The organism is Pontibacter locisalis, assembly GCF_042684605.1.
In the GTDB taxonomy this organism is placed as follows: domain Bacteria; phylum Bacteroidota; class Bacteroidia; order Cytophagales; family Hymenobacteraceae; genus Pontibacter; species Pontibacter locisalis.
The window spans coordinates 1-209,135 of record NZ_JBHULU010000010.1; the positions used below are offsets into that span (position 1 = coordinate 1).

Annotated in this window: 185 protein-coding genes and 1 tRNA gene; 86 read left to right on the forward strand and 100 right to left on the reverse strand. The window is 45.3% G+C overall.

The annotated features are described in order from the left end of the window. The 8 genes from ACFSRY_RS06925 to ACFSRY_RS06960 all read left to right on the forward strand — a co-directional run. A partial coding sequence (locus ACFSRY_RS06925) for a hypothetical protein (RefSeq protein ID WP_377504444.1) occupies positions 1-218 on the forward strand: 218 nt, incomplete at its 5' end. 330 nt (positions 219-548) lie between these two features. After that, on the forward strand, positions 549-1,571 hold the full coding sequence (gene lpxD / locus ACFSRY_RS06930; protein ID WP_377504447.1) for a UDP-3-O-(3-hydroxymyristoyl)glucosamine N-acyltransferase: 1,023 nt from the start codon (positions 549-551) through the stop codon (positions 1,569-1,571). A gap of 142 nt (positions 1,572-1,713) precedes the next feature. Further along, positions 1,714-3,108, forward strand: a complete 1,395-nt coding sequence (locus ACFSRY_RS06935; RefSeq protein WP_377504451.1) for a bifunctional UDP-3-O-[3-hydroxymyristoyl] N-acetylglucosamine deacetylase/3-hydroxyacyl-ACP dehydratase — start codon at positions 1,714-1,716, stop codon at positions 3,106-3,108. Further along, positions 3,105-3,896 (forward strand): acyl-ACP--UDP-N-acetylglucosamine O-acyltransferase, encoded by a 792-nt coding sequence (lpxA, locus tag ACFSRY_RS06940; RefSeq protein ID WP_377504455.1) that lies wholly within the window; start codon positions 3,105-3,107, stop codon positions 3,894-3,896. Before ACFSRY_RS06935 ends, lpxA begins: the two co-directional genes overlap by 4 nt. Continuing rightward, entirely contained in the window at positions 3,886-4,518 is a 633-nt protein-coding gene (locus ACFSRY_RS06945; protein WP_377504458.1) for an ABC transporter ATP-binding protein, read from the forward strand. Before lpxA ends, ACFSRY_RS06945 begins: the two co-directional genes overlap by 11 nt. 316 nt (positions 4,519-4,834) lie before the next feature. Beyond that, on the forward strand, positions 4,835-4,963 hold the full coding sequence (locus ACFSRY_RS06950; protein ID WP_377504461.1) for a hypothetical protein: 129 nt from the start codon (positions 4,835-4,837) through the stop codon (positions 4,961-4,963). A 250-nt stretch (positions 4,964-5,213) separates the two neighbouring features. Beyond that, positions 5,214-5,921 (forward strand): YebC/PmpR family DNA-binding transcriptional regulator, encoded by a 708-nt coding sequence (locus ACFSRY_RS06955; protein WP_377504464.1) that lies wholly within the window; start codon positions 5,214-5,216, stop codon positions 5,919-5,921. A 77-nt stretch (positions 5,922-5,998) separates the two neighbouring features. Then, positions 5,999-6,961, forward strand: a complete 963-nt coding sequence (locus ACFSRY_RS06960; protein ID WP_377504467.1) for a calcium/sodium antiporter — start codon at positions 5,999-6,001, stop codon at positions 6,959-6,961. 56 nt (positions 6,962-7,017) lie between these two features. Here the strand turns inward: ACFSRY_RS06960 and ACFSRY_RS06965 are convergent, their stop codons facing one another. Further along, positions 7,018-9,915, reverse strand: a complete 2,898-nt coding sequence (locus ACFSRY_RS06965) for a triple tyrosine motif-containing protein (protein WP_377504470.1) — start codon at positions 9,913-9,915, stop codon at positions 7,018-7,020. A 252-nt stretch (positions 9,916-10,167) separates the two neighbouring features. Between ACFSRY_RS06965 and ACFSRY_RS06970 the strand changes: the two genes are divergently transcribed. From ACFSRY_RS06970 to ACFSRY_RS06995, 6 genes are all read left to right on the forward strand, one after another. Next, positions 10,168-13,257, forward strand: a complete 3,090-nt coding sequence (locus ACFSRY_RS06970) for a SusC/RagA family TonB-linked outer membrane protein (RefSeq protein ID WP_377504473.1) — start codon at positions 10,168-10,170, stop codon at positions 13,255-13,257. An 11-nt stretch (positions 13,258-13,268) separates the two neighbouring features. Beyond that, a complete protein-coding gene (locus ACFSRY_RS06975) occupies positions 13,269-14,846 on the forward strand; it encodes a RagB/SusD family nutrient uptake outer membrane protein (protein WP_377504477.1) in 1,578 nt (525 codons plus the stop codon). A 24-nt stretch (positions 14,847-14,870) separates the two neighbouring features. Next, positions 14,871-16,241 carry a PKD domain-containing protein gene (locus ACFSRY_RS06980; protein WP_377504480.1) on the forward strand — a complete coding sequence of 457 codons (1,371 nt, stop codon included), beginning with the start codon at positions 14,871-14,873 and terminating at the stop codon, positions 16,239-16,241. Between the two features lie 65 nt (positions 16,242-16,306). Then, positions 16,307-18,400 (forward strand): family 16 glycosylhydrolase, encoded by a 2,094-nt coding sequence (locus ACFSRY_RS06985; protein WP_377504483.1) that lies wholly within the window; start codon positions 16,307-16,309, stop codon positions 18,398-18,400. Positions 18,401-18,472: 72 nt separating this feature from the next. Next, a complete protein-coding gene (gene bglX / locus ACFSRY_RS06990) occupies positions 18,473-20,752 on the forward strand; it encodes a beta-glucosidase BglX (protein ID WP_377504486.1) in 2,280 nt (759 codons plus the stop codon). A 113-nt stretch (positions 20,753-20,865) separates the two neighbouring features. Continuing rightward, positions 20,866-22,299: a sugar MFS transporter gene (locus tag ACFSRY_RS06995; RefSeq protein WP_377504489.1), complete on the forward strand. Its 1,434-nt coding sequence runs from the start codon at positions 20,866-20,868 to the stop codon at positions 22,297-22,299. Positions 22,300-22,438: 139 nt separating this feature from the next. On the opposite strand, the gene ACFSRY_RS07000 is transcribed toward ACFSRY_RS06995, so the two are convergent. Then, positions 22,439-23,719: an erythromycin esterase family protein gene (locus ACFSRY_RS07000; protein ID WP_377504492.1), complete on the reverse strand. Its 1,281-nt coding sequence runs from the start codon at positions 23,717-23,719 to the stop codon at positions 22,439-22,441. Between the two features lie 163 nt (positions 23,720-23,882). Continuing rightward, positions 23,883-24,617 (reverse strand): DUF4197 domain-containing protein, encoded by a 735-nt coding sequence (locus ACFSRY_RS07005; RefSeq protein WP_377504495.1) that lies wholly within the window; start codon positions 24,615-24,617, stop codon positions 23,883-23,885. A gap of 24 nt (positions 24,618-24,641) precedes the next feature. Between ACFSRY_RS07005 and ACFSRY_RS07010 the strand changes: the two genes are divergently transcribed. From ACFSRY_RS07010 to ACFSRY_RS07025, 4 genes are all read left to right on the forward strand, one after another. Then, positions 24,642-25,943 carry a competence/damage-inducible protein A gene (locus ACFSRY_RS07010; protein WP_377504498.1) on the forward strand — a complete coding sequence of 434 codons (1,302 nt, stop codon included), beginning with the start codon at positions 24,642-24,644 and terminating at the stop codon, positions 25,941-25,943. 72 nt (positions 25,944-26,015) lie between these two features. Beyond that, the gene (locus ACFSRY_RS07015; RefSeq protein ID WP_377504501.1) at positions 26,016-27,380 is read left to right on the forward strand and encodes a dihydrolipoamide acetyltransferase family protein; all 1,365 of its coding nucleotides are present in this window, start codon (positions 26,016-26,018) and stop codon (positions 27,378-27,380) included. A 174-nt stretch (positions 27,381-27,554) separates the two neighbouring features. Continuing rightward, the gene (locus ACFSRY_RS07020) at positions 27,555-28,064 is read left to right on the forward strand and encodes a hypothetical protein (RefSeq protein ID WP_377504504.1); all 510 of its coding nucleotides are present in this window, start codon (positions 27,555-27,557) and stop codon (positions 28,062-28,064) included. A 49-nt stretch (positions 28,065-28,113) separates the two neighbouring features. After that, positions 28,114-28,716 carry a hypothetical protein gene (locus tag ACFSRY_RS07025; RefSeq protein WP_377504507.1) on the forward strand — a complete coding sequence of 201 codons (603 nt, stop codon included), beginning with the start codon at positions 28,114-28,116 and terminating at the stop codon, positions 28,714-28,716. A gap of 56 nt (positions 28,717-28,772) precedes the next feature. Here ACFSRY_RS07025 and ACFSRY_RS07030 read toward each other — a convergent pair whose 3' ends face one another. Continuing rightward, positions 28,773-31,406 carry a valine--tRNA ligase gene (locus ACFSRY_RS07030; protein WP_377504510.1) on the reverse strand — a complete coding sequence of 878 codons (2,634 nt, stop codon included), beginning with the start codon at positions 31,404-31,406 and terminating at the stop codon, positions 28,773-28,775. A 161-nt stretch (positions 31,407-31,567) separates the two neighbouring features. Next, positions 31,568-31,918: a 4Fe-4S dicluster domain-containing protein gene (locus ACFSRY_RS07035; protein ID WP_377504513.1), complete on the reverse strand. Its 351-nt coding sequence runs from the start codon at positions 31,916-31,918 to the stop codon at positions 31,568-31,570. A gap of 111 nt (positions 31,919-32,029) precedes the next feature. Between ACFSRY_RS07035 and ACFSRY_RS07040 the strand changes: the two genes are divergently transcribed. After that, positions 32,030-33,040 (forward strand): acyl-CoA reductase, encoded by a 1,011-nt coding sequence (locus ACFSRY_RS07040; protein ID WP_377504516.1) that lies wholly within the window; start codon positions 32,030-32,032, stop codon positions 33,038-33,040. Positions 33,041-33,124: 84 nt separating this feature from the next. On the opposite strand, the gene ACFSRY_RS07045 is transcribed toward ACFSRY_RS07040, so the two are convergent. The 7 genes from ACFSRY_RS07045 to pyrF all read right to left on the reverse strand — a co-directional run bounded on the left by ACFSRY_RS07045 (position 33,125) and on the right by pyrF (position 39,865). Continuing rightward, complete coding sequence (locus ACFSRY_RS07045; protein ID WP_377504519.1) at positions 33,125-33,982, reverse strand: nucleoside phosphorylase; 858 nt, start codon at positions 33,980-33,982, stop codon at positions 33,125-33,127. Positions 33,983-34,097: 115 nt separating this feature from the next. After that, on the reverse strand, positions 34,098-35,066 hold the full coding sequence (gene trhO / locus ACFSRY_RS07050) for an oxygen-dependent tRNA uridine(34) hydroxylase TrhO (RefSeq protein WP_377504522.1): 969 nt from the start codon (positions 35,064-35,066) through the stop codon (positions 34,098-34,100). 123 nt (positions 35,067-35,189) lie between these two features. After that, a complete protein-coding gene (locus ACFSRY_RS07055) occupies positions 35,190-35,825 on the reverse strand; it encodes a NeuD/PglB/VioB family sugar acetyltransferase (protein WP_377504525.1) in 636 nt (211 codons plus the stop codon). 44 nt (positions 35,826-35,869) lie between these two features. Further along, entirely contained in the window at positions 35,870-37,171 is a 1,302-nt protein-coding gene (locus ACFSRY_RS07060; protein ID WP_377504528.1) for a hypothetical protein, read from the reverse strand. Beyond that, positions 37,168-38,457 (reverse strand): DUF2851 family protein, encoded by a 1,290-nt coding sequence (locus ACFSRY_RS07065; protein ID WP_377504531.1) that lies wholly within the window; start codon positions 38,455-38,457, stop codon positions 37,168-37,170. The genes ACFSRY_RS07060 and ACFSRY_RS07065 overlap by 4 nt, the downstream gene beginning before the upstream one ends. Before the next feature lie 77 nt (positions 38,458-38,534). Further along, positions 38,535-39,005, reverse strand: a complete 471-nt coding sequence (locus tag ACFSRY_RS07070) for a YehS family protein (RefSeq protein ID WP_377504534.1) — start codon at positions 39,003-39,005, stop codon at positions 38,535-38,537. A 29-nt stretch (positions 39,006-39,034) separates the two neighbouring features. Beyond that, positions 39,035-39,865: an orotidine-5'-phosphate decarboxylase gene (pyrF, locus tag ACFSRY_RS07075; protein ID WP_377504537.1), complete on the reverse strand. Its 831-nt coding sequence runs from the start codon at positions 39,863-39,865 to the stop codon at positions 39,035-39,037. A 170-nt stretch (positions 39,866-40,035) separates the two neighbouring features. Here pyrF and ACFSRY_RS07080 point away from each other — a divergent pair, with 170 nt between their 5' ends. After that, complete coding sequence (locus ACFSRY_RS07080; RefSeq protein WP_377504540.1) at positions 40,036-40,443, forward strand: hypothetical protein; 408 nt, start codon at positions 40,036-40,038, stop codon at positions 40,441-40,443. Positions 40,444-40,506: 63 nt separating this feature from the next. Here ACFSRY_RS07080 and ACFSRY_RS07085 read toward each other — a convergent pair whose 3' ends face one another. The 3 genes from ACFSRY_RS07085 to ACFSRY_RS07095 all read right to left on the reverse strand — a co-directional run bounded on the left by ACFSRY_RS07085 (position 40,507) and on the right by ACFSRY_RS07095 (position 44,876). Next, positions 40,507-41,151, reverse strand: a complete 645-nt coding sequence (locus ACFSRY_RS07085; RefSeq protein WP_377504543.1) for a LolA family protein — start codon at positions 41,149-41,151, stop codon at positions 40,507-40,509. Positions 41,152-41,177: 26 nt separating this feature from the next. After that, complete coding sequence (locus tag ACFSRY_RS07090; RefSeq protein ID WP_377504546.1) at positions 41,178-43,769, reverse strand: FtsK/SpoIIIE family DNA translocase; 2,592 nt, start codon at positions 43,767-43,769, stop codon at positions 41,178-41,180. Positions 43,770-43,844: 75 nt separating this feature from the next. Further along, positions 43,845-44,876: a quinone-dependent dihydroorotate dehydrogenase gene (locus tag ACFSRY_RS07095; RefSeq protein WP_377504549.1), complete on the reverse strand. Its 1,032-nt coding sequence runs from the start codon at positions 44,874-44,876 to the stop codon at positions 43,845-43,847. A gap of 224 nt (positions 44,877-45,100) precedes the next feature. On the opposite strand from ACFSRY_RS07095, the gene ACFSRY_RS07100 reads away from it, so the two are divergent. Then, on the forward strand, positions 45,101-46,249 hold the full coding sequence (locus ACFSRY_RS07100; RefSeq protein WP_377504552.1) for a DEAD/DEAH box helicase: 1,149 nt from the start codon (positions 45,101-45,103) through the stop codon (positions 46,247-46,249). A 361-nt stretch (positions 46,250-46,610) separates the two neighbouring features. On the opposite strand, the gene ACFSRY_RS07105 is transcribed toward ACFSRY_RS07100, so the two are convergent. Then, positions 46,611-48,266 carry a beta-N-acetylhexosaminidase gene (locus ACFSRY_RS07105; RefSeq protein ID WP_377504555.1) on the reverse strand — a complete coding sequence of 552 codons (1,656 nt, stop codon included), beginning with the start codon at positions 48,264-48,266 and terminating at the stop codon, positions 46,611-46,613. An 86-nt stretch (positions 48,267-48,352) separates the two neighbouring features. After that, complete coding sequence (gene xerD / locus ACFSRY_RS07110; protein WP_377504558.1) at positions 48,353-49,252, reverse strand: site-specific tyrosine recombinase XerD; 900 nt, start codon at positions 49,250-49,252, stop codon at positions 48,353-48,355. Positions 49,253-49,410: 158 nt separating this feature from the next. Here xerD and aroQ point away from each other — a divergent pair, with 158 nt between their 5' ends. The 5 genes from aroQ (at position 49,411) to ACFSRY_RS07135 (ending at position 52,990) form a co-directional block, all read left to right on the forward strand. Next, positions 49,411-49,857, forward strand: coding sequence for a type II 3-dehydroquinate dehydratase (gene aroQ / locus ACFSRY_RS07115; protein ID WP_377504562.1), 447 nt, complete (start codon positions 49,411-49,413; stop codon positions 49,855-49,857). 89 nt (positions 49,858-49,946) lie between these two features. Beyond that, positions 49,947-51,008 (forward strand): aminotransferase class V-fold PLP-dependent enzyme, encoded by a 1,062-nt coding sequence (locus ACFSRY_RS07120; protein WP_377504565.1) that lies wholly within the window; start codon positions 49,947-49,949, stop codon positions 51,006-51,008. Positions 51,009-51,153: 145 nt separating this feature from the next. Further along, positions 51,154-51,714: a MarC family protein gene (locus ACFSRY_RS07125; RefSeq protein ID WP_377504568.1), complete on the forward strand. Its 561-nt coding sequence runs from the start codon at positions 51,154-51,156 to the stop codon at positions 51,712-51,714. Between the two features lie 41 nt (positions 51,715-51,755). Continuing rightward, the gene (gene rnhA / locus ACFSRY_RS07130; RefSeq protein WP_377504571.1) at positions 51,756-52,220 is read left to right on the forward strand and encodes a ribonuclease HI; all 465 of its coding nucleotides are present in this window, start codon (positions 51,756-51,758) and stop codon (positions 52,218-52,220) included. Positions 52,221-52,330: 110 nt separating this feature from the next. Continuing rightward, on the forward strand, positions 52,331-52,990 hold the full coding sequence (locus ACFSRY_RS07135; RefSeq protein WP_377504574.1) for a tRNA1(Val) (adenine(37)-N6)-methyltransferase: 660 nt from the start codon (positions 52,331-52,333) through the stop codon (positions 52,988-52,990). A 1-nt stretch (position 52,991) separates the two neighbouring features. On the opposite strand, the gene ACFSRY_RS07140 is transcribed toward ACFSRY_RS07135, so the two are convergent. Further along, on the reverse strand, positions 52,992-54,338 hold the full coding sequence (locus ACFSRY_RS07140) for a saccharopine dehydrogenase C-terminal domain-containing protein (RefSeq protein WP_377504577.1): 1,347 nt from the start codon (positions 54,336-54,338) through the stop codon (positions 52,992-52,994). Between the two features lie 127 nt (positions 54,339-54,465). Here ACFSRY_RS07140 and cdd point away from each other — a divergent pair, with 127 nt between their 5' ends. Both cdd and ACFSRY_RS07150 read left to right on the forward strand, forming a co-directional pair. Continuing rightward, positions 54,466-54,948 carry a cytidine deaminase gene (gene cdd / locus ACFSRY_RS07145; RefSeq protein ID WP_377504580.1) on the forward strand — a complete coding sequence of 161 codons (483 nt, stop codon included), beginning with the start codon at positions 54,466-54,468 and terminating at the stop codon, positions 54,946-54,948. A gap of 21 nt (positions 54,949-54,969) precedes the next feature. Then, the gene (locus ACFSRY_RS07150) at positions 54,970-55,650 is read left to right on the forward strand and encodes an alpha/beta hydrolase (protein WP_377504583.1); all 681 of its coding nucleotides are present in this window, start codon (positions 54,970-54,972) and stop codon (positions 55,648-55,650) included. 19 nt (positions 55,651-55,669) lie between these two features. Here ACFSRY_RS07150 and ACFSRY_RS07155 read toward each other — a convergent pair whose 3' ends face one another. Then, positions 55,670-56,062, reverse strand: a complete 393-nt coding sequence (locus tag ACFSRY_RS07155) for a VOC family protein (RefSeq protein WP_377504586.1) — start codon at positions 56,060-56,062, stop codon at positions 55,670-55,672. Between the two features lie 145 nt (positions 56,063-56,207). Here ACFSRY_RS07155 and ACFSRY_RS07160 point away from each other — a divergent pair, with 145 nt between their 5' ends. Next, on the forward strand, positions 56,208-57,053 hold the full coding sequence (locus tag ACFSRY_RS07160) for a hypothetical protein (RefSeq protein ID WP_377504590.1): 846 nt from the start codon (positions 56,208-56,210) through the stop codon (positions 57,051-57,053). A gap of 61 nt (positions 57,054-57,114) precedes the next feature. On the opposite strand, the gene lgt is transcribed toward ACFSRY_RS07160, so the two are convergent. Next, positions 57,115-57,975, reverse strand: a complete 861-nt coding sequence (lgt, locus tag ACFSRY_RS07165) for a prolipoprotein diacylglyceryl transferase (protein ID WP_377504594.1) — start codon at positions 57,973-57,975, stop codon at positions 57,115-57,117. Positions 57,976-58,049: 74 nt separating this feature from the next. Here lgt and ACFSRY_RS07170 point away from each other — a divergent pair, with 74 nt between their 5' ends. After that, on the forward strand, positions 58,050-58,382 hold the full coding sequence (locus tag ACFSRY_RS07170) for an SdpI family protein (protein ID WP_377504597.1): 333 nt from the start codon (positions 58,050-58,052) through the stop codon (positions 58,380-58,382). A 36-nt stretch (positions 58,383-58,418) separates the two neighbouring features. Here the strand turns inward: ACFSRY_RS07170 and nadE are convergent, their stop codons facing one another. From nadE to ACFSRY_RS07190, 4 genes are all read right to left on the reverse strand, one after another. Beyond that, positions 58,419-60,311 carry an NAD(+) synthase gene (gene nadE / locus ACFSRY_RS07175; RefSeq protein WP_377504600.1) on the reverse strand — a complete coding sequence of 631 codons (1,893 nt, stop codon included), beginning with the start codon at positions 60,309-60,311 and terminating at the stop codon, positions 58,419-58,421. Positions 60,312-60,460: 149 nt separating this feature from the next. After that, positions 60,461-61,201 (reverse strand): ribonuclease III, encoded by a 741-nt coding sequence (gene rnc / locus ACFSRY_RS07180; protein ID WP_377504603.1) that lies wholly within the window; start codon positions 61,199-61,201, stop codon positions 60,461-60,463. Further along, positions 61,201-62,454 (reverse strand): beta-ketoacyl-ACP synthase II, encoded by a 1,254-nt coding sequence (gene fabF, locus ACFSRY_RS07185; protein WP_377504606.1) that lies wholly within the window; start codon positions 62,452-62,454, stop codon positions 61,201-61,203. The genes rnc and fabF overlap by 1 nt, the downstream gene beginning before the upstream one ends. Positions 62,455-62,506: 52 nt before the next feature. After that, a complete protein-coding gene (locus tag ACFSRY_RS07190; RefSeq protein WP_025609494.1) occupies positions 62,507-62,743 on the reverse strand; it encodes an acyl carrier protein in 237 nt (78 codons plus the stop codon). A gap of 155 nt (positions 62,744-62,898) precedes the next feature. Between ACFSRY_RS07190 and ACFSRY_RS07195 the strand changes: the two genes are divergently transcribed. Together ACFSRY_RS07195 and pyk are read left to right on the forward strand one after the other, a co-directional pair. Beyond that, a complete protein-coding gene (locus ACFSRY_RS07195) occupies positions 62,899-63,327 on the forward strand; it encodes an IPExxxVDY family protein (protein ID WP_377504611.1) in 429 nt (142 codons plus the stop codon). Between the two features lie 2 nt (positions 63,328-63,329). Beyond that, entirely contained in the window at positions 63,330-64,757 is a 1,428-nt protein-coding gene (gene pyk / locus ACFSRY_RS07200) for a pyruvate kinase (protein ID WP_377504614.1), read from the forward strand. A gap of 158 nt (positions 64,758-64,915) precedes the next feature. Here the strand turns inward: pyk and rpsT are convergent, their stop codons facing one another. Then, the gene (gene rpsT / locus ACFSRY_RS07205) at positions 64,916-65,173 is read right to left on the reverse strand and encodes a 30S ribosomal protein S20 (protein WP_377504619.1); all 258 of its coding nucleotides are present in this window, start codon (positions 65,171-65,173) and stop codon (positions 64,916-64,918) included. Positions 65,174-65,382: 209 nt separating this feature from the next. Beyond that, positions 65,383-65,802, reverse strand: a complete 420-nt coding sequence (locus ACFSRY_RS07210; protein ID WP_377504622.1) for a hypothetical protein — start codon at positions 65,800-65,802, stop codon at positions 65,383-65,385. A 132-nt stretch (positions 65,803-65,934) separates the two neighbouring features. Between ACFSRY_RS07210 and ACFSRY_RS07215 the strand changes: the two genes are divergently transcribed. Then, positions 65,935-66,888 carry a YheT family hydrolase gene (locus ACFSRY_RS07215; RefSeq protein ID WP_377504626.1) on the forward strand — a complete coding sequence of 318 codons (954 nt, stop codon included), beginning with the start codon at positions 65,935-65,937 and terminating at the stop codon, positions 66,886-66,888. Position 66,889: 1 nt separating this feature from the next. On the opposite strand, the gene rsmG is transcribed toward ACFSRY_RS07215, so the two are convergent. From rsmG to ACFSRY_RS07235, 4 genes are all read right to left on the reverse strand, one after another. Next, positions 66,890-67,519: a 16S rRNA (guanine(527)-N(7))-methyltransferase RsmG gene (gene rsmG, locus ACFSRY_RS07220; protein ID WP_377504629.1), complete on the reverse strand. Its 630-nt coding sequence runs from the start codon at positions 67,517-67,519 to the stop codon at positions 66,890-66,892. A 35-nt stretch (positions 67,520-67,554) separates the two neighbouring features. Continuing rightward, a complete protein-coding gene (locus ACFSRY_RS07225) occupies positions 67,555-67,794 on the reverse strand; it encodes a hypothetical protein (RefSeq protein WP_377504632.1) in 240 nt (79 codons plus the stop codon). A 114-nt stretch (positions 67,795-67,908) separates the two neighbouring features. Continuing rightward, complete coding sequence (locus ACFSRY_RS07230) at positions 67,909-68,517, reverse strand: RNA polymerase sigma factor (RefSeq protein ID WP_007659731.1); 609 nt, start codon at positions 68,515-68,517, stop codon at positions 67,909-67,911. Further along, positions 68,508-69,611 carry a glycosyltransferase gene (locus ACFSRY_RS07235; protein WP_377504635.1) on the reverse strand — a complete coding sequence of 368 codons (1,104 nt, stop codon included), beginning with the start codon at positions 69,609-69,611 and terminating at the stop codon, positions 68,508-68,510. Before ACFSRY_RS07235 ends, ACFSRY_RS07230 begins: the two co-directional genes overlap by 10 nt. A 294-nt stretch (positions 69,612-69,905) precedes the next feature. On the opposite strand from ACFSRY_RS07235, the gene tgt reads away from it, so the two are divergent. The 3 genes from tgt (at position 69,906) to ACFSRY_RS07250 (ending at position 73,125) form a co-directional block, all read left to right on the forward strand. Further along, entirely contained in the window at positions 69,906-71,036 is a 1,131-nt protein-coding gene (gene tgt, locus ACFSRY_RS07240; protein WP_377504638.1) for a tRNA guanosine(34) transglycosylase Tgt, read from the forward strand. Between the two features lie 89 nt (positions 71,037-71,125). After that, on the forward strand, positions 71,126-72,202 hold the full coding sequence (locus tag ACFSRY_RS07245) for an LptF/LptG family permease (protein WP_377504641.1): 1,077 nt from the start codon (positions 71,126-71,128) through the stop codon (positions 72,200-72,202). 2 nt (positions 72,203-72,204) lie between these two features. Then, entirely contained in the window at positions 72,205-73,125 is a 921-nt protein-coding gene (locus tag ACFSRY_RS07250) for a DMT family transporter (RefSeq protein ID WP_377504644.1), read from the forward strand. Here the strand turns inward: ACFSRY_RS07250 and ispE are convergent. Beyond that, entirely contained in the window at positions 73,102-73,926 is an 825-nt protein-coding gene (gene ispE / locus ACFSRY_RS07255; protein ID WP_377504647.1) for a 4-(cytidine 5'-diphospho)-2-C-methyl-D-erythritol kinase, read from the reverse strand. The two genes, ACFSRY_RS07250 and ispE, sit on opposite strands and share 24 nt — an antisense overlap. A gap of 187 nt (positions 73,927-74,113) precedes the next feature. Here ispE and ACFSRY_RS07260 point away from each other — a divergent pair, with 187 nt between their 5' ends. Continuing rightward, positions 74,114-75,247 (forward strand): DegT/DnrJ/EryC1/StrS family aminotransferase, encoded by a 1,134-nt coding sequence (locus tag ACFSRY_RS07260; RefSeq protein ID WP_377504650.1) that lies wholly within the window; start codon positions 74,114-74,116, stop codon positions 75,245-75,247. Positions 75,248-75,271: 24 nt separating this feature from the next. Here ACFSRY_RS07260 and ACFSRY_RS07265 read toward each other — a convergent pair whose 3' ends face one another. Next, entirely contained in the window at positions 75,272-76,405 is a 1,134-nt protein-coding gene (locus ACFSRY_RS07265) for a trans-sulfuration enzyme family protein (RefSeq protein ID WP_377504653.1), read from the reverse strand. A 170-nt stretch (positions 76,406-76,575) separates the two neighbouring features. On the opposite strand from ACFSRY_RS07265, the gene ACFSRY_RS07270 reads away from it, so the two are divergent. The 3 genes from ACFSRY_RS07270 to ACFSRY_RS07280 all read left to right on the forward strand — a co-directional run bounded on the left by ACFSRY_RS07270 (position 76,576) and on the right by ACFSRY_RS07280 (position 79,497). After that, entirely contained in the window at positions 76,576-77,112 is a 537-nt protein-coding gene (locus ACFSRY_RS07270; RefSeq protein ID WP_377504657.1) for a hypothetical protein, read from the forward strand. A 576-nt stretch (positions 77,113-77,688) separates the two neighbouring features. After that, on the forward strand, positions 77,689-78,669 hold the full coding sequence (locus ACFSRY_RS07275; protein ID WP_377504660.1) for an alpha/beta hydrolase family protein: 981 nt from the start codon (positions 77,689-77,691) through the stop codon (positions 78,667-78,669). A gap of 63 nt (positions 78,670-78,732) precedes the next feature. Beyond that, positions 78,733-79,497 (forward strand): hypothetical protein, encoded by a 765-nt coding sequence (locus ACFSRY_RS07280; RefSeq protein WP_377504665.1) that lies wholly within the window; start codon positions 78,733-78,735, stop codon positions 79,495-79,497. 75 nt (positions 79,498-79,572) lie between these two features. On the opposite strand, the gene atpC is transcribed toward ACFSRY_RS07280, so the two are convergent. The 3 genes from atpC to ACFSRY_RS07295 all read right to left on the reverse strand — a co-directional run bounded on the left by atpC (position 79,573) and on the right by ACFSRY_RS07295 (position 81,854). After that, positions 79,573-79,818 (reverse strand): ATP synthase F1 subunit epsilon, encoded by a 246-nt coding sequence (atpC, locus tag ACFSRY_RS07285; RefSeq protein WP_377504668.1) that lies wholly within the window; start codon positions 79,816-79,818, stop codon positions 79,573-79,575. Positions 79,819-79,912: 94 nt separating this feature from the next. Continuing rightward, entirely contained in the window at positions 79,913-81,424 is a 1,512-nt protein-coding gene (atpD, locus tag ACFSRY_RS07290; RefSeq protein ID WP_377504672.1) for a F0F1 ATP synthase subunit beta, read from the reverse strand. A gap of 199 nt (positions 81,425-81,623) precedes the next feature. Then, positions 81,624-81,854: a hypothetical protein gene (locus ACFSRY_RS07295; protein ID WP_377504675.1), complete on the reverse strand. Its 231-nt coding sequence runs from the start codon at positions 81,852-81,854 to the stop codon at positions 81,624-81,626. An 883-nt stretch (positions 81,855-82,737) separates the two neighbouring features. Between ACFSRY_RS07295 and ACFSRY_RS07300 the strand changes: the two genes are divergently transcribed. From ACFSRY_RS07300 to ACFSRY_RS07320, 5 genes are all read left to right on the forward strand, one after another. Continuing rightward, positions 82,738-82,810: transfer RNA gene (locus ACFSRY_RS07300), tRNA-Gln, on the forward strand. Between the two features lie 167 nt (positions 82,811-82,977). Next, positions 82,978-83,907 carry a ribose-phosphate pyrophosphokinase gene (locus tag ACFSRY_RS07305; RefSeq protein WP_377504679.1) on the forward strand — a complete coding sequence of 310 codons (930 nt, stop codon included), beginning with the start codon at positions 82,978-82,980 and terminating at the stop codon, positions 83,905-83,907. A 49-nt stretch (positions 83,908-83,956) separates the two neighbouring features. Next, on the forward strand, positions 83,957-84,544 hold the full coding sequence (locus ACFSRY_RS07310) for a 50S ribosomal protein L25/general stress protein Ctc (RefSeq protein ID WP_377504682.1): 588 nt from the start codon (positions 83,957-83,959) through the stop codon (positions 84,542-84,544). 141 nt (positions 84,545-84,685) lie between these two features. Next, complete coding sequence (gene pth, locus ACFSRY_RS07315; RefSeq protein ID WP_377505127.1) at positions 84,686-85,249, forward strand: aminoacyl-tRNA hydrolase; 564 nt, start codon at positions 84,686-84,688, stop codon at positions 85,247-85,249. A gap of 125 nt (positions 85,250-85,374) precedes the next feature. Further along, entirely contained in the window at positions 85,375-86,637 is a 1,263-nt protein-coding gene (locus tag ACFSRY_RS07320; protein WP_377504685.1) for an MDR family MFS transporter, read from the forward strand. Between the two features lie 94 nt (positions 86,638-86,731). Here ACFSRY_RS07320 and metG read toward each other — a convergent pair whose 3' ends face one another. Next, positions 86,732-88,771 (reverse strand): methionine--tRNA ligase, encoded by a 2,040-nt coding sequence (gene metG, locus ACFSRY_RS07325; protein WP_377504688.1) that lies wholly within the window; start codon positions 88,769-88,771, stop codon positions 86,732-86,734. 141 nt (positions 88,772-88,912) lie between these two features. Here metG and ACFSRY_RS07330 point away from each other — a divergent pair, with 141 nt between their 5' ends. Then, complete coding sequence (locus ACFSRY_RS07330) at positions 88,913-89,137, forward strand: hypothetical protein (protein WP_377504691.1); 225 nt, start codon at positions 88,913-88,915, stop codon at positions 89,135-89,137. A gap of 52 nt (positions 89,138-89,189) precedes the next feature. Here ACFSRY_RS07330 and ACFSRY_RS07335 read toward each other — a convergent pair whose 3' ends face one another. The 3 genes from ACFSRY_RS07335 to msrB form a co-directional block, all read right to left on the reverse strand. Further along, complete coding sequence (locus tag ACFSRY_RS07335) at positions 89,190-89,534, reverse strand: hypothetical protein (protein WP_377504694.1); 345 nt, start codon at positions 89,532-89,534, stop codon at positions 89,190-89,192. Positions 89,535-89,650: 116 nt separating this feature from the next. Continuing rightward, entirely contained in the window at positions 89,651-89,917 is a 267-nt protein-coding gene (locus ACFSRY_RS07340; RefSeq protein WP_377504697.1) for a hypothetical protein, read from the reverse strand. A gap of 96 nt (positions 89,918-90,013) precedes the next feature. Beyond that, on the reverse strand, positions 90,014-90,565 hold the full coding sequence (gene msrB / locus ACFSRY_RS07345) for a peptide-methionine (R)-S-oxide reductase MsrB (protein WP_377504700.1): 552 nt from the start codon (positions 90,563-90,565) through the stop codon (positions 90,014-90,016). Positions 90,566-90,777: 212 nt separating this feature from the next. On the opposite strand from msrB, the gene typA reads away from it, so the two are divergent. Continuing rightward, on the forward strand, positions 90,778-92,589 hold the full coding sequence (typA, locus tag ACFSRY_RS07350; protein WP_377504703.1) for a translational GTPase TypA: 1,812 nt from the start codon (positions 90,778-90,780) through the stop codon (positions 92,587-92,589). A 97-nt stretch (positions 92,590-92,686) separates the two neighbouring features. Here typA and ACFSRY_RS07355 read toward each other — a convergent pair whose 3' ends face one another. Continuing rightward, the gene (locus tag ACFSRY_RS07355) at positions 92,687-93,733 is read right to left on the reverse strand and encodes a hypothetical protein (protein WP_377504706.1); all 1,047 of its coding nucleotides are present in this window, start codon (positions 93,731-93,733) and stop codon (positions 92,687-92,689) included. A 407-nt stretch (positions 93,734-94,140) separates the two neighbouring features. Between ACFSRY_RS07355 and ACFSRY_RS07360 the strand changes: the two genes are divergently transcribed. From ACFSRY_RS07360 to ACFSRY_RS07370, 3 genes are all read left to right on the forward strand, one after another. Continuing rightward, entirely contained in the window at positions 94,141-95,733 is a 1,593-nt protein-coding gene (locus ACFSRY_RS07360; protein ID WP_377504709.1) for a hypothetical protein, read from the forward strand. A 224-nt stretch (positions 95,734-95,957) separates the two neighbouring features. Continuing rightward, positions 95,958-97,499, forward strand: coding sequence for a hypothetical protein (locus ACFSRY_RS07365; protein WP_377504712.1), 1,542 nt, complete (start codon positions 95,958-95,960; stop codon positions 97,497-97,499). 18 nt (positions 97,500-97,517) lie between these two features. Continuing rightward, complete coding sequence (locus tag ACFSRY_RS07370) at positions 97,518-98,075, forward strand: manganese efflux pump (RefSeq protein ID WP_377504715.1); 558 nt, start codon at positions 97,518-97,520, stop codon at positions 98,073-98,075. A gap of 17 nt (positions 98,076-98,092) precedes the next feature. Here ACFSRY_RS07370 and ACFSRY_RS07375 read toward each other — a convergent pair whose 3' ends face one another. The 4 genes from ACFSRY_RS07375 to ACFSRY_RS07390 form a co-directional block, all read right to left on the reverse strand. Continuing rightward, positions 98,093-98,842 (reverse strand): SDR family NAD(P)-dependent oxidoreductase, encoded by a 750-nt coding sequence (locus tag ACFSRY_RS07375; protein WP_377504717.1) that lies wholly within the window; start codon positions 98,840-98,842, stop codon positions 98,093-98,095. A gap of 3 nt (positions 98,843-98,845) precedes the next feature. After that, positions 98,846-99,553: a type IX secretion/gliding motility protein PorT/SprT gene (porT, locus tag ACFSRY_RS07380; protein WP_377504720.1), complete on the reverse strand. Its 708-nt coding sequence runs from the start codon at positions 99,551-99,553 to the stop codon at positions 98,846-98,848. A 14-nt stretch (positions 99,554-99,567) separates the two neighbouring features. Further along, a complete protein-coding gene (gene ubiE, locus ACFSRY_RS07385; RefSeq protein WP_377504723.1) occupies positions 99,568-100,290 on the reverse strand; it encodes a bifunctional demethylmenaquinone methyltransferase/2-methoxy-6-polyprenyl-1,4-benzoquinol methylase UbiE in 723 nt (240 codons plus the stop codon). Between the two features lie 143 nt (positions 100,291-100,433). Then, positions 100,434-102,521, reverse strand: a complete 2,088-nt coding sequence (locus tag ACFSRY_RS07390) for an OmpA family protein (protein WP_377504726.1) — start codon at positions 102,519-102,521, stop codon at positions 100,434-100,436. A gap of 558 nt (positions 102,522-103,079) precedes the next feature. On the opposite strand from ACFSRY_RS07390, the gene yihA reads away from it, so the two are divergent. The 4 genes from yihA to ACFSRY_RS07410 all read left to right on the forward strand — a co-directional run bounded on the left by yihA (position 103,080) and on the right by ACFSRY_RS07410 (position 105,084). Further along, entirely contained in the window at positions 103,080-103,685 is a 606-nt protein-coding gene (yihA, locus tag ACFSRY_RS07395; RefSeq protein WP_377504729.1) for a ribosome biogenesis GTP-binding protein YihA/YsxC, read from the forward strand. Positions 103,686-103,760: 75 nt separating this feature from the next. After that, positions 103,761-104,165: an energy transducer TonB gene (locus ACFSRY_RS07400; protein ID WP_377504732.1), complete on the forward strand. Its 405-nt coding sequence runs from the start codon at positions 103,761-103,763 to the stop codon at positions 104,163-104,165. A gap of 21 nt (positions 104,166-104,186) precedes the next feature. Continuing rightward, entirely contained in the window at positions 104,187-104,696 is a 510-nt protein-coding gene (locus ACFSRY_RS07405; RefSeq protein ID WP_377504735.1) for a DUF5606 family protein, read from the forward strand. 82 nt (positions 104,697-104,778) lie between these two features. Next, positions 104,779-105,084 (forward strand): hypothetical protein, encoded by a 306-nt coding sequence (locus tag ACFSRY_RS07410; RefSeq protein WP_377504738.1) that lies wholly within the window; start codon positions 104,779-104,781, stop codon positions 105,082-105,084. 10 nt (positions 105,085-105,094) lie between these two features. On the opposite strand, the gene fbp is transcribed toward ACFSRY_RS07410, so the two are convergent. Then, on the reverse strand, positions 105,095-106,102 hold the full coding sequence (gene fbp, locus ACFSRY_RS07415) for a class 1 fructose-bisphosphatase (RefSeq protein WP_377504741.1): 1,008 nt from the start codon (positions 106,100-106,102) through the stop codon (positions 105,095-105,097). An 89-nt stretch (positions 106,103-106,191) separates the two neighbouring features. Between fbp and ACFSRY_RS07420 the strand changes: the two genes are divergently transcribed. The 5 genes from ACFSRY_RS07420 to ACFSRY_RS07440 all read left to right on the forward strand — a co-directional run bounded on the left by ACFSRY_RS07420 (position 106,192) and on the right by ACFSRY_RS07440 (position 110,007). Continuing rightward, on the forward strand, positions 106,192-107,451 hold the full coding sequence (locus ACFSRY_RS07420) for an aspartate kinase (RefSeq protein ID WP_377504744.1): 1,260 nt from the start codon (positions 106,192-106,194) through the stop codon (positions 107,449-107,451). 130 nt (positions 107,452-107,581) lie between these two features. Continuing rightward, positions 107,582-107,833 (forward strand): hypothetical protein, encoded by a 252-nt coding sequence (locus tag ACFSRY_RS07425; protein ID WP_377504747.1) that lies wholly within the window; start codon positions 107,582-107,584, stop codon positions 107,831-107,833. A gap of 91 nt (positions 107,834-107,924) precedes the next feature. Next, positions 107,925-108,698, forward strand: a complete 774-nt coding sequence (locus tag ACFSRY_RS07430) for an enoyl-CoA hydratase-related protein (protein WP_377504750.1) — start codon at positions 107,925-107,927, stop codon at positions 108,696-108,698. Between the two features lie 190 nt (positions 108,699-108,888). Beyond that, the gene (locus ACFSRY_RS07435) at positions 108,889-109,353 is read left to right on the forward strand and encodes a Fur family transcriptional regulator (RefSeq protein ID WP_377504753.1); all 465 of its coding nucleotides are present in this window, start codon (positions 108,889-108,891) and stop codon (positions 109,351-109,353) included. A 24-nt stretch (positions 109,354-109,377) separates the two neighbouring features. Beyond that, the gene (locus ACFSRY_RS07440; RefSeq protein WP_377504756.1) at positions 109,378-110,007 is read left to right on the forward strand and encodes a peroxiredoxin; all 630 of its coding nucleotides are present in this window, start codon (positions 109,378-109,380) and stop codon (positions 110,005-110,007) included. Between the two features lie 72 nt (positions 110,008-110,079). On the opposite strand, the gene ACFSRY_RS07445 is transcribed toward ACFSRY_RS07440, so the two are convergent. From ACFSRY_RS07445 to ACFSRY_RS07465, 5 genes are all read right to left on the reverse strand, one after another. Beyond that, positions 110,080-110,706, reverse strand: coding sequence for a class I SAM-dependent DNA methyltransferase (locus ACFSRY_RS07445; RefSeq protein ID WP_377504759.1), 627 nt, complete (start codon positions 110,704-110,706; stop codon positions 110,080-110,082). Further along, positions 110,684-111,193, reverse strand: a complete 510-nt coding sequence (locus ACFSRY_RS07450; protein ID WP_377504762.1) for an N-acetyltransferase — start codon at positions 111,191-111,193, stop codon at positions 110,684-110,686. The genes ACFSRY_RS07445 and ACFSRY_RS07450 overlap by 23 nt, the downstream gene beginning before the upstream one ends. Before the next feature lie 6 nt (positions 111,194-111,199). Beyond that, the gene (locus ACFSRY_RS07455) at positions 111,200-111,682 is read right to left on the reverse strand and encodes a GNAT family N-acetyltransferase (RefSeq protein ID WP_377504765.1); all 483 of its coding nucleotides are present in this window, start codon (positions 111,680-111,682) and stop codon (positions 111,200-111,202) included. A 74-nt stretch (positions 111,683-111,756) separates the two neighbouring features. Further along, entirely contained in the window at positions 111,757-112,518 is a 762-nt protein-coding gene (locus ACFSRY_RS07460; protein WP_377504768.1) for a carbonic anhydrase family protein, read from the reverse strand. Positions 112,519-112,522: 4 nt separating this feature from the next. Next, positions 112,523-113,200: a DUF2490 domain-containing protein gene (locus ACFSRY_RS07465; protein WP_377504772.1), complete on the reverse strand. Its 678-nt coding sequence runs from the start codon at positions 113,198-113,200 to the stop codon at positions 112,523-112,525. Positions 113,201-113,678: 478 nt separating this feature from the next. On the opposite strand from ACFSRY_RS07465, the gene ACFSRY_RS07470 reads away from it, so the two are divergent. The 3 genes from ACFSRY_RS07470 to ACFSRY_RS07480 all read left to right on the forward strand — a co-directional run bounded on the left by ACFSRY_RS07470 (position 113,679) and on the right by ACFSRY_RS07480 (position 116,656). Then, positions 113,679-114,929, forward strand: a complete 1,251-nt coding sequence (locus ACFSRY_RS07470) for a 3-deoxy-D-manno-octulosonic acid transferase (protein ID WP_377504775.1) — start codon at positions 113,679-113,681, stop codon at positions 114,927-114,929. Next, positions 114,926-115,849: a ribosome small subunit-dependent GTPase A gene (gene rsgA, locus ACFSRY_RS07475; RefSeq protein ID WP_377504779.1), complete on the forward strand. Its 924-nt coding sequence runs from the start codon at positions 114,926-114,928 to the stop codon at positions 115,847-115,849. The genes ACFSRY_RS07470 and rsgA overlap by 4 nt, the downstream gene beginning before the upstream one ends. Before the next feature lie 105 nt (positions 115,850-115,954). Beyond that, positions 115,955-116,656: an SDR family oxidoreductase gene (locus ACFSRY_RS07480; protein WP_377504782.1), complete on the forward strand. Its 702-nt coding sequence runs from the start codon at positions 115,955-115,957 to the stop codon at positions 116,654-116,656. Between the two features lie 73 nt (positions 116,657-116,729). On the opposite strand, the gene ACFSRY_RS07485 is transcribed toward ACFSRY_RS07480, so the two are convergent. Beyond that, on the reverse strand, positions 116,730-117,407 hold the full coding sequence (locus tag ACFSRY_RS07485; protein ID WP_377504785.1) for a fasciclin domain-containing protein: 678 nt from the start codon (positions 117,405-117,407) through the stop codon (positions 116,730-116,732). A 124-nt stretch (positions 117,408-117,531) separates the two neighbouring features. Here ACFSRY_RS07485 and ACFSRY_RS07490 point away from each other — a divergent pair, with 124 nt between their 5' ends. After that, positions 117,532-117,990, forward strand: a complete 459-nt coding sequence (locus ACFSRY_RS07490) for a peptidylprolyl isomerase (RefSeq protein ID WP_377504788.1) — start codon at positions 117,532-117,534, stop codon at positions 117,988-117,990. Between the two features lie 283 nt (positions 117,991-118,273). Then, positions 118,274-119,578, forward strand: coding sequence for a dicarboxylate/amino acid:cation symporter (locus ACFSRY_RS07495; protein WP_377504791.1), 1,305 nt, complete (start codon positions 118,274-118,276; stop codon positions 119,576-119,578). Here the strand turns inward: ACFSRY_RS07495 and ACFSRY_RS07500 are convergent. Then, on the reverse strand, positions 119,556-120,290 hold the full coding sequence (locus ACFSRY_RS07500; RefSeq protein ID WP_377504794.1) for a hypothetical protein: 735 nt from the start codon (positions 120,288-120,290) through the stop codon (positions 119,556-119,558). The two genes, ACFSRY_RS07495 and ACFSRY_RS07500, sit on opposite strands and share 23 nt — an antisense overlap. 220 nt (positions 120,291-120,510) lie before the next feature. Then, a complete protein-coding gene (locus ACFSRY_RS07505; protein WP_377504797.1) occupies positions 120,511-122,034 on the reverse strand; it encodes a sigma 54-interacting transcriptional regulator in 1,524 nt (507 codons plus the stop codon). Positions 122,035-122,103: 69 nt separating this feature from the next. On the opposite strand from ACFSRY_RS07505, the gene ACFSRY_RS07510 reads away from it, so the two are divergent. Next, the gene (locus ACFSRY_RS07510) at positions 122,104-122,289 is read left to right on the forward strand and encodes a hypothetical protein (protein ID WP_377504800.1); all 186 of its coding nucleotides are present in this window, start codon (positions 122,104-122,106) and stop codon (positions 122,287-122,289) included. A 43-nt stretch (positions 122,290-122,332) separates the two neighbouring features. Here the strand turns inward: ACFSRY_RS07510 and ACFSRY_RS07515 are convergent, their stop codons facing one another. Beyond that, the gene (locus tag ACFSRY_RS07515) at positions 122,333-123,433 is read right to left on the reverse strand and encodes a vWA domain-containing protein (RefSeq protein ID WP_377504803.1); all 1,101 of its coding nucleotides are present in this window, start codon (positions 123,431-123,433) and stop codon (positions 122,333-122,335) included. A gap of 163 nt (positions 123,434-123,596) precedes the next feature. Between ACFSRY_RS07515 and ACFSRY_RS07520 the strand changes: the two genes are divergently transcribed. After that, positions 123,597-123,875 carry a DUF427 domain-containing protein gene (locus ACFSRY_RS07520; RefSeq protein ID WP_377504806.1) on the forward strand — a complete coding sequence of 93 codons (279 nt, stop codon included), beginning with the start codon at positions 123,597-123,599 and terminating at the stop codon, positions 123,873-123,875. A gap of 45 nt (positions 123,876-123,920) precedes the next feature. Here the strand turns inward: ACFSRY_RS07520 and ACFSRY_RS07525 are convergent, their stop codons facing one another. The 5 genes from ACFSRY_RS07525 to ACFSRY_RS07545 form a co-directional block, all read right to left on the reverse strand. Further along, positions 123,921-124,901, reverse strand: coding sequence for an acyl-ACP desaturase (locus ACFSRY_RS07525; protein ID WP_377504809.1), 981 nt, complete (start codon positions 124,899-124,901; stop codon positions 123,921-123,923). Between the two features lie 196 nt (positions 124,902-125,097). Further along, a complete protein-coding gene (locus ACFSRY_RS07530) occupies positions 125,098-126,039 on the reverse strand; it encodes a glycosyltransferase (protein ID WP_377504812.1) in 942 nt (313 codons plus the stop codon). Next, positions 126,036-127,295 (reverse strand): hypothetical protein, encoded by a 1,260-nt coding sequence (locus tag ACFSRY_RS07535; RefSeq protein ID WP_377504815.1) that lies wholly within the window; start codon positions 127,293-127,295, stop codon positions 126,036-126,038. The genes ACFSRY_RS07530 and ACFSRY_RS07535 overlap by 4 nt, the downstream gene beginning before the upstream one ends. Before the next feature lie 78 nt (positions 127,296-127,373). Continuing rightward, complete coding sequence (locus ACFSRY_RS07540) at positions 127,374-128,492, reverse strand: DegT/DnrJ/EryC1/StrS family aminotransferase (RefSeq protein ID WP_377504818.1); 1,119 nt, start codon at positions 128,490-128,492, stop codon at positions 127,374-127,376. 2 nt (positions 128,493-128,494) lie between these two features. Next, positions 128,495-128,932: a sugar 3,4-ketoisomerase gene (locus tag ACFSRY_RS07545; RefSeq protein ID WP_377504821.1), complete on the reverse strand. Its 438-nt coding sequence runs from the start codon at positions 128,930-128,932 to the stop codon at positions 128,495-128,497. Between the two features lie 127 nt (positions 128,933-129,059). Between ACFSRY_RS07545 and ACFSRY_RS07550 the strand changes: the two genes are divergently transcribed. Genes ACFSRY_RS07550 through corA form a run of 3 tightly spaced genes read left to right on the forward strand, consistent with a single transcriptional unit; the run spans position 129,060 to position 131,749 of the window. Continuing rightward, positions 129,060-129,968 carry a hypothetical protein gene (locus ACFSRY_RS07550; RefSeq protein ID WP_377504824.1) on the forward strand — a complete coding sequence of 303 codons (909 nt, stop codon included), beginning with the start codon at positions 129,060-129,062 and terminating at the stop codon, positions 129,966-129,968. 10 nt (positions 129,969-129,978) lie between these two features. Further along, complete coding sequence (locus ACFSRY_RS07555; protein ID WP_377505130.1) at positions 129,979-130,581, forward strand: IMPACT family protein; 603 nt, start codon at positions 129,979-129,981, stop codon at positions 130,579-130,581. Between the two features lie 37 nt (positions 130,582-130,618). Further along, on the forward strand, positions 130,619-131,749 hold the full coding sequence (gene corA / locus ACFSRY_RS07560) for a magnesium/cobalt transporter CorA (RefSeq protein ID WP_377504827.1): 1,131 nt from the start codon (positions 130,619-130,621) through the stop codon (positions 131,747-131,749). Positions 131,750-131,758: 9 nt separating this feature from the next. On the opposite strand, the gene ACFSRY_RS07565 is transcribed toward corA, so the two are convergent. Beyond that, a complete protein-coding gene (locus ACFSRY_RS07565) occupies positions 131,759-134,488 on the reverse strand; it encodes a hypothetical protein (protein ID WP_377504830.1) in 2,730 nt (909 codons plus the stop codon). Positions 134,489-134,638: 150 nt separating this feature from the next. On the opposite strand from ACFSRY_RS07565, the gene ACFSRY_RS07570 reads away from it, so the two are divergent. Beyond that, on the forward strand, positions 134,639-135,526 hold the full coding sequence (locus ACFSRY_RS07570) for a universal stress protein (RefSeq protein ID WP_377504833.1): 888 nt from the start codon (positions 134,639-134,641) through the stop codon (positions 135,524-135,526). 6 nt (positions 135,527-135,532) lie between these two features. Here ACFSRY_RS07570 and ACFSRY_RS07575 read toward each other — a convergent pair whose 3' ends face one another. Next, entirely contained in the window at positions 135,533-136,423 is an 891-nt protein-coding gene (locus ACFSRY_RS07575) for an ATP-grasp domain-containing protein (protein ID WP_377504836.1), read from the reverse strand. A 138-nt stretch (positions 136,424-136,561) separates the two neighbouring features. Between ACFSRY_RS07575 and ACFSRY_RS07580 the strand changes: the two genes are divergently transcribed. From ACFSRY_RS07580 to ACFSRY_RS07595, 4 genes are all read left to right on the forward strand, one after another. Then, complete coding sequence (locus ACFSRY_RS07580) at positions 136,562-137,212, forward strand: hypothetical protein (RefSeq protein WP_377504839.1); 651 nt, start codon at positions 136,562-136,564, stop codon at positions 137,210-137,212. 42 nt (positions 137,213-137,254) lie between these two features. Further along, entirely contained in the window at positions 137,255-137,713 is a 459-nt protein-coding gene (gene dtd, locus ACFSRY_RS07585) for a D-aminoacyl-tRNA deacylase (RefSeq protein ID WP_377504842.1), read from the forward strand. Between the two features lies 1 nt (position 137,714). Beyond that, positions 137,715-138,041 carry a nucleotide pyrophosphohydrolase gene (locus ACFSRY_RS07590; RefSeq protein WP_377504845.1) on the forward strand — a complete coding sequence of 109 codons (327 nt, stop codon included), beginning with the start codon at positions 137,715-137,717 and terminating at the stop codon, positions 138,039-138,041. A gap of 292 nt (positions 138,042-138,333) precedes the next feature. Then, on the forward strand, positions 138,334-141,387 hold the full coding sequence (locus tag ACFSRY_RS07595) for a tolB protein precursor (RefSeq protein ID WP_377504848.1): 3,054 nt from the start codon (positions 138,334-138,336) through the stop codon (positions 141,385-141,387). Between the two features lie 70 nt (positions 141,388-141,457). Here the strand turns inward: ACFSRY_RS07595 and ACFSRY_RS07600 are convergent, their stop codons facing one another. After that, positions 141,458-142,177: a 2-phosphosulfolactate phosphatase gene (locus tag ACFSRY_RS07600; protein WP_377504851.1), complete on the reverse strand. Its 720-nt coding sequence runs from the start codon at positions 142,175-142,177 to the stop codon at positions 141,458-141,460. A 91-nt stretch (positions 142,178-142,268) separates the two neighbouring features. Further along, the gene (gcvT, locus tag ACFSRY_RS07605) at positions 142,269-143,357 is read right to left on the reverse strand and encodes a glycine cleavage system aminomethyltransferase GcvT (protein WP_377504855.1); all 1,089 of its coding nucleotides are present in this window, start codon (positions 143,355-143,357) and stop codon (positions 142,269-142,271) included. Between the two features lie 398 nt (positions 143,358-143,755). On the opposite strand from gcvT, the gene ACFSRY_RS07610 reads away from it, so the two are divergent. Together ACFSRY_RS07610 and ACFSRY_RS07615 are read left to right on the forward strand one after the other, a co-directional pair. Beyond that, complete coding sequence (locus ACFSRY_RS07610) at positions 143,756-145,234, forward strand: sensor histidine kinase (RefSeq protein ID WP_377504858.1); 1,479 nt, start codon at positions 143,756-143,758, stop codon at positions 145,232-145,234. 42 nt (positions 145,235-145,276) lie between these two features. Then, on the forward strand, positions 145,277-145,711 hold the full coding sequence (locus ACFSRY_RS07615; protein WP_377504861.1) for a response regulator: 435 nt from the start codon (positions 145,277-145,279) through the stop codon (positions 145,709-145,711). 34 nt (positions 145,712-145,745) lie between these two features. Here ACFSRY_RS07615 and ACFSRY_RS07620 read toward each other — a convergent pair whose 3' ends face one another. The 29 genes from ACFSRY_RS07620 to lon form a co-directional block, all read right to left on the reverse strand. Further along, positions 145,746-146,345 carry a ribonuclease HII gene (locus ACFSRY_RS07620; protein ID WP_377504864.1) on the reverse strand — a complete coding sequence of 200 codons (600 nt, stop codon included), beginning with the start codon at positions 146,343-146,345 and terminating at the stop codon, positions 145,746-145,748. Between the two features lie 79 nt (positions 146,346-146,424). Continuing rightward, entirely contained in the window at positions 146,425-148,035 is a 1,611-nt protein-coding gene (locus tag ACFSRY_RS07625; protein WP_377504867.1) for a RagB/SusD family nutrient uptake outer membrane protein, read from the reverse strand. 25 nt (positions 148,036-148,060) lie between these two features. Continuing rightward, entirely contained in the window at positions 148,061-151,159 is a 3,099-nt protein-coding gene (locus ACFSRY_RS07630; protein ID WP_377504870.1) for a SusC/RagA family TonB-linked outer membrane protein, read from the reverse strand. Between the two features lie 577 nt (positions 151,160-151,736). After that, the gene (locus ACFSRY_RS07635) at positions 151,737-152,882 is read right to left on the reverse strand and encodes a Calx-beta domain-containing protein (protein WP_377504873.1); all 1,146 of its coding nucleotides are present in this window, start codon (positions 152,880-152,882) and stop codon (positions 151,737-151,739) included. 110 nt (positions 152,883-152,992) lie between these two features. Next, on the reverse strand, positions 152,993-154,459 hold the full coding sequence (locus ACFSRY_RS07640; protein ID WP_377504876.1) for a SusD/RagB family nutrient-binding outer membrane lipoprotein: 1,467 nt from the start codon (positions 154,457-154,459) through the stop codon (positions 152,993-152,995). Between the two features lie 17 nt (positions 154,460-154,476). Beyond that, positions 154,477-157,647 carry a SusC/RagA family TonB-linked outer membrane protein gene (locus ACFSRY_RS07645; protein ID WP_377504879.1) on the reverse strand — a complete coding sequence of 1,057 codons (3,171 nt, stop codon included), beginning with the start codon at positions 157,645-157,647 and terminating at the stop codon, positions 154,477-154,479. Positions 157,648-158,016: 369 nt separating this feature from the next. Beyond that, a protein-coding gene (gene prfB, locus ACFSRY_RS07650) for a peptide chain release factor 2 (RefSeq protein WP_377504882.1) occupies positions 158,017-159,094 on the reverse strand; the annotation gives its coding sequence in 2 pieces (ribosomal slippage) (positions 158,017-159,033 and positions 159,035-159,094; 1,077 coding nt in all). 94 nt (positions 159,095-159,188) lie between these two features. Further along, positions 159,189-160,262 carry a branched-chain amino acid aminotransferase gene (locus ACFSRY_RS07655; protein ID WP_377504885.1) on the reverse strand — a complete coding sequence of 358 codons (1,074 nt, stop codon included), beginning with the start codon at positions 160,260-160,262 and terminating at the stop codon, positions 159,189-159,191. Positions 160,263-160,292: 30 nt separating this feature from the next. Next, on the reverse strand, positions 160,293-160,841 hold the full coding sequence (locus tag ACFSRY_RS07660) for a cob(I)yrinic acid a,c-diamide adenosyltransferase (RefSeq protein ID WP_377504888.1): 549 nt from the start codon (positions 160,839-160,841) through the stop codon (positions 160,293-160,295). Next, positions 160,842-161,570 carry an ABC transporter ATP-binding protein gene (locus ACFSRY_RS07665; RefSeq protein ID WP_377505133.1) on the reverse strand — a complete coding sequence of 243 codons (729 nt, stop codon included), beginning with the start codon at positions 161,568-161,570 and terminating at the stop codon, positions 160,842-160,844. It lies immediately after the preceding gene. Positions 161,571-161,581: 11 nt separating this feature from the next. After that, the gene (locus ACFSRY_RS07670; protein WP_377504891.1) at positions 161,582-164,623 is read right to left on the reverse strand and encodes a hypothetical protein; all 3,042 of its coding nucleotides are present in this window, start codon (positions 164,621-164,623) and stop codon (positions 161,582-161,584) included. A gap of 15 nt (positions 164,624-164,638) precedes the next feature. After that, on the reverse strand, positions 164,639-164,926 hold the full coding sequence (gatC, locus tag ACFSRY_RS07675; protein WP_377504894.1) for an Asp-tRNA(Asn)/Glu-tRNA(Gln) amidotransferase subunit GatC: 288 nt from the start codon (positions 164,924-164,926) through the stop codon (positions 164,639-164,641). Then, positions 164,868-165,674 (reverse strand): lysophospholipid acyltransferase family protein, encoded by an 807-nt coding sequence (locus ACFSRY_RS07680; protein ID WP_377504897.1) that lies wholly within the window; start codon positions 165,672-165,674, stop codon positions 164,868-164,870. The genes gatC and ACFSRY_RS07680 overlap by 59 nt, the downstream gene beginning before the upstream one ends. 97 nt (positions 165,675-165,771) lie before the next feature. Continuing rightward, positions 165,772-166,341: an NUDIX domain-containing protein gene (locus ACFSRY_RS07685; RefSeq protein ID WP_377504900.1), complete on the reverse strand. Its 570-nt coding sequence runs from the start codon at positions 166,339-166,341 to the stop codon at positions 165,772-165,774. Positions 166,342-166,387: 46 nt separating this feature from the next. After that, on the reverse strand, positions 166,388-167,086 hold the full coding sequence (locus ACFSRY_RS07690) for a 3'-5' exonuclease (protein WP_377504903.1): 699 nt from the start codon (positions 167,084-167,086) through the stop codon (positions 166,388-166,390). Next, complete coding sequence (locus tag ACFSRY_RS07695; protein ID WP_377504906.1) at positions 167,086-169,023, reverse strand: DUF294 nucleotidyltransferase-like domain-containing protein; 1,938 nt, start codon at positions 169,021-169,023, stop codon at positions 167,086-167,088. The genes ACFSRY_RS07690 and ACFSRY_RS07695 overlap by 1 nt, the downstream gene beginning before the upstream one ends. A 375-nt stretch (positions 169,024-169,398) precedes the next feature. Next, positions 169,399-171,315 (reverse strand): acetate--CoA ligase, encoded by a 1,917-nt coding sequence (gene acs, locus ACFSRY_RS07700; protein WP_377504909.1) that lies wholly within the window; start codon positions 171,313-171,315, stop codon positions 169,399-169,401. A gap of 39 nt (positions 171,316-171,354) precedes the next feature. Continuing rightward, entirely contained in the window at positions 171,355-173,283 is a 1,929-nt protein-coding gene (locus tag ACFSRY_RS07705; RefSeq protein WP_377504912.1) for a propionyl-CoA synthetase, read from the reverse strand. Between the two features lie 21 nt (positions 173,284-173,304). Continuing rightward, positions 173,305-173,688: a response regulator transcription factor gene (locus ACFSRY_RS07710; protein ID WP_377504915.1), complete on the reverse strand. Its 384-nt coding sequence runs from the start codon at positions 173,686-173,688 to the stop codon at positions 173,305-173,307. A gap of 4 nt (positions 173,689-173,692) precedes the next feature. Continuing rightward, on the reverse strand, positions 173,693-176,416 hold the full coding sequence (locus tag ACFSRY_RS07715; protein ID WP_377504918.1) for an ATP-binding protein: 2,724 nt from the start codon (positions 176,414-176,416) through the stop codon (positions 173,693-173,695). Continuing rightward, positions 176,413-176,658 carry a hypothetical protein gene (locus ACFSRY_RS07720; RefSeq protein WP_377504921.1) on the reverse strand — a complete coding sequence of 82 codons (246 nt, stop codon included), beginning with the start codon at positions 176,656-176,658 and terminating at the stop codon, positions 176,413-176,415. Before ACFSRY_RS07720 ends, ACFSRY_RS07715 begins: the two co-directional genes overlap by 4 nt. An 87-nt stretch (positions 176,659-176,745) precedes the next feature. Further along, positions 176,746-178,437, reverse strand: coding sequence for a sodium:solute symporter family protein (locus tag ACFSRY_RS07725; RefSeq protein WP_377504924.1), 1,692 nt, complete (start codon positions 178,435-178,437; stop codon positions 176,746-176,748). A 27-nt stretch (positions 178,438-178,464) separates the two neighbouring features. Next, complete coding sequence (locus ACFSRY_RS07730; protein ID WP_377504927.1) at positions 178,465-178,728, reverse strand: DUF4212 domain-containing protein; 264 nt, start codon at positions 178,726-178,728, stop codon at positions 178,465-178,467. Positions 178,729-178,754: 26 nt separating this feature from the next. After that, entirely contained in the window at positions 178,755-180,095 is a 1,341-nt protein-coding gene (locus ACFSRY_RS07735; protein ID WP_377504930.1) for a hypothetical protein, read from the reverse strand. Positions 180,096-180,252: 157 nt separating this feature from the next. Beyond that, on the reverse strand, positions 180,253-180,672 hold the full coding sequence (locus tag ACFSRY_RS07740; RefSeq protein ID WP_377504933.1) for an IS1/IS1595 family N-terminal zinc-binding domain-containing protein: 420 nt from the start codon (positions 180,670-180,672) through the stop codon (positions 180,253-180,255). A 219-nt stretch (positions 180,673-180,891) separates the two neighbouring features. Next, positions 180,892-181,623, reverse strand: a complete 732-nt coding sequence (locus ACFSRY_RS07745) for an SDR family NAD(P)-dependent oxidoreductase (protein ID WP_377504936.1) — start codon at positions 181,621-181,623, stop codon at positions 180,892-180,894. A gap of 190 nt (positions 181,624-181,813) precedes the next feature. Beyond that, positions 181,814-183,208 carry an ATP-dependent protease ATPase subunit HslU gene (gene hslU, locus ACFSRY_RS07750; protein WP_377504939.1) on the reverse strand — a complete coding sequence of 465 codons (1,395 nt, stop codon included), beginning with the start codon at positions 183,206-183,208 and terminating at the stop codon, positions 181,814-181,816. Between the two features lie 58 nt (positions 183,209-183,266). Continuing rightward, complete coding sequence (porQ, locus tag ACFSRY_RS07755) at positions 183,267-184,310, reverse strand: type IX secretion system protein PorQ (protein ID WP_377504942.1); 1,044 nt, start codon at positions 184,308-184,310, stop codon at positions 183,267-183,269. Between the two features lie 8 nt (positions 184,311-184,318). Then, on the reverse strand, positions 184,319-186,808 hold the full coding sequence (gene lon / locus ACFSRY_RS07760) for an endopeptidase La (RefSeq protein ID WP_377504945.1): 2,490 nt from the start codon (positions 186,806-186,808) through the stop codon (positions 184,319-184,321). A gap of 211 nt (positions 186,809-187,019) precedes the next feature. Between lon and ACFSRY_RS07765 the strand changes: the two genes are divergently transcribed. Continuing rightward, positions 187,020-189,002 (forward strand): OmpA family protein, encoded by a 1,983-nt coding sequence (locus ACFSRY_RS07765; protein ID WP_377504948.1) that lies wholly within the window; start codon positions 187,020-187,022, stop codon positions 189,000-189,002. Between the two features lie 9 nt (positions 189,003-189,011). Then, positions 189,012-189,755 (forward strand): DUF4184 family protein, encoded by a 744-nt coding sequence (locus ACFSRY_RS07770; protein WP_377504951.1) that lies wholly within the window; start codon positions 189,012-189,014, stop codon positions 189,753-189,755. A 1-nt stretch (position 189,756) separates the two neighbouring features. Here the strand turns inward: ACFSRY_RS07770 and ACFSRY_RS07775 are convergent, their stop codons facing one another. The 4 genes from ACFSRY_RS07775 to ACFSRY_RS07790 form a co-directional block, all read right to left on the reverse strand. Beyond that, a complete protein-coding gene (locus ACFSRY_RS07775; protein WP_377504954.1) occupies positions 189,757-190,260 on the reverse strand; it encodes a DUF6702 family protein in 504 nt (167 codons plus the stop codon). A 195-nt stretch (positions 190,261-190,455) separates the two neighbouring features. Further along, the gene (rseP, locus tag ACFSRY_RS07780) at positions 190,456-191,769 is read right to left on the reverse strand and encodes an RIP metalloprotease RseP (RefSeq protein WP_377504957.1); all 1,314 of its coding nucleotides are present in this window, start codon (positions 191,767-191,769) and stop codon (positions 190,456-190,458) included. A gap of 57 nt (positions 191,770-191,826) precedes the next feature. Next, positions 191,827-192,978, reverse strand: a complete 1,152-nt coding sequence (locus ACFSRY_RS07785; protein ID WP_377504960.1) for a 1-deoxy-D-xylulose-5-phosphate reductoisomerase — start codon at positions 192,976-192,978, stop codon at positions 191,827-191,829. Positions 192,979-193,023: 45 nt separating this feature from the next. After that, on the reverse strand, positions 193,024-194,532 hold the full coding sequence (locus tag ACFSRY_RS07790) for a GH3 auxin-responsive promoter family protein (RefSeq protein ID WP_377504963.1): 1,509 nt from the start codon (positions 194,530-194,532) through the stop codon (positions 193,024-193,026). 282 nt (positions 194,533-194,814) lie between these two features. Here ACFSRY_RS07790 and ACFSRY_RS07795 point away from each other — a divergent pair, with 282 nt between their 5' ends. Next, complete coding sequence (locus ACFSRY_RS07795) at positions 194,815-195,324, forward strand: hypothetical protein (protein ID WP_377504966.1); 510 nt, start codon at positions 194,815-194,817, stop codon at positions 195,322-195,324. Between the two features lie 87 nt (positions 195,325-195,411). Here ACFSRY_RS07795 and dnaA read toward each other — a convergent pair whose 3' ends face one another. The 4 genes from dnaA to ACFSRY_RS07815 all read right to left on the reverse strand — a co-directional run bounded on the left by dnaA (position 195,412) and on the right by ACFSRY_RS07815 (position 200,295). Then, entirely contained in the window at positions 195,412-196,836 is a 1,425-nt protein-coding gene (dnaA, locus tag ACFSRY_RS07800; protein ID WP_377504971.1) for a chromosomal replication initiator protein DnaA, read from the reverse strand. A 107-nt stretch (positions 196,837-196,943) separates the two neighbouring features. Next, on the reverse strand, positions 196,944-197,876 hold the full coding sequence (locus ACFSRY_RS07805) for a bifunctional metallophosphatase/5'-nucleotidase (protein ID WP_377504974.1): 933 nt from the start codon (positions 197,874-197,876) through the stop codon (positions 196,944-196,946). Positions 197,877-197,890: 14 nt separating this feature from the next. Beyond that, the gene (locus tag ACFSRY_RS07810; protein WP_377504977.1) at positions 197,891-198,646 is read right to left on the reverse strand and encodes a 5'-nucleotidase C-terminal domain-containing protein; all 756 of its coding nucleotides are present in this window, start codon (positions 198,644-198,646) and stop codon (positions 197,891-197,893) included. Between the two features lie 329 nt (positions 198,647-198,975). Further along, a complete protein-coding gene (locus ACFSRY_RS07815) occupies positions 198,976-200,295 on the reverse strand; it encodes an amidohydrolase (RefSeq protein ID WP_377504980.1) in 1,320 nt (439 codons plus the stop codon). 133 nt (positions 200,296-200,428) lie between these two features. Between ACFSRY_RS07815 and ACFSRY_RS07820 the strand changes: the two genes are divergently transcribed. From ACFSRY_RS07820 to ACFSRY_RS07850, 7 genes are all read left to right on the forward strand, one after another. Further along, a complete protein-coding gene (locus tag ACFSRY_RS07820; protein ID WP_377504983.1) occupies positions 200,429-200,788 on the forward strand; it encodes a YkvA family protein in 360 nt (119 codons plus the stop codon). An 88-nt stretch (positions 200,789-200,876) separates the two neighbouring features. Then, complete coding sequence (locus tag ACFSRY_RS07825) at positions 200,877-202,739, forward strand: methylmalonyl-CoA mutase family protein (protein WP_377504986.1); 1,863 nt, start codon at positions 200,877-200,879, stop codon at positions 202,737-202,739. Further along, complete coding sequence (locus ACFSRY_RS07830) at positions 202,740-203,180, forward strand: YybH family protein (protein WP_377504990.1); 441 nt, start codon at positions 202,740-202,742, stop codon at positions 203,178-203,180. 87 nt (positions 203,181-203,267) lie between these two features. Next, a complete protein-coding gene (scpA, locus tag ACFSRY_RS07835; protein ID WP_377504993.1) occupies positions 203,268-205,412 on the forward strand; it encodes a methylmalonyl-CoA mutase in 2,145 nt (714 codons plus the stop codon). A 165-nt stretch (positions 205,413-205,577) separates the two neighbouring features. Beyond that, on the forward strand, positions 205,578-205,973 hold the full coding sequence (locus ACFSRY_RS07840) for a hypothetical protein (RefSeq protein ID WP_377504996.1): 396 nt from the start codon (positions 205,578-205,580) through the stop codon (positions 205,971-205,973). 67 nt (positions 205,974-206,040) lie between these two features. Then, entirely contained in the window at positions 206,041-207,663 is a 1,623-nt protein-coding gene (gene treF / locus ACFSRY_RS07845) for an alpha,alpha-trehalase TreF (protein WP_377504999.1), read from the forward strand. 282 nt (positions 207,664-207,945) lie between these two features. Continuing rightward, positions 207,946-209,088, forward strand: a complete 1,143-nt coding sequence (locus tag ACFSRY_RS07850) for a YncE family protein (RefSeq protein ID WP_377505002.1) — start codon at positions 207,946-207,948, stop codon at positions 209,086-209,088. Positions 209,089-209,135: the final 47 nt, after the last annotated feature.

A 209,135-nucleotide genomic window follows, 5' to 3' on the forward strand; every position in this document is an offset into this window, starting at 1 on the left:
GAGATGAAGCTTGGCAGGAAAATAAACAGGGACTGCTGCAGCCAGATCTGGAAGAAGACATCCCGCACCTCTCGGCCAAGAGCTCTCTTTCAGGTAAGGTGAAGATTAGAAAAATTCAACTAAAATCCTTGACTTTCAAAACAGTACCTTATCCCAGTCTTTCCGTTGAGCGCCTTGTGAGATTCCGGTGCCGTAAGGCATTGCGACCGCAAGGGTAGCAAAGAAAGGGAACACAGCGCGATGCGGGAAGACGAGCCCTCGCGGGCTTGGAGCGAACCAATGCAAAAGATGAAACTATAGGCAGGTAAGACTGAGGATAAACAACAGCTAGAAAGAATAGCAGACCTACATATTGCAAATAAGTGCTAAAAGAGCCAAAGACCCCGCTATAGCACTACAAGAACAAAGACGCTCGCGCCATAGATGTGGTTTATTTCAGAATAGACCCTTCGATTAAACGCAATTCCCAAAGGAGGTAAAATACTTTTTTGTTAAGTTTGCAAACCCAAAGCATTAGCACTTTTAAGTTTTTGCTATAATTTTACAAAATGGAATTTACTGTTCAACAGATAGCTGACCTGCTGCAGGGCAAAGTAGATGGAGACAATACAGTCAAGGTCAGCACATTAGCTAAAATTGAGGAAGCCCAAAAGGGAGCCCTCGCTTTTTTATCCAACCTCAAATACGAATCATTTCTATATAGCACAGAAGCCAGCGCCGTTATAGTTGCCAGTAATCTGGAACTGAAAAAGCCTGTTTCTGCCACGCTTATACGTGTTAACGATCCCTATTCAAGCTTTTCTACCTTACTTCAGTACTACCAGACCGCGCTGATCGCCTCCAAAACGGGGGTAGAAGATCCTTGCTTTATTGGCCAGGGGAGTCAGATTGGAGAGAATCATTACCGCGGGGCCTTCTCTTATATCGGTGCAAATTGTAAGATCGGAGATAATGTGAGGATTTTCCCGCAGGTATACATTGGCGATAATGTAACTATTGGAGATAATACCACCATCTTTGCCGGTGTTAAATTGTACACAAACACCGTAGTGGGCAGCAATTGCACCATCCATAGCGGTGCGGTGCTGGGGAGCGACGGCTTCGGCTGGGCACCTCAGGCAGACGGCACGTATAAGGCTGTTCCGCAAATTGGCAATGTAGTGCTGGAGGATGATATATCCATTGGCGCCAATACCACCATTGATTGTGCGACGATGGGTTCTACCATCATCAGACAAGGTACCAAGATCGATAACTTAGTACAGATAGCACATAATGTGGAAGTGGGTGCTCATACGGTTGTAGCCTCCCAGTCAGGCATTTCCGGTTCATCTAAGGTAGGCAATTATTGTGTGATTGCTGGCCAGGTAGGCATTGTGGGACATATCACCATTGCAGATAAGACCACAGTGGGTGCACAGTCTGGTGTCTCAAAATCCGTGAAAGAACAGGGTACGATCATACAAGGTTCTCCGGCTTTCGACTACAAACAGAACCTGCGCGCCATGACAGTTTTCCGCAAGTTGCCTGAGCTGCAGCGGGAACTGGAGATGCTGAAAGAACGTGTTTAACAGCCTTGTTTCCTGTCTACTTTAAGCACCTGAAATAAAATTGGCAAGGCGTTTATAATGTCTTAAGTTTGCAGCGGTAAAGTGCATCGGCTAAGCGGCTTACTCTATTTACAAATACACAAACACGACTACGATTACGTGAATGAACGATAAACAGCATACTATCAAAGCTCCGGTAACTGTATCCGGCATAGGATTGCATACAGGTGTGGTGTCTAACATGACGTTTAAACCTGCCCCGATCAACCACGGGTATAAGTTTCAGCGCATTGATTTACCTGGCAAGCCTGTCGTAGCCGCAGATGTGGACAATGTAGTAGATTTATCCAGAGGTACCACCATAGAGCAAAATGGCGCCAGGGTACATACTGTAGAGCATACGTTAGCCGCTCTGGTTGGCTTGCAAATAGACAATGTACTGATCGAACTTGATGGGCCAGAGCCTCCGATCATGGATGGTTCTTCGATTGAATTTGTAAAGCCGCTGCAAGAGGTAGGGTTAGAAGAGCAGAACGCGCTACGTAACTACTTTGAGATTTCAAAAGGATTAAGCTACAAGGATGACAGCCGTGGTGTAGAGATAGCAGGGCTTCCGCTGGATGATTACCGCTTGACAGCCATGGTGGACTATAACTCTCCTATCCTGGGTAGCCAGCATGCTTCTATCACCAGTTTTGATCAGTTTGTTGAGGAGATTGCCCCTTGCCGCACTTTCGTTTTCCTGCATGAGCTGGAAGCCCTTTACAAGCAGAACCTGATAAAAGGTGGGGACCTGGACAATGCCATCGTAATTGTTGACCGTGTAGTTCAGGAGGATGAGCTAAACCATCTTTCGGATCTGCTTCAAAAGCCGAAGGTAGAGGTAAAAGAAGAAGGTATTCTGAACAATACGGAGCTGAGATTCAAAAACGAACCAGCTCGTCATAAACTGTTAGACCTGATCGGTGACCTTGCCCTGATCGGACGTCCTATCAAAGGACAGATTCTTGCGGCACGTCCGGGTCACGCTGCTAACATTGCCTTTGCTAAAAAGGTGAAGCGCATGATCCATGAGGCTACGATCAAAAACGTGCCTACCTACGATCCGAAGAAAAAGCCTGTGATGGATATTAACCAGATATCTGCCACATTGCCACACCGTTACCCTTTCCTGTTGATTGATAAAATCATTCACCTAGACGAAACAACGGTTACGGGCGTTAAGAACATAACCATGAACGAGCCTTTCTTCCAGGGCCACTTCCCGGGAAACCCAGTGTTGCCGGGCGTGATCCAGATCGAAGCCATGGCTCAGACAGGTGGTATACTTGTTCTTAACACAGTAGAGAATCCGGATGATTACTGGACTTACTTCCTGGGTATTGATAAGTGCCGCTTTAAGCGCAAAGTGATACCTGGAGATACAATTATTTTCAAGTGTGAACTGCTGGCTCCAATTAAACGTGGAATTGCCAAAATGAGCGGTCAGGCTTTCGTAGCCGGCCAACTGGTAATGGAAGCTGAAATGTCGGCAAGTATTGTAAAAAAAGACGCATGAACCAGCCATTAGCTTACATCCACCCAGAGGCGAAGATCGCACAGAACGTTGTTGTAGAGCCATTTGCCAGCATCCATAAGAATGTGGAGATTGGCGAAGGCACCTGGATCGGTCCCAATGTGGTGATCATGGAAGGTGCCCGTATCGGCAAAAACTGTAAAATTTTCCCTGGAGCAGTTGTATCATCAGTTCCGCAGGACCTTAAGTTTGCAGGTGAGGTAACCACTACGCATATTGGCGATAACACCGTTGTGCGGGAATGTGTGACCATTAGCCGTGGTACCATTGATAAAATGAAGACCGTGATCGGCAGCAACTGCCTTATCATGGCCTATGCCCACGTGGCACACGACTGTATTGTAGGAGACAACTGTATCATTGGTAATGCAGTACAGATGGCAGGCCACGTTGAAGTGGGTGACCATGCCATTATCAGCGCTGCCAGCTTAGTGCATCAGTTTGCTAAAATTGGCGTGCACACGATGATATCCGGTGGCTCTCTGATTTTAAAAGATGTGCCTCCATTCGTGAAAGCAGGACGTGAGCCGCTTTCCTATGCAGGCATTAACTCTATTGGTTTGCGTCGCAGAGGCTTCACAAGTGAGCAGATCAATGAGATTCAGCAGATTTACCGTATCCTGTTCATGAGCGGCCTGAACAACACTCAGGCACTCGATAAGATTGAACTGGAGCTGCCGCCAAGCAAAGAACGCGATGAGATCATCAACTTCCTGCGCAATTCTGGCAGAGGCATTATCAGAAGCTATTTCTCGAAAGATGCAAATTAACCTAAGCAATTTAGGTAAACGCTATAACTATGAGTGGATTTTCCGGAACCTGACTTACACGTTTGAGTCAGGCACCTCTTATGCCATATTGGGGCATAACGGTTCCGGGAAATCCACTCTTCTTACTGTTGTGGCCGGCCACAATCTTTACAGCGAAGGAGAAGTTGTGTATACCCAAGACAACAAGATTGTCGCCCCCGATGATGCTTATAGGCACTTGTCCCTCACAGCTCCCTACCTGGAACTTGTGGAGGAGTTCACTCTCCTGGAAATGCTTGACTTTCATACCCGCTTTAAGCCACTGCGAAAGAACCTTTCGAACCCAGACCTGATCGACAGAATGAGACTGCAGCGCTCAAAGAACAAGTATGTGAAGGACTTTTCTTCCGGCATGAAACAGCGCCTGAAGCTTGGCCTTGCCATTTATTCCGATACATCGCTCCTGCTTTTAGACGAACCCACTACTAACTTAGACCAGGAAGGCGTGGCGTGGTACCAGGAGCACGTAGACCAGAACAGAGAAGGCCGCCTGATCATTGTCGGCTCTAACATTCAACACGAGTACGCCTTCTGCCAACACCACCTCCGTATTTCAGATTACCATACTTCGCCTAGGAAGTAGATGGTTTTAGTATAAGTTTATTTGGCCTGAGCGTGCACGCTCATGATTTGCTAAAGTGGGGACGCTGGTTGCCATTTTGTCTGAATCAGGATTTCTACCTCCCCGGGTCCAACCACCCCTTCCCCTCCTTAGCCAAGGAGGGGAGTCTGCTACTACTTAATTTAGGACAAGAGTTTCATAGCACAGGTGTAATCATCCCCCTTCGCCCCCTTCAAAGGGGGACTTCTTTCTACTTACTCCTTCACTTTCCTTGCCAGTAGGAATAGAAGTAGCTATCGAACTGATCCCAGTCCTTAGGTTGAGCACCTTGTAGCTGTTGCGGTGCCCGAAGGGCAGCCTGCAGGCGCAGCCGATGGCAGCTTCAGATACACCGCGCGATGCCGAAGGACGAGCCCTCGCGGGCTTGGAGCGAGCCAAAGCCAAAGATGAAACAGAAGGCAGCTAAGACTGAGGATGAACAACAGCTAGAAAGAACAGCAGACCTACGTATTCCAAATAAAGAAGGATCAACAATAGCTAAAGAAGATAGCAGACCTACATATTCCAAATAAGTGCTAAAAGAGCCAAAGCCCCCGCTATAGCACGTCCCCAACAAAGACGCTAGCATCATAAAATCTCCCTCTAACAATTCACTAACTAAAAATTACCAAATTCCACCTAAGCTCCCTAACTTTGTAATACACACAAATCATACTATGGGACGCGCATTTGAATTTAGAAAAGCCCGAAAGTTTAAACGCTGGGACAAAATGTCGAAGGCTTTTACCCGCCTAGGCAAAGAGATAGTGATGGCCGTGAAAGAAAGCGGACCAAGCCCGGAGACAAACTCGCGTTTACGTACGGCAATCCAGAACGCCAAAGGCGTTAACATGCCAAAAGACCGTATTGAGGCCGCAATAAAAAGAGCATCCTCCAAAGAAGAAAGAGATTACGAAGAAGTAGTATACGAGGGCTATGCTCCACACGGAATTGCCGTAGTAGCTGAATGTGCCACCGATAACCTGAACCGTACTGTAGCCAATGTGCGCATGCACTTCTCCAAGGGAGGCGGTTCACTAGGCAAAACCGGCTCTCTGGACTTCTTGTTTGAACGCAAGGGAATTTTTAAGATTCCTGCTGAAGGCGTGGACCTGGAGGAACTGGAATTGGAACTGATCGACTTTGGTGCACAGGATATTTACGAACACGAAGATGAGATTATCATTGAAACAGCTTTCACGGATTTCGGAGCTATGCAAAAAGGGCTGGAAGACAAAGGGCTGAATGTAATAAGCTCAGAAGTTCAGCGCATACCAACTACCCGCACAGAGTTAACAGAGGAGCAGGAAGAGGAGGTAATGAATCTGATCGAGCGTCTGGAAGAAGATGATGATGTGCAGGCCGTGTATCATAACATGGCATAGTTAATAAAGTATATATTCAGGTATGGCTGCTCAGTAAAAATTGGGTAGCCATACTTTTTTAAATCCATCCCCACTAAATGCTTTTATATTTCCTATTTGTAGTAGGCTTCGTTCTTTTAATTAAAGGTGCTGACATACTGGTAAGCGGCTCCACCTCCATTGCCAAGCGCTTTGGCATATCGGATATGGTGGTTGGTTTAACGATCGTTTCATTTGGTACCTCCCTGCCGGAACTGATCATAAACATCTTATCAAGTATGCAGGGGCAGTCGGAGCTGGCAATAGGAAATGTATTCGGTAGTAACGTTGCGAACCTGCTGCTTATCCTGGGAATAACAGCTTTGATTTGCCCGTTACCCATCAAGCGCAACACCATACTCACAGAAATTCCCTTCTCGCTCATTGCCACCTTGCTTGTAGGTTTCCTGGCAAACGCCACCATCTTTGGTAAAAAATCAGACTTATATATAAGCCGTATAGATGGCGCCATTCTCCTTTTCTTCTTCATGCTGTTTATGGCTTACATCTATAATATAGCTAAAACCAATAAGGATGAGATTATAGAAGAGGAAGAAGTGCACGACATGTCTATACCCAAAGCGACACTTTTTATTGTACTAGGTGCGGCCGGTTTATTCCTTGGCGGTAAGTGGGTAGTGGATGGTGCCGTGTACATGGCATCGTCGTTTGGACTGAGCGAATCGTTTATCGGTTTAACAGTGGTGGCAATCGGTACTTCTCTCCCAGAACTTGTTACTTCTGCTATGGCCGCGTATCGTCGCAACATCGACATTGCCGTAGGAAACGTAGTGGGGTCTAATATTTTCAACCTCCTGTGGATCTTAGGTATAAGTGCCGTAATTCACCCGCTTCCGTTCGATGTGGTTAGTAATTCGGACGTAGTGATGATGATATTTGCCAGTACGCTTCTTATACTAGCAATGCCAATTGGCATTAAAAATGCCATAGACCGTTATAATGGCACCTTTTTCCTGCTCATCTACATCGCCTACATTTCCTTCCTGGTATGGCGGGGATAGGTTAGCAACCAAGTTTCATACTCTTTGTAAGGTAAATTCCTGATAGTAGAATTACCTTAGAATCGTAGTATAAAATCAGTCAGGTTCTCACTTCTGTCTAAATTAAGGCGTTTACGGAGGCGGTAACGGCTTATTTCAACACCACGAACTGAGATGCTTAGCAGCTGCGCAATTTCTTTTGTGGTGAGGTTAAGGCGAAGATAGGTACTCAGTTTAATTTCCTGAGGCGTCATGTCCGGGTAGTTATCCTGGAGGCGTTTTGTAAAGTCGCCATGTACGTGGTTGAAGTGCAGCTCAAACTGCTTCCAGTCCGCATCACTTGTAATATTCTGCTCTATATTCTTGATGATCCGCTTTACTTCCTCACCATGTTGCTGTAGTTCACCTTGCTTTACTATTGACTGCAGTTCCAGTTTCACGTTATTTAGCAACTCATTCTTATTGATCAGGTGAAAGGTGGAGGATGCCAGCTCACGGTTCATATACTCTATCTCTGATTGCTGCTTCTCATGCTTTAAACGCAGTATCTTTTTCTCATTCTGCTTGGCCGCCTCCTGCACTTCGGTTTCCTTTTCACTTAGCAGGCGTTCTTTATCCTCTATGATCAGTAACTTTTCACGCCTGAATTTCTTTTCCAGGTGATGAAAAAAAGTACCCAGCATGAAAAATCCTAGCAAGATATAAAATAAGAAAGCCAGTCTGCTGCGGTAAAAGGGTGGTTGAATCGAGAAGGCAAAGCTTTTTGCTTCACTGATATTACCATGTATGTTGCGGGCCCGAACCTGGAAAACATAATTCCCCTCCGGCAGGTTAGTGTACTCCTTCTCCGTTTTGTTCGTCCACGTGGACCAATCATCATCAAAATTTTCAAGAAAATATTGGTACTCCGTCTTTTCAGGACGTTCATAAAATGAACTGGAGTAAGTAAACCGAAGGGAATTCTGTTTATAAGGCAGATTCAGGTCTTCATCACCCTGATATGACCTTTCAGATGATAAAAGTGAATCCTTCTCAAATGAAGTATTCACAACTTTTGTGATGTGGGTATTGAAAGGATAAAGGGTTTTACTCTTAGAAGCATCGTAATGTATAAAACCGTCCTTCGCGCCTAAGAGAACATTGTTCAGGTCAAGTATTTTTATGTAAGGGAGATCATCATTCAACCTGTCAGTGATATTATTGAAATGTTTGCTCTCTATTTGTGGCTTACCAAACTTGTTCAGACTCATTTTCCCCACCCGCTGGTCAGAGATAAAGTAAATGTTTCCCTGAACATCTTCTTCCATCTCAACCAGGTGTTCGTCGGGGTTAAAATAGGAAGAAAAGACACTGTCCTTTACAAATGAATGTTTGTTATAATCGAAGCGATAGATACCGGTAAGAGCAGGAAAATACAGCTTACCCTGTAGCCTCTCCATATTTACAAGCTGGTCAGAGGGCAATCCGTGTTTTGAATTATAGAACCATACCTTCCTGATAGCACTGTAGTCAGGTTCAAACCTGATCCTGAAAACGCCCTTATACCCATGCGCAATCCACAGGTTTCCCTTTTCATCAAAATCCAGCACTCTTGATGACTCATTAAATCCATTGAACTTTCGAAGTAGCCTGAAAGAGCCTCCTTCTTGTTTGAGCAGGCTTATGCCATCGTAAGAGCCCAGAATAAATAAATCAGGCTTATCCGGCACCTGAACATAGTCCCATGATCCGTTACCTGCTGTGATTTTTTGTGCCTGCCCATTAGCAACCACATAAGGCCCGGTATGATGCCCCATAAGCAGTTGCTCCTGGAAGTTCCGTAGTTTGTACACCTGACCTGTAGAATTCGGAACAGTAGAATACGTCCCCGCTTGCCCCAGGTGATTAACAAATAAGCTACTGGTAGTACCCAGGTATAACTTGTCATTTAATTTTAAAGCAGCATAGCCAGCTCCTGACACACCTTTTGAACCATCTATCCTGGTGAAAGGAGAGCTTAACTCTACTAAAGACAAACCATTATTTAAACCCAGCCACAGATTTTCATGCACGTCCTGGTAAAGGGTATGAATGGTGTTATCAAAAAGTCCGTCAGCTTTGGTTAAATGCAACAGCAGCGCTCCCTGCTTATTCATGATGTACAAACCATCATTTTGGGTCCCGATAGCATAGGTACCATCCTTTAGCAAAACCGCCTGATTTATAACCAGTTGCTGTAGCACTTCCCCATCCTCCATTTTCATAGGTACCGGCCTTATGCCATCGTAGAGGAATATGCCATCCTCTACTGTAAAAATGAGCAGATTTGACTGGTCTAAAGGCAGGATTGAAGCAATTCGGCTTTGTGCAAACCTCTCACCACCCGGCAGTAGCTTCAGTTTATTGTTCTCTAATTCAGACAGGCCCACGCCCCATTCCATGGTATAGAGGCTGTTTTTGACTTTAAATGAAAGCTCAATTGGATTTTTAGGTGCTATTACCCTTACTTTCTTACCAGGGGTGTAAATGTAGATATTTTTAAAAGTTGCGAAGTAGAGATCACCGTCTATTTCATAGATCCGCCATACCTCATCAAAATTTCGGTGCTGTTCCGGTATCAGATCCTTCAGAGAGTGGTATTGCAGGTTACCCAGCCTGTCCGGCTCAAAGTAACCAAAATCAGCCTGGCTCCCGACGTATACCCTTCCCAATGACCTGGAAGTATAGAGAGCCCTTACTTTAGTGCCACTGTTAACAGTGAACCGACTCCATTCGGCCCCATCAAATTCAAGAAGCCCAAAATTATTTGCTACATAAATAACCTCACGACTATCCTGTGCTATGCCCCAGCTCTGAATACCTCCATTAAAATCTTCGGTGCTGAAGTTTTTGACGAACGGATTGCCCCAATACCGCGACTGTGCCTGGAGCGACACAAGAGGCAAAAGTACCAGCAAACTAAAATAAAATAACACAGGCCGTAAAGCTGACTCCATAAATCATTAACTTTCACATAAATCTAAATAAAATCTGGGTGATGTATTCAATTTACAAGAAAAGCTAAGCATTTAAAATAAACAAACCTTCCATACAGGCATTTAAAGCATATTTTTATTGATTTGATGTATTCTTGTTGTACCCCTTCAAAGGGATTGATGTATTCATGATGTAGCTATTTTTTAGTTTTTACAGGAGAAAACAATGTACTTCAAGTCAAATTAAAGATCACTCACCTACAATCTTTCATTATGAGGAAAATTATACTGTTGCTGCTATTTCACCTCTATGGAGTAGCGTATGCACAAACCACCGTAACGGGGCGGGTAACTACCGCTAAAGAGGGCATTCCATTACCGGGCGTAAGTGTAGTAGTAAAAGGTATGCCCGTGGGTACTACTACAGATGCTCAGGGGGTATACTCACTTAAAGTACCTGAGCAAGGAAATACCCTTCAGTTCTCTTTTATAGGATTCATCAAACAAGAGGTCCCTATAAATAACAGGGCGGTGATCGACATTAAGTTAGCAGAGAACACTAAAAAACTAGAGGAAGTTGTGGTGATTGGCTACGGAACACAACGCCGCAGTGAATTAACAGGCGCCATCAGCTCTGTTAGACCGGAAGAGATCACAGAAACACCTGTACTCCGTGTTGAGCAGGCCCTGCAGGGCCGGGTGGCAGGTGTACAGGTAGCCAACGTTTCCGGACAGCCAGGTGATGCACCTACGGTGCGCATCAGGGGTATTGGCACACCAGGCAGTTCAGATCCATTATATATAGTGGACGGTTTGCCGGTAGGCGGCCTAGATTACCTGAACCCAAACGACATTGAGTCGATGGAGGTGCTGAAAGATGCGGCTTCTGCTGCTATCTATGGTTCCCGCGCGGCTAATGGCGTAGTGCTCATCAAAACCAAGAGCGGCTCTAAAGATGGCAAAATGCATGTTTCCTACGATGGGTATGTTGGTGTACAGAACCCGTGGAAGCAACTTGACCTACTTGATGCCCGCGAGTATGCCATCATGATGAACGAAGGTGCAGCCAATGCAGGAGTTACACCGCCGTACAGTGACGTAAGCAAGTTTACAACCACCACCGATTGGCAGGATGAGCTTTTTGGCAAGAACGAGAAGATCATGAACCACCAGGTAGCTGTTAGCGGCGGTAGTGACAAAACCAGCTTTTACACCAACTTCTCCTACTTTGATCAGAATGGTATTGTGGGTGGCGACAAGTCTAATTTCAAGCGCTATACCTTAAGATTAAATGCAGACAACGAGGTAAGCAAGTTCCTGAAGATCGGAACAAACCTGGCCTATACTAATATCAACAGAAGAGCCATTGACCCGAACCAGGAGTTTGGCGGTTTGCTCAGCAACGCCATCAACCTGGATCCTATCACACCAGTTTTTGAAACTGATCCTGACAGACTGGCTTCTTCGCTATATACCTCGCCTAATATCATAAGAGATGCGAACGGCAATGTGTATGCTATTTCACCTTATGTAGCCCAGGAAGTTGTTAACCCACTGGCAAGGCTGGCGATACTGAACGGAAACACAAAAGTAGATAAGTTAGTAGCCAACGCCTATGCGGATATTAACATCACTTCCGGACTAACCTACAGATCAACGTTCGGTATAGACCTGGCTTATGTAACCAACGACAACTTTGCTCCCAAGTTCTACCTGAACTCTGCACAAAATAACGATAATTCACTGGTGTCTAAGGAAAGAGTCAAATACTACACCTGGCAGGCAGAGAACGTGTTGAATTACAATAAAACGTTTGACAGACACAACATTGGACTAACATTAGGTACCACAGCACTAAAGAGTCAGGCAGACAATGTATTTGCCTCCAATACCGGCCTCGTTACCAGTGATCCTGCGATGGCTTACCTTAATCTGGCTACGGATGCAGATGGTGCACGGGTCGGAGGTTGGTTTGGTGAGAATGCACTGCTTTCAGTCTTTGGGCGCGCCAACTACAACTATGATGGCAAGTATCTGTTATCAGGGGTAATTAGAAGAGACGGTTCCTCCCGATTTGGTAGTGAGAACAAGTACGCCACGTTCCCGTCTGTATCTGCGGGTTGGGTGATCTCAGAAGAAAGCTTCTTTCCGGAACAGAACCTGGTAAACTTCGCGAAGCTTCGTGCTTCCTGGGGCCAGAACGGTAACGACAGAATCGGTAACTATAACTGGGCTTCTGTTATTGGTGTAGGCCGCGGTTATACGTTCTTCCCTGGTGAAGAAGGGTATATAGGTGGAGCCTCCCCTGTGCAGGTGGCCAACCCCTTCTTAAAATGGGAAACATCAGAGCAAACGGATATTGGTTTAGACCTCTACCTGTTTAACAGCAGACTGGCAGTGGAGGCCGACTACTACATCAAAACGACGAAAGGATTGTTAGTAGCTGCACCGATACCTGGCACTGTAGGAAACAATCCACCAACTGTAAACGGCGGCGAAGTAAGAAACAAAGGACTGGAACTTGCCCTTACCTATTCCGGTGAAGTAGGCGATTTCAGTTACAGGACCTCCATTAATGGCAGCTATAACAAGAATGAAGTATTAAGCATCAACAATGCTGAGGGAGTATTGCTGAACTCCAGCTTCGCGACGTATGGCTTAGTATCCAGAAGTATACCTGGGCAGCCTTTCGGATACTTCTGGGGACTTGAGACAGACGGTATATTCCAGACGCCAGAAGAGGTAGCATCTTATAAGAACGCAGATGGTGCTTTAATTCAGCCAAATGCACAGCCTGGCGATATTCGCTTCAGAGACCTGAACGGCGATGGCAAGATCAACGATGAAGACAGAACCAACATCGGTAACCCTACGCCGGATGTGGTACTGGGTTATAACCTGGACCTGAAGTATAAGAATTTTGATCTGGGTGCTTTCTTCAGCGGCGCATTTGGTCACCAGATTTTCAACGGTACACGTCGCCATGATCTGGTAACATCTAATATGCAAACTAAATACCTGAACCGCTGGACCGGTGAAGGCACCTCAGACAAATACCCTCGCTTTACCTGGAGCGACGCAAATGGCAACTATAGCCGAATCTCTGATATTTACATAGAAGATGGTGATTATGTGCGCCTGAAAACACTACAGGTTGGATATAGCTTGTCAAACAACGCACTTTCCAAGATCCACCTGACCAATCTGCGTGTATATGTTTCCGGCGATAACCTGCTGACATTTACAGAATACAGTGGCTTTGATCCTGAAATTGGTGCCCGAAACACACTTGACATCGGTATAGACAGAGGCATCTATCCACAGGCCCGTATTTTCAGAGTTGGTCTAAACGCAACTTTCTAACGTCATCACACATGAATAATATACTTAAAACTAGCGCAAGAATAGCATTTGTAGCAGCCATGGCACTCGGAACTGCCAGCTGCGACGATTTCCTGGACCTCCAGCCTAAAGATGCCCGCGTAGAATCTAACTTCTACAAAACAGAAGCAGACGCCATGGAGGCTTTGGTAAGCATTTATGATGTATTGCAGTGGAATACGGTAACAGGCTTCCACCCTACCCCCATGTTAATGGATATCGCCTCTGATGATGCGTTTGCAGGTGGTGCCAGCCGTACCGATGCTCCAAATATCATCGAAGTGGACATGCACAACATCAGAACATCAAATCCGGAGATTCAGGGTCTGTGGAAAAAGCACTTTATCGGCATTTACCGCGCCAACCTGTTACTGGAAAAGATTGAAGGCGTAGAGGCCAGCCAGGAGGTGAAAGACAGGATCATAGCGGAAACAAAGTTCTTACGAGCTCATTTTTACCTGGACCTGGTACGCACATTTGAAAACGTACCACTAGTGTTGAACACACTGGTAAACCCGGATGAGTACAACCAGCCTCAAGCAGCTCCGAAAGCAGTTTACAACCAGATAGCTAAAGATCTGGAAGAAGCTATAGCAAAATTGCCAGAAAGCACTTTGCGTGCCAATCAGGGCCGTGTAACCAAATGGGCTGCCAAAGCGCTGCTTGCCCGTACTTACCTGTTCTACAATGGAGTCTATGGAGAGCAGCTACAGGCCGGTGATGTAACAGTGGATGCACAGCGGGCTTTAAACCATCTGAAGGACATCATCAACAACAGCGGACATGCCCTGCTGGGTAACTATGCCGATAACTTCAAGAAAAGCGGCGAGTACAGCCAGGAGTCTGTTTGGGAGATCGCTTACTCTGACCTGAACCCATGGTATGACTGGGGATATATACAGGGTGGTGAAGGAAACATTCAGCCACAGATGCAGGGGCCACGCGTAGTAAGCCCGGCTATTGAGAATTATGAACGGGGCTGGAGCTTTGCACCGGCTACACAGTCGCTGTACGATGCTTTCGAGGCGAATGACCCGCGCCGCGATGCGACACTGCTGATCGAAACTGAGCTGAATGGCGAGCTTGACAAAGGATACCAGCATACAGGTTATTTCAGCCAGAAGTATACCACTTCAAAAGACTATAAACCTGGAGCCGGGCAGTTGGAACTGAACTGGGGGAACAACTATCGTTCTGTTCGCTACAGCGATGTACTGCTGATGGCTGCTGAACTCAGTGTAAAAGCTGGCGGTGGTGATGCAAAGCAGTACCTGGACATGGTACGCAGCCGTGTTGGTTTGCCATTAGTGCCAGCCACACTGGATAATATCCTGAAAGAGCGCCGTGTGGAGCTTGCCTTAGAAGGCCAGCGTTACTGGGACCTGCTTCGCCAGGGAGTAACTGTGGCCGACCAGAAGATAACGGTAAACGGTAAGCGTGGTCCCCTGTATACCGGCGATCAGGTGGACTTTAATGTCACCTTCAAGCCTGCTACAAAAGGTTTCTTCCCGATCCCGCAAAGTGAGATTGCTATCTCCAATGGGTTGTTGAAGCAGAACGCAGGTTATTAATCATTCATCAAAGAGATCCTTATCATGAAAAGATATCTATCATACATCGCAACACTCCTGCTGTTTACATTTGCATTAAGCAGCTGCGAAGAGGAAGACGGAAGCCTTGGACCGGCTCCTTCCTCCGATCAGGTACAGTTCAGCACACAAGCAGATGCTAATAACCCCAACATTGTTCATTTCAAGGCTGATGCACCTGGCTTTAAAGCTGTCTGGGATTTAGGAAACGGTGAGACCGCAACCGGCATGGAAGTAACAGGTAAATACCCGCTAAAAGGCGACTATACGGTTACTTTAACCATGTACACCAGTGGTGGCTCTGCTGCTAACAGTAAAACGGTTACCATCGCTAACACCAATCCACTGATGCTCAACCGTCCGGATTACAACTTCCTGACAGGTGGTGCCCATGCCTTGGAAGGCAAGACATGGGTATTCGATCCGGTAGGGCCAATGAATTTTGGAGGTCCTCCTGAGGCGCCATCGTCATGGTGGAACCAAACGCTGGATGCTCAAAACGATTGCATGAAGGATGACAAATACACTTTCAAGTTAATTGGCTTCCAGTTTGAGAATAAGAGCGGTGGTGCAATGTGGGGTGTTGATGGCGGGCAGGAAAACGTTTGTGTGCCGCAAACTCCAGTAGCCAGTAAGTGGAGCATCTACCAGGAAAATGGCAAAACCATGCTTTCTGTAAGTAATGGTGAAACTATAGCCTGGGATGATAACCAGGGTACTTATGAAGTGATTGAACTTTCTGAGAACCGGTTACATATCAGAAAGGTTTGCTGTGGCGGTGGTGGCGTACGAAACTATGTACTTGTGCCGGAAGGCTATTCCCCGCCGGTAGTAGCAAAGCCATACAAAGAAGCAATTGACTTGAAAGATGACTTTGACACACCGGGGAACATCGTTTGGCAAACAGACCAGGTAACATTTAATGAGACTTACGATAACCCGGCTCCCCTGCCGATTAATACCTCTGCTAAAGTAGCGCAGTATATAAAGCCTGCCGGCGAAGCGAATGCATTCACAAACCTTTACTTAACACTGGATCATAAGATTGATTTAACCAACAAAAATAAGATCCGCTTAAAGGTTTTCATGCCAAGCTTTAACGACTATACTACACAGGAAGGGTATGATTGGGCTGTCAAGAATTTATTAAAGCAGGTATCAGTAAAGCTACAAAACTCAGAAGTAGGAGAGCCCTGGAATAGCCAGGTGGAGGTTAAACAGCAGGTTAACCAACTCGATAAGTGGGTAGAACTCACTTTTGACTTTAGCGGAGCTGCTGATCGTAAAGACCTGGACCGTATCATAATCCAGATCGGTGGCGAAGGCAACTTCATACCAGGTATCTTCTACATCGATGATGTTCAGCTACTTCCTTAATTAGTTTAAAGCAGCGGCGCTCCTAAAACATAACCGGATGTGCCGCTGCTAAAATCTTTACTCTTATGAGAATTTTATATAAAGGATTAACAGCGTTTATGCTGCTTTGCTTCGCTGTGCCTGCTTTTTCCCAAAACCCTGGCTTCAATGAACTAGTGTGGCACGATGAGTTCGAAGGGGAAGGCGCACCTAATCCAACCTATTGGAACTACGACCTTGGAACTGGTCAGGGAGGCTGGGGCAATAATGAAGTCCAGTCCTATACTAACCAGAGCAGCAACATTCGTCGCAGCAATGGTAAACTGGTGATTGAGGCAAACAAGAACAACGGTGCCTGGACCTCTGCCCGCATTAAAACACAGGGCAAATACAGCTTTACCTATGGCCGCATTGAGTTCAGGGCAAAACTCCCGAAGGGCTCCGGAACATGGCCAGCACTTTGGATGCTTGGCGAAAGCATCAACACAAAAGGTTGGCCCGCCTGTGGCGAAATAGATGTGATGGAGCATGTGGGCAGGGACCCAGGAAAAATTCATGGGACGCTCCACACCCCTTCCAGCTATGGCAATACTGTAAACACAAATTCGACCATGGTTAGCGATTACGGCGACAGTTTTCATGTGTACGCTGCTGAGTGGACGCCGGAAGCTATAAAGTTTTATGTTGACAACAACCTGTTTTATACTTATGCGCCGGCAAACAAAGATGCTGCCACCTGGCCTTTTAATGATCCGCAGTTTATCATTATTAACCTGGCCATGGGTGGTAACTGGGGCAGCGATACAAAGTATGAAACAAACGGCCAGAAGAATGGGATAGATCCGGCACTCACCACAGCCCGCTTCGAGGTAGATTATGTACGTGTTTACCAGGGCTTTCAGGAATTAAAATTGAATGGACCTACTACAGTAACTCCCAATGCACAAAACCTTAGCTTTAAGGCAAGCCAGGTAACAGGGGCAAGCTATACCTGGGAGGTTCCGGTTGGTGCCACCATAATTAGCGGAGCAGGTACCTCTGAGATAAAAGTAAACTGGGGTGAAACAAGCGGGCAGGTAAGGGTACAGATGGACCTGGATGGCCAGCTTTACAATAAGGAAATCAATGTAAACATAACCCAGAGCCCAAACGGAGAGGCGTTCATGATCGAAGACTTCAGCAGCTTGCCAACAGCTAAGTTAACAAGCAGCGGTGGCACTTTCAATTTCAGCCAGGCAGATGGCGCTATGAAAGTTGACTATCAGGTACCTGATCCAAATGCTCTCCCACAGATAGTATATACTTTAACAGAGCCGCTCAACATGAGCGGCTATCCTGTTTTAGCAGCAACAATCAAAACAAAAAACGAAAGTGGCACTGTTTTACTCCGCCTCGACCTGAAAGATACTGCCGGTAAAACAACCGGTACCAGCACTGTTTTTAACCTGACCCCACTGATTGACGACGGCGAGCATTTTACTTACTACTTTGATTACAGCAACCTTTTTGGCACAGGATCCGGGCAAATAGATGGCACTAAAGTTAAACAGATCAGGATACTTGTTAATTATGGCATTTTAGGATCAGCTGGCAACGATTCCTTCTGGATAGACCAGTTCCGTGTGCTGCAAAGAACACCTTCTGTTCCAAACCGTCCTTCGCACCTCACTCTCTCTAAAACATCAAATTCAGTTACCTTAAACTGGCAGGACAATGCCACAAATGAAGAAAGCTTCAGAATATTCCGGGCCACTTTACAGGCCGGGCCTTTTACTGAAATAGCAACCGTAGCAGCCAATGCAAGAGCGTACACAGACGCAGTTTCTCCAGAAAACGGTTATCTGTATAAAGTAAAAACGACTAACAGTAACGGTACTTCAGAATTCTCTAACCTGGTTGCCAGTTCTGAATCACTCTTAAGCATCAAAGATCAATTTAATAATGACCAGGTAATGGTTTACCCAAACCCTAGCACTGGTGAATTCAGCGTTTTAATCAACAGCGCTTTAAAGATCACCGGAACTCATTTCTTTAATAGCCTGGGCAAAGAAGTAGTAGCCAGTATTTCACAGATTACAGCCAGTTTGCTGCAAGTGAAGACAAACGCTGCACCAGGCTTATACTTTTGCCACCTGCACACTCCGGATGGCATCATCATAAAACGGATACTGATAATCTGATCAGGACTTAACAGCGTTACTTCCTGGCCTTTCGTCTCAGGTTATGGAGTACCCTAATTATACCTAAAAATCATGAAAAAGACTTTTATACTCATGCTGCTGTTAGCAGTAACCGGAGCCACAGTGGGCCTCTCCTCCTTCAAAAGTGGTAACAAAAAAGCTAATACGGAACAGCGTGTAGAGGAACTGCTTGCTAAAATGACGCTGGAAGAAAAAGTTGGTCAGCTGAACTTTGTTGTTGGCGACTTATTTAACACCGGACCTACTGTGCGTACTTCCGAATCCGATATTTTTAACGAGGCTATCCGCAAAGGAGAGATCACTGGTATTTTTAATATTCATGGTGCCGCCTATACCGGCAAGCTTCAGAAAATTGCCGTTGAGCAGTCTCGGTTAGGAATTCCGTTGCTGATAGGCGCTGACGTGATCCATGGCTTTAAAACTGTTTTCCCGATTCCACTGGGCGAAGCCGCCAGCTGGGATCTGGCTGCCATTGAGAAAGGCGCGCGGGTTGCAGCCAAAGAATCTGCTGCCTCTGGCATTAGCCTGACCTTTGCCCCTATGGCCGATGTGGCACGCGATGCCCGTTGGGGAAGAACAGCAGAAGGAGCCGGAGAAGACCCTTACCTGGTGTCGCTGGTTACAGCCGCCCGTGTTAAAGGTTTCCAGGGAAATGACTTGTCTGACCCGCTTACCATAGCCGCCTGCGTGAAGCACTTTGTAGCTTATGGTGCAGCCGAGGCTGGCCGCGATTACAATACCGTGGATATATCGGAGTATGAGCTGCGCAACACCTACCTCCCTCCTTTTAAAGCTGCATTAGATGCCGGCTCTGCTACTCTGATGACCTCTTTTAACGAACTGAACGGAATACCTGCCACAGCCAATACCAAAGTTATGCGTGATATCCTGCGCGATGAGTGGGGCTTTAAAGGGGTGGTGATCTCTGACTGGCAGAACATCCAGGAAATGATAGCACACGGCTATGCACAAGACAATGCCCATGCCGGAGAACTTGCCATTAAAGCAGGAACAGATATGGATATGATGGCCGAAATTTACCTGAAAGAACTTCCAAGGCTGGTTAAATCCGGAAAAGTAGAGCAGAAATACCTGGATGATGCCGTACGCAGAGTACTTTGGCTTAAATTTAAGCTGGGCCTGTTCGATAACCCATACTTATACAGCAATACCAAAACAGAGAAAAAACAGGTACGCTCCAAAGAACATCTGCAGGCTGCCTTCGAAATGGCGCAGCGCTCCATCGTGCTGCTGAAGAACGAGAAAAACCTGCTGCCCCTCAGTACAACTAAAGCTAAAAAGATCGCTGTTATCGGCCCACTGGCAGATAACAAAGAAGACATGAATGGAACCTGGTCGTTCTTCGGGGAGGCACAACACCCTGTAACTTTCCTGGAGGGGATAAAGAAGTACGCTAAAGGCGCCGAAGTAACCTATGCACAAGGCTGCGAGCTTTACAGCGATTCCAAAGCAAAATTTGATGAGGCTGTAGCAGCAGCCAGAAAGGCTGATGTAGTGATCATGGCCATTGGCGAGAGTGCCGTGATGAATGGAGAGGGCGCATCGAGAGCAGACATTACCTTGCCGGGTGTACAGATGGAACTAGTGAAAGCCATACATGCCACCGGAAAGCCGATCATCGCACTTGTTAGCAGCGGCCGTGCCTTAGAGCTTACCTGGCTAGATGAGAATGTGCCGGCTGTACTAGCTACCTGGTCACTTGGATCTGAAGCGGGAAATGCTGCGGCAAGCGTATTGTTCGGTGAATATAACCCATCCGGGAAGCTTCCGGTTTCATTCCCTAGAGCCGTTGGGCAGTTGCCTTTGTACTACAACCACAAGCATACAGGCCGTCCATACGAAGGAAACCATTCTGAGCCAGGCTCGGAGAGGGTATACAAGTCAAGGTACCGTGATGTGCCTAACACGGCACTTTACCCGTTTGGCTATGGTCTCAGCTATACAACTTTTAAGTATGACAACCTGAAGGTAGACAACAATAAGCTTGTTCCGGGTGGGCAGTTGCAGGTAAGCGTAGATGTGACTAATACGGGCAAGCATGCCGGAGAAGAAGTGATACAACTATATACCCGCGACTTGGTAGGCAGCATAACCCGACCCGTGAAAGAACTGAAGAAGTTCCAAAAGCTGGCCTTCAAGCCTGGAGAAAGAAAGACAGTCACTTTCACACTTACTCCGGAAGATCTGGCATTCTGGCGTGCCGATTTAACCTATGGCACAGAACCCGGAGATTTCAAAGTATTTGTAGGACCTAACTCACGTGATGTGCAGGAAACATCTTTTATGCTGTTGAAAGACAGCTCCATGTAAAACAGGTTAGCTAAAGATTAAAAACTATGCTATTTTGCTGATGGTATACTACTTTTAGATAAGTACCATCAGCAAAATTAATTGAAAACTCTAACCTGTTTAATCTTTATGTTATGGCTGTAACCTCACCTTCCTCTAAACCAACTGCTGCGACATCAGGCACCGACCTGGGCAACGGCAAGAGCTTTACAGGTCCTTTGATCATTGTAACGCTGTTGTTCTTTATGTGGGGCTTTATTACCTGCATGAACGACATCCTGATACCGAAACTGCAACAGGTGTTTGTACTGCAGCACTGGCAGGCAATGCTTATTCAAACTGCCTTTTTCGGCGCTTATTTTATTATATCGCTGTTATACTTTGTCTTCTCTATGATCAAAGGGGACCCTATCATGAAAATAGGCTATAAGAATGGCATCATAATAGGGTTATTAGTTGCTGCTATTGGTTGTGCACTGTTTTACCCGGCAGCCGATCTCCATAGTTACGGTTTCTTCCTGCTGGCTTTGTTTGTACTGGCTTCAGGTATAACCATCCTGCAAATCGCAGCAAACCCTTACGTTACAGTGCTCGGAAGACCTGAAGGCGCTGCCAGCCGTTTGAACCTGACCCAGGCGCTGAACTCGTTCGGTACCACAGTGGCTCCTTTAGTAGGCGGCTACCTGATCTTTGAAAGCGTACAGGCCATGGACGATACTGCCGCATCCGTAAAACTTCCTTACCTGGGCCTGGCAGCTACGCTGGTGGCTATTGCCGTACTAATCAAACTGGCTAATTTGCCTCACATAAAAGGTGAAGGACGTATTGTGGCTGATGCCGGAGCACTTAAATACCGCCACCTGGTACTTGGGGTAATCTGCATTTTCATGTACGTAGGCGGCGAAGTGGCTATTGGCAGTACGTTAATAAACTTCTTCAGCTTACCTGAGATTGCCGGTCTTTCCGAAGCGGAAGGCGGTCATTACCTTGCCTTTTTCTGGGGTGGTGCCATGATTGGAAGGTTCTTTGGTGCCGTAGCGCTTGCCGAGTTCAAAAATCAAAGTCGTAAATACTTGATCATTGGTGCTATCACGGCCATTGTAGTTACTATGGTATTTGCTATATATGGTCAGCAGGAGGCATTGATCGTACTGGGTCTTATTGTTGTAAACTTCCTGGTGCTGCTGCTTGGCAGATTTTTACCTAACAGAACATTAGGTTTTTTTGCCACTGCTGTAATCACCTTGCTTCTGATTACGATGCTTACAACAGGTGCGGTTGCTATGTGGGCTGTAATTGCCGTTGGTTTGTTTAACTCAATCATGTTTCCGACAATTTTTACACTTGCCATAAAAGGGTTAGGGGTACACACCAGTCAGGGTTCTTCATTATTGGTGATGGCCATTGTTGGTGGTGCTATTATTCCACCACTGCAAGGATATATAGCAGACATAACCGGTAGCCTTCAGCTATCCTTCATCGTACCTCTGTTCTGCTATCTGTATATTGTGTACTATGGTTTTGTGGGCTCTAAGGTAGAAAAAGTAGACCCTAGCGTTGAAGCATAACTATTGCGCAAAATTTAGCCTGTATCATAAGGAATAGGCAGCCAAAAGCATAAGTTGAAATTTATATTCTCACCCAATAAAGCAGAAGTATGCAGTAATAAGATCCTGCAGGCTTCTGCTTTATTGGGTTTATGTTACTTTAGAAGTTCCATGGATAAAGATCCGGCTCCTTGCCACCGCGTGTCTTCATGTGAAGCGGGTGCACAGCTTCCGTTTCATCAAAATAAATAAAGGCATCGTACCGGTCCGGGATAATGGTTGGTACATAGTTGCCGTACATTTCATACTTCGGGTCATACACTACCCCAATAGCACGGTGCCCGATCCGCTTTTTCAACTCAGGAACTTCACGCAGGTCCTTTGAGAGTATGATCTTATCGTCGGTGCTGATCTCATGCAGCATCCGCTCCCAGCTACCCTCTGCGGCAGGCGGCACATCCATTTTCTGCATCGGGGCTCCCCAGGCCCTGCCGGCTATCACACTGCCTTGGTAGGTTCCAAAGCCTACCAGCTTCACATTGTCACGTCCATAATTTTCACGGGCAAGCTGTCCGATGTTAAACATCCCGTCATCCGCCATATCGGTAAAACTGGCATCTCCGATATGGGTATTATGCTCCCACACAATTCCCTTTGCTTCAGGCCCATGTAGTTCCAGCAACCTGTCAAGCGTTTCCATCATATGGCTGTCGCGCACATTCCAGGATCCTGCTCCTCCCCTCACCATTGCCCTGTAGTACTTCTCTGCGTTTACAGCTACCAAGGCGTTCTGATTGGTATTGAAGTCATGCTCCGGATCGTCTGTAAAGCTTCGGTGTTGTTGTATCCGTTGCAGCATCTCAATCACTTCATTTTCACAATCAGTAGGCACAAAGGCTGTGGCACGCGCATAGGTTTGTGGGTCGCGGTTGAAAGGCTCAAAACAATTTATAGCCATTTTAGCGGCCTCTGCTGCTTGTCCATCATTGTTCTCCAGGAACTTAAGTACCTGCTCCAGCGACTCCCAAAGACTATACACGTCCAGTCCATAAAAGCCGGCTTTTTCGCTCCCGTTTTTAAGATGGTTGAAATCACGCATCCACTCCACCAGAGCCGCAACCTCCCAGTTTGCCCACATCCAGGTTGGCCAGCGCCTGTACACCTGCAACACATCGGCTATTTTGCTACCGGAGTTCTGATACCCTTTTATGAACCTGTTCACGGCATAGCACTCTGGCCAGTCACCTTCAACGGCAACAAAATTGTAACCTTTTTCCTGTATAAGCCTCCTGGATATGGCCGTTCGCCAGGTATAATATTCCGATGTTCCGTGAGAGGCCTCTCCCAGCATCACAACGCGGGCATCTCCTATCTCCTCAATCAGAACATCTAAATCTTTCTCTTTGGTAATCGAATTATACTTAAAAGGTTTGTTTTCCATAGTAGTGCTTGCTTCAGTAGTGTTAATCAACCGCCAGACGCGAGGCCATTTTTCCAGTTTGCTGTATTGTACTTTTATTCAACACTTTATGTTCCATAAAAAAAGCACCCGCTCTGCTACAAAAGCAAAGCGGGTGCGAAAACAGGTAAGTAAGTAATTTAGTCTATGACTGGTTTTCCTTCGTGAACACACGGCGAAGCAGTTCAGTCGTACGTGCGAACGGGTTTTCGCGGATATTTGCCTCCTCCTGCGCAACTAATACAAAAAGACCATCTATGGCTCTTTGAGTGGCATAGTCATCCAGGTCAGGGTTAACCTTCTGGGTGAGCGGTATCTTATTGTACTGATTTACAATATCAGCATAGTACTTAGTGGCATTTGTCTTTTCCAGTGACTTTACCATGACCGGGTTAAAAGCGTTGTAAAGCTGCTGAGAAGTAGTGCGCTTCAGGTACTGCGTTGCGGCATCTTTATCTCCTCTTAATATAGCCCAGGCATCAGCAATGGTCATCTGCTTGATAGCATTTACAAAGATAGGAACGGCGCTTTTTGCTGCATCTTCTGCTCCTCTGTTCAGGGTCAGGACAAACCTGTCCACCTCATTTCCCAGACCTACCTGGCGCAGTGTTTTCTCCACGCGCTTCACATCCTCCGGAAAAGGAATGCGGATCAGGGAGTTCTTGTAGTAACCATCTGTCTGGGAGGCTTGGTTAGACCCGTTTTTAATACCGACCTCAAGGGCTTGTTTAAGACCTGCGGCAACTTCATCACGGCTAACAGGAGTGCCAGTACCGGCTCCGGCAAGCACGCCATCCATCGTTCGCTGAATATCGGTTGCCGTGCAGGCAGAGGCTCCAAGAGCAACAGCTATAAAAGAAGTGTAAAGTAGTTTTTTCATATCGCTAGAACATCTTTAACTTGAATGAGTTTAACTGACCTACGCATAAATCAGACCAAAATATATATGAAAGCTGTTATTGCAGAAATAATCACCATCGGAGATGAAATTCTGTTTGGCCAGATCGTGGATACAAATTCTGCCTGGATGGGTACGGAGCTTACAAAAATAGGAATCCGGGTAAAGCAGATAACTTCCATCTCGGATAGTGCAGAGCATATAATCAAAGCTTTAGACGATGCCAAAACAAGGGCAGACATCATTCTGATAACAGGCGGACTTGGCCCCACCAAAGATGACCTGACAAAAATGGTATTAACCGGCTACTTCAAAACAAAGCTTAAACTGCATGAGCCTTCTCTCACAGATGTGACAGAGATATTCAAAGCCCGTGGCCGGGAACTGACAGAGCTAAACCGGCAGCAGGCTTTCTTACCGGAGACCTGCACCCCTATTCGCAATGTGCTGGGTACTGCTCCTGGTATGTGGTTTGAGCAAGATGAAAAAGTGTTTGTTTCAATGCCAGGTGTGCCATTTGAAATGAAGCGCATGATGACAGCTACTGTGCTGCCACAGTTAAAAGCATACTTCAAAACCCCTGAAATCATTCATAAAGTCGTCCAGACGGTAGGTATTCCTGAATCCATGCTTTCTGATAAGCTGGAGGCCTGGGAGAAGAGTTTACCTCAGCACATTAAACTTGCCTACTTGCCTCACCTGGGAGGCGTGCGCCTACGCCTGACGGGGCAAGGCTCTGATGCCGCACAGTTAGAACAGGAGATGCAGGCAGAAGTTGAGAAGCTGCTTCAGATCATTCCGGACTATATTTTTGCATTGGGCGAGATTTCTTTAGAGGAGGCTGTGGGCCAGTTGCTGAAAGCGCGAGGCTTTACTATTGCCACAGCCGAAAGCTGCACAGGCGGTTATCTGGCGCATAAAATCACGAGTATAAGTGGCAGTTCCGATTACTACCAGGGAAGTATAATTGCCTATCATAACGAAGTAAAAATTCGGGAACTGAATGTAAAAACCGAAACCCTTCAGCAGCATGGTGCCGTAAGTGAGGCAACCGTGAAGGAAATGGCTGAAAATGTACGGCAGAAATTCAACACAGACATTGGGGTAGCCACCAGTGGCATTGCAGGTCCGGGGGGTGGCACGCCTGCCAAACCTGTGGGCACCATCTGGATTGCTTATGCTGATAAAGCCAGAACAGTGGCAAAGCTGCTCAACTTTAACAAAGACAGACTTCTGAATATTGAGTATACCGCTATGGCCGTCCTGAACCTGGTACGTCAAAGTTTAACCTCAACCGTTGAGGAATAGGCTAAATTCCTTAACTTTGTTACGGAAAATCCTATATATCCTAAAACTAAGTTTAAAATAACTAAGATATAAATGGCTCTTGTAGAAATGGTTATGCCCAAAATGGGCGAAAGTATCATGGAAGGTACTGTTCTTAAATGGCTCAAAAATGTGGGTGACACTATTGAGCAGGATGAGTCGGTGCTGGAAGTAGCTACAGACAAAGTGGACACAGAAGTACCTGCTATTCAAGGTGGTGTACTAAAAGAGATTCTTGTAAACGAAGGCGATGTGGTGGCCGTTGGAGCTCCTATTGCCATCATCTCCACTAATGGAGAAGACACAGGATCTGCTGCCCCTGCTGCCACTGAAACACCTGCCGCTGCCGCGCCACAGGCTGCTCCCCAGCAAACTGTTGCCGCAACTGCTACAAGTGAGTCCTCTGCTGCTAAATTAGATCAGCCGGCTACTGGCCGTTTCTATTCTCCTCTGGTGCTGAACATTGCACGCGAAGAAGGAATATCAATGCAGGAACTGGAATACGTTCCAGGCACTGGCAAAGAAGGTCGTGTGTCGAAGAAAGATATCATGAGTTACCTGGAGAACCGTGGCAATGCACCTCAGCAAGCTGCTGCTGCTCAGGCTCCTGCGCAGCCACAGGCACAACCTCAGACACAGGCCCCGGCTGCTGCACCTGCTGCTTCACAGCCAGCTGCTCCTCAGGTGAAACCAGCCTCCTCTTATGGCGGTAATGTGGAACTGATCGAGATGGACCGCATGCGTAAGATGATCGCTGACCGTATGGTTGACAGCAAGCGCATCTCTCCGCACGTAACCTCTTTTGTAGAAGCCGATGTTACAAACATCGTGAACTGGAGAAACAAGTGGAAGAATGAGTATAAGAAGCGCGAAGGTGAAAACCTTACCTTCACTCCTATCTTCATAGATGCTATTGCGAAGGCTATCAAAGATTATCCAATGATCAATGTTTCTGTGGACGGTGGTACTATCATTCGCCACAAAGACATCAACATTGGTATGGCAGTAGCATTGCCAAGCGGTAACCTGATCGTTCCGAACATTAAAAATGCTGATCAGTTAAACCTGAATGGCCTTACTAAGAAAGTAAACGACCTGGCAAACCGTGGTCGTAACAACAAGCTTACTCCGGACGATCTTTCTGGCGGCACCTACACAGTTTCTAACGTAGGTTCTTTCGGTAATGTAATGGGTACTCCGATTATTATGCAGCCACAGGTGGCCATCATGGCTGTTGGCGCTATCAAGAAGAAACCAGCGGTTATCGAGACTCCGGAAGGTGACCTGATCGGTATCCGTCACTTCATGTACCTGTCGCACTCTTACGACCACCGTGTTGTAGATGGCTCGCTGGGTGGCATGTTCGTACGCCGTGTAGCTGATTACCTGGAGAACTTCGATGTAAACCAGACAATCTAAAGACAAAGATCCTGTAAAAGGAATCTTTATATAAAGAGCCTGCTACATCATGTATGTAGCAGGCTCTCTTGTTAGGAACTTACCTGACAAAGCTTTACGAGTATCTTTTTGTCAATATAGAAGTATAACTTTTAGCTGCAATACTTATTATGTGGCTGGCATAAAAACAAAACTATGAGAAATATTTTACCCTGGATGTTAGCAATCATTTTCCTGTTTCTGGCAATCTACTTTTACTGGCAGAAACAAGAGGCCGAAAACAAATTGGAAATTTTAGGCCAGGAAGTAGCTGAAATTGACCGTGACATGGAAGAGGATCGAACAGAATCGATGGAAGAGATGGTTTTACCACCTGATACCGTGGGTATGACACCTCCCGGGGGAGCAGCTTTTGTTGATGAGCTGGGCTCTCTTAGTGAGAGCGACATACAACGACTGAAGCGCAAAGGGTTACAGAACCCAGAATCGGACCTGATGAATGACCTGAACCGCAAACAGAGCAAGCTTATTCCAAGAGAAGGTGTAGTAGGTGGTAAAATGGCCATTCGCGACAGCCGAATCCTGAATGACAGATATGCCCTTGCTTATTATGAGGATGGCCACATTGGAGGATATATGCTGCTTAAGTATGAAGTAAACAATGGCAACATCAATTGGACAGTGGTAGATAATTCCAGCCTATAAGTTCAGCACAAGATTTGATAGGAGAAGTATAAACTATAAAAACAAGCTTATGATGTTATTAAACACTATACTTCCTTTGCTCCTGTCTTTTGTTCTGTCTGGACCTGAACAATTACGTTTGCAGCAGGATATTCAAAAAGATGCAGACTTACTCCGGAGCAGCCGTTACTTTATCAGCGACAACACTTCAGAAACGGCTTCTTTACAAACCATACAAAATGATTTACAGTTGTTTGGCTTGGTTTCAAACCTTGATTTAAGCAACGCTACCTATTCTGAGCGCCAGCAGGGACCACACCAGGTAAAGCAGTGGAAATTTGACGAAGGTGATTTGTACAGTATAACTCAGATAGAAAGTAATATTCACCTGGATACGGTTATAACACAGCGCTACCTGGAGAACAGGCCGCCCTCCCAGCACCGCATTACGAATGACTTCACTTTTCGTACCTATCAGGTAGCCACTTCCTCAGATCCTGACAAGCTTGTTTACCTGACAGAGGCTGAGCAGGGTCTGTTAGCCTATAAGCTTGGCGAAAAAAGAGTAGAGATAAGTTACACCTCTCCTAAAAGAGGGTTGAATGATCTGCTCCCCGAATACAAGGAGGAAGTTCAAAAACTGCTGAAGGATTATAGTAGCTCTATCCGATAAATCAGAAGGGCCACCCTGGTTAGGGTGGCCCTTCTGATTTATTAAAATATATTTACTTACAAAGAAGCCAGACTCTGCTCTATGGCATTTATTTTGGCCTCGGCATCGGCTTTCTTCTTACGCTCATTGGCAATAACTGCCTCCGGAGCGCCACTTACAAAGCGTTCGTTACTAAGCTTTTTATCTACAGCAATCAGAAAGCCTTTGGTATACTCCAACTCCTTCTTCAGGCGCTCCCGCTCTGCTTCCACATCAATATTGCCCTCCATTGGGATAAAGAACTCGTCACCAGAAGCAATGAAACTAATGGCACCCTCTATGTTCTCCTCTACAAATTTAATTTCATCCAGGTTTGCCAGCTTGCGCATTATACCAAAGTATGGCTCATACTGGTCATGGCTCATTACCTTAATGAAGAGGTCCAGTTGCTTGGAGTTAGCAATATTCTTGGAGTTACGGATGTTACGGATAGAACCAATCACGTTCAGCACGCTTTCCATCTGCTCAATGAACTTCTTATCGAATTTGTCACGCTTTGGCCACTCCGCCACAATCAGATACTCCTTGTCATTACGCTCCTTCAGTTCATGCCAGATTTCCTCTGTGATGAACGGCATAAACGGATGTAACACCTTCAGCACTTTCTCCAGTAAACTAACTGTTATATCCAATGTCTGCTTATCAATAGGCTGCTGATAAGCAGGCTTGATCATTTCCAGGTAATTAGAGCAAAAGTCATCCCAAACCAGCTTATAAACTGTAAGCAAAGCATCTGAAATACGGAATTTGCTGAAATGGTCCTCAATCTGAACAAAAGCCTCATTGAAGCGAGATTCAAACCATTGCGTAGCTATCTCATTCGGGAACGGAAGACTTTCATCTACCTCCCATCCTTTAATTAGCCTGAAGGCATTCCATATCTTATTGCTGAAGTTACGTCCCTGTTCTACCAGCTTCTCATCAAACAATAAGTCATTACCGGCTGGTGAACTGAACAGCATACCCGCACGTACGCCATCGGCGCCGTACTGCTTGATAAGGTCCAGCGGGTCCGGTGAGTTGCCTAACTGTTTCGACATTTTACGCCCCTGCGTATCACGCACGATACCTGTCAGGTACACATTGCGGAACGGCATCTCGTTGCGGAATTCGAAACCGGCCATGATCATACGGGCTACCCAGAAGAACAGGATTTCCGGCGCAGTTACCAGGTCATTGGTTGGGTAATAGTATAGAATATCCTTGTTATCAGGATCTTTGAAGCCATCAAAAACTGAGATTGGCCACAACCACGACGAGAACCAGGTATCCAGCACGTCTTCATCCTGACGCAGGTCAGAGAGCTGCAGGTTTTCATTACCGCTTTCCTTACGAGCCTGTACCAAAGCCTCCTCTGCAGTGGTTGCCACTACATAAGAACCATCCGGCAGGTAGTAAGCCGGAATCTGCTGTCCCCACCATAACTGGCGCGAAATACACCAGTCACGCACGTTCTCCATCCAGGAGCGGTACATGTTTTTAAACTTCGGAGGATGCAGGCGAATTTCATCGTTCATCACAGCCTCTAACGCGGGCTTCGACATCTTATCCATCTTGCACCACCATTGCATAGAGAGGCGCGGCTCAATCACGGCACCCGTACGCTCAGAAGTTTGCAACACAGAGGCATACTCCTCAACTTTTAACAGTAAGCCGGCTTCCTGTAAATCTTTTACAATTTTTCGGCGCGCTGCAAAACGATCCTGCCCTACATACAGCTGTGCCTGCTCATTAAGCGTACCATCGTTGTTCAGTATATCGATGGTGGGCAGTTTGTGCTTCTGGCCCAGTTCATAGTCGTTCAGATCGTGGGCTGGTGTTACTTTAAGAGCTCCCGTACCAAATTCAATAGTTACATACTCATCCAGGATCACCGGAATTTCTTTACCCAATAGCGGAATACGAACTGACTTACCGTGCAGGTGCTTGTAGCGCTCATCGCTTGGGTTTACAGCCACAGCCACGTCAGCCATGATAGTCTCGGGGCGTGATGTTGCTACGGTGATGTAAGAAGGCTCTGCTGCACCGTCTGCCACTACTTCGTAGTTCAGGTGGTACATTTTAGCCATTGTGTCTTTCGGAATAACCTCTTCGTCAGAAAGAGCCGTCTGGCCCTGCGGGTCCCAGTTTACCATGCGTACGCCGCGGTAAATCTGACCTTTACGGTACAGGTCCACGAATACTTCGATAACGGCAGCACTCATATCGTCTTCCATTGTAAACCGGGTGCGCTCCCAGTCGCAGGAGGCACCAAGCTTCTTCAGCTGCTCCAGAATAATACCGCCATACTTCTCTTTCCACTCCCAAGCATGCTTCAGGAACTCCTCGCGGGTAAGGTCGCTTTTGTTGATGCCTTTTTCCTTCAGCATAGCCACCACTTTCGCCTCTGTGGCAATAGAAGCGTGGTCAGTGCCCGGCACCCAGCAGGCCTCTTTGCCCTGCATACGCGCACGGCGAATAAGCACATCCTGAATGGTGTTGTTAAGCATATGGCCCATGTGCAGCACACCTGTAACGTTTGGTGGCGGGATCACGATGGTATATGGCTCTTTTTTTGGATTAGGCTCAGAGTGAAAGAAGCCGCGCTGCATCCAGCTATCGTACCACTTCTTCTCTACTTCCTTGGGGTTATATTTTGTTGAAATCGACATCTTATACTAGTTTTTCGGCGTGTTGAGCTAAAAAGCAAAATTAGCGAATTTGAATTAATTGTTGTCTGCTAATTGCAAAATGGTTGAATCTGATAATGCACTACAGGCAAAAAGAAAAGCCTGCCGGAGAGGCAGGCTTCTGTGCTTTAGGTAAAGTATACTTAGCTTGCCTGGTGCAGCCAGTCTTTCTTTGCCAACAGCTCTTCCTCTGTCTCGCGGTAGTCTGGATCATCGACGCAGCAATCCACAGGGCAGACGGCAGCACACTGCGGCTCCTCATGGAAGCCCATGCACTCAGTACATTTATCTGAAACGATGTAGTAAAACTCATCTGAAATAGGTGTTTGTGCAGCATCTCCGGGGATGATCTCTCCTCCGTCGATCTCAACCTCTTTCAGTTCGGTACCACCTCCCCATGTCCATTCCATGCCACCTTCGTAAATAGCAGTGTTTGGGCATTCCGGCTCGCAGGCTCCGCAGTTTATACACTCATCGGTTATCATTATCGCCATAGTCGTATCTCCTGTATATTTTTTATACTTTTGTATTCTACTTTGTTTAACAAACAAAATTAGGAACAATAAGTATCCTTATCAAATAATTTTTACCACAAGCACACTGCCATGACCTTAGAGAACAGGATAGAAGCTTTTATTGAGCTGGGAAAACAGATTCAAAACCTTACTCCGGAAGACCATGCTGCCTGGGCGCGCCTGGCTTCCTCGCGTAATCCATGGTTCACTGAGGAGAACGTTTCGTGTGCCATAAGAGGCATTGCCAGGCTTTTGAATCCGCAGTACCTCCGTGAGTGGCTTTACCCTTACCACCTCAAACAGGTTACACCTAAAAAAGTTGGCGTAGTGATGGCGGGTAATATTCCGATGGTTGGGTTCCATGATTTTCTGTCGGTGCTCATAAGCGGACATGACCTGTTGGCCAAGCTGAGCTCTGATGATGAGGTGCTTATGAAAAAACTGGCAGACATGCTAATCGCCATTGAACCAGCCTTTGCGAATAAAATAGAGTTTGTGCCTATTTTAAAAGGAGCTGATGCCATTATAGCCACCGGATCTGATAATACAGCACGCTACTTTGAGTACTACTTTGCCAAAAGGCCGCACATTATCAGAAAGAACCGCAGCAGCATCGGTATACTTACCGGTCACGAAGAAAAAGAAGAACTGCAAGCTTTAGGGGAGGATGTATTCAGGTACTATGGCCTGGGCTGCCGCAACGTGTCTAAAGTGTTTGTGCCGGAGGGATACACCTTTGATAAGTTCTTTGAAGCCAATACGGCATGGGAGAGTTTACTGGATCATCACAAATACCGCAATAACTATGATTACAACAAGTCAATCTTGCTGGTAAACCGGGTGCCACACGTTGATAACGGCTTTTTATTAGTGCAGGAAAGTGAAAATCTTGTTTCACCGATCTCTGTGCTTTTCTACGAAACCTTTACTTCTCTTTCGGACCTGCGTCACAAGTTAGATCCCCTGAAGGATAAAACACAATGTGTGGTTTCAGCTCATGGCTGGCTGGAAGGTACCATTCCTTTTGGCGAGGCGCAATGCCCGATGCCATGGGACTATGCCGACGGGGTTGATACGCTGGCATTCCTGCAGAAACTTTAACAATCTTAGCAGGTTTCAACATGATTCCACATAACAGGAAGGGCCTCTTTAAAGAGGCCCTTCCTGTTATGTGAAACTGTAGTCTTAGATTCGCTCCAGTACTTTCACAATCAGGTCATCCACTACCTGGTCTGCGTTTTCAGCAAACTTCTGTGTAATCCTGTTTGCAACAATAGCGTTCAAAGACAGCATGTCATGCCCTAAAAGGCGACCTAAGCTATAATAGCCAGCTGTCTCCATCTCGAAATTTGTCAATCTAAAGTCACATACCCGAAAACTTTGGTACTTCTGAAGCAGTTGCTGATTTTTTAATCCCGCACGAAGCACACGGCCCTGCGGAGCATAAAAGCCGGGACAGGTAAGGGTATTGCCCGGAATCATATCGAAAGCTATTTTATCAACAAGCTCTTGTGAGCCACTGACACAATACGGCCTGAAGCTTATATCCAACTCTTTCTGTAAAGCCTCTGAAATGCTCAGTTCATTCTCGTCCTGTTCCAGTGGGTAAAACTCCATCAATGAGTCCAAGCCCACAGCATGGTGGGAGGCCAGGTGGCTGCCTAACGGCACGTCTTCCTGTAGAGAGCCTGATGTACCGATCCTTACGATCTTCAGTCTTATCTTTTCCTCATTTGGCTTTCTGGAAACAAAGTCAATATTTACCAGTGCGTCCAATTCATTCATCAGGATATCGATGTTATCAGTACCCATACCTGTAGAGATAACGGTGAGGCGTTTACCCTTGTAGTATCCGGTATGCGTTACGAATTCACGCTTCGCAATCTTCACCTCTATTGCATCAAAATACTTACTAACCCTGGCTACCCGTTCCGGGTCTCCTACAGTGATGATGGTATCAGATATGTGCTCTGGGAGTAGGTTCAAGTGGTAAATGCTACCATCCGGATTTATTATCAATTCAGATTCTGGAATTGCAGTCATAATTTTATTGTTCGTGCTCGTTTAGCGTTGCCTCTGCTGGAGATTTCCGGTAAAGATATATAAAACGAAAAGCGCGGCCATAAAGGCCACGCTTTTCTTGAGCTTTAGAGAATACTTATATTTGTACGTCAGATTTCTTTTTGCGGTTGAATCCTTTTAAAGGATTATAGCCATTCATCTCTTTTTGATAGTAACCGGTGCCGTCGTAAGGGCGTTTGTCAGGATGCTCCTTACATTCAGTTGAGCACGCTCCATCCATTTTCCAGCCACACTTCTCGCAGATGGGTACATGCAGGTTACAAACAGAGTTGGCGCAGTTAACCATACGATCGCTCTTTGTTCCACACACATGGCATTCAGATACAACAGTCGGATTCACCTTATTTATATCAACTGCCACACGGTTGTCAAATACATAGCACTTGCCTTCAAAGTCTTCCCCTCCGGCTTCCATGCCATATTTAATAATCCCGCCATGCAGCTGGTATACATTTTCAAACCCCTGATCCAGCAGAAAGGCACTTGCTTTTTCGCATTTGATACCGCCAGTGCAGTACGTAAGTACTTTCTTATCTTTATACTTTTCCTTCAGTTCGTTCACCTTATCCGGAAACTCACGGAAGTTCTCAATATCAAGGGTAACGGCATTTTTGAAGCGCCCAACGCTATGCTCATAATCAGAACGTACATCAAGCACCACTACATCTTCCTGATCTTTTAGTGCTTTGAACTCCTCCGGCGACAGGTGTACACCTGTGCGTTTGTTGGGGTCGATGTGCCTTAAACCAGAATGTACAATCTCAGACTTGTAACGCACATGCAGTTTAGCAAAAGCGTGCTTGTCAGATTCATCTACCTTAAAATCAGTTTTAGCGAAGCGAAGATCTGCTTTTAACGCCTCCATGTACTTCTCACAATCCTCTTTCAGACCGGAAACAGTACCATTAAGTCCCTCATCAGATACAATGATGCGACCTAAAAGATTTAAATTCAGGCATAGCAGGTGATGTTCATCACGATATGCCTCTGCATTCTCTATCTGCGCATAGCAGTAGTAAAGTAATATGCTATAGGGTTTGTTCATAACTGCTAAGTTTCAGCTTAGTGTTTGATATTAATTAATTGTTCTGCAAAAGTAGCAACTGCTTTAAGTCCTTAAAATGACTTTTATCAGTTCTGCCTTAACAGCAGATATAGCTACAAAAGTTTATTTTACCGGAGCAGCAGGATTGCCAAATACAGTTGCTTTAGCAGGCACATCCGCCACTACCACTGCGCCGGCACCAACGCGGGCATTCTTGCCGATCTTCACACCAGATACAACCACAGCACCAGAGCCTATAAAAGCACCATCCTCAATCTTTACCTCCGAGTTGATCACTGCACCAGCCCCAACTTGCACGAAGTCACCTATTTCTGCATAGGCCTCTACCACAGCATTGGAGTGAATAAGTGTGTGGCTACCAATCTTCGCGTTGTTGTTCACAACAGCTCCAGCAGCAATCATGTTGCCATGCCCTAACCAAGCGAATTCGGACACTGCACTGAAACGATGAATGGCATTAACAGGCACTGCTTTATAATCCTCTTTCAGCATCTTAACGGCTCCTTTACGGGCAGCAGTGTCCTCAAGGGCTACAAACACATCGCAGGTCTTCCCGATCAGTTTCAGAAATTCACTGTCTTCAGTGCTGCCCATCACCGCGATGTTGTTCACCTCCTGTTGCTGCAGTTTCTGGTCATCATCCAGAAAACAGTACACCACTACATTGTTACTGTTAAAAATGTCGAGTGCGGCAGTTCCCAACTTCCGGGCGCCTAATATGATAACAGGATTTTGCATAAGTCTCTTAAATAAGGCGCAAAGGTACGAAGAAGCGCGGGAGTTTAAAAGTGGGGCTTAGCCTGAAGCTTTTGCAAAAGGTGCTGCACATAACTGCTTTGAAGTAGCAGGTACACCAGGAAAGGCAGGAATGCTATCCGATACCTGCTAAGTGTTCCGAAGTTGGGCGTAGTTAAGCCAATTATCACCCCAAAGGAAAGTATAATGAGTAAGAACAGCAGCTGCTTTGGTGTAGGAAGACGTTTCTTTTGTAATAGCAGGGCGGCTATTGCAACTATAGTAAGCAATAAGATCACGAGGTTTTCAAAACCCATCAGCAAATGCAGCGGGTTATTTGCCGCCTCCCAGATAAAGGGCCTGTAAATAGCGCCAAATAAAGCCTCCGGTGCATTAAGCAACATGCTGCTCAGGGTAGGCTCCAGTTTTGTGAACTTTATGCTGGGCTGCCCCACCGATAACTTGAGCATTTCATCATAGGTATAAACCAGGTTTCTGTAGAAGAAGGCATTGTTATACTCCTTTACCAGCCACGCCCCGATCACCCCAAAGAAACAAGCAGAAAGCCCTACGGCTACCAGCTGTGCTCCCAGCGATTTTAAATGCTTTGTTTTGTTTGCTGTAATGCGCACAAGCAAATAGATCAGCAGAAGTGGAAGCAGTAGCAATGCCAGGAAGAATTTTAACCGGACAAACAGGTAAAGCAGTAGCGGCATCAGCAACCAATTTAATTTCTCAAGGCGTTTCCCTGAGGCAAGCTCTAAAGCCATCGCGATTACCCAGCACATGCTGCCAAATATTAAGCTATCTTTCAAAACCCCTGAGCTCCAGAATACCACCGACGGGAAGTATAAAAAAGCTATAACGGCTGCCATTTTATATTTTGGCTCCAGCTTCACAAGTGTTGTCACCAGTGTGGCAGTACCCCAGAAACTAAACAGGGACAGATAAAGCGCATTCAGGTAATAGCTGCTGTTTGTGAGCAGGTTGAACAGGCTCAGGAGCTTTATAAAGAAGAAGGAGTTGGAGAAGTTTGGGAGGCGGGAAAACGGTACTGAGGACCGGAAGCTTTCACTACTAAATTCATTAAAAAGAATTAGTCGGATATAGCCAGTCAGATCTTGCTTAGCATAGCTTGACAGTATAAGCGAAGCATTTTTAAAAGTGATGGTATCGCCTTCCTTATAATAATGATGGTACAGTAATCCTACAAGAACACCGCAGACTAGTTTAAAAGCTAAAGCAGGAAGCACATAAGGCCTGATGCTGTTTAGGCAAGGCTGCTTCCACAGCCACCACACCAGTAACAGCAGCAGCATTATATTAGTAAAAAAGACTATCACACTCATGCAGAGCCTGTTTTTTGCTTCATGAGCTTGTTCCCTACCCCACAATGCAGGCAGTTTACGGGCGCACAGTATAACTTATAAAGACCTAAAGCAGCCTGATTATCCGCTGCCGACTTTAGCTTCCAACCCAACTCTTCATACTTGCGGGTATACTGGTTGCTTTCCTCTTTCACCAGTTCCAGCAGGGTAATGGCTTTTTCCAAGTAATCTCTGTTCCCACTATAGCTGGCGTAAGCTGCCAGAAGAGGAACTACGGCGTTTATGATGAGATTCTGAGCACTGCTTTTCCCCATGCCTACCTGGTTGTTCTTTACCGCTCTGCCAAACATATAATGTTGTTGCCAATAAGAAGACACCGGGGCTCTGAACCAGGACTCATACTCTTTCGAGGCAGTTGTATCCAATAGAACAGCGAAAACAGCAGATTGCTGATGCAGCACAGCCGCTAACTGGGCTAAACGCATAGTGGGGAAGTTGGCTGGCCGCATCCGTAGAAAATTCCATTGATGGGGCTGCATTGCCAGAGACTGCAACTTATACTTGTGGCTCAGGAAAATGTACTCTTTTTGCAATTGAGAAGCATACTCATCTTCTGCATCCTTCAGAAAACCGGCCTGCCCAAACAGCAGCGCCTCCAGCTGAAATTGTGAGGGCTGGTGCTGACGGATTGCTTTCTGGGGCAGCGCCTTTGCCAGTAGCTCAAAAGCCTGTTGATTCGTTTTAAACCCGAAGCTGCGCAGTAATGTGTGGTAAGCAGTTTGCTCCCAATCGTTTCCGTACCCTTTGTAAACCTGCAGTACCTCCTCTCCTTTCAGCTCCAGGCGCTCAATCAGGGATCGCTCCATCATGCTTAGCTTCGTTACTTCGGGTACATAGGCCCAAAAGGCTGCGCAGGGAATGACTGCTTGTGACTGTTGCAGCTTCTCATAACGTTGCAGCAGCGCCAGATCAACACGGCTTTTCAGCTCAAGTACTGGCACCAGACTATGATCCTGCCGGTAAACAGCCTTGTCTGCTTCCCAGACTACATGCAAAACGACCTGGTCATACTTCGCATCCGTCTGGTGCTGGTGCTTGTACCAGTCAGAAGCACTGATATGTACCTCCACGCTACCCGACCACTCCACATTTCCAATCTTAACTAAGGCTTCCCTAAAGTCAGGACCAGCATCAGTATTATAGAAGCCTGTCCGAAGCACCTGCACTTCTTCTCCTCCAACCGTTGCCAGACCTGATTTGCTAAAGTACTGGTGTCGCCAGATATAGTGCAGGAAGTCTTCTTTCACTTGCTATAAGTTTGGGAAATGGTGAGTCAGCGAAAAAAAAGGGAATAAAGATAAATTTTCCTGCATTAGGCGCACCCCTATTCTTTGCTGTTAGGGTGATATTTGATCTGCATGCCATGCAGAAAGTTGCGCAGGATCTGGTCTTTTAACAGACGATACTGGCTTTGGCCAGGATTCCGAAAGAAGGCGCTTAACTCGTGCTTCCCTAACAGAAACCTGGCTAATTTTAGAATTTCTATGATATCCTCATCCTTCAGATTCAAAGCTATCTTTAACTTCCTGAGAATGATGTTGTTGTTCAACCGCTTCTCCGCAACAGGCTGTGGGCCTTCCTTTTTACCACGCTTTTCAATAATCAATCCATTCAGGAAAGTGGCCAGGTGCTCATCATCTATTTTTTTGTATTCAGGGTCGTCCTCTTTTTTTAGCCAGTCGCTTACCTGTGCACGCGTCACTTCCTTGCCACCCAAAGCAAATAGCTCTATCATCTTTGAATCCTCAAATTCAAAGGTATAACGGGTCCGGCGTATTACATCATTGTTATTCATATAGAGTAGTTCTCCTATTCAGACTAGTTTTACAGGTGCTGTACATACTGCTCCAGATATCCTTCCATCTCCTGCTGGATTTGAAGGGCTGCTTCACGGGCTCTTTCGGCAAAATCACGTCCGGAGGAGGCGTAGATAATGCCACGTGACGAGTTCACCAGTAAGCCACACTGTTGGTTCATGCCCAGCCTGGATATTTCTTCTAGGCTTCCACCCTGCGCTCCTACTCCCGGCACCAACAAAAAGTGATTTGGCACTAATTTTCTTACACGCTGCACGTACTCGGCCTGCGTAGCCCCAACCACATACATCATTTGCCCGGCAGTGGCCCACGTGGAACTTTCACGCAGCACCTGCTCAAACAAATACTCTTCGCTTCCATCTGCCAGTTTCAGCATCTGGAAATCCTGGCTTCCTGAATTAGATGTTAATGCTAAAAGAATCACCCATTTGCCACCCTGCACCAGAAAAGGCTTTACAGAATCTGCACCCATATAAGGAGCAACAGTTACCGAGTCAAACTTGAGTGTCTCAAAAAAGGCACGTGCATACAGCTCAGAAGTATTCCCTATATCGCCTCGCTTAGCATCCGCGATGGTGAAAATTTCTTTTGGTATATACTGCAGTGTCTTCTCCAGGCTTATCCATCCCCGTGGCCCTTGTGCCTCATAAAAAGCAATGTTGGGCTTATAGGCCACACATAGATCAGCGGTTGCTTCAATTATCTGCCTGTTAAACTCTAACACCGGGTCCTCAGTATCCAGCAGGTGCTCGGGCAGTTTCTTAGGATCAGTGTCTAACCCGACACACAGGTAAGATTTTTTTAACAGGATTTGCTCGAATAGCTGTTCTCTGGTCATGATCTTGAGAATGAAATGGAATAGACAAAACTACATTTTTTACCTGCTTCTGTATAATACTTCGTTGAATAAATAAGCAGCATGTCCATTTGGGTACTTTTTTGACCTGCCTTGCAACCAATTTTATTTAAAGCGACTCTTATCATAGAGATAAATGAAGTAAAAAGACTATGGCACGATATACCTTTTTGTTAGTCCTTATAGTGGTGTTCTCTTTGCTAGGCTGCTCTAAAGAAGACGATGAACCAGTAAATTCCCTGGAGGAACACCCATCCTATATTTCTAGAGTAGATACACCTGAATCGGCTATAGTGGGGAGCACAGTTCCGATCACCATTTACTTCACAGTAAATAACGGCTGCGGGCAGTTCGGATCTTTTAAAGTTGAGAAGAAAAATGATGCGACTTATATTGAAGTTTACCCAAAATACCGGGAAGGCTTCTGCACCATGGATCTCCCTACCCGCCAGGTAATTTATGAGTTTAAGCCTGAAGCACCTGGCACTTATACCTTTAAGTTCCTGCCTGTTTATCCGGATCAGGTCATAACAAAAACGATAGAGGTAGTTTCCAGGTAATTCCTAAAAAAGAAAAGGCTGCCCCAAAAGAGCAGCCTTTTCAAATCATAAAAGGTTGGTATTTTATCGAAGGTCAACCACGGTTACACCCTTGTACTTCGCTTTGTTGAAGGAAAAAGCATCAGAGGCAAGGGTTGGGTTAGCCTGAAAATTCTTGATCGTGTAAGTATAGCGGTTACCGTTGTTACGGAACATCTGCCAGCTCTTCAGCGTCTTATCTTTCTGATTGATAAACAAGCGTACTTTGAAAATCGGGTTTGTACGATCCTCAGGAGAAAGCTCAATCACATCATACTTTACACCATCCATTGTCTCTGTACCGGCATAAGCATACTTATAACCTTTCTTGTACATATCGAATATCTTGCTCGGAGACATACTTTCTGCCTCTTCGTCAGACTCAGTGATGGTCACTTCATTAGCATCTTTTAGGAACGTCCACATTAATTTACCATCGCTGATAACTTCCTGGCCGCTCACACCTAGACGATATTTATTTCCGCTTACCAGGATATCGCCATTCATCGTTTCCTTTACTTTGGCCGAAGGATTCTCCAGTGTCTGGCTAAAATTTGCTTTAAAGGCCTTCATGGATTTATACTTCTGGCTCATGGCGTTCAGTATTTTCGCAGCCTTGGGATCTTGCTGTGCGTTTGCCAGATTAACAAATAGCATCACTGCCAGCAATAAAGAGAGTAATCTTTTCATGTCTATAATTTACTTTTTAGGTATCTCTACCCCATCGTATTCAATAACTGTTCCAAACTATACTCATCCGGAATTAATACTTCACGAGCCTTACTTCCTTCGAAAGGACCAACCACGCCGGCCGACTCTAACTGATCTATCAAACGGCCTGCACGGTTATAGCCTAACTTCAGGCGGCGCTGCAATAATGAAGTACTCCCCTGCTGGTGCTGCACAATAATGCGGGCTGCTTCTTCGAAAAGTGAATCTTTAGAGCTTGGGTCAAAGTCAGTCTTTTCGTTACCTCCTTCATCACCCACAAACTCTGGCAATAGGTAAGCATCGCTATATCCCTGCTGCTCCCCGATAAAGTCGCAGATGCGGTCTACTTCCGGAGTATCCACAAAGGCACACTGAATACGCACCATATCAGAACCAATTGAGAACAGCATGTCTCCCTGACCTATAAGCTGGTCTGCCCCACCGGCATCCAGAATGGTACGGGAGTCGATCTTGGAGGTAACTTTAAAAGAGATACGTGCCGGGAAGTTTGCTTTGATGATACCCGTAATCACGTTGACTGACGGACGCTGTGTGGCCACCACCAGGTGAATACCAATAGCTCGGGCCAGCTGTGCCAGACGCGCAATAGGCGTTTCCACCTCTTTACCAGCAGTCATCATCAGGTCGGCTAATTCGTCTATTACCAGCACGATGTAGGGCATAAAGCGATGGCCTTTCTGCGGGTTCAGCCTGCGCTCTACAAATTTGCGGTTGTACTCTTTCAGGTTACGGCATCCGGCATCCTTCAGCAGGTCGTAACGCATGTCCATTTCCATACAAAGTGAATTCAGCGTATTCACCACCTTTTTGGTATCGGTGATGATAGCTTCGTCCGTGTCAGGCAGCTTAGCCAGGAAGTGGCGCTCAATCTTGTTAAACAGCGACAACTCCACCTTTTTCGGGTCAACGAGTACAAACTTGAGCTGCGAAGGATGACGCTTGTAAAGTAAAGAGGTAAGGATTGCGTTCAAGCCAACCGACTTACCCTGACCAGTAGCACCCGCCATGAGCAGGTGAGGCATTTTGGCAAGGTCGGTGATAAAAACCTCGTTTGTGATGGTTTTACCAAAAGCGATCGGCAGGTCCATATCGCTTTTCATGAACTTCTCCGTGGAAAGAATGGACTTAATCGAAACCATCTCCTTTTTGGTGTTCGGCACCTCGATACCAATGGTACCTTTACCCGGAATCGGGGCAATGATACGAATACCCAAAGCCGCTAAACTCAGCGCAATGTCATCCTCCAGGTTCTTGATCTTGGAAATACGCACACCGGCATCCGGCACGATCTCGTAAAGTGTAACAGTTGGACCGATAGTAGCTTTAATGCTGGCAATACTGATATTGTAGTGGCCAAGGGTATCTACGATCTTATCTTTGTTAGCCTCCAGCTCCTCTTTGCTTACTTGTATCTTGCTGCTGCCATAGTCAGTCAGCAGGTCTATATGCGGGTACTGGTAACGGGCCAGGTCCAAAGTAGGATCATAATTCTCACCGGCTACGCCAAAAGCTTCCTCTTCTTCAGGAGTCTCCTCTATTTGCAGCTCCATTTCTGGCTCTTCGGTGTTATCAAAACCATCCAGCACAAGGTCATCACTCTCTTCAATATCCAGCTCCAACGAAGGACCAGCAGATTTTGCAGAAGTTTCTTCTTTTGGAGAAATGGTGCTTAATTCCATTTCCAGGGCACGATTTATCTCGTCGTCTTCCTCATCAAACAGCACTTCCTCTTCCTCCTCATGCTCCAGTGAGGCGGTAGGATCAGCGGTATGGTTCACACCTCTGGCTGAATTACCCAATACATCTCCTAAAGAGGATGCACGGTTATATTCTTGTGCTGAATCTTCTTCCGTTTCATCCGCCGTTTTCGTCCCCCAGCTTACACTAGTAATATTAAAGAAGCCAACCAGGAATACAAGCAACAAGAATCCCAGAAACAGCCATGCCCCCCAGCCGATCAGGCTATTAATCCAGATAGCTGCCTCTATACCTACGCCGCCTCCCAAAAACCCAAGCGGGCCCACTGCATCAAGAGCAAATACCACGTAGCCCATCATCAGGCACAGCCACAGCATACAAAAGCTGCAGAGGCCTAAGATATAGGTCATGGAAGTAGTCACACGCTTGAAAACGATGCGCAAACCACCAACAAAAAGCACAGGGATTATAAAGAAGGCACCAATGCCTACCAGTTCATAAATAAAGAAATGAGAAAGCCACGCACCAAATAAGCCCAGCCAGTTCTCGGCCTCCTTTCCTGATTCTTTTAAACCGGCACCATCTACAGACTCCACTACGCTTTGATCTGCATTACCTGTGAACAGGTAAGAGACAAAAGCAATGGTCATACAAAAAGCAAAAAGAAGGAGAGTAAAGCCGATGGCAAGCTTGAACCGGCGATCACTTAAGAAGCCAATCTGAAACTTCGGCAAAGTAGGCAGCTTAAAAGAAAATTTCTTTTTTGCCTGCTTCTGCATCTCACTTTTCGGCACATTTGCTCTCCGTGGCTCGTTCTTACCACGCACCTCATTCTTCCGCCCTACAAGCGTATCGTTTCTGTAAGTGTTCTTGCCCATACCTCTGACTAGTTAAAGATTCCAAATTTACATTTTTTTGGAAGAAGCGCTCAGCAAAAAGTCAGGCAATTTAAATTATTTAGTCAAGAGTTTTTTGTTGATGCGGCCAACGAGTGAGGGGCCTTCATAGATGAAGCCAGTATATAACTGGATGAGGTCTGCCCCGGCCTGAAGCTTCTCCACGGCATCATCTGCCGTCATAATACCTCCCACCCCAATTACGCGGATCTCCTGGGGCAAAAAAGTTCGCAGGTGCCGGACAATCTGAGTGGAATGTTCTTTCAATGGCTTGCCGCTGAGCCCGCCAGCGCCCATAGCCTCTATTTGCCTGGACGAGGTATAAAGCCCGGCCCGACTAACCGTAGTGTTTGTTGCAATAATGCCGCTTAGTTTTGCCTCTGTGGCAATCTCGATAATGTCGTTAAGCTGGTTCAGGTTAAGGTCAGGGGCGATTTTAAGCAGCAGTGGCTTAGGTTTGGAATGCCTGTTATTCTCTTCCTGCAGTGTAAGCAGGAGATTTTTAAGCGGCTCCTTATCCTGCAGTGCCCGCAGGTCCGGCGTATTTGGTGAACTTACATTCACAACAAAGTAATCCACTACATCAAACAAAGCCTTGAAGCTATACATATAGTCATTCACGGCTTCCTCATTCGGGGTTATTTTGTTCTTGCCAATATTTCCGCCAACAATAATGTTACTCTTACGCTTTTCCAGCCTTCTTACTGCAGCATCTACGCCCTCGTTGTTAAAGCCCATACGGTTGATAATCGCCTGATCCTGTGGCAGACGGAAAAGCCGCGGCTTTTCGTTCCCCTCCTGCGGTTTTGGGGTTAAGGTTCCGATTTCAATAAACCCAAACCCAAAGTTGGCAAATTCATCGATCAGCTTCGCATCCTTATCAAAGCCAGCAGCAAGGCCCACAGGATTCGGAAATTTCAAGCCAAATAATTCACGCTCCAGGCGTGGGTCCTGCACCTGGAACATATTCTGACTAAAATTTTTAACAAAGGGCAGCTTGTTGGCAACCTTTACAGCATCGGCGGTAAGATAATGTACTTTTTCGGGATCAAGCTGGAACAGCAGCGGGCGAAGGAGGCTTTTATACACGGCAGCTAGTTTGGTTGTTTATGCTGCTTACAAAGATAGAAAGCTTAATTATAAAGTTCCTGAAAATTATAATTTAGTAGCGTCGGGTTGCTCCGCCAGAAGAACAGGAAAAGGAAACTTCAGAAGAAGAACCTAAGCCTTAACGCTCATATACATTCCGCGTAATTCAAATAGATCAATTACATTTGTTACAGGTTCAGGAGAACTGTATACTATAGCTGACTATGTCCTTTGCTTCTTTAGGTCTTTCTGAGCCCCTGCTAAAAGCAGCAGCCGCTCAACAGTACACACAACCATACCCCATTCAGCAGGAGGCGATACCTGCTATTCTGCGTGGGAAAGATATTATGGGTATTGCGCAAACTGGTTCCGGTAAAACAGCCAGCTTTGTGCTCCCCATTTTACAGCAGATCCAGGGTAAACCTGCAGCAAAGAACAGACGGATAAGAGTGTTGGTGTTAGTGCCTACCCGTGAACTGGCAGTGCAGGTGAATGAGGTTTTTAAGGCTCTTGGACAGCAACTGCCGCGAAAGGTGAAGACACTTGCGGTGTATGGAGGCGTTTCCATAAACCCACAAATGATGCAGCTGCAAGGCACTGAGATTCTTGTGGCTACGCCAGGCCGATTACTGGATCTGGTTTCTTCAAAAGCAGTGCAACTCTCCGAAGTTGAAACGCTTGTACTGGATGAAGCAGACAAGATGCTGAACATGGGCTTTGAAGAGGAGATGCATAAGATCTTTGCGTTGCTGCCAGCAAGAAGACAGAACATTCTTTTCTCCGCCACCCTAAGCAACAACATCGAAGACATCAAAGAAAATCTGCTTCAGGATCCGGTAAAGATTGAGGTTCATGCAGAGGAAGGTGTGACTCCTGAGCAGATAGAGCAGCTTGCGTATCATGTTGACCCTGAAAAGAAAGGGCCATTTTTAAGGTACCTGATCAGGAGGGAAAACATGCAGCAGGTTCTGATTTTTGTTTCGTCTACCCGTACTGCGGATAATGTGGCGGAAAAGTTAAATAAAAACGGTATTCAGGCAGCTGCTATGCACAGCAAGAAGAGCCAGGGTGCCAGAACCGAGGCGCTAATTAAATTTAAATCTGGCAAAGTGCCTGTTCTTGTCGCCACTGATCTTGCTTCCAGGGGCATTGATATTCAGTCTTTGCCTTACGTGATCAACTATGAGCTTCCACGTTCCCCCAAAGACTATGTTCACCGGATAGGAAGGACCGGACGTGCCGGTGCCTCTGGCAAAGCTATTTCACTCATCACACCTGAAGACCAGCATCACTTTAAGATTATCCAGAAAAAGATGGGCAAACGGGTAGAAATGCTCGACTCTAACTCTGAACCCGGATTCACAGGAAGTTAATGATATTAGGAGTAAAGCTACAGCTCAGTGCTTAATTCATTACTCCTTCAGGCTTTCTCAGGCAGCTTCTAAAGCCGGGCTTGGAGCTATTTCATACTCATTCTTTTTGATCTGCCTATTCAGCTCCTTTATTCTTTCGGTGGTTCGGGGATGGGAGCTGATAAACTCAAGTAGTTCCGGTTCATTAGGACTCAGGCGCTGCATTAACCAGACACATGTTTCCTGAGGCTTTTAAATCAATTCTAGTTATAAATGTTGGGTGCGTCCGGAAGAGCAGGAATAGAACAGGGAAACAGGCATAAAAAACAGCTCTTCAGAAGATGGTATTCCAAAGAGCTGTTCTAAGATCAAAGTATTCGGTTTACTGCTGCTTATCAGAAGTCCAGGTATCAAAGCCTTTGAAGTAGCTACTGTTCCAGTACCTGTACCTTGGTATCACAGCAGTTGTCAATCTTCTTTTAAAATCCGCGTAATCTTTCTTCTCCCGCGGAGACCACAGCACCTCACTCAATGCTGTCATCCGGGGAAAGATCATGTACTCCACTTTTGCAGGGCTTGCCATGTATTCTGTCCAGACGTTGGCTTGCGCTCCGATTATGTAATGGTCCAGCTTCTTTTGACGGAGCACATCTGGAACAGGCTCATACTTGTATACGGCATCCAGGGGATTGTAACCGTGGATTGCCAGGCTATCATTTGGATCTTTGGATTGGTAATGATCAAAGTACAGCGGCTTACCCGGTGTCATGATGACCTGGTGCTTACGTGTGGCTGCGGTAATACCTTCTTTATCCCCTCCCCAGTTCATCACAATGGCAGACTTGTCCAGGTCGCCCTCCAGTATCTCATGCCAGCCGATCACTTTTTTGTTTTTCTCCTTCAGGTATCCTGCTACCTGTTCTATAAAATAAGTCTGAAGTCCTTTTTCATCTTTGAGGTTATGCTGCTTAATGAACTTCTGCGATACCGGGTCTGCTTTCCACCACATCTTGCTGCATTCATCACCTCCGAGGTGGAAGTAGGCTGAAGGGAAGAGATCTGCCACCTCATGAAACACAGTCTTCAGAAACTTAAAAGTTGCAGGGTTTGGCTGAAGTACATTGTTCTGCCGGTTATACATACCCCAGGTAGTAGCCACGTTCCAGGTAGTATCAGGGCGGGTGCTGAACTCCGGGTAAGCGGCAATAGTAGCCCGGCTGTGCCCGGGTATATCGATTTCAGGTATGATATTGATACCTCGGACAGCTGCGTATTTTACTACCTCCCGTACTTCATTCTTAGTATAAAAGCCTCCATAACGGGTTGAATCGTAACGGGCAGGCACATCTTTAAAATGCCCGATTAGTGTGGCATCACGCCAGGAGCCAACAGCATTAAGCTTAGGGTAAGATTCAATCTCGATGCGCCAGCCCTGATCATCGGTCAGGTGCCAGTGAAACGTGTTAAACTTATGAAAGGCAAGGTAATCGATATACTTCTTGATAAACGACACCGGGAACATGTGCCGCACGACATCCAGGTGCATGCCTCTGTAGGCGAAGCGTGGATAATCGGTTATTTCTACATCCTGTAGCTTTACCTCTTCCACCTTCTTTAGCGGGAACAGCTGTAGTAGCGTCTGAATACCATACACCATGCTCCCTGTATCTTTTGCACGAATTGTTACATCCTTCCCTTCCACAGTCATGGTATACATTTCAGCTTTATTGATCACCTGATTATCAAAAAGCAAGAAGATGCGATGACTCGCCTTGCCCTTATTCTGCCCGTTCAGAACTACCTGCAGGTTCAGGCCTGTCTGTGCTGCCAGCATGTCTTTCAGGTAAGCTGCCTGATCAGCAAATTGTTTATCAAAAACGATCTGTGCTTTTTTGTCAATGGTCACATGACCTCGATCAGCTTTCTTTACCTCAACCGGCTTCGGAGTAATATCATCTACAGACTGTGCTGCGGCAGAGGAAACAACTGAAAGGAGAAAAATCAGGCTAAAAAGGAAGCGGATGTACTTGAGTGTCATCAGAATGTTGTAAAGTATAATAATAATTATTGCAATAACGGGTGCCTAATTCTTTGGCCAGGCAAGAGCATGGACACAGTCTGGAGTTAGCTTCTCGGATGATAATCCTTGATCACCTGTTTCAGGTAGTCTCTGTCTAAATGGGTATAAATTTCCGTGGTGGTAATGGACTCATGCCCCAGCATTTCCTGCACAGCACGCAGGTCTGCTCCACCTTCAATTAAATGCGTGGCGAAAGAATGACGAAAAGTGTGAGGGCTAACTGTTTTCTGAATACCCGCTTTGGCTGTTAGATCCTTTATGATGGTAAAAACCATAACCCGTGTCATCTGTGCCCCGCGTCTGTTCAGAAATATGATATCCTCATGGCCCTTCTTGATTTTAAGGTGACAGCGCACTCCTTCTCTGTACAGTTTGATGTGCTTAAGAGCATCACGCCCGATCGGCACCAAGCGCTCTTTATCACCCTTACCTGCCACTTTTAAGAATCCCATGTCTTCGTACAGGTTGCTGATACGCAGGTCCAGCAGTTCGGACACCCGCAGCCCGGAACTGTACAGCGTCTCCAGCATAGCACGGTTACGCGTACCCTCCGGGGTAGAAAGATCAACAGCCGCCAGAATCTGCTCAATTTCATGAAAGTCCAGTGTGTCTGGCAACTTCCTGTTAAGCTTTGGGGCCTCTATGGTATCAGTCGGATCTACCTGCAGCATGTCTTCCATGATCAGGAACTTATAGAACGCCCGTATTCCTGATAAAGTACGCGCCTGTGAATGAGGGGTCATGCCCAGCTCCGCTACCCACTCCAGAAACTCACGCAGCACAAGCGGCGTAATATTCTCCGGTGCTATCTGCAGTCCTTTCAGTTTCAGGAAGTCTGTCAACTTGCTTACATCACGGATATAGGCCTCTACGGAATGCTTCGACAGCGATTTTTCCAGCTTCAGGTATTCTTCAAATTGCTTTACGCAGATAGACCAGGTCATAAATCAGGGGTATGGGAGTAAAAGGATCAAAGCGTTGATGAGATCAGCACAAATTCACTTACCTTTTAACAATCCGGAAATTAAGTTTATAAGCAAAGATAGTTAATCCTTACCTTTGTATAATTGGAAATTTGCAGTCACTCTAACCGTCTCTTTACATGAAAATACTCATTCTGAATGGCCCTAACCTTAATTTGCTGGGCGTGCGTGAAAAAGCTGTATATGGCAACCGCTCTTTCGAGGATTATTTTGAAGAGCTGAAGGAGGCATTTCCGGCATTGGAATTAAGCTATTTCCAGTCTAATACAGAAGGTGTGCTGATTGACAAACTTCATGAAGTAGGCTTTAGCTACAAAGGCATTATTTTTAACGCGGGTGCTTACACGCATACTTCCGTAGCTATTCCGGATGCCATAAAAGCGATAGATACCCCGGTGGTGGAGGTGCATATTTCCAATGTATACAAACGGGAGGCTTTCCGCCATAAAAGCATGATTGCTCCGCACTGCGCCGGCAGCATTGTTGGTTTTGGCCTGGAAAGCTACCGGCTTGCCTTGCAGTACTTTGAGCGTCTGAAACCTAAGCAGATAGGTTTTAATGTGTAAGTTCCAGAAAAATTCTCGTTAACATACTTTAAGCCTAAACCTTTATCTCTGAATATAGTATAAGAGCTATATTTTTAACACTTTCCTTTATGCTGAACTTCTATCCTGGTCCGTCTAAGGTTTACCCTGAGATACGCAACTACCTGTTAGATGCTTATGATGAGGGTATTCTGAGTACACCGCATAGAGGAGAGCAGTTTGTACAGATGTCCAGGGCGGTGGTAGGCTCTATTAAACGGAAGCTGAACATCCCGCAGGATTATCAAATTTTCTTTACATCCTCTGCCACCGAATGTTGGGAAATTCTCATTCAGAGCCTCACTAAACAGAAAAGCTCACATGTTTACAACGGGTCTTTTGGTGAGAAATGGTTTCAGTATGCGAAGCTACTTCGTCCGAAGTCGGAAGGGATTAAATTTGATGTGAATGAGGCAATGCCTGTGGAGGACCTGCAAATCAGCTCCGACACCGAGCTTATCTGCTTCACACAAAACGAGACATCTAACGGCACACAGGTTACACCAACCACAATCCTTAACCTGCACAATCGCTTCCGGGATACGCTCATCGCTGTAGATGCAACCTCTTCTATGGCTGGCCTGAACCTGAAGTTGATAAAAGCGGATATCTGGTATGCTTCGGTGCAGAAGTGTTTTGGCTTGCCAGCCGGCCTTGGCATTATGGCCTGCTCTCCGCGCGCTATTTTCAGAGCCAAACAAATGAACGAGCGCGGGCATTACAACAGCCTGGTGTCGATGTATGAGAAAATGCTCAATTACCAGACAACCCATACCCCTAACGTGTTGAACATCTATCTCCTGAAGCGCATGTTGGAGGACCGGCCGTTTATCAAGGCTATAGACCAGGATCTGACGGACAGGGCACAGGAGTTGTATACCTTCTTTGAGCAGTTCTCTGATCTTAAACTACTGGTAGAGAATGAAGAGGTGCGTTCTAAAACAGTCATTGCCATCGAAGCCTCAGAACGTTTGGTAGACGATATGAAGAAGCGTGCCCTTTACCACAATATCCGGCTCGGTAACGGCTATGGCCCATGGGCACGAAATACGTTTCGGGTTGCCAATTTCCCCGCAATTCAAGACGAGGAATACGAAGAACTAAAACGCTTCTTCCTTCATTATTACGCCTGATCTGAGACTTTTATTTTCTCACCCTGGCAGTGTATTCAGGCTGAAAGACAGAGCCGTCATAGCCACCACTTCGCTTAGTTGCCACAAATTCTCTAACTTTGGCCAAATTTTAATCAGGTACCCTCTAATTCTTTAATTCATCCTAATGTTCAGCATAAAAGAGATCGCCTCTGTTACGCTTATTCTTTTTGCCGTTATCGATATCATTGGCTCCATTCCCATCATCATTAACCTGCGCAAGCGCGAAGGAAAAATAGAGTCTGAGAAAGCGACTGTAGTGTCTGGTATATTGATGATAGCTTTCCTGTTTCTGGGGCAGTCTATACTTAAGCTTTTCGGAATTGACTTTGAATCATTTGCCATGGCCGGTGCCATTATCATTTTCCTTATTGGCCTGGAAATGATATTGGGCAAAGACTTCTTTCACACTGACCCGGAGTCAAAAAGCGGTTCTATTGTGCCTCTTGCCTTTCCTTTGATCGTAGGTGCCGGAACCATGACTACTCTTCTTTCGTTACGTGCAGCTTATTCGTTACCTAATGTAATGGTGGGTATTGTGCTCAACCTTGTATTTGTGTACCTGGTACTCAAATCCTCAAGCTGGATTGAGCGGAAATTGGGCAAAGATGGTGCAAACGTATTACGTAAAGTCTTTGGCATTATCTTGCTGGCAATTGCTATCAAGCTGTTTAAGACTAATTTATAAATTGATTCTGAGTGTCTCCCCCACTCATTCTCCCATACATTATGATCGAACTTTTCACTGATGGTGCTTCAAGAGGAAATCCGGGTCCGGGTGGATTTGGCACCATACTTCGCTGGAAGCAGCATGTAAAGGAAATAACTGCCGGTTACCGCAAAACCACCAACAACCGTATGGAGTTGTTGGCTGTTATTGTAGGGCTAGAAGCCATTTCCAAGCCGGGCATACCTATTACCGTTTACTCTGACTCCAAATATGTAGTGGACGCTGTGGAAAAAGGCTGGGTGTTTGGTTGGCAGAAAAAAGGCTTTAAAGGCAAGGCCAACGCTGATCTTTGGGCGCGTTTCTTACGTGTGTATGCCAAGCACAAGGTGAAGTTTGTCTGGGTAAAAGGCCACGCCGGACATCCGGAGAATGAACGTTGTGATGAACTTGCCGTTGCCAGTGCCCTCTCTCCTAACCTGCTGATTGATGAAGGTTTTGAGTCAGGCATGTACAATTCTTTATAATGATCAGTTAAATCAGAAGGACTATTTGTGAAAACTAATTCATAATTCCCCACGTGCCTAACTCCTATTTCCAGTTTAAGCAGTTCAGGGTAGAGCAGGATCAGTGCGCTATGAAAGTATGCACTGACTCCTGCGTGTTTGGAGCTTATGTAAAGGTGGCTGAGGCACAGCGAATATTGGATATTGGTACAGGCACAGGTTTGCTATCGCTGATGGCAGCGCAACGGAGCAAAGGGTTAGTAGAAGCTGTAGAAATAAATCCGGCGGCGCAGGTGCAGGCTTTGCAGAACTTCAAAATCAGCAAGTGGTCTGATCAGTTAAAGCTGCACTCTGTAAGTCTGCAGGAATTCGCAAAGTATAATCAGCAGCAATATGATGTCATACTTTCCAACCCACCATTTTTCCTTTCTTCCCTAAAGTCAACGGATGAAGCTAAAAACGCAGCCAGGCATACAGAAGCTTTGTTCTTTCAGGAGATACTAAGATTTGCCCAGCAACACCTGACTGAGAATGGAAAGCTGTATTTGTTATTGCCTCCCGCAGAGGCCGCTATATTTGCCAGATTAGCCAAGGCTCATGACTTGCACCTGGCAGAGGTCCTGCAAATTTTCACGTATCATGGTGGAAAATGCATCCGTCACATTCAATCCTATACTTTCAATGCTGTGACTGCTCCTGATGTTAGAGACTTCTTTATCAGAGAGGAAGATAAAGCCACTTATACTTCTCAGTTCGCTGAGCTGCTACGGGACTATTATCTGATTTTTTAGATTAATTCACCAACACACGCTCCTTTTCCACGAAATCAATCCCAAACCCTTTTAGCTCCTCCAGAACGGGCTCATATAGTTCAGGATGAATCGGAATAACCACTCCACGGTGTGTGATCCTACCCTGCAGCATCAACTTAGCAAGTATTCCAACGGGTAAACCTACAGTCTTTGCCATTGCCGTCTGCACTTCGTCGTCACCGGTAGCTACCAAAGAAGAAGTTATCTCCCGCTTCTCACCATCCAACTCAAACTCAAACAGGTGTTGCATCACAATCATGTCTTTATCACCGGGAGCTAATGTCCATCTTTCTTTTAGTATTTTCTCGAGCACCTGGGCAGGTGTGGCACCGGCAAGTTCAACAGGTGTTTCATCAAACAGGCCCAGCCACTCCAGCTTCTGTACTACTTCGCCATAAGGTGGTAAGTTCAGGTAATTTCCAATTCGCTCAGACATACTTTCACGTGCATCGGCAGGCGGCGGTAAAAAAGCCTCAAGAAAACTTCTATATGTCATGGTATCCGAGTTATCCAGAGAGTAGCTGTCGTCGGTTAGCCCCAGTTGTACAAACACATCCCAGGCTTCACAGTAACCTGGCCGGCGCAGTGTTCCTCGCAGCATCGTCGGAATATCAAGCAGACCGTATGGCTCTCTGTAGCTGAGGGAGTCGCGGTTGGCATAACCTTCGAAGTGGCCGTAATCATCTACATAAAAAGAATCAACACGCTTGAACAGCTTATGGTAAGGGATATATTTGTACTCTCCGTTCTTGATGTATTTTGCCGTTCCCTGCCCTGCCAGCACCACGTTGCGCGGATTCCAGGTAAACTTGTAATGCCAGGGGTTATTATCAGACTCAGGTGCCACTAGCCCACCGGTAAAGGACTTGAAGGACGTAAGCTTACCGCCATCTTCCTGTATGCGCCTGATAACCGCCATGGCCGACATATGGTCTATTCCCGGATCCAAGCCTGACTCCATCAGAATAGTTAAGTTTTTCTCCTGTGCTTCCTGGTGCAGTTCTAGAAAAGCTGGTGAAACATAGCTGGCCGTAATCAGGTTCTTCTCTTGTCTCAGGCATTCTTTAGCTACTTCGATGTGGAAAACGGCGGGCAAAAGTGAAATCACTAAATCTGCCTTTGCAACTTCTGCTGTTCGCTGCTCTTCGTTATGTACATCAAAATTAATGACCTCTGCAAAGGATATAGGTTCTATTAAAGGGCGCAGGTGAGTTACTGTTATATCTCCGATAGTTATGTACCACTCTTCTGCTGTGGCATTATCAAAAAGATACTTGATAAGAGAGGATGCGGAGCGGCCTGCACCTAATAATAAGATTCTTTTCATAGTAGGGGTTTGGTTTAGCCTTAATTTAAGCATTACGAGGAGTAAGACAAACCTTATGTATGGTTTTGTCAGATTAATAGTTTAAATTTATAGCCCTTTTCTAATTTTTTGTCCTATTCACTACGAAATGGCAAGTGAACTAAATATAAATATCAGCATTGACGTGCTGGAACCGTCTGAACTAACAGAGCAGGAGCTACAGGCAATGCAGTTAGCGCATGAGGCGGCCAATGACGCGTATGCTCCTTACTCAAATTTTTTAGTCGGAGCCGCTTTGGTACTCGAAGACGGAAGCATGTTTAAAGGCAGCAACCAGGAGAACGCTGCTTATCCTTCGGGCTTATGTGCTGAGCGTACAGCTTTGTTCGCTATGAGCGCTCATCACCCTAACAAGAAGATAAAGTTGCTGGCAGTAACAGCGCGTCGCAGATCCGATAAAGAATTTATGCCTGCTATGCCCTGCGGAGCTTGCCGTCAGGTAATGGCGGAGTATGAATTCAAGCAACAGGAAGCTGTACCAGTGTTGCTACAGGCATTGGATGGTAAATTTTACCGCTTTAAATCTGTTGCTGATCTGCTCCCGTTCCAGTTTACGAAGGACCATCTTTAAGGAATAGACTGCTGCGCAACTGTGGAGCAGCTGAAGGAAAACACCTGTACAATGAATGCCCATCATCTTACTGTACCCCGTACGGCCCGTTATTATTCATTAGGCACAGCGTCTGAAAGTATAAAGGACCTTTGGATAGTCTGCCACGGCTACGGGCAACTGGCCAGGTATTTCCTGCGGCACTTTCAGGTGTTAGATAATGGTGCTACCCTTGTTGTGGCTCCGGAAGCCTTGTCAAGGTTTTACCTGGATGGGTTTTCAGGGCGTGTAGGTGCTACCTGGATGACCAAAGAGGACAGACTTTCTGAGATAGATGACCAGGCTGCTTATCTTAACTTACTGCTAAAAGAGCAGCTGAAGCAGGTGCCGGAAGATGTGCGGGTAACTGTTCTTGGCTTTTCGCAGGGTGGTGCTACTGTAAGTCGCTGGATTGCCACTGAAAAACCTCAGATCCACAGGCTCATCCTCTGGGCTGCCTCCTTCCCTGAAGACATTGACTTTACCACCAGTAAAGCTGCCTTTGAAGATTTACCTGTGGGCATGGTTTATGGGAATCAGGACGAATTCATCACTCCCGAAGCATTAGACCGGAAAAAGCAACTTATGGCGCAGTTAAACATTGTGCCAGCTGTTCATACTTTCGATGGCGGGCATACAATTCACGGAGAAACGCTGCAACTGATAGATGAAAGCTTGGCGTAGCATCAGAGTTTATATTAGGTTACCTCTCCCACATTCCTTCCATTACCACCTCTAACAGGTGCTTATCTGGGTCACGGAAGTAAAATGACAGAAAGCCGCCGCCCCAGTCATACTCCTGTTCAATAGAAATTTCCAGCTCCTGTATTTTCTTTTTCCACTCCCCATACTGCTCTTTCGTCACTTCAAAAGCCAAATGCAATTGGCCAGAACCAAAGTGCGGTGGCAAAGTACCACCTTGCTTCGAAGCCTCTGAAATAAAACACAGTAGTACACTTTGCCCTACTCTAAAGAACACGTGCCTGTCTTTTACTTCTCCGACTACTTCAAATCCAAGCCTGCCTTCATAAAAGGATTTCGAGCGAGCCAAGTCTTTGACGTACAAGCAGGTTTCCTTTATCTTTTTGATCTCCATACTTACACGATAATCGTAGTTTGATAGCTAAAAGATGACTTGTAAAACATTTTTGAGCTTTATAGCCTTAACGTCTGTCAGAACTTCTCGTTTATCTAATTACCTGAAACATCCTCAGTAAAAAGCTGTTTCCTATATGAAGCTTATGATAAAAGTAATATTTGTTTTTATTGCAGCCACTGCGCTGATGGCCTATTTCTTACGTGACACGCTGCTGGGAGACGGTGTAACTGAAAAGACGGGAATCAAATCATTTGAAAGAATAGCCTCCTTGCCTGGTGAAATCAGTGAAAGTTCTGGCGTTGTTGCCTTGTATGGCCAGAATCAGTTTCTTACGCACAATGATGCAGGGAACAAGCCGTACCTGTACAAGTTAAACTCCAGGGGGAACATACAAGAAACAATCAAGCTGAAGCTACCCAATGTGGATTGGGAAGATCTGGCAATGGACAACGAAGGTAATATTTATATTGCTGATACCGGTAACAACAACAACGGGCGCAAAGAGCTGGCGGTGTACAAGATCAACTTGAATTCACCGTCAAAAGTAGAGGCTATTCGCTTTACTTATGAAGACCAGAAGAAGTACCCGCCACCAAAGAAGGAAAGAAATTTTGACTCAGAGGCTGCCTTTTGGGCTGATGGCAATATCTATCTCATTTCAAAGGACAGGGGTCGTGGCGAATTGGCTAAAGTGTACCGTTTACCTGATAAAGCAGGGCAGTACAAGGCACAACTCATCGGAAGCCACAGAATAAAGGCACAGATTACCGGTGCCGCCATTTCCCCGGATGCTGAAACCGTAGTGCTGCTGAGCGAAGAAAAGTTGCATATCTTCAGTGACTTCAGTAGTCCTGATAAGTTTTATGAAGGTAGTTACAAAGAGGTAGAACTTGATGATGCGGGACAAACAGAAGGTGTGGCTTTTGAAGATGATGCTTCGCTGATTATCACAAGTGAGGGAGGCAGTCTTTACCGATACAAGTTGTAAGAACTCCTACGTTAATAATAAACAAAAAGCCCCCTTACACATGTGTAAGGGGGCTTTTTATTTATACTTTGTTCTTAGACTTTTTTGTTTCGCTCTCTTCTTCTAACCGGCCTCCAGGGAGAGCAGGTCTTGGGTTCTGCCATACCCTGAACAAAATAAACAAGCCTATCAGGATGAGCGGAATACTCAGTATCTGGCCAATATTGAGTACCATCTCTGCTTCTTTTTCTACCTGGTCTTCTTTCAGAAACTCTACAAAGAAGCGGAAGGTAAACAGGGCGGTAACGAAAATACCAAACAGCAAACCTCTCGGCAGGGCAGTCTTATATTTCTTCCAGAGCCAGTACAGCAACACGAACAACAGGAAAACACTTAGTGATTCATATAATTGCGTTGGATGCCGCGGTAGTGCAGGATCTTCGTTCAGGCGCACGAAAATAAATCCCCAGGGCACATCTGTTGTATGACCAATTATCTCGGAATTCATCAGATTCCCCAAGCGAATCAGGGCACCACCAAGGGCCACCACAATCACGATCCGGTCAAGCACCCACATATAATCAAATTTCTGTTTGCGGCTAAATAACCACAGCGCGAAAAGGATACCTATTGTGGCCCCGTGACTGGCAAGGCCGCCCTCCCAGATTTTAAGAATCTCGATCGGGTTACTCAGGTAATATTCCGGCGAGTAGAAAAGTGTGTGGCCTAAGCGGGCACCTATTACAGTACCAATAATCATGTACAGCGTGATTACATCAACATCACCTTCGGTACGTCCTTCTGCCACGTATATCTTGGTAAGGATACGCTGGCCAAACACAAAGGCCAGTGCAAAGAGTAACCCGTACCAGCGTATGCTAAGCGGACCTATACTAAAGATTTCTGGATCGATGTTCCAGGTAATATAATTTAATATGTTCATAGGGCGATTCTAGTGTAGCCAAAGTTACGATAAATCAGGATTGGAAAAAACGTTACGACCTAAAGCCTGTGCTTATGATGTTCTTCTTACACCTGTTGCCTGGCCTTTTGGTGCTGATGATCGGGTTCATACTTTACAAATGGCCTCCTAAGCGCATTAACTGGTTCTGGGGATTCCGTACGCATTACTCCATGCGCAACATGGAGAACTGGCAGGAAGGTAACCGCTATTACGCTAAGCTAATACTTGGCATTGGGGTCGTTTCTATTTTAATAAGCTGGATATGTTATTACCTGCTGCCTTTGCTAGCAAGCCTGCTTCTGCCGATCGGGTTTATGATCATTCTTTTCATGTTAAGTATACTGCTGACAAATGAGCACCTGAAAAGAAAGTATGGGAAATGGTAATAAAAAAGGCGCTACTATGGTGCAGCGCCTTATGTTCTATTTCACTAACTGCTGCAGATGCTGCAGTTCATTGCGAAAGCCTCCGCTTAGGATCGGAAAACGAAGCCAGCTGCGGGGATCCACATTATAGTCATCGAGGTGGAAAGACGGGGCATACCGCTCTCTTTTCCATTGGTTCCGCGACCATAGACTATAGAATTTTGTGATCCAGTCCAGCAACAGGTCCGGAGCTGCTACCTGCTGTTCGTTCAATATATGAAAGACTTCTCCTGGTGAGAACCTGTCATGGAATGCTAACCTCTCGATCTGGTTCAGCACTTCATAAGGCATCAGATCCTTCTCATCGGTTTGCTCCTCTTTGGCAGGACGCAGTTCAGCACTTGGCTGGAGGTTGTTCACGTACTGAAGTCCCTCATACCCCAGTTCCTTCTGTGCCCATAGCAGGAACTGCCGAATAAAGGCCTTATCAATACCGGCAATAGGGGAAATACTTCCTGCTGTATCACCATCCATAGTAGCATATCCTACAGAAGCCTCGCTTCTGTTTGAGGTGGCTAACAGCAAAGCATTATTGATATTTGCCAGCATCCATATACCTGGAGCACGCACACGAGCCTGTATGTTTTGTAAGGTAATGTCGTCCTGCTCCCATGTCAGGCTTCGGTCCAAGGCCGTTTCTATTTTAGAAACATAGCCCTTCACTTCATCATCTATCGTCCAGTTATAGAAGGTTGCACCAATAGAGTCTGCCAGACCTTTTGCAGAATTATAGGTATCGTCGGATGAGTTTACTGTGCCCTGATAGGCGCAGGTCAGCAGTTTACTTACAATTGCCTTTTGCGCCTCTTCCTCAGACATATCTTCAAAAGCAGCTGCATCACGCATAGAGAAGACCTGCGTTTTAGCTACAAAGTTTAGAAGATCGAGGCTATGTATGCCTCGCCGTACCATTTCGGCTACAGCCACGGCACAAAGAGAAGAGTCTGCACCACCACTTAAAGATAGCACAAAGCCCCTGCTCCGGCTTTTGCGCATATAGTCGAAAAGAGCCAGGCTGAGAGCGGCAATCAATTCATTGTTCTCATCTATCGGTGGCAGGTATTCAATTACCTCTGCAATCTCAGGATTCTCGGAGAAACAGACCTCTGCACACTCCATATCCACATTCTTAAAGCAAAGTAATTCATTTCTGCGGATCAGTTTACCATTCTGGGCAATCAGCACCTCTCCGTCATATATCATACGCCCAGACTCATTGCCAAGCAGGTTGGCGTACATGTAAGCGCACTGATACTTTTTGGAGGCATCAACTACTAATCTGTACCTCACATCGGTTTTGCTAAGGGCAAAATGGCTCGCACTTGGGTTCAGAATCAGCTGCACACCTTTTGGCATATGACGTTCTGCAGGGCGATTTGGCCTCCACGCATCCTCACAAATCTCAAAGGCATATTTTACTCCCTGCTCTTCATAAATGATGTCGCCGATCTGATACCTCTTCCCCATCATCTCAAATTCCTGTACCTCATGGGCAGGCCACGGGGTGAACCAGCGCGGCTCATAATGCACACCATCGTTTGCCAGAAATTGTTTGGCTGTAAAACCAACAATTTCTTTGTTTTTTATGACACAAGCAGTATTGTAAACACTCTTGTTCAGAAAGACAGGAAGGCCAACTGCTACTGTTATATTCTCGCACCATTCCTTTACCTCGAGTAGCTTTTGAAAGGCTACCTCAGAAATCCACGGGCTTAGAAACATGTCTTCGCAGCCGTAGCCGGTAATGCAAAGCTCGGGCAATAAGAGCAATTGGGTCCTGTTGTTGATCGCCTCCGTTATGGCTTCTTTTATATTTTGCAGATTGCCGTCCCAGTCCATTGGGGTTTGATTAAGGGCGGCGGCTGCCAGCATTAGTCTGGTCTCTTTCATGAAATTCTATAACGAAACTATATGCCGGCAAGTTAAGGGATGTGCAGCAAATTACCTCAGGCAATCGCTAAAGCCGGTACAGTAGTTAGAAAAGAGGTGAAGAATAATAGAGAAGACTAAGGCAGATGCCACAGATATTTTTCCTGGAACTACCCTACCTTCAGGAGTTCAAGACCTTTTTCGGCGGCTGCCTGATCGGCTTTCTTTTTGGAAAGACCTACACCTACGGCAACGGGTTTATCGTCGATGTATACTTCGGAGGTAAATTCAGTAGTATTGCCCTGCTGCTTGCGCTTGATGATGTCGAAACGGATATCCAGATTCTGGCTTTGCGCCCACTCAATTAGCTTACTTTTGAAGTTCGCCGTGGTGTTTACAAGGTTGTGCAGGTCTACGTGTGGCCTGAGAAGCTTTTTAAAGATGAACTGGCGGGTTCTATCGTACCCTTTGTCCAGGTACACAGCACCAACCAAAGCTTCAAGTGCATTGCCATTAACTGATTTATGACGCATGCCATGGCTCGATGAATCTATTTTCACCAGCAGATTCAAACCAATTTTCAAGGCAATCTGGTTCAGGGATTCCCTATTTACAATACGGGAACGGATCTCTGTCAGAAACCCCTCGTCCTCATAGGGAAACTTATTGAAGAGATGTTCGGCCACTACTGCGCCCAGAATAGCATCACCTAAAAACTCCAGTCGCTCATTCGTCTCGTGCTTGCCCGCTGCATTCTGGCGTGCAAAGGACGTATGTGTGAGAGCAAGCTTATAAAGGCGGATATTATCCGGAGTGCTGCCTATAATACCTGCAAGTGCGCGTATTAGTTCTTTGTCTCTGGTAAATAACTTATGATAGACGCGCCGAACTGGTTTTATTGGCCCAAACACTAATCTTCAAATTGACGGAATAAAACAGAGGTATTGTGTCCTCCAAAACCAAACGTATTGCTTAACGCTACCTTCACATTACGTTCCTGCGCCTTATTGAACGTAAAGTTCAGCTTAGGATCGAATGACTCATCATCCGTAAAGTGGTTGATTGTTGGTGGTACAATGTTATTCTGAATAGCCAGAATAGAAGCGATAGCCTCAATCGCACCGGCAGCACCCAGCAAGTGACCAGTCATGGACTTGGTAGAGCTTATATTAAGATTATAAGCATGTTCACCAAACACTGTCTGGATGGCTTTAACCTCACTCACATCACCAAGCGGAGTAGATGTACCGTGAACGTTGATATAATCTACCTCCTCCGGGTTGAGTTTGGCATCGCGTAATGCATTTTTCATTACGTTCAACGCACCAAGTCCTTCAGGGTGTGGCGCTGTAATATGATAAGCATCCGCAGACATTCCTCCACCCAGCACTTCGGCATAGATCTTTGCGCCACGGGCTTTAGCATGTTCATACTCTTCCAGAATCAGGGCACCGGCTCCTTCGCCTAACACAAAACCATCACGGTCTTTATCAAATGGGCGGGAAGCAGTCTCCGGAGAGTCGTTGCGCTCTGAGAGGGCTTTCAAAGCATTAAACCCACCAATACCAGCCTCTGTTACAGCTGCTTCAGAACCACCAGTCACAATCACATCCGCTATACCCAAACGGATATAGTTAAATGAATCAAGAATGGCATTTGTAGCAGATGCACAGGCAGAGACCGTTACAAAGTTAGGGCCTCTGAAACCATACTTTATTGAAATATGGCCTGCACTGATATCAGCAATCATTTTAGGAATGAAGAACGGGTTGAAACGAGGGGTACCGTCTCCATTGGCAAAATTCACACATTCTTCTTGGAACGTGCGTAAACCGCCAATACCAGATCCCCAGATCACACCAACGCGATCAGGATCATAGTTCCCTTCTGCTAGTTGTGCATCTGCAACAGCCTCATCAGCTACTACAAGTGCAAATTGCGAAAACAAGTCCATTTTACGGGCTTCTTTCCGGTCAAAGTATTTTTCTGGTTCGTACCCTTTTACTTCACAGGCAAACTGGGTCTTAAACTTGCTCGCATCGAAGCGTGTAATAGGCGCAGCTCCGCTCACGCCATTGATCAGACCGTTCCAGTATTCTGAAACAGTATTTCCAAGTGGCGTGAGCGCGCCAAGCCCAGTAACTACAACTCTCTTAAGCTCCATAAGCTGCTAGTAGAGGATAGGATAGTAGATTTATACTAATAATAGAAGGTTATTATTTTGCGTGCTCTTCCAGGTAGCTAACAGCCTGACCTACAGTAGAGATGTTTTCAGCCTGATCATCTGGAATAGATACGTTGAATTCTTTTTCGAATTCCATGATAAGCTCAACAGTATCTAGTGAATCAGCACCAAGGTCATTTGTGAAGCTAGCCTCTGGAGTAACTTCTGACTCTTCAACACCAAGTTTATCAATGATGATAGCCTTTACTTTTTCTGCGATTTCTGACATTTTTCTTATAGTTTATTAAAACACTGTGCAAAGAAATGTAATTAGGCAGACAATGTCAAAAAAATTTACTCTAATCAGTCAGTCCTAAAAGTTTTAAATAAATTCTGACGTTTTGCAGACATACCTTCTTAAATTTGTGTAATTAGCACTAGTAAATGAAATCGCTGCACCTGGACATAGAGTACAATTTTGATTTTGACCTCTTTGGTGTGGTTTCTCCTGTAAAAGATTACAAATTAGCCTGGGCGTTAAATAACCTTTTCGACCTTCGCCTGTCTAAGCAACAGGACCTTTGTTATGACCTACACGGAAAGGATAGATTAATTATTTCTAATTACCAGCATATTTCGGATCACAGTACCGTCCGCTTGTTTAAGAATAAAGCATTAGGACCTTCTACACTTAAGAAACCTTTTTTGCTACCTGACATAAAAGAATATGATTATGTACTGCAGCTAGCTGGTGCAATGCAGCAGTTGTACCCCCAGGAGTTTATCCGCACATTGCTTCATACTCCCCTGGTACAGTATGTAAAACAGTTTGACCCTCTTACACTTAAATTCAAAGAAAATCTGATTTTCTGATTATGGAAATTTCTTTCAACAAAACTAAAATTCTCGCTACCGTTGGTCCGGCGAGCAATTCCTACGAACGGCTTCTAGATCTTGTAAAAGAAGGTGTGGATGCCTTCCGCCTTAACTTTTCTCATGGCGAATACGCTGCACACCAGGAGGTGATAAATCATGTGCGCGAAATAAACCGACAGCATGGCACCACCGTCTGTCTTGTACAGGATTTGCAGGGCCCTAAAATACGCGTAGGTGAAGTAGAGAATGGAGGGGTAGAAATCAAAGAAGGGCAGATTGTTAAAATACTTTGTGATGGATCCGTTAGCAACACTAACCATCTGGCAACCGGCTATACTGAGCTTGCTAAAGACGTAAGCGTTGGAGACGCCATACTACTTGATGACGGCAAACTGGAGTTATCTGTTGTATCAACGGATAAAGACTGTACCATCGAAGCAAGGGTAAAGTATGGAGGCGTTGTAAAGCCTCGCAAAGGCATTAACTTACCTGACACACCTGTATCAGCTCCATCTCTTACAGAGAAAGACCTGCGTGATCTTCACTTTGGTCTAGATAACAATGTGGAATGGGTAGCGCTTTCTTTCGTACGTCGCGTAGAAGATGTACAGGAAGTGCAACGCATTATCAAAGAGCGTGGCAAGGACACCCGCGTAATTGCTAAAATAGAGAAGCCTGAGGCCATCAAGAACATTGATGAGATCGTTCAGACTGCTGACGCCTTGATGGTGGCACGTGGTGACCTGGGCGTTGAGGTAGGTATGGAAAAGGTACCTATGATCCAAAAGATGCTGGTAGAAAAGGCAAACAAGGCCGCTAAGCCTGTGATCATAGCCACTCAGATGATGGAGAGCATGATAGAAAACCCGCGTCCTACACGAGCAGAGACAAATGATATTGCCAATGCAGTGATTGATGGTGCAGATGCGCTTATGTTAAGTGCCGAAACTGCAGTAGGTGCATATCCTATTGAGACTATTCGTAGTATGAGCCTCACGATTAAAACCGTAGAGACGCACTCCGACATCTTTAACAAGACTTATATTTTAAACCCTCATTCAGAAACCTTCTTTAGCGACAGCTTAGTTGCAAATGCCTGCAACCTGGCAAGAGACACTAACGCTCGTGCAATTATAGGCATGACCAAGTCCGGTTATACAGCTTTTCAGCTTGCCAAGCACCGACCTAAATCAGATATCTTTATTTTCACTGAGAATGATAGTTTATTAACTACATTGAACCTGATTTGGGGTGTAAGAGGGTTCCACTACAACAAGTTTGAATCTACGGACTCAACCATTGCTGATATTAAGGAGACACTTCTAAAAGGCAAATACATCCAGAAAGGAGATGTGTTCATCAACACGGCCAGCATGCCTATGTACGAGCAGAAGCGTACAAATATGATTAAGATTAGTATTGCCTAAGCAATAAGGATTTCTTTTTACAAGCAAGAGCCCCGGCATAATTCTATGCCGGGGCTCTTGCTTGTAACCTCATAAGTCAACATTATTACCAAGGCATCTTACAAACAAAAAAAGCCTTACACGAAGAGTGTAAGGCTCTGAATATTTTTCCCGAAAAACTAGGCTGCTAAACCGTTTACTAACTTAGCCAGTCTTGACTTGTTGTTAGCTGCTTTGTTTTTGTGGATGATATTTTTCTTAGCCAGACGGTCAAGCATAGAAGAAACTGTCTTGTAAAGCTCACGCGCCTCGGTTTGATCAGTTGTATTCTCCAATTTCTTGATGAAAGTACGAGTAGTTTTTGCTTGATATCTGTTACGAAGACGTTTAGCGTTATTCGCTCTGATTCTCTTTAATGCCGACTTATGGTTAGCCATATTACTTTATGATAATTAATTCCTTTGATCCTTGTTAAATGGGTTTGCAAAGGTATATCCTTTACATTTAAATTCCAAAGCACCTCTCAAAAAATTCTTTTGCCTGGGAACTACAAACATAGCTATTCCATCAGTTTAAAACAAACAGGCCGTTGCAGAATACACTGCAACGGCCTGTTTTGGACCGAAAAAGACCATCTTTCTTATGGTTATTGGTTTTCTCGTTCTATATCAACATCTACATCAACGTCTTCCACGTTACCAAGCCGTTGCTGTACCCTTTCTTCAAATCTGGCCCAATCCGCTTTTGTTTCTTCCCATTCACGACGTGTTTCAACATCCCAGTTAGCGCTTTCACGCTCCAACTCGGCCTCACGACGATTATACTCTGTACGCATTTCGCGGAATTCGTCAGCCGTTACTGTTTCTGCTCGCTCTGCATTCGTAGTCACCCAAGCCGAAAATTCATCGTATTCCCGGTTAGCTTCTACATTTGCCTCATTTAGTTCAGCCTGTGTTTCATCTACCACCTCATTTGTTTCATCTTGGACTTCCTGAGAGCACCCAAAACCAAACATACTGATGAACAAAGCAAGACCTATTGTTTTGAATTTTGATTGCATTTTCATAGTTGTAATATTAAATAGTTTCTGCTACCAGTACGTTAAAAAGTGGATATTGATATATAAGCCGCACTAAATGACTTATTTTCGCAGAAACCACGTATAAAATCATATAACACTAGCTGTACAACCAAAGTTATGCCTGTTGTTCCTTCTAAACATAAAGCCCCATTTTACCTTTTTAATGGTCATTTACAAACAATTATACCAGGCTTATTCAGAACAGTTGAAGGTGTTCTTTATGAGCGTGAACGTTTAAATACACCCGATAACGATTTTCTTGATGTTGACTGGTCAAGAATAGGCTCAAAGGAGCTTGTCATACTTTCCCACGGCTTAGAAGGAGATTCCAGCCGGCCCTATATTCAGGGAATGGTAAAGGTATTTAACAACAGTGGAATTGATGCCCTTGCCTGGAACTACAGAAGTTGCAGTGGCGAGCCTAACAAGCTACTCCGCTCCTACCACCTGGGCGCATCTGATGACCTGGATTTTGTAGTAAGGCACGCGCTCAGCACAGGCCACTATGAAAGCATATACTTAGTTGGCTTTAGCGCGGGTGGTAACATCAGTCTGAAATATTTAGGCGAGGCTCCTGAGCAGGTCCCGGAAGAGGTTAAGAGAGCTGCAGTGTTCTCTGTTCCTGTGGATATCAAGTCTTCTGCCAAACAAATCTCCAGAATTTATACCCAACGCTTTCTTAAATCTTTGGGAGAGAAACTAGAGCAGAAAAGGCAAATGTACCCTGATGATGTTGACCTGAACGATTACAGTATACTTTGGACCTTCCCGGAATTTGACGACCGATACACCGCACCACTGCATGGATTCAAGAATGCAGAAGACTATTATGCGCGTGTAAGCTCAAAACAGTTCTTGAAGCACATTCAGATACCTACTTTACTTGTAAACGCAAAGAATGACCCGTTCCTGGGTAAGTTGTGCTACCCAATACAGGAGGCAAAGCAGAATCCGTACTTATACCTGGAGATGCCGGATGATGGAGGCCACGTAGGGTTTACAGAGGATTTCCGTAAAGACTTTTACTATTCGGAGGCGCGAGCCGTGAGATTTCTGCTAGAAGGGAAGTAAATTATTTCAGCGGCACATAAACCACACGCTTGGTCTCAAAGAAGTCTTCGTTAAAGTAGTCAGACAGATCATAGACCTTTGTAATCAGCCCGGACTCCGCAATCTCTTCTTCCAGATCTCCGCCTTTCAGGTAGTATAATCCCTCAGTTGGCAGGCCTGTCTTCTTGAAGCTGTTCATTACCCATGGCCAGAAGTTAGCGAGGCGGGTTACGGCACGGCTAACTATAAAATCGTATTTATCCCGAACCTGCTCTGCACGGGTGTGGCTGGCGGTAACGTTTTGCAGGTGCAATTCACGCGATATTTCCTCCACCACGTGTATCTTTTTGCCAATGGAATCCACTAAATGAAATTTGACTTCAGGGAACATCACTGCCAGAGGTAAACCAGGAAGCCCACCTCCAGTACCCACATCCATTACTGAAGTATTAACCGGAAACTGCACCGCTTTCGCAATGCCTAAGGAATGTAAAATGTGGTGCACCCCCAGCATTTCCATATCCTTACGGGAAATTACGTTAATCTTCTGGTTCCACTCCTGGTACAACTCGCCCATTTGCTCAAACTTTAGCAGTTGATCTTCAGTAAGCTCAGGGAAATACCCCGAAAGCAGCGTTCGAATGGCAGTCATGTCTTAATTATGAGTAGTGAATAAATAATTATAAGCTAAGCCGCAAACAAGTAGATAATACCGGCAACCAGGGTTACGGCGGTAACTACAGCAAGCGCCATGAATATATCAGCAAGCAGCACAGTACCGGCATTCTCAAACCTTCCTTCGTATTTACGGATTAATTCCTGCTGCACTTTCTCCTGATTTCTGAAGCGGAAGTACAAATAAGATTTCCCTAAAACTGAAAGTAAAGATCTTCCCGACACAGATGCCAATTGTTTATATGATGACACAGCTAAAGCTGCTTTTGCAAAAGTATAAAAATAGATCGTGATATGGCATAAAAGTAAAGCCCCTGCCGCACGAAGGCAACAGGGGCTTTTAACGTAATCAATTTAATTCTCTTATTAAATAAGATGCTTCTTGTTCTTCACCATGTCATACAGCAATTCACGTGCGCGGTGCAACTGTGCCTTCACTGTACCTAGTGGTGCATTTAGCTCCGTGGCTATCTCCTCGTAGCTAAGCTCGTTAAAGTAACGCAGGGTAACCAGCCGCTGATACTTCTCTGGCAGCTTGGCCACCACGTATTGCATAATCTCGATCTTCTGGTTTTTGATGGCCTCCTCCTGCGGGTTCAGGTTCTTGTCTTTAAAGTCAATAGTAATCTCATCACCATTATCAATTTTAATGGCAGAGTCTATAGACATCGTTTTGATCCTGTTCTTACGAATAAAGTCGATACAGTTATTCGTAGCAATACGGAACAACCAGGTACTGAAAGCGTACTCGGGATTGAATTTGTGCAGGTTACGGAAAGCTTTGGCAAAAGCCTCTATTGTTAAGTCCTCTGCATCGTCAGCATTGCGCACCATTTTCAAAACCACGTGATACACTGGTTTCTTGTATATGCTCATCAGCTCCGCATAAGCTTTTTCGTCATTTTCTTCTACGGCCGCCTGAATGAGTTTGAAATCATGCTTTGCTTTTGCAGAGAATTGTTTGTTTACTTCCATCTGAGTCGTTTATACATTAATACAGATACCCCAAGGAAAACATAGTTTAAGAAATACACTATGTCGAGCACAGGTAACAGCGGCAGGGATATCGGTTCGTCGAGTCTTCGCGCTACCAGCACATAAACTGGGAACACAATCAGGTACCTAAGTCCTGTAAGCGCAGCTAATATAGCTAAATGGCTATTTAGTACAAGAAGAACTACTAAAAGTATGTAGAAAAAAACGTTAGATGCTACAAATGCTCCTATTCTTCTTCTGTCTGCCGCTTTATAACGCCCTCCGACGGACATATGCCTACGTTTTTGTATAATCCACTCCCGAAACGTCTTTTTGGGAATGCTTACGGTCTGCGCCTCCTTGTTGATAACAATACTTATTTTACTATTGTTTGCGGCATCACGAACAAAAAGATCATCGTCGCCACCCATCGTTCTGATGTGAGATGCAAACCCTTTGTTCTTAAAGAAACACGCTTTGGTATAAGATAAGTTTCGGCCAACCCCCATATAGGCCTGACCTTGGTTTGCATGAGACAAATACTGAATTCCGGTCAGCAAGGTTTCAAATCTTATCAAGTGATTTAAAAATCCTTTTAATTGTACATAAGGAGAGTACCCTAATACAACTTCTGCCCCGTTGGCGTACCCATTCTGCATTTTTTGAATCCAATTTGCACTGCAGGGCCGGCAATCGGCGTCGGTAAAGAGCATGTATTCATACTTGGCGGCTCTTATACCAAGTGCCAGTGCATATTTTTTAGGGTTCAGGTAATCCGGGGTACGCTTTATGGTTACCACCCTGAATCGGGGAAACTGCCTTTCCAGCTCGTGCAGATAAAACTCGGAATCATCTTCAGAACGGTCATTGACCACTATTATTTCAAATTCCGGGTAATCCTGGTCCAGCAACATCGGCAGCAGCTCATACAGGTTATCATGCTCATCATGTGCGGCTATGATAATTGACACCGGACGTAAAACATCTGATTCAGGGTCTGTATGTTTCGAAAGCGGGAGAAAGTAAAAAAACGCAAAGTAAAGCTGCACCAGCACGCAAAGTGCCAGCAGGACCAGGAGTAATATTGTTATCAATACTGTGAAAAATTAAATGGTTAAGCTGTTGCACTGTGCAGGTGCCTATAATTGCTACTAACTTAGCACGAAAACCAGCCCGCAACCGCACAGTGTGGTATCACCCTTCAAAAATAGCCATTAAATAGCCATTTCCGAAGCTTACCCCTATTTAATAAATTTGTATGGTTTGTGGTGCTACACTTTGTATCTTTGCGGGTTCTTTAAGAAGTATAAATCAGGCTGATGGCACCCTTTTTTAGGCTACCGCAGCTGGCGCTGTTCCTCTAGAAGGAGGTGCCGATAACCATAACTATGCAATTTTCATTAATAGCGAAAGACACTCAGTCGAAAGCCCGTGCAGGAGTAGTACAAACTGACCACGGCGCCATAGAAACACCCATTTTCATGCCAGTAGGTACGGCCGGAACTGTTAAAGCAGTACACCAGCGGGAACTGAAGGATGACATCAATGCACAGATCATCCTGGGTAATACCTATCACTTGTACCTGCGCCCGGGACTGGAGGTATTGGAGCAGGCCGGTGGTCTGCACAAGTTCAATGGCTGGGACCGTCCTATATTAACTGATAGCGGCGGCTACCAGGTTTTTTCGCTGGCCGGAACCCGTAAAATCAAGGAAGAGGGAGTTAAGTTTAAATCACACATTGATGGCTCTGCACTAGACTTTACGCCGGAGAATGTCATGGACACACAGCGTACTATTGGCGCCGATATTATTATGGCATTTGATGAGTGCACCCCCTACCCTTGCGACCATACTTATGCCAAGCATTCTATGGAGCGCACGCACCGCTGGCTGCAGCGCTGTGTAGACCGCTTCGACAGTACCGAGCCAAAGTACGGTTATAATCAAACACTCTTCCCTATTGTACAGGGGAGCACTTACAAGGATCTTAGGGTGCAATCTGCTGAGACAATAGCCAGCTTTGGCCGCGAAGGCAATGCTATTGGTGGCCTCTCAGTGGGGGAGCCAGCCGAGATGATGTATGAGATGACCGAGATCGTTTGTGACATACTCCCTGCTGATAAGCCTCGTTACCTGATGGGTGTAGGCACGCCAGGCAATATCCTGGAAAATATAGCCTTAGGTGTAGATATGTTCGACTGTGTTTTGCCAACCAGGAACGCGCGCAACGGCATGTTGTTTACCACGCAGGGCATAATCAACATCAGAAATAAAAAGTGGGCTGATGACTTTAGCCCGATCGACGCAGAACTTGGAGGCTTTGTGAGCACATTTTACAGCAAGGCTTACCTGCGCCACCTGATACACAGCGGCGAATACCTGGCAGGCCAGATTGCCAGCGTACATAACCTGACGTTCTACCTCTGGTTAGTAAAACAGGCACGCCAACAGATCATCAACGGAACTTTCCGGGAGTGGAAAAATGTGATGGTAAAGAAATTAATGACGAGACTGTAATTAGAAACTGTGCGGTGATACACTGCATTACTTTTTGATACATGCGATTCATTTCTAATTCATAATTTTGAATTTATAATTGATTTGATTTGAAGCTCCTCGACAAATACATACTCAAGAAGTTCCTGACCACTTTCGTGTTTGTGGTGCTGATATTGGTGTCCGTTATTCTTGTAATCGACTTTACTGAGAAAAACGACGACTTTATTAAAAACAATGTCGCCATCAGCGAGATCCTGTTCGACTATTACCTGAACCTGATCCCCTATTATGCAAACATGTTGAGCCCCATCACTGTGTTTATTGCCACTGTGTTTGTAACGGCAAAGCTGGCTTCACACACCGAGATTGTGGCCATACTCAGCAGCGGTGTAAGCTTCAAAAGACTTCTGGTGCCTTACCTGATTGGGTCTACCATAATAGGTGCTGTAATTTTTGTTCTGATCGGATGGGTAATACCAGATGCCAATAAAGAGAGTGTCGCCTTCCAGGTAAAGTATGTAAAAAGCCCCTTTACGTATGATAAGCGCAACATTCATGTGAAGATTGCCCCCGAAACCTATGTTTACTTGGAGAGCTATAACGTCACTGCCAATGTCGGGTATAACTTTGCCCTGGAGTCTATAGATGACACTAAACTCAAAAGTAAACTTACCTCCAGCAACGTACAGTGGAATGCCGAGAAAAATAAGTGGCACATGGACAGCTACGTTCTCCGCACCTTCGACGGCGAGAAAGAGACCTTGTTTAAAGGCGAGGCTTTAGATACAACGCTCAACCTGACACCAAAAGATTTTGAAAGCACCTATAAACTGGAGCAGACCATGACGCTGACAGAACTGAACAGGTTTATAGAGGAAAAAAGATCACGCGGTGCCGATGACATAGAAACCTATCTGATCGAAAAGTATGAACGTTTCAGCTACCCTTTTGCTATCATCATACTTACCGTGATCGGTGTAATTGTTAGTGCAAGAAAGGCACGTGGCGGCGTCGGTTTCCAGATCGCATTGGGATTCTTCCTGGCATTCATATTCATCATTTTTGTTATTACCAGCCGAAGCCTTGCACAAGTTGGTGACATAGACCCTAAATTTGCTGTCTGGATTCCCACACTCGTTTTCACAGGCATTGGTTTCCTGCTTTACCGTTACGTTCCGCGCTAAACATGCCTCGCCTTAAAGACTTTTTCGAGCTGCACTTCATCGTGTTCCTGTGGGGTTTCACAGCTATACTTGGCAAGCTTATTACCATTCCGGCTGTTGAGCTTGTTGCGTTACGCACAGCCATAACGGCGTTGGCTATCGGTGCTATCATCTATAGAAGAGGTACCCCCTTCTGGATGGGAAGAGTGCAGGCGATAAAGCTGCTTGGGGTGGGCTTTACCATTGCCGCACACTGGATTCTATTCTTTGCGGCAGCCCGTGTTTCTTCAGTTTCCATTACGTTGGTGGGCATTGCTACCTGCAGCCTATGGACGGCTTTGCTGGACCCGCTGTTTAGTAAAACCCGGGTTAAGCCTCATGAGATTTTGCTTGCCCTGCTGGTAATCTTCGGCTTATACATTATCTTCCAGAACGAAACGAGCTTTGACAGCGTGCTTGGCATTACGATGGCCATTGGTTCAGCTTTACTCGGCTCTATCTTCACCATCATAAATGCGAAGCTGGCGAAAAGAATACCATCTACAACTATAACGGCTTACGAAATGACAGGGGCATGTTTGGGCACTGTACTTTTCTTTCCGTTCTACACCATGTACTTTACCGAGACCGGACAGCTGAATTTCAGCCTTACTTCTTTGGATTGGGTGTATTTACTTATTCTTGCGCTGGCCTGTACCGTTTATGCCTACACAGCCTCTGTGCGCCTGATGCAGCGCGTTACAGCTTATACCATGAACCTTACGGTAAACCTGGAGCCTATTTACGGAATTCTGCTGGCGCTCTTAATCTTTAAGGAAGACGAGCAGATGTCTGCAGGATTTTACCTGGGTGCGGGCATCATTCTGTTGAGTGTCTTTATTTACCCGATACTTGAAGCTTACGAAAAGCGACGAAAGAAATTAAAGCAGGCCTTTCCAGATTAAATAATGATCAGGGAAAGGGAAATCTATCGGTGCCTCTCCCTCAAACAATCCGTAGATTGCCGACCCCGAACCAGTCATGGAAGCATATAAAGCTCCCGCTTCATAAAGCTTCTCCTTTATAAAAGGCAGCTCTGGGTATTTGGGAAAAAGCGCTTTTTCAAAATCATTGACCAATATCTTTTTCCATACTTTCACGTCCTGCTTTAGCAACATCTCTAAGCTGCAGTCAGGCTGAGAAGGCTTGATACTGCCGTAAGCTTCTGCGGTAGTTATGTGGATGCCCGGATATACAATTACACAAGTATATCCTTTCAGATCAAGTGCTGCATCCATAAAAACATCTCCTCGTTCTGAAGCAATAACTGGCTTGTTTCGGACAAAGAACGCACAGTCGCTACCTAACTGGCGGGCATAATCCTCCAAAGCACCCGCTCTGAGGTCCAGCTCGAAGAGTTTGTTTAAAATACGAAGCGCGAAGGCCGCATCAGAAGAACCGCCACCCAGACCTGCTCCCATCGGGATGACCTTATGGAGGTGCATCTGCACAGGCGGCAGATTGAAGTCCTGTTGCAGAAGCTTATAAGCCTTCAGGCATAGGTTTGAATCTGGATCACCAGGCACTGGAAGACCTGTCATGTCAAAGCTGTTCCAGGCAGCAGGCAATATCTCCAACGCATCCATCCATTGCACAGGGTAAAAACAAGATAGTAGGTTATGAAAGCCATCTGCTCTTTTAGAAGTAACAAATAAGCCAATGTTAATTTTTGCGTTAGGGAAATCAAGCATGGTTATCAGAAGCATTTAAAGCTGCAAGCTATAAAATTGACCATAAACTTTATAGCGCTGCAACTAAATCTGAATTTTGTACGTGCTACGGCTATTAAAGTAAAGCAATTTCAGTATATTGAAGTAGAAAGCGCAGCACTCTTAAAGAACTCAGCCAGCTGCACCGTAACCGGTAACCAGCAAAAACGAACTAGATACAATAATGATTTACAGGCCAGGACGAATTTTCCTTTCGGTGCCGCAAATGGGTGGGCATGAGAAGAACTATGTGCAGAAAGCTATAGAGGACAATTGGGTAACCACTACCGGGCCTAACATTCCTGGTTTTGAGCACGACATATGCCAGCACACCAACTCCCGCCATGCTGTAGCCTTAAGCTCGGGTACGGCAGCCATCCATCTTGCACTGCGGGTGTTAGGCGTTGGTCCTGGGGATGAGGTACTCTGCTCCACTTTCACGTTTATTGCATCCGCTAATCCTATTCTTTACCTAGGGGCAACACCTGTCTTCATAGAGAGTGAAGCGGAGACCTGGAACATGTGCCCTGATACACTTCGGGCCGCTGTTGAGGCACGCCTGAAAGCTGGTAAAAAGCCCGCAGCTATTTTGCTTGTACACCTGTACGGGATGCCTGCCAAACTAAAAAAGATAATGGCAATTGCGGATGAGTATGAAATTCCTGTAGTGGAAGATGCTGCGGAAGCACTTGGCTCCAGGTACGGAGGCCACCAGGTAGGCACTTTCGGACGCGTTGGTATCTTTTCTTTTAACGGCAACAAGATAATTACAACATCAGGGGGTGGCGCTCTGATAACAGAAGATAAAGCTTTGGCTGAACAGGCCCGTTTCCTGGCAAACCTGGCAAAAGACCCTGCTCCTCATTACCAGCACTCCCAGATGGGTTATAACTACAGGCTTAGCAACATCAGCGCCGGTGTGGGTCGTGGTCAGATTGAGGTACTGGAAACCCGCGTAAAACAACGTAGGGAAGTTTTCAATTATTACCGGAAACAGTTAGGCCATATAGAAGGACTAGAGCTCTTAGCAGAACCTCACAAATGCTTCTCTAACCGTTGGCTTACCACCATACTCTTACCGGAAGGGCATACCCCTGAAAACATCAGGCTCACGTTGGAAGAGGAAAATATTGAGACAAGGCCTCTCTGGAAGCCAATGCACCTGCAACCTCTATTTGAGAACAACCTATACTTTGGCAATGGTCTTAGTGAAAATTTATTTAAGCGTGGATTGTGCCTGCCTAGCAGCAGCAGCCTCTCCGAAGAGGACCAGGAAAAAGTGATCAAGCATTTGAAGCGACTGTTGGAGGAAGTTTAAACCACTCCTCTTATAGCGCAAGATTTAAACCTGCGCCAGTGCCTGCTCCAAGTCAGCGATCAGTAATTCTGGTTCTTCAATACCTACTGAAAAGCGTATTACCCCTGTTGTAATTCCTTGCCTTTGCCGTAGCTCGTCGCTAAAAGAACGGTGAGATGTACCAGCAGGGTAAGAGATAGAAGAATCTACGCCTGCCAGCGATGGGGCAAAAGGTATATTTTGCAAGGCTTGCATAAACCGGTTAACTACCTCTGTCTCATCCTTTATTCTGAAACTCAACACACCGCCAAACATATCCTGGCCCTGCTTCTTTGCCAGTTTATGCTGCGGATGGTCTTCTAAACCAGGATACCACACCTGCTCCACCTTTGGATGCTGCTGTAGGTATCGGGCAATCTCTAAGGCGTTACTGCAATGCTGCTTCATGCGCAGACAAAGCGTTTTCAGCCCACGTGCTGCCAGCCACCCTTCAAAAGGACTAAGGTTTAAGCCATAGGTCATCATCACCTTCTGTACCCGCTGCAGCGCCTCCTGCTCCTTGCATATCACTACACCAGCTGTCACATCGCTGTGCCCGGACAAATACTTTGTAACACTATGAATTACCACATCAGCTCCTAATGCCAACGGCCTGGTAAGCACAGGAGTCGCAAACGTGTTGTCGATCACCAGTTTTATATCATGCTGTTTTGTTTCCTGTGCCAGCCGCTCCACATCCAACACCTGCAGCAGCGGATTACTCATGGTCTCAGCTAACAGCAGCTTAGTTTCGGGCCGTATATATTTTTGCAGGGAGTAGATACCCTCCATCGGCACATATGCCACTTCTATACCCATTCGCGTCAACTCCTGACTAAGCAAAGATGATGAACCGCCATAGATTTCTTCGGCACACAGCACATGATCACCAGCCTTACAAACCGCTAGCAATACTGCCAGTATAGCAGACATACCAGAAGATGTAACTACTGCCCCTGCCCCCTCTTCCAGTGCATTTACTTTCTGTGCTAGCTCATCCGTGTTAGGGTTACCATATCGTGTGTACATGTAGCTTTGTCCCGCCGGTTCACTGAAATATCGCTCCAGCGCATTAAGGTCATCGAAAGCAAAAACAGAGGTTTGGTAAATAGGAGTAGTTTTAGGATGGATGTGTGACATTACTGTAGCATAAATTTTACCTTAAGTTAAAGAGGAATTTAATACCTTGTTAAAGAATAGTGTTTGGTTCTGTTATTTATTTTGAAAATGATAATTTCCTACTCCATCAATAGTGCAGATAGTAGGAGTAGATACTCCTGCTATCCGCTAGTTGTATGCAAGCTTAAGTAATGGAAATATCTACAAGAAGTATAAAGTCAAATATTTTTGAGACAGCCCTTGCGTTCCTAGTCTTGCTTGCCGTTGTTTTCTCCATAATCAACTTAATTGAAATAGATGGTGAACCAATAGGCAATCCTTTTGCTCAATATTATTCTAATCCAGTAATAAGAAGAATACAGTTTTTAGAATTTATTTCTTATAGTTGTTTCTTGCTACTATTTACGCTTCTCTGTTTTGATAAGTACAGAAAGAATATAGCTGTTCTAATCGGCTACTTAACTTCAGCATTTGCGATTGCAGCTTTACAATGGTATGAACTATATTATGGTTCTACCTTCTATTACGGAGAGGTAAGAGACAAACAGGGATTAGGATTTCCTGTCTTCAGCTCCTTCATGGTGACACTAATAATTTGGAAAGTAAATTATTCTAAAAACAGAGATGTAGATTTAACAATAAAGCTTGTACTGACAGGAATTATAAACTTTAGTTTGTACCAGCTTTACGGACAAGTTTATGAATCATGGAAGTTGTGGCAGTCATAAAATGAAAAAGCCTGCATACAACAAAGTATAGCAGGTTGCTTCGGCTTACGCCTTGCCATCTGCTATACCAACACGTTGTAGCACATTGGAATTAAGAAAAAGGATAAATGAGTTTGTTTGATTATACCTACTTATGCATCTATTCAGTTGTACCAAGGAATGCAATTCTAGGGCGTAATCAAGTAAGCTCGACGCTACATTCAACTTGTTTGTCAATACTTTGTCTGAGCTTGTTGCTTTTGCTTGCTACCGACAAACTTTTTAGCATGAGTACGAATGAGCTTGCAGTAATCGTAGCAGTAATATTTTTGTTTAACTTTCTCTTTAGTAGAAAGTATTTTCTTAATTATTCGAAGCAAAGAGAAGTGTTAAACAAGCACAATACTTCGAATAAGGCTTTACTTAAGTTACTTGGAGTTTTTCAGTTGATATTCGTGTATGGACTATTCATTGGAACAGTAGTCTTTATTACTATAAATAGAAGATAAAAACAACATGGTACATAAGCCAAGCCTCGGCTGACGCCTCGCTATCTGCTGCACGAGTGACGTTAGCGTTTATTAACACAATTTAAAAATGAAGAAAGCTCTACTACTTCTGTTTCTTATTCCGCTTCTATCGCATGGCCAAAAGTTGAATAAACAGGGGCTAGAAGAATATTATCTTTTAGACAAAGGTGATACTGTCAATTTTTATATTTACAACCCGGAAAAGTTAAAGAAAACAAAGGTTTTTCTGTACCTGCAGGGTTCCAAACCAGCCCCTATGATAAGCAGTACTGACAGTGCGGAGTGCTGTTTCAATAATTTCCCGAAGTCTGTAATGAAACTCTTTCCGAAGGAGTATGCCTTTGTTTATATCCAGAAGGTAGGGGTACCTTATTACGCCAACACAGACCACTATGAGGCTAGCGCTAAATTCAAAGAAAGGAACAACGTACTAGACAGGGCCGAGGTGGCTAGCAAAGTGCTGAACTTTGTGGTTGCTAAACTTTACCCAAAAGCGCAAGTTGTCGCTGTCATGGGGCACTCAGAAGGAAGCGATGTGGCTGCACGCTTGGCAGTCATCAACAAAAAAGTAACGCATCTAGGCTTTGCTTCTGGAAACGGAGCCCCGCAGATGTTTAACGACATTTTGTTCATCAGGCGTAAAATGCACAGCGGGGAAATAAGTGCAGAGGAGGCCCAAACACAGCTTGATGCTTACTTTACAGGCATGGAAAGTGTGTTTAAAAGTCCCAGTTCTGTTACCGGAACTTTTAGAGGCGACACCTATAAATGGCACTACTCTATCAACCAGCCCCCGATAGAGAACCTTTTGAAGCTGAAGATTCCTATCTTCCTGACAATAGGGAGTAATGATGAAGCCGTGCCTATAGAAGCATCGGACTACATAAAATCTGAGTTTGTTCGCCTACAGAAGAGTAATCTGACCTACAAGGTATACCCCAACAGCAACCATAGCTATGTCGAGCTTTTGCTTAATGGAGAATCCATGGACCATTGGTTGGAGCTATGCGATGACTTTGCTGAATTTATAGAAAACAACAGCCGCTAACCTAGCACATGAGCTAAGCTTCGCCTCGCTCACCTCATGCACGAGCACCATTTTAACTTAAAAATGAGAAAGATTTTAGTTTTGATTCTATCTGCTCTTTACACGAGCTGCTCTGAACCTAAGCCAAAGGTTGTCTATGACAATGCTCAGCAACAAACAGAGGCAGAAGACCCAATAATATTTGACAGTACGGCAATAGTAGTAGCCAGTCTACCAATCCACTTTGATAGTACTTCTTATCTGATTCACCCGATCGGACAACATTCTGCTGGTAACCGAGGAGTCAGTGTATACATGAGTTCTTATGATTCGGGCACCAGCGGGGTTGCAGTTGCTTATAGAAATGGCCACGAGATTTCAGGAAACCTTGATAATTTAAAGTTTCAGCACGTCGACTCTGCTAGCTTCACTTCATTAACAAAAAGGCAGATCAAGATCCGTTCTTTCACTTTTCTCCGTTCTGTCTTTGACTCCACCCAAAAACAGTTGCTCTTGTACAGCCTTACTGATAAGGATAGCAACAAGGACAGGAAGTTAGACTCCGAAGACATTGAGTCATTGTATATAAGTAGCATTAACGGATCCAATTTCAAAAAACTGTCTCCCGATCTACAAGAGCTTGTTGAATGGCAGGTAATTGACGTACAAAAAAGGTTATACATTATTACCTCCGAAGATATTGATAAGAATGGTGAGTTTAACAGGATTGATCAGCTACATTATTTTTATGTGGATCTGGCAGGCGAGAACATCAATGTTATAGAGTATTATCCCATTGAAAAAATAGATAGTGTGCCTACATCAGCCATAGCTAATCGAAAGAAGTAAGAACTTGCTCTCTAAAACAAAAGCGCCTCCTGCTCAAAAGAACAGGAGGCGCTTTTTTAGTCTTTTATATATCAACTAAGCGATTACTGACTCTGCAAGTACAATAATCTTGTTGTTAAGTACTTCTACCACACCACCGTCAACGGTATAGAATTCCTGGCCTTTGTTGGTAGTGACACGGATCTGACCCTTATCCAAGGTACTGATAAGCGGGGCGTGCGAGTCCAGAACCTCAAAAGAGCCTTTAGCTCCTGGAAATTTTGCTGATACTACCTCACCGGCAAAAACCTTTTTATCAGGTGTGATTATCTCTAAATACATTTTTATTAGTTATGAGTTTAGAGTTAAGAGTAGAAAGTCAGATATGGAACTACCACTCTTAACTTTCAACCCTTAACTTTTAACTAATTCAAACTTATTTTGCTTCAGCAAGCATTTTCTCACCTTTAGCAACAGCGTCTTCGATAGTACCTACAAGGTTGAAGGCTGCCTCAGGAAGGTGGTCATACTTACCGTCCATGATCTCGTTAAAGCCTTTGATAGTGTCTTTGATATCAACAAGAACACCTTTAAGGCCTGTAAACTGCTCTGCCACGTGGAAAGGCTGAGATAAGAAACGCTGTACACGACGTGCTCTGTGTACTACTAACTTATCCTCATCAGAAAGTTCATCCATACCAAGGATGGCAATGATATCCTGAAGTTCTTTGTAGCGCTGCAGGATCTCTTTCACACGCTGTGCAGTGTTGTAGTGGTCATCACCAACAACCTCTGGCGTCAGGATACGGGAAGTAGAGTCAAGAGGGTCTACGGCAGGGTAAATACCAAGCTCAGAGATTTTACGTGAAAGTACTGTAGTAGCATCCAAGTGAGCGAACGTTGTCGCAGGAGCCGGGTCAGTTAAGTCATCGGCAGGTACGTAAACGGCCTGTACCGAAGTAATAGAACCACGCTTAGTAGACGTAATACGCTCCTGCATGGCACCCATTTCAGTTGCCAGCGTTGGCTGGTAACCCACCGCAGATGGCATACGACCAAGAAGGGCCGACACCTCAGAACCTGCCTGTGTGAAACGGAAGATGTTATCCACGAAGAAAAGGATATCACGACCAGCATCGCTAGAGCCAGGCTCACCATCACGGTAGTATTCCGCCATAGTAAGACCAGAAAGAGCTACACGCGCACGCGCCCCAGGAGGCTCGTTCATCTGACCGAAAACGAAGGTAGCTTTAGATTCTTTAAGCTCTTCTAAATCTACTTTAGAAAGATCCCAGCCACCGTGCTCCAGAGACTCAAGGAACTCTGCACCGTATCTTACGATTCCAGCTTCAATCATCTCACGAAGTAAGTCGTTACCCTCACGAGTACGCTCACCAACACCGGCAAATACAGAAAGTCCACCGTGTGCTTTCGCAATGTTATTGATAAGTTCCTGGATCAATACTGTTTTACCTACACCGGCACCACCGAACAAACCGATCTTACCACCTTTGGAATAAGGCTCAATAAGGTCGATAACTTTGATACCTGTGTAAAGAACTTCAGACGAAGTTGCAAGATCCTCGAAACGTGGTGCTGATCTGTGGATTGGCAAACCACCAGTGCTCACAGGCTGAGGAATACCGTCTATGGCTTCGCCAATTACGTTGAAAAGACGACCTTTGATGCCTTCGCCTGTCGGCATTTGAATAGGACCACCCAAGTCAACTACTTCTACGCCACGGCTAAGACCTTCTGTAGAGTCCATCGCAATGGTACGTACACGATCTTCGCCAAGGTGCGTCTGACACTCCAGTATTACTACCTGGCCATTGTCTTTAGTCACTCGAAGGGCATCCAAAATGTTTGGTAGCTTAGTATTCTCACCCGCAAAGCTAACGTCCACAACAGGACCGATAACCTGGGTAATTCTGCCAATATTTGCCATCTGACTTATTTATATTGATAAACTAGTGTTACGGAGTTATTTCAGGGTGCAAAACTAATGGATAAATCTCTTATATCCATACAACCCTTTAAAAAGTTTTGCCACTTTATTGTAACACTGCTTTTTACAAGCACAGGCAGGTATTTAGTAAAGGTGCAGGTACCGCATCTTAAACAACAAACCGTCTTATTGTGCTCTTTTAAAGCGTCTTGAGCAGTTCTATCTGCTCATCATTCAGCAGGATATACCTATTGTTAAAGGGATTAGCAAAAAACTTCTCACAGATTACATATTCCCCTGATTTAAGCTTATGAATATTGTAGCTAAACAGGCTGTTTGAACGCTCGATCACCAACTCTGTGGTACTCAGATCTAGTTGCTTGCCACAAGTTGTGGTAATTATATCAGGATTAGCAATTATGGTAGGCATAATATTATTATAGTCTTGGCATATCCTTTACGCACAATTGCTTTTCAAGTGTCACCGGTTTCAAAGAAAAACAAATTTAATTATCCACAACTCTCTTCTTATACTTATCATTATAAAAACGGAGATTATAACGTATAGTCCTGCTGTACTCTTAAAGCATAAGTTCTTATGCTTGCTGGTCCGTTTGAACAAGGGAGGAGCCGGATTACTGACAAAACAAGAGATGCTCTTGGGAACAAAGCAAATAAAACAACACGTGCTTTCCACAAGACAGGTGACCTTATAGTATAGTTGAGGAAGCTCGATAGAATATGATGTCTTCTAATTACCTGTTCCCTTACCACGAGATGAAACTTTCCTCTGTTTCATACTTTAGTGTGGATGCTAAAATAAAAGCATAAAAATTTAAGGAGAAAAGTTAGTTCACATATACTCGTTATGTCCGCATACCATAAAACAGGTGCAGGTTTATACATCGCCCTGCCAGAGTATGGAGTATGGAGTATGGAATATTGAATGAGTTAAGGGACACTATAGATACAGATAAAATTTTAGAAAATGATGCTCCCTTTTTAAAGAATACAGCACCGTGTAGTTGTTCCTGTTACTTAAGAACAGCAGCCTTCCCTTTAGAAAGTATTTAAAAATAAATGCGTGAAATTCACTCTATTAGACAAAAAAGCAGGCTCTATATGCTATAAAAACAGTCATCTTTTACACTCTGTTTCAGTGGCAAAAAGCACTACGACAAAGCGCCAGAGCATTTTTTAGAAGAAAATATCTAAAAAAATTTAGTGCAATTGTTTGCAGTTTAAAATCGTCTCTCTATCTTTGCATCACCAAACGACAAAGGGGCCTTTGCACCAGAGTTTAGTAGGAAGATTGTCCGATGGTGTAACTGGCAACACGTCTGATTTTGGTTCAGAAGAGTCCAGGTTCGAGCCCTGGTCGGACAACTTAAAAAGAACAACATCCGCAACGGGTGTTGTTCTTTTTTGCTTATACAGCAGGTATAAGTTATTTAATATCAGAAATATATGGTGTCAAGTATCAGGAATTTTGGTAGCTTTGCAGGCATAATAAACTAAACCTAAACCCTCACACTTTAGCTTTTAGCATCCTTATGCCACAAGTAAAAATATTTTCTGGTTCTGCTTCCAGGTACTTAGCCGAGAAAATTGCTGCCGCTTACGGCACCACACTAGGCGACTTAAGCATATCGCGTTTCAGTGATGGTGAAATCGGAGTGCATTTTAATGAGTCGGTGCGCGGCGCGGAAGTTTTTATTGTTCAGTCTACGTTTCCACCAGCTGATAACCTGATGGAGCTTATGCTGTTAGTAGATGCCGCCAAGCGTGCTTCTGCTCACAAAGTAATTGTGGTGATGCCTTATTATGGCTATGCCCGCCAGGACAGGAAAGATAAGCCACGCGTTTCTATAGGAGCTAAGGTATTGGCTAATGCCATACAATCCTGTGGAGCCGACCGCTTAATGACCTGCGACCTGCATGCCGGCCAGATTCAGGGTTTCTTTGACATTCCGGTAGATCACCTGGATGGTTCTGCCATTTTTGTGCCTTACCTCAGAAGTCTGAACCTGGGCTCTGATTTGATCTTCGCTTCACCTGACGTAGGTGGCGTGGTTAGAACAAGGGCTTTCGCCAAAAATTTTGGTTCGGAAATGGTTGTCTGCGACAAGCATCGTAAACGTGCCAATGAGATTGCCTCGATGCAGGTGATCGGTGATGTAGAGGGTATGGATGTAGTTTTGGTAGACGACATGGTGGATACAGCAGGTACCATCACAAAGGCAGCGCAGCTGCTGAAAGACAAGGGGGCAAAATCGGTTCGAGCCATTGCAACACATCCGGTGCTTTCCGGTCCGGCTTATGAGCGAATAGAGAGCTCTGTTTTAGAAGAACTTGTTGTGTCGGATACAATTCCGTTAAAACAGGAGTGTTCTAAAATCAAAGTACTCTCCTTCTCGGAGCTATTCGCCCGAGCGATCAACAATGTGGTTACACACGAATCGATTAGTTCACTATTTATTTAATAAGGCTATACTTTTGTAGCAATAAACATTTTTTAACAAATTCATTTTTATGAAAACTTTAGAGATTATAGGGTTTAAAAGAGCAAATCTCGGCAAGCAGCAGTCTAAAGATCTGCGCAATGAGTCTTTTGTACCAGGTGTACTTTATGGCGGTGAAGAGCAGGTACATTTCTATGCACCAGCTATCCTGTTCAGAGACTTAGTTTATTCTCCAGAAGTATACGAGGTAGACCTGAACATTGAAGGCACGCACTACAGAGCGATCATGCAGGATGTACAGTTCCACCCGGTAAACGAAATGCTTCTGCACGTTGACTTTCTTCAGCTTCAGGAAGACAAGCCTGTTAAAATCGAAATCCCTGTTAAAATGGTAGGTAACTCTCCAGGTGTAATGCTTGGTGGTAAGCTTGTAACTAAGCTTCGTAAGCTTAAAGTGAAAGCACTTCCTGCTAACCTTCCAGATTATATCGAGGTTGACATTTCTGATCTTGAGCTTGGTAAGTCTATCAAGGTTAACAAGATCAAAGGTGGTGACTATGAGATCTTAACAAATCCACTTGCTCCGGTAGCTACAGTTACTATTCCACGTGCGCTTAAGAGTGCTCAGATGGAAGAAGCTCGTGCTGGTAAGAAATAATCAAAACACTGCTTTAACACATCAAATCCTGCCCTGCCTACAAAGCGGGGCAGGATTTTTTGTTTTAAATTTACTGGAATGCTGAAAGCTATAAAGAATTGGCTGGGCACCTCCCCTGCCACTACTGATGAAGATATAAGTATGAAATACCTGATCGTGGGCCTGGGAAACATTGGCCCTGAATATGCTGAAACGCGCCACAATATTGGTTTTATGGTACTGGATTACCTGGCGAAGAAACACGAAGCCCAATTTGACACAGGCCGCCATTCCTTCGTAACCGAGATCAAAACCAAAGGCCGCACTTTTGTGCTAGTCAAGCCAACTACCTATATGAACCTAAGCGGTAAAGCAGTGCAGCATTGGCTTACCTCTTTAAAGCTGCCTGTAGAGCAAATGATGGTAGTTACAGATGACATTGCGCTTCCGTTTGGAAAAGTCCGCATCCGCACCAAAGGCAGCGCCGGTGGCCATAACGGATTAAAGCACATCGAGCAGACCCTTGGGCACAATAATTACCCACGCCTGCGGTTTGGCGTAGGCGACAATTTTCATAAGGGTAAGCAAGTAGATTATGTACTTAATAAATTCAGCGAGGATGAGCAGATAGAACTGCAAACACTTATTGAGAAGTCTGCTGATGCAGTGATCGCTTTTGGCACTATTGGCATTGAGCGGACCATGAACCAGTATAATACCAAGTAAACTGCCTCAGACATAGCCTCACTAAACGATGACCTGGTGAGGCTATGTTTTGTTTTTTTAAGTTCTCGGTTAGACCTATCAATATACTGGCTAAATTTGCCTACTGCTGCCCTACGCTACCAACTATGAAAAGAATACTCCTCCTCTACCGCAACGCTTTTGGCGGCCTCTCCAAGCCTGCCTGGATGATGTCATTGGTGATGCTGATAAACCGTAGCGGCTCTATGGTTACGCCTTTCCTGAGCCTCTACGTAACGGATATGCTTGGTTACAGCCTTCAGGAAGCCGGTATCATCCTCAGTATTTATGGCATGGGCTCCGTTTGTGGCTCTTTTCTGGGAGGGTGGCTAACAGACAGAATCGGGCATTTCAGGGTGCAGTTTGTGGCCCTCACACTTGGTGGCTTACTGTATTTTGTACTCCTTAATTTAAGGCAGTTCGAATATTTGGCAGTAGGGGTCTTTATACTTAGCCTTGTTAACGACACCTTGCGGCCAGCTAACTCTGCCTCCATTGCCTACTATGCCCGTCCCGAGAATATGACGCGTGCCTTTTCGCTCAACCGCATGGCTATTAACCTGGGGTTCTCGGTAGGTCCTGCTATAGGCGGTTTTCTCGCAGCTCTCTCTTACCACTGGCTGTTTATAGCAGATGGGGTCACTTGTATTGCAGCGGGTATCTTCTTCTTCCTGTACTTCCGTAACCAGCAGGGGCACCGGCCTAAACGACCGAACAAAGAGGATCAGGCAACGGCTCCTGCCGCCCGTTCTCCCTACAAAGACAGTTATTTCATACTCTTTGCTATCCTGTGCAGCTGCTTTGCAACCATTTTCTTCCAGCTTTTCTCTACGTTGCCGCTTTATTACAGGCAAGTCTACGTCCTGTCGGAAATCAACATTGGCGCACTGATGGCTCTTAATGGTTTGATTGTTTTTTTTCTGGAGATGATCATTGTCTACCTGCTGGGCGAGAAGGCTAAAAAATCTGTACTTATTGCAGCGGGTGTCCTGCTGCTTGGCGCCTCTTTCGCACTTCTCAACCTGGTGCAGCACCTGAGCGTGCTCTACATTTCCATGCTGCTGCTAAGTATTGCCGAGATACTCGCCATGCCCTTTATGGCAACAATATCTGTCGAGCGGTCAGAGGTTAGCACCCGTGGGGCATACATGGGGCTCTACACGATTTCATACGCTGCGGCGCATGTGATTGCACCGTTTCTAGGCACTACCGTTATCGCTGCCTATGGATTTCCCACCCTTTGGTGGGCCACAGGGGTCTTGGCAGTGCTCACTGCCTTGGGATTGTATTGTGTGGTAGGCAAAATTGAACACGACAGGCTAAAGCAACAGCCGGTTTTAGCAGCCGGAGGAAGCATGTTAGCAGGTTAAGCGCTCACTGAAACAGGCCAGATATAAAAAATCCTCACAGTTTTTAAACCTGTGAGGATTTTTTGACTAACAGCAGGAGTTGCAGCAAGTATATTTATGAAACGCCTCCTCCATTTACGATCTGTTTGCTTGGCTGAACAAAAGCAAGGGAACCATCTGCATTTTCAGCCATCAGGATCATTCCCTGGCTAGTGATGCCTTTGATTTCACGTGGAGCCAGATTCACAAGTATGCTCACCTGCTGCCCGATTATATCCTCCGGCATAAAGAACTCAGCAATACCGCTAACAACCGTACGCTGATCAATGCCGGTATCGATCTTCAGCTTCAGGAGCTTTTTGGTTTTGGCTACCTTTTCGGCTTCCAGAATAGTACCGATGCGGATATCTATTTTAGAAAACTCCTCAAAAGTGATGTTTTCCTTCGCTGGTTCAGCAACAGCATTCGCTAACTCGTTCGCCTTTTTTGTATCTAATAGCTTTTGTACCTGCGCCTCTACATCTGCATCCTCTACTTTTTCAAACAACAGCTCAGGCTTTCCTATTACATGCCCTGCTGGCAGCATCTCTGCAGAGCCAGTATCGGCCCACATAGCAGGATTCATGTTCAGCATGGTTCGTAGCTTACCTGCAGAAACCGGAAGGAACGGCTCCATCAGGATGGCTAGGCTACCTGATATCTGCAGCGCTATGTTCATGATGGTTTTCACACGCTCCGTATCAGTTTTGATCAGCTTCCATGGCTCAGTGTCTGCCAGGTACTTATTACCAAGACGGGCGAGGTTCATCAACTCACTTAACGCATCTCTGAACCGGTAGCGCTCGATATAGGTAGCGATAACCATTGGCATTCCTTTAAGCACCTCCAGTACCTCCTTGTCATAGTCATGCAGGTTGTTTGTGGCAGGCACCACCCCATCGTAATACTTCTGAGTTAGCACCACCGCACGGTTGATGAAGTTACCCAGAATAGCAAGTAGCTCATTATTGTTACGCGCCTGGTAATCTTTCCAGGTAAAGTCATTGTCTTTAGTTTCCGGTGCATTGGCGCAAAGCACGTAGCGCAAAACATCGCTTTTGCCTTCAAAATCCTGAAGATACTCATGCAGCCACACAGCCCAGTTGCGAGAGGTGGATATCTTGTCACCCTCCAGGTTCAGGAATTCGTTTGCCGGCACGTTATCCGGAAGGATATAATCCCCATGTGCCTTCAGCATACTCGGGAAGATGATGCAATGGAACACAATATTATCTTTCCCAATAAAGTGCACCAGCTTTGTTTCCTCATCTTTCCAGTATTTCTCCCAGTCTGGAGTTAAAGCTTTAGTGGCAGAAATGTAACCGATTGGCGCATCGAACCATACATACAGCACTTTACCCTCTGCTCCCTCTACCGGTACCGGTACACCCCAGTCTAAATCGCGGGTAACGGCGCGTGGCTGAAGCCCCTGATCTATCCAGCTCTTGCACTGGCCATACACGTTCGGCTTCCAGTCTCCCTTATGCCCTTCCACAATCCATTCGCGAAGCCATGGCTCATACTCATTCAGGGGCAGGTACCAGTGCTTTGTTTCGCGCAGCACCGGTGGCTCCCCGCTTAACGTACTCTTTGGGTTGATCAGATCGGTTGCATTTAGGGAAGTACCGCAGCTTTCGCATTGGTCTCCGTAGGCGCTGTCGTTACCGCATTTAGGACAAGTGCCTATGATGTAGCGGTCAGCCAGGAACTGCTGGGCCTTTTCATCGAAGTACTGCTGTGTGGTCTGCTCTACGAATTTTCCCTCCGTGTATAGTTTCCTGAAGAAATCAGAGGCAGTTTCATGGTGAATAGCAGAAGAAGTGCGGTCATACACATCAAACGATACATCAAAATCCTGGAAAGACTTCCTGATCAGTTCGTGATACTTATCTACAGCCTGCTGCGGGGTGATGCCCTCTTTTTTAGCACGTATAGTAATTGGCACACCGTGCTCATCAGATCCACAGATAAACTTCACGTCGCGGCCCTGCAGGCGCAGGTAGCGCACATAAATATCAGCAGGCAGGTAAACCCCGGCCAGGTGACCAATGTGAACCGGGCCATTGGCATAAGGTAATGCTGCTGTTACAGTATAGCGTTTTGGTGTATTTGTCATGTTTCGTCTTAAAAAAGCAAATATACGAATAGCGAACGGATTGCGCCGCCTTCGGCTCCTAAAGTGGTAAAATACCGGCTTAAGCCCTGACTTCTCTCCGTTTTTTCCGTAGACAGAACATCACCTAATCTATACTTTGAGATGAAGCAAAACGATAACTTCCGAACCACCAAGCATGATGGAGACAGCCTGGGCGAAAAAGGCAAAGATGAAAAATTGCAGAAGAACCCCGCTCCAAAAGAGGCAGACAGAGAATCGGCCATGACACCCAAAGAGAATGAAGTTTATGTAGACCTGGAGCCAGATGAATTACACTTAGGAGATGAAGAGGCCGAAGAGGTAAATCAGAAGAAAAAAAAGAAGTAACAATTCCTCTAAATAAAAGGCCCCGGACTAACAGTAGTCCGGGGCCTTTTATTTACTCCTGGTTTACCCGAATGGGCCGTACCACAGGCCTGATCGGCCAGTAAATGTTATGTCTCGTGGAATCTATCGGAGAATAAGGCAACTGCAAAGGTCGTAATGCATTAGGCGTCATGGCTGCTTTGTTCCTGTCAAACTGCTCAATGTTTCGCTTACGATTTATCTCACTTGCCTCCTGATCCATCCGCTCCCGAAGATCCGCCTGTGCATTACCTCTAAAGCGAACCCGCTCATCTACTACCGGTCCTGGTGGTAAGCTTTCCTGCCCCTCTGAAAGTGAAGTGCAGCCGACAAGTACTAAGATTATTACACCTAAGGTAAATTTTATATAAGTTTCCATACTTCTTCGTTAGTTAATTTGCACTCATGTAAAGGTGAGTTCCTATTTTTATATACGAAGAAGAGTCTTGTTTGCCTATTTCAGCACCGATCCCTGCTTAGCGGAATGGCTCATAACTATTCATTTTTGCCCCATACCTTTTCATGTCCAACCTGCGTCAGCATCAAACCATCCGGAGCAGGATTGATATATCCTTCCTTAGCTAAGTGGTGCTCAGCCTCTTTTTGCACGTCTTTGTAGTGAGGGTAACGCTCCTGTAGGTACGGGTATAGTTGCTGGTAGTGCAGCACAGAGCCTCCACGCACTCTAAATTCTTTGAAGGCATCAATGATACACTGTGCGGTATTCTCAATATTTTCTGCTTCTGAATGTAATTCTGCCATAGTTTTATCTTTTAAGTTTAAGTTTAAAGTACGGCAGGCTTTGTAAGATTGTTAGTTGTAAGAACCCTGAAATGAAAAGGAGTTAACTCACGATGTTTACTTTTTCGCTTCAAAATCTAGCGCAACAGAGTTAAGGCAGTAACGCAGGCCAGTCGGCTCTGGGCCATCCGGAAAAACATGCCCTATATGAGAGCCGCAGCGCGCGCATTCTACTTCTGTTCTTACCATGCCCATAGTTATGTCTTCTACTTCTTTCACTCTTTCTTTAGCGATAGGTGCATAAAAACTTGGCCATCCGGTGCCGGATTCGAACTTGGTATAAGAGGTAAACATTGGATTATGGCAGGCGGCACAATAATAAATACCTTCTTTTTTATTGCTGTTGTACTCATTCCTAAAGGGTGTTTCTGTTCCTTCCTCGCGCAGTACATAAAACTCTTCCTGGGTAAGTTCCTCGCGCCACTCCTCTTCAGACTTGACGACCGTATCCTGCAGTGTTTCGCTGTTGAGTGCCTGTTTCACATAATCTGGCAAGGGCTCATCACCGGCAAGGGCTGTTGAGATTGCAACATCATTGGAAGTTTCTTGTTGGGCGCATGCAAAAAAGTTCAGCGCCGCTATCATGCATATAAATTGTACCGTTTTCATACTTATACTTACGGGGTAACAGCCTGTCTGGCTTTAACTTTTATAAATTCATAACTACTTATGAAACAAACTTTAATGCGCTGGTGTTTGACTCTTAGCCCGTAAAAAGCTGGCATTACATAAATTAATCTTATCATAACCTGTTTATTTCGAGCGAACTAGTGAAAGTATGAACCCTTTTTAGTACTTTTGCGGCTCGAAAAATCAATTCAATGCAAAATATTCGAAATATTGCGATCATCGCACACGTAGACCACGGCAAGACAACGCTCGTGGACAAGATCATCCATGCTTCTAAGCTATTCGCAGAGCACCAGCAGTTTGACGACCTTATTCTGGACAACAACGACCTGGAGCGCGAGCGTGGCATCACGATCGTTTCTAAGAACGTGTCGGTTCGTTATAAAGACGTTAAGATCAACATCATCGACACCCCTGGTCACGCCGACTTTGGTGGTGAGGTAGAGCGTGTTCTTAAAATGGCTGACGGTGTACTACTATTAGTAGATGCTTTTGAAGGAGCCATGCCACAGACACGTTTCGTACTAGGTAAAGCTATTCAGCTTGGCCTGAAGCCGATTGTGGTGGTAAACAAAGTAGACAAGGAAAACTGCCGCCCGGATGAGGTGCACGAGCAGGTGTTCGACCTGATGTTCAACCTGGATGCGACAGAAGACCAACTGGACTTTACAACCCTTTATGGTTCGTCTAAGCAGGGTTGGATGAGCACCGACTGGATGCAGCCAACTGACAACATTACGCCGTTGCTTGATGCTATCATTGATGTGATACCTCCTGCTCCTCACCGTGAAGGTACGCCGCAGATGCAGATCACGTCTCTTGATTATTCTTCTTTTGTGGGCCGTATCGCGATTGGTCGCGTTCACCGTGGTACCTTAAAAGAAGGTATGCCTATCGCGCTTTGCAAAGCAGACGGTACTATCAAAAAAGGTAAAATTGCCGAACTTCAGGTTTTTGAAGGCCTTGGCCGTAAGAGCGTTGCAGAAGTATCAGCCGGCGAAATCTGCGCTATAACTGGTATCGATGGTTTCGACATCGGTGATACTATTGCTGATGCGGAGAACCCTGAGCCACTGCAGCGTATCTCTATAGATGAGCCAACGATGAACATGTTGTTCACGATCAACAACTCTCCTTTCTTCGGTAAAGAAGGTAAGTTCGTAACATCACGTCACCTTCGTGATCGTCTGTTTAAAGAAACTGAGAAAAACCTGGCACTACGCGTACAGGAAACCGACCGTGAAGATACTTTCTTGGTATTCGGTCGTGGTATCCTTCACTTGTCAGTACTGATCGAAACTATGCGCCGTGAAGGCTATGAGCTTCAGGTTGGTCAGCCGCAGGTAATTTATAAAGAAATTGATGGTGTTCGTTGCGAGCCTATTGAGCACATGGTTGTTGACGTTCCTGAAGAAACTGCCGGTAAGGTAATTGAACTGGTAACGCAGCGTAAAGGTGAGCTTACGATCATGGAGCCTAAGGGAGACCTGCAGCACCTGGAGTTCAACATTCCTGCGCGTGGCTTGATCGGTCTGCGTAACAACGTACTGACAGCTACTGCTGGTGAAGCAATCATGAACCACCGTTTCATGGCTTACGAGCCGCACAAAGGCAACATCCCAGGTCGTATTAACGGTTCTATCATCTCTATGGAGCAGGGTCCGGGAACGGCTTACTCAATCGATAAACTTCAGGACAGAGGTGTATTCTTCGTTGATCCGGGTGTAGATGTTTACATGGGCCAGGTAATTGGTGAGCACAGCCGCCAGAACGATATCACGGTTAACATCCAGAAAGGTAAGAAGCTGACAAACATGCGTGCTTCCGGTTCTGATAACAACGTGAAGATCGCTCCTGCCAAGAAGTTCTCTCTGGAAGAAGCCATGGAATACATCCAGAAAGATGAGTTGCTGGAAGTAACTCCTAAAAGCATCCGTATGCGCAAGATTTACTTAGATGAGAACGAGCGTAACCGCATGCGTAATAAAGAAGAAGTAGCTTAGTTTTAAGCAACTAATAATAAAAATGCCTGCCGCTGAAAAGTGGCAGGCATTTTTATTATATCTCATACTTCAAAAAGAAGTATTTTAATTTCTACTCTTAAACGTGCCGTACAGCGTCATCTCCGGCAACAACTAAATCTTTTGGCTCTCCTACCTTACCACCTACTGCCGCTGCGATAGCACCAAGTAGCAACCCAAAGAAGGCATAGATAGCGGCTTTCGACACAGCATCAGCAACACTTCCTCCTATCTGCTGTGCACGCTGTCCTATTTGAGCTCGTGTTTCTTTGAACTGGGTCTTGGCCTGCTCATAGGTAGATATCCAGCTATTTACAACTTCTGTTGCTTCTTCCCTGCTTTTACCAGTGCGTGCCATAACTACATTTACGGCGGCCTCCTTGTCTGCTGCGCTCGCAATATCAGAGCCCTGCCCGTATAACCTGTTCATTACCTCATCAAATGTAGAGCCAGCTGACTGTGGATCTGCAGCGGCCTCGCCTGCCTGATTTTGCACGGCATTACCTGCTTGCCTTGCTTCCTGCTCAATATTCTCAGGCTGCAACTCAGGCTTACCGGTTTGTTGCAATATCTGTCGTGCCTCCTGCTTTATTGTCTGAAAGTCAACACCACTGCTCTCCAATCTTGACTGCACAGCCTCTGCAGCCTGCGGAGCAACAGCCGCAATTCCTTGCCCGGCAAGAGAAAGTGTATCTCCTACAACACTTCCAACTCCGCTTACCACTCTACCTACCGCCGTTGTTAACAAATAAAATGTCAGAAGTGTAAACAAGCTCCAGGTCAGGATACCATGCAAAATGCTATCGAATCCGGTTGGCATACCTGCCAATCGCCCTGCTACCCAGCCACCTGCAAAAAGAGAAACAAGCATACTTACAATCCACCAGATTAAAGTACCTGTTCCCAGACCAGACATAGGATTCTGTTCCTCAACCGGATCAATAGAGCCGATACCGATGCCAAGACCTAGCAAGCTAAGGGTAAGCTGCAACACCAAGGCTACTACAAGCCCAGCAAACACAGCACCCCATGAAATTCTTTTAATAGTACTTAATCCTGCAACTGGTCTGTAACCTGCATATGGAGCCGCTCTGTACTCCCTTTTATCGTGTAAATTATCTTCCATAGTTATATTAATTTGATTTTCAACAATATAAGATGTAACGCAATGGACTCAAACAGGTTATATTTCCCCATTCATCAACCTGCAACGGGGCTTATAGTTAGTACTGGAGCGCCAGACTTTTACCTTTGAAAGCACCTAATAACCTAGGTAATATTATAACACGTCCTGCTTCACTTTGAAAGTTTGTACTCCAGTGCACATAAAAAAGAAACTAACACTACAGAGGCTCAACTCTTCAACTCACTACCTGACAATTTTACTCCTTTCCAGCATTCTTCCTTACCTACTTTTTCAGACCATCTACTAAACTACAAATAGTACTGACTTGCCTGTACAGCCCATTCACTTGAAAACATTCTACTGTTTTTACGTTAGATAGAGCGGATTAAATTGAATAAAGCTTATATATGAAAATACGCCTCTGGCAAATTGTATTCGTTTTGCTGATCACGTTATCAACTGGCTGTGTCCGCAAAAATTTCTTTGCTGATACACCAGTTGTTGATCCCAAGGTATATGAAAAGCTTAAAGAAGCCCCTCAATCCGTAGATAGTGTCACGGTAAAGGCCGGCAAGCATTACAAGCGCGGATTTCTGCACAATACCTTTTGGGGCAACCATTACCGGCCTGTCTGGAACGCACCTGTTACTGTGCCCGTTTTTGATATGGATTCCACGAAGGGTGGCCTAACCATTGAAAAACTAGGCGGTGGTTTTCAAACAACCAGTATCACTTTAAAAGACGATGAAGGTTATTTATACGCCCTTCGCTCTATAGATAAGGACCCAAAACTTGTTTTACCCAAAATATGGCGTAGCACCTTTGTATTGAATATTCTTCGGGATCAGACATCAGCCATAAATCCTTATGGTGCTTTTATTCTGCCTCCCTTAGCCAACGCTGCAGGTATACCTCATTCCAAACCTGAACTGGTGTATGTCCGGCCCAACGACACCAGCTTTGGTGAGCATCAGGAAAGATTCAGTGACAGGCTTTTTATGATTGAAGAAAAATATGACGATGATGGCAGTTTTCCTGAACCGGTGAGTGGAGCCGACGACATTGTTAGTTCTGGAAACATGCTCAACAACCGCTTCGAAGAGGATGATCATTTTATTGATCAGAAAGCATTTGCAAAAGCACGTTTATTTGACATAATGGTGAACGACTGGGACAGGCATGAAGGGCAATGGGAATGGGCAGAATACGAAAAGGGCGGAGAGCATATTTACAGGCCTATACCCAAAGACCGGGATAATGTTTTCTTTGAATTTCAGGATGGTATAATTCCATGGCTTTTCAGCCGTAACTGGGGCATACGAAAATTTGAATCCTTTGATGATGAATTCAATGACATTTATGCTCTTATGATAAATTCGAAGTTCATTGATGAAAGAGCCTTATCAGAACTCACCAGACAAGAGTTTGACTCTATTGCCAAAGAGTTACAAGCCGCTATCACTGATAGTGTAATTGCAACGGCCGTTCAGCAGTTTCCTGATTCTGTTTACCAGCTGGTAGGAGAAAGCACGAAGCACAAATTGATGAGCCGCAGAGACAAATTAGATGAAGCTGCCAACAAGTTCTATGAAATTCTGGCAAAGGAAGTACTGATAATAGGCACCGACGAAGAAGATAAATTTATTGTAGAGCGCCTGGATGATGAGAGAACAGAGGTAACTGTAAAACGTCAGTCTGACGGTAAAGTAGTTTACCACCGTGTTTTTCTTCGCTCCGAAACCAAACTAATTACTTTACATGGATTGGCTGAAGATGATACGTTTGAGATAAGCGGAAAGGTAAACAAAGGAATTAAACTGAAGATTGTAGGGGGCAGAGGCGAAGATGTGATAAAGGATGAATCAAATGTAAAGGGCGGGAGTAAAAAGACATGGGTGTATGATACTAAAAGAGGCACAGAGCTGGAGGCTGGCCCCACAACTAAAGACAAGCGAACGAATGATGTGCGCGTACACGCTTTTGATCGGGAAGGCTTCTGATTAGTAGCTTGTGCTATAGCCACAGGTCCAAATACCTAGTAAGACACTTCATATCTATGAAAAGCACCCTTAAGGAGCTGGATAATAATAGAAATTCTGAATGGAAGCACCTGTCATGCAGGTGCTCTCTGCGTTTACTATGCTCTGCTAACACTTCTTTATATTGTTTGCTCACCCTCCTTCTTTTGACGGTAAGTGGTTGCAGTGAACGCTATGCCCATTCCGTGCAACAAGTTTCAGCACCTAAAAACTTATCAATCAAAGTACCAGATTATACGGACAGCACTATAAGTATAGCTGCTGGCAAGCACTACGACAGAGGCTGGCTTCACACTTTCCTATATGGCAAACACTACCGTGAGGCATGGTCTACACCTGTTCAGGTTAAGGTGCTGGATATTGGCACAGCGAAAGGGGGCCTTAAACCTTTGCAGATGGGTGGCAGCCGGCAGACTATAAATATGCGTATGGTTAATCCCAATGGTGTTGAGTATGTATTACGCTCTGTTGATAAGGAGCCTGCCAGTGCACTGTCAGAAAGGTTGCAAAAGAGTTATTTGGCCAATATTGTTAGAGATGCCACTTCCGCCACGCATCCCTATGCAGCACTCACAATACCTAGAATGGCAGAGGCTCTTGACATTTATCATACAGATCCCGAACTGGTTTTCGTACCTCACGACCCAAGATTGGGACCTTATGCGGATAGCATAGGAGGAACACTGGCTTTACTGGAGCGGCGTCCAGATGGAGATCAGTCGGATAACCCTAAAATGGGCAACGTTAACGAAGTAGTTAGCACAAGATCGGCTCTTACAGAAAGGCTCACAGATAACGACTCTCACTTCGATGCCCGCTATTACCTTCGCGCCAGACTACTAGACATGCTGCTCGGGGATTGGAGCCGACATGAAGATAACTGGCGATGGGCCGCTTTTGAGCAAGAAAAGAGTGCCTACACCTTCAAAGCCATTCCCCGCGACAGAGACAATGTCTACTATAAACTGGCAGATGCTACCATTCCCTGGCTTTTTATGCGGCTTCAGCTAAAACCTCACTTTCAGACTTTCAGGAAAGACCTGAAGAACCTGGAAAAACTGAATAAAAGCGGACGAAACCTAGATAAATTGATTTTGGCGGAACTGGAGCTAAGCGATTGGCTTGAGGTGGCAGACAGCGTACAACAAGCCCTGACGGATGATGTGTTGGAAGAGGCAATTAAAGCCATGCCTGATACCATTTATAAATTAACAGGAGCTGAGATTCTGGCAAAGCTAAAAAGCAGACGCGGTCAATTACAAGATGCTGCCCGGCGGTATTTTACTATTCTTTCTAAAGAGGTTCAATTGGTTGGTACTGATAAACATGAGCTCTTTGAGATTCATGTCGTTTCTCCTGATCAGTTGCAGGCAAGAGCTTATAAAATCACAAAAGATGGTAAAGTAAAAGACTTGCTTTACGAGCGCACCGTTAACGCAGCCACTACTAAGGAAGTTAAAATATATGGTTTGAGTGGTGACGACAAGTTTGAATTAAAGGGGGACGTGAAGCCTAAAATAAAAATAAGTATTTGGGGAGGAGCTGGAGAAGACGAATATTATACAGTAAATGATTCCAGCAACCTGGGTAAGCGTGTGCATATTGTGGACTCCCGTTACAGAAACTCCTATAAGGTAAACAAATATATTTCAGTAGATATAGATAATACTCCTCGTGCAGATGTATTTAATGCGGAGGGCTGGCTTTTACGCTATTACCTGGATTAATCCTGAAACACCTCTTTTATGATAAGTCAGCTGCTGTTTTTAGGATTAGTTATTGGGTCCAATAATCTAGCAGCCGCACTTGCTCTTGGAGCACTCGGGCAGGCACACCTGCGTTTTAGAATCATGTTGGTGTTTGGTTTCTTCGAGTTTCTAATGCCGCTGGTAGGCCTGTGGCTGGGGAACAAAGCAAGCACAGTTGTAGGAACAGCAGCGGGTTACATTACACCTCTTATTCTTATAGTACTGGCTGCTTTTTCCTTTTATGCAGCTACTAAAAACAGCAAAGACGAGAAAGAGCTTGCGAAACAAATTACAACCTGGCAGGGCCTTATACTACTCGAACTAAGTTTAAGCCTTGATAATCTGGCTGCAGGCTTTGGGCTTGGACTAAGAACTGCCCAGTCACCACCCCCACTTATCCTTGCACTTACCATTGCCGTATTCTCAGTAGCTTATACTTGGTTAGGCTTAGTATTAGGTAAAACAGGTCGTAAAACCTGGCCAACCTTTGCAGAGATAGGGGCAGGTCTTTTACTCGTTTTGCTTGCTGTGCTAATCTGGTTTGATGTTCTTTAAGAATGGAAACTATTAACTTATTCTTTAATTACAACAGTGGACGATGCCTGAGCAGTTGGTAGCACCAGCACTTCTGCCAGATTTACATGAGCAGGCCTGGTTACGATAAAGCTAATCAGCTCTGCAATATCCTGTGCCTGCAATGCCTGATAGCCCTTGTACACGGATGCAGCACGTGCTGTATCACCTTTGAATCTTACCTCAGAAAACTCCGTTTCAACCAACCCGGGATTCACTTCAGACACTTTGATTCCTTCCTGTACTAGGTCAATTCGCATGGCTTTGGAAATAGCGTCTACTGCATGTTTAGAAGCACAGTACACATTGCCGTTCGGGTATACTTCTTTGCCGGCAATAGAGCCAATGTTTATGATATGCCCTTTCTTTTGCTTTTGCATGAGTGGCAATACAGCATGACTTACATAAAGCAGCCCCTTTACATTGATGTCCATCATCGCATCCCAGTCCTCCAGAGAACCTTCCTGAAAGGGAGCCAAACCATGGGCATTACCTGCATTGTTGATCAATACTTCTATTTGCTGCCATTCTTCAGGGAGAGAATTTACCGCCTGTTGCACGGCATCTTTATCCCGCACATCAAAGGCCAAGGTATAAACCGGCATGTTGGTAATCTCCTGCTTAAGCTCTTCTAGTCGCTCCGTACGACGACCTGTGGCAATTATATGATAGCCATTTTTAGCTAACTCAACAGCCGTAGCCCAGCCAATACCTGAAGTGGCACCCGTAACAAATGCTATTCTAGCCATTATTTACTCAAAGTGAAGTATAAAAGAAACGTTATGGTTTGTCAGCTTCTGAATGCTTCTGTTGTAAACACTCTCGTTTGAAACGTGCTGGTTTAACAGGCCATGCGAGAAGCGTATCTCAGGGGCAAACTTAAAGAAAGGATAGAAGATGTCTACACCGAAACCATACTCTATGGCAATATCGAAATTATTCACCAGCAATTCATTTTCGGCATCATCACCGCTTCTGGCGTTGCCCAGGTCTATTCCTGGCTTAACCCCTCCTATCAAGTACATTCGTACATTGTTATCCCGGCGCTTAGCTTTATATTTTAACAGAACTGGCAGCTCTATCACCGTAGACCCAATGGTTTTTACAACTTCCTGCGCTTCTCCACCAGTAGGAATGTTAGAATACTCTATGGTGCGACCATAAAATCCAACTCCTGGTACGAAACGGGCGCTCATGTACTCAAACAGGCGAACGTCCAGTATCAAGCCAGTATAGAACCCTGGAGATACTTTTGCATTTACAGCATAGGCACCACCTCCACCTGGGTCAGCAGCTAATTGGTCGGCATACTCCTGCGAATGCTCAATTTTATATTTGGTAATAGGCACAGACAGGTAGAAGCCATAATGAACAACTTTGTCATCATAACCAGGTTTATTTAGTCCGGAAATTTTCTTTTGTGCTTCTGCTGCATTACTGCCTAAAAGCAATACCAGCACTATTACAAATAGATTTATTTTTTGCCTATATAAATAGAGCTGATTCCGAATGTGAGTGAATGCCATTGCGTACTTTTAAATCCAACTTCCTTAAATATGCTTATAAAATCCTCCCCATCCGGGAAAGCCTGCACCGACTCTGGCAGGTATGTATAAGCAGCGTTGTCTTTGGAAACGAGTTTACCTACCACTGGTAGTATATTCTTAAAATAAAATTGGTAAAGCTGTTTCATGGGGAAGCTGCGCGGTTTTGAGAATTCCAGTACAACAGCTGTTCCACCTGGCTTCAGCACACGGTTCATCTCTGCCAAACCTTTTTTCAGGTTTTCGAAGTTACGCACACCAAAAGCAACCGTTATGGCATCAAATGAATTGTCTTCAAACGGAAGGTTCTCTGAGTCCCCGTACTTTAGCTCAATCTTATCTGTCAGCCCCTTTTTAGACAGCTTCTCACGTCCTACGGCTAACATACCCTCTGAGATGTCTACTCCCACAATTTTATCTGGACTAAGGCGCAAAGTTTCGATGGCAAAGTCTGCCGTTCCAGTTGCAATGTCCAGCACATATTTAGGTTTTTCAGGAGCCAGTAAACTTACTGCTTTCTTTCTCCAGATTATATCGATGCCAGCACTTAAAAAGTGATTCAGGAAATCATACTTGCCTGCTATGTTATTGAACATAGTAGCTACCTGTGATTTCTTATTTTCGTTCTGGTCTTTATAGGGTACTACCGCCATGGGTCTTCAGGAAAATTGTAATAAGGCAAAAATACTGTTCCTAAAACTATAATCCGCAGAATATGTTCCGAAATGTAAAAAAACTGGCCGGACAAATATGCCCGGCCAGTTTTTTTACCCCTTAGTTTAGCAGAGGGTATTGTCTAGTTGATGTTTTCAGGGGCGGTAGCCTCCTTGTTTCTAGAAAGCTCCCCTTCTTCCACCCTTATTACTTTGATCTCTACACGTCTGTTCTGCCGTCTGTTTTCTAAAGAATCGTTAGGTAACAATGGTCTACTTTTTCCGTAACTGGCCTTGCTCATCTGCTCCGGGGCCACCCCCTGCTTTACCAAGTAAGTATAGGCTGCATTTGTTCGCTTTCTGCTTAAAGTAGTATTGTAGCTACTACTAGCCTTTGAGTCTGTGTGACCTTCTATGCTTATCCTCATCTCTGGCTTCAATTTAAGGATACGCGCCACCTCATTTAGCTTCTCTTTAGACTCTGGTTTTAAGGCATAGGAATCTGTGGTAAAGAGCAGGTTTTCAATTTCAAATGTGTCGGGAGTAAGCTTACCGGCAGTTTGCGCCCCCTGAGCTATAGCAGCTGTATCAGGAGCAGCGACAATGTTAAATCTGATTTCTGACTCTGGAAGCTGAAGGTCTTGCATAACAATAGCAGAATCTTTTAGCACCATCGGGACCTCGAGCTCCATTGCTGCGATCTGTTTCCCATCCTTCAGGGCTTCCACCTCATAGGTACGGCCAGAGAGAACATGAACAGTATATGTAGCAGAGTCAGGACTGGTATAAACCCTGTACTCCAGTGGCTGGCGATTGGCCCTTGTAGACCGGAATACCAGCTCCACTTCGGGTGCCAGAGTGCTATCTGCCTTTGTATAAAGTTGCCCTTTTACTTCTACAGTTTTGAAGTAGTTGATAGTATAAATATCTTTCTCTCCATAGCCTCCGATGCGGTAAGATGATAAGTAAGCATAGCTCCCGTCCGGGCTGATACGGTAATAAGTATCATCATCCGGAGTATTTATTGGTGTTCCAAGATTCACAGGGGTGCTCCAGCGCATGGCTACAGAATCGTAGGTAGATGAAAAGATGTCATACCCCCCCATCGTATTATGCCCTTTGGAAGAAAAGAACAAAGTGCCGTCTTTAGCCAAGAAGGGACTATCGTCATCGAAAGGAGTATTGATCATGTCTCCAACACTTTGGGGATCCTCCCAGCTACCATCCTTATTACGCTTTACTACATAAATATCCAAGTCCCCTTTCTTGGAGTAATGGGTTGTGGAGTAGTATAGTGTATTCCCATCGGGAGTAATAAAAGCATCTGATTCAAAGTCGCGGGTGTTAACTTTATCACTTATACTTTTGGGAGCACCCCAACTGCCATCCTTCTGCCGCTCAGACACCATAATATCACTGTTGTTGTCCTTATTCGCCCTGTACAGCAACATTTTTCTATCGTTATCAAAAAGCTGAATAGAAGCATCATGTCCTACACTGTTCAAGGCACCGGGAACAACTCTTGTAGTTTCCCACTTATCCCCTGCAATTCTCCGTGTCTCAAAAATGTCTTCGTAAAACTCCCCATCCACAGCCTCTTTACCGCCTGTTGCTTTCTCGCCGCGCGAGGTAAACAACAGGTAGTTGTAATCGGATGAAATAACGGGGCTATGCTCCGAATATGCTGTGTTAATCGTCCCTCCCAGGTTTTTAACAAACACGTCTTTCGGGTTCGACACCTCTGCTTTAGCATTCTCAGCATGCTGTATCAACTGGTCTACATGTGCCAGGCGCTCTACCTCTCTTTTTGAGAGTGTCTTCTTATAGCCCTGAAAATAAGTGATAGCCTCCTCAAAAAGATAGTTGATATGGTACACCCGGCCAAGCCAGTACTGTAGTTCCCTGTCTACTTTAGGGTTAAGCTCCTGCGCACGGTCCAGGTAATCAATGGACTTCTCTTTGTCAAAGGCCATGTAGCTTATTCCAGCCCTGTAGAGGGCTTTTACATTATCCGGATCCTTTGCCAGCACCTTCTCAAAATAAGGAATGGCTTCTCTATGGTTTTCCTGCTCAAAGTATTTGTTCGCAGCTCTTAAGTTTCCCCTTACGCCCTGCGCTGATGCTGTAAAAGCTAATAGGAGAAACAAGGAAATCCATAGCATTACCCCCGAAAAAAATCTGGACATTTGGTTCATGTTGATTTGTTTATCTGCTTCCAAAATTAGCTTCATCTGTACCCAAGCAGAGAAAAGTTCTATTGTTAGAACTTTTAATACCCTGCAACCAGCTAATCCGGAACTATAAATTGAACAGTTGACGTAAAGATACCAAAACCAGAATATAATAAACTCTTAATTATTTGATTTATAACCCGCAACACCTAATCATATCCTAAAACAAACTTTATAATCGAATACAAAAATATAAGTTTTCACACACCAAACTACCTCTTATCGCATTTAAAGCAAATATTATAGCAATATTATGTAGCATATATTTTGATTGAAACTTATACATTTAATTATATCTGAAGATGAAAATTCTTCTTGGCCTATGTCAGGTCTTGTACTTGCCAACGTGTCAATCCAAAATATTTATTGCACAGAATAGCTTAACTTATAATGTATATGCCATGCTCCCGTTGCTATTACTGAAGAGACCACCTGTACTCTAAATCTTGTTTAGAAAAATAAGCGTAACTTTGATGCTTTAGTATATTCACGCCAGTAATGCAGGTTGTATTTCCATACCTACAGGCTGGCAGGCAATGGAAATGAACCAGAGAAAGCATGATTATTAAAGAGGCAAAGTTTTTGATGAGTAATACCAAAGTAGAGCTGTGCCCCGCGCCTGATAAGCCGGAGTATGCTTTTATTGGTCGCTCAAACGTGGGGAAGTCGTCGCTGATAAATATGCTTACTGAGCAAAAGGGATTAGCTAAAACTTCTTCTTCGCCTGGTAAAACACAGTTGATTAACCACTTCCTGATCAACGACAGCTGGTATTTGGTAGATTTACCCGGGTATGGCTACGCTAAAGTTAGCAAGGGTGCCAGGGAGGATTGGCGAAAGATGATTAATTATTACTTTCAGAAGCGTGAAAACCTGACCTGCGTTTTTGTTTTAATTGACTCCCGCCATGAACCTATGAAGGTAGACCTTGATTTTATTAATTACCTTGGTAATTTGGGAGTACCTTTTGTGATCGTTTTTACTAAATTAGACAAACAGTCTTCTATAAAGACAGACTCAACCATAGCTGCCTATACCCGTAAATTGCGTGAAACATGGGATGAACTCCCACGCATGTTCCGGACCTCAGCTGAGAAAAAAATCGGCCGTGAAGAAATTCTGGGCTTTATCGAAGAAGTAAACACCCAGATGCAGCAGCAGTAGTTCTTTTTTATTGAGGTAACCAGAAGTTGCAGGAGCACCCTAAAGTGAAGTAGAAATAATTAATTGTTTACCTGTATGAAAACTAAATTCTCATTTTTGTTTATTTTATTTGCTTTCGCAGCTCTCACAGTTTCCGCACAGACCGGCGAAACAAAAAAAGAAGAGGCGCAGGAAGAGAAAGTATGGATGCCTGAAAAGATGCCTCCGATTGCTGAGCATTATGAAGGCGGCCAGGAGGCGATGTATAAAGCCATTTATAAAGAGCTTACTTACCCTACCCTTGCCAGGCGAAATCGTGTGCAGGGAGAAACCATTATCGGTTTTACCATCAATGAAGATGGCTCCACTTCTAATTTTAAAGTATTGCGCAACGCCGGTGCAGGTACTGGAGAAGAAGCACTTCGGGTAGCAAAACTTCTGAAATTTAAAGCTCCGGGATACAGCGTTAACGGAAGTATTCCAATCGTGTTTAAACTATAACAAAACAGTTTATACTTAATTATGCCTATTGATTTAAGACAAGTTGCAGCCATTTCTGGCCTTGGAGGCCTTTACAAGGTTGTAAAGCCAACGCGTACAGGTGTTATTGTTGAAAGCTTAGAAGACAATCCTAAGACCATGGTAGCACAGGCTCGTCATCGTATGTCATTACTGGATGAAATTTCCATTTATACCACCGATGAAGAAGGCACTGTACCTTTGGCAGATGTTTTTCAGCGCGTACATGAAAAGTATGGCGACACGCTGCCGCTAAGCGAAAAGCCTAGCAACGAGGAGTACAAAAAGTTTATGAGCGATGTGCTGCCAGACTTTGATGAAGACCGTGTTTACGTGTCTGACATGAAGAAGCTTGCCAGCTGGTACCTCATCCTTAATAAGCATGTTGGGTTCTCTACTGAGCAGGAAGAGGAAACTGCAAAGGAAAAAAGTGCTACGGCAAAGGAAACAGAAGAAGCCACAACTGAGTCTGGATCAGAAAAGAAAGCCAAACCTGCCAACAAGAAGAAGTAGGTTTACAGCAAAAAAGAACGCCCACCGGCAACGGAGGGCGTTCTTTTTTATAGTTATTAAATACCTGCCTTACTCCTGAAGCATGCAATACCCACCAGCAATTATCTCCAGCGCTACCAGCCGGTTACAAACCTTGTTTGATGTTGAGAATTTACCTGCATCAAACCTGGAAGCACTTCATTATAAGTTAGCCCGCGTTATACAACACCTGCTTCAGGCCGATCTGAGTCGCCTGCTGCACATTCTTTACCGGATTGATGTAGAAGAACGTCAGGTGAAAGAGGCCATGATAGCAGATGACCCGGAAATAATTGCGGAACGTATCTCACGTCTCATTATTAAACGAGAGTTGCAGAAAGCGGAAATACGGCAAAGGTATAGCGGCTGATAGCGGTTTACTATGAAACCGCTACTTCTGCACGCATAAATTCCTCTACTTTATCCACCATTTCTGTAGAGCCTATAACCAACGGGCAACGCTGGTGCAGTTCTGTGGGCTCTAATTCCATGATTCGCTTTGTGCCGGTTGTAGCCTTCCCTCCAGCCTGCTCTACTATAAAAGCCAGCGCATTACACTCATACATCAGGCGCAGCTTACCATTAGGTGCTTTAGCTGTTGACGGATAGATGTATATTCCGCCCTTCAGCAGGTTTCTGTGGAAATCAGCCACTAACGACCCTATGTAACGCGCTGAGTAATTGCTTCCTTTGCAGTAGTTGATGTAGTTCTTTACTCCCTCCGGGAAACCATTTATACCACCTTCGTTGCAGGAGTAGACATTACCCGTGCGTGGCGATACAATATTAGGATGAGAAAGGAAGAATTCGCCCAAAGACGGATCATACGTAAAACCGTTCACTCCATGACCTGTGGTATAAACCATCATAGTAGAAGAACCATAGATCACATAACCTGAAGCAACCTGGCGCGTACCATTCTGCAGGCAGTCCTCCAAGGTACCCTCACTACCAGTTTCAGAAGTTCTTCTATAGATAGAAAAGATTGTACCAATAGAGACGTTAACATCAATGTTTGAAGAGCCATCCAATGGGTCTATAGCCACTATGTACTTACCCTTTAAATTTCCGGTCTGGATTATTTCTTCTTCCTCTTCGGAAATGATAGCGCATACCTCGCCACCGTTGCGAAGCGCTCTGATAAAGCGAATGTTAGCAATTACATCCAGCTTCTGCTGGTCCTCGCCCTGGACGTTCTGGTTACCGTACGCTCCGGTAACATCCAGTAAGCCGGCGCGGTTAATCTCTCTGTTTACAATTTTTGCTGCAAGCGCAATATCGCGTAACAGCTGCGACAACTCTCCGGTTGCATACGGAAAGTCCTCTTGTTTTCTCATGATGAACCTGTCCAGAGTGGTGCCTACAGGTAAGGCCAGCTTGTCATTCATAAAATAAAGATTAATCCTTCTACAAAAATACCAATTTTAGGCAATATTACTAAGTATATATATTTTTACGACACATGAGCACAGATAGGATGAAAGTTTATAAGTTTGGAGGCGCATCTGTGAAGAGCGCAGAGGCATTCAGAAATATTGCCCACATCGTCAGAACATACGGCGGTAAGGAACAACTACTGCTTGTGGTCTCGGCTATGGGCAAAACGACAAATGCTCTGGAACAAATTTTTGACCTGGCTTACAACCAGCAGAATTTCGAATCAAGTTACTTACAATCTATCACTTATCATCAGGAGGTACTTCAGGAGTTGTTTCCTTCGAAATCGCACCCTGTGCATGAGCGTTTGGAGCAGTTGTTTCTGCAGCTTAAATATGAGCTGCAAAGGATAAGCCCCGGAGCTAACTACGATAAATCTTATGATCAGATCGTAAGTTTCGGAGAAATATTTTCATCCACCATCCTCCACTACTTTCTGCAGGAGCAAGCCTTACCCAACATTTGGGTCGACAGCCGAAAGTATATACAGACGGATAGTAACTGGCGTGAAGGAAGAGTAGACTGGAACTGGACTGAACGCCTCATCAAGCGAGACCTTCCTGCTGTACTGGAGCAACAGTTGGTGGTAACACAGGGCTTTCTTGGTGGCACTACGAATGGCTTCACCACTACGCTTGGCCGTGAGGGTTCTGATTTCAGTGCTGCCATTTTTGCTTACTGTCTGGATGCTACAGAGATGTGTATCTGGAAAGACGTGGCCGGCTTACTGAATGCGGACCCGAAATATTTCAAAGATACGGTGCGTTATCCGGAGATTTCTTACCAGGAAACTGTAGAAATGGCCTATTATGGTGCTTCCGTTATTCATCCTAAAACCATAAAGCCTCTTGCCAATAAGCAGATCCCCCTCTATGTCAAATCATTTTTGGACCCTGCTGCTGCAGGCACTAAAATCTGCGACTGCCGTTTTGAAAAGTTAGCCCCTGCTTATATTATTAAAGAAGATCAGTGCCTGGTTTCCTTCAGCGTTAAAGATTTCACCTTTATTTCGGAACAATCTCTCGGAGCGATTTTTAATGCTTTATCTGAGTTAAGAATTAAGATTAACCTGATGCAAAACTCAGCCATCTCCTTTTCTATATGTACAGATTTTAATCAGGAACGAATTCAGCGGCTAATTCAAACTCTCCATGATCAATTTGTAATTTATTATAATACAGGACTTCGTCTTTTTACAATAAAAAATTATGATTCTGATAGTTTAAATAATATATTAGCAGGAAAAGAAGTCTTACTGGAGCAGCGCACCCGTAATACATTTCAAATTATTTGCAGGTAATTTTTTATTAATCAGTAGTTTACAAACGCTAAATCTCTATTTCAATAGGTGAATTAAAATATTTATATATTTATAAACCTATATATTAGATATACGTAAAATAGCTTAGTGTACACACCACCACCCTTCTATGCAAACAGCTGAAAAACTTACCTTCACCTTTGTCTTTAAACTAGCAGTACTATCCGTTCTGCTGTTTATAGGTGTAATGATGAAATCTTCGAAGGTGTCTCAACCCGCAGGTACAAGAAACATAACAGATTATCAAGTTCCTGTTACTGTAGAAGTTCCTGTTACTGTAAAGGAAAATGACACACTACAGATAGATGAACCGATTTACAAACTGGTAAAATACCGGCTCGCAAATAATGCCTCTATCTAATCATCAAGCCCTTCTTAACCAGACGGGCTTTTTTTATGCTTACTCAAAAACCGTAACTTGAGGCTTCAACATCAGATGAACAAATAAACCTATGGAATTTATACTTGTTACTCCCCAGGCGCAACCACACGTAGCGCTTATACAACTAAACAGACCTAAAGAGCTGAACGCCCTGAACCTGCAGCTGATGGGCGAGCTACGCGATGCTTTAAAGGAGTTGGATGAGAATGAAGAGGTGCGGACAATTATTATTACAGGAAATGCCCGCGCCTTTGCAGCTGGTGCTGATATAAAGCAGATGGCAGGTAAAACGGCTATTGATATGCTGAATATAGATCAGTTCTCAACCTGGGATCAGATTCGCAAAACCAAAAAACCTATCATCGCTGCCGTATCTGGTTTTGCTTTGGGTGGCGGGTGCGAACTTGCCATGACCTGTGACATGATAGTAGCTTCTGAAACAGCCATGTTTGGCCAGCCGGAGATAAAGATAGGCGTGATGCCAGGTGCAGGTGGTACACAACGCCTTACCAAAGCCATCGGAAAAGCCAAAGCTATGGAAATGGTTCTCACAGGCAAGTTCATGACCGCTGAAGAAGCGGAAAAGCACGGCCTTATCAACCGCGTGGTACCCGTGGAACTATACCTTGACGAAGCCTTCAGGCTTGCGACTGAGATAGCGCAGATGTCTCCGGTTGCTGCCAGACTGGCTAAAGAGTCTGTTAACCGAGCCTTTGAAACACAACTGGATGAAGGCCTGCACTTCGAGCGAAAGAACTTTTATCTCTGCTTTGCCTCCGAAGACCAAACAGAAGGCATGAACGCTTTTGTGGAAAAACGAAAGCCGGAATTTAAAGGCAGATAATTTGTAAAAAGGGAGGAGGTCCTGGTAGCTACCAGGACCTCCTCCCTTTTTATTCCTTACGCTAAGGTTGGCTATACATCCTCCTGCCCTACATTTAGCTATTTAAAAGCAGCCAAACTTGCACCCGCAATAAGTATGCACTACCTTTGCAGTAAAATTTCCTAAATAAGAAATTTTATTAACAACTGGCATGCAGCAAGTAGAACGACATACATTACGAGAGCTAATTGTGGAAAGTGGCCTTAAAGCTACCCACCAGCGCATTGTAGTGTATGAGGCACTTACGCTGCTGCACAGCCACCACCCGACCGCTGAAGAAGTACACCTGCACCTGAAGCCGGAAAACCCGAGCATATCACTTGGCACAGTTTACAAAACACTAGACAGCTTTGTAGATGCAGAACTTATCAGGAGAGTACTTACTGAAGAAGGCGGAAAGCGCTATGATGCCAATATAACCGCACATAGCCACATCTACTGCAGCAACACACGTGAGGTGATTGATTATGAAGACACTGAATTGGAGCAACTTCTAACTGATTACTTTAAAAAACGCAGGGTGGAGAACTTCGAGATTAAAAGCTTTTCGGTGCAGCTGACGGGTAAAAAAGTGGAACCAGATAAACAAATAAGTATTTCAAGATTAATTAAATAGATTTTAAACTTTAAACTAGATAAAATGGCAGTATTAGTTGGTAAAAAAGCACCATCTTTTAAAGCGACAGCCGTAGAAAACGGTGAGTTTGTAGAAAACTTCTCATTGGAGCAGTACCTGGGTAAGAAATATGTACTATTTTATTTCTATCCGATGGACTTCACTTTTGTATGTCCTACAGAGATCATTGCTTTCCAGGAAAGAATGGAGGAGTTTGAGCGCAAAAATGTAGCTGTGGTTGGTTGCTCTACTGACACACATTTCTCTCACTTCGCGTGGCTGAACACTCCGAAGGATCAAGGTGGTATCGAAGGCGTAAACTACCCACTTGTAGCTGATGCAACTAAAACAATCGCTACGAACTACGATGTACTTGCTGGTCATTACGACTACAACGAGGAAGGTGAAATGATTTTTGTAGGTGACCCAGTTGCTTACCGAGGTCTTTTCCTGATTGACAAAGAGGGTGTAGTTCGCCACCAGGTTGTAAACGACATGCCACTTGGCCGCTCTGTTGATGAGGCACTTCGTATGATTGATGCCCTGCAGTACTTTGAGGAAAAAGGCGAGGTTTGCCCTGCAAACTGGTCTGAAGGTAAGGAAGGCATGCAAGCAACAAAAGAAGGTGTTTCCAGTTACCTTGCAAATCACTAAGCTATATCAGCTTTTGAATAGAAAACGCCCCGGCTCTGGTCGGGGCGTTTTTATTTGGATACCTAAATAGCACTAAAGTTTCTGCAAAAGTATGGTCAGGATGCGTGGTACACCTGATCGGTCATTATCATCAAAATGCTCATCCAAATCTACCAGTTTAAGGCCGTGCTGCCTGCCGGACCGCACAAAATCTGAGACATGATGGGTATAACACTCCACTTCCTGCCTGCCCTCTTCTGTATCAAATCTTGCCTTGGTACCCAGGTATTGCTTGAAAGGGTGCAGTTCTCCGATGTAAACATACCCTCCTGCTTTAAGTGCCTTAGCCACATTACTAAAAACAGGCCCCAGTTGCTCAATATGCTCCAGCACCAGGCTAAAGCTCACCAGGTCATAGGGCTGCGTTACAAAATACCACTCCTGGGTTATATCAGCTTGTACAAACGTAACTTTCTCCACATTTACCTTCTCCTTTGCACGCTCCAGCATCTCCTCCGAAAGGTCTACTGCCGTTACATGTACCGCTTTCTGCTCCAGCCACGCTGTATTTTTTCCGGTGCCGCAGCCTATCTCAAGACAATTTAAAAAAGGAACATCAGCTAAAACTGTTCTAAGCGCTTGTCCCTCCAAGTCTCGCGTTCTGTTCTTGTTGGTATCATACTGAGATGCCCAACTGTTATATGCCTGTTGCGTGCTCATTTCCGAAAAATACTGTTGGTTCCTTCCTCCACCTGATTTTCACTGCAGAGATTATGTTTGTCTCCAGCCGTGTATCTGCAATTACTTCAAAACAGTTCTTTATATAGAAACCAATTGGAGAAGTATAGTTTTCGCCGCTGCTCTTTTTATAGGCCGGTTTGTCAATCACCCATCCGTTCAACTCTTTTTCTAACTTCTTGGCTAAGCTGAGCAGGCCACAGCCGACCCCTTTTCCTTGTATTTTTGAATCCATGATCATGGCAAACCACCTTTCTTTATCGCGGGTAAAACACGCTAGCCATCCCATTACAGCCTGTTCGGCATCAACTACCAGATAATGATGTGCCTCTTCGAGCTTCTGTAGATAAGCTTCAAACTCGCTCATATCTGCGTATACCAAATCAAGAGGATACTCCCTGTTCCACAGCTTAAGAATACCTTCTTTTTGCCTTTGCGTCAGAATCTTTGTTTCAACTACCTGCACCACAAAACTCTAAAGTTCTTTCAGCATCCAGATGGTGCAGGCATAATGCCCTGAATTTCCAAGCGCATGCGGCAATGGCTTAAACCCAGCTTTCTCATACATGGATACGGCTCTTGCCAGCTCCGGGAACGACTCCAGGTACAGTTGTTTATAGCCAAGCTTTCTGGCTACCTCTATGCTTTTTTGCATCAGTTGATTGCCGATTCCCTTGCCCCTGGCATCGGCAGACAGATAAAATTTCACCAACTCTGCACAGCCTTCGGGCAAACCCTCTGTCGGGTATACTCCACAACCTCCTATCATAACACCATCTTCCTCGGCAACAAAATATGCACTTGCAGGATGCTGGAACAACTGGTATAAAGCATCTGTGGTAGGGTCAGTATAAACTGTTCCTGGCTTATCTATTTTAAACTCCCGAAAAACCTGCCGGATAAGATTTGCCAGTTCCTCGTTGTCTGCTTCCTGAATAGGTCTGATAGTGCTGCTCATTGGTTACGCCTGTAAGACTACGTGAATGTCTCTATTGAGACAAAAGTAGCTTAGTTAGTTTAACCGGGCAACTTCTATTCTATGAACTCTACCACTCCTGTTTCCATGTCATAAAAAGCGCCAACAATTTTTATTTCATTCTTGTCAGCCATTTCTTTTAATATGGGGCTTCGCTGTTTTATGTTTTCCACTGTGTTTCTGACGTTAGCCTTAGAAACATGCGTTACAAACTCATTATTTTTAGTTGTTTTCTCTCCGCTATAATCCTGTGCCATCTGCACCGCCGGACGAATATTCTGCAGCATAGCTGTTATGTTTCCCAACTCAACATCGTCTATAGCCGCTTTTACAGCACCACAGCTTTCATGGCCCATTACCACTATCAATTTAGAGCCGGCTACCTTACAGCCAAATTCCATGCTGCCTAAAATATCTTCGTTAACAAAGTTACCGGCTACGCGCGCCACAAACACATCGCCTATTCCTTTGTCGAAAACATCTTCTACAGGTATTCTACTGTCAAGGCAAGATAACACTACGGCTTTAGGATATTGCCCTAAGGCACTGGCCCTGACCTGTGCAGAGTGATTGCGCCTGGTTAAATCATTCTTACGAAACCGTTCGTTACCTTCTTTAAAGCCCTGAAGCACTTCATCTGGCGTAAGGGCAGCTTGTTCTTCAGCTGTTAACACCTTCTCAATCAACCCCTGCTGCTGGCTTGTTTCATTAACACGTTGGGCCGAATACTCGCCCTCTCTTTCGTTTGTTGTTTTGCATGAGACAAGTAGCAGGCAACAGCTACAAACGACTGCGTAAATCATAACTGGCTTTTTCATGGTTTCAGTCTTTAAGAAATGGAACGTTGTTGAATAGTACAACCTGCACCTGTTCCCGGTGCCTGTTTTCAAGTGCTTGCGACATAAAGCCGATTTCCGCTCTCAAGTACTTGTTAATGGTGTAGCCCAAGGCTCCGTACAAGCGGTTTCTATCGTAGTGGGGAGAGGTATTATTGATAAAGATTTCATTGTAGGCAGACAGATAAATAGTTTTTGGCACCATTTCTCTGTTTGTGAGGGGCAGGTTTACAGACAGAAAATACCTGTACCGCATTTTAAAGTCTGTATCCTCTATAAACCGCTGCTCAAAGCGGTACCGGTGCTGCAGATAGAAGCGGCTAAACTGCTGTCGGGTGATAAACTGCTGGAAAATACGGTGTTCTGAAACACTCCGTTTTAAGTCTGTGCCGGAAACATAAGGCTCAGAAAAGATATAGGCATAGCCCAGCAGCAGGTTGTTATTTCCGGGTGTGAGATTATAACCTAATCCTGTTCTGAGCAGGAGCTGCTCCAGGTCACCAACTGCATTGTAGTTACGATACTGTACCTCGTTATGCCAGTTCCACTTTTTGCTTAAATGCTGGCTGCCAATGTAGATGTACCAACTGCCTGTGCTGCTACTTTGTGCCCATGCGCATGAAGTAGCAATGAAAAAGCACGCAAAGACACAAAACCGGACCATAACATAACAGTTAGCAAAAGAGGTTAGCCTCTTTCCGTTGACCCTCGCCCTACACAGAGAGCACCAAAATCATAACCGTAACTGAGGTTAGAAGTTTATTGGGTGAAGATTAATTTATTGTTAAGAAATGGCTGTGGCATCTTCGCTTACAAACATGAAAAAACAAGGCTAAAAACTTGTTCCTTTGACACTTACAGCACCAATAAAATAGCTATATAATTATTGAGCTAAAGTAAGTGCGCTTTCTTGAAGCGCTATTCAAGATATACTTAACTACTGCATAAGCACAACAACTAATTTTACCCTCCTAAAAAACTGATAACCATAACTGCGCAAGCTGTTAATCACGAACCTACTACGTTTGTTACTATCCATTCACCTACAAATTGTATCTCCCTTACAGACTATCCCTCTGTAATCCCCTATATTTGCAGCAAAGAACAAATCCCTGATACTGGGCAAATAGCAAAAGGTAAATTTGAAGTTATTCTACAATATCGGATTGAAAGCCTACGAAGCCGCCATTGCACTGGCCGGGCCTTTTAATGAAAAGGCTAAGCTAATGCGGCAAGGGCGGGCAGGGCAATTCGAAAAGTTACAACAAGCGTTCCAAGGCAATACAGCACCGGTAGTATGGTTTCACTGTGCTTCGCTGGGCGAGTTTGAGCAGGGACGCCCATTGATGGAGGCTCTTCGGGAGGAGTTATCAGATTATAAGATTCTGCTTACCTTCTTCTCCCCTTCCGGCTACGAAGTGCGTAAGAATTATGCGGGGGCAGATTACATTTTCTACCTGCCCCTGGATAGCGCCGCCAACGCCAGGCACTTTCTAAACATCACTAACCCAGCGCTGGCGGTATTCGTGAAGTATGAATTCTGGCACTATTACCTCCAGGAGCTGCAGCACAGAAGTATACCCGTGCTTTCGGTTTCGGCTATTTTCCGGCAGGAGCAGGTGTTCTTCAAAGGCTATGGCGAGTTCTACCGCAACATTCTACGCCGCTTCACACACATCTATACCCAGAACCAACACTCCCTGGAGCTACTGCAAAGCATAAGTATTAAGAATGCAAGCATTGCCGGCGACACACGTTTCGACAGGGTATTGCAAACTGCTGCATCAGCAAAGACAATCCCTTTGGTAGAGGCCTTTGCCAACAAGCAGAAGGTGTTTATGATAGGTAGTAGCTGGCCTGCTGATGTAGAAGCACTCTTGCCATTGATCCAAAAGTATAAAGGAGGTTTAAAATTCATCATTGCACCACACGAGGTAAATGAGGCAAGTATAGATGCGCTGATGAAATTACTGGACAATGATGCTGTTCGCTTCTCAAAAGCTACTGAAGCTGATGCTATGAAATACAGCGTGCTGGTAATCGATAACATTGGCATGCTTTCTTCACTCTATAGCTACGGGACCTATGCCTACATTGGCGGTGCCTTTGGTAAAGGCTTGCATAATACGTTGGAGGCTGCTGTTTTCGGATTGCCGCTTTTCTTCGGCCCGAAGTACGATAAATTTCAGGAAGCAAAGGATTTGGTTGCATTGGGCTGTGCTTTCCCGGTAAGCAGCGCCGAAGAGCTCCTGCAGGTTGTTGAACGGATACACACAACACCCGGACTTCGCCAGAGTATAACCGACAAGGAAAAAGAATACGTACAAAAGCAGGCTGGCGCTACAGCTAAAATTATAGCTGATGTAAAGCAGCTGCTGAAAAAGAATAAATGAAAGGAGTAGTAGTTAAATCAACAGGATCATGGTACCTGGTGCGCGATGAAGAGGGAAAATTGCACAGGGCACGCCTGCGTGGCAAATTTAAGATAAAGGGAATGAAAGTGAGCAACCCTCTTGCCGTAGGTGACCGCGTGGAGTTTGAGGTGGAAACAACAGGGGAGGATACTGCGGTCATTCATACAATTGAGGATCGCCAGAACTACATTATCCGCCAAAGCACCCACAAAACGGCCTACTCTCACATTATAGCCGCCAACCTCGATCAGGCCCTGCTTATTGTAACGCTGGTATCACCACGAACATCTTTCGGGTTCATTGACCGCTTCCTGGTTACAGCCGAGGCGTATGATATTCCTGCTGTGCTTATATTCAACAAAACAGATCTCTATGACGAAGATATCCGCAATTACCAACGCCAGATCAGCCATATGTATGAGCAAATCGGCTATCCAAGCTTAACGGTATCAGCTAAGACCAATGAGGGCATCGAGGAGATTAAAGCTCTGTTACATGGTAAAACCACCCTCCTTTCCGGGCATTCCGGTGTAGGTAAATCCACGCTCATCAATATAATTGTTCCGGATTTGGAACTGAAGACCTCCGAAATTTCTGATTTCTCCGACAAAGGCGTGCATACCACTACTTTTGCTGAGATGTTCGAAGTTGATAAGGAAACTTACATCATTGATACTCCAGGAATCAAAGAACTAGGTATCGTAGACATTCCAGCGACAGAGCTTAGTCATTACTTTCCTGAAATGCGCGAGCGGCTCAACCAGTGCCGCTTCAATAACTGCACCCACTTCAATGAACCAGGTTGTGCTGTAATTGAGGCAGTACGTCACAATGAAATCTCCCTCACCCGCTACGAAAGCTACCTTAGCATGCTGCACGGCGGCGATAACCGGAAATAAGTTGCTAAAAGTGAGTTGAGTTTTTACTGCTTATCCTTAAGCGGGCAACTAACTATTCCCCTCTCCCTCCGTTATAGAAACCTGACACTCAAACCTATTACTACTATGAAAATCAATAATGCAAATATTCTGATCACCGGGGGCACTTTAGGCATTGGCCATGCCACAGCAAAACTTCTTATCGAAAAGGGAGCAAATGTGGCTATAACAGGGCGCGATGAAAAAAGAACGCACAAAGCCGCCCGTGAACTGGGTGCCCTGCCTATAGCAGCAGACGTTGCAAACCCAGAGGATGTAAAGCGTACCATTAAAGAATTTATGAATGAGTATGGCAGGCTAGATGTACTCATCAACAACGCTGGTATTGGCTTATCCAAAAGAGTGGAAGAGCTAACGGTAGAAGATTTTGAAAAGGTTTACCGGGTAAATGTGTTTGGAGCAGCCATGATGGCGGCACAGGCTGCCAAAATTTTCAAGAAACAGAACTACGGCAACATTATCAACATTGGCTCTACTGCAGCAACAAATGGCTATGAGGGAGGATCTGTGTATGCATCCTCAAAGGCAGCTATCAGAAGCATGACCCAGAGCTGGCAGAAAGAGCTCCGGAAGCACAATGTGCGGGTAACGCTGATAAACCCTAGCGAGGTTACAACCGCTTTTGGAAAACCAGATCGCGAAGAACGTGATTCGCAACCGAATAAACTCCGGGGAGAGGAAATAGCATGGGCAATAAAGGGCGCGCTGGAAATAGATGATCGGGGCTTTATACCTGAGCTTGCCGTTTGGGCCACAAACCCTTTTTAAAGCTAAATAAAAAGGGCGGCTGTTGTTTTACAGCCGCCCTTTTTATTACCACAAGTTTAAATTCCTTTTACCGTTACTTCCTTTCAGGCATCAGTACTTTGTCTACGATATGGATAACTCCATTCTCGCTCTGCGCATTGGCTATTATTACTTCAGCGCCATTGATCATGATTTTATTATTGCGCTTTGTAACTTTTAGTTGCTCACCGCCTACCGTTTTAAGCATGGTGCCATCCCGCAACTCCTCTGCAGTCAGCCTGCCTGCCACCACATGATTGTTAAGGATCTCAACGAGTTTCTTTTCGTTCTCTTCTTTCATAAGGTCCTCAACAATACCCTCGGGTAAGCCTTCGAAGGCCTTATTGGTGGGTGCAAAGACAGTATATGGGCCGGTTGCACTTAAAGCCCTTACCAGTTCCGCTTTTCGTAAAGCAGCCGCCAGCGTTGTAAGTGTAGGAGCAGAAGTAATATTTTCTACAATCAACTGCGACGGCATCATTTCATGGCCGCCTACATCAGGGTCCGTCATTGTTAATTCCACTTCTTCAGTGCCACCCTCAGCCTCTCCACCTCCTGCTATGCGGCCGGGAGTAGTCGGGTTGGCCATCTTTGCCTCCACCTGCGCCCCTGGGTTCGGTCTTGTTTCCTCTTGCATAGGATTTTCCATCCTTTCCTCATTATTCCCACAACTAAAGAGCATTGTGCTGCAAAATATGGAAATTCCTAATCCAAATAATTTTGTTTCTTTCATGATTATTATATTGTATTTATCGCCTTATTTATTCATCCTAATTGGATGGCTTATAGACTTCTTAAACTATAAATTGTGTACTTTTGTTGTAATACATTGTTTTACAGATTAAGAAATAGAAATTATGAAAACCGCAGAAATCCATACTGGCAAGGGCGTAATGAAAGTTGAGTTTTATGAAAAAGACGCTCCTAAAACAGTACAAAACTTTATAGATCTTGCTAAGAAAGGCTTCTACGACGGCCTTACTTTCCATCGTGTTATTCCTGATTTCGTGATTCAGGGTGGCTGCCCTAACTCACGTGAAGGCGCTAAAGGCGTACCTGGAACAGGTGGCCCTGGCTATAAAATTGATTGCGAGTTAACAGGCGAAAACCAGTATCATGACCGTGGCGTACTTAGCATGGCACATGCTGGCCGCAATACCGGCGGATCACAATTCTTTGTCTGCCACAGTCGCAAAAACACGGCACACTTAGATCGCAACCATACATGCTTCGGTAAGGTGGTGGAAGGTCAGGATGTGATTGACCAGATAAAGGCTAACGATAAAATCGAAAAGATTGTGGTGAACGAAGAATAGTTCTTCACTTTTCATCGTACAAAAAGCCGCTCCTGTAGCGGCTTTTTTTGTGCCATATCCGTATTTACTGCTGTACTTTTAGCTGGTTAAGCGGTATCTTTCTAACAATAATTCTCCTGACTGAGTATTTATGTGTAGCTTTACCTAAGGGCTGTTCGGTGCTTACAGGGAAATATCTTCATTGCCTGTCCCGGCTTTATTAAGTACCTGGCTCTGTATAACCATAATTATACTTTACTAAATCGGGTACCAGCCTTAGTGCCGGACTCCATTCAAGTGCAATATGAAGAAACTCGCTTTACACTGGCAGATCTTAATCGGCATGACTCTGGGTGTGCTATGGGGAATACTTGCCAGCTCTCTGGGCCTCGTTGAATTTACCACGGATTGGATTAAGCCTTTTGGTACTATCTTTATAAACCTGCTTAAACTTATCGCGGTACCGCTGGTACTGGTTTCGCTTATCACAGGTGTTTCTAGCCTTAGCGATGTAAGCAGACTTTCCCGGATTGGGTCTAAGACCATAGGTATTTACCTGATGACAACTGTTGTAGCCGTCGTCATGGGCTTAGTGTTAGTAAATGTCTTTCAACCCGGAAAAGCGTTCTCACCCGAGAAGCGTGAGGAATTCAAGGAACAGTTTGCCTCTACCACCACCCAAAAATCCACTGATGCCGCCGCTGTAGAAGGGCAGGGTCCGCTTCAGCCCTTGATAGATATCGTGCCAAGCAACATATTCGGTGCCCTGACTAATAATGGTGCTATGCTGCAGGTTATCTTTTTTGCCCTGCTTTTCGGCATCGCCCTTATCATGATTCCTCCCGACAAGGCAGCTCCTGTGAATGACTTCTTTGAGGGGGTGAACCTTGTTATTCTGAAGATTGTGGATCTTATCATGAAAACAGCTCCTTATGGTGTTTTCGCTTTACTTGCCGGACTAGTGGTGGAGTTTGCCGGTGAAGATCCAGGGTCAGCCGTCGAACTTTTGTTGGTGCTAGGTTACTACTGCCTGGTGGTAATAGCAGGACTTGCCCTGATGATCTTTGTCGTTTACCCAACTTTAGTGACCACTGTAGGGAAGACCCGTTACAAATCCTTTTTCGAAGGAATATTCCCGGCACAGATGCTGGCTTTTTCTACTTCTTCCAGTGCCGCCACATTGCCTGTAACCATGGAGCGCTGTGAGCAAAATCTGGGGATTAATAAAGAGATTACCAGCTTTGTACTGCCGTTAGGAGCTACCATCAACATGGATGGCACCAGCCTTTACCAGGCAGTGGCAGCCGTGTTCATCGCACAAGCCTATGGCATAAACCTGGATATTATGGCTCAAATAGGTATTGTCATGACAGCTACGCTTGCCTCTATTGGAGCAGCAGCCGTTCCGGGTGCCGGTACCATCATGTTGGTTATCGTATTACAGCAGGCAGGTATTCCGGTAGAAGGGATTGCACTGATACTTGCTCCGGATCGTATTCTGGACATGCTTAGAACTACTGTGAACGTTACCGGGGATGCCACTGTAGCTATGATGGTGGCAAGAACAGAAGGCCAGCTGCACCCGCCTAGAGAGACAACAGCAGTATAGCATATAGCAACGCCCCGAGCACGAAGGCCCAATAACGGCTTTCGCGCTCCTCGGGTAGCTCTTCTTTAAGTACATTCAGAATAACACCTCCCCCGATAAAAGCAGTTAAAATCACTACAATCGTTTCTGACACTTCTTTTACATAACCCACTGTCCAGCCAATAATTAAAGCCAGCACCAGTACCCACCTGCCATACTTCTTATAGTTCCCCCGGTGATGCTCCAGCATACCAAAATCATTTACCAGAAAGTGAAGCGCCATCGCGATGGTAAAAAGAATAACAGTTTGTGTAGGTTCTTCTTCCCGTTGGAACAGGATGTACCCAATCAGGGCATTGTATAGTGCGAATGAGCCAATGTGTAGCCAGAAAACTCCTTTTGGAGATTTGCTCTCCCCTTGATCTCTTTTGATCTGCTTACGCTTTGCTGATACTACTGAGCGTTCCAGACCATAGAAAACAGACATTCCAATAAGTGCTACCAAATAAACATGATGCTCAAGGAACTTCTCAGCCCACACGACATTCTCCTCCATATGCATCTGCCCCTGATGCAGTTCAGGAAAAAGGTGGATGAACACGTAAGCTACTGAAACCCCACTTGCTCCAGAAAGCCACGTACTACGCGGGATTCCCGCCAGAAAACGAAGTCTGCTCCCAAAGAAGTGGATGAACGCCAAAACAAGAATTGGCCAAATAGAGACATATCCCATATCACCAAACTACTTTATTTATCAACCTTTGGTTACTGCAGAACAGATTGGTGCCAGTTACATGGGAGATAAATAGTTGTTGACAACTACCGGCAATCAACGCTATTAGATGGGTACCTGGACAGGCAAACCGCTATGTAAAACAGGAAACATGAAACATGAAAAAGGAGGCTAAAAAATGCGCCTCCTTTTCCTTTTTCATACTATATAACTCGATGTTCTAAAAATCATCTTCGTCCTCATCTTCTTCACCAAAGGTTGGCATGGTAAACATGCCGCTAAGAAGGTCTTTGAACTGAAGACCGGTGCTGAGGCGGTTCTTGCTGAGCTGACTATGTTCAGCCAGGCCATGAAGTGCGAACTCCATCATAAACAGCTTTTCTTTTCCTTTGGCATCCGCCTTAAATTTCTCTACAAGTTGCTGCAGCCCCGGCACCTTCTCTAGCCCCTTCTTATATTCCTCATCCGAAGCATCATGGAGTATATCCAATGTATTACCATCGCCAAACCAGTCGGTAATCTTCTTATATGGATTACCATCTTTTGCTTTTTTGGCTTTATCAGGATCGGTAAAGTACTTCAGGAACTGTGTTCGTATTGCCTTGCCCATCAGCACCTGTGCCACATGGCCAGCCCCCTCCTGCTCTCCTTCATAAACCAGCTCTACCTTACCTGTAACGGATGGTATCGTATTCAGAAAGTCAGACACACGGATATAGGTAGAAGATTCACCATTCATCAGGGCGCGCCTCTCTGCCGCACTTAGCAGGTTTTCATAGGCAGAGATAGTTAAACGCGCTGATACACCACTCTTGGCGTCTACATACTCGCTTTCACGGGCCTCAAAAGCTACCTGCTCTATCAAATCTCCTATGATATCGTTCGTCTGTACCAACTCTCCCTGCTCCACTTTGATACGTGCTTCCTGCCTTGTGATTTTTTTACCTGTCTCAATTGTTTTAGGGTAGTGCGTGATGATTTGAGAGTCTATCCGATCTTTGAGCGGCGTAACAATGGAACCCCTGTTGGTGTAATCCTCCGGATTGGCCGTAAAGACAAACTGGATGTCAAGTGGTAGCCTTACCTTAAAGCCGCGTATCTGTATGTCTCCTTCCTGCAAAATATTAAAAAGCGCAACTTGTATACGCGCCTGTAAATCGGGTAACTCATTAATCACAAAAATGCCGCGGTGCGAACGTGGAATAAGTCCAAAGTGTATTACCCGCTCATCAGAATATGGGAGCTTTAAAGTGGCCGCCTTAATAGGATCTGCATCACCAATCAAATCGGCTACAGAAACATCAGGTGTAGCTAGTTTTTCAGTATACCTTTCAGACCTGTGCAGCCAATCAATGGGAGTATCGTCACCATGATCATGCACCATGTCCTTGGAATAGCGTGAAAGTGGCTGCAGCGGATCATCGTTCAATTCAGAGCCATGCACAACAGGTATATACTCATCCAGCAAGTCGATCATCTGCCGGGCAATACGTGTCTTTGCCTGACCACGGAGACCCAGCAAGTTGATGTGGTGCATAGAAAGGATAGCCCGTTGCATATCCGGTATTACTGTCTCCTCATACCCCCAGATGCCCGGAAAAATCTCTTTCTTTTCCTGTAGCTTTCTGATCAGGTTATGCCGTAGCTCATGCCTTACTGACTGTGGTTCATATCCTGCCGCCTTCAGTTGGCCAAGTGTTTTTATCTGTAATAACTTCTCTGCTGGAATGTCTCGGTATCTCATTTACTACTGATTATTTATTAATGGATGTTAAATAATAGTTCTGCTATACTAAACATGTATATTGAACCTATGAAAAAGCCATCCCTATATACTTTATTAATGAGTCTTTCTGTTCTGATTGCTGTTGGAGGACTGATCTTAAGAATTTCTCATTTGATTAGCTCCAATCTGTCTTATCTGTTGTTTGCCTCGGCTCTTTTCCTTCAGTTTATCGCAAAACGCCTGAGCGTTAACAACAAAAGTCAGAAGGAATAAGCAACAATAGGTGCGTCAGAATTTAACTTTCAACAACCAACCGTTAGAAGCTCTTCTTTCGGTTGCGGCCATAGTCGCGGAATACGAGGTGCCCCAGTCCTTTTAAGCTGCTGTAGTAGGCCTGCCCGTTATTCACCTTCGTAAACTCATCTACGAAGGCCTGCAGGTAAGGGTCGGAAGCAATCATAAAGGTGGTGATAGGAATCCTGAGCCGGCGACATTGCGCTGCCAGGTTCAATGTTTTGTTCACAACCTTACGATCAAGCCCAAAGCTATTCTTGTAATACCGAAGCCCCTCCTTCAGGCAGGTGGGCTTTCCGTCTGTAATCATAAAGATCTGCTTATTCGGCGTCTTCCGCTTCCGCAGGATATCCAAGGCTAATTCAAGACCGGCAACCGTATTGGTATGATAAGGACCTACCTCCAGGTAAGGCAGGTCCTTTACCTCTATTTGCCAGGCATCATTCCCAAAAACAAGTATATCGAGGGTGTCCTTAGGGTATTTCTGCTTTATAAGTTCAGCCAGGGCCATGGCCACCTTTTTAGCGGGCGTAATACGGTCTTCCCCATACAAGATCATGGAGTGGGAGATATCGATCATCAGCACAGTAGAGGATTGGGTTTTATGCTCTGTTTCTGTTACCTCCAGATCCTGCTCCGTTAGCCGCAAATCTCCGATACCATGATTGACCTGGGCATTTCGTATAGATTCGGTCATGGAAATCTGCTCCAGGGCATCTCCAAAACGGTACTCCCGGCGATCCGTACTGGCTTCATCGCCGATGCCGGTATGTGGTGTGGCGTGGCTGCCTTTGCCGCCTTTCTTAAGCTTCCCGAAGATTTCCTCCAGCGCACTTTTCCGGATGCCCTGCTCACTCTTTGCGGTAAGTTGAAAGCTCCCCTGCTGTTGTGGATTCTCATCCAGATAGCCCTTCTTTTTAAGGTCTTCTATAAAGTCCCCGATGCCGTATTCATCCCCGGTCAGGTTATACTGCTTATCAAGGGAGCTAAGCCAGTTGAGCGCCTCCCCTACATCTCCGGAAGTAATTGTTACCAACTGCATGAATATTTTCAGCAGCGAATCAAATCCGGGTTTATCATCTTGTGGAGGTATGTACTCTGTGAATCTATAGCCTATCGACATGGTAAAAGGAGTTTATTGTTTACAACAGGAACAGGAGGTTCATTGTTCTGCAGGAAGCGATATTACTGGTACATGCTTCATATTTTTACAAATACTATAACTTAAGAACCGGTGTTAAAGTAGAACCAACTACTCACATTCTATATAATAAAACGAAAAAACTATGAAAGCGATATGGAACAATGTAGTGATTGCTGATAGCGACCAAACCATTGAGATTGAAGGGAACCATTACTTCCCGCCTAAAAATGTAAATAAAGATTATTTAGAGGAAAGCCGTACTCACACGACCTCATCCTCGATGGGAGAAGCCACTTACTACCATGTGCAGGTAAACGGGGAGGTTATTTTGGATGCTGCGTGGAGTTATCCAGATCCCAAAGAAGCAGCTAAGGAAGTAAGATTTTATATAGCTTTTGGAAAAGGTGTGAGGGTAGAATGAAAAAGGCTGACAAAAGTCAGCCTTTAACTATATGATAGGTTATTACTAGTCTATCCAACGGAACTTGTATTCCAGGGAAGGTACTTTCATTCTATCTGCTACACGTTTTAAACGGGCAGGTAAAGCCACAACATAATCACGGGCACGCTCACCGGCTTCATTTAAGCCGGTTAAAGCCTCTATTCTCCACTCCTTGATCAAACCATCCAGAATGTCTGTATAATCAGAGGAAGTATATACATTGATACGCTGCGCAGCATCTGTAAAATGCCCAAAAGTTTTACCAAGGTCAACGCCAAGCTCTCTCATGTAATGAGCCGGCATTACGATCTTCTTGCGCATCATGTCTTCGAAGGCAAGCATCATCTCACTCGGGTCTGCTTCGAATATTTTACCTACAAAAGCTTTGTATGCTTTAGCGTGACGTGCCTCATCGGCAGCTACATGGCCGCATAATTTTGCCAGCATGTTATCCCCTTGCTTCTTTGCAATCTGTGCTACACGGCGGTGTGAAATATTAGTAGCTGTTTCCTGAAAGCTAGTATAAACGAATGCCCTGTAAGGGTCATTATCTGTCTGTAGATCGAAGCCGTCTGCGATAAGATATTGCGTAGAAGCTTCCATTTCACGCATATTGATTCGGCCACTCAGGTATAAGTAACGGTTTAGTGCATCGCCATGTCGGTTTTCCTCAGCAGTCCAGGCACGGTTCCAGCGCATCCACGGGCCATTAGGATCCTGCGGCAGACCATCGATTGTCATCAACCAACTCTCATAGGTTGGCAAAGCTTCTTCAGTGATGGTATCACCAACCAACACAGCTAGTAAATCATAGCTAAGATCACGAGCACGCTCACGTAAGTCTTTTAACTCGTCGAAAAAGTTATCCAGAGTCGCATCAGGCAAAAGATCAGCGGGCTGCCAGCTGTCTTCTACCGTCTTCAGAAACTCGGACATCTTTTCATTAACGAAATCTTCCATCCATTTTATTACTTCTGCACGGGAGGTTGATACTGCTGTAATCATTCTGCTATTATTTTATGAGAGGCCAAATATACTTATTAATGCTTATAATGCAGCCCCGCTCAGCAAGATTTTAATAGAAGGCTAAGGCGAAACCGGAACTAAAGCAATCAGGAACTTATACGTACGTAAAAAATAAACCCGAGGCTTATCTTGAGGCAACTATAGAACATAAGTCACAGGAAAAGAGTGCAATAAATTATTTACCCCTGTTCATATGGTACAGTTCCCGAAGGAAACCGAGACTAATTCTGTACCTGTTGAGCAGGTTAAGAAACCGGTACAAAGGCGGCAGGCCACACGTCTGTTTAAGCAGCATTAGCAGCTGCTCTGCTTCCCTGAAGTTACCTGTGAAGTAAGCGTGCCGGGCTTCATACCGGAGCCGTAAACCTAAAGCCTTCCGCTCTTCCGCAGTATGGACCAACTCAACTGCCTTTCTGCATACTTTCACCGTTGACGCTAACAGTTTGTTGCCTTTTTTGTATAGCCCCTTTGATAGGGCACTGGTGTGAATCCGCCGCTTCGTTGTGACCCTGTTCAGGTAGTAATACTTAAAAGTTCTTGCTGACCTTATCCAAAAATCAAAGTCCTCGAAGGCAAGCGTTTCATCATAACCATTCAGCTTCTCAAACACCTCGCGCCGTATCAGCATAGTTGGCGGACAGATGAAGTATCTCGCCAGCACCTCTGCAAACACTTCCCCATCCGGAGCGGGTCTATACTTCTGACTGTGGTAGTACAGGTGTTTCCCAGCGTCGCTGATGTACTCAGCGTCAGTATAAACTACTCCGTAACTCTGCTCTAACCTGTCAAATGCTTCCACTTGCTGTGACACACGCTCTGGCAGGAGTACATCATCTGTTGCAAAATCAATGATAAAAGCTCCTTTACTGGCCCGCCATCCCAAGTTAAAAGCAGCACAGTTACCTATGTTCCGGCCTGTGCTGATAAATTTTATTTCGGGATGTTGCTGCAGGTACTCAGACAGGATACTCATACTGCCATCTGTACTCATGTCATCCACTACAATCACCTCCATATTAGGATAGGTCTGTCGCATAACAGAGTCTAGCGCCTCCCTCAGGAAATGCTCGTGATTGTAGCACAGACAGATGATACTTACAAGTGGGCACTGGCTCATAGACGGATGTATTTGTTGTAGTACAACATAGCAAAGGCCAGCGTAGCCGCATAGCGTATGGCATGGGCCATCGTGATTCCCTCTAAGCCAAAAGGATCGATCAAGACACTAACTAAAGTAATATACAACAAGGCAGAAGCAACCTGCCAACCAATGTACAATTTAACATGCGCCCGCACTACAATCAGGTTGGTAAGTACGATACTCCACATCCTGAAAAAATCACCTAGCAGTTGGTAATCGAAGAGGTAAGCTGCCTGCACAAAATCTTCATTAAAGAGCAGCAACAGCACCCAGTCACGCAGGAAGTACACTAGCAGCAATGCTATAACCAGCGTCGGGAAGATAAGGTAAAATGTATTCCGGACGAATTTCTGGAGTGCATCCTCTTCATTTACCATAGCTGCCATCCGGGGGTAATACAACATTCCCAGCACAGCCGTATACACGGTGCTATAATTTTCTGATACCTTTACTACCGCCTGCCAAAGCCCTGTCTGGTAAAGATCCAGCCGGCTGATCACAAAATCGCGGACATAGAAGTTGGTTAGCTTCAGGCATACGACTGCACTTAAAGCCATCAGTATGTACTTCCAGAGATCTTTGTATACTGCTCTGGGTATGGACACATTTTTAAATGAAGGTAAAAGCTTTTTGAAGTACAGCACTCCCAGCATCAGAAAAAAAGAAGCCGCCTGCGCCCCCAGCACCAGCAATAGCACCTGTACAATCGGCAGATTACCTGTTGTAAAGTAAACTACCGCCGCACCTCCCAGCGTCATGATGGTGGTGCTGAACACATGCCACTTTAACTCCCGCCTGGCCAATACAACAGCCTGCAACTGCAGGTTAAGCGTAAGGAGCAAACTACCTGCACCAAAGGAAAGGCACCATAACCAGACATCACTTCCGGAAAGGGCACTCAAGAAGGCATCAAGGTAGTACCCCGGAAAACCAAAGATGACCCCTAAGGCAGACACGATGCATACAACATTAAGAGCAGCCCCTGCCCAGAAGTATTGCTTATACATCTTTGCCTCCCCGAGGCCAGAGGCTAAGAATTTTATAATGCCAATATTAGTTCCTCCATCCGGAACTGTGGTAACAATAGAAATTAAATTCTGAAAATGAGCATACAGCGTTATCCCGTTAGGGCCATAAAATATAGCGAACAGCTTGTTTATTGCAATGCTGGAAATGGCACGAACCAGAACAGAGAGAAAAGACCAAAAAGAGGATTTAATTAGTCGCAGCATGATAACACCTGAAGCTGCAAAATAAGGCTTTTAAGTTGGAGTTTGTAACCGCCATTGGCATAAAGCGATAATGGCATACTAACTTCTCTGAAAAAATTCTTTCAGGGCTCTGATTACCTGCTCCTGCTCCTGTTCTTTTAGCCCGGGGAAAAGAGGTAGGCTCAAACTGGTTTTGGCCAGTTCTTCAGCCACAGGGAAGCTGCCCTCTTTATACCCAAGAAACCTGTAAGCTGGCTGCAGATGCACCGGTACCGGATAGTGTATGCCTGTGCCTATACCTTTTTCAAGGAGCCACTTCTGAAGTGAATCTCTGGACCTGGTTCGTATACAGAAGATGTGGTAGACATGGGTGCAATTTGGGGCAGATTTCGGGAGGATTATATCTCCCACAGCCTTTAACTCCTTTAAATACACCTTAGCTAACCGCCGGCGTTCGGCATTATACTGTTCCAGGTACTGTAACTTTACCCGAAGTGCGGTAGCCTGTATTTCATCTAGCCTCGAATTAACTCCTACCAACTCTCCCACATATTTCTGCTGCTGACCGTAGTTGCGGTACTTTTCAGCAAACTCTGATAAACCGGAGTCACTAGTAGCTATAGCACCTCCATCACCCAAGGCTCCTAAGTTCTTGGTAGGGTAAAAGCTGAACGCTGCAGCATCGCCGAAAGTACCGGCAAGCTTTCCCTTATACAAGGCCCCGTGCGCCTGTGCAGCATCCTCTATCAGTTTAATTCCATGCTTCCGGCTCAGATCCAGCAAGGGCTCCATAATGCAGGTTTGCCCGTAAAGGTGCACCGGAAGTATAGCTTTCGTCCGGGCGGTGATAATTTTTTCAGCTCCCGCAGCAGTTAAGTTGTAGCTATCTGCATCAGGCTCTGCCAGTATTGGTTTTGCCCCGACCTGCAACACAGCGTTTACCGTAGCCATGTAACTGTTAGACGGCACGATTACTTCAGCACCCTCCCCCACTCCTGCTGCTTTTAGAGCAGTTACCAGGGCATCAAAACCATTGCCGACACCAATCACCTTCACGCCATCAGACAGATACTCCCCAAACTCCTTCTCAAAATGGGCTACCTCTTCACCAAGAATAAAATGCCCACTCCTTAGGACCTGCACTACTGCTTCCTCTATTTGCTGGTGCACACCCGGCACAAAGTCCCGGAACTGTAAGAAAGGTACTTTATCAGGCATAGCTACCGTTTAGACAAATCGCTCTTCTTAACCGCTTTCAAAAACAAATTGAAGTCCCGGATATAATCACTCTCTTCGAAATCAGTAGAGGTTAGGCTTAGCAGAATGGCTCCTTTTGAAAACCGGATATCAGCCCAGTACATACTCGGGAGGAACAAACCTGTAGCTGGCGTTAGAAGTTCATAGGTTTCCTGTAAACCTTTACCGTTATCCAGGGTAACCTTCACCTGGCTGTTCAGCGCTATTAATACCTGCTGCGTAGCCACATGTGCATGCCGTCCGCGCACCACCTCTTCCGGGGTATCATACGTCCAGAACACACGCTTTATCGTAAATGGCACCTTACTGGCATATTGGGTACTGCTTATATACCCTTCCACTGGATTTCCGCTATTGTCGAACTCTATCAGGTATGGCTTCTCAGGCAAAGGCAGGAGCATTTAATCGGTGTAACTTAAGCCGAATATACTCAAAGTAAGTATACTTTCTTCGGTCCGTTTTGCCCTTGCTACCAGATATTTTAAATTTACAGGTTCAGCAGGCGCTTTGCCTGCACAAAACTCAGCTATGCTCTACCTTATACTCAGCGTTTTAGTTAGCGCTTCGCTTATTTTTATCTTTAAGCTTTTCCAGAAGTACAATGTGCACACGTTTCAGGCTATCGTAATAAATTATGTGGTGTGCGTGCTGGTGGGGCTTCTGTTTCCGGGAGGGACCGAAGTGCTGCAGTCAGAGATATTTACCCGAACATGGGCTTATTACGCTATGGCGCTAGGCACTATTTTTATGGTTACTTTTTACCTGATGGCCCTTACCACCCATAAAGTTGGCGTTACGGCTACATCCGTAGCAGCTAAAATTTCATTAGTAATACCGGTGCTCTTCAGCCTGCTGGTGCTACAAACCAGCCTGAAGGAGTACACCATCATTAACTACATTGGTATGGCAGCAGCGTTGGTAGCGATCGTCATGACATCTATAAGGCCCCGACGTGACGGAGAGCTTAAAACATCAAGAACTGTAGCGCTCTTGTTACCGCTGATCATCTTTCTGAACAGCGGAGTTGCTGATTCGCTGATCAACTACACAAACCAGTACCATCTACAGCCCCATGAAGCTGGCCAATTTACCATGCTCACATTCGGCACCTCAGCTGCAGCTGGAGGCATCGTGCTGCTGTACCAGTTAGTCATACTTAAATCATCTTTTTCACGCCGAAGCATACTTGCTGGTATTGTGTTGGGAGTGCCTAACTATTTTTCTATCTTTTTCCTGATCCTGGCGCTCTCTGCCTTCGGCAATGATGGCGCTTTCCTTTACCCGGTTAACAACATCGGGATTATATTGATTGGAGCGCTTGGGGCAGTTATCTTCTTTCATGAAAAACTCAGTAAGCTAAACCTTACCGGAATTGGCGTGGCCATCCTTGCCCTTATACTTATCTCATATCAGGAAATTATTGCTTACCTTAACTAATTCTATGCCCATCGAAGATACCTACTATACCATAGAGGCTCCCTCTGAAGGACTTTATAAAGAGAAGGGGAGCAAGTTTATCGCACTGGCTTACCCGGTTTATTCCGAGGAAGACGTAAAGGAGGTGTTGGCAGAGTTACGTAAAAAATACTACGATGCCCGGCATCATTGCTATGCCTATAGCCTTGGTGCCGATAAAAGCCGCTACCGGGCTAACGACGATGGTGAACCTAACCATTCTGCCGGTGATCCCATACTTGGTCAGATTCGCTCTGCAGACCTTAGTAACATACTGGTGGTAGTTATCCGGTACTTTGGCGGCACAAAACTAGGAGTAAGCGGCTTGATAAATGCTTATAAAACCGCCACTGCAGATGCCATTGCTCATGCTACTATCAAAGAGGAGCACGAAACCCTTCTGCTGCAGGCGCACTATACCTATCCGCAGATGAACGACGTGATGAGCCTTGTAAAAGAGTATGACCTGCAAGTACGTGACCAGCAGTTCGAACTGGATTGCAAGCTAACGATGGAGGTACGGAAAAAGCTGGAAGAAGAAATTACTGCAAAACTACTGGATTTAGAAGGTGTAAAAGTGACAGTGCTGGAATAGCATGCCACTTCTGAATCAATAAAACACAAGATCACACATGCCGAGAAGCAAGAAGCTCCGTAACCGCGAAAAAATCCTTGAACGCAAAGCAGGCGTCAAACCGGGATCTATAACGGTACCCGTAGAGGCTTACAAGCCCCGATTTTTCCTGATATCCTTTAATGAAAGCTTTCTAGATGAGGTGGAGGTGTCAACCTATGCTGAGCTCATGAAACGTGTCAGGGCTAAGCCGGATGCACGGCACTGGATAGATATTCGGGGGTATGGAGACCAGGCAATGCTGGAGCAACTAACACTTGATTTCCGGCTTCACCCCCTGCAGATGGAGGACGTGGTGAATGATTATCAAAGGCCGAAAGTAGAAGAGTTCGGAGAAGGACGCCTTTTCATCATTACCCGTATGTTGCGCTGGTCACCTGAATTCAGGTCGCTGGATGATGTACAGCTTTCCTTATTTACAGGCTCCAATTATGTGTTAAGCCTGCAAAGCGATTACGGCGACTGCCTTGACTCGCTACGGGAGCGGATAAGAGTCGGGAAAGGTGTAATACGCCACCGGCCAACGCTGTACATGGCTTATGCCATGCTCGACGTGGTACTCGACTACTATTTCCCGGTTATGGCGGACATAGGCATATACATGGAGGACCTGGAGCAACAGGTACTTAGAGAGCCTGCCAAGTCAACCTTATCTGAAGTGCTGGACCTGAAAAGCGAGTTGGTAAAGTTACGACGCATTACGTGGCCTCAACGGGATATCATGAATGAGCTGCTGCGCATGGACAACAGCACCATTGACGAGAGCCTAAAGGTGTACTTCCGGGATGCATATGACCATGCTGTGCAATTAATCGATCTGATAGAGAATCACAGGGAGATGTCTTCGAGTTTAGTAGAATTATATATGTCTACGGTAAGCAACAGAATGAACGAGATCATGAAAGTGCTTACGATCATCTCCAGTATCTTTATCCCGCTTAGCTTTATTGTTGGCTTGTACGGCATGAACTTCTCCAGGGAAGATCCTGAAACAGGAAGGGTTTTTCTGTATAGTATGCCGGAACTATACCAGCCTTACTCTTACCCGATTCTGCTCAGCTTAATGTCCATCTTAATCCTGTTTCAGATTTACTTCTTTTACCGGAAAGGCTGGTTTAAGAGCTTTTAGAAAAGAACTCTATGTGGGTAGCTTAAAGTTGATTTTCTTCAGCTCGTTTCTAAACACTTTATACAGGCTGTAATCATTTGCTGCTTCGTTGTAGTAAATGGTTACAGGCTGGTTGTTTTCAAGGGTGGTGTTGCCGATTAGTTTGCCCTTACTGTTGTACAGAAAAGTCTTCTGAGGTCCAGTCTCTGTAACAGCAAAAATTTTATTATCTCCTCCGAAGTGGAAGTACTGCACAATTTTAGGAGCAGAGGTCACATATCTCTTTTCAAAGACCTGGTTAAGGTCCTGGTCGAAAATTGCCACTCTACCCTGATCCTGCCGCACAATCACATACGACCTGCCATTGCTGCTTTCCTGTACCAGATCAAAGAAAGCACTCTTGCTGGGGCGTAACAGCTGCTCCCGTTGCAACACTTTCCCCTGTAGGTTGAAAGTAATTACATTGCCATATTTCGTTACGGCAGTTACTTCCGTTCTGCGAAGGTCAGGCCCTGCTTTTATTACAGCCCCTGAGGTTAGTGGCGACTTTAAACTGATAGGAAACCCGGGATAAGTATCGCCGCTCTTGTTAAGCGCATACACATACCCATTCTCCAGTAAAACCAGTATCACATCACGGCCTCCAACCCGGACATGCTGGGGTTCCGCGGCAAGCCTGTAGTCCATACGGCGGGGCTGCCATCCTTCTATGGCATTGCCTCTTATATCGTACATGTACAGGTTCCCTAAGTTGTCATCCGTTAACAGGCGATAATCCTTGTCTTTTTCATAATCAAAAACAGCCAGGTGCTTTAAATTAAGTGAGTCTCCTAAATTGAAAGGAAAATTATCAATACTCAGGCCTTGGTTATTGATGGCATGTACCCTATTAGAGGTGGCAAAAAGGTAAAGCAGCTTGTTGTCCGGCCCATACTCTACCTGCTTGATACCTCCACGCACTTCAGTACGCAGTGTGTCTGTCCAGCCCCGCTTGCCGCTTGCAGTGATATTAAACAAAACATTCGCTGAATCCTGCACAACCACTTCCCTGCTGCGATCTACAGCATTTTGTATAGGATATGGTCTGGTTTTAATTCTGGAGTCGAAGGGAATCACCAACTCTGTTGCAAAACTTTCTGCTCCGGACGCAGGTCCCTGATCCTGCTTCCGGAAGACAAAATTCGTGTAATACTGCCCATCCACATTGGCAAATTGCATACTTACCTGGTTAAAGCGCTTTATCAGAGAAGCATTTTGCAACAGGTCCTCCCTGCTTTCGCTCTCCATGTAACGACTAAGTATGTACCAGGCATTCACCGTATTAATATAGAGGCTGAAGTTAGCCTCCTGCAGAGTTTCCTCCATAAATGCCTTCTGAGCAACCGACTTACCCCACACACTTTCTGTTGATATATCATCCAACAGGCTACGAAGCGAACTCATTTCATCGGAGAAGATCAGGTAATCATCTACCGCCACCACGTAGCTTTGCTCAAAACCTGAGAAGAGAGTGCCGAACAACTTTGCCGGGAGCTGTGGCACGTCGATCAGTTGTATCGAATAGCCGCCATACTTCTCTACATAGGGCTTTTTATTACGGGCATAACTCACACGCTGGTTTAAGCTTTTTAACAGCCTCTCAACCCTATCAATATTACCCATACGTGCGTAAACCATCTTTTCCGGACTAACACTCATAGAACTGGACTCCATATAGGCCAATGCTACTTCTTTGCTGAACGCATGCGCTAGACTATCTACCACAGCCCCATAAGCCGAACCTGCCGCTTCTTTTTGTAAATACTGCCTTCGAAGGCGCGCTACTTCCTCCAGACCGAAATGCATCAGGAAGGCAGTTCTGTTAGGTAAATAATTTTTTACGTCCAATGGCTGTGGTTTCACAGGGCTTATATTACTGTGGAAAGAGCGTTTTAGCTTTTCAGGCTCAGAGAAACCGTTCAGGAATATTTTATCCCGTTCCAGTTTCAGCTCCAGCATTCCTTCCTTGCAGAGGCTGGAAAGGTAACGAACCTGTGGCATTAGCTCCTGATCCAGGAACAACCCCATTACAACAGGTAACTCCCTGTAATTAATGAACACATTGGCGTAGACGTCCGGTTGCCCGAGATAATTAGCACTTTTGAAGTTAGCAGCCAGTGAGGTTAGTTTCCCACGGCTAATCCGGCGCACGATCTCTTCTATAAGTACAGAAGAGGGGCTTATGATGATATTATTATGGTAGGTAAAAAAAGTAAGGGTGGTGCCAAGGCGGGTATTGAGGATCTCCGTCAGTAATACCCCCTGGTACTCCCGGGAGTCTTCCTCGTAAACCTCGCTTTTACTTATGTTTTCGGTCAGGGTGCGTAAAAAGCGGTGTTCTCCTACAGAGTTTACCGGAATATAGAAAACAAACTCAACATCAGTTTTACCAACCACGTGCATGGAGGTAAGTATCTTCTTCTGGTTAAGGAAACGCTCCATCCGCTGACTGCCAGGAGCAACACTGTCAAGATAAGCCAGATTTTCCTCTAACTTACTCGCAGCGCCAAGAGTTTTGAAGTTTTCCCACAAGCCAGTTTCCTGCAGGTGCTCCACCAGGGCCAGGTGGTTGTTCGTTTCCACTACAAAAGCGGCATTCTCTGGCACCAAGGCCCATAGGTCTACCTTTGCCCTGGATTCTTTCCAGCGGTTAAACCCATAGTAGGCCAGCGAGGCTAGTACTACAAATCCGATAAAGAAGAATACGATGCGTTTTGGCATGGCAAGCGTTTTCAGGTTACAAACTTAATCGAATTTTTCGAATACTTACAGTACAACAGGATACAGTAAGCCTAAAGACCCCATTCCTGTACTCTGATAACATTTACAGAACTGGCACACGTATAAAGTAGCCAAACAAATACCCAGGTCATGCTCAAGATTCTGATACCCGTTGATTTCTCCGATGAGTCAGAAGAGGCTTCTCTTTATGCACTCCACCTTGCCGTTGCCTCACAACAGGCACAGCTACTGTTACTACACTGCTTCCAGGATTACCTTGCAGATGCTGAACCAGACATTCTTACTCCTGTACCGACTACTGCCTCGGAGGAAATAACAGAACGTGTTATTTACCGCAACGAAGAAGAAGCGCAGGATCAACTGGAGGAGCTTTACGGGCAACTGCAAAGGGAAGCACACCAGATGGGGAGTCAAGTATATATTGAGCGGACCTTTATACACGGTCTTCCTGAAGAAAAAATTTCGGAAGAGGCAAAACGTTTTAAACCAGACCTGGTCGTAATGGGCACAAAAGGAGAGTCAAATATTGCCCGCTCCTTCTTTGGCACTGTTACCACAAAAGTTGTACAGGAACTGAAGGTGCCGGTTCTCACTATACCAGTTGCTTATCAGGGCGCTCATCTTCGGAAAGTTGCCTATGCCACTGACTTCAGTAAAACGGATAGTAAATCAATAATGCAGCTACAGCGAATATTAGAGCCATTCCAGCCTTTGATTTACTGCGTCCACATCTCCGACAACAAGAACCCAAGAGAAGACCGGGAGAAACTTAAGCAACTTCGTGAAAAGCTCCAGCAAAATGCACCTAATCAAAAACTGGAATACACCTTGCTGGAGGGTGATGATGTTGCAGAGGCACTACAGAAGTTCGTACATCATGAAGCTGTGGATGTGCTTGCCCTCACCACACACGAGCGGGGTATGTTCAGCAAAATCCTTAGCCCTAGTCTGGCACAAAAACTTGTTTTACACTCAGAGGTCCCGCTGCTTGTTTTCCATGATGCTGACCATGAATAAAAGCTTTTAAGCCGGCACCTCCAGATGCTCCACTACAGCCTCGTAGTAGCGTTCCAGGGCTCCTTCGCTCATAGTCATGAACAGGAATGGCTCGATCAGCTCTAGTTCCATCAGGTAGAGTTCACCGTTTATCTCTACTCCGTCCACGCGTGCATACAGGCAGTCTTCTGCGAAGCTATCCACGATGTTATGAGCAGCTTCCAACAGTGCAGCAGGAGCTTCAGGCGTATGAATGGTACCTCCGAAGAAATGTTGTACACGGAAATCTCCTGGCTTGGCCGTTTTGAGAACGGTATGGCTGTACCGGCCGTTAAAAAACAGGAACGACCACTCTCCATTTGTTTTGATCTCTTCTACAAAGGGCTGCACCAGGAAGGTTTCCTCCTGCAATAAAGTGTTTATGCTTTCCGTGCTGCTCTCTGCATCCTGCTTTGTTAAGGCAAATGTGTTTTTGGCCCCTCCGCTTACGCTTGGTTTTAAGATGATTCTTTCTGTACCCAGCGCTGCAAATGCTTCGGCGGCATTAAACGTCTGCCCTTTCTCCAGCCACACAGTAGGTACTACTTTGAAGCCTTTTTCCTGTATATCTTTCAGGTACCGCTTATCCGCATTCCAGCGAACTGTTTTCACAGGATTCAGCACCTGGCAGTTTAACTGCTCCAGTTTATCCAGCCACGCATAGAAAGCACCGATTTTATCAAAATAATCCCACGGTGACTTTAGTATGATCAGGTCAAATTTAGTCCAATCTACAGTTGGGTCATCCCATATCTGGTAGGTAACTGCTAAGCCTTTTTCTGTTAAATAGTTAAATAACGCATCATTCTCCTCGTCCGAAAATCCGCTAAAATTACCCGTATTCTGATAAGTTATAAGTGCTATTTGTTGAATATCCATATTTGTACCATATTTGCTGCAAAATTATACTTTTACCGACGCAGAAACCAGTAACTAAAATAGTTTTAGTGAAAACTTTTAAGCGGGCAGCTCTCGTATGTAGGGTATAATAAATTTCCCCTTACTTAAACGATTAGCATGCCCATTCTGCGATACATCAGTCACCGCTGCAGGTACAGTCTTACTGTACGGCTACTGGTACTGCTGTTGCTTGTAAACTCTATTGCCTCGGCCTGCACTTCCGATTCTGCCTCTGATGAGAACAATGACATGCCCAATGAACGGGAAACATCGCTGGAGCCTGACACGGCCTCTGTCCGTCGTAGCTCTATGGCGCCTGCTACTGTCAGTGTATTAGCTAACCCTTTTGTTGCCAGCCGCAGCAAGAGCAATATATTAGAGTCATATTTCGACCGTATCAATTCTGATTTTACCGTAGACGCTGACCCTATTGAGAACAGGCACAAAACTACAGTGACTGACACGGTGTATACGATCCGTTTTGGCAATTCAATGATGGAGTTTTATGCTCCCACCCAGTCAGGTGACCTGCTGTTACAGGTGGCAGACATACAAAGCAGCGATATTGTGTTGCGTAATAATCTTCGCGTAGGCATGAGCCAGACAGAACTAATGAGCCAGCTAAAATCTCTCGGACAGGAGGTAAGAATTAATTCTACTCCAACGGAGGTTATCGCCTCTAATCGCGAAGGAGCTCCCATTTCCCTTCACTTCTATCTTAAGAGCGGCAAAGTAAAGCGCATCCGTTACGAAGGGTATGTAGATTAATTTTTCCCCTATCTTTGCCCCGAACCAAAGCATAGGGCACAAATGCGTATTGTGATTCAGCGGGTAACGCAGGCTTCCGTAGAAATAAATAAACAAATAAAAGGGAAAATAGGCCAGGGACTGCTTCTGTTAGCTGGCTTCACCTCCGATGATACTGAAGAAGACCTGAAATGGATGGCTGGAAAGGTAGCACAACTCCGTATTTTCAGTGACGATCAGGACAAGATGAACCTGAGCGTGCAGGATGTAAACGGAGAAACCCTGGTGATCAGCCAGTTCACCCTTTATGCTAACACAAAAAAAGGTAACCGCCCTTCCTATATTAATGCAGCCCCACCCGCTGTGGCCATTCCACTGTATGAACGTTTTGTGAGCTTATTGGAGGAAGCACTGGGCAAGCAGGTGCAAACCGGTGAGTTCGGTGCCGACATGAAAGTATCGCTGCTAAATGACGGGCCGGTTACAATAGTGATGGACACAAAAAACAAAGACCTTTTTTAAAATGACCATAGCCGAAGCACAAGCCATAGTAGATAAGTGGATAAAAGAGAATGGTGTGCGTTACTTTAACGAACTCACCAATATGGCCATTCTCACGGAAGAGGTTGGTGAGGTAGCACGTATCATTTCCAGGCAATATGGCGAACAATCGTTTAAGAAAAGCGATGAGGGGAAACAGCTTTCGGATGAGTTAGCCGATGTGCTGTTTGTGTTGATCTGCCTTGCTAACCAAACAGGTATAGACCTTACAGAGGCTCTCCGAAAAAACCTTGACAAAAAGACGGACCGCGATAAGCAGCGTCACAAGCAGAATAAGAAGTTACAATAGTATAAAATAGGAAACGCCTCCGTTTTAACCTTAAATATAACATAGGATACATTTCACGCAATTCATAAAAGCATTCACTAGTCAATCCTACTGATTCACACTATAATTTCTTACCCCCACCATCGTTTCTGGCAACAAAATTGCTTTAGCTTCTCCTAAAACTATACATCTAACCGACGGATTCTGCGTGAGTTAGCTCCATCGCTATCCTAGTACAGGTATATCAGAAGGCGCCTTTAAAGCGTTAACGAAGTGTAGCTCCAACCGCAGCACCCGATCATAACAGCTAGAAATGGTACAAAAACTAACACGCTATGGCTTGTTGTGCCTGATGTTGCTGACAACTTCTGTGGTACAGGCACAGTACTTTGGACGTAACAAGCCTGCTTACAAGAAATTTGATTTTAAGGTGATGGAGAGCCCCAACTTCAAACTCTACCATTATTTCCAAAATAAGGAGGATGCCTTAAAGATCGTACAAGATTCAGAGCGATGGTATAAGCTGCACCAGGAGGTGCTACAGGATACTATTGCCGATCCTAACCCACTGATCATCTATAAAAACCACGCTGACTTTCAGCAGACTACTGCCATCAGCGGGTCTATTGGTGTGGGTACTGGCGGTGTAACCGAAGGTCTAAAGAACCGGGTGGTGATGCCAATAACTTTGTCCAACAAACAGACGGATCACGTACTGGGGCACGAGCTTGTGCATGCCTTCCAGTATAACATGATGCGCACAGGCGATTCCCTGTCTCTGAACAACATGCGAAACCTGCCACTCTGGATGGTGGAGGGCCTGGCTGAATACATGTCTATCGGCAACCAGGACCCTAATACTGCCATGTGGATGCGCGATGCTATTCTGCAGAAGGATATTCCGACGCTAAAGGACCTGACCCGAAAGCAGAAATATTTCCCTTACCGCTGGGGGCAGGCTTTCTGGTCGTTCGTGGCAGGCACCTGGGGTGACGAGGTGATTGAACCTCTGTTCAGGTCCACTGCAAAGTATGGCTACGAAGATGCTATAAAAGGAGTGCTTAAGGTAGATGCTGTGACACTGGGCAACATGTGGAAGACCAGCCTGGAGAACTACTATAAACCTTACATAGCCGGATCTGATACTACTATAACTGCAGGCAGAAAGCTTTTGGATAAGACGAATGCCGGTCGGATGAATATCAGCCCTGTACTAAGTCCTAACGGTAAGTTCATAGCCTATATGTCAGATCAGGATGTGCTTGGGCTGGATCTGTTCCTGGCTGATGCGCAAACAGGTAAAATCACAAAGCGCCTGGCCAGTTTAGCAACAAACCCTCACCTCGATAACTTTAACTTTATGGAGTCGGCGGGTACTTTCTCTCCTTATGGCGAGCGTTTTGCCTTCGTAGTCTTTGAGCAGGGAGTCAACAAACTGGCAATTGTAGATGTAGCCCGCGGCAAGATAATTGACAACCTGACTATTCCTGGTGTAGACGCCTTTGCTTACCCTTCCTGGTCGCCAGATGGACAGAGCATTGTTGTGTCTGGTTTAGTAGAGGCACAAAGTGACCTCTACCTGTATAACCTTCGCTCCAAAAAAGTGAAGCAGTTAACAAAAGATGCTTACAGTGACCTGATGCCTTCCTGGTCTGCGGATGGCAGCAAGCTGGTGTTTTCCACTGATAGACCAGTTGATGGAAAATCAGGTAAAAGCAGCTATAATCTTGCAGAAATAGACATTATATCAGGCAAGGTAAAAGTTGCTGAAGTATTTACTGGTGCTGATAATCTTAATGCCTCTTATGAGCCGAACAGCAATAATATACTGTTCCTGTCCGATAGAGACGGTTACCGCAACATGTACCGTTACTCACCTGAGCAGCAGCGCGTAGAGCGATTAACTAACTACGTGACAGGTATCAGCGGCATTACATCTATGTCTCCGGCCATGTCTGTGGCCCGTGAGGAAGGTAAAGTTGCCTACTCCTACTATAGAAACAACGCTTATACCATTTATACTGCACCGCTGGCCGCTTTTGAAAGAACAGCAGTGGATGCTCAAGCTGTAGACATGAAAGCAGGCATACTGCCTCCGCTGGAGCGTAAGAAGCCTATTGTAACCACTAAACTGGCTGAGCCTATTGCTACTTCTGTTGTAGCAGAAGACTCTATATCTGTAAAACCATACAGACCTGAGTTCAAGCTGGACTACATCAGTAACACAGCTGGTGTTGGTATCAGCAACGGCCCTTATGGAACAGGAATGAATGGGGGTGTTAACATGATCTTTAGTGACATACTGGGTAATAACCAGTTGTTTGCTGCGGCATCCCTGAATGGTGAGATCTATGACTTCGGTGGGCAGTTTGCCTACCTGCGTCAGAAAGGCAGATTCCAATGGGGTGCACAGGTTAGCCATATCCCTTTCCTGAGAGGCCAGGTAGGTTATACGCAGGATTCGTTGCAGATCGGCGACAGCAAACAACTGGTTGATAACATGATTCTGCAGAAGATCAGGATGTTTCAGCAGCAGGCTAACCTGATTGGTAATTATGTATTTAGCACAACTCGCAGGTTAGAATTCGGAGCCGGTATATCGCGCTATAGCTATCGTATTGATCAATTTAATCATTATTACAAAGATGGCTTTTTCATTAAAATGGAGGATGAGAAGCTGGAAGCGCCGGACCCGTTCCATTTTCAGCAGGTGTATGCGGCCTATGTGGGGGATAACTCCTATTTTGGTTTAACCTCTCCACTGGCAGGGCACAGGTATAGATTACATGCAGAGCGTTACTTCGGTGAGTTCAATGTTTGGACAGGCCTGGCTGATTACAGGAAGTACTTCTTCCTGAAACCATTCTCTGTTGCATTCCGGGTAATGCACCAGGCACGTTATGGAGAAGATTCTCAGAACGGCAAGCTGGCACCACTTTCTCTGGCGCTCCCTGGCTACATGCGAGGCTTTGGAAATGATTATTTTCAGAAGAGCCAGGAGGCAGGAATTAACAACGCCAACTGGAACGACCTGTATGGTAGTCGTATTGCGGTAGCAAATGCAGAACTTCGCCTGCCTTTCACAGGGCCTGAGCAGTTGGCTCTGATTAAGTCTGGAATGTTCCTTTCTGATTTTAACCTGTTCGTGGATGCGGGTATGGCCTGGAGCCCGAAAGGCAGCACAACTTCAGAATACTGGGGCTTTACGAGTGGCAGCAGTTCTTACAAGCCGTTAATAAGTGCCGGTGCATCACTTCGGGTTAACTTGTTTGGTTATATGATTGTAGAGCCATTCTATGCTATACCGCTCCAGAAGAATGGCACAAAACTGGCAAACTTTGGTGTTAACTTCACACCTGGCTGGTAATGTTAAACATTTAAAAAGCGGGGCCGCTCCTGGTATGGAGCGGCCCCGCTTTTTAAATCATGCTACTGTTCTAAACTAATTCACGCTGCAGGTTAATGAGCCTGTCTTGCTTCCAGACAGGTAGAACTGAGAAAGTATCATGCTGCAGGCAGAACTCAACATCCTTATTAATTTCCAGGTTCTCTAAGCGACGCACATGCGAGGACTGCCTTAAGAAACCGGGCAAATCCTGCTTGGCAGTTTGATAAAGATAGAGTGACGCCAAAGTGGCATCATTTTCAGAAGCAAACCGATCTTGTAGCCGCTCTACCAAGGCACCGGCAAAGAGTGTGTCCTCCAGGTTAAATTTCCCTTTCCATCCAGCACAAACCACTAGCACGTCCAGCTGCAATTTACTTAGATGATCTGCAACAGCTTGCAGGTTCAGAAAAGCCCCCACCACAATCTCCTCGGCAGCCTCGGATAAACGGATGGCACGTGTACCATTTGTTGTTGTAATGGCTATAGAACGCCCCTGAACATTACCGGACATATAACCGAAGGGAGAATTTCCTAAGTCAAAGCCTTCTGCCTTTACACCATCCCGTTCTGCAGCGGTAAGGCAGCCTTTTTCAGCGTATGTGCGACACTCTTCCAACTGCATCACCGGATAAATATCTGCCGCGCCATGCGCAAAAGCAGTTACCATGGTTGATGTGGCGCGCAGAATGTCTACCGCTACAACAGCTTTTCCCTTCAAATCATATAAATGCAACAGTTCCGGGCTGAAGCACACATCTATACTTGGCATAGCTTTTAAATATTGGTTGAAAAACAAAAGACACAAGCCTTATACCCAGAACAAACTTCCAGGCTTTTTGTCTTGTGTCTTTGTCCAGAATTTACTTCTTGTATATAGGCAGCTTCACTATCTGCGCTTTCATATCCTTGTTTCGTACACGGATAAAGATGTCTGTACCTGTTTTGCTATAGTCTTTGGTTACATACCCAAGCCCGATACCCTTATTCATAGACGGTGACATAGTACCTGAAGTAACTTCACCGATCTGCTCACCCTCGGCATTCACTATTTCATAGTGTGCCCTCGGGATAGCTTTTTCCAGCATCTCAAAACCAACCAGCTTGCGCGTTACGCCTGCCTCCTTCTGAGCCTTCAGGCTGGATGAGTTAGTGAAGTCTTTATCAAACTTCGTGATCCAGCCAAGACCTGCCTCAATAGGAGATGTGGTATCGTTAATGTCATTACCATACAGGCAGAAACCCATCTCAAGGCGTAGCGTATCACGGGCACCCAAACCAATAGGTTTGATACCATAGTCTTTTCCGGCTTCCATGATGGCTTCAAACACTTTTACAGCATCTTCGTTCTTCACATAAATTTCGAAACCACCTGCTCCCGTATAACCTGTAGCTGAAACAATCACATCCTGTACACCGGCAAACTCACCTTTCTCAAAGGTATAGTACACCATGCTGGCCAGATCAATTTTGGTAAGAGACTGCAGTGCCTCTATTGTTTTAGGACCCTGCACAGCAAACAAAGACATTTCATCAGAAATATTCTCCAGCTCCACGCCTTCTGTGTTGTACTTATTTACCCAATCCCAGTCTTTTTCAATGTTAGAGGCATTCACTACCAGCATGTATTCCTCCTCCCCAAACCGGTATACCAGCAGGTCATCCACAATGCCACCTTCCTCATTCGGGAAGCACGAGTACTGAACTTTGCCGTCTGTTAGTTTAGAAGCATCGTTAGAGGTAATGCGCTGGATCAGGTCGAGCGCCTTTGGCCCACGCAGCATAAACTCTCCCATGTGCGATACATCAAATATACCAACAGCATTGCGTACAGTATTATGTTCTTCTATATCAGATGAATAGCGCACAGGCATATTGTAGCCGGCAAAAGGTACCATTTTAGCGCCAAGTGCCTCGTGCACATCATTCAAAGCAATTTTCTTAAGTTCCATTATAGTTTAGCTGTTCTAAGTGATTGAGTGGCAAAAATAAGTAAAATAAAACCGCTTCCGAAATTTAATCCCCACAGTGCCTGATTTCTCATATAAAGGGTACAAAGCCAAAATATCAAAGTTTTATCCACAAATATTAAAGAATATACATATAACCCTGTTCCTGACCTAAGCGTAAAAGCGGAGTGATTAATTAGCCAAAGGAATCATGCCATCACCTAAAATTTTCACCCATTTATCAGTACATATACCCCCTGCTTAACATTTAGTAGTATTTGCCAGCATCTATTTAACCAAATCCTGACTGTTTGAAGCAGTGCAGCTAAAAAGGTTTTTGTTACTGCAACCACTATACTATAGCTTAGTGGTCTCTTCTTTGTGTAAGGTATAGTACGTTCATGAAATTATCAGTAAAGTTATTTGTCGGGTTCGTTCTGATCTCGGTGCTTTTTACGGCTGTTGCCATCGTTAACTTCCAGCTTTCTGAAGATGTGATCCAGAACTCAAAATGGGTACAACAGTCTCAGATTGTGGTTAGGAACTCGGCAGCGTTGCAGCGGAATATCATTGACATGGAAACCGGCTTGCGTGGTTATCTTCTTAATGGGAACGAGACCTTTCTGCAGCCTTATGTTCAGGCCAAAGAACAACTGGGCAATTTATTCGAGGAAACCAAGAAGTATGTAAACAACTCCCCTGATCAAATTAGAAACATCAATGAGATCATGAGGCTGCAACAAAGGTTTCAGGAGGAGTTTGCAGAACCCTTGATCATAATGGTTCGGAGCGACAAAATAACGGATGATGTATACATTGGAGGCAAAGTTGATCGCCTGGTGTTAGGCGAGAAAGCAGTTACTGACTCCATACGTACGGCTTTTAAAGAATTCAATGCTTATGAGTATAAGGTACGGGAGGATCGCCGGCAGCGTCTGAACCAAAGTATTGATACAACCCGCCAGGTTTCCACTATACTTACCATGCTTTCTGTAATTCTGGGTCTGGGCTGGGCTTACTATATCACGAAGCTGATTACAGACCGGATTATTAAAATGGTGAAGCTTGCTGAGCAAATATCCAAAGGGGATTTCAAGACGCAGATCATTGATACCTCTAATGATGAGCTCAGTCAACTGTCTCACTCTCTGAACAGAATGTCTACCACGATTGACGAAACGTTTTCAGAACTAGACAGGAAAAACAAGGAACTGGATCAGTTTGCCTATGTTGTGTCTCATGACCTTAAGGCTCCTTTAAGGGGCATAGAGGTAGCCTCCCGCTGGGTGGAAGAAGATATGGGTTCAAAGTTACCGCCAAATGTGCAGGAGTATCTTATGATGATGCGGGTACGGGTACACCGTATGGAAAACCTGATCAACGGTATACTCGCTTTGGCCCGCATAGGCCGTACAAACCAGATTGAGGAAGTTGTTGATGTAAACGAGCTGTTAGCTGAAACAGTGGACATGATAGCACCATCCAGGAATTTCACCATCGATATTCAGGATAACTTACCGATACTACATACTGTGCGCGTCCAGTTACAGCAGGTTTTCAGCAACCTGATAAGCAATGCCATAAAATACCATGATAAAGAACAAGGCCTTATCAGCGTCAGGTATCACGAAACAGATAACTTCCACGTGTTCTCTGTCTCTGACGATGGTCCGGGTATTGACCCGAATTACCATGACCGGATTTTCGTTATTTTCCAGACACTGCAGGAACGCGATGCCATGGAAAGTACCGGTGTAGGGTTAACAATCGTTAAAAAGATAATAGAGTGGCAAGGAGGAACCATCTGGCTGACATCCCAGCCGGGGCAGGGTTCAACTTTTACATTTACCTGGCCTAAACACGAGGCAGAAGAAATATAATTTTAGTAGTTTTGTATCAACGCAACATTTAGCACCAATACTATGACCGAGAATGTGACCAATATCCTGTTAGTAGAAGATGACTACCTGGATATTATGAACGTGGAGAGAGAGTTAAAGAAGATAAACATAGAGCATCCTATCCATGTTGCAAGAAACGGCCGTGAAGCCCTGAATATGTTACGCGGTGAAGGCACAGAGAAAATATCCCCTGCCCCGAGCGTTATTCTCCTGGACATTAACATGCCAAAAATGAATGGTCTTGAATTCCTGGAAGAGCTTCGCAGAGAGCCAGAATTCATCCACATTCCTGTATTCATCATGACTACTTCAAATGAGGAGGCAGACCGTATGGCTGCTCAGCGTCTGAACGTATCAGGATACATAGAAAAGCCCCTCACATTTGACACTTTCGAAAAAGGACCTTCCTCTCTGGATAGCTTCAGCTTATTCCTGGACCTTATTAAATTGAAGTAAGCTTCTGGAGTAAAGAGAAGCAGCAGAAATAAATTTAACTGAATAGCCCGAGCTGTTTTGGCAGCAGGGTAAATGATTGCCGGTGGTGAGGTGTAGCACCATACAAGGCAATTGCTTCCCTGTGTACTTTTGTAGGGTAACCTGCATTTTGTTCCCAGCTATACTCTTTATACTCTTCAGCTAGTTGGCACATGCAATCATCCCGGTAGGTTTTAGCTAAAACTGAAGCCGCTGCGATAGATAAGTACTTCCCATCTCCTTTTACAATACAGGCGTGTGGGGTACTAAGTGTCGTTTTAAACCTGTTACCATCCACAATAAGGTATTCTGGCGCCAGCTTTAAGCCCTCTATTGCCCGGTGCATTGCCAGGTAGGTAGCATTTAAAATATTATTTGCATCTATTTCTGCAGGACTTGCCACCCCTACTGCCCAGGCAACTGCATCCTTCAGTATATCTTCCCTAATCTGTTCCCGCTGCTTCTTTTTCAGCTGCTTGGAATCGTTCAGCAAGGGGTGAGCATAATCAGCAGGCAGAATAACTGCAGCTGCCACTACGGGTCCGGCCAGGCAGCCTCTGCCAGCCTCATCAATGCCCGCCTCAAAAGTATAACCGCTATAGTTAGGTAAAAGCATATACAAAGGTAATCAACCACAAACAAAAAAGCCCGCCATCAAAACGACGGCGGGCTTTTTAAAAGTTCAGATTATTAAACTAGTAACCAGGGTTTTGCTGAGCAGCTAGAACCGGGTTAGCATTTACCTCAGTAATTGGCAATGGCCACACAAAACGATAATCATCGTAAGGTACAGCAGCTATTTTTAAAGTAGCTGCATCTACAGTACCACTTGCAGCAGCCCAAGTAACGAATTTAGTATTTGTGTAAGCAACTTTCGCAGGAACACCACCTGTACTGAATACAGGGTCTTTTGCAAGACGATGGATGTCTGACCATCTGCGTCCTTCACCTAAGAACTCAATTCTACGCTCATTAAGAATCGCCTGAATAAGATCGTTGCTAGTAGCAAAACTTGCTGCAGTAAACTGATCAGCTACTGTTGTCACAGAACGGTTACGAACAGCGTTCAGTAAATCAACAGCACGAGCATCAGCACCAGTAGTGGTACGCGCAATGGCTTCGGCTACGTTCAACAGCACTTCAGAATATCTCATTAGCGGAGCATAATCAGAGTTTGTTGCTGCATCACGGTACTTTGTCAAATAGAACGCACGACCATTGTTAGTAGTCAACAGTGTTCTTCTCAAGTCATTTGCTTTCCAGAAAGAAGCATTGTAGATGATCGGGCTGATTGCCACAAGACCACGTGCTGGAGAAACACCATACATAGCTGGCAAACCACCATTCACACCGGCATTATCTGTTGAACTGTTCTCAATAGAGAACACAGACTCTTTATTATTAGCGTAGCTTGCAAAAGGCACATCTGGCTGAGATTCAAGCTTATAACTACCTATAGGGCTAGTGAACGGTGCTGCTGTGCTAATAATTTTATTACCCTCTGTAATTACACCAGCATAGTCGCCTTTGTGCAGAAGTACACGAGTTTTAAGAGCAATTGCAGCACCTTTTGTAGCACGTGAAATTTTAAGGCTACCAGCTCTTGTCTCAGGCAAGTTTGCTTCAGCAAAAGTCAGGTCTTCAATCAACTTGTCGTAAGACTCTTTTACTGTGTTTCTTCCATGAACTTTAACTTCTTCTATTCTTGCAGGTGTGTTCACAGCTACAGTTCTGTAAGGAACACCCGCATGAGATGCATCTGCCGTATGCTTGTAAGGCCTTGCAAAATGTACTAAAAGCTCGTGGTGTGCCAGCGCTCTCAGGAAGCGAGACTCAGCTTCAAAAGTCTTCGCTTTTTCAGCTGTGATAACTCCTCTTGTAGCAGCTGCCTGTACACCTTCAATCACAACATTAGCTTTGTTGATCAGGCCATACAGTGTCTCCCACATGTACTGATTGTTTGCTGAAGATGCATTATAGGTAGCACCATAAGTGATGGCGTAGAAAGTTGCCACATTCAGCATGTCCTCACCGCGCATATCACCTTGCTCAATTGATGCAGCTCCAAAAGGATAACCACGTACGGCACCACCCAAATAGAAACCACTTTGTGCAGCATCATACACACCTGCCATAGCCAACTCTGCACGCTCTGGTGTTTCAAATGCAGTTGCTTCAGTTAATCTATCATAAGGCTGTAGGTCTGTTACTTCTTTATCGCAAGAAGAGAACATAAGTGAAAGAGCCAATGCAGGAACTGTTACTGCTAGTCTCAATCTGTTATTGGCGAAAAATTTATTTTTCATTGTAGTAATTCAATTTAAAGATTGATTAGAAACCAATGTTTACACCTACTGTGTATACACGCTGCTGAGGGTTACCATTGAAGTCAACACCTATGCCAGTGTTAGTTTCAGGATCCAGGCCAGAATACTCTGTGAAAGTAAGCGCGTTCTGCACCTGTGCAAACACTCTGGCTTTGTTAAATCTGGTTTTGTTTAACAACTCTGTAGGCAGGTTATAGCCAAGCATTACGTTGCTAAGTTTCAGGTAGTCTCCTTTTTCAACAAAACGAGTCAACGTTTCATTATCTCTGTTTATGAAACCTCCGTTACCAGCTTCAAGGCGAGGAGTCTGGCCATCACCAGGCTTCTCAGGGCTCTGCCATCTGTTCAGTATCTCAGTACCGTTGTTCACGAAGTTCATGCTTAACAAGTCCTGACGCGTACGGTTCATGATCAGGTTACCACCAGAATAACGGAAGAATACACCTAAATCAAAGTTGCCATAGCGGAACTGGTTATCAAAACCACCAAACCAGGTAGGCAATGCGCTACCTAGGATTGATTTGTCAGCTGCTGTTAAAGAAGACTTAGTAGTCAAAGCAGATGGGTTAGCCGGATCATACACATAGTATGTATTGTTGGTAATATTACCCTGTACAAGTGTACCGTCGGCTTTTTGGTAAATTGGGTTACCGTTAGCATTGTTAACACCTTTATAAGTATAGCCAAAAAGAGAGTTGATAGATTCTCCTTCACGAACAATTGTGTAGGTGTTGAAGATATCCTGACCGTCTACCAGCTTAGTAACTTCGTTACGCTGTGTAGAGAAGTTAAAGTTTGAAGTCCAGGTAAATGCACCTTTATCAATTACTGTGCTATTTAAAGAGAATTCAAAACCGCTGTTTGTGATGTTACCGATGTTTTTAATAACACGGTTGTCCGGTAGGCCTAAAGATGGTGCAGTAGGGGCACCTAGTACGTTGTCAAAATTGTCTTTTCTCCAGTACGCAACTACAAAGTTCATACGGCCATCCAGTACAGATAAGTCAATACCTGCATCATAGATTTTCTGTGATTCCCATTTTAGGTTAGGGTTAAATATGTTACTGTATGAGATACCATTTTGAGAACCGTACTGTGCTGAACTAAAGCTACCAATGTACGGGTAGTTACCTCCCGTAATTTCTGTGTTACCCACTTCTGCAAAGCTACCTCTGATACGTAAGTCGTTGATGAAGCTAAGAGCATCTGAATTTTTGAAGAAAGCCTCTTCAGACACACGCCATGCAAATGAAACTGCCGGGAAGTAACCCCAACGTCCTTCTTCAGGAAGTTTAGAAAGACCATCTGCACGAACAGATGCACCCAGGTAATATTTGCTCTTGTAGTTATAATTGATACGACCTAAGTAAGAAGCCAGACCGTTTTCAGTCAGTCCACCATCTGCAAACTGGTTAGCATAGGTACCACTGATCAGGTTTTCACTGAAGAATCTGTCAGACAGGCCAGAAGCTCCTGCTTGTAAAAATGAGCTTCTTGTCTTAGTGTATTCAGCAACAGCCGTTACATCAAAATTGTGCACATCGTTAAACGACTTGCTATAAGACAAGATGTTCTGCCAGTTCCAACGTATAGCTGGTGAGAAAGCCTGCGTAAGGGTACCTGAAGATGAGTAACCATCTCCGTGGCGAGGATCTGTGAACGAGAAGTCATCTGCAAAACTGGCATCAATACCGATCAATGTCTTGAAACGCAGATTATCAATTATCTTAGCATCAAGATAAGCATTACCTAAACCACGGTAAGTAACAGCTCTACGCACGTTGTTGTCAAGTACAAAGCGCAGGTTAGGAATACCATCAGAGATAGTGATTAAGTTAGCGCCACGGCCAAGAGATCTTCTGTCTGAGGCGTCAATGTTATAACCTGTTGGGTCTTCCGGGTTGTAAACTTTAACGTTAGGCAACTGGCGCATTACAGCGAATGTGTTACCAGATAGGTTATTAGAACCTGTTAAAGGACCTTCGTTTTTCTGGCTGGTTAAACCTGCAGAAATACCGAAGTTTAACCACTCTGTCACTTGCTGATCTAAGTTAGATCTGAACGTATAACGGGTTAATTCATTTGGCCTGGCAATACCCTCCTGGTTAGAGTAACCTAAAGACACATAGTATTTTGTTTTGTCAGTACCTGCTGAAGCAGAAAATACGTGGTTCTGCTGCAAAGCACTTCTGAAAACATAGTCGTTCCAGTTTGTGTTTGTTCCTTCACTATCCATGAAAGCCTGTGCCGGTGAGCCGATTGCTGCATATTTCTCATTTGAGATCTCAACAAACTGCTTCGCATCAAGCAGGTCATAAAGCTTAACAGCCTCTGCCACACCTACATAGTTATCGTAGTTAAAGCGAACCTGGCCCGTCTTACCTTTTTTAGTAGTAATCAGGATAACACCATTCGATGCACGGGAACCATAGATCGCAGTCGCAGCACCGTCCTTAAGAATTTCAAAAGACTCAATGTCAGCAGGGTTAATATCACCTAGGGTGTTAGCTGGAGTAAATCCACCGGCGTTGCCAGAGAATGCCGGTACACCATCTACAACTATCAGAGGAGAGTTACCACCAGTAATTGAGTTCACACCACGGATACGAATGGTAGGAGCGGCTCCCAGGATACCTGAAGGCTGCGTTACCTGCACACCCGTAGCACGACCTGCTAACTGCTGGTCAAAGCTTGGAGTAGCGATGTTCGCAATTTCAGAACCTTTAACTTGTGATATGGAGCTAGTTACGTCTTTCTTAAGCTGTGTACCATAACCAACTACAACTACCTCATCAAGTAGTTTCTGGTCAGTTGCCAACGCAACGTTTATTGTACCAGCGTTACCTACAGACTTTTCTATTGTCTGATAACCAATAAATCTGAACACTAACGTGCTAGAACCAGCAGGCACATTAATAGAATAAGAGCCGTCTGCACCTGTGGTTGTACCCACAGTAGTTCCTTTAACAATGACTGCAACCCCTGGCAGCCCCTGCGATGTTGTCTGGTCTGTAACAGTACCAGAAACCGTTTTGCTCTGAGCAACTACCTGATTCAGTAGCGTGAACATCAGAACAAAACTCATGAGTAAAAGCTTTCTCATTTAATTGTTTGAAATTAAGGTGAATAATAGGTAATAGTTAGTAAAAGTTTTAGAGTCTTTTTTATAGGCAATAGATTTCCCTGCACCCTTTTTCGGAGCGCAAAAACTGGCATATACCAGAGCTTATAAAGAGTTTAGGCTCTTTATAAAAACTATCTATTAAGAATTAAATGGAAAATTGTTGTTTTATAGTGGTGCGCTCTACAACAGACACAGCACTATAAATAAAAGGAATTGGACAGGCCTTCATCTTTCTTTCATCCCTCACGAATCAACTCGTGTTCCTGAAGAAGATCTAATCTTGCACCAATAATATCGACGAATAAATTCAAAAGCAATAGTAGGAAAGAATTATTTTTCGACGAACAGACATATTTCTTATACCTAAACCCAGAAAAACCAAGCTTCACAAGAGTGTGCTATGTTTTGCTATCCACTAACACTCTGATCAAGGAGATACTTTTTTATTAATAAAATGAAGGACTTGCAAAGAAAAAGAACAAAATCCGCAAAAAAATGAGGCCTTAGCTGATTAAATCAACTAAGGCCTCATTTTTGGTAAAGAGCGCTTATTCTCTTACTCTAGTTCAAAATTTAATACGTTGTTGCTTCCTAAAACAACCTCTCTGTCTTCACCTTCCACAGATACAAGGTTTACTCTAATGTTTTTGTTCGGATTCATGCCAAAGGCTGCATTCAAGAACTCAATGTTTATGTTTCCAACTGTCGCACCGGCGGGTATGGTAAGACGTCCACCTGTGTTGTCAACATAATCAACTCCTGCTGTTCCGCCTGTAATTGTGTAGTTCACTGTAACAGGTCTGGTGCTTGGTTCACTAAGTCTAATCTCCGAGTTGACCGTTCTAGCAGAGGTGATAACCTGTGGCGTTGCCTCGTTCACAAACGCTACAGTTCGCAGATCATCGTTCACCGTCACAGTAAACGTTGACTTACTTGTATTAAAATTAATCTCTGCATCAGCAGATGCCGGAGTAACCGATGTGATCTTCACCTCAAATCTATTATTCATATTACGTTCCAGGTTGTTCATTATCCTAACCCGGATGGTGTCCGTCTTAACACCAGCTTGTAAAGTAAGTGGGTTGGGGGAAACAACCTGAAAGTTAGTTGCTGTATTACCGGCCACTGGTGTAACAGTATAGGCAACACTTACTGCAGTTCTCAAGGTGTTGGAGACAGTAACAGGAATTTTTACAATCGGATTATTTGGCGCTTCTGTTACCGTCGCCCCTGTGGTTGAAAAACTAATAGTTTGAATATTATCTCTTATTCTAATCACCTTCGTAACTCCTCTCCCGTTTCTACCTATCCGCAGGTTATTGTCAGCACCTGTGAGCGTTACAGTTGCAAAACGAGTAGCATCGATTGCTTTGTTATCTGGAATAGGAATTTCAATGGTGGCACTTGATGCATTTGCCGGTATTACAGCTGTTCCTGTTGCAGATAAAGCTCCTGTGACGGTATAGTTCACTGTTACAGGAGCTGCTATAGGATCTGAAACTAGATCCACCGGTATTTTTACAGAACCGGCGTCTTCCAGTACAGAAATTGTATCGCGTGTGCCGGTTGTTGTTCGGAGCTCTACTGAGCCAGGGACAGCATTAAATTCAGGAACTGGAGAGGAATCCTCCTCGTCACAACTAAAGAGGAATAACCCTACTGAAGCTGCCAAAAGACTATATAGGTAGTTATTTATTTTCATATCATTAAACTTTAATATTATACTTTCATTTTACTCGCTACTATTCTAGCGAATTTTTCATTACCCTGTTTCAGCTTAAATATGGTGGCTGAAACAGGGTAATGAAATTTTTAGTCTTCTGTGCCATCATCCCACCAAACTCCGTTGGTGTAGATGTTTACATCCGGAACGTTAACTGCATTTGCATCACGCTCACTTAAAGGATAAGGGAAACGTAGTGGCGGTGCAGATATCGGATGATCAGCTATAAAAGTAGGGAAACCTGTTCTTCTCCAGTCGTTATAAGCCTCGAACGGCTGGAAGTAGAAATATGCGATCCATTTCTGCCTGATAATCTCATCTAAGTTTAGCGCTGCAGGTGTCTGTGGCAACGCTGGATTGTTAAGGTATGCTGTAATAACAGCATCACTTAATTCAGTCTGACGGTTCATAGCAGCTCTGATACCCTCTCTATAGGCTGTAAAGGCTTCCTGTAAGCGGCCTAGTCTTAAATAAGCCTCTGCCTGTATAAATTTAAGCTCATCATAAGTCATCAAAGGCATTGGAGAAGTAGCTTCCAATACATAAGGAGGTGCTAAACCCGGAACAAGTGGACTTCTCACATCAGAGAACAAATTGCCTGCCTGGTCATTTGTATTTGTTCCATTAGGAGCTCCGATGATTTCACCTTTGCCTGGTACAGGCGCTACCAATGCTAAAAGACGTGGATCATTTAAATTTTCAAGTGTTTCAATAAATCTTTCGCTAACAGCATGGTGGCCACGGTCGTTTGCCTCCTGGAACCAAGGGTGCTCACCGATAGCAGTAGACACATACATATTAAATGTAAAGTTATCTGCAGCATTCCGGAAGCCCTGTGCAGCAGCATCTAGTGCATTTTGAGCAGCGGCATCATTAACATTAGTTAACCTCATCCAGTACCTCGCTTTTAGAGAATAAGCTGCTCGTATCCACTTCTGGGCATTTCCACTGTAAATCAGATCAGTGTTACCTGGTGTTGGCCCCTGCTCCTGTAGGTTAGCGATTGCCTCATCCAACAACTCAAACATCTCCATATAAATTTGCTGCTGCTGATCAAACACAGGCTGGCGGTTTTCACTACCCAGTCCTGCTTCTGAGTAAGGTACTCTACCCCAGGCATCTGTGGCCACAGAAATTGTATAAGCTTTCAGCACCTTTGCAATACCAACGTGTATTGGTTTACCTGGCTCAGTACCGCCTTCTGAACCCTTCAGGATAATAAGGTTCAGATCTGGCAACACACCTGCAAAGATGTTGTTCCACACGTTATTAACTAACGTCGGGTTTTCAAGGTCAGATCTTCTGTCTGCCTGCTGCAACTGGGCATGCACGCCGGCAGTATGTCTTACAAATACAGAAGAATACCACGCTAGGTCTACACCATGTACAGCGGTTGGAATGTTAAGTGTAACCTGTGGCATTAACAAGCTTATTGAAACATCCTGCGGTGCATTGGGGTTTGTGTCGATCTCATCTAGTTTATCGTCGCTGCATGAGCTGACACTAAACAGTAGCCCAAAAGCAGCGAATAAACTGAATATATTTTTTGTCTTCATGATTTTTCTCTTTTCGGTTAGAATGATACTTTTAATCCAAGGCCATAGCTTCTTGTTTGTGGTAATGACACATACTCTAGCCCCTGGAAGTTACCTGAGCCGCCTACGTTCGTCTCAGGGTCGAAATTTGGATAGTCAGAGATCAGAAACAGATTTCTACCTGTTACGAACAAAGAAGCGGTCCTGAACGGTGTTCTATCTAGCAGGGAGTTAGGCAACGAATAACTTAACGCCACTTCTCTTAAACGAACAAAGCTTGTTGAGTAAACATTGGATTCGGTAATCGCATCCATTCTATCCTGCCAGAAGGTTTGCCCCCTGATTATTTCAATATCATTGTTGCCTTCTACTACAAGATTCCCATCTGCATCAACAAACCCTTTCGTTCCTCCAATGACTACAGGTGACAAACGATCTTCTGTTATCTCATCCATACCATACAATTTAAGGAGGCGTGTATTACCCGCATACATGTTACCTCCCTTACGCCAATCTAACTGCGCACTTAAACCGAATCCTTTATAATCAATACCATTGATGAAAGACATCTCAAAATCAGGTTGAACATTACCAATGTTTTTAAATTCACCAACTAATGGCATACCATAATATGGATTCGCAGTGCCGTTAACAGTCTGTCGGCTGTCAACAACAATGTTTCCTGCATCATCTCTCACATAAGATGATCCAAAAATAATCGGATAAGCAGCTCCAGCCTCAGCCCTGATGTTTGGAGTCACGAAGCCTCCTAAGAAGATGTTTTCTACGCCAGGAGCTAATTCAATTACTTCGTTATCATAAGAGGTGTAGTTAGTTGTAAACGTCCACTGGAAATTTTCATTTCTGACAGGAATAACGGTTGCAATTAATTCATGTCCTGTTGTCTCAAGCTCACCTGCATTTCGTCTTTCAAACTGGAAGCCTGCGGCAGGTGATATAGGAACGGTGAAGATCTGATCAGTTGTATTCTGGATATAGTAGGTATAATCGAACACCAAACGATTAGCAAAGAACCTGAAGTCACCACCAAATTCAATTGTTTTGGTATTCTGAGGTCTTAATTCAGGCGAGTTAAGTGTATTTTCCAACGTACGACCACTTACACCTCTGAAAGGGAATGATACACCATCGTTCAAGAATCCAGACCCCGCACCACCTGCAATGAATGTGTTCCTGGTGATAAATGCCGCATCAGGTGCCTGTCCTACTTCTGCATAAGAAGCTCTGATCTTACCAAAGTCGAGCCAGTCATTATCAATTCCGAAAGCATCTGTAAATACAAAACCAACACCAATAGATGGGTAGAAGAAGTCTCTATTTCCACGGGCAAGGTTAGAGACATAATCCTGACGGGCAGAACCATTTAAGAAAAGATAATTCTTATAACCTACTTCTAAGTTAGCATAAAATCCGGCCACTCTCCTTCTGCTAATAGTTTCAGCAGTAGTCTGAACAGTTGTATTTCCGATATTCTTTAAACCTCCTAATTGAATACCTTGACCTAAGTTGTTCAGCAAGCGGCTTCTGATATCATAAATTTCATTACCTATGAGTAAGTTAACATTGATATCTTCAGTAATATCTCTTACGAAACTTGCTGATAGGTTAGAGTTTATCTGAGTTTGTGTAAATGAATAGTCATTTATCTGTCCACCTGACGGAATAGTTGTTCTACCTCCAGTAAAGCCTGACCCTAACTCATAAATCTCCTGCCCGTCTGTTATAAAGAAGTCGTTACCAAGTCTGTAACTTATACTAATCCAATCAGTAGGTTTATAAATAGCATTTGCTGATCCGATAAAGCGACGGGTATCCTCGAAAAATACGTTATTTGCAATTGCCCAGCGAGGGTTATCAAAGCCGCTACGATAGCTTATCTGCTTGAAAGGGTTATTTGGATCTGCAAATGGCAGACCAAATAAGTCAAATGTTCGTGGTGCAGCATATAAAGTAAATAGAGGGTTAGAAAGGTTAGATCCACCTGGCACCTTGTCTACATGTACATCTGAGAAGTTTGCAGATACACCAAGGGTTACCTTCGGAGCTACCTTCAAATCCCCTGCTACTTTACCATTAAAGCGCTCCATACCAGTGGTAGGAATGATACCCTCTTGGTCTGTATAACCAACAGTTACAGCATAATTACCAAAATCACCGTTGTTCGCTACAGTTACAGCGTTTGTAAAGGTATGGCCTGTCTCAAAGAATGGCTCCACGTTATCATACACCTGGGCTGGCACCGTTTCACCTATGGCGTTTGTAATAGTGCCTAAAGTACTAATTCGCGGTCCCCAGGATAAAGAAGTTGTATTATTGTACACGCCACCTGACCCTTGTGCGAATTCATCTTGCAAGTCAGGAAGTATTGAAACTTCATCATAAGAATAATCAGAAGCAAGACTCACGGTTGCACCTTTTCGGCCTGCATCTAATCCTTTACCTTTCTTAGTAGTAATTACTACCACACCATTTGAGGCACGAACACCATAAAGGGCAGCGGCTGCACCACCTTTCAAAACGGAGATCGATTCAATGTCATTTGGGTTGATGTCCAGGGCTCGCGAAGAAGCATCCGTGCCACTTACACCTGTAGCAAACGAAGCATTACTTTCGATAGGCATACCGTCTATCACATACAGCGGTTGGTTGTTACCTGTAAATGAACGGTTACCTCGTATGGTAATTGTTGCAGAGGACCCAGGCAAGCCGCTAGATTGGCGTACAATCACACCTGCCACTTTACCCTGAATAGCATTGGTAACGTTTGGCTGATTTGCCCTGTTTAGCTTATCGCCTTCAATCTGCTGCACAGAATAGCTTAGTGCTTTCTGCTCTCTCTCTACACCAAAAGCTGTTACAACAACTTCGCTTAATTGTTTGGTGTCCAATACAAGCCCTACATCTATTATGCTCTGGTTTCCTATTGTTCTTTCTATATTGGTATAGCCAATATATCTAAAAACAAGGGATTTTGTAGCTGCAGGGGCAGGTACATTCAGAGAGAACTCTCCTTGTGCTCCTGTTGTAGTACCAATGTTCGTTCCTTTCACCAGAACGGCTACACCAGGCAATGGCTGACCAGTTTCCTGATCAATTACTTTACCTGTTACAGTCGTGGTACCTTGTGAAAAACCCTCTATTGACAGTAGTATTGCCAATATAAGGGTCAGTAGTAGACCTCTTTTCATAACTATTGTTTGATTTAATGATACAACATTACAAAGAGTATCTACGATGCAACAGATGAAAAAGGTTAAAACAAATGCGCAATAAGTTATATCATTAATATGGTTATTTTAATATACATATACTTAATAAATAACTAGTTAAAGGTTTTCCCAACAATACCAACATATGAATAATTCTATTTCTTTCTATCTTATCCTATATATAGCTGTACTATTTATTACCTTATCTCTGTATAAATCAGTTATATAAACTATACCTAATTAAGCAAGTCTTCTTCGAAGAATCTAAACTAAAACTATCATAAAGCAGCAGCGGGCGGTCACAAAAGTAACCGCCCGCTGCTGCTTTATTTTTTATATAAAAAAAGCCTAAGCCTGCATTAGAAAAGCCTTAATGTACTCGTCAAGGTCTCCATCCAACACATTTTGCACATCAGATCGCTCCACTCCTGTGCGTATATCTTTCACCAGCTTGTATGGGTGCAGCACGTAGTTACGTATTTGTGAACCAAAATCAATACGCTTTTTAGTGCTCTCAATGCGATCACGCTCTTCGTTGCGCTTCTCCATTTCTATCTGGTAGAGGCGTGACTTCAGCATACGTAGCGCATGCTCTTTGTTCATGAGTTGCGAACGCTCTATCTGGCACTCAATAACAATACCTGATGGTTTGTGGCGCAGACGCACGGCAGTTTCCACTTTGTTTACGTTCTGGCCACCGGCACCACCGGCCCTATACGTATCCCATTCAATATCGGATGGGTTGATCTCGATATTTATAGTATCGTCTACTACCGGATAGGCAAACACAGATGCAAAGGAAGTATGTCTTCGGCCACCAGAGTCGAAAGGGGAAATGCGCACCAAGCGATGTACCCCAATTTCTGATTTCAGGTACCCGTAAGCAAAGTCACCGGTAATTTCCAGCGTGGCAGACTTTATCCCAGCCCCTTCACCAGCATTATAGTTAATCTGCTTTACTCCAAACTTATGCGACTCTGCCCACATAATATACATGCGCATCAGCATTTCAGCCCAATCCTGGCTCTCTGTACCGCCTGCACCGGGGTTTATCTCCAGTATTGCACTGAGTTGATCCTCCTCGCCGCTCAGCATTCGCTTAAACTCAAGGCCTTCTACTGCTTCCTCAGCTTTTTTGTATTCCTGCTGAATATCCTCTTCAGAGACATCTCCTTCTTTGTAAAAATCGAATAAGACCTCAAAATCAGAAACTGTTTTTTCTACTTCATCATAGTGGTCTGTCCATACTTTCACAGATTTAATCTCTTTCAGAATTTTCTCCGCTTCCTTTGGATCATCCCAGAAAGTTGGTGCAGTAGTTTGCTTCTCTGTCTCTTCTACCTGCTCCTTTTTAGCATCGTAGTCAAAGGTACCTCCTCAAGGCCTCTACTCGGGCCTTCAACTCTTTTAATTGCTCAGTTGTCATTCGCGTTGTTGTGGTTATAGTTCTTTTTAAACGAGAAAATGCTGAAGCATAAACTGTTGCTTATACTCCAGCATCTCTTAAAAGGTAATCATCCTTACAGGCTGATGCGGTATACCCAGTTATGCGTGTCTGCCGCTCTGCCTGTTTTAACTTTTTCCAGCTCAGCAGCAACTCTGTTTGATATTTCACGCGTCTCTACGGCTGGCAGGTCCATATCTGCACCATTATAATGTATGGTTGCAATTTGGGCTACAGTTGCCGCAGTACCTGTACCAAAAGCCTCCTGCAGTTTACCAGCTTTATGCGCCTCTACCAGCTCATCAACAGAAACTTTACGCTCCTCTACAGTATAGCCAAGATCGCGGGCGAGTGTAAGAACACTGTCGCGGGTAATACCTTTGAGAATAGTTGTGCTAACGGGTGGAGTTATCAGTTTTCCATCAATTACAAACATTACGTTCATTGTGCCCGATTCTTCAATAAACTTGTGCTCCTTCGCATCGGTCCAGATCAGCTGATGGTAGCCTTTCTCCTGCATTTTACGGGCCGGCAACAGTGCCGCTCCATAGTTACCTGCTGCTTTGGCATAGCCAGCTCCACCTTCTGCTGAGCGGACGTATTTTGGCTCTATGGCTACTTTCAGCGGCTGACCATAATAGGCACCCACCGGGCAGGTAAAAATAACGAACTTGTAACTGGAGGATGGACGTACCCCGATAAAGTCATCGGTGGCAAACATAAACGGACGAATGTATAAGGCACAACCGTCAGTTGGCGGTACCCAGGCAGCATCCATGCGCAGCAATTGCTCCAGCCCCTGCATAAAAATATCTTCGGGCAGCTCGGGCATGCACATACGTTCAGCCGAGATGTTCAGGCGCTTGTAGTTCTCGAGCGGGCGAAAAAGGAGAATATCGCCATTGGCATCTTTGTAGGCTTTCATACCTTCAAAAACTGACTGGCCATAATGTATTGCCGATGTAGCAGGGCTAAGGGCCAGGTTCCCATAAGGTAGTATTTCAGGCTGCTGCCACTCTCCATCTTTATAATCCACCACTAACATGTGGTCTGCAAAGATTTTCCCGAATTCAATGTTATTGAAGTCCAGTTCTGAAATGCGCGATTCGGTAACACATTTCGCCGGTATGGTTAGCATATCCACTGACATTGTAATTAATTGGTTTCGATTTAATTCGCTTTAGACCCGGGGTTTCCAGACCACTTCCTCGGCCCCTAACTCCTGGGTCATTTTACGGCAAAGGGCAAACAGGTAGTCAGACAATCTGTTCAAATATTTTATCACCAGATCATCTACCTCCGCCACTTGCTGAAGCCGTATTGCTAAACGCTCGGCCCTGCGGCAAACGCAACGGGCAACATGGCAAAACGATACGGACTGATGCCCGCCCGGTAAGACGAAAGCACGAAGCGGAGGCACTTCTGCTGTCATGGAGTCTATCTCTTTCTCCAGCAGTGTAATGTCTTCCTCCTGCAGATCTGGAGTTTTCATTTTAGACTTATCAGGATCAGTAGCCAGTAAAGCTCCAATGGTAAATAGCCTGTCCTGAATCTCTTTCAGCACATCCATGCGGCTTTTATTCACCTCCTGGTCCCGTACAAGACCGATATAGGAGTTTAGTTCATCTACAGTGCCGTAGGCCTCTATGCGAAGATCTGACTTAGCCACACGGGTTCCTCCGATGAGTGAAGTACTCCCCTTGTCGCCTGTCTTAGTATAAATTTTCATTTAGCTGGTGTGTTCTGAATGAAGTTTACCCGCTGTAACCACATCTTTGTTCATCTCATCGGATTCTATCAATCCGTCGCGCATTCGAACAATACGGTGGGCATACCTGGCAATATCTTCTTCGTGCGTCACCATAATAATGGTGTTCCCTTTGGCATGCAGGTTTTCAAAAAGCTCCATGATCTCATAGGAGGTCTTCGTATCCAGGTTACCTGTAGGCTCATCGGCAAGAATAATGCTCGGGTTATTGATCAGAGCCCTTGCAATGGCTACACGCTGCCGCTGACCACCTGACAACTCATTAGGTTTGTGCTTGCCTCTATTGCCAAGGCCTACACTTTCCAGGGCAAGCTGCGCTTTTTCTTCTCTTGCGCTTTTGTTATACCCTGCATAAATCAAAGGCAGTGCAACGTTATCCAGAGAAGACTGCCGGGGTAAAAGGTTAAATGTCTGGAAAACAAACCCAATCTCTTTATTGCGTACCTCTGCCAGCTCATTATCAGACATATTACTCACATCCTGCCCATTCAGGATGTACTGCCCGCCTGTTGGAGTATCCAGGCAGCCGATAATGTTCATGAGCGTAGACTTTCCAGAGCCTGACGGTCCCATAAATGCAACATACTCCCCTTTGCTGATCTTGATAGACACAGAATTTAACGCGTGGATGGTCTCAGCACCCATGCGGTAAATTTTGGAGATGTCGTGAGTTTCGATGATAACGCTCATATGGTCTTTTTTCAAAGTTGCCAGTTATTGGCGCGTGTCTCCACTTCCTGGCGTTTTTTGTCTAATTTCTCTATAAAAGTACTATATTCCGTGGCAGGAAGCAAGCGCTGCAACGTCTGTTGCGCCTGATCTGCATACGAATATAACCCCTGATCCAGGCTCTCAAGTGCATAAGCCTTGTACAGTTCAGAAGAGTAAGGATTATAGGTGATACCGCTAAGCAAGATATTATAAGCCTTCTCACTTTTTGGTGTGTTTTTATCAAAGAAACGGGCAGCTGCTAACACTACCTCCTCATCATAGATAAGCATTGCGAGCGCCTGCTCATACTTAGATGCCGCTTCTTCCGTACGTCCCCGTGCCTCTGCAACTCGGGCTTTAAAGTACAAGCGCTGGCGTTTATCTCTATCTGTAAGATACAATTGGTCCATTTTGCTCAACAGTACATCATACTTCTCTGTATACAGCCACAGCTTTAGTTGGTTTAAGTTAAGTGCTGACCTTAACTCTCCTTCTGCCTGTAACTTAGTAGAGGCATCCTGTATGGCATCGTAGGCGGCCTTCCATTTCTTCTTCCCCATCAGGTAATCTACACGGGCCAAAAGAGCGCGCCTTTTCAGCTCCTTTTCTTCCACCGCCTGTACAAGTGCATTAATGTCCTCCAGGCTTAACTCAGGCAGATTAGAAATAAGATACTGCACCTTATCCTTATCCGGCGCTTCGGCCAGAATAGTTTGTACATCCTGCTCCAAAACTGCAATCAGATCCTGGGCAACAGCAACCGCGGCCTCATTTTCTGTAAAACCAACCTCCTTCAAGGCCTCTACGGCTTCACGAGGCTCATTTGCCAATGCATGCGCATACCCCTCCGACAAGAACGCCTGCTTATTCCCCCTGTCTTTCGCCAGTTTAAAATAAGCCGCGGCTGCCTTAAAGTTCTTCTCCTCCAGCATCCATTGCCCCAGAACATCATAATAGTACCCACTCCGCGACTCTGCCTGCAGCGCAAGGTTCTCTAAAATTCTTCTTCCTTCCCTGGCCCGGCCATTGTAATGATGTACTAAAGCTTTCAGATAAAGCAGGTCTTCAAAAAAGATCTGATTTTCGGGAGAAGACAAATATCGGTTTATTGGAGCCAGCCTGGCAGTATCGCCTTCATTCAGCCTGCTAAGGGTCTGGTTATAGAACAGCGTAAGATCTTCAATGGCTTTAAGTGAATCTGGCATAAAGGCCTCCTTATCCCCGGGCTCCAAACCTAATAACTGACGAAGAGTAGCCGTATTACTTCGCAAGGTCTTGTATTTCCCCTTTCGGCTCTCGTGCAGCAGCTCCTTCGCTGGCTCCAGCATTGCCTGGCGGGTATAGTAAGCCAACCTGTTACTCTGAACAAAATCCTCGTTAGAAGCATACTTCTGGGCCAGGCTGAAATAGTAATCGGTACTATCCTGCACACTTGTCTGGGCATACATTAGCGCCAGGTTATTATAAATCTCAGCACTTTCCGGAAACTTCTCTATCCCCTCCTGCAACACATACATCTTCTCAAAGAAGTACTGCTTCTCATCATACAGATTAGCCAAACGGATATAAAGCTTCGGGTTAGGACGCTTTTCCAGCGCCTCCTTCAGGTACAGGATTTCGTTGTTACGCTGATCCGTCTGCCGTGACAATGAAGCTAAACTATAGTTAGCCTTCACGTTATTAACATCATAAAGATCACTTTCCTGATAAAAACGCTGTGCCAGGATATCGTTTCCTGAGGCCGTGTATAAGTCTCCCAGGTAGTTGTAATAACCCGCCTGTGCATAAAAATAAGAACGATACTGTGTACGCATTACCAGAATAGCACACACCATCAGGCTCATCAGGAAAAAGGAGAAAAGGGAGAAACGTTTCGGTTCATAAACCACTTTATAAACTGGCAGGCGCTGCTCCAGAAGGCCACCAAAGTTTATCAGGATGTAAATAAAGAAGCCGGAACCAAAGGCCAGGTGGGTATAAATAATCAGGTCGTGGTAAAGCACGGTCAGTGAATCGTTGGCTGTTGCAAAAGCATAACCAATACTCAAGAATGCAAACGTAGCAAATACCAGGTACAGGATAGCTCCTGTAGGCCGGAACAGGAACAGGTGTTTGTAATACGCCTCCCGCTGCCGCATCCCCCAGAAACCGGCTACTACTGATAAAAAGAAGATAAAATAGCCGTTGATGTAAAAGAGGTCAGCTTTCAGGTATCCTATGTGGCGCAGGTACAGCAACAACAGGTTAAAAAGATACAGCAGGCTGATAAGCAGGAACTGCCACCTCCCGAAGCGACGTTCCGGCGTCTTTGCCTGCGTGTTTATCCAGAGCAGCGCATTCATATTTTCATAAGACACCCACAGCATAAACAACACAGTAGCCGCCAGTACCCCAATGCTGCTATAGCTTACCAAATGCATGGTAACAAGTTCGGCAGGAAATTCTGCCTCACTATAAATGAGCGTACCCAGTATAGCTACAAACCCCATCATCACAACCAAACGCAATGAGAAAGGGGTTTGGGGCCAGAAAGCCTGAAACGAGTAGCTGCTTATAGCCAGCAGGGCTATACTGACAAGTAAGGTGGTTTGGCTGGCTCCACTACCAAAAACACCAAGCAGGTCGAAATTGAAGGTGGCCAGGAAAAGCATCAGCAGGAGCATTCCGCCAAAATATGCTAACCGCTTCATCGTGCTGATTGCCGCTGTATAGAAGGCGATACAGAGAGCCAACGCTCCTAACAGAAGCGTTGCGGCCACTTTATTGATCTTTGGCAGTGCTACATCGTACTGCTCAAAAATCAGGTATCCGTCAACTGACAGGGTAAAAGTTTCCAGCAGGCGCGTTACTTCATGCACCGGCACCGGCACTACCTGCAAATCTGTAAGTTTGTCCCAGCTAAAGGTGTATTCTCCTCCTGTAAAGTAATGGTACACGCCCAAGACCAGCGCCAGTATGCTTACCAGGAGTAAAAAAAGATAGGGATACTTAATATCAGTATCCCAGCCTTTCCAGAATTTGATTCTATTCATATGTAAGTCAGCAGACTATTCCATTACCTTAGGTACCCGGAAATAATCAGAGTCTTTTTTAGGTGCGTTGAGCAATGCTTTTTCATGGCTAACAGTATTTTCTGCCACATCTTCACGGAAAACGTTCATCTCTTGCGACATATGTGTAAGAGGCTCAATATTTTCCGTATCCAGTTCACGTAGCTGGTCTACCCAGTTCAGGATCTTGTTAAGATCCTGCAGCATTTCCTGCTCCTTCTCTTCGTTAAACTCCAGCCTTGCTAAGTGTGCTAATTTTCTGATAGTCTGAATATCTGTTGACATACGTATGTTTATGACTCTTTATTTCTGATTGAATAATATTAAAAACCCGCTCTTTAAGGGCAGGTAATTCTGCCATTGTCATCCCTTTGGTTTCTACAGGCTCGTGTATCACGATCTTGAGCGGATGCCAGCGCACTTTCAGTTTTCCGTCTAAATCCGGTAAAAAGTGTTGGTTGTATGGCATGGTTACCGGCACCACTGGCAACTGCTTCTCTATGGCTAACTTAAACGGACCATCCTTAAACGGCAGCAGTTGATCGCCGGCTGTCGGTGGAATGGTTCCTTCCGGAAAAATTACAAGGTTACGGCCTTCTTCCAGTGTTTTAACTGATCTAATGTAGCTCTTGGCACTGCTAACAGCGTTCTTCCGATCTACGGAAATATACAGCTTGCTATACACTTTACCCCAAAGCGGCACCTTTGCCAACGAGCTTTTCCCTACAAAGTTAAGAAATCCGGGGATGGTATGCAGCATCATCGGGATATCAAGGTAAGAGCTGTGGTTAGGGGTGAAGATATAGAGCTGCTTTGGGTCAAATTTCATGCGCCACTCCACTATCAACGGAGCCAGAAACATCCGCAGAAAAACAGTAGACCATGCCCTGTTGATGCCATGTACATGCTTATACCACTTCTCTCTCCGGATAAGAAAAGCCTGAAAAGGGTATGTTACCACGAACGGCACTACAAACCAGGTAACACACCAGGTTGTATAGATTCGTTGTGATAAATATTTGATGGCTTTCATGATTTCAAATGTAAGAATTATCCCTCATTGTACAACTGCTCGCAAGCTGCCTTATGTTTGCTTACACTAATGAAGGCCAGCCCTTACTGGTATATCTTTACTTACTCCTACTTTCCTGTTGTTCCAGCAACAGGGCGGCTTTTAAAATTCCTGCAACACTGATCGCATCCGTTATTTCGTTGTTCATAGCCATGCGAACAGCCTCTTTAAATGTAACACGCTTAATATGCAGCTCCTCTGTCTCTTCAAATGCAGTTTCGCCAGCCTTTAGTTCCTGCGCAAGAAAAACAAAGCCCTCTTCATCAGTTACGGAATTGGATGTGTGCAACCGGCAGATATTTGTCCATTTGGCTGCAGTAAAACCTGTCTCCTCCTGCAGCTCGCGCTTAGCTGATTCCAGAATGTCATTTTCGATCAAGCCGCCACCCATAGGAATTTCCCAACTGTACTCGTTGAGCGGGTAGCGGTACTGGCCGATCAGGTAGGTATAGCCTTCATCATCTATGGGAATGATGCCAATGGCCTTATTTTTCATGCTGACCACGCCATAGATGCCTTCACCGCCTTTAGGATTCAGCACCTGGTCTTCGCGCACTTTAATCCAGGGGTTCTGGTAAATGTCTTTACTGGACAGGGTGGTCCAGGGGTTATGTGTCTCGTCGATCATAGCTTGAACTTATTCTGGTGCAAAGATAAGGCTTAACTCAAACCTTTTACTTCACTAAATCTCCTAAAATCTTTATTCCCCGCTTCTGTGCCTTTTTCAGCAGCTTAAGCAGAAGTATAGCCGTTGTAAACGCATCACCAGAAGCTGTGTGTCTGGACTCTGCCGGAAGTTTATACCTGGCACAGAGGGCATCCAGGCTATAATCAGAACGGTTGTAGCTATCCGGGCTAAACTGAAATTTTTCCAAACGGCGTGCCAGGGTGGCTGTGTCAAGGCGCATGTTCCTGATCCTTCCGCTGATCTTACTGCGCCTGACAATCTGGTCCAGCATCTCTATGTCGAACTTTACATGGTGCCCCACTAAAACAGCGTTGCCTATAAAATTCAGGAAAGCCTGTAGCGCCTCCTGTTCCGTGAGCCCCTGCTGAACTTCTGAGGGCAGTATTCCATGCACTTCAGGGCTTTTATTCCCCAGCGCCACCTCCTGCTGTACCAGACACTCAAAGCTTTCCCGCACCAACACTTCCAGGTTAAATACTTTCACTGCCCCGATAGACAGTACCCTGTCATTCTCTACATCAAGGCCTGTTGTCTCTGTGTCAAACACTACAAATTCAGTTTCCTCTATTGCAGTGCCTGTGGCAGGTTGTGTGTTGATCTTTTCCAGGTACAGTTTCCAGAAATCAGGATCAGAAGGTAATGCCTTATAATCACTCCCTATCAGCTTTTTCCACCAATTCACCATCAGCCGAAATAGTTAAGTTGAAACCGCACCTGCAGTAGCTCCTGTAAGTCACTGATCGGCTTGAACGTGTTGCGGAGTGTCTGTCGCTCCAGTTTGTTGAGCTGCGATGGGTCCAGGTAACGTCCGGAGTCTTGGTTCCTGAGTCCGTTCTGGGCCCGGAAACGCATCATAATTTCGTAAGCCATGGCTGCCTCTCTGTAGACAGCGGCATTCTGCGGCTCCAGGTCTGCCAGCCTGGCAAATCTTTTAAAGGTATTGTTTTCCCCCGCTATGCGGTTATCCAGCGTCAGCACACGGGCGGCATCTATCAGAGGTGCCATGGCGCGCAGCTTAATATCAAACTGGTCTCTGTGCTCCCCTCCCCGCTCTACAACAAAGTTGCGGAAAAAGCTGAGGGGCGGAGGGCTCTGCAAAGCGTTCTTTGCCAGGTAAGGCAGAAAAATTCGCTCCTGCTGTATATGCTCGTAAATGTAATCCGTAAGTTGATAGCTAAGATCAGAGTCTCCGTAAACAGGCCGGTAATCAAAGAAAATAGACGCATTAAGCAGGGCCTCTTCTGTAGGCTCGTGAATCCAGGTATAAAAATACTGTTTCCAAGTGTGCAGGGGCTGGCACCACTGCGGGTTGCTGGCCATCATGTTGGCCGGACATTTCTCAAAGCCACATTTTTCGAGAACCTCGTTTACGATAGCGGCTAATTTCAGAAAATATGCCTGTGCCTCTTTCTCACTTGCAGCATGCTTGTCCTCAAACACCAGCGCATTATCCTGATCGGTGCGCAGCAACTGCTCCTCCCGACCTTCGCTGCCAATGGAGAGCCAGCAGTAGCGGAGCGGCGGTTCACCAAGTATACTTTCAGCATGCTGCAATGCCCTTACAATAATAGCATCGTTGATCTCCGTAACAATGTTGGCCACAAAGGCAATGTTTACTTCCTGCTCCAGGTACTTCTGCAACAGCTCCTCGGCCTGACTACGAATAGCGGGTAGGTTATCGATGCTTCTCGTCAGGCGTATCTCCTGTACCAGCACAGCCGGGTTGTTGCCCTGTGCCAGCAAAAGATCGTGTTCCGTAAGCATACCCTGCACCTGCGACTGTGCTGTTCCATCTGCTGTAATGCACAGGTGCTTCACCTTATGGCGCATCATGAGAATAAGCGCCTCTGCCATATGCGGCTCTGGTTTGATGGTGATCACCGGTGAAGACATTGCCTCCGAAACCTTATCGTTGATGCTGATGTGGCCGGCCACTACCCGCTTTCTCATGTCTGTATCCGTTAGAATACCCACAGGACAGCTCTGCTCATCTACCACCAGCATAAAACTTGAGTCTTTGTCGCTCATGATCTGTGCTGCCAGACGCAGCGAAGTATCCGGGGGGCAGGTAACGGCAGTTTGCGTGCTGTCTACAATCAGTATATCTTCTAGGTGCAGCGGCAAGGGATTAACCATGTTATTCCTGAGTCCTTTGCGGGCCCTGTTTGTCTCCTGCATTCCGCCCTGCTGGATAGGCGCACCTGCTGCAAAGTCGGCTGCAAAGTATAGAGCTACCTCAGGGTTACTATGCAGGACCGGCTCAAACAACTCGGTTGGCACGCCATAAACAAGCGTTTCCTCTGCTGCTGTTGCAGTAGAGGAATAATTATTTTTAGTGATTAGGGCACGTGCTCCAAAAACATCGCCTTCATCACACACATCCACCAAGAGTAGCTCACCTTCCTCGCTCCGCTTTTCTAATCTGACTGAGCCCTGCCGCGCTATGTAAAAATAAGCATGCTTCGTGTCGCCCTGCGAGAAAAGCACCTGTTCCGGCTCCAGGTATAGCACCCGTACCTGAGAGGCTAATTCCCGCAGCTTCGCCTCTTCTATCAGGTTAAAAGGCGGGTACTTATTCAGGAAATCATAAACGCGTTCTTGAATGAGATTAGAGGGCTTCATAGGGGTGATTTATACTTGTTAAGTTACGGGTTTGGGAGGTGTGTAGCAATACCCTATCCTTACTTTAAAACAGGGAAGGATTTGCAGTGCCGGGTCCAACCATCCCTAACCCCTCCTGGTCTAAGGCGGGGAATTTTACTTACTGCCTCATGCCCCAGCACAATAGTTAAAGCAGTTCCTCATTGTCATCTTGTAAAAATCTTGTGAGAAGGGAGGTTAAGCATCAGCAACAGAGTTTATACTTTTGCTATAGTAATGCAAGAGCTCCCCGCCTTAGCTAAGGAGGGGCAGGGGTGGTTGGACCCGGGACCACCAGAAACGTATAAAGTCCTGCTACAAGAGTAACAGGACTTTATACGAGCAACTAAACTTAATCTATTTTACCTGGACAGCATTTAATGCTCCATCCTTTATCTCATCCACTACAGTTGGGTCGAGCAAAGTGCTGGTGTCGCCTAAATTGGAAGTATCTCCTTCTGCCACCTTGCGTAGTATGCGGCGCATTATTTTACCAGAGCGTGTTTTCGGCAAACCACTTACGATTTGAATCTTGTCTGGTCTGGCGATTTTACCTATCTTCTCTACCACTGTCTCCACGATCTCTGCACGCAGCCACTCGTCGTTTTCCGGCCTATCCTTGCAGATTACAAAGGCATAAATTCCCTGCCCTTTCACATCATGCGGATATCCTACTACTGCAGACTCGATAACATGTGAGTTATGGTTGATAGCTTCTTCAATCTCGGCTGTGCCAAAACGATGTCCGGATACGTTGATCACATCATCCACGCGGCCTATTATACGATATAGCCCATTTTCATCGCGCTTCGCACCGTCACCGGTAAAGTATAGATTCTTGTAAGTGGAGAAGTAGCTGAGCCTAGCACGTTCATGGTCACCGTAAGTGGTCCTGATCATGCTTGGCCATGGGAATTTAATGCAGAGATACCCTTCTACACCATTCTCTTTGATCTCGTCACCGTTACTGTCTACTAATATCGGCTGCACGCCAGGCAACGGAAGACCTGCATGACTTGGCTTCATCGGGGTTACTCCTGCCAACGTAGAAATCATAATGCCACCTGTTTCGGTTTGCCACCAGGTATCCACCAGCGGGCAGCGCTCCTTTCCGACGTGTATGTGGTACCAGTGCCATGCCTCTTCATTTATTGGCTCACCCACTGAGCCCAGTACTTTAAGGGAGTCCAGGCTGTAAGAGAGTACTTCATCAATATCGCCACCCATAAGAGAGCGTATGGCAGTTGGAGCAGTATAAAAAATAGTTACACCGAATTTATCAACCACCTGCCAGAATCGGCCCATGTCCGGGTAAGTAGGAACGCCCTCAAACATCAGGGTAGTGGCCCCGGAAAGCAGCGGGCCATACAGCAGGTAAGTATGTCCTGTTATCCAGCCAATGTCAGCGGTACACCAGTACACGTCACTCTCCTCATACTGGAACACGTTACAGAAACTATACTGGGCATACACCATATAGCCGCCACAGGTATGCACTACTCCTTTTGGTTTGCCGGTGGACCCTGAAGTGTAAAGAATGAACAGCATGTCCTCTGCATCCATTTCTTCGGCAGGGCATTCTTTGCTCACCTCTTTTACTTCCTCGTGGTACCATACATCCCTGCCTTCAACCATGTTAACTGCCCAGCCTAAACGCTCCACTACGATCACTTTCTTCACAGATTCGCACATTTCCAGTGCTTCGTCTACAACACGCTTCACAGGAATTTGCTTGGCGCCGCGGTTAAGGCCATCTGATGTAAGTACCATGCTGCACTGTGCATCATTGATCCTGTCTGCCATACTTACAGCTGAAAAGCCGGCAAACACTACCGAATGGATAGCACCAATTCGTGCACAGGCCAGCACCGCAAAGGCCAGTTCAGGAATCATCGGCATGTAAATACATATCCTGTCTCCTTTTTTAGCGCCGTTCTTTTTCAATACATTGGCAAACTGGCATACCTTCTCGTGCAGCTCACGGTAAGTATAGCGGATGTACCTTTCCTTCGGATCGTTAGGCTCCCAGATCAGGGCAAGTTTATTACCGCGGGTTTTTAAGTGGCGGTCCAGGCAGTTTTCTGTGATGTTCAACTTACCACCCTTGAACCACTCTATACTTGGCTCCTCAAAATTCCACTCCAGGGTGGTATTCCACTTCTTACGCCAGGTAAATGTACTCGCTATATCACTCCAAAATCCCTCGGGGTCCTCTACGCTACGCTTATAAGCCTGCTCGTATTCTTCATTAGTTTTAATCTGATGGTTCATCATGGCTCAGAAAGTTTAGTTATCTTAAGGTAGTTAAAATGTTTATTGAATAAAAGCATTGCCTATGCACCGTGCTTTCAGGTCATTGTGTATTTCAGTTAGTATAGCCGGATCGTCTATGGTAGATGGAATGGCATAATGTTCTCCATCAGCAATATTCCGGATGATTTTACGGAGGATTTTGCCAGAGCGGGTCTTGGGAAGCCTGTTCACGACTAGCGCATTTTTGAAGTATGCCACAGCACCGATCTTCTCTCTAATTAATGCCACCAGCTCCTGCTCCAGTTGTTCTTCGCTTATCTTTTTGCCGTCTTTAAGTACGACCAACCCTATTGGCCGCTGCCCTCGCAGTTCATCACTAATACCCACTACGGCACACTCTGCCACTGCCGGGTGCGAGGCTACCATTTCTTCCATCTCCCCGGTAGAGAGGCGGTGCCCGGATACGTTGATCACATCATCAATTCTGCCCATGATGTACACGTACCCATCCTCATCCATGTAGCCGCCATCGCCGGTCATGTAATACCCCGGAAAGCGCTCCAAGTAAGAGTGGAAGAAACGCTTATCGTCCTCCCACAGTGTTGGAAGGCATCCCGGAGGCAAGGGCAATTTTACGGCCACATAGCCTTCCTGCGAAGGAATCAGCTCGTGCCCGTCCTCTCCCAGTATTTCTACTTTATACCCACACACTGGTTTTCCGGCTGAGCCGGGTTTAGCAGGCATCAACCCAAAGCCTGCCATGTTAGCCACCATTGGCCATCCGGACTCTGTCTGCCACCAGTGATCGACTACCGGCACTTTCAGCAGGTCCTTAGCCCAGTGGTAGGTAGCTACATCGCAACGCTCCCCGGCCAGGAAGAGGCACTTCAGTGATGGCAGGTCATACATCTGTTTGTAGGTCCCATCCGGGTCTTCTTTTTTGATGGCACGAATAGCTGTTGGAGCCGTAAACAGCACCTTTACGTTATGCTGCATGATGATGCGCCAAAAAGTACCGGCATCGGGTGTCCGGACCGGCTTGCCCTCAAAAAGAACGGTAGTGCAGCCATGAATAAGTGGCGCGTAGACAAGGTAAGAGTGCCCTACTGCCCAACCCACATCCGAGGCTGCCCAGAATACATCACCCGGATCTACATCATACACTGCTTTCATACTAAACTTGAGCGCCACCGCATGTCCGCCATTGTCCCGGACTATACCTTTCGGTTTGCCTGTGGTACCTGAAGTATAAAGGATGTACAACGGATCGTTGGCATCCACAGGCACACAATCAGCTGGCGTTGCTTTTTGCAGCAGCTCTTCATAATCCAGATCGCGGCCAGGCTGCATCGTTGCCTGCACATATGGCCGTTGCAGGATGATGGTATGGTCAGGTTTGTGCTGGCTGTCCTGCAGGGCCTTATCGAGCAAGGGCTTGTACGGGATGTGCTTATCGAACTCAATGCCACAGGAGGCAGAAACCACAACTTTAGGTTTTGCATCATCAATCCTAACGCTGAGCTCATGAGGTGCAAATCCACCAAAGACTACAGAATGTACAGCTCCTAAACGCGCGCAGGCAAGCATCGCTATTACAGCCTCTGGTATAACAGGCATGTAGATAACCACCGTATCACCCTTGCCAACTCCTAGCCCCCGAAGAGCTCCTGCAAAACGGGCAACCAGGTCACGAAACTCACTGTAGCTGTACTTACGCACCGTGTTGGTAACCGGAGAATCATAGATCATGGCAGTCTGATCGCCACGGCCATTCTCTACATGATAATCCAGGGCCAGGTAAGCAGTATTTAGCTTGCCTCCTTTGAACCAACGGTAGAAACCGTTGGCATCGGTGGTGAGAATTTGCTTCGGCTGTTCGTACCAGGCAATTTGTGCGGCTTGCGCTGCCCAAAAAGCTTCCGGCTCGGAAATACTCTTGTTGTAAGCCTCTGCATAGGAATTAGCTGTTCTTGTGGCGATTGTTTCCATGGCTCTATGATTTTAATTTGCCTAACTCTCAGTGAGTTCTTTTATCTTTTCCATCAGGAAGCGGGTAGAAAACGGCTTTGGGATGTACAGATCAGCCCCTACTTCATAGCCTTTCTTTATGTCCGCCTCCTTTGTCTTGGCACTTAGGAAAATGACTTTTGCACCATTCATGTTGTCATGCTTTCGTATGTGCCGGCATACTTCATAACCATCCACATCAGGCATCATGATGTCGAGCACCACTACCTGTGGCAGCTCCTTGTTCACGCTCTCAATAGCCTCTGTACCATTGCGCGCAATAAACACCTGGAATCCGTTCTTTCGCATCAGGAACTCCAGAGGCATCAGAATACTTGGCTCATCATCCACGACCAATATCTTCAGCTTTTCTTTATCCTTTTTCATAGTTCTATACTTTAGCAACCGGTGCTGTGGCTTTAGCGGGCAGTACAAAAGAAAACTTAGCACCCTTCCCCGGTTCACTTTCCACCCACACTCTCCCCTGGTGTGATTCTATAATCTTTTTACAAATAGCCAAGCCAAGTCCGCTTCCCTCGGGTTTGAGTATATTCTGGTTCTGTGCCTGGTAAAACTTATCAAATATCTGTTTCTGAAATTCTGCCGCTATTCCTTTACCATTGTCAACCACATTTACCTTTATATCGCCGTCTATGTAGTAGCTCGAAACAATGATTCTACCCTCACTCGGACTGCAGAACTTGATGGCATTCGAAACCAGGTTCACCATTACCTGGATCAACCGGTCTTTGTCGCCGTTTATGGCAGGCATATTCTGCTGCACGTCAACAATCAGCTCAATGTTCTTTTCCTCCACAAGCTGCCCCAGTGCCTCCACAGATTCATTTATCACCTCCTGCATCTGCACGGGTGCAAGACTCAGCTTCTGCTTACCAGACTCGAACCGCTCCAGATCCAGCACCTGTGTAATCAGCCTGGTGAGGCGTTCTGATTCCTTAACTATGGTATGCAGGAAATGCTCCTGGTCCTCCCGCTCCATTTCAGGGTTGTCATACAGTATCTCTGACAGCGCCCTGATGGAGGTAAGAGGCGTCCTCAACTCGTGGGTAACAGTAGACAAAAACTCATCTTTCAGCTCATCCAGGTGCTTCAGCCTTTCGTTGGCACTTCGCAGCTGCTCTGTTGCCTTCCGTAACTCGATGGACTTACGGCGCAGCTCGTTGTTTACAGAAATCAACTGTTGCGACTCTTTCAGGATGTACAGCACCTCCTCTATACTTATCTCCTCTTCTTTGACCACAGACGATACCATGATGCGTGCTGAAGAAGATCCGATGACACCGGCTAAAAGCTTCTCTGCATAGTTTACAAGTTTTGCATCTGCCTTGCCATCTTCATTAGCCGGCTCCGGGTATTTACGCTGGTAAGCTTTCATGGCAACTTCGGCACGTCTCTCACCCAAGAAGTTTATCAGCAGGGATTTTATATCAGGAATGTAGGCTGTACCTTTCCATACTATGGAAGATTCGAATACAGCAGAATACTTAAAAATATCCACAAAAACTTCTGCCTGATTCCGCTCCTGCGAACTCTGCCGGCTCAGCAGTGATACCCCGATGTATAAGCCTGTATTCAAGAACATGGTCCAGAACATAGCATGCGATATATAGTCCAACCCCTGCAAACCGAATAACTCGAATGGCTTAAGCCAATCAACCCCCATTGGACCATTATTTAAAATAGTAGCAGGTAACATACCAACACCCACCATAGAAGGAACCACCAGCGTGTAGAACCATAGTATAGAACCAGCGATTATACCCGCCAGAGCACCATTTTTAGTGCTTTCTTTCCAAAAAATACCACCAATAATAGCCGGCGCAAACTGAGCCACCGCTGCAAAAGAGACTAACCCGACTTCTACCAGTGAATAATATTCTGCCACCCCCTTGTAGTACAGGTAAGCAAGCAAAAGCACCAACAGAATGCAAAAGCGACGGCTGTTTAAAAGTATGGCTGTAAGCTTATCGTTGTAACGGTTCTTGATCGCTGGCACGCTTACCAGAAGCGGCATGATCAGATTGTTGCTCATCATCACACTCAGGGCTATTGTAGATACAATCACCATACTGGTTGCAGCCGAATAACCACCTAAATAAACAAGTAAAGCAAGTATACTCTTCCCCTCACTCAATGGAATCGCCAATACAAACATATCGGCATCCACAGATCCATTTACAAACATCAGATCACCGCCAAAAGCAATAGGCAGCACAAAAATATTGATGGCAAACAGGTACAGCGGGAACAGCCACATGGCTTTGTTCAGGTGCTGCTCATTCACATTCTCCACCACTGCCACCTGAAACTGGCGAGGCAAAAAAAGTATGGCCAGCATCGAAAGCAGTACCATCCAGAACCACTGCGCATAGCCATGCTCCCCCTCAAACGTCATCAGCTGCTCAAAATTCGGCAGCTGCGTTGCCTGCTGCATGATGTCACCGAAGCCATTGAACACACCATAGGTTACAAACACACCGGCAGCAATGAACACAACCAGTTTTAGCACCGATTCAAAGGCAATGGCTGTTACCATGCCCTCATGCCGCTCGGTAGCTTCTATGTGTCGCGTTCCATACACAACCGTAAACAGGGCCAGACCGATGGCGATAAAGAAGGAAGTATCAGGAAACGCCTCCATGTTGCCAGCTTTTCCGGTAAGTATTATCAGGCTGCTGCTGATCGCCTTTAGCTGTATGGATATGTAGGGGATAATTCCCAAGACACAGACCACCGTAACAATACTACCTAGGGTTACATTCTTGCCATACCTCGAAGAGATAAAGTCGGCAATGGTGGTTATCCGCTGCACTTTACAGATGCGGATGATCTTTCGCAACACCACCCACCACAGTGGTGCCATCAATGTTGGGCCGATATAAATTGCCAGATACTCCAGGCCTCCTGAAGCAGCTCTGCCAACCGAGCCGTAATAGGTCCAGGCGGTACAGTACACAGCCATGGAAAGGGCATATATGTAGGGATTGCTCACAAGGCTCCTGCCAGCAGCAGAGCGACGCTCTGCCCAGGAGGCTAACCCAAACAGTAAAGCCAGGTAAAGAAATGATATAGCTATGACGAGCCAGTAGTTCATCCTTTTTTACTTGTCTCCCTTTTTGACCTTCTCCGATCCACGAACAGACCGATAGCAGCAATACACAACAGCCAGACACCCATGATATAAAGGTACAGCATCGGTACTCCCGCCACTACCTCCCCTTTATTGAAGATGGAGATAACAGGAAAACTCAACAGCACCAGGAATAAAGCACTGATGAAAAAGAGTCTTCTGCCTTTTGCTCTGTCGCGCATGCTACGGTATCGGTTGTTTGTCATCTTAAGTAAGGTGAGGAATTATCACCGCATTATCTGCGGACTGATCTCCCTCCCCCCACTCAAAACGAAAGCTATGAAAGCACTAAATTAATGGTGCACGGTAGCCACTCCTGCTCCACGTGGAATCCTGATATCTTCCACCAGGTCCTGCACATGCGCCGGAGGTGCCGGCGTGAACCTTGATATAGTAAAAGATACAACAAAATTCAGAACCATACCAAGTGTACCAATGCCTTCAGGCGAAATCTGGAACCACCAGTTTTCCGGTACATTAGCTGCCGGGTTTATAAATTTAAAGTATACGATGTAAGCAACAGTGAATGTCAAGCCCGATACCATTCCCCATATGGCCCCCTGCTTGTTCATGCGCTTCGAGAAGATACCCATGATAATTACAGGGAAGAACGAAGCAGCTGCAAGACCAAAGGCAAAGGCTACTACCTCGGCCACAAATCCCGGAGGATAGATACCAAAATAACCTGCAATTACTACTGCCACCGCTGCAGCAATACGTGCCGCAATCAATTCATTTTTCTCTGAGATATCTGGTTTGAAAGATTTCTTCAGTAGGTCATGAGAAATAGAGGTAGAGATTACCAGCAGAAGCCCTGCAGCTGTAGAAAGTGCCGCTGCCAAACCACCTGCTGCCACCAAGGCGATTACCCAGTTAGGCAACTGCGCAATCTCCGGTGTGGCCAAAACCATGATGTCTTTGTCGATTGTCAGCTCATTTACCTCCGGGTTCTTCACGTACTGGATACGCCCATCGTTGTTCTTGTCCTCAATGCCGATCAGGTTTGTCTTTTGCCAGTTTTGCACCCACTGCGGCATGTTGGCTATCTGGCGGTTGCTGATGTTCTCGATCATGTAGTAGCGTCCGAAAGCACCGATAGCCGGAGCTGTAGTGTAAAGTATGGCGATAAACACCAGCGCATAGCCAGCAGATTTACGGGCATCTTTTACTTTAGGAACAGTAAAGAAACGAACAATTACGTGAGGTAGCCCGGCAGTACCAACCATCAGAGCCGCAGTGATAAAAAATACATCTATCGTAGCCTTAGTACCATTTGTATACGGTGCGAACCCAAGCTCTGTCAGCATACCGTCCAGCTTATCGAGCAGGTATGTGCCGTCGTTTACTTCACTGCCCAAACCTATCTGCGGAATAGGGTTTCCTGTTAACATGATGGAAATAAAGATGGCAGGCACCATGTAAGCAAAAATTAGTACGCAGTATTGTGCCACCTGCGTGTAGGTAATTCCTTTCATACCACCCAAAACAGCATAGAACAACACGATGATCATACCGATAACTACACCTGTCTCTATCTCAACCTCCAGGAATCTGGAGAAAACGATACCCACACCACGCATCTGTCCGGCTACATAAGTAAAGGAAATGAAGATAGCACAGATAACAGCTACCAGTCGCGCAGTTTTGGAATAGTATCGGTCTCCCACAAAATCAGGAACAGTGAACTTGCCGAACTTGCGCAGGTAAGGCGCCAGCAGTAGGGCCAGCAGTACATAGCCACCCGTCCAGCCCATCAGGTACACAGAACCGTCGTAGCCCATAAAGGAGATAAGACCAGCCATGGAGATAAAAGAGGCGGCAGACATCCAGTCGGCGGCTGTAGCCATACCATTGGCAAGTGGGCTTACGCCACCACCAGCCACGTAAAACTCTTTTGTAGAACCGGCCCGAGACCAGATGGCGATGCCGATGTAGAGGGCAAACGTAAGGCCCACGATGATGTATGTCCAGGTTAGGATTTCCATTGTCTTAAACTTTAAAGTGAACCTTCGTTAATCTTCATTTACATCAAACTCCTTATCCAGCTTGTTCATCAGCACCACATAAACAAAGATGATGATCACAAAGCAATAGATTGCCCCCTGCTGCGCAAACCAAAAGCCCAGCTTGAATCCGCCGAGGCGAAACTGGTTGAGCTCTTCCACAAGCAGGATACCGAACACATAGGACACCATGAACCAGAGGCCCAGCAGTGTGAGCAGAATCCGAACGTTGCGTTGCCAGTATTCCTGCATTCTGTTTTTATTATTTTCCATATTAAAAGAGGTTTAATTTTTAATGCTTACAAGTATATCATGGCCTGCAATGTAATTTCAGGCCTGTATTTAAGATCGTTTGGATTGGTGAAGTCTGGCCTGTTACGCCAGTTAAGCGTCAGTTTAGAATGATGACCCTCCAATAGGATGTTGGCACCTACATCCAGCACTTTCACAGGCACTTTGTCTCCGCTGCTGTCACGTATGCCATCCAGGCTTCCGTAGCTGAAGGCAGTATAGGGCTGTAGTCTTACGTTTTTGGTAATGAGATCCTTTGGAAGAAGAAAACCTGCCTGTCCGTAAACTATGTCGCCTGTACCGATAGTGGGAAAGGCGTTGCCCCTAAGACTGCCCCCGCCTGTGGCAGGATTCATGATACCGATGTTACGGACGTGGTTGCGGCCGAAGTCGTAGTTGTAATAAGCTGCGTAGGCTGTGAGTGCTGTGTTCTGCTCTGTATTCAGTGGCAGATCCAGGAAAGTATCTACACCGTAAAGGTTGATATCGGCCTCCACTGTATCTTGGCCAAGGGCCCGCTGCTCAATGCGCCACATACCTTCATCGTTGTGCAGGAAGCCTGCCCCTATGTTAAATACCTTTTTGGAACCCAGGTAAGTACCTACCATGTATGGCAACAGGTTTGATTCCTGCTCCAGGAACTGGTAATTAAAATAGCCCTGGTATACTTTGTTGTTGTTTCGTGGATTGTAGTTAGCCACCGGAGCAACTGCTAGTGCTGTGTTTGTCACGAACGGATCGTTTACTGCCACCCGGTAGTCCAGCTTGCCTACTTTGCCTTTGGCATAAACGCCTAACATACGGGCAAACTGGTCTATGGCATCTATGGTGGCCCAGTTAAAGATAGGGGCATCAATCGTAAGGAAGTTAAGTGTGCTGGCATTGGTCATGCGTGAAATACCGTTCCAGTAGTGCAAGCCAGCCCCGACAGACAAATAGTTGTCAAACAGCCTGTATTCTGTCCAGGCATCATGAATAAAGATCTGAGGCTTCTTTCCATCCAAAGCCGGATTAAGCCCACCACTCACCGCATTCTGGTTGTTGATACCAAAGTGCAGGAGCACCAGGAACCGTGGTGAAATTTGGGAATAGGTAAGGAAGCGGGAGCGACGAAGACCAAAGTCCAGTGTATGATCCACCAGCTCGTTGTTCCGGAGTGATCCGGTGTTGTGTTCGTTGTAGCGTATCCAGACCTGGTGCCAGGTGATAAAGCGAATGTATTTAGTGCCTTCGGGGTTTAGAGGCAGCTTTATACCCGCTCCATATTCCGTTGAACCTTGTGCGGACGCATCTCTTCCAGCGCAGCAAAGCATAAGCCCTGCTACTAAACCTAGTAGTACTTTTTTCATTGACTTCAGGATGTTTAAAGGTGAAGAGCGGGGCCAGCTGTCTCCCCTGAATCTTTAAACTATATTATCGAAATGTTATGAAAAAAGATAAGCTACTATAGATATTTGCTAAATTGATATACTTAGTACTCTAAAAGGCAGGATATTAATCAAAAAATTACTCTTTGAAGCGTTTCCATTTAATCATCATGTACTTATCCCCCAGTTCTGTAATCATCATGCCGGCACCTTTCAGGTTTCCTCCAGCCTTCATATACTCCACCAGCTCTGCGTGATTCATAATCTTATAGGTAGGATGGTACTCTGTCTGTTCCGGAGCCTTTATTTTGTATTTTCGCACCCAATTCATCACCGACACATGGCTTACACCCAGGATTCGCTCAATCTCACGGTAACTGATTCCTTCTATGTACAGCTGTAGTGCTTTCGTAACGTAATAGCTGTCTATGTTCTTCCCTAGCTTACCTACAGTAAAGTAATAACTGCATTTTTTGCATCGGTACCGCTGTCTGTCATTCACGATACCACTTTTCACAACATGCAGCGCATTGCAGCGGGGACAGATAGGATTCTTCATAAACACTTAAGGTTTAAGCTACTATTCTACTTGGTATATCAAATTAGCATAACTATAACAATTTAGCAAGATTATAACTGTGAATTATATTATTGAATCTTCCTGGGCTTCAATGTTTAAGCTACAAGCAAACTACTACACAACAAAAAAGGCCACACTTAAAAGTATAGCCTTCTTTGTTGTGGTTCCAAGGGTCTGGAGTAAACCCAAATCTATTTGCTATTCCATATCCCGCACCGATACTAATACCTGATCATATTCCTTCGTGTTGTTTAGAAACTTTACAATCTTTCTTCCCACCTCTTCTGGTGAGGCCAACTCCCCATTTGCTTTATAGTCACGGAAGAGCTGTATGTTGCTGAACTTTTCTTCATCACTTTCCCTAATGTGCTCCTGCATGGCTGTATCTACCACACCCGGCGAAAGAGCGAATACCTGAACACCTGACCCACGTTTATTCTGCTCCAACTGTACTGTTTGAGACAACATGTCTATTGCTGCTTTCGAGGCACAATAGCTCGCCCAACCATCAATGGGATACTGAGCTGCTCCTGAACTAACATTAACTATCACCTTCTCACATTGCACTTGCTTATAAGCTTCCAGGAAAGTGTTCATCAACATAGCTGGCACAATCACATTTACATCAAAAACAAACTCAAAACGCTCTTTCGGCATATTTTCACCAACATAGCCAATATCGCCCAACACGCCTGCATTATTTATAAGTACTAACCTTTCTGCATCCTTATAAGGATGGAATACTTTCTGCAGGTTATGCTCTACTGCCTCTATGTCAGAAAAATCGAGGGGCTGATGCCGGTAATTTGCATGTTTAATGCTGCTTGTGCGCGACACGCCCACCACAAAATTTTTCTCGTTTTTCAATAGTTCTTCGGCTATTGCTTTGCCTATACCTTTGCTGGCTCCGGTTATGATGTAGTAGTTCATGGGGTGAAGAATTTAGAATTTGAAATCATTAATTAGAAATTACGGATAATCTAATTCAGAAGGTACGACAACACATCCTGAACACAAATCAGATGAAATATAAAAGCTGGTGCCCCTGCCACAGCAGAAGCACCAGCTTTTATTAATAAAGTACGTGAGTGACACAATTATCACCCTCTCACATTTCTAATTATAGAATATACTGGCTAAGGTCTCGGTTTTTCACCATACCTGCCAGTTTCTCCTGTACCATGGCGCGGTCTACCACAATGTGAGCGTTGGCGCCTATTTTATCCGGCACATCAAATAGTATGTCGTTCAACAGGCGGCTCATTACCGTGTGAAGTCGACGAGCTCCAATATTCTCTACTTCAGAATTTACCTCAAAGGCAATAGAAGCAATCTCATCCAGGGCTTCATCATTAAACTTCAGGTCCACGCCTTCGGCAGACAAAAGCGCTTCATATTGCTTGGTAAGTGCGTTTTTTGGAAACTTCAGAATCTGGTAGAAGTCGTCCTTGGTCAAGCTATCCAGCTCCACACGGATCGGGAAACGCCCTTGCAACTCAGGTATCAGGTCTGATGGCTTAGCGACATGAAAAGCACCCGCTGCGATGAAGAGAATGTGATCTGTGGTAATGATACCGTACTTGGTGTTCACCGTGGAACCCTCCACAATCGGAAGCAGATCGCGCTGCACACCTTCACGGCTAACATCTGGTCCGCCGCCACCTTTTTTGCTGGAGCTGGCTACCTTATCAATCTCGTCAATAAAGATTATTCCGGAGTTCTCCGCCTTAAAGATAGCTTCCTCCTTTACCTCGTCCATATCGATCAGCTTGGAAGCCTCTTCCTCCAGCAGTATTTTTCTGGCCTCGGCAATGGTCACTTTACGTTTCTTGGTCTTTTTAGGCATCATACCGCTGATCATCTCCTGGATGTTCATCATAGAAGCTTCATCCATACCCGGCCCCATTACGCCCATACCCGGCATGGAGCTTTGCTGCACACGAATTTCAATCTTTCGGTCTTCTAACTCCCCATTGCGGATTTTCTCACGAAATTTCTCACGTGTACGTTCGTTTAGCTCATGGTCCGTTTCCGGCATTACATTCGGATCGGATGTCACGTTGATCGGAGAGGTGCCTCTGCCCTGAATAGGTGGTATAAGCGCATCCAGAATGATGTCTTCCACTACTTCAGCCGCTTTCTGTTTAACCTCTTCCTTTTTCTTCTGCTTTACCATGTTTACAGACTGTTCTACCAGGTCGCGCACCATGCTTTCCACGTCACGGCCCACGTAACCAACTTCTGTAAACTTAGATGCCTCTACTTTAGTGAACGGTGCATCGGCTATTTTTGCCAGACGGCGTGCGATCTCTGTCTTACCCACCCCTGTAGCACCGATCATCAGAATGTTATTCGGTACAATATCACTTTGGATATTCTTGTCTGCATTCATGCGGCGCCAGCGGTTACGCAAGGCAATAGCCACATTCCGCTTGGCATCTTTCTGGCCAATAATATATTTATCCAGCTCTACTACAATTTGTGCTGGCGTAAGAGATGCTATATTTTCTAACATGATGTTTCAGTTTTGAAATGCGCTACAGCTTCTATACAAGGGCTGTAGCTGATATGTTTTAACTACTCTTCTTTTTCAGGAAAGTACTTGTGTTGGTACTTACGGTAACATAGTGCGTTGCACCTGAAGGATGGTAAAAGGCACTGCTATAGTTGAGTTCAAATGCCCGTACACGAAGCATTGCTCCCAGGGAAAAACCCGCTCCGCCTCCAGCATTTTCGAGGCGCAGTTCTTTACGGCGCAGGTGGTTATAACCGGCCCTTAGTTGAAAGTTCTTGCTGAAAACAAATTCTGTTCCAGCCACAAAATGTCGGGCAACTTTATCCCCCAGCTTTTTCTCCTCCTTCACTTCCTCTCCATTTTCATCTAACTGTCCCGGGGCAAAGGGGTCCAGGTAAACAATATCGAACTGGTAAAGCCGGTGCGCTGTCACAGATAGCCGGACAGGCATATGCTCCGGTTTATAGCTTACTCCAAGCTGGGCATCCCAAGGCATTTGCTGACGCTCTCCCTCATTAAAAGGCTTAACCTGGTACCCAACATTTTTAAATGCCAAACCTATGGTTAAGTCTTCTTCAGGATGCTTAAAAACAACACCCGCATCTGCCAGCAATCCCACAGCTTTAAGACCAGCTATACTCGACACGGCTACTTTAGCAGTAGCTCCCATTGTAAAAGCATCTACCTGCCTTGCATGCGTCAGGTTGAGAGTGTAATCATTTACACTAAAAGTACCCTCCTCCATACCTGTCGCGTCACGCTGAATGAAGTCACCGTAATTCAGGTAATTTATACTTGCTGCCCAACGTCCATACTTTTCAGAATTGAAAGCATAGGCCACACTGCTCTGCCTTATATCTGCCAGGTAACCAACATAACTTAGGCTAAGCTGGTTGTCCATCTGTTCATTTAAAAGAGCCGGGTTAGCAGCAACCATGTTTACATCATGACCTCCTGCCGTTATGTTCACACCTCCCAAAGCAGCCTGTTTAGCACTGTTTGGCAGCTCCAAAAAAGAGAAGCCCCGCTGGCCACCTACCTGCGCCTGTGCACTGAGCGAAAGGCTCAGCAGGATTGCCAGACAAAATGCTGCTCTTTTCATGAATACACTTAACTCTCTGCTGTTACTTTTTCTTCAGTTACTACCAGCTTCAATGGGTGCTTTACCTTTTCCTTCAGCAGGGCTATCTTCACTACTTCATCCACACGGTCTACATAATGAATGTTGAGGCCCTTGATGTACTGATCAGGAATCTCATTAATGTCCTTTTTATTTTTCTGGCAAAGAATGATATCAGTGATGCCGGCACGTTTCGCCGCTAAAATCTTCTCCTTTATACCACCAACGGGCAATACTTTACCACGAAGTGTGATCTCACCTGTCATTGCCAACCTGGACTTTACTTTACGCTGCGTAAACACAGACGCAATAGAAGTAAAGATGGCTATACCTGCCGATGGACCATCTTTAGGCACAGCGCCCTCCGGGAAGTGGATGTGCAGGTCATACTGATCGAACAGGCGGTAATCGATATCCAGTAATTCAGCATGTGCTTTTAAGTAAGAGATAGCCGTCATGGCAGACTCCTTCATCACATCACCCAACTGGCCAGACAGCGTTAGCTTACCTTTGCCTTTGCTAAGTATAGACTCAATAAACAGGATATCACCTCCTACAGATGTCCAGGCCAGGCCTGTTACAACACCCGCCGTATCAATATCCTGGTATATCTCCTTATCAAAGATCTCGGACCCAAGGATCTTCACCACATCATCCGGCTTGATGGACTTGGTGAATTCCTCTTCCATCGCCTTCTGCTTGGCGGTATTCCGTACCAGCTGGCCTATCTTACGCTCCAGGTTTCTAACGCCTGATTCGCGGGTATAGTCTTCGATTACTTTATGAATTGTTGTTTTAGGTATTTTTACATCATCAGGCTCCAATCCATGCTCCTCTACCTGCTTCGGCACCAGGTGGCGCTTTGCAATTTCAGTCTTCTCCTCCATGGTGTAACCAGTCAGCTCTATGATCTCCATCCTGTCGCGGAGAGCAGGCTGAATAGTATCCAGGGAGTTAGCCGTGGCAATGAACAACACTTTAGACAGATCATACTCCACATCCAGGTAGTTATCCATAAAAGTATGGTTCTGTTCCGGATCCAGCACCTCCAGTAAAGCAGAAGATGGATCGCCACGGAAGTCAGAAGCTAGCTTATCAATTTCATCCAGGATAATAACCGGATTCGCTGATCCAGTTTTCTTGATCTGGCTTATAATTTTGCCAGGCATAGCGCCTACATAGGTACGGCGGTGACCACGGATTTCAGCCTCATCACGCACACCTCCCAATGACATCCTGACATAATTCCGGCCTAATGCTGTAGCAATTGAGCGCCCCAAAGATGTTTTACCAACCCCCGGAGGTCCGTACAGGCAAAGTATCGGGGCCTTCATGTTATTCTTCAGCTTAAGAACCGCCAGGTACTCAATAATTCGCTCCTTTACCTTCTCTAAACCATAGTGGTCAGCATCCAGTATCTTTTTGGTGCGCTTCAGGTTGAAGTTGTCTTTGGTATAATCATTCCACGGCAGGTCCAGCAGGAACTCGATGTAATTAACTGCAACAGGATATTCAGCCGCCTGTGGATTCAGGCGTGCCAGCTTATCAATTTCCTTCTTGAAATGTTGCGCCACGTGTTCCGGCCACTTCTTCTTGACAGCACGTTCTCTAAACCGCTCTATTTCCTGATCAGGCCCTTCCTGCCCCAGTTCATCCTGCAACACCTTTATCTGCTGGCGCAGGAAATAATCCCGCTGCTGCTGATCGATATCTGTATGTACTTTGGTGTGAATCTCCTGCTTCAGTTCCAGTAGCTGGATCTCACGTAGCATCAATTCCAAAAGCTGCGTACCACGCTCTACACCATCATTTACCTCCAGGAGCTTCTGTTTTTGTGCAACCTCCACATTCAGGTTACTGGATAGGAAGTGTGTCAGGAAACTTGGGGAATCAATGTTATCCAATGCAACCTGCGCCTCCTGAGGAATCTCCGGATTGAGTTTCAGCATTTTCCCAGCCGCATCTTTAAGCGACTGAACCAACGCCTTCACTTCTTTGCTCTTTTTATCGAGCTTTGTTTCTGCACAAGTGCTTATCTTAGCTGTCAGATAAGGGTCCTCTGAGGTTACTTCCTCAATCTTAAAGCGTCCGTGCCCCTGGATGATAATAGTTGTGTTGCCGTCTGGCAATACAAGCATCTTCAGGATTTTAGCCACAGTACCTACTTCAAAAAGATCTTCTGCCGTTGGGTCATCGCTGTTGGTGTTCTTTTGTGCAACAACACCCAGAATTTTATCTCCCTTGTGTGCCTTACGAACCAGCTTCACCGACTTTTTGCGGCTTACTGTGATGGGCAGCACTACTCCCGGAAACAGAACGGTATTGCGAACAGCCAGAATCGGCAATTCATCCGGAAGGCTTTCGGCAGGCAAATCCTCTTCCATCTCAGCTGTGATGACAGGGATCATCTCATCATCATCATCATCTGATAGGTTGCTTAGTAACAGATTCTGCAAAAAGTTCTTTAGTGTATAATTCATAATGTATATCAGTGCCAAAATGACAGAAGAATAGCTACTATACCTATTTTTCTGGTTTCCTCTATATTTGTCAAGTCCTGTGCCACTATTTAGCAGTATGCATTATTGTCTTACCTGCGTATATAGATCTTAGTGGATTACTATAAATATTCCACTAAATTTATTTGTTTTATAGTGTATAGATTTAAAAGGCTCAAATTATCAAAATGTAATGCGACGCAGGACTTTCCTTTTACTGGCGATTTTCATCCTGCTGCTGCCATACTTTGGTTGTGAACAGACCAGGCACATGCTCAAAGAAGGCGAGGAACCCATACGTGTAAAAAAACAGGCGCCTGCCCTTGATGTTCATCTCAGTTTCCCCAATTTAAACAAAATTCATAACTATCGGAATGAGAAGGAGCTGGCCGTAATACAAAAGCTTGAGCGAAAAAAGCAGTACGACCAAGCTCTTCCCCTGTTACAGAGCTATGTAAGCAAGTTTGGAATCGAGAACTTCTATAAGGATACCCAACTGCTCTGGAGGTTGGGACAGTTACTGGAACGTGAGGGAAAGAAGGAAGAGGCCAAACAACTGTATCGTCTTGTTCTGAAACATCACCGCACGGATGCCCGTGGCGTATATGCCTACTATGATTCACTCGAGCAAAACACCAAAGACTACTATGTACCACTGGATTACTATTACCAACTGGTGGATTACAGGAAATCTGTAGCCACTTTTAAGCCGCCCAAGGGAGTTTACCTCAACATGGGGAATGCCTTAAATTCTCCCTACGCAGACTATGGGCCTACTCTAAATGAAGAGAATGAGGTTTTTATATTTACCTCCAAACGCAACCTGCAGGGACTTAACGGCCGTGCCAACGAGGATCTTTTCTACTCTAAGCGGGTAAATGATGTCTGGCAGGAGGCACAGTCTTTTGGTAAGCCAATTAACAGCATCTACAACGAGGGTTCCGGCTGCTTAAGCCGTGATGGCAAGACCCTGTATTTTGCTCGCTGCGAAGCACCAGATGGCTTTGGCAACTGCGACATATATGTGGCTTTCATGCAACCTGACGGCACCTGGGGTGAAATTGAAAACCTGGGCCCCAATGTGAACTCTAACGCCTGGGATTCACAACCAACGCTTACAAGTAACGAGGACACTTTATACTTCGCTTCAGACAGACTAGATGGTTTCGGGCTTTCTGACCTTTATTTCACTTACAAAACAAAAAACGGGAACTGGGCACCCGCTCAAAATCTGGGGCCTACCATTAATACCCGTGAGAGTGAGGTAAGTCCGTTTTTTCATCCTTATTACCAGGTTTTATACTTTAGCTCCAGGGGGCACCTCTACAACTTTGGCGATTTTGATATTTACAAAACTTACAGAGTAAATGGAGAATGGCAGGAGCCCCGCAATATTGGTCCCCTAGTAAATGGCCGTGGCAGCGAGTATTATTTTACCATAGATGCCAATTCAAAGAATTTGTACTATGCCCGCTCAGAGCCGGATGACATGCAAAACCTCAACCTTTTCTCTTTTCCGTTACCCATGGAGGCGCACCCTTTGGCCGTTACAAAATTTGGAGGAACACTTATAGATTCAGTCAGCAATAAACCCCTTTCTGGCATAGTGTCTATCATAGACCTAGACAACGGCATTGAGGTTTCCTCCAAATACATCCGCCCTGACGGTTCTTTTGAGTTTGATCTGATTGAAGATGCCCGTTATATGGTATTGATACAGGGACCGGACTTCTTCACCATTGAACGGGAGCTATCACTACAGCAGGATACTTCCTTTCAGTTAATGACGACCTTGATTGACTATAGCATACCAATGGTCTTCGAAAACATTGAGTTTGACCAGAATAAGGCAGAGATCAAAGAAGGGATGAAGCCGATATTAGATGAAGTAGCACTCTTCCTCGTAGACCATCCAACCTTCAGGCTGGAAATTGCCGGACATACAGATGCAGCCGGTGATCCGGAATTCAACTTAAGCTTATCGCAGGATAGAGCGTACGCTATAAGACGCTACATTGAAAATAAAGCTAAATTAGCACCCGGAAGGATTGATGCGATGGGCTATGGAAGCAGCAAACCTATTCGCAAGGAAAACACGGAAGAAGACCGGAGGGCCAACCGGCGCGTAGAATTTAAATTGATAAAGCCTGCAAAGCCAGAGAAAAGCTTCAGATAAAACTTGATTATGCCTTTTACCGCAGCACACCCCGCTATTGTTCTTCCATTAAAGCAATTTCAAAAGCGCTGGTTTTCCCTTACAGGTCTGGTTACTGGAAGCATTGCACCAGACTTTGGTTATTTCTTAAGCTTTCTGTTTGAAATCAGAATAAGCAGCCATGATCTGCGAGATATTTATACCTTCAACCTTCCTGTCACCATTCTTCTTGCGGTGCTTTTTCATGGTTTTGTTCGGGATAACAGCATAAAATACCTTCCTCCATTTCTAAAGAAGAAAGCTCTTCCTGCTAAAGGGGTGCACTGGTTCCGATACCTGCGTCAGCACTGGTTCATCTTTTTACTGTCTGCAACCATTGGCATCTTATCGCACCTCTTCTGGGACTCCTTCACTCATTACGACGGCTATTTTGTAAGTAAGGTGCCATGGTTGCTTAAGCCTGTAGAGGCGTTCGGGATTACACTACCTATAAGTAGGGTTATTCAACATGCGAGTACCCTGGTAGGGCTAATCGTTATTTTACTATACGTTCTTTTCCTGCCATCTTACCCTGTTACAGCCAGCCACAATTGGGCAGGTTATTGGGCTCTGGTACTTATCGGAGGGTTGTTAATGCTGCTGGCTTATACCCCGGAAGTAGTTATTATGAAAACCCTTGATGAATTAGTGGTGAGGTTTATAACGGGTTGTTTAGTAGCTATGCTGCTGTTCGGATTACTGTCAAAACTTAAATTACGGATGACAAGCAGTTAGACTATAAACTAAATTTCTTCACTGTTTCGCCACGCTGAAGCAAAATACTCTCCGTTGATCCTTTGTAGTTAAAGTTCACGATGTTCATCTGATCCGAAAACATATCAGTAAGAACAGAATTTTTGATGTACAGTTGCTTCATTGAAGCCATTTGAACAGGCACCTCAATGTATATCCATACTGCATCCGTTTCAGCTTCGGAACCAAGTACTTTATAAGAAAGAGGCTTACCTTTTGAAGCTTCAAAGGCAAGGTGTTGCTTCACGTAATCAGAGAGTTGCTGCCTTTGCTTTTCTGAGCGGCTATCGTAAACAACTTTGCTCTTGGTAAATTTTGTAAGGGCGCTTTCCAAATCATCTGTAAACACCTTCAAGGCCACTTCTAAAGATTTAGTGCGAGGATTGTAGTTAACATCTGTAATGCTGGTATGAAACTCATGTGCGATTGCCGGCTGTGAAACAACAGCAAAAAAGACCAGTAACAGGGATAAAATCTTGTACTTCATAATTTAAATAGGTTCAGCAGGAATTAGCTCTGTTAAAGCAACTAGCCTGCCAATTTAAAACCATGGTGTAATTTCTTTTCAGAAGATGCTCAACACCTTTACATCTCCCTTTAAACAGAACACGCTGCCTCCTTTCAAGTGGAAACAGCGTGCTTATATATATTTAGGATTTTATTATGCTAAATCCTAATTTATCTAGAAGATAATCTTGAAAACATCGTTGAAGATTGCGAAAGCCATCAGGCCCAGTAGAATCACCATACCTACTTTCTGCGCATTCTCCAGGAAGTTATCAGACGGCTTTCTGCCACTCACCATTTCATAGGTCAGGAACACTACATGGCCACCATCCAGTGCCGGAATCGGAAGGAAGTTCATGAAGGCCAACACCATTGAAAGCATGGCTGTAATACTCCAGAACTTGTACCAGCTAAAGGTATCCCCGAAAATCTGGGCAATACCAATCGGCCCGCTAAGCGACTTGGAAGCTGACACTTCACCGCGGAAGATCTTGCCAAATCCTTTTAAGTTAGCTGTAATCACCCCAAAGGCCTGCTCAGTACCAAGTGGTATAGCTTCTCCCAGGCTGTAATCGCGGGTAGCGTACTGCAGCATCTGAACCGGTGCGAATCCGATCGTACCTTCCTCGCTTACCTCAACCTGGGTTTTAATTGGTTTTCCGTCGCGCTCGATCATCATGCTCACCTTTTTACCAGCGTTCTTTTGTAGAACCTGCTGAAGTTCATGGAAAAACATGACGCTCTCGCTATCAACTTTGGTAATATGGTCCCCCTCTTTTAAACCTGCATCTGCAGCGGCACTACCTGCCAACACCTGGCCCACTTTAAATGGCTGGCGCGGCTGCACAAAGAACATTCGCTCTTTATTATCGGCCACACGATCCATTAAATCGGCAGGTACCTGAATGTTCACGCGCTGTCCGTCACGTTCCACTGTATAATAGGCGTCACGTCCCAATAGGGCGTCCATAGAATAAACATCTTCAAAGCGCTCCAGTTCCTGCCCGTTCACGGCAACAATGCGGTCTCCGGTCTGGAAGCCAATATCAGTTCCTATTTCATTTGCTACTACGCCATACTTCGCTTCACTTGCAGGAAGGTAGCTTTCGCCATAGTTAAAGGTAAGTGCAATATAGATGACAATACCTGTGATAACATTCACAATAATACCACCCATCATAACGATCAGGCGCTGCCAGGCCGGCTTTGCACGAAACTCCCATGGCTTCGGCTCCTCTTTCAGTGCCTCCGTATCCATGGACTCATCTACCATACCAGAGATTTTAACAAAACCTCCTAATGGAATCAGCCCCAGCATGTATTCTGTTTCACCGATCTTCTTACTAAAAACTTTTGGAGGAAATCCGATTGCGTACTTTTCAACACGCATTCCGAACCACTTGGCCGCCAGCATATGTCCCAGCTCATGCAAACCTACCAGAATTGTCAGGCCCAGGATGAGCTGGCCTACCATTACTATTATATCCATTAAAAAAAATTATACTTTGTTAAGTCCTGAAGCTCTGCTACAACAGGTTTTGTTTGTTTATTTTATGATCAACTCAGAAGCGCGTTCACGGGCCTCTCTGTCTGTACTAACATAGTCTTCGTAAGAAGGATTCGCAATATACGCAACTTTTGTCATACAGCTTTCAATGATGTCGGACATCTCCAGAAAGCCTACCTCATCACGCAGGAATGAACTGACAGCCACCTCGTTAGCAGCATTCAGAATACAAGGCAGGTTCCCTCCTCTTTCCATTGCTTCAAAAGCCAGTGCCAGGTTTCGGAATGTTTTCAGATCCGGCTGTTCGAACGTTAACTGCGGGTAATCCAAGAAGCTAAACCGAGGGAAGGCAGACTTTAACCGCTGCGGATAACCTAAAGCGTACTGTATTGGAAGCTTCATATCAGGCAAACCAAGCTGCGCCTTAATGGAGCCATCCTCAAACTGCACCAGCGAGTGAATGATAGACTGCGGATGTACCACTACGTCTATCTGCTCGTTTTTTAACCCAAAAAGCCACTTGGCTTCTATTACCTCTAATCCCTTGTTCATTAAAGAAGCTGAATCAATGGTGATTTTGGCACCCATATCCCAATTCGGATGCTTCAGGGCCTGCGCTTTGGTTACCTGTGCCAGTTCGGCAGCAGTACGCCCCCTGAAGGGACCACCGGAAGCAGTAAGTATGATTTTCTCTATCGGGTTATGAAATTCTCCTACCAGGCACTGAAAAATGGCGCTATGTTCGGAATCCACAGGGTATATATTCACCCCATACTCCCGCGCCAGATCTGTTATCAGCTGACCAGCCACAACAAGCGTTTCCTTATTTGCCAGCGCAATTTGCTTGCCAGCTTTTATGGCACGAATGGTTGGCTGTAGTCCGGCATACCCTACCATGGCTGTTAGCACCATATCCACAGTGCCCATTTCTACCACCGAGCATAGGGCATTCACACCGGCATAAACTTTTATATCCTTGTGCTTCAGGGCCTCCTGTACTTTTTTATACAGGTCCTCCTTAACAATAACAACAGTGTTGGGGTTAAACTCCAGAGCCTGTGTAATCAGCAAATCTGCATTGCTGTGGGCAGTAATTACTTCCAGCTCAAAGTTCTCAGGGTTTGCCTTTATTACATCAAGCGCCTGTGTTCCTATTGATCCGGTAGAGCCAAGTATGGCGATTCTTTTCATTGCTTTATTTCAGTTCTTGGGTTTAATCTCTGCCCCTGCTTCAATTTATGCCTGGCTCCGTTGCGTCAGACTAGATAAGCCATTAGCCAAATTGCGATCATTGCTTAACCTTGGTACCTTATTCTGTCCTCCTAACTTACCCTGTGATTTCATGTAATTGCGGAAAGTGCCTAAAGGCAGCACTGTTAATTTCAGGCTTTGCAGGATGTTTCCTTTAATCAAGTCGTCGTAATAGCTGTTTAGCTTCTGCAATTGTTCTTCCAGTTCCTTAGCAAATGCATCGGGATCCTGAGGAGCACGTGCAAACTCTACAAACCACTCATGATACGACTGCCCCTGATCCTGGCTTACATAAGGTGCCACAGTAAACTCGATCAATTCCACATTCGAAAACCTGTCCATTGTCTTCTGCATTGCCTTCTCAACCTCCTCACCAATAACATGCTCCCCGAAAGCGGAAATGTAGTGTTTGATACGCCCGCTTACAATTAGCTTATAAGGCTTTGTTGATGTGAATTTAACAGTGTCTCCCACAGAGTACCCCCATAATCCTGCATTGCTGCTAATTACCAGGGCATAATTAACTCCTATCTCTACTTCGCCTATTGTTAAACGGGTTGGGTTCTCATTAAAAAACTCTTCTGCAGGTATAAATTCATAAAAAATACCTGAATCAAGCAGCAACAGTAAACCCTTGTCATGCTGCTCATTCTGAAAAGCAAAGAATCCCTCTGAAGCAGGAAAAAGCTCAATAGAATCTACTGTTTTACCAATAGATTCAAACAATTTTTTACGATAAGGCTCAAAGTTAACCCCACCATAAACAAACAGCGAGAAATTTGGGAAGATTTCTTTTACAGGCTTACCTGTCTGCCTGATCAACTTATCGAAATACATCTGCACCCATGGCGGTATACCTGAGATCAGCGTCATGTTCTGATCAATGGTCTCTTCAATTATCTGATCAAGTTTGCTCTCCCAATCCTCAATACAGTTGGTTTCGTAGCTGGGTAGTTGGTTTGTGCGCAAATAACCTGGTACATGGTGGTTCGCAATACCTGATAAACGTCCGGTATTTATGCCACCCACCTCTTCCAGTTCCGGACTGCCAGACAGGAAAATCATTTTCCCATCCAGGAATTTAGATTTTCCTGTCTCATGTACATAGGCTAACAGGGCATCGCGTGCACCATTAATGTGGTTTGAGATGGAATCTTTGGTGATAGGAATATATTTGGTACCAGAAGTGGTTCCGGAAGTCTTAGCTAAATATAGTGGCTTACCCGGCCAAAGTACATTTTTCTGCCCTTCTTTTACCTGATTAAAGTATGGGGACAATCCCTCATAATCCCGCACCGGCACTGCATTAATAAAGTCTGTATGTGACTTTATATTGCTAAAACTGTGATCACGTCCAAACGTTGTATGCTGCGCTTTTTCTACGATTTCTTTAAAAACAGCCTGCTGCGCCTCAACTGGGTTCTCAATCCAACGTTGGTGCTTTTTATGCACATAAGCAGCAACCAGTTTACTCAAAAACGCCTTTACACCCATATGTTCTGTTTTTGTGAGACGGTAAATATAGCCAGATTAACCAGTATTGCCATATACTCCACTAATTTCAGGTATCCTACAGACTACAATAGTTGCTTGATAAGGCCTTTCAGCTATGCCCGTTACCTACCTTTTTGTGCTCACGCTCATACCCATCTAAACCAGGTTTCAAAAATAAATGAACCAAAGGGAACAATGCGGAAGGCTTTCGTAAAAGAATAAATCATTATATTGCGGTAAGGTTATCTTCTAACCGCTGATGTTTTACCAAAATCTTTAAAAATGGCAGTATCTGGTAGTAGTGCGCGATCTACTTTAATCGTACAACTAAGCCCAACTCGTAGTGCAAAACTCTCTTTTACCGTACAGATTATACTAACGCTTTTCTGGTTAGCATGGGCTAGCATGCTACTTGTTACTGATACTCCGACAAGCGATCAAAACTACCTATACTATATCTTCTTCGCACTTGCACTCATATTTTTTATGTATGTTGTGCTGCAAAATACATCCATCTTTGGGGTACAATCTTACATCGAAGTAACACCTCAGTATATTGTGCAGAAGTCTGGAGTATTTCGAACAAAGCACATTGTCTCTATCTCTGATATAGACTCCTTGCATATTTCTCCGCTTGCACTACGCATTAACCTGCACGATGGCTCAAAGGTGTACCTTGACCTGAAGCAGGTGCGGAAAAAACGTGATCTTAACAAGATTAAAACTAAAGTAAAAGAGCTTGCTTCCTCCAATGGCTTTGCTCTGTCGGAATCTTTAAGCAACAGACCTTAAATAAATAAGATACCCAATAAAAAGAGCAGCCATACTTTGATAAGAAGTATGGCTGCTCTTTTTATTGGGTATCTTAGGCAGGTTCTATTAACCTGCTTTTGATTTAAACTTCTTCTGAAGCTCCTGAATGCTGGCTTTGAATTTTTTGTCTGTGTCAATAAGGTCAGAAACTGTTTGCACGGAGTGAATAACCGTACTGTGGTCACGGCCCCCAAAGTGATAACCAATTGACTTAAGAGAGTGACTTGTAAACTCCTTAGCAAAGTACATAGCTACCTGGCGTGCCGTTACGATTTCTTTCTTACGGGTCTTAGCTTTCAGTGAGTCCAGACTCACCTGAAAGTATTCAGCTACAGTTTTTTGGATGAAGTCAAGGTTAACCTCTGTCTCTACATCCTCAATGATATGCTTCAGGGCCTGCTTGGCAAGCTCCAAATCAATTTCCTTCCTGTTAAGGGATGACTGCGCAATTAAAGAGATAAGCACCCCCTCTAACTCACGCACATTGGTATCCACGCTGTAAGCAAGATACTCTACTACATTGTCAGGAATATCAATACCATCTCCCTGCATCTTTTTCTGGATAATGGCCATACGAGTTTCGAAGTCCGGGCTCTGCAGGTCGGCTGTTAGGCCCCACTTAAAGCGGGACAATAGTCGCTCCTCCAGTCCTTTCAGATCACGTGGCGGACAGTCAGAAGTCATCACAATCTGCTTGCCTGATTGGTGCAAGTGATTAAAGATGTGGAAAAACATCTCCTGTGTCTTTTCTTTCCCACTCAGGAACTGTACATCGTCGATGATCAGGATATCTACCAGGAGGTAGAAGTTTGCAAAGTCCTGCACGTTATTCGTCTTCAGGGATTCAATGAACTGGTTCACGAATTTCTCTGACGAAACGTAGAGCACAAACTTCTCTGGATTACTATTCTTTATCTGGTTTCCGATAGCCTGTACCAGGTGTGTTTTACCCAGTCCTACACCACCGTAAACCATGAGCGGGTTAAAAGATGTGGTTCCCGGCTTGTTTGCTACGGCATAGCCCGCAGAACGTGCCAAGCGGTTACAGTCACCTTCAATATAGTTCTCAAAAGTATAGGTCGGGTTCAGCTGCGAGTTCAGGAAGTTCCGGTCAATTGTCTTCGACTCGAACGGACTCTTGATGAAGCTTTGTTCTGGCTTGTAAGAATTAACTACAGCCTGAGGAATCTTCTTTGTTGGGATGTTTACTGTCTGAGGCTTGTTTACCTCGTTACCACGATCCACAATAATTGAATATTCCAGTCTTCCCTCGCTACCGAGTTCCTGATAGATGACTTTCTTTAGAAGCTGCACATAGTGCTCCTCAAGCCATTCGTAAAAGAACTGGCTGGGCACTTGTATTGTCAGTACGCCGTCGCGCAGGGTAACAGGCTTAATTGGCTCAAACCAAGTCTTAAAACTTTGCTCGCCAATGTTTTCCTTAATCACCTGCAGGCAGTTACTCCATACAGTAGAACAGTCTTTAATCATCCAATTTTCCAAAACACACTAAGATTCGTTTGGTGAAACAAACCTCTCCTTTTATCGGTAGGGGGTTACAAATTTGCTTAATTATATGTAAACAAAAAATTATTTTTTCACGAAGTTGTTACAGGTGTGTTTACCGGAACCAGTGCAGTTCTCACATCTGTCCTTTTCTTGGATTTTCGGTTAAAACTAAAGTCTATTCTGCCCAGGAAAATGCCGGACCACCCCACCTGGTTAATCAAGGTTTCGTGGCCGCTATCGTGCAATATAGCAGTAGGTTGATCCAGGAAAGTATGGGTATGGGCACCAAGGATGAGGTCGATACCCTGCACCTGCTGTGCCAGCTTTACATCATCAATTTTTTCATCCTCATATTTGTAGCCTAAATGTGAAAGGCAGACAACGAGGTTACACTTCTGATTCACACGCAGCTCCTGCACCATTTCTTTTGCCACAGCAACCGGATCAAGGTATACAGTCTGCTCAAAATTATTTTTGGCAACCAAGCCATCCAACTCTATACCTAAGCCAAACACACCAATCCGGACTCCCTGCTTTTCGAACACCTTGTAGGGCTCGAAGCGATTCTTCAGAATGGTATTGGAGAAGTCGTAGTTGGCTGTAACGAATGGGAAATCAGCAAAGGGCAACATCTTCTCCAGCCCCCTCAGGCCATTATCTAAATCATGATTACCAAGTGTGGCCGCATCATACTTCATCTGGCTCATCAGCTTAAACTCAAGTTCACCGCCAAAGAAGTTGAAGTAAGGTGTCCCCTGCCAGATATCCCCAGAATCCAGCAACAGCACATTGGGTTCCTCCTTCCTGATCTGCTCTATCAGAGTAGCACGCTTTGCCATTCCCCCCATGCCGCCATACTTTCGTCCGTCATCCGGGAAAGGTTCAATGCGCGAGTGCTGATCGTTGGTATGCAGAATAGTTAAATTTATAGTTTGAGCAGCCTCTGCAGCAAATGGCACACCTAGTAAGCTAATACCAGCCGCCCCTACTGCTGTTGTTCTTAAAAAGTCTCTTCTTTTCATGTCAGGTATTTGCGTTAAGGGAGAATGATAACTCTTTGGGTGGTATCAGCACCAATTGGCTGACCTTTGGCAGTAAGTTCACGGATGTGCTCCATAATGGCATCACGCATCATAATACCCACTTTCTCTGATTTAATGGCTCTTTTGAATACACCCAGGTTGTCTCCCCCACCAGCAAGGTAATCGGAAGTTACAATGTTATAATTCTGGGTCGGATCAAAAGGTTTGTCACCTATTTTGATGTTAATAGCCTTTTCATCTTTCACGGTATAAGTAGCATTTGCTATAGGCGCATATTTTGCCTCAGCTGCAATATTAAAGAACTCCTGCACATCCTGCCCTTTTAAAGTCAATACCACCAGCTCATTCTCAAAAGGCATGAGTTCAAATATATTGCCAACACTCACGGCTCCAAGAGGAATCGGCACACGTAATCCTCCGTTGGTTGTGGTGGCTAAGTCTATTGGCCCTTTGTAGCGCTCCCTTGCCTCCTCCAGCATCAGGTCTACCACAAAATTTCCAAGCGGCGACTGATAATCAGCTTTACCAAGAACAACAGGCGCATTGCCTATTATTTCCGACATTTTAGTGGTAACTTCTTTCTTATAAGGCTCGATCTGCTCTGCCAGCTTTGGGTCTTCCGGAATATATTTAGCTACAGGAACATCTGTGGTTTCAAGCGTGGGCGAGGCTACCCAGGTGCGCTGGCAGGCTACAAAACTGAGTAGAAGCAGCAAGCCTGCTACACTCTTTGTTAAATTTTGCTTCATTGGTTTGTGTAAAGTCTGGGTATAAAGTTACCAGCCTCTTCAACAGCAACAAAATTCAGTAAGTTCTAACTGATAAGATTCATCAAAGTAAATCAAGTTGAAATAGACTAGTTGTTATTTATTAATCCGATGGATGAAGGATCATCAGTTTAGTAGAAGAACCGAGACAAGAACACTTATACAATATCCAATCCTGATTGGAAAACACTGCAGGTTAGAGGCATCTGCACAATTTTGGATCAAGCGGTAAATAAGTCTAAAACAAGTTTTTTGACATAAAGCGATAAAGGCAGCACTGAGGCTGCCTTTATCGTGAAGTAAAGCGGGATTTATTTCTTCCCTTTGCTCTCCATGTAGTTCAAAGTCAGGTTTGTCAGGGTCTTAACCCCTAGCTTCATCCCACTTTCATCCACAAAGAAATCCGGGGTGTGGTGTGCTGGGGCCGTGGCAGGATCCTGCCCCTTCGGCATCCCTCCAACAAACAGGTACAGGCCCGGAATCTTCTGCTGGTAATAGGCAAAATCTTCTGCACCTGTCATAGCATTCATCAGCACAACATTGTCCTGACCGGCCACTGACTGTAATGTAGGCAGCATCTTGTTGGTCAAAGCAGGATCATTATAGGTAACAGGGGCCATTTCAGTGATTTCTACTTCCGCAGTTGCTCCGGCACTTTCAGCGATCTTAGTAGCTGTCAGCCTGATCTTTTCATGTATCTTCTTCTGCATCTCCGTATCCAGGGTACGAATGGTACCCTCCATCTGCACCTCTTCCGGAATGATGTTGTTTCGCACTCCACCATGAATCATACCTACAGTAATAACTGCGGCGTCTTCAGTCAATTCTGTTTGCCTGCTGATAATAGTCTGAAGGCCATAAATGATCTGCGACGACACCACAATTGGGTCAACGCCGTTCCATGGGCTGGCACCGTGTACCTGCTTACCCTTCACCTTAATGCGGAAGACATCGGCAGCAGCCATGATACCACCTGGCCTGTATTTAAGGGTTCCTACTTCTGTCTGGGAGTTGATGTGTAACCCAAAGATTACTTCAGGCTTTGGCCCCTTCTCAAGAACCCCCTCCCTCACCATCAGCGAAGCACCGCCTTCTTCGCCGGCCGGGGCTCCTTCTTCTGCTGGTTGAAATATAAACTTTACTGTTCCTTTCAGATCTTTCTGCATACTTGCCAACACCTCGGCAGCGCCTAGTAACATAGCAATATGTGTGTCGTGGCCACAGGCATGCATTACACCAACTTCCTGCTTATTGTATTCTCCTTTTGCTTTAGAGGCAAAAGGAAGATCGGCACGCTCTGTTACAGGTAGGGCATCAATATCAGCTCTAAGAGCTACCACAGGTCCAGGCTTGCCTCCTTTCAGTATGCCAACCACACCGGTTTTAGCTATACCTGTCTCTACTTCAATTCCCAGCTTTTTAAGATCCTGCGCTATCCGCTCCGCTGTTTTTACCTCACGGTTGCTTAACTCCGGGTTCTCGTGATAATAGCGGCGGCACTCTATTACCTTAGGCTCTATCTTATCTGCCATGGCATTTGCACGGGCTGTTAGCTTACTTTCCTGGGCAATGGCTGGTGCCGTAAACATGCTAAGGCCCAGTGCGGCAAGTATAAATTGATGCTTTTTCATATCTGTTTCTGTAAGTTGTTGGATGAAGATAATAAATTAAGATGATTGTTTGTACAGAAAACTCAGTTCTGCTGCCCAACATCAATTCACCCCCTTTCCCGTACAACCTACCATGCTTCGTAAATGGAAAGAAATGGTCAGGAAACTGAAAGAGGATGTGTACACCTTATACCTTGCATCCCGTGATCCACGTATTCCTTTCGCAGCCAAGGTTGTTTTGGTCATTACCGTTGCCTACGCCTTCAGCCCAATAGATCTGATACCGGACTTCATTCCAATTCTTGGTTACCTCGATGATCTGCTGATACTGCCGTTAGGAATATGGCTATCTATAAAGCTGATTCCTGCGCCTGTACTGCTCCATTACCGCCAGAAGGCTAAGGAACAGATGATGCAGCGCAGGCCGAATTACATTATGGCGGCAGTTATTGTCATCATCTGGCTACTTATTGGCTATTGGGTATACCAGGCGTATGTAGACCGTATTGACTAAACATAGCAACTATCCAATATAGCAAGCGGCGCAGTTACATGATAAGGTTTAAAATTCTATCTTTACAAGAAATTAGAGCACAAGTATAATGACGGAAGAGCAGCAAAATCCGCAGCCACTTTTTGCGGAGTTCACCCCTGCCGGCGGCGGTCAACCGCTTTCCACGGCAGCTGATTGGGAACAGAAAGCGTTGAAAGACCTGCGCGGCACCCCCCTTGAAAGTCTTACATGGCATACCTACGAAGGCATTGATGTAAAACCATATTACACCCGCGAAGATATATCCAGCCTGCCTTTTGTTCAGCAGAAGCCCGGAGACTTTCCTTTTTTGAGAGGCCGCAAGACAAGCGACAATTCATGGCAGAACATCCAGCAAATTGAGGTGAAAGGGAGTGGCAGACATGCCATTGAAAAAGCTGCAGATGCTTTGCAAAGAGGCGCAGATGGTATTCATTTTATCATACATAACCCTGAGTTATTCGAAGTTGCTTACCTGGTAAGAAGTGTTGACCTTACAAAGCATACCGTCAGTTATACCTTAAAGGAGCAACCAGATAATTTCCTGCGTCACCTTTACAATGAACTGAAGGATTGTCAACTGTCACACCTAAACCTGAAAGGCTTTGTAAGCTTCGATCCTATCACGATCAAGAGCACCATCACACACGAAGAGAAGAAAGCAATTATCCAGGTACTGGACCTGACAAAAGAAAGCCCCGACCTGTACGGCATAACCGTTAGCGGGACCAGCTTCTCCAGCATAGGAGCTTCTGTTACACAGGAGATAGCTTATACATTAAGTGCCGCTGTGGCTTATGTCGACAGGCTGACGGATGCTGGCGAGCCACTGGAATCAGTTTTGCGAAATATCCAGTTTCATATGGCTTCCGGCACAAACTATTTCTTTGAAATAGTCAAGCTCCGTGTACTGCGCCTGCTGTGGTCAACCATTGTGGAGGCATATAAAGCAGAGCCGGGCATGGCTGCTTATCTGCGCATCCACAGCTCAACCTCCAGCTGGTATCAAACTACGCTTGACCCCTATGTGAACATGCTGAGAACTACTACAGAGGCAATGGCTGCCGTTATTTCAGGCTGCAATTCCTTAGCAGTTTTGCCGTTCGACAGCACCTTTAAACATTCTGAAGAGTTTTCGGAGCGCATTGCCCGTAACGTGTCGATCATCCTGAAAGAAGAGGCATATTTAGACAAAGCCATTGACCCTGCCGCAGGTTCTTATTACCTGGAGTCGCTTACGAATGAGCTGGCACAGAAATCATGGGATCTTTTCCAGGAAGTAGAAAAACAGGGGGGCTTTGAGGAAGCATACAAAAGTGGATTTATACTTGGCAGTATAACGGAAGTAAGCCGCAGGAAATTCAGGAACATCGCCACTGGCCGCGATGTGTTGGTGGGCACCAACAAATATCCTAACCCAAAAGAGCAAATAAACTTTGACCCGGAGGAGCTGATCCAAAGTTCGGAGTTTGATACTACGCGCGCTGCATACCCTACCGAGGTCATGCGAATGGCTACGGAACTTCACCTTCGCAAAGCAAACCGTAAACCTAAAGTTATCATTGCAGTTATAGGCGAGGCTGTGCAAAGACATGTGAATGCCACTTTTGCGCAGGAGTTTTTTACCTGTGTCGGCTTTGAGACGGAAGTTGTCCAATACCCTACTGTAGAGACTGCATCAGAAGAAATAGATAAAGCATCAGCAGAAGTACTGGTCGTATCATCTTCCGAGGCTGCTTATGTGCGTGAGTTCGGACCCAGACTTCGAAACCACCATGCTAAGCCTACCATCATCCTTGCTGATAACCCACAGCACATGAAGGAGGAAATGATAGACAATGGCTATGATGAGTTTATTTTCGAAGACTGCGACATGTCTACTATCATGAACGTGATCCATAAGAAGCTTCACGGAGACGGTAACCAAGACTAAATGAAGCTTATACTCTTAAATATTTTAATAATGGCCCTTGCAGCAACACTTTCCTCTTTTGTGACTCCCAGAACTACTGCTGAAAAAGAAGTAGTAAAGGCCCTAGAAGGGCAGATAAAAGCATGGAACAAAGGCGACCTGGAGACAGCGATGACTTTTTACTTCAACTCACCTGAAATGCTTTGGGTGAGCAAAAGTGGTGTGGAGCGTGGCTACCAGGAGGTGCTGGAAGTATTCCGTTCTGATTTTACAGATAGCAGCACCATGGGCGTTTACAGTTACGAGCCGCTCCACATAGAGCAGGTATCACCTGAGGCAGTATATTTCGTATTTCGCTGGAAAATTGAATTAGATGGGAAGCACCTGATGGGAGGTGTGTCGTCCCAGATCTGGAAGAAGAAAGATGGTCGCTGGGTGGTAACCTCAGAGCACGCGAGTTAGATTTTAAATTGAAGATGAGAAGATTTGAAGACGAATTATACTAGTATACGATTCATAACTCGTCATTCATAATTGATAATTAAACACATGAAGCCTGACTTTTCTAAAATAGACATAAATAAAGTTGCTTCGGCAGAGCATGGCCCCAAAGACCCAATGCAGCCAAAGACATGGAAAACGCCGGAGCAGATAGAGGTAAAAACATTTTACACTTCTGAAGATGCCAGGCACTTCGAGCATCTCGATTTTGCAGCAGGTCTTCCGCCCTACCTGCGTGGCCCTTACAGCACCATGTATGTACAGAAGCCATGGACTATCCGTCAGTATGCCGGCTTCTCCACAGCTGAGGAATCTAATGCCTTCTATCGTCGTAACCTGGCAGGTGGGCAGAAAGGGCTTTCCGTAGCTTTTGACCTGGCCACGCATCGCGGCTATGACTCAGACCATCCTCGTGTGGAGGGAGATGTGGGTAAAGCCGGTGTAGCCATCGACTCCGTGGAAGACATGAAGATCTTGTTTGACCAGATACCGCTGGATCAGATGTCTGTTTCTATGACGATGAACGGAGCTGTGCTACCGATCATGGCCTTTTACATTGTAGCTGCCGAAGAGCAGGGTGTGAAGCCGGAACAGCTAAGCGGAACCATTCAGAATGATATCCTGAAGGAGTTCATGGTGCGCAACACCTACATCTATCCGCCGGAGCCAAGCATGAAGATCATCGCCGACATCTTCGAGTACACCTCCAAAAAGATGCCGCGCTTTAACTCTATCTCCATCTCGGGATACCACATGCAGGAAGCCGGCGCCACGGCAGACATTGAGCTGGCCTATACCCTGGCAGATGGCCTGGAGTATGTGCGCACTGGTCTTAAAGCAGGGATGGACATTGATGATTTTGCCCCGCGCCTGTCATTCTTCTGGGCCATCGGCATGAACCACTTTATGGAAATTGCCAAAATGCGTGCAGCCCGTATGCTATGGGCTAAGCTCATCAATCAATTTAACCCGAAGAACCCGAAATCGCTGGCACTGCGCACGCACTGCCAAACATCCGGCTGGAGCTTGACTGAGCAGGACCCGTTCAATAACGTAACCCGTACGTGCGTAGAGGCCCTGGCAGCTGCCTTAGGTGGCACCCAAAGTTTACACACTAACGCACTGGATGAGGCCATTGCTCTGCCAACTGATTTCTCGGCTCGTATTGCGCGTAACACCCAGATATACCTGCAGCAGGAAACAAACATAACTAAGGTAGTAGACCCATGGGGTGGCTCTTATTATGTGGAGGCGCTGACGCATGAGATTGCGCACAAAGCCTGGGCACTGATGCAGGAAGTAGAGGAACTAGGCGGTATGGCCAAAGCGATTGAGACGGGCCTGCCGAAAATGCGCATAGAAGAGGCTGCAGCCCGTAAACAGGCGCGCATTGACTCGGGCAAAGACATTATTGTAGGCGTAAACAAGTATAAGCCGGAGCAGGAGCAGGAAATCGAGATCCTGGACATTGATAACACTGCCGTTCGTGAGGCACAATTGCGCCGCCTGGCCAGTATAAAAGAAACACGCGACGAAGGAAGCGTACTGAATGCACTACAGGCATTAACAGATGCGGCACAGTCAGGGGTGGGTAACCTGCTGGATTTAGCCGTAGAGGCAGCACGACGAAGAGCTACCTTAGGCGAAATATCAGATGCATTGGAGAAAGTATATGGAAGACATAAAGCTGTGATCAGGTCTATATCAGGAATTTACTCTGCTGAGCTCTCGGATGATGATAACTTTGCCCGTGCAAAAGCTTTAGCTGATCAGTTTGAGGCGCTGGAAGGCCGCAGACCACGGATCATGGTAGCTAAAATGGGTCAGGACGGACATGACCGTGGGTCTAAAGTGATCGCCACCTCTTTTGCCGATCTTGGCTTTGATGTGGACATTGGACCTTTGTTTCAAACTCCAGGCGAAGTAGCCATGCAAGCTGCTGAAAACGATGTACACGTTGTTGGAGTGTCTTCGCTGGCAGCCGGTCATAAGACACTGGTACCACAACTTATCGAAGAACTCCGCAAGTTGGGTCGTGAGGATATCATGGTGATTGTTGGCGGTGTGATCCCGGCACAGGATTATGACTTCCTGTTCAAGGCCGGGGCAGAAGGAGTGTTTGGTCCTGGTACTATCATCTCAGTAGCAGCTCAGAATATCCTGGAGAAGCTGATAAAGCAGGTACAAGATTAGGAATCATGATATATTAAATCCACTAAAAGCCACAGCTTACTTATTTCAGCTGTGGCTTTTCCTTTTCCACGGGCTTCGTATTATATTTATTATTCATTTCTATCTGTAAGCCTAAGCAGGGCAGAACTAACACAACCGAGGCATAGACGTTTTATCTCTACTATTATGAAACTAAAACACATCCTGATACTTGTTTCTGTCCTCCTCGTCGCCTGGTTTGTTTATGATACTTTATCCATACCTGGCCCGGATGACTTAGAGGGAGATTTTGAGGAAGTGGCGATGTATCGCAATGAAAATAACACTGGCCCTATCGTAAGGATATATGCTGTTACTGTTGCAGATACGCTATGGGAGCAGATGCGAACCTATGGAGATTACATGCCTCATACTAAGTATGGTAACACAAAGGTTTATTTCTTTTTGAAGGATAAACCTGCACCAACAAGAGTGAGTCCCGGAGAAGAAAACATTGAGGCACGATTTCAAGAATATACTGTAGCCAAATATGAAAAAGATGCGATGGGGCAGGTTTCATTTGTGCGGTATACTCAGGAATAGTATACTTGACACTTTGCTACCGCATTGCGTATGAGTAGGCAGTCACTCACACAAAATCAAGTGAAGTATGAAGTATACTTATTGCACCTTAAAGCTTTACCTCCTGCTACTTTTACCTCTCACCCTTATCTTGCAGCCAGCACAGGCGCAGCAGTTATACCGGCCGGCAAAGGATCTGGGTGAACTGTTTGAGCATGTGCAGTTGCAGCACGTTTTTCAGGATTCTAAGACGTTTCCGGATTGTGTGCCCCTGTCTGACCCAGACAAGATCGTGTACGAATACCGGCAGCAGCGGAACAGGCCCGGCTTCATTTTAAAAGAATTTGTACTAGAACATTTCGAATTACCACCACAGCCGGCAACAGGTTTTACCACCGATTCCAGCCACTCTGTAACAGAGCATATAGAACGTTTATGGCCTGTGCTTACGCGGACACCCGATGACGCCGGAGGCTCACTGATACCATTACCGCACGCTTATATTGTACCGGGAGGCCGTTTTCGGGAAATCTACTACTGGGACAGCTTCTTTACCATGCTTGGCCTGCAGGTCAGTGATGAGACAGAGCTAATACAAAACATGGTAGACAACTTTACCCACCTCATTCAAACGGTAGGGCACATCCCGAATGGTAACCGGACATACTATCTTAGCCGGTCACAGCCTCCATTCTATGCGCTCATGCTACGTGTGCTGGCACAACAGAAAGGCCGGGAGGTATTATCAAAGTATGCTCCTGCTCTCAAAAAAGAGTATGAGTTCTGGATGGAAGGAGCCGAAACCCTGACTGCTGCCAACCCTACGCACCGCCGTGTGGTACGCATGCCGGATGGCAGCATCCTGAACAGGTACTGGGATGACAGACCTGAGCCTAGGCCAGAGTCATACATTGAAGATGTGGAACTGGCAGAACAATCTGGCAGAAACCCGGAAGAGATTTACCGGGATATCAGAGCGGCAGCAGAATCCGGGTGGGATTTTAGCAGCCGTTGGTTTGCTGACGGTAAAAGCATCAGCACCATCCAGACAACCAACCTTATTCCAGTAGACCTGAATTCCCTGCTTTATCACATGGAGTTAACACTTCAGGAAATGGCGGTGCTGGCGGGTAATAAAGAGGAGGCCCGCAGGTATGAAAAACTGGCAAAAGCACGACGTGATGCGGTGCTAAAGTATAACTGGAATGACAAAGACAACTTCTTTTATGACTACAACTTTGTAAAGAAAGCAACAACAGATATTCCTACATTGGCTTCTGTTTACCCGCTTTATTTTAACATGGTAAAGCGTAAGCCTGCCGCAGCGGTAGCTAAAAAAATAGCGTCTCATTTCCTGCGTCCTGGCGGAGTTGTTACCACACTTAACCATTCCGGGCAGCAGTGGGATGCACCAAACGGCTGGGCTCCTTTGCAATGGATGACGATTCAGGCGTTCCGTAACTATGGTTTCGAAGATCTCGCTAATACCATTGCTAAGAATTGGGTTCTCCTAAATGAAGATGTGTACCAGGTAACAGGCAAGCTGATGGAGAAGTACAATGTGGAAGACCTGACCTTAGACGCTGGCGGCGGCGAATACCCTAACCAGGATGGATTCGGCTGGACCAACGGAGTTTTGTTAAAGCTACTTTCGGAGTATCCTGCCCTTTACAGATTAACTGAACAGGAGGCGGCTGCGCAGAAGGAATAGCATACCTTTCCCATAAATCCTTGGCTTACTGTATAAATGTCTCCTGAATCCACCACAGGCGACACGAATGAAACCGGACCAGACACGGCTCATGTCAACGATGTTCTTAGCGGAGACACAACAGGAGCAGCACAGTAGGAATACCATACCAAAAATCTAAAAGCGGAAAGCAGGCAAAGTCCTGCTTTCCGCTTTTTGTCACAGCACCTTAATTTCCTTCTGCTCAAAATCCTTGGCACTGCATTTGTACTTTCAGCTGTCAACAGACGTTTAGCTATAGTTATGAAACAACTTAAACACTTAGCAGCAGTAGCTTTATTCACTTTTAGTGGCTTTACCACCTTTGCCCAGGGAGAGAAAAATAACTGGTACTTCGGTAAAGGCGCAGGTATGATATTTTCAGGCGACACTGCTCAGGCTACCTCCAGCCGATTGTTTACTGAAGAAGGAAGTGCAGTTTGGTCTGATAAAGATGGTAATCTTGTGTTATACACTAACGGTATCACGGTTTGGAACCGTGATCATAAAGTAATGCCCAACGGAAACGGCCTGATGGGTGGAAAATCTTCCACACAGTCTGCCCTTATACTTCCAAAACCAGGCAGCGACAACATTTACTACATCTTCACCACAGATATTCAGGCACAGTCTGATGGTCTTCGCTACAGCATCGTGGATATGAATAAAGATAACGGCAAGGGTGATCTGGTGTATAAAAACAACTTCATAATTGCTCCGGCCACTGAGAAGCTTACAGCAGTTAAGCATAGTAACGGACGTGATTGGTGGGTACTTGCTCACCGGTGGAACAGCAACGGGTACATGGCTTTCCTGATAAATGATGAAGGCGTTACCACACAGCCGGTCATGAGTATGGTAGGCACCGTTCACGGAGGCCCTAATCGGAAGGCAATAGGCTATTTAGTTCCTTCCCCAGACGGTACTCGCCTGGCAGCGGCTTTATGGAATGACGACAGCAACTTTGAAATCTTAAAATTCGACAGGTCTACTGGTAAAGTGTCTGACCCTATTCTTCTTAAAGGCTTTTCAGAGGCTTATGGTGTAGCCTTTTCACCGGACGGCAGCAAACTATATGGTACTACTTACGGGAAGGAAGACGGCAAAGGACAAGTTGTACAGTTTGATCTGACTGCTGGGAATCAAGATGCAATAGCCAAATCTGCGGTAGTAGTAGGTGTTTCTGGCAGCCCTAAAGTTGGCGCTTTACAGCTCGGGCCGGATGGCAGAATTTATATGGCCAGGAAGGACAATTACTATCTTGGTGTCATTCATAACCCTAACCAAAAAGGAACAGCCAGTAATTATGTAGATAATGGCTTTCATTTGGGGAAACAAAAAAGTGACTTAGGCTTGCCTAATTTCCCACATTTACCAGCTTTCTCCAGAACCTCAACTTACAAATAACAGAAGTCAAAAGGTCCGGCCTGTTATAACAGGCCGGACCTTTTGAC

Bases quoted from the DNA above. Each gene is read 5' to 3' on its own strand.
- lpxD (WP_377504447.1), top strand. From the start codon at position 549: ATGGAATTTACTGTTCAACAGATAGCTGACCTGCTGCAGGGCAAAGTA.
- ACFSRY_RS06935 (WP_377504451.1), top strand. From the start codon at position 1,714: ATGAACGATAAACAGCATACTATCAAAGCTCCGGTAACTGTATCCGGC.
- lpxA (WP_377504455.1), top strand. From the start codon at position 3,105: ATGAACCAGCCATTAGCTTACATCCACCCAGAGGCGAAGATCGCACAG.
- ACFSRY_RS06945 (WP_377504458.1), top strand. From the start codon at position 3,886: ATGCAAATTAACCTAAGCAATTTAGGTAAACGCTATAACTATGAGTGG.
- ACFSRY_RS06955 (WP_377504464.1), top strand. From the start codon at position 5,214: ATGGGACGCGCATTTGAATTTAGAAAAGCCCGAAAGTTTAAACGCTGG.
- ACFSRY_RS06960 (WP_377504467.1), top strand. From the start codon at position 5,999: ATGCTTTTATATTTCCTATTTGTAGTAGGCTTCGTTCTTTTAATTAAA.
- ACFSRY_RS06965 (WP_377504470.1), bottom strand. From the start codon at position 9,915: ATGGAGTCAGCTTTACGGCCTGTGTTATTTTATTTTAGTTTGCTGGTA.
- ACFSRY_RS06970 (WP_377504473.1), top strand. From the start codon at position 10,168: ATGAGGAAAATTATACTGTTGCTGCTATTTCACCTCTATGGAGTAGCG.
- ACFSRY_RS06975 (WP_377504477.1), top strand. From the start codon at position 13,269: ATGAATAATATACTTAAAACTAGCGCAAGAATAGCATTTGTAGCAGCC.
- ACFSRY_RS06980 (WP_377504480.1), top strand. From the start codon at position 14,871: ATGAAAAGATATCTATCATACATCGCAACACTCCTGCTGTTTACATTT.
- ACFSRY_RS06985 (WP_377504483.1), top strand. From the start codon at position 16,307: ATGAGAATTTTATATAAAGGATTAACAGCGTTTATGCTGCTTTGCTTC.
- bglX (WP_377504486.1), top strand. From the start codon at position 18,473: ATGAAAAAGACTTTTATACTCATGCTGCTGTTAGCAGTAACCGGAGCC.
- ACFSRY_RS06995 (WP_377504489.1), top strand. From the start codon at position 20,866: ATGGCTGTAACCTCACCTTCCTCTAAACCAACTGCTGCGACATCAGGC.
- ACFSRY_RS07000 (WP_377504492.1), bottom strand. From the start codon at position 23,719: ATGGAAAACAAACCTTTTAAGTATAATTCGATTACCAAAGAGAAAGAT.
- ACFSRY_RS07005 (WP_377504495.1), bottom strand. From the start codon at position 24,617: ATGAAAAAACTACTTTACACTTCTTTTATAGCTGTTGCTCTTGGAGCC.
- ACFSRY_RS07010 (WP_377504498.1), top strand. From the start codon at position 24,642: ATGAGTTTAACTGACCTACGCATAAATCAGACCAAAATATATATGAAA.
- ACFSRY_RS07015 (WP_377504501.1), top strand. From the start codon at position 26,016: ATGGCTCTTGTAGAAATGGTTATGCCCAAAATGGGCGAAAGTATCATG.
- ACFSRY_RS07020 (WP_377504504.1), top strand. From the start codon at position 27,555: ATGAGAAATATTTTACCCTGGATGTTAGCAATCATTTTCCTGTTTCTG.
- ACFSRY_RS07025 (WP_377504507.1), top strand. From the start codon at position 28,114: ATGATGTTATTAAACACTATACTTCCTTTGCTCCTGTCTTTTGTTCTG.
- ACFSRY_RS07030 (WP_377504510.1), bottom strand. From the start codon at position 31,406: ATGTCGATTTCAACAAAATATAACCCCAAGGAAGTAGAGAAGAAGTGG.
- ACFSRY_RS07035 (WP_377504513.1), bottom strand. From the start codon at position 31,918: ATGGCGATAATGATAACCGATGAGTGTATAAACTGCGGAGCCTGCGAG.
- ACFSRY_RS07040 (WP_377504516.1), top strand. From the start codon at position 32,030: ATGACCTTAGAGAACAGGATAGAAGCTTTTATTGAGCTGGGAAAACAG.
- ACFSRY_RS07045 (WP_377504519.1), bottom strand. From the start codon at position 33,982: ATGACTGCAATTCCAGAATCTGAATTGATAATAAATCCGGATGGTAGC.
- trhO (WP_377504522.1), bottom strand. From the start codon at position 35,066: ATGAACAAACCCTATAGCATATTACTTTACTACTGCTATGCGCAGATA.
- ACFSRY_RS07055 (WP_377504525.1), bottom strand. From the start codon at position 35,825: ATGCAAAATCCTGTTATCATATTAGGCGCCCGGAAGTTGGGAACTGCC.
- ACFSRY_RS07060 (WP_377504528.1), bottom strand. From the start codon at position 37,171: ATGAGTGTGATAGTCTTTTTTACTAATATAATGCTGCTGCTGTTACTG.
- ACFSRY_RS07070 (WP_377504534.1), bottom strand. From the start codon at position 39,005: ATGAATAACAATGATGTAATACGCCGGACCCGTTATACCTTTGAATTT.
- pyrF (WP_377504537.1), bottom strand. From the start codon at position 39,865: ATGACCAGAGAACAGCTATTCGAGCAAATCCTGTTAAAAAAATCTTAC.
- ACFSRY_RS07080 (WP_377504540.1), top strand. From the start codon at position 40,036: ATGGCACGATATACCTTTTTGTTAGTCCTTATAGTGGTGTTCTCTTTG.
- ACFSRY_RS07085 (WP_377504543.1), bottom strand. From the start codon at position 41,151: ATGAAAAGATTACTCTCTTTATTGCTGGCAGTGATGCTATTTGTTAAT.
- ACFSRY_RS07090 (WP_377504546.1), bottom strand. From the start codon at position 43,769: ATGGGCAAGAACACTTACAGAAACGATACGCTTGTAGGGCGGAAGAAT.
- ACFSRY_RS07100 (WP_377504552.1), top strand. From the start codon at position 45,101: ATGTCCTTTGCTTCTTTAGGTCTTTCTGAGCCCCTGCTAAAAGCAGCA.
- ACFSRY_RS07105 (WP_377504555.1), bottom strand. From the start codon at position 48,266: ATGACACTCAAGTACATCCGCTTCCTTTTTAGCCTGATTTTTCTCCTT.
- xerD (WP_377504558.1), bottom strand. From the start codon at position 49,252: ATGACCTGGTCTATCTGCGTAAAGCAATTTGAAGAATACCTGAAGCTG.
- aroQ (WP_377504562.1), top strand. From the start codon at position 49,411: ATGAAAATACTCATTCTGAATGGCCCTAACCTTAATTTGCTGGGCGTG.
- ACFSRY_RS07120 (WP_377504565.1), top strand. From the start codon at position 49,947: ATGCTGAACTTCTATCCTGGTCCGTCTAAGGTTTACCCTGAGATACGC.
- ACFSRY_RS07125 (WP_377504568.1), top strand. From the start codon at position 51,154: ATGTTCAGCATAAAAGAGATCGCCTCTGTTACGCTTATTCTTTTTGCC.
- rnhA (WP_377504571.1), top strand. From the start codon at position 51,756: ATGATCGAACTTTTCACTGATGGTGCTTCAAGAGGAAATCCGGGTCCG.
- ACFSRY_RS07135 (WP_377504574.1), top strand. From the start codon at position 52,331: ATGAAAGTATGCACTGACTCCTGCGTGTTTGGAGCTTATGTAAAGGTG.
- ACFSRY_RS07140 (WP_377504577.1), bottom strand. From the start codon at position 54,338: ATGAAAAGAATCTTATTATTAGGTGCAGGCCGCTCCGCATCCTCTCTT.
- cdd (WP_377504580.1), top strand. From the start codon at position 54,466: ATGGCAAGTGAACTAAATATAAATATCAGCATTGACGTGCTGGAACCG.
- ACFSRY_RS07155 (WP_377504586.1), bottom strand. From the start codon at position 56,062: ATGGAGATCAAAAAGATAAAGGAAACCTGCTTGTACGTCAAAGACTTG.
- ACFSRY_RS07160 (WP_377504590.1), top strand. From the start codon at position 56,208: ATGATAAAAGTAATATTTGTTTTTATTGCAGCCACTGCGCTGATGGCC.
- lgt (WP_377504594.1), bottom strand. From the start codon at position 57,975: ATGAACATATTAAATTATATTACCTGGAACATCGATCCAGAAATCTTT.
- ACFSRY_RS07170 (WP_377504597.1), top strand. From the start codon at position 58,050: ATGATGTTCTTCTTACACCTGTTGCCTGGCCTTTTGGTGCTGATGATC.
- nadE (WP_377504600.1), bottom strand. From the start codon at position 60,311: ATGAAAGAGACCAGACTAATGCTGGCAGCCGCCGCCCTTAATCAAACC.
- fabF (WP_377504606.1), bottom strand. From the start codon at position 62,454: ATGGAGCTTAAGAGAGTTGTAGTTACTGGGCTTGGCGCGCTCACGCCA.
- ACFSRY_RS07190 (WP_025609494.1), bottom strand. From the start codon at position 62,743: ATGTCAGAAATCGCAGAAAAAGTAAAGGCTATCATCATTGATAAACTT.
- ACFSRY_RS07195 (WP_377504611.1), top strand. From the start codon at position 62,899: ATGAAATCGCTGCACCTGGACATAGAGTACAATTTTGATTTTGACCTC.
- pyk (WP_377504614.1), top strand. From the start codon at position 63,330: ATGGAAATTTCTTTCAACAAAACTAAAATTCTCGCTACCGTTGGTCCG.
- rpsT (WP_377504619.1), bottom strand. From the start codon at position 65,173: ATGGCTAACCATAAGTCGGCATTAAAGAGAATCAGAGCGAATAACGCT.
- ACFSRY_RS07210 (WP_377504622.1), bottom strand. From the start codon at position 65,802: ATGAAAATGCAATCAAAATTCAAAACAATAGGTCTTGCTTTGTTCATC.
- ACFSRY_RS07215 (WP_377504626.1), top strand. From the start codon at position 65,935: ATGCCTGTTGTTCCTTCTAAACATAAAGCCCCATTTTACCTTTTTAAT.
- rsmG (WP_377504629.1), bottom strand. From the start codon at position 67,519: ATGACTGCCATTCGAACGCTGCTTTCGGGGTATTTCCCTGAGCTTACT.
- ACFSRY_RS07230 (WP_007659731.1), bottom strand. From the start codon at position 68,517: ATGGAAGTAAACAAACAATTCTCTGCAAAAGCAAAGCATGATTTCAAA.
- tgt (WP_377504638.1), top strand. From the start codon at position 69,906: ATGCAATTTTCATTAATAGCGAAAGACACTCAGTCGAAAGCCCGTGCA.
- ACFSRY_RS07250 (WP_377504644.1), top strand. From the start codon at position 72,205: ATGCCTCGCCTTAAAGACTTTTTCGAGCTGCACTTCATCGTGTTCCTG.
- ispE (WP_377504647.1), bottom strand. From the start codon at position 73,926: ATGCTTCTGATAACCATGCTTGATTTCCCTAACGCAAAAATTAACATT.
- ACFSRY_RS07260 (WP_377504650.1), top strand. From the start codon at position 74,114: ATGATTTACAGGCCAGGACGAATTTTCCTTTCGGTGCCGCAAATGGGT.
- ACFSRY_RS07265 (WP_377504653.1), bottom strand. From the start codon at position 76,405: ATGTCACACATCCATCCTAAAACTACTCCTATTTACCAAACCTCTGTT.
- ACFSRY_RS07270 (WP_377504657.1), top strand. From the start codon at position 76,576: ATGGAAATATCTACAAGAAGTATAAAGTCAAATATTTTTGAGACAGCC.
- ACFSRY_RS07275 (WP_377504660.1), top strand. From the start codon at position 77,689: ATGAAGAAAGCTCTACTACTTCTGTTTCTTATTCCGCTTCTATCGCAT.
- ACFSRY_RS07280 (WP_377504665.1), top strand. From the start codon at position 78,733: ATGAGAAAGATTTTAGTTTTGATTCTATCTGCTCTTTACACGAGCTGC.
- atpC (WP_377504668.1), bottom strand. From the start codon at position 79,818: ATGTATTTAGAGATAATCACACCTGATAAAAAGGTTTTTGCCGGTGAG.
- atpD (WP_377504672.1), bottom strand. From the start codon at position 81,424: ATGGCAAATATTGGCAGAATTACCCAGGTTATCGGTCCTGTTGTGGAC.
- ACFSRY_RS07295 (WP_377504675.1), bottom strand. From the start codon at position 81,854: ATGCCTACCATAATTGCTAATCCTGATATAATTACCACAACTTGTGGC.
- ACFSRY_RS07305 (WP_377504679.1), top strand. From the start codon at position 82,978: ATGCCACAAGTAAAAATATTTTCTGGTTCTGCTTCCAGGTACTTAGCC.
- ACFSRY_RS07310 (WP_377504682.1), top strand. From the start codon at position 83,957: ATGAAAACTTTAGAGATTATAGGGTTTAAAAGAGCAAATCTCGGCAAG.
- pth (WP_377505127.1), top strand. From the start codon at position 84,686: ATGAAATACCTGATCGTGGGCCTGGGAAACATTGGCCCTGAATATGCT.
- ACFSRY_RS07320 (WP_377504685.1), top strand. From the start codon at position 85,375: ATGAAAAGAATACTCCTCCTCTACCGCAACGCTTTTGGCGGCCTCTCC.
- metG (WP_377504688.1), bottom strand. From the start codon at position 88,771: ATGACAAATACACCAAAACGCTATACTGTAACAGCAGCATTACCTTAT.
- ACFSRY_RS07330 (WP_377504691.1), top strand. From the start codon at position 88,913: ATGAAGCAAAACGATAACTTCCGAACCACCAAGCATGATGGAGACAGC.
- ACFSRY_RS07335 (WP_377504694.1), bottom strand. From the start codon at position 89,534: ATGGAAACTTATATAAAATTTACCTTAGGTGTAATAATCTTAGTACTT.
- ACFSRY_RS07340 (WP_377504697.1), bottom strand. From the start codon at position 89,917: ATGGCAGAATTACATTCAGAAGCAGAAAATATTGAGAATACCGCACAG.
- msrB (WP_377504700.1), bottom strand. From the start codon at position 90,565: ATGAAAACGGTACAATTTATATGCATGATAGCGGCGCTGAACTTTTTT.
- typA (WP_377504703.1), top strand. From the start codon at position 90,778: ATGCAAAATATTCGAAATATTGCGATCATCGCACACGTAGACCACGGC.
- ACFSRY_RS07355 (WP_377504706.1), bottom strand. From the start codon at position 93,733: ATGGAAGATAATTTACACGATAAAAGGGAGTACAGAGCGGCTCCATAT.
- ACFSRY_RS07360 (WP_377504709.1), top strand. From the start codon at position 94,141: ATGAAAATACGCCTCTGGCAAATTGTATTCGTTTTGCTGATCACGTTA.
- ACFSRY_RS07370 (WP_377504715.1), top strand. From the start codon at position 97,518: ATGATAAGTCAGCTGCTGTTTTTAGGATTAGTTATTGGGTCCAATAAT.
- ACFSRY_RS07375 (WP_377504717.1), bottom strand. From the start codon at position 98,842: ATGGCTAGAATAGCATTTGTTACGGGTGCCACTTCAGGTATTGGCTGG.
- ubiE (WP_377504723.1), bottom strand. From the start codon at position 100,290: ATGGCGGTAGTACCCTATAAAGACCAGAACGAAAATAAGAAATCACAG.
- ACFSRY_RS07390 (WP_377504726.1), bottom strand. From the start codon at position 102,521: ATGAAGCTAATTTTGGAAGCAGATAAACAAATCAACATGAACCAAATG.
- yihA (WP_377504729.1), top strand. From the start codon at position 103,080: ATGATTATTAAAGAGGCAAAGTTTTTGATGAGTAATACCAAAGTAGAG.
- ACFSRY_RS07400 (WP_377504732.1), top strand. From the start codon at position 103,761: ATGAAAACTAAATTCTCATTTTTGTTTATTTTATTTGCTTTCGCAGCT.
- ACFSRY_RS07405 (WP_377504735.1), top strand. From the start codon at position 104,187: ATGCCTATTGATTTAAGACAAGTTGCAGCCATTTCTGGCCTTGGAGGC.
- ACFSRY_RS07410 (WP_377504738.1), top strand. From the start codon at position 104,779: ATGCAATACCCACCAGCAATTATCTCCAGCGCTACCAGCCGGTTACAA.
- fbp (WP_377504741.1), bottom strand. From the start codon at position 106,102: ATGAATGACAAGCTGGCCTTACCTGTAGGCACCACTCTGGACAGGTTC.
- ACFSRY_RS07420 (WP_377504744.1), top strand. From the start codon at position 106,192: ATGAAAGTTTATAAGTTTGGAGGCGCATCTGTGAAGAGCGCAGAGGCA.
- ACFSRY_RS07425 (WP_377504747.1), top strand. From the start codon at position 107,582: ATGCAAACAGCTGAAAAACTTACCTTCACCTTTGTCTTTAAACTAGCA.
- ACFSRY_RS07430 (WP_377504750.1), top strand. From the start codon at position 107,925: ATGGAATTTATACTTGTTACTCCCCAGGCGCAACCACACGTAGCGCTT.
- ACFSRY_RS07435 (WP_377504753.1), top strand. From the start codon at position 108,889: ATGCAGCAAGTAGAACGACATACATTACGAGAGCTAATTGTGGAAAGT.
- ACFSRY_RS07440 (WP_377504756.1), top strand. From the start codon at position 109,378: ATGGCAGTATTAGTTGGTAAAAAAGCACCATCTTTTAAAGCGACAGCC.
- ACFSRY_RS07445 (WP_377504759.1), bottom strand. From the start codon at position 110,706: ATGAGCACGCAACAGGCATATAACAGTTGGGCATCTCAGTATGATACC.
- ACFSRY_RS07455 (WP_377504765.1), bottom strand. From the start codon at position 111,682: ATGAGCAGCACTATCAGACCTATTCAGGAAGCAGACAACGAGGAACTG.
- ACFSRY_RS07460 (WP_377504768.1), bottom strand. From the start codon at position 112,518: ATGAAAAAGCCAGTTATGATTTACGCAGTCGTTTGTAGCTGTTGCCTG.
- ACFSRY_RS07465 (WP_377504772.1), bottom strand. From the start codon at position 113,200: ATGGTCCGGTTTTGTGTCTTTGCGTGCTTTTTCATTGCTACTTCATGC.
- rsgA (WP_377504779.1), top strand. From the start codon at position 114,926: ATGAAAGGAGTAGTAGTTAAATCAACAGGATCATGGTACCTGGTGCGC.
- ACFSRY_RS07480 (WP_377504782.1), top strand. From the start codon at position 115,955: ATGAAAATCAATAATGCAAATATTCTGATCACCGGGGGCACTTTAGGC.
- ACFSRY_RS07485 (WP_377504785.1), bottom strand. From the start codon at position 117,407: ATGAAAGAAACAAAATTATTTGGATTAGGAATTTCCATATTTTGCAGC.
- ACFSRY_RS07490 (WP_377504788.1), top strand. From the start codon at position 117,532: ATGAAAACCGCAGAAATCCATACTGGCAAGGGCGTAATGAAAGTTGAG.
- ACFSRY_RS07495 (WP_377504791.1), top strand. From the start codon at position 118,274: ATGAAGAAACTCGCTTTACACTGGCAGATCTTAATCGGCATGACTCTG.
- ACFSRY_RS07500 (WP_377504794.1), bottom strand. From the start codon at position 120,290: ATGGGATATGTCTCTATTTGGCCAATTCTTGTTTTGGCGTTCATCCAC.
- ACFSRY_RS07505 (WP_377504797.1), bottom strand. From the start codon at position 122,034: ATGAGATACCGAGACATTCCAGCAGAGAAGTTATTACAGATAAAAACA.
- ACFSRY_RS07510 (WP_377504800.1), top strand. From the start codon at position 122,104: ATGAAAAAGCCATCCCTATATACTTTATTAATGAGTCTTTCTGTTCTG.
- ACFSRY_RS07515 (WP_377504803.1), bottom strand. From the start codon at position 123,433: ATGTCGATAGGCTATAGATTCACAGAGTACATACCTCCACAAGATGAT.
- ACFSRY_RS07520 (WP_377504806.1), top strand. From the start codon at position 123,597: ATGAAAGCGATATGGAACAATGTAGTGATTGCTGATAGCGACCAAACC.
- ACFSRY_RS07525 (WP_377504809.1), bottom strand. From the start codon at position 124,901: ATGATTACAGCAGTATCAACCTCCCGTGCAGAAGTAATAAAATGGATG.
- ACFSRY_RS07530 (WP_377504812.1), bottom strand. From the start codon at position 126,039: ATGAGCCAGTGCCCACTTGTAAGTATCATCTGTCTGTGCTACAATCAC.
- ACFSRY_RS07535 (WP_377504815.1), bottom strand. From the start codon at position 127,295: ATGCTGCGACTAATTAAATCCTCTTTTTGGTCTTTTCTCTCTGTTCTG.
- ACFSRY_RS07540 (WP_377504818.1), bottom strand. From the start codon at position 128,492: ATGCCTGATAAAGTACCTTTCTTACAGTTCCGGGACTTTGTGCCGGGT.
- ACFSRY_RS07545 (WP_377504821.1), bottom strand. From the start codon at position 128,932: ATGCTCCTGCCTTTGCCTGAGAAGCCATACCTGATAGAGTTCGACAAT.
- ACFSRY_RS07550 (WP_377504824.1), top strand. From the start codon at position 129,060: ATGCTCTACCTTATACTCAGCGTTTTAGTTAGCGCTTCGCTTATTTTT.
- corA (WP_377504827.1), top strand. From the start codon at position 130,619: ATGCCGAGAAGCAAGAAGCTCCGTAACCGCGAAAAAATCCTTGAACGC.
- ACFSRY_RS07565 (WP_377504830.1), bottom strand. From the start codon at position 134,488: ATGCCAAAACGCATCGTATTCTTCTTTATCGGATTTGTAGTACTAGCC.
- ACFSRY_RS07570 (WP_377504833.1), top strand. From the start codon at position 134,639: ATGCTCAAGATTCTGATACCCGTTGATTTCTCCGATGAGTCAGAAGAG.
- ACFSRY_RS07575 (WP_377504836.1), bottom strand. From the start codon at position 136,423: ATGGATATTCAACAAATAGCACTTATAACTTATCAGAATACGGGTAAT.
- ACFSRY_RS07580 (WP_377504839.1), top strand. From the start codon at position 136,562: ATGCCCATTCTGCGATACATCAGTCACCGCTGCAGGTACAGTCTTACT.
- dtd (WP_377504842.1), top strand. From the start codon at position 137,255: ATGCGTATTGTGATTCAGCGGGTAACGCAGGCTTCCGTAGAAATAAAT.
- ACFSRY_RS07590 (WP_377504845.1), top strand. From the start codon at position 137,715: ATGACCATAGCCGAAGCACAAGCCATAGTAGATAAGTGGATAAAAGAG.
- ACFSRY_RS07595 (WP_377504848.1), top strand. From the start codon at position 138,334: ATGGTACAAAAACTAACACGCTATGGCTTGTTGTGCCTGATGTTGCTG.
- ACFSRY_RS07600 (WP_377504851.1), bottom strand. From the start codon at position 142,177: ATGCCAAGTATAGATGTGTGCTTCAGCCCGGAACTGTTGCATTTATAT.
- gcvT (WP_377504855.1), bottom strand. From the start codon at position 143,357: ATGGAACTTAAGAAAATTGCTTTGAATGATGTGCACGAGGCACTTGGC.
- ACFSRY_RS07610 (WP_377504858.1), top strand. From the start codon at position 143,756: ATGAAATTATCAGTAAAGTTATTTGTCGGGTTCGTTCTGATCTCGGTG.
- ACFSRY_RS07615 (WP_377504861.1), top strand. From the start codon at position 145,277: ATGACCGAGAATGTGACCAATATCCTGTTAGTAGAAGATGACTACCTG.
- ACFSRY_RS07620 (WP_377504864.1), bottom strand. From the start codon at position 146,345: ATGCTTTTACCTAACTATAGCGGTTATACTTTTGAGGCGGGCATTGAT.
- ACFSRY_RS07625 (WP_377504867.1), bottom strand. From the start codon at position 148,035: ATGAAAAATAAATTTTTCGCCAATAACAGATTGAGACTAGCAGTAACA.
- ACFSRY_RS07630 (WP_377504870.1), bottom strand. From the start codon at position 151,159: ATGAGAAAGCTTTTACTCATGAGTTTTGTTCTGATGTTCACGCTACTG.
- ACFSRY_RS07635 (WP_377504873.1), bottom strand. From the start codon at position 152,882: ATGAAAATAAATAACTACCTATATAGTCTTTTGGCAGCTTCAGTAGGG.
- ACFSRY_RS07640 (WP_377504876.1), bottom strand. From the start codon at position 154,459: ATGAAGACAAAAAATATATTCAGTTTATTCGCTGCTTTTGGGCTACTG.
- ACFSRY_RS07645 (WP_377504879.1), bottom strand. From the start codon at position 157,647: ATGAAAAGAGGTCTACTACTGACCCTTATATTGGCAATACTACTGTCA.
- ACFSRY_RS07655 (WP_377504885.1), bottom strand. From the start codon at position 160,262: ATGTCAGTGGATATGCTAACCATACCGGCGAAATGTGTTACCGAATCG.
- ACFSRY_RS07660 (WP_377504888.1), bottom strand. From the start codon at position 160,841: ATGAAAATTTATACTAAGACAGGCGACAAGGGGAGTACTTCACTCATC.
- ACFSRY_RS07665 (WP_377505133.1), bottom strand. From the start codon at position 161,570: ATGAGCGTTATCATCGAAACTCACGACATCTCCAAAATTTACCGCATG.
- ACFSRY_RS07670 (WP_377504891.1), bottom strand. From the start codon at position 164,623: ATGAATAGAATCAAATTCTGGAAAGGCTGGGATACTGATATTAAGTAT.
- gatC (WP_377504894.1), bottom strand. From the start codon at position 164,926: ATGTCAACAGATATTCAGACTATCAGAAAATTAGCACACTTAGCAAGG.
- ACFSRY_RS07680 (WP_377504897.1), bottom strand. From the start codon at position 165,674: ATGAAAGCCATCAAATATTTATCACAACGAATCTATACAACCTGGTGT.
- ACFSRY_RS07685 (WP_377504900.1), bottom strand. From the start codon at position 166,341: ATGATCGACGAGACACATAACCCCTGGACCACCCTGTCCAGTAAAGAC.
- ACFSRY_RS07690 (WP_377504903.1), bottom strand. From the start codon at position 167,086: ATGGTGAATTGGTGGAAAAAGCTGATAGGGAGTGATTATAAGGCATTA.
- ACFSRY_RS07695 (WP_377504906.1), bottom strand. From the start codon at position 169,023: ATGAAGCCCTCTAATCTCATTCAAGAACGCGTTTATGATTTCCTGAAT.
- acs (WP_377504909.1), bottom strand. From the start codon at position 171,315: ATGATGAACCATCAGATTAAAACTAATGAAGAATACGAGCAGGCTTAT.
- ACFSRY_RS07705 (WP_377504912.1), bottom strand. From the start codon at position 173,283: ATGGAAACAATCGCCACAAGAACAGCTAATTCCTATGCAGAGGCTTAC.
- ACFSRY_RS07710 (WP_377504915.1), bottom strand. From the start codon at position 173,688: ATGAAAAAGGATAAAGAAAAGCTGAAGATATTGGTCGTGGATGATGAG.
- ACFSRY_RS07715 (WP_377504918.1), bottom strand. From the start codon at position 176,416: ATGAACTACTGGCTCGTCATAGCTATATCATTTCTTTACCTGGCTTTA.
- ACFSRY_RS07720 (WP_377504921.1), bottom strand. From the start codon at position 176,658: ATGACAAACAACCGATACCGTAGCATGCGCGACAGAGCAAAAGGCAGA.
- ACFSRY_RS07725 (WP_377504924.1), bottom strand. From the start codon at position 178,437: ATGGAAATCCTAACCTGGACATACATCATCGTGGGCCTTACGTTTGCC.
- ACFSRY_RS07730 (WP_377504927.1), bottom strand. From the start codon at position 178,728: ATGGAAAATAATAAAAACAGAATGCAGGAATACTGGCAACGCAACGTT.
- ACFSRY_RS07735 (WP_377504930.1), bottom strand. From the start codon at position 180,095: ATGAAAAAAGTACTACTAGGTTTAGTAGCAGGGCTTATGCTTTGCTGC.
- ACFSRY_RS07740 (WP_377504933.1), bottom strand. From the start codon at position 180,672: ATGAAGAATCCTATCTGTCCCCGCTGCAATGCGCTGCATGTTGTGAAA.
- ACFSRY_RS07745 (WP_377504936.1), bottom strand. From the start codon at position 181,623: ATGAACTACTACATCATAACCGGAGCCAGCAAAGGTATAGGCAAAGCA.
- hslU (WP_377504939.1), bottom strand. From the start codon at position 183,208: ATGTTAGAAAATATAGCATCTCTTACGCCAGCACAAATTGTAGTAGAG.
- porQ (WP_377504942.1), bottom strand. From the start codon at position 184,310: ATGAAAAGAGCAGCATTTTGTCTGGCAATCCTGCTGAGCCTTTCGCTC.
- lon (WP_377504945.1), bottom strand. From the start codon at position 186,808: ATGAATTATACACTAAAGAACTTTTTGCAGAATCTGTTACTAAGCAAC.
- ACFSRY_RS07765 (WP_377504948.1), top strand. From the start codon at position 187,020: ATGCGACGCAGGACTTTCCTTTTACTGGCGATTTTCATCCTGCTGCTG.
- ACFSRY_RS07770 (WP_377504951.1), top strand. From the start codon at position 189,012: ATGCCTTTTACCGCAGCACACCCCGCTATTGTTCTTCCATTAAAGCAA.
- ACFSRY_RS07775 (WP_377504954.1), bottom strand. From the start codon at position 190,260: ATGAAGTACAAGATTTTATCCCTGTTACTGGTCTTTTTTGCTGTTGTT.
- rseP (WP_377504957.1), bottom strand. From the start codon at position 191,769: ATGGATATAATAGTAATGGTAGGCCAGCTCATCCTGGGCCTGACAATT.
- ACFSRY_RS07785 (WP_377504960.1), bottom strand. From the start codon at position 192,978: ATGAAAAGAATCGCCATACTTGGCTCTACCGGATCAATAGGAACACAG.
- ACFSRY_RS07790 (WP_377504963.1), bottom strand. From the start codon at position 194,532: ATGGGTGTAAAGGCGTTTTTGAGTAAACTGGTTGCTGCTTATGTGCAT.
- ACFSRY_RS07795 (WP_377504966.1), top strand. From the start codon at position 194,815: ATGGCAGTATCTGGTAGTAGTGCGCGATCTACTTTAATCGTACAACTA.
- dnaA (WP_377504971.1), bottom strand. From the start codon at position 196,836: ATGATTAAAGACTGTTCTACTGTATGGAGTAACTGCCTGCAGGTGATT.
- ACFSRY_RS07805 (WP_377504974.1), bottom strand. From the start codon at position 197,876: ATGAAAAGAAGAGACTTTTTAAGAACAACAGCAGTAGGGGCGGCTGGT.
- ACFSRY_RS07810 (WP_377504977.1), bottom strand. From the start codon at position 198,646: ATGAAGCAAAATTTAACAAAGAGTGTAGCAGGCTTGCTGCTTCTACTC.
- ACFSRY_RS07815 (WP_377504980.1), bottom strand. From the start codon at position 200,295: ATGAAAAAGCATCAATTTATACTTGCCGCACTGGGCCTTAGCATGTTT.
- ACFSRY_RS07820 (WP_377504983.1), top strand. From the start codon at position 200,429: ATGGTCAGGAAACTGAAAGAGGATGTGTACACCTTATACCTTGCATCC.
- ACFSRY_RS07825 (WP_377504986.1), top strand. From the start codon at position 200,877: ATGACGGAAGAGCAGCAAAATCCGCAGCCACTTTTTGCGGAGTTCACC.
- ACFSRY_RS07830 (WP_377504990.1), top strand. From the start codon at position 202,740: ATGAAGCTTATACTCTTAAATATTTTAATAATGGCCCTTGCAGCAACA.
- scpA (WP_377504993.1), top strand. From the start codon at position 203,268: ATGAAGCCTGACTTTTCTAAAATAGACATAAATAAAGTTGCTTCGGCA.
- ACFSRY_RS07840 (WP_377504996.1), top strand. From the start codon at position 205,578: ATGAAACTAAAACACATCCTGATACTTGTTTCTGTCCTCCTCGTCGCC.
- treF (WP_377504999.1), top strand. From the start codon at position 206,041: ATGAAGTATACTTATTGCACCTTAAAGCTTTACCTCCTGCTACTTTTA.
- ACFSRY_RS07850 (WP_377505002.1), top strand. From the start codon at position 207,946: ATGAAACAACTTAAACACTTAGCAGCAGTAGCTTTATTCACTTTTAGT.